Source organism: Noviluteimonas gilva, from assembly GCF_009740395.1.
Taxonomy (GTDB): Bacteria; Pseudomonadota; Gammaproteobacteria; order Xanthomonadales; family Xanthomonadaceae; genus Noviluteimonas; species Noviluteimonas gilva.
In genome coordinates this window covers 110,845-293,859 of sequence record NZ_WOXT01000003.1, presented here as the reverse complement: position 1 = coordinate 293,859, position 183,015 = coordinate 110,845, and the positions used below count along the sequence as shown (strand labels likewise).

The following is a 183,015-nucleotide window of genomic DNA, read 5'->3' as shown; positions in this document are numbered from 1 at the left end:
CTATTCCCTATTCCCTATTCCCTATTCCCTATTCCCTATTCCCTATTCCCTATTCCCTATTCCCTATTCCCTATTCCCTATTCCCTATTCCCTATTCCCTATTCCCTATTCCCTATTCCCTATTCCCTATTCCCGCCCCTTGCGACTCTGAACCGGCCCGGAATTCCGTTCACACTGGGCGCCGAAGGCTCGGCTACGCTGCGCCGAGGGGAATGTCGACCGGGGGGACGGCATGCGGCACTGGATGTGCGGGGGGCTTTTGCTTGTTTGCCTGGTGCTCTCGTCGTGGACGAGTGCCGCCGGCTTGTCGGTGCAGGTCACCGATCGCGCGGGCAAGCCCGTCGCCGACGCCGTGGTCACCGTGCTCGGAGCCGGGCCGCGCGCAGTGCCGGCCACGCGCATCGTCGACCAGAAACAACTGACCTTCCTGCCTTACGTCGAAGTCTTCCATCCCGGCGACAGCCTCGTCTTCCGCAACAGCGACGGCACGCGGCACCACGTGTATTCGTTCTCGCCGGCGAAGCAATTCGAACTCGTCGTCGATGCGAACGGACGCTCGGCGCCGTTGCTGCTCGACAAGACCGGCGTGGTCGCGGTGGGCTGCAACATCCACGACGGCATGATCAGCTACCTCTACGTCACCGATGCGCCGTACGCCGCGCGCACGGACGCCAGCGGGCGCGTGTCGTTCGAAGGCTTGCCTGCGGGCGCCTTCGAAGTGCGCGTGTGGCAACCGCGGCTTCCGCCCGGACGACCGGACCTGCGCCAACAGTCGATCGTGCTCGCCGCGCCGGAGAAGAAGACGGTCGTGTTCCAACTGACGTTGCGGCCCGATTCGCGGCGCCAGTTCGATCGCGAGCACACGCACTACTGACGCCATGAACTTCCGCATCCGCCTCGCTTCGTTCTTCGTCGCCGCGCTGGTGCTGGTGCAGGGACTCACGGCGGTGTTCGTCTATCGCGTGACGCGCGCGGAATTGATCGGCGAAGGCCAGCGCCAACTCGACGTCGCCTCGCGCGCGTTCGCCGGTCAACTCGACGAACGCTCAGACCGCGTCGCGGCGAGCGTGCAGGTGCTGGCACTCGACTTCGCGTTGCGCTCGGCGATCGCGCAGCGGGATCACGCCACCATCGTGTCGGCGTTGCGCAACCACGGCAAACGCGTGGGCGCGACGCGGATGCTGCTGGTCGACGTGGACGGCCGTGTCGATGCCGATACCGCGGACAAATTCGCGCAGGGCGCGGCGTTTCCGTTCTCCGACCTCACCGAGCGCGCCCTCGAAGCGCCCGCATCGGCCATCGCCGCGTGGGATGGGCGCGCGTACTGGGTGGTCGTCGTGCCCGTGTCCGCGCCGGACCTGGTCGGCTTCATCGCGGCGGCGATTCCCGTCGATAACCGTTTGCTCGATCGCCTGCAACGCCAGTCGGCGCTGCCCAAGCGCATCGAACTGGCCACGCGCGGCCCCGATGCGCGCTGGCACATCCTCGCGCAGGGCGGCGGCGAAGCGAACGTCGACGTGACGCCCGCACTCGCGGCGCAAGTGCCCGCGCTCGCCACGCGCCCGGTGCTGATCGACGTCGAAGGACGCGATTACGTCGCGCAGGCTGTGTCGTTGTCGCACTCCAAGCAAAGCGCGCCGATCGTCGCGGTGCTCGGCTATTCGGTCGATGCCGCGCTGGAGCCGTATCAGTCGGTGGGGTCGGCGTGGGCCTTGTTGCTCGGGCTCGGCCTGCTCGTCGGCTTGATGGCGTCCTTCCTGATCGCGCGCAGCGTGTCGCGCCCGGTCGAAGCGCTGGCCGACGCCGCGCGACGCATCGCCGATGGCGACGACACCGTCGTCCCGCCGTCGCACGCGCGACGCGATGAACTGGGGCAACTCGGCGGCGCGTTCTCGCACATGGTGCAAACGCTGCGCGAACGCGAGGCGCGCATCCGTCATCAAGCCGGCCACGATCTCGTGACGGGCCTGCCCAATCGCATGGCCGCCGAAACCGCGATCGGCGGTGCGCTCGAAGCCAGTCCTTCGGCGCGCGCGGCATTGCTCATGATCGGCCTTGCGCGGCTGCCGGACATCATCAACACGATGGGCCATGTCGTCAGCGATCGTTTGATGGCCGATGCGGCGCATCGCATCGCGCCGATCGCAGGCGATGGCCTGGTCGCGCGCGCGACGGACGATGAGTTCTCGGTGTTCCTGCCCTCGGCGACGCGAAGCCAGGCGGTCAACGTCGCACTGCGTTTCGTCGAAGCGCTGTCGGAACCGTATCGCGAAGCGGAGTTCACGCTCGATCTCGCGCCCGCCGTCGGCATCGCGCTTTCGCCGATGCATGGCGGCGAAGCGAGCACCTTGCTGCGCCGCGCGGAAGTCGCGTTGCTCGGCGCGATGGGCACCGAGGAACCGGTGGCCGTCTACGACCCCGCGACCGACCCGCATCGCCCCGAACGCCTGTCGCTGATGAGCGATTTGCGCAAGGTGCTTGAAGGCGCGCCGGGCGTGCACGGCGAGCTCGAGCTCGTGTATCAGCCGAAGCTGCACTTGCCGACGGGCCGCATCGACGGCGCCGAAGGCCTGTTGCGCTGGCGCCATCCGGTGGCCGGGCCGCTCGCGCCCGATGCGTTCATCGCGCTCGCCGAAGAGACCGGCAACATTCGCCGCCTCACGCGCTGGGTGCTCGGTGCGGGCATCGAACAGGCGGGGCGCTGGCAAGCAGCCGGCGACGAACTGCGTCTGTCGCTCAACGTTTCCGCACGGGATCTCGACGATGTCGATTTGCCGCGTCGCGTGGCGGGGTTGCTCGCGGCGCATGGTGTGTCGCCTTCGCGCGTCGTGCTCGAAATCACCGAGAGCGCGATCATGGGCAAGCCGGAAACCGCGATCGCCGTGTTGCGCCGATTGGCGGAGCAGGGGATCGAACTGGCGATCGACGATTTCGGTGTCGGCCAATCCTCGTTCGCCTACCTGCGACGCCTGCCCGTGCGCGAACTCAAGATCGATCGCACGTTCATCGCCCACCTGGCCGACTCGCGCGAGGATCGCGCGATCGTGCGTTCCATCGTGGAACTCGGCCACGACCTGGGCTATCGCGTGACGGCCGAAGGTGTGGAGGATGCGCGCGCGATCGACTTGCTGCGCGAGATGCGCTGCGACCACGCGCAGGGCTATCAGGTCGGACGCCCGTTGTCGGCGAGCGCGTTCCTGTCCTTGGTGTCTTCGCGCGCGGGAGTCGAGGCCTGAAGCGCGCGGCGCTACTCGCGCTGGCGACCTGGAGCTTCGCCGCGCAGGCGCAGTCGGTCGACGTGCAGGGCTTCGTGGAAGCACGCGCGACCACCACGCCCGACGAACGCGCGTGGCGCGACGGTGGGTTGGGCAAGACGCGTTTCGGCGACGGCGATGATGCACTCGGTGGAAACGCAGCGCTCAACGTGAGCTGGCAAGCGACCGATTCGTTGCTTTTGTCGGCGTCGGGACAATACGTGCCGGATCTGCGCCCCGATTTCGATCTACTGGATGCGTGGGTGCGGTGGCGTCCGGTTTCGACGACGCAATGGCGCTTCTCCGCCACCGTCGGCATGTTCTTCCCCCCGGTTTCTTTGGAGAACGACGGCGTGGGTTGGACGAGCCCGTGGACGATCACGCCGTCGGCGATCGACAGTTGGGTCGGCGAAGAGTTGCGCGTGTTCGGCAGCGAGTTTCGCCTCGAACATCGCGGTGAAGTCGCGACGTGGAGTGCGCGCGCGGCGCTGTTCGGTCGCAACGATCCCGCGGGCGAGTTGCTCGCATCGCGCGGGTGGGGCACGGGTGATCTCACTTCGGGCCTCGACACCAGCGTGCGCCAGCCCGACGTCTACGCCGACATGGTCTACGCGCCCGTGCCGATGCGCTTCAAACCCTTCGCCGAGATCGACGATCGCCTCGGCATTTACGTCGCGGTGGATCGCGAGGCCGGGGACGATCGCGCGCGCGTTCTGTACTACGACAACCGCACCGATCCGAGCCGCGACATCGAATACGGCGGGCGGGAGGTCTACGGCTGGCACACGACGTTCTGGTCGGCTGGTCTGCAGCATCGCTTCGGTGAATGGTTGTTCGTCGGCCAGGCGATGACGGGCACCACGCGGATCGCACCCGATCCTGCGTCGGTGTTCGACACGGACTTCAACGCGGGCTACGTGCTGGCGACGCGTGCGTTCGGCGCATGGGAACCCGCGCTGCGCATCGATCTGTTCCAAACCTCGCAAACCGCGAACGGTGCGCCAGCGTGGCTCGGCGAGCACGGCAACGGCGTCACCGCCGCGCTCAACTGGCGCCCGAACGACCGCATTCGCCTCATCGGTGAAGTGTTGCGCATCGACAGCGCGCGTGATCAACGCCGGCTCGAAGGCCTGGACGCACGCCAGGTCGACGTGCAGGCGCAACTGGCGGTGCGGTTCTACTTCTGAGTGCCGGCGTTCGCGCCGAGCGGCAGGCGGATATCCGCGAGGCGCCAGCGCAAGCCGTCGCGCTTGAGCACGAACACGACGGGTTTGCCTTGCTCATCGCGGATCGTCGCGGTGAAGCGCGATGCCGACTCGTAACGCATCGTCGCGTTCTCGAGCGGCTTGGTCGGCGGCGTCGCCGGCAACGGTTCGCCTTGTGCATCGACCGGCGGACGTTCGAAGCTTTCCTTCGAGTTCTTCCACAGGCGCTGGCCCTGCATCACGGCGCTGAGCCCGCCGGGGTTGACCATGCCATCGACGAGCCCGTTGACGACGCCCGTGGCCATCGTCAGCGCGATCGCGCCGAAGGGATTGGTCTGCACGTCGGGGCCGGCCTGGCGGATGATCTCGTCGACCATCTGCGCCTTGAGGCTCGCGCGCAAGGTCGGGAAGTCGACCTGTTCGGCCAACTCGCCCGCGTCCTGCGCCTGCACGGCGTGCTGGATCGCGCGGATCGTCATGTACGGCCCGGCGGCCACCCACGCGAACACCAGCACGATGGCGGCGAGGGCGAGCGCGATCCACTTCTTCATGCCTCAGTACTCCAGGTCGAGGGCAGCGCAAAGATAATCGACGAACGGCCCGAGCGCCGCGAGATCCGCGGCGAGCGTCTGCCGCAAACGCGGACCAAGCATCGTCGCGTCGTCGATCCCGCGCTCGGCGACGAAGTTGCGCCGACGAAGATCGTCGAGATACGGAAAGTCCTCGGGATAGCCTTTCGGCGTGCGCACCAGCATCTCGCTGTCATCGAGGTCGAAACGCTTGCGGAACGCCGTTCCGTGCGCCGCGGCTTTCCAACCGGAGGGGTTGTCGACGATGAACTGGCGGATCTGGCGCTGGATCGGCGTCGGCGAATGCCAAACGCCCGCACCGACGAAGCAGCGCCCGGGTTGCAGGTGCATGTAGAACAACGGCGCCTCGACCTGCCGCCCGCGCGCGTGCGTCAACCGCGCGCCTTGCCACGTCTTGTAGGGCGTCTTGTCGTTCGCGAAGCGCGTGTCGCGCTGGATGCGATACAGCGAGCCGCCAACTGGTCTCGGGTCGACACGGTAGTTCGAACTGATTTCCGCGATGACCGGTTCCAGATCGTGCAACAGGCGCTGGAACGGCGCGCGCACGTGCGTGTCGTACTCGGCCTTGTGCGCCAGGAACCACGCGCGCTCGTTGTGACGCGCCAGCCCGCGCAGGAACTTGAAACTGGCTTCGGTGAAATACGTGCTCATGACAATTCGGCGGCGCGCTGCCGCCCCCAGTCCTCCAGGGCGTCGAGGAGCGCGAGTTTCGCGCCATGGCCCGCATGCGCGGCGCGAAACGCGGCGATCTCGGCGAAGAAGCTGTCGAAGGTGTATTCGGACAGGCCCGCGTCGCGCGTCAGGCGCTGGCGGCGGTAGTCGTCCCAACGCACGCGATCGGCCGCGTCCAGCGTCTCGGGCCAATTGCGCGCGCGATAGCGGAACAGCAGCTCGTCCATGCGCGCGTCCTTGAAGTCGAACGCGTGCGCCGCCAGCGACATCGGCGGCAGCGAGCGCACGGCCGCGAACTTGCGCTTGTCGCCATCGCCGATGAAGCCGTTGTAGATCGAGCCATCGACGTCGCCGCCGGCTTCGCGCGCGCGCGCGACCGCATAGACACGACGCACCTTTTCCGCGAGTTCCGGACCCGCATCGCGCAGGACCTGCGCGCGGGCTTCACTCTTCGCGCGATCGATGGACAGGCGCGCGAAGTCGGCTTCACGCAGGTGTTCCCATTGCACGACGATCGGGCAGCGATTGACGTGGATTTCCTTCAGCGCGACGCGAACCGCGCCTTCGGGCAGGTCCGCGCTCGGCGTGTACAGGTGATCGGCGATGTCTTCCGGCGAAAGCGTCAGCAATGCTTCCGGATCCTGGTCGAGATCGAACACGATCACGCGGCTGTCGATCTGCGGATGCCGCGCGATCGGCACGACCGGCGCGCTGCTCATGCGAATCGCGGGGAAGCGTTGCGAGACGTGCAGCACCGGTTGCATGCGGACCGGATCGACGAGTTGCGCGACGTAACGCTTGTCGCGCAAACGCAAGGCGTAATCCCACAGCTTCGGCTGCGCCTGCTTGAGTTTGCGCGCCAGGGCCAGCAACGCCAGCACGTCGGAGAGCGCTTCATGCGCCTCGCCTTCGCGCACGTTGTTCGCGTTGGCCAGATGTTCGAGGCGAAACGACACGCCCCCATCGTCGCGTAGGGGCCACGCGATGCCTTCGGGGCGCAGCGCATACGCCATGCGCAGGACGTCGAGCAGGTCCCAGCGCGAATTCCCGCCGCGCCACTCGCGTTCGTACGGGTCGTAGAAGTTGCGGAAAAACCCGCAGCGCACGAACTCATCGTCGAAGCGCAGGGAGTTGTAACCGAGCGTGCAGGTTTCCGGCCGCGCCATCTCTTCGAAGATGCGCGCGAAGGCGGCGGCTTCGTTCACGCCTTCGGCCAGAGCGCGCTGCGGCGTGATACCGGTGATGAGCGTGGCGGCGGGCGAGGGCAGCAGATCGTCGGCCGGTTGCACGAACAGGCTGATCGGCGGTTCGATCGCGTTGAGGTCGGCGTCGGTCCGCAGCGCGGCGAACTGCGCGATGCGCGTGCGACGCGGATCGCCGCCGAAGGTTTCCAGATCGTAGAAGAGGAAGCTGGCCGCCACGCGCGCCGTCAGCCTTCGACGGGCAACGGCGGAAGGCGACGCTCGACTTCGGCGTCGAGCCACGCGCGATCGATGCCGTCGAGCGAAGCGCGCCCCTTCGTGGCTTCGATCAACAACTCGCGCTGCAGGCGGCCCCGTTCGAAGGCGACCGCGTAGGGCAGGCGACGGAAGGTCACCATGCCGTAGCGCGGGACGAAGCGCGTCGGGTGGCGCTGCGCCAGTTCGCGTTCGAGATCGCGTTGCAGCAGGAAATCCTGCTCATCGACGCGTGCGCGCATCTCCAGGTAGTTTTCCAACGCCATCGCCTGGATCGCGCGCGCATTCGGCAGGCGCTCGGCTTCGAACGCGGCGAAGGCCTGCGCGAGGTCGGGCGTGCGTTCGAGATGATCGGCGAGCGCGACGCAATCTTCGAACGCGCAATTCATGCCCTGGCCGTGGAACGGCACCATCGCGTGCGCGGCGTCGCCGAGCAGCACGGCGCGGCCGTCGATGTGCCAGCGATCGAGGTATAGCGTCGACAACTGGCCGACGGGGTTGTGTTCGAAATCGGCTTCCAGATCCGGGATCAGCGGAACGGCATCGCTGAAATCGCGCTCGAAGAAGGCGCGTGCGTCGGCACCGGTGCGAACGGTTTCGAAACTTGGATCGCCCGACAAGGGCAGGAACAAGGTGACGGTGAACGTGCGCTCGTCGTTCGGCAACGCGATGCACATGTAGTGGCCGCGCGGCCAGATGTGCAGCGCGTTGGCTTCGATGCGGAAACCGCCGTCGGGTGCGGGCGGGATCTCGAGTTCCTTGTAACCGTGGCCGAGCGATTCGATGCGTTCGCCCAGGTTCTCGCGTTGCTGCATCGCCGTGCGCAGTGCGGAGCCCGCGCCGTCGGCGCCGAGCAACGCGGTGAAGCTGTGTTCGGTGCGTTGCGTCGTGGTGTCGTCGACGAAGGTGGCGCGCAGTGCGTCGAAGTCGACGGTGTCGAGGCGGCGATCGAAATGCAAGCGCGCACCTGCACGCTCCGCGGCATCGAGCAAGGTCATGTTGAGCTCGGCGCGACTGACCGACCAGATGACTTCCGAGTCGTCCTTGCCGTAACGCAGCAACTGTTGACCGCCGTCGGTCGAATGCACCATGCGGCCGCGCATCATCACGGCCTTGTCGAGCACCGCGCTGTCGGCACCTGCGGCGCGCAGTGCATGCAATCCGCGCTCGGCGAGTGCGAGGTTGATGGAACGCCCGCCGATGAAGCCCTTCACGCGCGGATCGCCGCGGCGTTCGAACACGTCGACGGACCAACCGCGTTGCGCCAGCAGCGTGGCGAGCAGGCCGCCGGCAAGGCCGGCGCCGATCAGGGTGAGGTGGCGAGTCATGGTGCCCAATGGTGCCAGTGAGTCCGCGCGGCCGCCATCGGCGTCCGGCGGCAGACTTTCCGAATGCACCTCATGCGGGGGTGCGTTGCAGACTCGGGGCGTCGTAAACACCGGAACGTGTCATGCACATCGCCACCGAAGACCAGATGCTCGACCTCACCAACACCTTGCTCGGACTGGCCGCGACCAAGCTGTCGGAAGGGCGATTCGAGATCTTCGGCCTGGCCGTGCAACTGGATGGAGAGCTGGCGCACATTTCCTCCCGCGACGAAGTCGAACCCACGATCGACGGCATCGCGGCCACGTGCAAACGCGTGCAGGCCGCCTGCCTTGCGTTCGGGATCTTCGCGATGGTCGAAGTGGAGGGAATGCCGGACGCATGCCTTTTCACGATGGCCATCGAACAGCGCAGCGCGGGTGCCGTCTGCTCCTATGGCCTCATCGCGAAGGGACCGGACGGCCTGTACGACGTCGAGGCCGGACACCACGTGCCCGCGACGCCCAGCTTGTTCGTCAAGGTCCATCACTGAGGGCGCGTCAGCCTTCGCGCCAACGCGATACTTCCATCGCGAACCGCAGGATGTCCTCGCGCGTGTTGTACAGCGGCGCCGGCGAAATGCGGATGACATCCGGCTCGCGCCAGTCGCCCAGCACGCCGCGCGTGGCGAGGAATTCGAACAGATCGCGCCCGGCCGCGCGTCCCGACAAGCCGCGGCCCTGCAGCACGCGAATCGACAACTGCGCGCCGCGACGCGCGCTTTCGCGCGGGGTGACGATCTGCAGCGTGTCCGACAGACGTGCGCGGATCAGCGATTCGAGATAGGTCGTCAGGTCGATCGAACGCGCGCGCAACCGATCCATGCCCGCGCGCGCGAACACGTCGAGCGACGCGCGCAACGGTGCGAGACCGAGAATCGGCGGATTGCTCAACTGCCAACCATCGGCGCCCGGTGTCGGAACGAAGCGACCGTCCATGCGGAAGCGCGAGGCCTGGTCGTGGCCCCACCAACCGGCGAAACGCGGGCGCGTCGTGTTCGCGTGGCGCGCATGCACGAAGCAGCCGGCCACCGCGCCCGGCCCGGAATTCATGTACTTGTAGTGGCACCACACGGCGAAGTCGGCGTCGCTGTCGTGCAGTTGCACCGGCAGGTTGCCCACCGCATGCGCAAGATCGAATCCGACGATCGCGCCGGCCGCGTGTCCGAGGCGTGCGATCTCCTTCAGGTCGAAGGCTTGCCCCGTGCGGTATTGCACGCCGGGCCACACGATGGCGGCCAGGCGCGGGCCGTGTTCGGCGATGGCGCGTTCAATCGCGGCCATCGAGAACGTGCCGTCGGCTTCGTCGGGCTGCAGCTCGATCAGGTCGGTCGCCGGGTCGAAGCCATGGAAGCGGACTTGCGATTCCAGCGCGTGGCGATCTGAAGGGAATGCACCTGCTTCCATCAGGATGGCCGGCCGCTCTTGCGTGGGCCGATAAAAGCTCACCAGCATCAAATGCAGGTTCGTCGTCAGCGTGTTCATCGCGACGACTTCCGAAGGCTCCGCACCGACGACACCCGCGAGCGCGTCGCGCACGAGCCCGTGATAAGGCATCCACGGCGCGGGTTCGAGGAAGTGGCCTTCGACGGCTTCGCGTTCCCACTTGTCGAGCACTTCCTCGACCATCGCGCGCGCACCCTTCGGTTGCAGGCCGAGCGAGTTGCCGCAGAAGTACGCCTGCGGCGCGCCCTCGTGGGCGGGGATATGGAAGTCGTTGCGGAAATCGCGGAGCGGGTCGGCGGCGTCGAGCGCGCGAATGCGGTCGACGTCAAAGGCCGCCGATAAAGACAGATCGTCAGTCATGGGGGCAAGTGTTCAGGCGTTCTGGAAGCGCGAGGCGTGCAGCCCCAGCCATTCCAGCGCGGTGCCGTGGTAGAGGCGGGCCTGCTCTTTTTCCGACAGGTCGAGCGCGGCGATGCCGGCGCCCGGTTCCTGTTCGCCGAGCGGGAAGGGGTAGTCGGTGCCGAGCATGATGCGATCGGCGCCGCAGGTGTCGATCAGGTATTGCAGCGCGCGCGGATCGGCGACCCAGGAATCGAAGTACAGCCGCGAGAGGTATTCGCGCGGATTGCGGAAGTTGTCGGTGGCGACGAGGTCGGGCCGCATGTTGAAGCCGTGTTCGATGCGCCCGATCGTGTACGGGAAGCTGCCGCCGCCGTGCGCCATGCAGATGCGCAGGTTCGGCAGGCGTTCGAGCACGCCGCCGAACACCAGGCAACACGCGGCGCGCGATTGTTCGGCGGGCATGCCGACCAGCCACGGCAGCCAATACTTGGGCATCGAATCGGTGCCCATCATGTCCCATGGATGCACGAGGATCGCAGCGCCGAGTTCGCTCGCTGCTTCGAAGAACTCGAACAATTCCGGCGCGTCGAGATTCCAATCGTTGACGTGCGAACCGATCTGCACGCCCTGCAGGTCGAGCTGGTCCATGCAGCGTTCGAGCTCGCGCACGGCCAGCGACGGCGATTGCAGCGGAACGGTGCCGATGCCGGCGTAATGCTTCGGATACGCGCGGCAGGCTTCGGCGGTGTGGTCGTTGAGCGCCTGGTGCAGTTCGAGCGCGTGGTGCGGCTTGGCCCAATAACTGAACATCACCGGCACCGTGCTGATCACCTGCACCTGCACGCCGAAGCGCGCGTAATCGTCCAGGCGGATCTTCGGGTCCCAGGTCTTCGGCCAGATTTCGCGGAAGAACTTGCCGTCCTTGTAGATGCGGTGCCGGCCGTCGTCGCCGTGGTGGATGACGGGAAAGCGCAGGTCGCCGTACTTGGCGGCGAGGTCGGGCCAGTCGCGCGGCAGGAAGTGGGCGTGGGTATCGATCTTGAGCATCCCGCAAGCTTACCGGACGCACCTGCGCCGGGCGCGTTCGGACGGCATACTTGCGACCGTATGGCTGACTCCGCGCGGGCAAACTGGATCGGATGTGCCGTGCTGCTGGCGGCGATGTCGGCGGTGCCGGCGCACGCCGCCGTGATCGCGACCGCCGCCCGCAAGGACGGTGCGTCGATCCGCCTGACCGACGAAATGCCGGCCGCCTGCAACCAGGCCAGCTTCCATGGCGGCGCCCGCATCCAGCGTGCGGGCAAGGTGCAGCAGGGCTGTTGGGCGTTCGACTGGAAGACGCGCGTGTTCCTCGTCGTTCCGCTGAAGCCGCGGACGGTGACCGAAGGCGTCGTGCAGGGCGTGACCCGCATGCTGGATGGCGAAAGCGCGGCGGCGATGCGCGAGTTCCAATCGCGCGACACGCTCGACCAGAAGAATGCGATGCGCATGCGGGCAGATGAATTCAAGTGGGCCGACAAGAAGAAGGTCGGTTAGATAATCGCCGCCAATTCAATGGTTTGGCGCATGTACTTCTCGCAGCGTGTCACGCGCCCCTGAGCGGAATCCGACGGAAGAGCACCGTCTCGTTCCGCTCGCCCGGCGACAGCGTGACCGCGTCGCGCCAGCTGGCGGTCTGCGGGAAGGCCGACACCATCGCGGCCTCGAGCGCATCGAACCCCGAGCGCGTATCGCCGATCACCATGCAGCGCTCGCCGACGGTGAAGGCCAGGTGCGCCTCGTCGGTCGACACGTGATCGCACATCCACGCGCGGATCTCGCACACGGTTTGCCAGGGGACGAAGACCTCGCCGCAGGAAAAGCCGTGCGAGGTCACCGTGACCGGCGAGTCGACCGACGTCCTGCGCGTCTTGAGCGTGTGGATGGTGCCCATCGTGCATCCCGTTGTGTCCCCCTCTACACGGATGAGGGGAACGCAATCGGACATGCGGCGATGGCCCGCGCTCAGGGATTGAGGCAGAACGGCGCGAAGGTGTCGCATGTCCTGCTCAGCGGATACCACGCCTCGCAGGTGTACGGCGCGCCCGGTGCGCACATCGAGAGCATCGGCACGCAGGTCGCCTGCAAGCGGGGCTCCGCGGAGTTCGTGACGTTCGATGGCTTGGTGCGGCAGTTCACCGGGAAACGCATCGGCAGTTTTCAGGGCGACGGGATGTCGATCTGGCCCGCGGGCGCTTCGTCGCCGGGGGATGCCGCAATGGGTGCCGGCGCTGGCGTCGGCGTCGGCGCCGCTGTCGATACCGGTGACTTGCGATCGACATCGTCCGCCCACTTGCGCATCGCAGCCGCCATCTCGGGGCTCACGTCGTTCTCGCGGATCGTGCGTTCGATCAGTTCGCGGCGCGTGTGGTTGATGTCGACCGTCGGCGTCGCGACCTCGGGCCGCGGGTCGGATGGGACGGCGTTGACGCCGATCTCCCCCATGGGCGCAGCGATTTGCGCAGGCGGCATGCGTTCAGTTTCGACGACGACGCGCGGCGCCGGTGCCGCCTGCACGGGCTGCACTTCGCGTGGCGCCACGCGCGGCTCACCGAGCATCGCGCCGCGACGCTCCTCCAGCCATTCGAACAACTGCGCATCCGCCTTGGCGAAGCAGGCCACGTCCGTGAGCTTCGCGCGGATCTGGTCGTTGCCATCGAACACGCCGGGCGTGTAACCCGCGGCGCAGTCGAGTGCGCGCCGTTCCATGCGATCGCGCAACTGCGCGTCGAGCGCCACAGCATCCATCTTCTGCGCGCGCGCCGCATCGAACATCGCTTTCTGGGCAGCCGTGACATGCGGGGCCGGCGGCAATGCGGCGTTGATGCGATCGGCAGGCGCGACGTTGCAGCCGGCCAGCGAAAGTAACCCGGCGCACGAAAGCGTGCGCACGATCGATCGAAGCGTCATTCCCTGATCCCCTGGTTCCCCGAGGCGAAGTCTAGACAAATCATCCGCACGGCGTGATGTGCTAGCATTGCTGTCATTGCGATCAGTGCCAGCGAGGTCCCCCGATGAGCACGCTCACCATCCGAAACCTTCCCGACGACGTGAAGTCGCGCCTGCGGTTGTCCGCGGCGGCCAATGGTCATTCGATGGAAGAAGAAGCCCGCGCCATCCTGCGGCGTGCGCTGACGACCAAGCAGGCAAGTCGCGGCGGTTTGGGTCAACGGATCCACGCGCGATTCGCGAAGTTGGGTGGCGTCGAACTGGAAACGCCCAAGCGCACCGAGCGCGCGCGTGCGCCACGCTTGCGCACATGATCGCGCTGGATACCAACGTCGTTTCCGAACTGATGCGTGCCTCGCCCGACGAGCGCGTGTTGCGTTGGGTCGATGCGCAGCCGCCCGAGTCGCTGGCCGTCACCGCAGTGACCGTTGCCGAACTGCTGTACGGCATCGCGCGTCTTCCCGCGGGTCGCAAACGCAAACAGCTCGAAGCCGCGGTGGCCGAAACACTCGAAGAAGATTTCACGATCCTGCCGTTCGACGAAGTCGCTGCCGTCGACTACGCGACCATCGCCGCATCGCAGGATCTGCGTGGCCGCAAGGTCGCGATGGCGGACGCGATGATCGCGGCGACCTGCCTGTCCGCAGGCGCGATGCTTGCGACGCGCAACACCAGGGATTTCGTCGACCTCGGCATCGAGCTGGTCGATCCCTGGCGCTGAAGGCCGAGCGACACCGAAGCTCTTCGCTAGTGGCTCCGACCGACGGCTGCGGTCGCACACAATCCCCGAGGCGCGCAATCCCGCATTCAGGTGAAAAGGCGGAAAACACTTCCGCCTTTTCATGCGGATTTGCTGTCCGGCTTGCCGGATGCGCGTCGTTCGAACTTTGTGGACACACGCGCATCACCGTGCGTTAGCACATGACGCTCACGTGCTTGCGCACACGATGCGACAACGTCGCCAGGAAACGTTGCGGCCGCACGCACATTTGGCTTCATCCACATTTGGTGAAAGCAGGGGGCGTGCCCGCGACGCCAAAAGGCGCAAGGGCAGGGACATGGAAAAGCATCGCAGCGTAGTTGCGTTTTTCCTGATGTGCGGCGCCGGCGCGCTGCTGGCGGCGGCCGGCGATACGCTGACCACGCCCGACAACGGCATCGTCGCGGACTTCGCATTCCGGCCGACGATCCCGATGCAGTCGCTCAAGCAAGTGCCGGTGTGGAGCGAGATCGAACAGCTGCTCGATTCGCCCAATGCCATTGCCGCTTGTCCGCCCGATGGCATCGGCCAACCGATGCTCGGCAATGCACAGGGTTACGCCGCGCGATGCGCGACCGTGCAGCGCCGACGTTCCTATCTCCCTGCAGGCTGCACCTACGACCCGTCGACCGGCTTGCCGCCGTGCAACGACGCGCTGCTGCCGCGCCTGGTCGTCCATCCGCTCAACTACAACCCGGTGACGGGTGAGCAGACGCGCATTCTCGACCCGGCCTTCCCGGGCGTGGGGAGTTTCGCCAATCGCGGTCCGGTGTCGTCGGGCGCCTCGCGCATTCCCAATGGCACGCGGACGGTGGTCGATTACAACAGTCCGCTGCGCAACGATGGCGGCGATCCCGGCGAACCGGCCGGCTATTCCGTTCCCGGCGTCTGCGGCAACGATCCGGTCGTCGGCTTCACCGAAAATCGCACGGCCTGCGCGAACAACACCGGCCGCCTGTTCGATCCGACACGCCTGGCCACGGGCCAGCCGCGTGGCGTTGTCACGCGACTGCGCAAGCCATCGGTCTTCGGCAACTACCTGCTCAACACCACCGCCGCGATCTCCGGACGCGGGGGCACGACGTTCCCGACGAATCCGAGCGACTACGTGCGCGATTCGAACATGGCCACGGCACTGGGCAAGGCCCTGTTCTGGGACATGCAGTTGGGCAGCGACGGCGTGCAGGCCTGCGGGTCGTGCCACTTCAATGCGGGCACCGACGACCGCGTGCGCAATTCGATCAACCCCAACCACCTGGGCGGCGACACGCGCCTGGAGATCTTCCGCAACCGCCACCTCGACACCGACGAAACCGCGGCCGACCAGGACGTCAATCGCGATCTGGAACGCGTCGACTGGCCGACGCATCGCCTCGCCAACCAGGGCATCCCGGGCGAGCCGCTGATCAATCCGAACAACAATATCCGCGACTCCAACGATGTCATCGGGTCGATGGGCGTGCGCCTGCGCAACTTCACCGACATCCCGGCGCCCGGCGCCGCTGCATTCGCCGCCGCGAACAACGGCGTCAGTGCGTTGCTGCCCGAGATCGGCGTCGTCATCACCGACGAGATTCCGCTGTATCGCAACAAGCGCCGCGTCGAGCCACGCAACACGCCGTCGATGATCAATGCGGCGTTCTATTACGACAATTTCTGGGATGGGCGCGCGAGCCACGACTTCAACGGCGGCAGCGTGTTCGGTGCGACCGATCCGCAGGCGCACGTGTTCGTCGATTCGGGCGGCGCGCTGCAACCCACGCGCCAGATGATCCGGTTCTCGTCGATCGCCTCGCAGATCGTCGGCCCCGCGTTGTCGGACTTCGAAATGTCCTATCGCGGCCGCAGTTGGCCGAAGATCGCCAAGAAGCTGCTGCAGGGCAATGGCACGGCGGCATTACCGAACGTCACGCCGCTCGCCAACCAACTCGTGTCGACCAGCGACAGCGTGCTCGGGCCGTTCTCGAACCAGGGCGGCTCGCGCTGCAGGGCGCTCGGACGCGCGACGGCGAACGGACGTCCCGGCCTGTGCATGACGTATCGCGAAATGGTGCAGACCGCCTTCTTCCCGGCGCTGTGGCAGAACACCGGGCAGCATCTCAACGGCGCGGTGCGCAATTGCACGAGCGCGGTCAACGGCGTGGTCACACCGGCCGGTTGCGATCCGTTCGACGGCTTCGTGCTTAGTGTCGCGGCCGGTGCGTCGGCGGCGACCAATCGCATGCAGTTCACGCAGATGGAAGCGAACTTCCCGTTGTTCGCGGGCCTGGCGATGCAGGCCTACATCGAGATCCTGATTTCCGACGACACGCCGTTCGATCGCTTCCTGGATCGCAATCCGCAAGCGTTCGTCGCGTTCACGCAGAACATGTCGAACTGCGTGAACACCGGCAATCGCCAGCCGTGCATCACGGTCACCGAAGGCTTCACGCGCGCCGTGCCGGCCGACCCGCGCGACGATCGCCTGCGCGGCGTGGACATCTTCTTCGGCACCAACCTCAGCGGACGCAATCCGAATTTCCAGAATGCGCGCTGCGGCAACTGCCACGCCGGCGGTTTGATGAGTTCCAACAGCTGGCTCCACACCAGCCGCCTGACGATGCAGGACTTCGTGCCCGAATTCTCGACGCCCGGCACCAAGCTCGCGCGCCGGCCGATGGGCATGCCGCGCCTGGTCACGGGCTTCCAGCTCGAAGCGTTGGTGACCGGCAATGCGGGCGCGGCGCTGCGTCGCGACTTCATCAGCCCGCGCTTCGGGCTCGACGCCGACGGGCAATCGCGCCCGGCGGGTGCGGCGTTCTTCGATACCGGCATGTACAACATCGGCGTGCGGCCGACCGACGAAGACGCGTTGCGCGGCGGCAACGATCCCTGGGGTTGGCCGCTGTCGCTGGTCGCGTTGCAGTTGAAGAACCTCGGTGGACCGGCCGTCATCCCGGGTACGCGCCTGCCGACCTTCAACCCGAACGCGACCGCCGATTGCAACCCGCGTTGCACGACGGGCGGTTTGTTCGCGCGCACGGCGCAGGACCAGAACATCAATCCGGGCTTCAGTTCCACCGTCCTCAACCCGCGGTTGCCCGTCTCGATTGCGCAATTCATTCCGGGCTTCATGCTCGGCAAGGCGCATCCGGTGTTCGACGAGGTCGACAACGGCCTGAACACGGTGACCACCGTGCCGTTGCAGGACGGCTTCCTCGACGTGCGCGGTCCGTTCAATCCGCGCGCACGCCTCAACCAGCAAACCAATGCGGCGCAAGGCGCGTTGGCGGGCACGTTCCCGAACGTCAATCGCATCGGTGGTCTCGGCGGTGCGAAGGTGCCGGGATTGCGCAACCTCGAACTCACCGGCCCGTACTTCCACAACGGCGGCAAGGTCACGTTCCGCCAGGTGATCAATTTCTACGCGCATGGCGGCGATTTCCCCGTCACCAACGCGGCGATGAAGGACGCGCACATCGTCGACCTCGATCATGAAGTGCCGATCGTGTTGAGCCCGAATGAACGCAATGCGCTGGCGGCGTTCCTGCTCGCGCTGACCGACGAGCGCGTCGCGCACGAACAGGCCCCGTTCGACCGGCCCGAGTTGTTCATCCCGGTCGACGGCCGCGCGCCGGACAACACGGGCGGACGCGCACGCATGATCACGCAGACGACCACGACCAGTACGTGCGGCGCGGCGATCTGCTTCCGTCGACTGGCCGCGACGGGCGCGGCCGGCCATGCGGCGCGCGTGCCTGCGTTCCTCAACGTCCAGCGCGTGCCGACGCCCGGCGTGAACAACGACATCTTCGACCAATAACGCAAGGGCAGGGATGCGCACCACCGGTCGGATCGCCGTCGCAGTGGCGTTGTTGGTGGTGGTGTTCGCCATCGCCAACGGCGTGCGCAAGCAACGGCTCGCGCAGGCGCCGCCCGCGCCCGCGAACGTGGGCGCGCCCGCAACGCAACCGCAGGCGCCGCCGCAGCCCGCGCAACCGAAACAACGCATGGTCGTCGCGTTCAAGATCGACCCCGACCTGATGCGCGGGAGTTTCCTCGGCGAACGCTGGGTCTCGCCGCCGACCTTCGCATTCGCGCAGCCCGGCAAGCAATACACGACGCACGCGAAGCTGCAGACCGTCAACGACGACGGCACGCGCACCGACCTCAGCGGCGATTGGTCCACGAGCGATCCGAACATGATCGCGATCAGCCACGACCAGGCGGGGCAGGTGACCATCGTCGTGCGCGAACCCGGCGAAGGGCAGCTGGTCGCCGCGGCGGGCGGCCAGCGCAAGGTCCTGCAGGTGCGCGCGACCCGGACCGACGACGCGATGGAGGTCGCGTTCGTGCAATAGCTTGCGCGGACGCGCCGGGCCGTGGCCCAATCGGCGGAACAGGGGACTTGGGGGCTTCGACCATGGCAACGCGCATGACCTCGCCGCTCGCCGGCATCCGGTGGCTGCGCGATGCCATCAATCTCGGTGCACGCAATCCGCGCACGCTGGTCCTCGCTGCCGCATTGGTGCTGGTGTGCGGGATCGTGCCGAGCCTGATCACGACGGGCCTGCAGTTCCTGTTCCCCAACAACCAGGCGATGTTCGTCCTCGCGATCGGGCTTTCGGCCTTGATCGGACTGGCCTTGGCGCCGGTGTTCGCAGGCTTCCTGCAGGTGATCCACGCCATCGAAACCGGGCAGCCCACGCATGCGCGCGCGATCTTCGCGCCGTATCACACGGGCGTCTGGAAGCCGGTCATCGGGTTTTCGTTGCTGATGTGGATCGTGTACGCGATCGCCTTCGCGCTCGTGGTGTGGGCCGCGGGCCCCGAGATTCGCCAGATCTACGCCGACCTGCTGGCCGCCTCCGCATCCGGCACGGAGCCGATGCCGATGGAGCCGATGCCGCCCGGGTTCATGCGCGCCTTCGCCGTCGGTGGCGTGTGCGGCCTGTTGATCGGCGGGATCTGGACGATCGGCTACGGGCAGATCGCGATCGCGCGCCGCCCGGTGATTGCATCGTTGATCGACGGGATCGTCGGCACGCTCAAGAATATCCCCGCACTGATCGTGCTGCTGCTCGCCGCGGCGCTGCTGTCCATCGCCCTGGTGATCGTGTTCGTGATCATCGTGACGGTGCTCGGGCTGATCGCGAAGTTCGTCGGCGGCTGGCTTGCGATGGTGCTGCTGGTGCCGCTGTACATCGCGCTCGCGCTCGGCATCTACATCGTGATGTTCGGCCTGGCCTACGCGATGTGGCGCGATATCTGCGCGCGGTGACGCCCGATCAGGTATCGGGCATCACGTATTTGGTCGGCGCGGGATTCAGGTGTCCGCACTGCTTGCAGGTGCGGAATTCGCGCGAGGAATAGAAGCGGTCGAACACGGGCGGGAAGTCCTGCTCGATGTTCTGGAGCTTGAAGAACTCCTCGTACAACTTCGCGTTGCACTGCTCGCAGAACCAGAGAAGGCCGTCGAGTTCGTGCGGCAGGCGCTTGCGTTCGATGACCAGGCCGACGGAGTCGGGCATGCGTTGCGGCGAGTGCGGCACGCGCGGCGGCAGCAGGAAGGTCTGGCCGGCGCGGATCGGAATGTCGCGCACGGCGCCGTTCTCCTGGATGCGCAGCACCATCTCGCCTTCGAGCTGGTAGAACCACTCGGCGCCTTCGTCCCAGTGGTAATCCGTGCGCGCGTTCGGGCCGCCGACGACCATGACGATGAAGTCGCCGTCGTACACGCACTTGTTGCCCACCGGCGGCTTGAGCAGGTGGCGGTGCTCTTCGATCCAGGCCTGCAGGTCGAGCGGTCCGGGCAGCATGTTCAATCCTCCGCGCGCCGCAGCACGGCGACGCACTTGAGTTCGATCGCGATCGGCGTCGGCAGCGCGGTGATGCCGAGCGTCGTGCGGCACGGTGCGGTCGACGGGTCGGCGAAGTGCTCGGCCCAGACCGCGTTGTAAGACTTGAAGTCGCGCGCCATGTCGGTGAGGTACACCGTCACGTCGACCAGGTCTTCCCAGCGTGCGCCGCTTTCGGTAAGCACCGCGCGCACATTGGCGAACACCGCGCGCGCCTGCGCTTCGATGTCGTACTTGCGCAGGCGACCGTCGGCGAAATACTCGTTGCCGGCGATGTCGTTGGTCGCCGGATCGCGCGGGCCGATGCCGGAGAGAAACAGCAAATCGCCGACGCGTCGCGCGTGCGGATACACACCGACGGGCTTGGGTGCGCTCGAGGCCTGGATCGCTTCGCTCATGCCTTTGCCTTCGAAGTCCGGATGCGCGCGATCGCGGCGTCGTACGCGGGTTGCAGTTCGTCGGCGGTCGCCACGCCCAGCCCGAGATCGTTGACGCGGCCATCGAGCAGCGAGTAACACCAGCCGTGGACGCTGAGCGGCTGTCCGCGCGCCCATGCGTCCTGCACGATCGTGGTCTGGCACACGTTGACGACCTGCTCGATGACGTTGAGTTCGCACAGGCGCGCGTGTCGCAGCGCTTCCAGGTCCACTTCCTCCAGCAGCGCAGCGTGTTTGTTGGCGACATCGCCGACATGCCGCAGCCAGTTGTCGGCCAGGCCGATGCGCGCGCCGGTCAGGGCCGCCTGCACGCCGCCGCAACCGTAATGGCCGGTGACCAGGATGTGCTCGACCTTCAGCATGTCCACGGCGAACTGGATGACCGACAGGCAGTTGAGGTCCGCATGCACCACGACGTTGGCGATGTTGCGGTGGACGAAGACTTCGCCCGGATCCAGCCGCATGATCTGGTTCGCCGGCACGCGCGAATCCGAGCAGCCGATCCACAGGTACTTGGGCGACTGTTGGTTCGACAGGCGCTTGAAGAAGCCCGGATCGTCGCGGCGGACCTGTTCGGCCCATTCGCGATTGTTTTTCAGCAGGTCGTCGAGGCGGCGGGTCACAGCGCAATGCCCACGTTGCGGGGTTCGGTGAAGAAACGCATCGCTTCCAATCCTCCCTCGCGGCCCAGGCCGGACTGGCCCATGCCGCCGAACGGCGTGCGCAGGTCGCGCATCAGCCAGGTGTTGATCCACACCATGCCCACGCGCAGGCGCGCGGCGACACGGTGCGCTCGATTGAGATCGCGCGTCCACACGGACGCAGACAGGCCATAGTCGCCCAGGTTGGCGCGGTGCAGGGCTTCTTCGTCGTCTTCGAAGGATTGCAGCGTGGCGACGGGGCCGAAGATTTCGTCGCGATTGGTCGCGCATTCCGGGCCGAGTCCGTCGATCACCGTCGGCGCGACGAACCAACCCGGACGCTGCAACACATCGCCGCCGCAACGCACCTGGCCGCCTTCGCTGCGCGCACGCGCGATGGCGGCGACGACCTTGTCGAAATGGGCCTGCGAGACGAGCGGGCCGAGCTCGGTGTCGGCCTCCATCGGATCGCCGACGCGCAAGGCGAGCACGCGTTCGACGAAGGCATCGCGGAACTCGGCGTAGATGCGGCGCTCCACCAGCAGGCGCGAACCGCACAGGCAGATCTGCCCGCTGTTCTGGAAGGCCGATCGCACGATGGTGTCGAGATGGCGCTCCCAATCGCTGTCGGCGAAAACGAGCGTCGGATTCTTGCCGCCCAATTCCAACGACACTTTCTTGAGCAAGGGCGCGGCGAGCGTCGCGATGCGCTTGCCGACCGCCGTGCTGCCCGTGAACGAGATCGCCTTGGTGCGCGCGTCGAGCACGAGCGGTTCGCCGACATCCGGGCCGAGGCCGTGCACGATGTTGAGCACGCCGTTCGGGAACCCGATTTCCGCCGCGAGTTCGCCGAGCATCGTTGCGGTCTGCGGCGTGATCTCCGACGGTTTGGCGACCACGGTATTGCCCGCCGCGAGCGCGGGCGCGATCTTCCAGGTGAACAGGTAGAGCGGCAGGTTCCAGGGCGAAATCGTGCCGACGATGCCGAGCGGCTGCCGCAGGGTGTAATTCAAACCTGCTTGCCCGTGATGCGACTCGCTCGAGAACTGCGTGGCCGCATGCGCGAAGAAACGCAGGTTGCTGATCGCGCGTGGGATCTCGACTTCGCGTGCAAGGCGCAGCGGTTTGCCGCCGTCGCGCGATTCGGCGCGTGCGAAATCTTCAAGACGCGCTTCGACCGCATCGGCGAGGCGTTCCATCCACCGCGCGCGTTCGCTGTTCGGCAGTTGGGACCACGCGGGCAATGCGCGCTCGGCGGCGGACAACGCCGCTTCCACGTCGCGCGCATCGCCGGCGGCGACCTGCGCGAAGGGCTGCGCGGTGGCGGGATCGAACACGTCGATCCAGCGGCCACTGGCCGCTTCGCGTGCTTGACCGTCGATCCAGTGCATCAGGCGCATGGCGATGAGCTTACAGGGACTTGGTGCGCCCGCCGTCGACCGGCAGGTTCACGCCGTTGATGTATCCCGCGGCCGGCGAGCAGAGGAACGCGATGGCGGCGGCGGTTTCGGACGCCTCGGCGAATCGGCCCGCAGGCACGGTCGCGAGCATGCCCTTGGCGATCGCGTCTTCGGCCTGGCCCGTCGCCTTCGCGCGGTCGCCGAGGATCTGGTCGAGGCGCTGCGTGCGCGTGTAACCGGGCAGTACGTTGTTGACGGTGATGCCGTCGCCGCCGACTTCGGTCGCGAGCGTCTTGGACCAACTGGCCACCGCGCCGCGGATCGTGTTCGACACGCCCAGGCCCGCGATGGGTTCCTTCACCGACGTCGAAATGACATTGACGATGCGCCCGAAGCGCGCGGCGCGCATGCCCGGCAATACAGCTTGCACGAGCGCCTGGTTGGCGAGCAGGTGTTGGCGGAACGCGCGTTCGAAGGCGTCGCTCTCCGCCGAATTCAACTGACCGCCGGGCGGGCCGCCGGTGTTGTTGATGAGAATGTGCACGGCCTTGCCCGCGGCGAGCGCCTGGACCTGCGCGCGCAGGCGATCGGTTTCGAGCACGTCGGCGGAAATCCAGCCGTGCTGCTGGCCGTCCTTGCGCGGCAACTCGTTCGCGATCGTTTCGAGCACGTCGGCGCGGCGCGCGAGCAGGGTGACGTCGGCGCCGAGCAGCGCGAGTTCGCGCGCGGTCGCGCGGCCGATGCCTTCGGAGGCGCCGCACACGAGGGCGTGCTTGCCGGTGAGATCAAGATCCATGTCGGTCTCCCGCGCGCGAGGCGACCAGCGCCTCGTGCATCCATTGGGCGACGCCGCGTGCGTCGTCGGTATCCTGTGCGCCCAGTTGCGCGATCACCGCTTCGCGGTTGGCGTCCGGGTGGTTCTGGTTGAGCTTGAGCTTCATCTCGACGCGTTCGACATGGAGTCGAAAGCCGACGATGCCTCGCAGTTGCGAACGGTGCGTGTCGTCGTCGACGTACCGCCAGTCTTCACCGACCTGCGCTTCGAAATGCGCGCTGAGGTCGGCGACGATCGCGGCGAGATCGTCGGTGTCGGTCAATCGTTCGAGCGTGCCGTGCAGGTGGGCGACGACGTAATTCCAGGTCGGCACGCGCGTTTCGGCGACCTTGTCCGGATACCACGAAGGCGACACGTAAGCATGCGGGCCGTGCACGATCGCCAGCGCGGGGCCGGTGTGCGACGACTGCGGATTCGGTTTCGCCCAGTGGCCGCGCAATGCCAGGCGATCCCCGTCGCGTTCGAGCAGGACGGGCAGGTGGCTGACGCAGGGCGCGCCGTCGACGAAGGTGATCAGCGTGACGAAGGGATCGGCCGCGACCAGCGCGTCGAGCGCGGCAGGGTCGTTCGAAGCGAAGGCGCGGGGGAGGTACATGCTGGTCAGTGCAGTGCGCTCAGTGACGCGGCGGAAGTTGCAGGATCATGCCGGCGCGCAGGGCTTCGTCGGAATCAGCGTGCGGCGGCTTGACTTCGGCGAGGTCGAATCCGCGATCGGCCGCGTCGTCGTAATCCAGGCCTTCGTACTCGACGAACTCGGCGTCCATCAACGCGGCGCGTGCGGTGTCTTCGCTGTCGTAGGCCAGCGTGTTGCCGTCGCTGTCGAAGACTTCGGCCGTGCCCGCTTCGCGCACGCGCAGCCGCGCCCACACGATCGTGCGGCCGAGGGTGGCGAGCCACCAGGAGGTCGGTTCACCGCCGTCGTCGATTGCTTGGTCAGCCATATGCTTCCGCCCAGAGCCACAAGATGCCCGCCATCGCGAGGCCCGCGATGATCAGGATCAGCGAAATGCGTGCCGGCGTGGCCAGCCCGCTCAGCCCGCGATCGCGCGCATCGTAATAACCGCCGCGCAACAACCACGCCAGCGCCGACGGTTTGAGGAACGCGCCCGCACCCAGCAGCGCCGACACCTCGGGATTGCGATCGCGGATATGCACGAGCGCGAGCGGCCAAAAAATCACGAAGGCCGTGGCGCCGGCGATCGCCAGCGCGACGAAGAGCAGGGCAAAGAAAAGAATCATCGATGCGAATCAGAACTCCGCATGGCCGGGCGTGCGCGGATACGGGATCGCGTCGCGGATGTTCGACAGGCCGCAGACGTACACGACCAGGCGCTCGAAGCCCAGGCCGAAGCCCGCGTGCGGCACGGTGCCGTAGCGACGGAAATCGCGATACCACTGGTAATGCGCCGGATCCAGGCCGAACTGCGCGATGCGCGCGTCGAGCACGTCCAGGCGTTCTTCGCGCTGCGAGCCGCCGATGATTTCGCCGATGCCCGGTGCGAGCACGTCCATCGCCGCGACCGTCTTGCCGTCGTCGTTGAGGCGCATGTAGAACGACTTGATGTGCTCGGGGTAGTTCATCACCACGACCGGGCGGCCGACGTGCTGCTCGGTGAGCCAGCGCTCGTGCTCGGTCTGCAGGTCCAGGCCCCATTCGACGGGGAAGTCGAACTTCTGCTTGGACGCCTGCAGCAGCTTGATCGCGTCGGAATACTCGATGCGTTCGAACGGCGCGTTGACGAAGGTTTCCAGCCGCGCGACCGCGCCCTTCTGCACGCGTTCGTCGATGAAGGCCATGTCGTCGGCGCGCTCTGCGAGCACCGCGCGGAACAGATACTTGAGGAAGTCTTCGGCCAGCTGCGCGTCGGCGTTGAGATCGGCGAACGCGATCTCCGGCTCGATCATCCAGAACTCGGCCAGGTGGCGCGTGGTGTTGCTGTTTTCGGCGCGGAAGGTCGGGCCGAAGGTGTAGACCTTGCTCAATGCCAGGCAGAACGCTTCGACGTTGAGCTGGCCGGACACCGTGAGGAAGGTTTCCTTGCCGAAGAAGTCGCGCGAGAAATCCACCGCGCCGCCCGCGTCGCGCGGGAGGTTGGCCATGTCGAGCGTGGAGACGCGGAACATCTGGCCGGCGCCTTCGGCGTCGGAGGTCGTCACGATCGGCGTGTTGACCCAGTAGAAGCCCTGCTCGTGGAAGAAGCGATGCACCGCCTGCGCCAGGCAATGGCGGATGCGCGTGACCGCGCCGAACAGGTTGGTGCGCGGGCGCAGGTGCGCCACGTCGCGCAGGAATTCCAGCGAATGGGGCTTGGGCTGGATCGGATAGGTTTCCGGATCCTCGACCCAGCCGACCACCTCGACATGCGTGGCCTGGATTTCGTAGGACTGGCCCTTGCCCTGCGAGGGCACGAGCGTGCCGCGCGCGAGGACCGCGCAGCCGGCGGAAAGGTGGCGCACTTCGGTTTCGTAATTGGCCAGGGCGTCGGTGGCGACCACCTGGATCGGCGCGAAGCACGAGCCATCGCTGACGTGGACGAAACTGAGGGCGGCCGTCGCGTCGCGCCGGGTGCGTACCCAGCCGCGGACCGTGACTTCGCCGCCGGCGGGCATCTTGCCCGAGAGCGCGTGTTCGACGCTGACCACCGTCATGCCTTGAATCCTCGTAATAGCGAGACCACTTCCTGAACCGACAAGTGTAGCGGCACCGGCGCCGCCGGTCCGCCCCCACTACAATGTCGCCATCCCACTGGAGTTCTGCATGGCCGTCCTTCTCGCCCCCGCCGCCCTCGACCGCATCCGTGGTTACCTGCAAGACGCGCCCGGCGCGCTCGGGCTGCGTTTCGGCGTGAAGAAGACCGGCTGTTCGGGCTGGGGCTACCTCGCCGACATGGCGAAGGAGCAGCGCCCCGGGGACACCGTGTTCGAGCAGGACGGCGTGCGGATCTACGTCGATGCCGAGAGCCTGGACCTGGTCGACGGCACGCAGATCGACTTCGTGAAGCAGGGCCTCAACGAGCAGTTCGTGTTCCGCAACCCCAACGTGACGGCCGAATGCGGCTGCGGGGAAAGCTTCACGACCCGCGCTGACGCGGCCTAGCCGCGCACAGCGCCCCAAAGTTTGCTGCGCAAACTTCGGGCCCCGGGGCAGGCTTCCAATTCCCCGCGCTGCCGCGCGCCCCCTTTACTAAAGGGGGCTCTTCCACCAGATGGTTGTGCCAAGCCATTGATTGGCCCATAATTTCGCGCCCCGCAGCCAGCTCTGCGGGTTTCTTGCTCCACCGGGTGGCTGTATCGCTGCAATCCCCGGGGGGCTGTCCGGTCCGCATCGACGGGCCACATCCACAAGGAACCACCATGCGTCATTACGAAGTCGTGTTCCTGGTCCATCCGGACCAGAGCGAGCAGGTGCCCGCCATGATCGAGCGCTACAAGTCGCTCATCGAAAACGGCAAGGGCACCATCCACCGCCTGGAAGACTGGGGCCGCCGCCAGCTGGCGTACCCGATCGCGAACCTGGTCAAGGCGCACTACGTGCTGCTGAACATCGAAGCCGACCAGCTCGTGCTCAACGAACTCGTCGACACCTTCCGCTTCAACGACGCCGTGCTCCGCCACCTCGTCATGAAGCGCGACGATGCGGTCACCGAGCAGTCGCTGATCATGAAGAACAAGGACGAGAAGGGCGACAAGCCCGAGCGTGGCGAACGTCGCCGCCGCGATGACGACGGTGCCGTGGGTGCCGCCGACAACGACGACGCCGCCGAAGCCGCCTAAGGAGCACACCCATGTCCAAGTTCTTCCGCCGCCGCAAGTTCTGCAAGTTCACCGCCGAGGGTGTCAAGGAGATCGATTACAAGGATCTCAACACGCTCCGCCAGTACCTCACCGAGACGGGCAAGATCGTGCCGAGCCGCATCACGGGCACGAAGTCGAAGTACCAGCGCCAGCTGCAGTCGGCAGTGAAGCGCGCGCGTTTCCTCGCGCTCATCCCGTACACGGATAACCACAACGCGTAATTCGTTACGCGGGTCCCTCCGCAAAAGCCTGCACATCCATGTGCAGACTTCTCACTAAAACGTCCATTCGGACAGCAAACAGTTGCGGCGCGCCACGTGCGCGCCGCTAACGAATCGGAGCAAATGAAATGGATCTGATCCTCCTGCAGAAAGTGACCAACCTCGGTGGCCTCGGCGACAAGGTCAAGGTCAAGCCGGGTTACGGCCGCAACTTCCTCGTGCCGCAGGGCAAGGCCGTGCCGGCCACCGCCGCCAACGTCGCCGAGTTCGAAGCCAAGCGCGCCGAGTACGAAGCCAAGGCCAAGGCCTCGCTCGATGGCGCCGAAGGCCGCAAGGCGCGCCTGGAAGGCACCTCGGTCACCATCGCCGCGAATGCGTCGACGGAAGGCAAGCTCTACGGTTCGGTCGGCCCGCGCGACATCGCCGACGCCCTGACCGCCGCCGGTACGCCGGTGGAGAAGTCGGAAGTGGTGATGGGCGAAGGCCCGCTGCGCAACATCGGCGAATACGACGTCCTCGTGCACCTGCACGCCGACATCGAGACGACCGTCAAGGTCATCGTGGTTCCCGAAGCCGCGTAATCCAGCTTCAAGTTGTGTCGAACGGGCGCCCTCGCGGCGCCCGTTTTTTTTGCGTCGCTTCCTGTGAGATTCCGATGCGGTGCGATGTGCACCGGTTATCCACAGAGTTGTCTGCAACGGTCGCAGGTCATTGGCGACTAGGATCGCCCGTCAGGGCAGGGGAGATGGAAGACCGATGAGCGTGCGCCAAGGGAACGCCGCGTTTGCAACGCGCAACGACCACCGAGTCGAGCAATTGCGCGTGCCACCGCAATCGGTGGAAGCCGAACAGGCCGTCCTCGGCGGATTGATGCTGGCGCCCGACGCGTACGACCGCGTCGCCGACATGCTCGTCGAGCCGGACTTCTATCGCCGCGACCACCAGTTGATCTGGCGCGCGATCCGCGAACTGGCCGAACGCAACAAGCCCTACGACGCGGTGACGCTCGGCGAATGGTTCGAGTCGATGGGCCTGTCCGAACAGGTCGCCGGCGGCTCGTACCTGATCGAACTCGCCAGCACCACGCCGTCGGCCGCCAACATCAAGGCCTACGCCGAGATCGTGCGCGACAAGGCGGTGCTGCGTCAGCTGATCGACGTCGGCACCGAGATCGTCAACGACGGCTTCATGCCCGAAGGCCGCGACAGCGCCGAGCTGCTGGCCAAGGCCGAGCAGGACGTGTTCGCGATCGCCGAAGCCGGCGCGCGTGGCCGCACCGACTTCACCCCGGTCAACAAGGCGTTGTCCGAAGCCTTCGACGTCCTGCAGAAGCGCTACGAATCCGGCGGCAGCATCACCGGCCTGCCCACCGGCTACACCGAATTCGACGAGATGACCGCCGGCCTGCAGCCGACGGACCTGCTGATCCTGGCCGCGCGCCCGGCGATGGGCAAGACCACGCTCGCGCTCAACATGGCCGAATACGCGGCGATGAAGACGAAGAAGGCCGTCGCGGTCTTCTCGATGGAAATGTCGGCCTCGCAACTCGCGCTGCGCCTGATTTCCTCGACCGGCCGCGTCAACGCCACGCGCCTGCGCACCGGCCAGCTGGAAGACGAGGACTGGAGCCGCGTGACCAGCGCGATCCGCCTGTTGCGCGAAGCGAAGATCTTCATCGACGACACGCCCGCGCTCTCGCCCGACATCCTGCGCGCCAAGGCCCGCCGCCTGAAGCGCGAGCACGACCTGGGCCTGATCGTCATCGACTACCTGCAGCTGATGGCCGTGCCCGGCAACAGCGAGAACCGCGCGACGGAAATCTCGGAGATCTCGCGCTCGCTCAAGGGCCTGGCGAAGGAACTCAACGTCCCGGTGATCGCGCTCTCGCAGCTCAACCGCTCGCTGGAAACGCGTACCGACAAGCGCCCGGTAATGGCCGACCTTCGCGAATCGGGCGCCATCGAGCAGGACGCCGACGTGATCGTCTTCATCTACCGCGACGATTACTACAACAAGGAAAACTCGCCGGACAAGGGCCTGGCCGAAGTGATCATCGGCAAGCAGCGTAACGGCCCGACCGGTTCGATCAAGCTGAAGTTCTTCGGCGAATACACGCGTTTCGACAACCTGTCCCACGACTCGGTGGGCAGCTTCGAGTGATGTGAGTTCCAGCGATTCCCTTCACCCCCAAGGGAGGATCGGCAGCGATGGCGTACGTGTACACGGTGGAGTTCCGGCAGTGCCGGAACGATGACCCGGAGGCCTCCACGCAGGGCATCCGGAAACACATCCTCGCCGAGGATCGCTACGAGGCCGTGGCGCTCGCCCGCCAGCTGATGCGCGTGCAGGATCCCTGCATCGATGCCGAACGCATCGATCTGTTCAAGGTGGTCCGCCGGCCGTCGTGACCCTTAGACTTGTCGCATGGCACGACCGACCTCCGCGACGATCCACACCGACGCCCTCCGCCACAACCTCTCGCAGGTTCGCGCCCGCGCGCCCCGCAGCCGCGTCATGGCGGTGGTCAAGGCCGACGGTTACGGCCACGGCCTGGAACGCGTTGCGCGCGCCCTGCAGGGCGCGGATGCCTTCGGCGTCGCGGCACTGAGCGATGCCGAGCGGCTGCGCGCGGCGGGCCTCTCGCAACCGATCGTGTTGTTGTCGGGCTTCGATGCGGCCGACGATCTTCCGCAACTGCGTCGCCTCAACGTCGAAACCGTCGTGCACCACGCCACGCAACTGGCGATGCTCGAACAGGCGCCCGACGGCGATCCGATCCGGTGCTGGCTCAAGGTCGACAGCGGCATGCATCGCCTGGGCTTCGCGCCCGAAGCCGTGCGCGATGCGTATGCACGCATGCAGGCGATGCCCGCGGTCGCCGACGGCATCGTGCTGATGAACCACTTCGCGAGTTCCGACGAGTTTCCCGATGCCACCGGCGACGGCGCGCAGACGAAGGCGCAGATGCGCGTGTTCGACGACGCGACCGCGGGCCTGGCCGGCGAACGTTCGCTCGCCAACTCCGCAGCCGTGCTCGGTTGGCCCGATGCGCACGCCGACTGGGTGCGGCCGGGCGGTGCGTTGTACGGCATCTCCGTCGTCGACGGCACGACCGGCGCGGATTTCGATCTGCGCCCGGCGATGACGCTCGGCACGCGGCTGATCGCGGTCAATCGCGTGCGCAAGGGCGAACGCATCGGCTACTCGGCCACCTGGACCTGCCCCGAAGACATGCCCATCGGCGTGGCCGCCATCGGTTACGGCGACGGCTATCCGCGCCACACGCCGTCGGGCACGCACGTGCTGCTCGACGGCCGCCCGGCGCCCATCGTCGGCCGCGTGTCGATGGACCTGATGACGCTCGACCTGCGCGGCCACCCCGACGCGAAGCCGGGCGATCCGGTCGTGCTGTGGGGCGATGGCCTGCCCGTGGAAACCATCGCCGCGGCCGCGGACACCATCGGCTACGAACTGGTCTGCTCGATCACGCGCCGCGTGCGCTTCGTCGAGGCCTGAGGCAAACTCCGGGGCAATCCCGGAGAGGAATGCCGCATGGCCACGAAGGCCCGCCGCAAGCGCGCAACGCGCGAACCGATGTCGCGCGTGGACACCGCGTGGCTGCGCATGGAACGCGGCACCAACCCGATGATGATCACCGGCGTGCTGATGTTCGCCGAGCCGATGTCGCTCAAGGCGCTGAAGCAGGTGGTCAAGACGCGCTTCCTGGATTACGCGCGCTTCCGCCAGAAACCCGTCGACACGCCCGCGGGCGCCTACTGGCAGGACGACGAACACTTCGACCTGGACTGGCACGTGCAACTGTCCGCGCTGCCCGGCAAGGGCGGCAAGCGCGCACTGGAGCGTTACGTCAGCCAACTTGCGTCGAGCCCGCTCGATGCGAGCCGTCCGCTGTGGCAATTCCATCTCGTCGAATCCTACGATGGCGGTTCCGCGCTCGTTGCACGCATCCACCACAGTTACGCCGACGGCATGGCGCTCGTGCAGGTCCTGCTCTCGCTCACCGACACCTCACCCACGCCAATGAAGGGCAGCGATCTGGACAAGGCCTGGCTGAAAGAGCAGGGCGTGCCGGTCGCGCGTCGCGTCGGCGCGGCGCAACGCGCGATGAAACTCGGCGGCAAGATGCTCGGGCAGGGCATGGCGATCTATCGCGATCCTTCGCTCGGTGCGTTGCTCGCGAAGGAAGGCAGCGAGATCGCGCGTGAACTGTTGCAAGCGCTCGCCTTGCCCGACGATCCGCCGTCGTTGTTGCGTGGCGACCTGGGCACCACCAAGCGCGTCGCCTGGGCCGAGCCGCTGGACCTCGACGACGTCAAGGCCGTGGGCCGCGCCACCGGCTTCACCGTCAACGACGTGCTGATGGCCGCGGCCGCTGGCGCATTGCGCAGTTACCTGCTCGAACGCGGCGCCGACATCGACGGCATCACCCTGCGCGCGACCGTGCCGGTCAACCTGCGTCCGCTGGAACACGCGAAGAAACTCGGCAACCACTTCGGCCTGGTGTTCCTCGATTTGCCCGTGGGCGAAGCGAATCCGATGCGTCGCCTGGAATACGTCGGCGAATGCATGCACCAGTTGAAGGCTTCGCGGCAGGCGATCGTCGCGTTCGGGTTGCTCGCCGCGCTCGGCATCGCGCCGCCGGCGGTGCAGTCGCTCGCACTGGAGTTGTTGAGCCGGAAGGCGACGACGGTCGCGACCAACGTGCCCGGTCCGCAACAACCGCTGTATTTCGCCGGTTGCACGGTGCGCGAGATGATGTTCTGGGTGCCGCAAAGCGGTTCGATCGGCGTCGGCATCTCGATCCTGAGTTACAACGGTCGCGTGCATTTCGGCTTGATCGCGGACGCGAAGTTGATCCCCGATCCGGATGCGGTGATTCGCCGATTCGGCCCGGAGTTCGACAAGTTGTTGTACCTGGCGCTCATGGGCGATTGGGATCGCGAGCTGGATTCGGTCGCCGCCGAAGCGTTGATGGCCTGACTGTTTCTTGAACGCGCAACGGGCCCGATCACCCGTTGCGCACACGGCTCTGCTTAGCTTGGCGCCCGTATTCAGCGGACCCCCGCAAGCTAAGGAGCAGCTTCCCCATGAAGATTTCCATGATCGCCGGTTTCGTTGCCGCAGGCCTCGCGCTGACCGCTTCCGGTTGCGCCACGTATACCGGCCAGACGAATGCACCCGACGATCCGAACCGCACGCAGCGTGGCGCATTGATCGGTGCCGCGATCGGCGTGGCCGCGGGTCTTTTGACCGGCGACGATGCGGTCGAACGTCGCCAGCACGCGATGGTCGGCGCGGGCGTCGGTGCGCTCGCCGGTGGTGCGGTGGGCGCCTACCAGGACAAGCAGGAAGCCGCGCTGCGCCGCGACATGGCCGGCACCGGCGTGGACGTCGTGCGCCAGGGCGACAACATCACGCTCAACATGCCCAGCGGCATCACCTTCGACTTCAACAGCTCGACGTTGAAGCCCGAATTCGGTGGCGTGCTGGACAAGGTGTCGCAGACGCTGACGCAGTACAACAAGACCGTCGTCGAAGTCGCCGGCCATACCGACAGCGTCGGCACCGACCAGTACAACCAGGCGCTCTCCGAGCGTCGCGCGAATTCGGTCGCCGGTTACCTCGGTTCGCATGGCGTGATGCAGCAGCGCATGATCGTCGTCGGTGCGGGCGAGTCGCGCCCGGTCGCCAGCAACGACACCGAGTCGGGCCGCGCGCAGAACCGCCGCGTGGAAATCACGCTGGTCCCGGTCGAGGGTTGATTGGCAACGCTGCAACGAAAAGGGCCGCCCGAAGGCGGCCCTTTTTTTGTCCGTGAAACGCGATCAGTAAACCTGGACGCGCTTGTCCGGCGTCAGGTACAGCTTGCCGTCCTTGACGTCGAAGGCCTGGTACCACGGATCCAGGTTGCGCACCGTCAGCGCGCGATAACGCGCCGGCGAATGGCCATCGCCGATGATCTGGTTGCGCAGGGCCGCATCGCGCTGCTTGGCTCGCCACGCTTGCGCAAAGGCGATGAAGAAGCGCTGGTCGCCCGTCAAACCATCGATCACCGGCGCTTCCTTGCCGTTGAGCGACTTGCGATACGCCGCGTGCGCAGCGCTCAGGCCCGCGACGTCGGCGATGTTCTCGCCGAGCACCTGGTTGCCGTTGAGATGCACGCCCGGCAGCGGTTCGTACGCGTCGTACTGCGCGGCGAGGGCGGTGGCGGCCTTCTTGAAGTGGTCCATGTCTTCCTTGGTCCACCAATTGCGCAGCGTGCCGTCGGCGTCGAACTCCGCGCCCATGTTGTCGAAGCTGTGGCTGATCTCGTGGCCGATCACCGCGCCGATCGCACCGTAGTTGGCCGCCGGGTCGGCCTTCGGGTCGAAGAACGGCGCTTCGAGGATGGCGGCCGGGAAGTTCAGCGCGTTCTGCAGCGGCAGGTTCACCGCGTTGACCGTCTGCGGCGTCATCCACCATTCGCGGCGATCCAGCGGCTTGCCGAGCTTGGCGAGCTGGTGCTGGTATTCGAACTTCTCCGCGCGCAGGTAATTGCCCAGCGCGTCATCCGGCTTGATCTCCAGCGAGCTGAAGTCGCGCCAGGTTTCCGGATAGCCGACGGCCACCTGCATTTCCTTGACCTTGGTGCGCGCCTTTTCCTTCGTCGCGGGCGCCATCCATTCCAGCTTGGTCAGGCGATCGTCGAAGGCGGCGACGATGTTCTTCACCATGTCCTCGACCTGCGCCTTGGACGAAGCGGGGAAGTACTGCTTGACGTAGATCTCGCCGACGGCGTCGCCGAGCGCGTTGCTCGTCGAACCGATGCCGCGCTTCCAGCGATCGGTCTGCTGCGTCGTGCCCGACAGTTCGCGACCGTAGAAGTCGAACGCGGCGTCCGCGTAGGCCTTCGGCAGCAGGCCGGCGCCGTGGTTGATGCTGTGGAAGCGCAGGTAATCCTTCCAGGTCTGCAGCGGTTCGCTGGCGACCAACGCCGAAAGTTTGGTGATCGCACCGGGCTGCCAGGCGAGCACGATCGGCTGGCCCGTCAGACCGGCGCCGTCGAAGAACGCCGTCCAGTCGATGCCCGGCGCGCGCTTGGCGTAGTCGGCCATCGGCCAGGGATTGTTGGACTTGTGCACGTCGCCGCTTTCCACGACGTCGGCGTGCGCGTTGGCGATCTTGGTTTCCAGATCGAAGATGGCCTTCGCCTTGGCCTTCGCATCCGGCGTGCCCGACGCGGTGAGGATCTTTTCGATGTACGCCAGATAGGCGTCGCGCTTGGGCTGGAGGTCCTTCGACAGATAGAACTCGCGGTTCGGCATGCCCAGGCCACCCTGCATCAGGTAGGGCACCTGCGTGCCGGCCTTGTCGAGCGGCTGGGAAACGAACACGCCGAACAGATGTTCGGTGTCGAAGTTGGTCGAGTTGAGTGGATCGGTGTCGGCGCGTACCTGGCTGCCGAGCGCGCGCGAGAGCGCCGTCTTGTCGGCGATGGCGTCGATGGCCTTCAGGTCGCCTTCGATGGCCTGCAAGCCGCGCTTCTCGATCGCGGCTTCGTCCATGTACGCGGCGTAGTAGTCGGCGATCTTGCGTTCGTCCGTGCCCGCGGCGGGGTTGCCCTTGCCGGCGGTCTGGATCAAATCGCGCGTGCGCTTTTCGGAGAGCTCGTACACGTAGAAGCCGGTGCCGATGCTCGCGCGGTCGGCGGGGATCTGCGTCTTCTTGCGCCATGCCCCGTTGGCGTATTCCTCGAAGTCGTCGCCCGGCTTCACCGACTTGTCGATGCCGGCGAGGTCGATGCCGATCGTGGGCGCCGCGTTGGCTGCGGTGGTGCTCGCGGATGCAGGGGGCGTGGCCGCCTTGTCGGCCGGCGACTGCGCGTTGCAGCCGACGATCAGGGCGGTGGTCAGGATCCAGCCGATGCGGTGCTGCATGGGGCGGGGCTCTCCGGGTCGAAGGGGCGTCATCATGGCCCCGGAAGGCCGCACGCGCGCATGGACCGAAGGTCATGGGGCAAGCAAAAGCCTGAATACGGATCAGGTGAACCGAAGGCCGGCCTCACGGGAATGAACGTCACCTGACCTTTGCAGTAAGCCACTTACGCTGCGATACCGCCCACAGCCCCTTCCCCCGAACGTGGACGAACCGCAGCACCCGCCGCAGGATGCGGCCGACGCGCGCTTGGAGCGCGAACTGAAGACGTGCCGCCAGCAACGCCGGTTCGCGGTCGCGGCGTTGCGCGCGATTTCCGACGCGGTGGTGATCATCGACCTGGAAGGGAAGATCACATTGCTGAATCCCGTCGCCGCGCATCTCACCGGCTGGACCGAACCCGAATCGCTCGATCGGCCGCTGGGCGATGTGGTGCGATTCGTGGATGAGCACGGCAACGGCATGGATCCACTGTCGCCGGAATCGGATTGGCACTTCACGATGCTGCGCCGGCGCGACGGACACGTGGTGCTCGTCGACGGCAACGTCTCGCCCATCGTCGACGAACAACGCCGCGTGCTCGGATCGGTGGTGACTTTCCGCAACGTCACCGCGGCCAAGCGCCTCACCGACGAACTCCAGCACCAGGCCCACCACGATCCGCTGACCGGCCTGCCGAACCGCCGCGCATTCGAATCGCGCCTGCGTCGCGCCGTGCAGAGCGCGAAGGATCACAACTCGCGCCACGCGCTGTTGTACTTCGACCTGGATCACTTCAAGCCCGTGAACGACACCGCCGGCCACGCCGCGGGCGATGAATTGCTGCGCCAGCTCGCCAAGCTGCTGCGCAGCCAGTTGCGCGAAGGCGATGCGCTCGCGCGCCTGGGCGGCGACGAGTTCGCGATCCTGCTGGAAGATGCAGCGGTCGAACAGGCCAGCTATGTCGCCGAAAAAGTGCGGCGCGCGATCGCCGCGTATCCGTTCGAATGGCAGGGCGAAGTGTTCCGCATCGGCGCGAGCATCGGGCAACTCGAATTCGCCGACGGGAAGTTGAGCGCGTACGAATTGCTCTATCGCGCCGACGAGATGTGCTATCTGGCCAAGTCGCGCGGACGCGATCGCGTCGTGGCCTTCTCGCGCGAACGCAATCGCGGGCAGCAAGAGCCCGTGCCCAAGAGCGTGGCCGCGCTGCGCAGCAATCGCCAGCGCATCCGCCGCCCGCGATCTCCCGCGCATCCCTGAGGGCCGGTAGAATGCGCGCCCGAATGCGTGCACCTCCCTTCCAACGCCTGATGCACCGCCTCGCGCTGGCGGCGACGTTCGCGTTGTTGCTCGTGCCGTCCATCGGACGCATGGCGCAGGCGGGGCAGGGCGAGGCACTGCGCGACGCCTTGGGAGCGATGTGCACGGCCGCGGGGCTCGTCTACGAAACGACGCCGACCGCGCAGGGGCACCACCAAGGCCACCATGATCACGGTGCTCCGGCGATCCCGGGTGCGCCGCACCACGGCAATGGCGATTGCGACTACTGCCCGCTGCTGCAATCGATGGTGGTGGCGAAGGCGCCTGCGCTGGTGGGCATCGCCACGCTCGCGCCGGTGGCGCCCGCGACCGTCGATGCGACGGCGCCGCCGCGGTTCCGCCATCCCAACGGCCTGGGTTCCCGCGGGCCGCCCGCGACTTCCTGACGTAACGACACCCCCGATCGCGCGTCCGCCATTGGCGGGATGCGCCGTTCATGCTCGTCAGGAGAGCACCCCGATGTCACCTTCGTACCCCGCGCGACGCGCGGCGCCTTGCTGCGCCGCGCTCGCGTCCACCTTCCTGCTCGCGTGCGCACCGGCGCACGCGGGCGAACCGCTCGTGCCGCAAACCAAGCCCGAACAACTCGACACCGTCACCGTGCTCGGCACGCGCCCGATCCGCACCGTCGACGATCTGTCCAACGCACGCCGCAAGGCCAACGAACGCACCGGCGGCACCGCGGTGGTCGATGGCGAGTCGTATCGCGACCGTCGTGCCGGCACGCTGGTCGACGCGCTCGGCTTCGCGCCCGGCGTGTTCGTGCAACCGCGCTTCGGTGCGGACGAAGCACGTGTCTCGATCCGTGGCTCCGGCCTGCAGCGCACCTTCCACGGCCGCGGCCTGGTCGTGCTGCAGGACGGTACGCCGATCAATCTCGCCGACGGCAGCTTCGACATGCAGGCGATCGAACCGCTCGCCGCGCGCTACATCACCGTGTATCGCGGGGCGAACGCGCTCGAGTACGGCGCGGCGACGCTGGGCGGCGCGATCGATTTCGTTTCGCCGACCGGCTACGACGCGCCGATGTTCACCGCACGTGCGGAAGGCGGCGCGTTCGACTTCCGTCGCGCGCAGTTGGCCGCGGCAGGCGTTTCCGGACGGGCCGATGGTTATGCAACGCTGACCGGCACCTCGCAGGACGGTTATCGCGAACACGCGGTGCAGGAGACGTACCGCTTCTTCGGCAACGCAGGCTTCCGTTTCAACGACACGCTCGACGGACGGCTGTATTTCACGAAGGTCGATACGCGCTCGGCGTTGCCGGGGAATCTGACGTTCGCCGAATTCGAACGCGATCCCACCCGTGCCGCGCCCGCCAACATCGCAATGGACCAGCGGCGCGACTTCGTGCTCGAACGCCTCGCCGGTCGCCTGGCGTGGGCGCCGAATGCGGACGATCAGGTCGCCTTGTCGCTCTCCATCGCCGACAAGCGCCTGCATCATCCGATCTTCCAGGTGCTCGAACAGGAGTCGCGCGACGTGGGCGTCGACCTGCGCTGGCGGCATGCGTCGGAGTGGGGCGGGCACGCGGCGACGCTGATCGCCGGCGTTCGCACGACCAACGGTTCGCTGCACGACGAACGTTTCGTCAACGTCTTCGGAAATCCCGGCGCGCCGACCAACGTGTTCGACCAGCATGCGCGCGAGAGCGTGGCCTACCTGGAGCAACAGGTCGCGTTGGATGCGCGGTGGACCGTATCGCTTGGTGCACAAGGCCTGCATGCGGTGCGTCGCTCGGACGACAAGTTGATCACCAACGGGCGCGATGAGAGTTTCGAAAAGACCTACTCCGGCGTCAGCCCGAAGCTCGGCGTGCGCGCGGCCCTGGGCGAGCATGCGCAGGTGTTCGCGAACGTCAGCCGCAGCCTGGAGCCGCCGAGTTTCGGCGAACTCACCGGCGGGCCGGGTGTCACGCAGGTCGACATGCAGGAAGCGACGACCGTCGAAGTCGGCACGCGCCTGCAGCATGCGCAGGGTTGGTTGGACGTCGCGCTGTACCACGCACGCGTCGACGACGAACTGCTCGCACTCAACGATGCCAACGGCAATCCGCTGGGCACGACCAATGCCGATCGCACCGTGCACCAGGGCATCGAACTGGGCGGTGCGTGGGACTGGACGTCGCAATGGCGCACGAGCCTGCAATACCTGTTCAACGACTTCCGTTTCGACGGCGATGCCGTCTACGGCGACAACGCACTCGCCGGCGTGCCGCACCAGCAATTGCGTGCGGAAGTGCGGTGGTCGCCGGTCGCGCGCTTCCACGTCGTGCCAGGGTTGGAATGGAACGATGCGACCTGGATCGACCACGCCAACACGCTGCGCGCGAAAGGCGCGACAGTCTGGAACCTGCGCGTCGGCGGCGAACTCGGTGCGCGATGGACCTGGTTCGCGGACCTGCGCAACGTGTTCGACAAGCGCTGGATCGCGAGCACGAACGTGGTCGCGAATGCGGGTGGCATCGATGGTCGCCACGTGTTGCCGGGCGATGGGCGGGGGTTGTACGCGGGCGTCGAACTGCGGCTCTGACGTCCGCCCGCGGGATCGGTCATGCGCGGAAGTGGGAGATGATCCTCTTCCGTTGCATGGCGATCCGTGCGTAACGTCGGCGCATGGTTGAAAACATCGACGGCGCGTTCGCCGAGTTGTCCCGCTGGTTGCAGTACGACGCGGCGCGCACGCGTCGCATCGTCGCCGCCTTCCACCGGGTCACGGTGCGCGATCTGCTCGCGATGGAGCACGCCGCCGCGCGCGGCGAGTGGGGCGAAGTGCGGTGGCGCGCGGACCGGATCTCGATGGGCTGCTTGCATGTCGGTGAAGGGCACGCGGCCGCGTGCCTGGAGCCGCTGTTGGAAGCGCAATTCGGCTTCAGCCTCAAGACGCTGTACTTCGCGTCGTATGCGCCGCGACGCGGCAGCCTGTTGCGCCTGGTGGAGCGCGCCGCCTCGGTGGCGATGGGGGAAGCGTTCGCCTAGGCTGTCGCGATGGACGCGCTTCCTTCCTTCGACACCGCCAGTCCGCACGCGCCGCTCTGGATCGCCCATCGCGGCGCCGCGGCGCTCGCACCGGAAAACACGCTGGAGGCCTACCGCGCCGCATGGGCGAGTGGCCTGCGCGTGCTCGAACAGGATGTGCGCGTGCTGGCCGATGGCACGCTGGTGGTGATGCACGATGCGACGGTGGATCGCACGACCTTGGGCAACGGCTCGGTCGCGCAGTTCGATGTCGCGACGTTCCGGCGATTGCGCGTGCGTCCGTTCGCGGGGTTTCCGTCGACGGTGTCGCCGCCCGTGTTCGACGACGTCCTGGCCGAATTTCGTGGACGGGCGGTCTTCGTGCCGGAAGCGAAGTCGCCGGGGAGTGGCGCGGGCTTGGTCGACGCGTTGCTCGGCGCATCGATTCCAAGCACGCAAGCCTTGGTACAGTCCTTCGCACTCGACGATCTGTTGCCCGCGGTCGCCGCGGGCTATCCCGCAATGTTCCTCACCGCGCGCAGCGAAGGCATTGAAGCCGCGCGCGCGGCCGGCGTGCAGTGGGCGGGCTTGGATCGACGCGCGGCGCCATCGGTGTTCGACGAATGGCGCGAAGCGGGCTTCCGCATCATCGCGTACACCGTCAACGATCGCGCCGAACGCGATCGCCTGCTTGCGCTCGACGTGTGCGGGTTTTTCTCCGACGATCCGCGGGCGACGATGGCCTGAGCGTCATTCCTTTTCAGGACTGATCCGCACGCCAGTCGTGTTGCGCTCGATCACGACCTGGAAGTCCGGCGTGCCGCGGCGCGCCTTCACCAGCACGTCTTCGCCGTCGTCGACTTCCGACTTGTACATCGCATCGCCGAATTGCTTGCGGATCCCTTCGGAGACCAGCTTCGCGACGCGGTTTTCGCCCGTGCCTTTCGCGATCGCGACGACCACGTGCGCCGCTTCGCCACCCTCGGGCGTAAGCACGAGTTCGATGTCGCCATCGGTCTTGGCGTTGCCGCTGAACTGCAGGCGCCACTTGTTCGATTCGGCCGCCGCGGCGGGAAGGGCGAGGGCGAGCGCGCAGACCATCGTCAGTGCGCGGAGTCGGAGCGAGCGGTCCATGGCAGTGGTCTCGGTGGGCAGGGGCTCATCTGGAAGCAGCCGGGGTCAAGCCCGCGTGACCCCGGCCGCCGGCCCCGCATCCGGCCTCCACTGGAACGGCCGCCCCTCCGCCCCCATCTCTCTGGCACCTGAAGGAGGAACACACATGACGACCGATACCGCGATCCTGGCCGGCGGCTGTTTCTGGGGCATGCAGGACCTGATCCGGCGCCAGCCGGGCATCGTGACCACGCGCGTGGGCTACAGCGGCGGCGACGTGCCGAACGCGACCTATCGCAACCACGGCACGCATGCCGAGGCGATCGAGATCACCTTCGATCCCGAAAAGACCAGCTACCGCGACATCCTGGAATTCTTCTTCCAGATCCACGATCCGAGCACGATGAACCGGCAGGGCAACGATGTCGGCAGCAGCTACCGTTCCGCGATCTTCTATCGCGACGAACAGCAGAAGCAGGTCGCCGAAGACACCATCGCCGACGTGGATGCCTCGGGCCTGTGGCCCGGCAAGGTGGTGACCGAAGTGTCGCCGGCCGGTCCGTTCTGGGAAGCCGAACCGGAGCACCAGGATTACCTGGAGCACTATCCGACCGGTTACACCTGCCACGTGATCCGCCCGGGCTGGAAGCTGCCCAAGCGCGCGCAGGCGTAAGCGGCATTCCGCAACGCCCGCTCGATACCTTCGTATGCATACCAACGTGCAATCGTCGCTGCACGTGATCTGCTGTGTGATGAGTGGTCTTTCCCCACGATAGGAAACGCCACGATGGCCCAGCATGCAGAAACCACGAGTGCCGGTTCGCCCACCGGCATTCGCCCCTTCCATTACAAGGCCTCCGATACCGACCTGGCCGAACTGAAGCGCCGCATCAAGTCGACGCGCTGGCCGGAGAAGGAAGGCGTCGACGACGACTCGCAGGGCGTGCAACTGGCCACGATGCAGCAGCTGGCCAAGTATTGGGCGGAGAGTTACGACTGGCGCAAGATCGAAGCGCGCCTGGAATCGCTGCCGCAATTCATCACCAACATCGACGATCTCGACATCCACTTCATCCACGTGAAGTCGAAACACGAGAACGCGCTGCCGATCATCGTCACGCACGGTTGGCCGGGCTCGATCATCGAGCAGCTCAAGATCATCGAACCGCTGACCGATCCGACCGCGCACGGCGGCACCGCCGACGACGCGTTCCACGTCGTGATTCCCTCGATGCCCGGCTACGGCTTTTCCGAGCGGCCGGGCAAGATCGGTTGGGATCCGGCGCACATCGCCATCGCTTGGGACGTGCTGATGAAACGCCTGGGCTACGACAAGTACGTGGCGCAGGGCGGCGACTGGGGCGCGATCGTCACCGATTACCTCGGTGCGCAAGCGCCGGCGGGATTGCTCGGCATCCACTCCAACATGCCCGGCATTTTGACGCCCGAGCTTTCCGGCGCACTCGCCAGCGGCGGTACGCCGGCCGAAAAGCTGACGGCGGAAGAGCAGGAGGCGTGGGACCGGCTGAAGTTCGTGTGGACCAAGGGCATCGGCTATGGATTCCAGTTGGGCCTGCGCCCGCAGACGATGTACGGGCAGGCGGATTCGCCCATCGGTTTGGCCGCGTATTTCCTCGACCACGATCAACGCAGCTATCGGCTGATCGCGCGCGTGTTCGATGGAAAGACCGAAGGCCTGACGCGCGACGACATCCTCGACAACATCACCATCACCTGGCTGACGAACACCTTCGTCTCCGGCGCGAAGTTGTACTGGGAGAACAAGGCCGGCTTCTTCGACATCAAGGGCGTCAAGGTACCGACCGCGATCAGCTCGTTCCCCGATGAGCTGTATCCGGTGCCGCGCAGCTGGGCGGAGAAGGCGTATCCGAAACTGATCCATTACAACCGCATGCCCAAGGGCGGGCATTTCGCCGCCTGGGAACAGCCCAAGGCGTTCGTGGAAGAACTGCGCGCGGGCTTGCGCTCGCTGCGGACGTAAGGCTCAGCCGAAGGTAAAGGCGAACAATTCGACGCCACGATCGAAGAACAGGATCTCCACGGTCCTGTCTTCGATCGGAGGAGATTGGCGGATGAGTTGATACATGCGGAATTCGGACACGATGCCCGCGCCGTCGGCATCGATGTCCGTGCCGTGCGCGGCGCCGGGCGGCTTGCCGTCGATCGTGACGCGGATGCGCACGGGACCTTCGCCTTCCATCGCCGATCCCATCACCGCATGCACGTCGCGTGCGTGGAAGCGGAATTGCACGCGGGCGTTGCCGGCGTTCGAACGCGCCGCCTCGCGTTCCATGGTCCAGTCGCCGATGAGCGCCCATTGGTTTTCGTGCAACCGCTCCGGTGCGGTGTAGACGTTGCGCTTCAAGCCCACGACGCCGCCCGGGGATGCGAAGCGTTCCGTGCGCGCGGCACCGGCATAGGTTTCCGGCGTCTTGAGGTTCGTCCAATCCGCGGCCGCTTCCTGGCCTTGCCCGATCGACGGCGTGATCGGCGGCAGATCCTGTGCGCCGTTGTCCTTCAACAATTGCCGGAAGACCGCCTCGGCCTTGTCGTAATCGGTCTCGCCGAATTGGGTGTGGCGGATGCGGCCCTGCGCGTCGACGATGTAGAGCGCTGGCCAGTATTGGTTGTCGAAGGCCTGCCAGATCGCATGGCGGCTGTCGATCGCGACCGGATAACGCAGGTCCATCGCGGCGGTGAAGTGCTTCACGCGCGCGGGATCCTGTTCGAATGCGAACTCGGGCGAATGCACGCCGATGACGACCAGGCCCGCGTCCTTGTACTTGTCCGCCCACGTGCGCAGCCAGGGCGCGGTGCGCATCCAGTTGATGCAGGTGTAGGTCCAGAAATCGACGAGCACGACTTTCCCGCGCAGCGCACCCACGGTGAGGGGCGGCGAGTTGATCCAGCCGGTGGCACCGTCGAGCGGAGGCATCTTGCGTTCGAAGACCGAGGGCAGGGCAGGTGACGCTGCGTCCTGTGTACGGCCGCTGCCGTCGCAATACGCGCCGGTCAGCGCGACGGCCACGCCGGCCAGCAGGGAGGCGAGCAGCGCGCGGAATGACTTCATGGCACGTCGGTCAACTCAACATAACGCGCGCACCTTGTCGATTGCACGAAGGTATCGGTGGGTTGGCACGAAAATAGATGTGCACGCATCGCCCGTTGAGGGCATCCTCAAGCGCTACCGTGCGTCACGGAGTGTCCATGTCGCGACAGACGTTCGATGGAACCGGCCGATTGCCGGCATCGCTTCCGACGGCACTCCATGCGACCGCCCTGATCGAACGCGACCTGCGCGCCAGGGCGCCGGATCGTCGGCGCGAGCGCGCATTCACGATGGCGCAGCCCGTCGTGCACGTCGTCGATGCAGATGCGTCGGTCCGAGATGCCTTGTCGGCATTGATTCGCGCCGTCGGCTGTCGCGCGGAAGTGTTCGCAACGGCGCGCGACTTCCTTGCGCATCCACGTGCGACGGTGCCGGGTTGCCTCCTGCTCGAGTTGACCCTGCCCGACATCGACGGCCTGACGCTGCAGGAATACATCGCGGCCGATCAGCCTTCGCTGCCGATCATCTTCATCACCAGCCACGGCGACGTGCCCACGAGCGTGCGCGCGATGAAAGCCGGCGCGTTCGAATTCCTGGTCAAGCCCCTCGCGAAAGAAGCGCTGTTGCCGGCGATTCGCGACGCGATCGCTTTCAGCAAGGCCGCGCTCGAACGCGCCGCGATCGCGCGCGCCCTCGATGCACGCTATGCATCGCTGACGCCGCGCGAACGCGAGGTGTTGCGCGGCGTCGCGACCGGGCTGTTGAACAAACAGGTCGCCGCCGAACTGGGCATCAGCGAGATCACGGTGAAAGCGCATCGCGGCCGCGTGATGCGCAAGATGCAGGCGCACTCGCTGGCGGAGTTGGTGAACCTGGTGGCGGTGTTGGGCGTGCTGGCGTCCGGCGGCCAGGCGACGGACTAACGCAGCGACTTGAAGGCGGCGCGCAACTCTTGCGTGAATGTTTCCGGCTGCTCCCATGCGGCGAAATGCCCGCCCTTCGGCAAACGGTTGTAGTGGACGAGGTTCGGGAACGCGCGTTCGGCCCAGCTTCGCGGCACCTGGTACAACTCGTCGGGGAATGCACTCACGGCCACCGGCACGGTCACGCCCTGCGGCGCGAAGAACACGGTCCGGTTCTCCCAGTACAGGCGTGCCGATGACACCGCGGTGCTCGTCAGCCAATACAGCGTGATGTTGTCCAGGATGTCGTCGCGCGTCAGCCCTTCGGGTTTGCCGTCGAACACGCGCGCGATGAGCTCGTAGCTGCGCGCATCATGGTCGAGGATCCATGCGGCCAGCCCGACCGGTGAGTCTTCGAGCGCGTAGAGCGTTTGCGGCCGCAAGCGCATTTCGTTCGCGTAACCCAGGCCTTTCTGGAAGAAGAAGTCGAGTTGGTCCCACGCCCGGCGTTCGTCGGCCGACAGATTCGCCGGCGGCTTCGCACCCGAATGCAGCGCCTGCGCGATGTCCGGCGGCACGGCGGCGGGCATGTTCAAGTGGATCGCCATCACGGTGCCAGGCGCGAGTACGGCCATCTGTTCGGTGACCGGGTCGCCCCAATCGCCGCCCGATGCGACGAACTTCGCGTAACCAAGCCGCTGCATCAACACCGTCCAGGCGCGCGCGATGCGAATCGGATCCCAACCCAATTCCGTGGGCTTTCCCGAAAAGCCGTAACCGGGCAGCGACGGAATCACGACGTCGAATGCATCGGCCGCCGTTCCACCGTGCGCGGTGGGGTCGGTGAGCGGTTCGATGATCTTCAATTCTTCGATGATCGACCCCGGCCAACCGTGCGTGAGGATCAGGGGCAACGCGCCCTTGTGCTTCGAACGGACGTGAATGAAATGGATGTCGAGCCCATCGATGGTCGTGACGAACTGCGGCAATGCGTTGAGGCGCGCTTCGGCCTTGCGCCAATCGTAATCGGTCTGCCAGTACTGCGCGAGGGCGCGCATCGTCTGGAGTTGCACGCCCTGCGTGCCGTCGGGCACCAGTTCCTTCGAGGGCCATCGCGTGGCCGCGATGCGCCGGCGCAAATCCGCGAGCGCTTCATCGGAGGCGTGGAAAGTGAAGGGGCGAATCGTCATGGCGTCGGACGTCGCGGGCGTTGGCGTCGCCGATTGCGCGGCCGCGACCGGAATGCACAGGCACAGCGTGCAAGCCAGTGCGAAACCTGCGAGCGATCTGGTGGCATGCATGGTCCGATCTCCGGGAGGCGTTGCGTTGCAAAGAACGCGACTGTGGACACGCGCATCGAACGACCGCAATCAGACCTTGGTCTTCGCCTGTCATGGTGATGACGATGGATGCAGCGACGGGGTAGCGTGCGGAGATGGCGCGCGCAGCACACGACGCCGCGATCCGCCCGTTCCGGTTCAGTGCATCCGACGCCGACCTGGCGGACCTGCGCAGGCGCATCGAGGCCACGCGATGGCCCGATCGCGAGACCGTCGCCGATTCCTCGCAAGGCACGCAACTGGCGACCATCCAGAAGCTCGCGCAGCGATGGGCCACGCAGTACGACTGGCGAAAGACCGAAGCCCGGTTGAACGCCGTGCCGAATTTCACCGCCACGATCGACGGGCTCGACTTCCATTTCCTCCACGTGCGTTCAAAGCACGCCGACGCATTGCCGCTCTTGCTCGCGCACGGTTGGCCCGGTTCGATCATCGAACGGATGAAAGTGGTCGGCCCGTTGACGGATCCGACCGCGCACGGGGGCGAGGCGTCGGACGCGTTCCATCTGGTGATTCCATCAATGCCCGGATTCGGTTTCTCCGGCAAGCCCGCGGCCACCGGTTGGAATCCGGAACGTGTCGCCGATGCTTACATCGCGTTGATGGAGCGCCTCGGGTACGCGCGCTACGGCGTGTCGGGCACCGATTGGGGCGCGATCACGGTCGACCTCATGGCGGTGAGGACGCCCGCCGGCCTCATCGGCCTGCACACGAACATGGGCGGCGTGGTGCCGCCGGAGATCGATCGCGCGCTCGCACGCGGCGATCCGATTACGACCGCGCTCAGCGATGAAGAACAACGCGCCTGCGATCAGATCGCGTTCGCGTACAAGCACATCGCGTACGCGGTGATGATGGGCGACCGGCCGCAATCACTGACGGCGCTCGCGGATTCGCCCGTGGGCCTGGCGGCCTTCATGATCGATCTGTATCCGCGCAGCTACGAGATGATCGCGCGTTCGATCGACGGGGTGCCGGAAGGACTCACGCCCGACGATGTGCTGGATGCGATCACATTGTTCTGGCTGACGAACAGCGCGCTGTCCGCGGCACGCATCTACTGGGAGAACAAGACGCCGTTCTTCGCGGTGAAGGGCGTCGATTTGCCGGTCGGCGTCAGCGTGTTTCCCGACGAGCTCTTCGAGGCGCCGCGCAGTTGGGCGCAGGCGGCGTATCCGAGACTCGTGCATTACAACCGCCTGCCGAAGGGTGGTCACTTTCCTTCGTGGGAGCAGCCGGTGTTGTTCACGAACGAAGTGCGGGCCACATTCCGAACGCTGCGATGATGCGCGCCGTCGTCAGGCGGCCGTGCTCGCACGGCGCACCAGGTTCGAGCGTGTCGCCTCCAGGACGGCCGACAAGCGCGTGATATCCGCGGGTTTGCGGAAATGGTCCGCGAAGCCCGCCGCGTACGCCTGCTGCTGGTCCTGCGCGCCGCCCCAACCGGTGATCGCGATCAGCACCGCGTTCGCATGCCGCGGATCGGCGTGCAGTCGGCGCGCGAGCTCGTAGCCGTTCATGCCGGGCAGGCCGATGTCGAGCAGGCACACGTGTGGTTCGAAGTCCGCGGCAATGGCCAATGCCCGCGGCGCGTCGGCGGCGATCCTGAAATCCATGCCGAGCAGTTCGAGCAACAATGCGAGCGTGCGCGCGGCATCTTCGTTGTCGTCCACGACGAGCACGCGCATCGCATCGCGCCCCAGTGGGCGAGGGGAGGCCGATAGGACGTCCTGTTGCGCTTCAAGCGCATCCGTCGCCTCGGCGATGCAAGGCAGCCGCACGACCACGCGCGTGCCCTTGTCGGGGCCCTCGCTGCCGACTTCGACCTGACCGTCCTGCAATTCGACGAGTTGCTTCACCAACGCCAGTCCGATGCCCAGGCCATCCTGCAACCGATTGCGATCGCGGCGGCCCTGCGTGAACAGTTCGAACACATGCGGCAACACGCTCGGATCGATGCCGATGCCGTCGTCCTCGACTTCGACCAGCGCGCAATCGCCGACGGTGGAGGCGCGGACCCAGATGCGTCCACCCGCGCGGCCGTACTTCGCGGCGTTGTTGAGCAGGTTGCCGAAGACCTGCGTCAGGCGCACCGGGTCGGCGTCGACGGTCAAGGGGTGGTCGGGCATGTCGACGTGCAGCGTCACGCCACCGGCTTCGACGAGGGGCGCGCTGAGCTCCAGGGCGCTGCGCAAGGCGTGGCGAAGGTCGATGGCGCGGCGGCGCAGTTCGATGCGGCCACGCGAGACGCGCGAGGCCTCCATCAGATCGTCCATCAAGCGCACCATGTGGTCGACTTGCCGGCTCATCGTCGCGTGCAGCGCCTGGCGGCGTTGCGCGTCGCCGTCGTCCATCGCGAGCACGTGCAGGGCGTTGCGGATCGGTGCGAGCGGATTGCGCAGTTCGTGCGCAAGCATCGCGAGGAATTCGTTCTTGCGGCGCACGGCGTCGGCTTCGGCGTCGCGCGCGCGTTCGAGTGCGTCCAGATGGTCGCGGATCTCGTACTGGCGCGTCCGCGCACGCAGCGAGGTCCGCAATGCGCTGAGCAGCGCCGACACGCGCAGCGGGCGTTCGAGCAGCGTCACGTTGCCCAGCACCGCAACGGCATCGCCGACGGCGAGCGAGTCCGCGCCGCGTCCGGTCAGGATCAGGACCGGCAGGTCGGACCAGGCGCCCTGGACTTCCAGCGTCTGGGCGATCGCGGCATGCACGCCGTCGACCTTCAGCAATTCTTCGCCGACCAGGATCGCGCCGGCGCCGAGCGCCAACTGCTCGCGCAGGTCGGTGGCGTCGCGACACACGTGGCACGTCAAACCGTTGTCTTCGAGGATCGCGCAGGTGATGTCTGCATCGCGCGTGGTCAGCAGCAACAGCAGCACGCGCATGCTTGCGCCGGGTGCGAGTGCGTTCACCCCGCCACGCCCGGTGCGAGCGGTGCCCGCGGGGTCATCGGGTCTGCTTCGTGCGAATCGACTTCCTGCGGCACGCCCGTGAGCACGCCACGGAAATTGCGCAGCGGCTCGCCGATGTCCAGGCCGTTGGAGGTGATCCGCATCTCGCGGATCGTGCGCTCGTGCGGGCCGGTGCGTTTCTTGAGGACCGAAATCGCCTGCTTCACTTCGCCACGGCTTTCGAAATAGCGCAGCAGCACCACCGTGTCCGCCAGGTAGCTGACGTCCAGCGAGGTCTGCATGTGGCCGATCAGGCCGGCCTGCGACGCGATCAGGATCGTGGTGATGTCCAACTGCGCGAGATAGGAGAGCAGTTCGTGCAACTGGATCAGCACGTGATGCTCTTCGGCCATCGCGTTGAGGAAGCCGTTGAGGCTGTCGAGGACGACCAGCTTCGCGCCCTCGACTTCGACGGCGTTGCGGATGCGATGGATGAACTCGCCCGGCGAGAGTTCGGCCGGGTCGATCGATTGCACGTCGACGGTGCCCTCGGCCACGCACGCTTCGATGTCGAAGCCGATGCCCCTGGAGCGGGTGACCAGTGCGCGCTGGCTTTCGTCGAACAGGAACATCGCCGAACGTTCCCCGCGCGCGGCCGCCGATCGCACGAAGTGCGAGGCGAGCGACGACTTGCCCGCGCCGGCCGCGCCGATCAGCAGCGTGCTGGTGCCGCGATCCAGACCGCCGCCCAGCAGTAGGTCCAGCTCGGCCAGTTCGCTGGCCACCGGATCGTTCCTGCCGGAGCGCCGGTAATGCGCGGCGATCAGGCGCGGATACACGCGCACGCCGCCGGTTTCGATCTTGTAGTCGTGGTAGCCCGAGCGGAAGGCGCGTCCGCGCATCTTGCTGATGCGCAGGCGGCGCCGGTCGCCGCCGAAATCGGGCATGAGGTGGTCGAGCTGGATCGCGCCATGCACGATCGTGTGCACGTGCAAGCCCTGGTCGGACGCCGAGCTTTCATCGAGCATGAGCACCGTCGTGCCCTTGCCGGAGAAGTACTGCTTCAACGCAAGCACCTGCCGGCGGAAGCGCAGCATCGAACCGGCCAGCAAGCGCAGTTCGGCCAGCGAGTCGAACACGACGCGGTCGGGCTGCAGGCGCTCGACTTCATCCAGCACGCGGCGCGTGGTCTCGGCCAGCTCCACTTCGGAGGGGTGGAACATCGTGTACTGCGATTCCGGGTCCAACTGGTCGCCGACCGGGAACAGTTCGTGGATCGCGATGCCGTCCAGCGACCAGCCGTGGGCATGCGCCACTTCGCGCAGCTCACGCTCGGTTTCCGACAGCGTCACGTACAGCACGCGTTCGCCCGCGGCCGCGCCCGAGCGCAGGAATTGCAGCGCCATGGTGGTCTTGCCGGACCCGGGCACGCCCTCGATCAGGTACAGGCGATGCGGCGTCAGGCCGCCATCGAGAATCACATCGAGCCCCTCCACACCGGTCGGAACCGGCGCGGGGAGCGTAAGGGATTGGGAAGACATGGCCGCCGTCGGCTGAGTGCGTACGCGATTCTCGTGGACCGGCGCGTCAACATCGTGTGCACGGATGAGCCGAACGCCCGAAAACACGAAGGCCCGCAGGGCGGGCCTTCATGCGCATCGCACGTCAGTGCGACATCGAGTAGGGCTGCGCTGCATCCTTCCCGGGCCAGGCCCGGTTGGGTTGCGCCTGCATCGTGAAGTGCAATTCGCCGCCGGCCACGATGTCCTCGTGGCGGAGGAAGGCGCGATCCAGCGGTTTTCCGTTGAGCGTTGCGCTGCCGATATAGGAGTGCGCGTCGTCCAGCCCGTCGGCCACGACGGTGAATCGCTTGCCGTTGGGCAGGTTGAGCGTCGCGCGCGGCAGGAAGGGACGGCCGATGATGTATTCGTTGCTGCCCGGCGCGATGGGATAGAACCCCAGCGCCGTGAACACGAACCACGCCGACATCTGGCCGAGGTCGTCGTTCCCGGACAGGCCATCGGGGCGCGGGGAGTACTGGCTCGCCATGATCGGGCCAAGCCGCTGCTGCGTGCGCCAGGGCTCGCCGGCCGCGGCGTAGAGGTAGGCGACGTGGTGGCTGGGTTCGTTGCCGTGCGCATACCAGCCGATCAGGCCGGTGATGTCTTCCATGTGCTCGAAGGTCTTCGGATCGACCTTCGCGTCGAACACCGCGTCGAGTTTCGCGAGCAGCTTGTCCGCGCCGCCGTGCGCCTGCGCGAGCCCCGCCACGTCATGCGGCACGTACCAGGAGTATTGCCACGCGTTGCCTTCGGTGTAGTCGGAGCCATACCCGCTGGCGGTCGGATCGAAGGGTTCGCGGAAGCTGCCGTCGCGCTTGCGCGCGCGCATGAAGCCGGTGGCGGGATCGAAGGCGTGGCGCCAGTTCGCCGCGCGTTTCTGGAACTGCGCTGCGATGTCCTTGCGACCCATCGCTTCGGCCACGCGCGCGATGGCCCAGTCGTCGAAGGCGTATTCGAGGGTCTTCGAGGCGGCCTCGTCTTCCTCGTCGATCGGGACGTAGCCGAGTTCCATGTACTGCGCGAGCCCGTCGTACGGGCCGTAGCTGGCGCTGGCCACCATCGCCTTCAGCGCTGCATCGGTGTCGTAACCGCGGATGCCCTTCATGTAGGCGTCGGCGATCACGGGCACGGCGTGGTAGCCGATCATGCACCACGTTTCCTGGCCGTGGAACGCCCAGATCGGGAGCACGCCGTAGGGGCTCGCGCCCTGCGCGGCGAGCAATGATTGGATGAAGTCGTTGTTGCGTTGTTCCGGTTGCACCAGCGTGAGCAGCGGATGCAACGCGCGATACGTGTCCCAGAGCGAGAACGTCGAGTAGTTCGTGAATCCCTTCGCCTGGTGCACGGCGTTGTCGGGACCGCGATAACGGCCGTCGCTGTCCATGAACAGGCTCGGGCCCATGAAGGCGTGGTACAGCGCGGTGTAGAAGCTGGTCCGCATCGGCGCGGGTGCGTCGACGTCGATCGCGCCGAGCGCCTGCGCCCATTGCGCCTTCGCATCGGCGCGCACGCGATCGAAATCGAAGTCGGCCATCTCCGCGTCGAGGTTGGCGATGGCGCTGTCTTCGCCGACGGGCGAGATCGCGACCTTCACGACCAGCGGCTGTCCGGGCGCGTCGGCGAAGTCGAGCGCACCGACCAACTGGCGACCTTCGATTTGCGCGCGTTGGTGCGGATCGTCCTTGCCAGGCGGCGGGAAGCCTTTGTAGGGCACGTCGCGCTCGGTGTCGTGGAATTGATGGCCGGTGATCGGCTTGGAGAAACGCATCGCGAAGTACACCTGGCGGCCCGGTGCCCAGCCGCGCGTTTCGCGAAAGCCGGTGAGCGTGCCATCGGCGTGCAGGCGCAAGCGCGACCACAACACCTTGCCCGGATAGTCGTACATGCTCGTGCGCAGATCGACCAACACGTGCGCGGGCTTGCCCTTCGCGAACGTGTAGCGATGCACGCCCACGCGTGCGCTGGCGGTGAGTTCGGCGCGGATGTCGTAGTCCGACAGGGTGACCGCGTAGTAGCCCGGCTGCGCGACTTCCCCCTCGTGCGAGAAGCGCGAGGTGTATCCGCTTCCGGGCTTGTCGATGTCGCCGCGTTCGAGCTTGACCTCGCCGGAGATCGGCATCACCAGCACGTCGCCCAGGTCCGAATGCCCCGTGCCGGAGAAATGCGTGTGCGAGAAGCCGACGATGGTGCTGTCGTCATGACGGTAGCCGGCGGCCCAGCCGTAGGCCTCCTTGCGCGGCTTGATCTGCGTATCCGGGCTGAGCTGGATCATGCCGAAGGGCACGACGGCGCCGGGGAAGGTGTGGCCTTCGCCGCCCGTGCCGATGAAGGGATCGACGGCCGCCCAGGCTTCAGTGCCGCGAGCGGCGGTTGCGGCCAGGGCTTTGCTTGGAATGGCGCTGCAGGCCGCGACCACCAGCAACAGGCCCGCGGCTTTCACCTTGTTCGTCATGTCTGGGTTCGCTTTGGATCGTTCCAAAGCGCGGAAATTAGCATTGTTCCCGGGAAGGGCATGCTGCACCGCGACATGCGCTTTTGCGCCGACTGTGGTGTGTTTAGATCGGTCTAATCGATTTTCGGGGAAGGGATGCGCCTGCGAGTTGCCGCCGCGGTGGTGTTGCTTGCGCTCTCGGCGGCTACGCCGGCGTCGGAGCGTCGCGCGTCGGAAGACCCGAGCGTCGAAGCGACCGTCAACACCTTCATCGGGACGAAGGACGAGGGCAACACCTTTGAGCCATTGCAATGACCCGCCAGAAGCCCGTCACCGTCAACGACATCGCCCGCGCCTGCGATGTCTCGCGCGCCACCGTGTCGCTGGTGCTGCGCCGCAGTCCGCTGGTCAATGTCGATACGCGTGCGCGCGTGGAGGCCGAACTCAAGCGGCAGCATTACGTCTACAACCGCGCCGCGGCGAATTTGCGGCGGCGCACGTCCTCCAGCGTGGCGTTGGTCATCAACGACCTGTCGAACCCGTTCTTCGCCGAGTTCGCCGCGGGCGTGGACGAAGCGCTGGGCGCCGAAGGCTACGTGACGCTGCTCGGCAGCACGAATGAGTCGCCGGAGCGACAGCAGGCCGTGCTCGATTCGCTGCTCGAACACGGGCCGGCCGGGATCATCCTCTCGCCGGCCGAACACAGCGACGGCGAAGCGGTGCGACGCGTGGTCGGCATCACGCCGCTCCTGGTCTTCAATCGCGCGCTCGCGGGCGGCGACTGGGATTTCCTCGCGCTGGAGAACGAACGCGGCGCGCGCCTGGCCACCGAACACCTGTTGTCGCTCGGCCATCGACGCATCGCCTTCTTCGGCGGACATGGAGATTCCAGCTCGTGCCGGCAACGCCGCCAGGGTTACATCGACGCCATGTCGGCGGCCGGCATCAGACCCGATGCGAACTGGCTCGTCGAATGCGCACCGACGCGCGTGGCCGCCGCGCATGAAACCGGCGCGCTGTTCGAACGCGACCCGTTGCTCACCGCCGCCGTTTGCTACAACGACAACGTCGCCCTCGGGTTGATGCTCGGCCTGCAGGCGCGCGGCACGCGCCCGGGCACGGACTTCGCGATCACCGGGTTCGACGACATTCCCGAAGCCGCGCTCTCCACGCCACCCCTGACCACGTTGTCCGTCGACCCGCGCGAGCGCGGTCGACAAGCCGCGCAATTGCTGCTGCAGCGCGTGCAATCGCCGGACGAAGCGCCCTGCAACCTCGTGGCGCCCGTGACGCTTGTCGTGCGGGGCAGCAGCGGTGGCGCGCATGTGCCGAAGGCGGATCACGCATGAAAGTCGTCTGCTTCGGCGAAGCGCTGATCGACTTCCTGGCGCAGCCCGCCGCCACGCCCGATGCGCCGCGCGCCTTCCTGCAGTTCGCCGGCGGTGCGCCGGCCAACGTCGCGGTCGCGGTCGCGCGTCTCGGCGGACAAGCGCAATTCGTCGGGATGCTCGGCGTCGACATGTTCGGCGACTTCCTGCTGGACAGTCTTCGCAATGCCGGCGTGGACACGACCGGCATCGTGCGCACCGATGCAGCGCGCACCGCGCTGGCCTTCGTGCAACTGGATGCGGACGGCGAGCGCCACTTCAACTTCTATCGACCGCCCGCGGCGGATCTGTTGTTTCGCGACGCGCATTTCCATGAAGCGTCGTTCGCGCAGACGTCCGTCTTCCATGTGTGTTCCAACAGCCTGACCGAAGCCGACATCGCACAAGCCACGTTGCAAGGCATGGCACGCGCACGTGCGGCAGGCGCGGTGGTGAGCCTGGATCTCAACCTGCGCCCGGCATTGTGGCCGGAGAAAACGGATCCGCGGCCGCGCCTGTGGAACGCCTTGAGAGAAGCGGACCTGGTGAAGCTCGCGCGCAATGAACTGGAGTACCTCGCGCAAGCGTTACCCGGCGGCGAAGCCGCGGTCGTACAACGCATCCTCGAAGGCCACGCGCGCCTGGTGGTCATCACCGATGGCGCGGACCCCTTGCAGTGGCACACGCGCGCCTCCAGCGGCGAAGTGGGGGCCTTGCGCGTGCAGGCGGTGGACACGACCGCGGCAGGCGATGCGTTCGTCGGCGGCGTGTTGTTCCGTCTCGCGGAACTCGGTGTCGATGGCGCGCGGTTCCCGCAATTCGCCTCCGATGCCACGGCCATCGCCGATGCGCTGCGATTCGGAGCGGCGGTCGGCGCATTGGCGGTGACGCGCCAGGGCGCGTTCGCGGCGATGCCGAACCATTCGCAAGTCTCCGCATTGCTTGGAAGCCAGAATGACGACGCCTGACCAACCCGATTTCCGTTCGCCCGAATTCCTGCGCGCGCACATCGCGCGCACGATGGCGTTCTACCACCCACGCTGCATCGATCCGGCGGGCGGGTTTTTCCATTACTTCAAGGACGATGGCACGGTGTACGACCGCAGCCATCGGCACCTGGTCAGCAGCACGCGATTTGTTTTCAACTACGCGATGGCTGCAATGGAGTTCGGCGAAGTCACGGCGTTGCGAGCGCAGTATCTCGATGCCGTCCGGCACGGCCTGGCGTACTTGCGCGATGTGCATCGCAATCCGTCCACGGGTGGTTATGCGTGGACGCTGCGCGACGGCCGAGTCGAAGATGCAACCAACCACTGCTACGGCGTCGCGTTCGTGCTGTTGGCTTATTCGACCGCGCGCAAGGCGGGCATCGCGCAAGCCGCCGGCTGGATGGACGAAACCTGGGCGCTGCTCGAATCGCGCTTCTGGGAAGCCGATGCCGGCTTGTATCGCGACGAAGCCGATGCCGAGTGGCATTTCAGCGACTACCGCGGCCAGAACGCCAACATGCACATGTGCGAAGCGATGCTGGCCGCGTACGAGGCGAGCGGCGAGGCGCGCTATCTCGATCGCGCGGCCACGCTCGCCGATCACATGACGCGACGCCAGGCCGCAAAAGCCGACGGCCTGGTGTGGGAGCACTACGACCGCGACTGGAACGTGGATTGGGAATACCACCGCGACGATCCCAAACACCTGTTCCGTCCGTGGGGCTTCCAACCCGGTCATCAGACCGAGTGGGCGAAGCTGCTGGTCATCCTCGATGGACACTTGCGCGCGCGCGGCACGCCCGCCGCGTGGCCGCTTCCCACGGCGCGGCATCTGTTCGACACCGCGATGCTGCGTGCGTGGGATCCGGAATTCGGCGGCCTGTGCTACGGATTCGCACCGGATGGCAGCGTCTGCGACGACGACAAGTATTTCTGGGTGCAGGCCGAATCCATCGCGGCAGCCGCACGACTGGGCGCCTGGGATTGGTACGACCGTTTGTGGGCGTACGCATGGCAGCACTTCGTCGACCACGAACGCGGTGCGTGGTATCGCATCCTGGATCGCCGCAACCGCAAGTACAGCGACGAGAAGAGCCCCGCCGGCAAGACCGATTACCACACCATGGGTGCATGCCACGACGTGCTGCACCTGTTGCGCCATCGTCCGACCTGAGGCGACCCACATGTTCAAATCGCGTACGTTGTTGTTGTCGTTTCTGTTGGTCCCGATGCTCGGCATCGCCGCGGAGAAGCCTGCCGCGCCCGCCGTCGCGCAGACCGTCGACGATGCCGAAGCCGCGCGCCTGGCCGCGCAGGTCAAGACCGAATTCCTGCACGCATGGGGCGGTTACAAAACGCATGCGTGGGGACACGACGCCCTCAAGCCGCTGAGCAAGGCGTCGCAGGACTGGTATGCGCAGTCGCTGTTGATGACGCCGGTCGATGCGCTCGACACGATGGTGCTCATGGGCCTGGACGAGGAAGCGAAGGGCGCGCGCGAGTTGATCGCCACGCAGCTCTCGTTCGACAAGGACCTGGACGTCAAGCATTTCGAAGTCGTAATCCGCCTGCTCGGCGGCTTGCTCTCCGCTTATCAGCTCACCGGCGACGAGCGCCTGCTCAAGCAGGCCGAAGATCTCGGCACGCGCTTGCTGCCGGCCTTCGACACACCGACGGGCCTGCCGTACGTGAACGTCAACCTGCGCACCGGCAAAGGGCAGGGCGTCGAAAGCAATCCGGCCGAAGCCGGCACGCTGCTGCTCGAGTACGGCACGCTGAGCAAACTCACCGGCAACCCGGTGTTCTACGAGAAGGCCAAGCGCGCCCTGGTCGAAACCTACAAGCGCCGCTCGAAACTCGACCTGGTCGGCGAGCGCTTCGATGTCGTCACCGGCAAATGGACGAACACCAGCAGCCACATCGGTGCGCGCATCGATTCGTACTACGAGTATCTGTGGAAGTGCTGGAAGCTGTTCGACGACAAGGAATGCCTGGCGATGTGGACGCCGAGCGTCGCCGCCGCCAATCGCTATAACGCCGAGGAGGTCGACGGCGCGCTCTGGTTCGGTCAGGTGGACATGCACACCGGCAAGCGCACGGGCCACGAATACGGCGCGCTCGACGCGTTCTATCCCGGCCTGCTCGCGTATTCGGGCGATATCGATCGCGCACGACGCCTGCAAGATTCGTCGTTCGCTATGTGGAACCTGCACGGCATCGAACCCGAGGCCTACGACTACCGCAAGCGCGAGATCACGTCGGCCGGCTATCCCTTGCGGCCGGAAATCGTCGAATCCACCTGGTATCTGTACCGCCTCACCGGCGATCCGCAGTACCGCGTGATGGGCAAGAAACTGTTCGAAGACTTCGTCCGCCACTGCCGCACCGAAGCGGGATACGCGGCCATCGAAGACGTGACGACGATGAAGCAGGCCGACGACATGGAGAGCTTCGTGCTGGCCGAAACCTTCAAGTACTTCTACCTGTTGTTCGCGCCGCCCGAGACGATCGACCTGGAAAAGGTGGTGCTCAACACCGAGGCGCATCCGTTGCGGCGCGTTGTGCCGACACCGTAGTCGACTGCGCTAAAGCGATCGGATCACCCGGCACGGATTTCCGGCCGCGAACACGTCGGCCGGCAGATCGCGCGTCACCACGCTGCCGGCGCCGATGACCGAGCGCGGTCCGATCGTCACGCCCGGACAAAGGATCGCGCCGCCGCCGATCCAGACGTCGTCGCCGATCGCGATGGGTTTGGCGAACTCGCGGCCGCTGCGTCGCTCCACCGCATCCAGCGGGTGCGTGGCCGTGTAGACCTGCACCGCGGGACCGAACATGACGTTGTCGCCGATGGTGACGGGCGCGACATCGAGCACCACGCAGTTGAAGTTGAAGTAGACGTTCGCGCCGAGCGTGATGTTGGTGCCGTAGTCGCAGAAGAACGGCGCCGTGACGTACGTGTTACCCGGCGCGCCGAAGATCGCATCGGTCGCCGCGCGCCGCGCGTCGTCGGACGCCGACGCGGGCAGGGTGTTGAGGGCCTGGCAACGCGCGCGCGCGAGCAACCGCTCGGCAACGAGTTGCGGATCGTTGGCGAGATACATCTCGCCGGCGAGCATCTTGTCCTTCTCGGTGCGGTTCGAACCGTTCATCGCGAATGTGCGCACCGGGAAGTCGAAGTCCGGATCGACGCGATCAGACCGCGCGGAACACCAGGGTCGCGTTCGTCCCGCCGAAGCCGAAGCTGTTCGACATGACGCATCGCAGCTTCGCCTCGCGCATTTCGCGCAGCACGGGGAAGCTTTCCGCGCGCGGATCGAGCGTCTCGATGTTCGACGAGGCGGCCATGAATCCGCCCTCCAGCATCAACAGGCTGTAGATCGCCTCGTGGACGCTGGCCGCGCCGAGCGAGTGGCCCGTCAGGGCCTTGGTCGAGGACAGCGGCGGGATCGGCGCGTTGCCGAATGCGGCACGCACCGCTTCGAGTTCGACGATGTCGCCCGCGGGCGTCGAGGTGCCATGCGTGTTGAGGTAGTCGACCGGACCGACGCCTTGCCCGTCCAGGCCCGCCAGCGATTGCTTCATGCAGCGCGCCGCGCCTTCGCCGCTCGGCGCGACCATGTCGGCGCCGTCGGAGGTGACGCCGTAACCCACGAGTTCGGCGTGGATGCGGGCGCCGCGCTTCACCGCGTGTTCGTAATCTTCCAGCACCAGCATGCCGCCACCCGAACCGATGACGAAGCCGTCGCGATCGATGTCGTACGGCCGCGAGGCGCGCTCGGGCGTGTCGTTGTACTTGGTCGACAGCGCGCCCATCGCATCGAACTGCGAGGTCATCGCCCAGTGCAGTTCCTCGCCGCCGCCGGCGAACACGATGTCCTGCGCGCCGTGACGGATCAGGTCGGCCGCGGCGCCAATGCAGTGCGCCGACGTTGCGCACGCGGCGGACAGCGAATAGCTCACGCCGCGGATGCCGAAGGCCGTGGCGAGATTCGCCGACACCGTCGAGCACATCGTGCGCGGCACCATGTACGGGCCGATGCGACGCACGCCCTTTTCGCGCAGCAGGTCGCTGGTTTCGGTCTGCCAATGCGGCGAACCGCCGCCGGAACCGGCGATCAGGCCGGTGCGCAGGTCGTGCACCATGTCCTCGTCCAAGCCGGCATCGGCGATCGCCTGCTTCATCGACACGTAGGCATACGCCGCCGCGTCGCCCATGAAGCGTTTGAGCTTGCGGTCGATCAACGCATCGAAATCGATCTCGCAAACGCCGGCCACCTGGCTGCGCAGCCCATGGCTCGCCTGTTCGGGTGCCGCGCGCAGGCCGCTGCGGCCTGCACGCAGGGAGGCCGACACCGTGGCGGCATCGTTGCCGAGCGGCGACACGATGCCCATGCCCGTTACGACGACGCGACGCATCAGAAGCCCTCCGTCGATTGGAACAAGCCAACGCGCAGGCCTTGCGCTTCGTAGATCAGGCGATCGTCGACGTAGGTGCGGCCGTCGGCGATGACCATGCGCAGTTTGCCGCGCATCACGCGCTTGACGTCGATTTCGTAACGGACGAGCTTCGCTTCCGGCAGCACCTGCCCGGTGAACTTCACTTCGCCCACGCCCAGCGCACGGCCACGGCCGGGCTCGCCCAGCCAGGGCAGGAAGAAGCCCGCGAGCTGCCACATCGCATCCAGGCCCAGGCACCCGGGCATCACCGGGTCGCCTTCGAAATGGCAGGCGAAGAACCAGAGGTCGGGGCGAATGTCGAGTTCGGCGACCAGTTGGCCCTTGCCGAAGCCACCACCGTCCTCGGTGATGCGCGTGATGCGGTCGAACATCAGCATCGGAGGCGCGGGAAGGCGTGCGTTGCCCGGGCCGAACATCTCGCCGCGGGCACATTCGAGCAACTGCTGGTAATCGAGTGAAGCGGGGCGCGACATGCGTGGGTCCGGGGGAAGGAAAGGCCGATTGTCCACCGGAATGACTACCATGCGACATCGCATGGTTGCGTCAGCGACCGCAGCAAAAGAAAAGGCCCGCACTTGGCGGGCCTTTGCTTCAACTGGTGGAGGTGGGGGGAATTGAACCCCCGTCCGAAGGCACTCCATCCCCGGCACTACATGCTTAGCTCGCCGTTCGTTCTCGGCCTGCGGCAACACGACGTGCGAGGCACACCGCAGGACACACCCGCTTTAGGTTAAGTCGAAGCTGACGGGTCGCCACTCCAACCGATCCTGTGATGATGACCCTACATCCACGAGCACAGGCACAAGTGGGTTCGGGGCTAGGCCTTAAGCGGCCAGAGCGTAGACGTCGTCGTTCGCGTCTAGGTTTTTGCAGCTGGATTAACGAGGAAAGCTACCCCCTCGGCATGCGCCAAGCGATTTCGCGACCCCCGTCGAAGCCAGTGCACCCCCGGGAGACATCAAACACGCTGACCCGGGCAGTATAGGGGCGATACCGTGTAGGGCAAGGCGTGAAGGCCGTCGGCGCGCCACGGGTTCATTGCCGCTTATGCTTCGGCCATGCCGTCCGCGACGCGTCCCCCCGCCGCGCCCGACACTCTGCGTGCGACGCCGGGCTTCGCCGGTTTCGTGCTCGCGGTGCTCGTGCTGATCGCCACCGTGGCCCTGGTCGTCACGGCCTGGCATGCGGCGCGTGAGAACGAGCTGCGCAGCGCGCAGGCCGAATTCCACGCGTCGACGGAAGAAATCGTCGAGCTGTTGCAGCAACGCCTCGTCAATTACGAGCTCACGATCCGCGGGGGCGCGGCCTTGTTCGCCAGCGTCGCGCGGCCCAGTCCGAGCGAATGGCAGGCGTATGTCGATGGCCTGAGCCTGGCGCAACGCTTCCCGGCGATGACGGGCCTGGGCTATGCGGCGTACGTCAGCCGCTACGGCATGCAGCAGTTGCAGATCGACACGCGCGATGCCGGCCGCGGCCTGCTCACGATCTGGCCGCGCGGCGAACGCGAACGCTACGGCCCCATCCTGTATCTGGAACCGCGCACGGCGGAAAACCTCAGCGCGGTCGGCTTCGACATGTATTCCGAACCCGCGCGCCGCGCCGCGATGGTGGCCGCGATGCACGAAGCGATGCCGCGCATGAGTTCGCGCGTGAAGCTGGTGCAGGACCTGGATCCGAAGGCCGGCGGGTTCCTGTTGTACGTGCCGGTGTTTCCCGGTGGCATCGCGCCTTCGACCGTCGTGCAGCGCGAAAGCGCGATCACCGGTTGGGTGTACGCGCCCATTCGCGCCAAGCGCTTCGTCGAAGTGGCGCTCGCGCCGATCAAGCGCTCGGTGACCTTCCGCCTGTTCGACGTCACCGAAGGCGGCCGCGAGTTGGTCTATGGCGATCCCAACTATCGCGAAGGCGATGCGGCGGCCTTCCACGAAACGACCACGGTGCGCGCGTACGGGCGGCAATGGCGTTTCGACTTCGCCTCCGGGCCGCTCGATGACGCCGTGCCCGGTTTGGCGCCGCTGCGCACGGCCCTGATCGTCGGGCTGCTGTCGTCGCTGTTGTTGTTCGGCATCGTGTGGTCGCTTGCGCATACCGAACTGCGCGCGCAACGCCTGGCCGCGCGCATGAGCCTGGCCGCGCGACGCAGCGAGGCGCGCGTGGTCGCGTTGAACCGCAGCCTGGAAGCGCGCGTGGAAACACGCACGCGCGAATTGAGCGAGGCCAATCGCGAACTGGAAACCTTCGCGTACTCGGTGTCGCACGACCTGCGCGCGCCCTTGCGTGCGATCGAAGGCTTCAGCCGCGTGCTCGACGATCGCTATGCACCCGTGCTCGACGACACGGGTCGCGGGTATCTGGAACGCGTGCGCAACGCGGCCGCTCGCATGAGCGAGTTGATCGAAGGGCTGCTGAAACTCTCGCGCGTGGCGCGCGGCGATCTCGTTCCCGAGCGCCTGGATCTTTCGCGCATGGCCGGCGAAATCATCGCCGACCTGCGCACCGCCGAACCGCATCGCCCCGTCACCGTCGACATCGCGCCGACACTGGTCGCCACCGCGGACCCCGCGATGGTGCGCAGCCTGCTGCTGAACCTGCTCGGCAATGCGTGGAAGTTCACGCGCGATCGCGAGCAGGCGTTCATCGCCTTCGGCCAACACGACGATGGCGAAACCTTCTACGTGCAGGACAACGGCATCGGCTTCGACCAGGCCTATGTCGACAAACTCTTCCGCCCGTTCCAGCGCCTGCACGACGACGCGCAATTCGCCGGCGAAGGCATCGGGCTTGCGACGGTCAAGCGCATCGTCGAGCGCCACGGCGGCACGATCACCGCGACGGGCGAGGCAGGGAAGGGCGCGGTGTTCGCCTTTACGCTGAGACTGCCGACGTAACCCCTGCCGACGTCGGGATCACGCGTTCTTGTTGTGCCGGCGCAACAGCCGCTGCTTCTCGCGGTTCCAGTCGCGTTCCTTGCTGGCTTCGCGCTTGTCGTGCGTCTGCTTGCCGCGCGCCAGGGCGAGTTCGGCCTTGACCTTGTTGCCCTTCCAGTAGATCGCCGTTGGAATCAGCGTGTAACCGTCGCGTTGCACGCGTCCGATGAGCTCGTCGATCTCGCGGCGATGCAGGAGCAACTTGCGCGTGCGGTGGGCGTCGGCGATGACATGCGAGGACGCCGAGATCAACGGCGTGATCTGCGCGCCGAACAGGTACAGCTCGCCGTCCTTCACGATCGCGTAGGCCTCGCCGATGTTGGAGCGCCCGGCGCGGATGGCCTTGAGCTCCCAACCCTGCAGGGCGATGCCGGCTTCGACCTTCTGCTCGAAGTGATACTCGTGTTTCGCCCGCTTGTTCAGGGCGATGGTCTTCTGCGCGGGCGCCTTCGCCGCGCCGGACGCCGGCTTTCCCTTATCCTTGGCCACTTTCTTGTTCATCCCGCCATTCTCGCCGAAGCGGACCGCGCAGGCGAACCCGAACCCGAACATCAGGCCCGATGCCCACGATCCAGCGCAGCGCCCTCGTCGAACACTCCGCCGCCCGCATGTTCGGGCTGGTGAACGACATCGCGGCCTATCCGCGGCGTTTCGACTGGTGCGAGGCCGCGCAGGTGATCGAACAGGACGACAAGCGCGTGGTCGCGCGGCTGGACCTGGGGCTGGGCTCGCTGCGCACGTGGTTCACCACGGAGAACAAGCTCTCGCCGCCGCACCACATCGACATGCACCTGAAGGACGGGCCGTTCAAGAAGCTGCATGGCCGCTGGCAGTTCCATGCGCTGGACGAGTCGGCGTGCAAGGTGACGCTGACGCTCGACTTCGAACCGAAGAACAAGTTGCTGGGGCCGGCCTTCGCGCTGGGCTTCCAGGGGCTTGCCGACCGCATGGTCGACGATTTCGTGCGCGCGGCCGACCGCGGCGCGGAGTAGGCGCATGCGCGTGGAGATCGTGCTGGCGGTGCCGCGGGCCTTCGAGTCGTGGCCACTGACCTTGCCGATCGGCGCGACGGTGGCGCAGGCGCTGGAATCGGCGGGATTCACGCCCGAAGCGCTGGTGGCGCGGGGCATCGACGGTCTGGCACTGCATGGCGTGCGCACGACACCGGAGGCGGTGTTGCGCGACGGGGACCGGATCGAGTTGCTGCGTCCGCTCGTGGCGGACCCGAAGGACGCGCGCCGGCGACGCGCCGCGCGCCCGAAGTAACGATCAGCGGCTGCGCTGCTGCTGCTTCTTCTTCTTGTCGATCGGCAGGTTGCCGTAGTGGTCGCGCATTTCCCGGGCGAGCGCTTCGTCCTGCTCACCGAAGTATTCGCCGTCCCACTTGGCGAGCTGGTCGTTTTCGAACCACAACGTCAGCGTCTTCTTTTCGGTCGGGCCGACGCGGCCGGTGCGCTGCGTGGCGACGTAATCCCAGCGATCGTGATGGAAGGGATCGGCGACGGAGGGCGAGCCGAGCAGGTTCATCACCTGGCGCTTGTCCATGCCTTGCTGGAGTTGCTCGACGTTGGACTTCTCGAGCAGGTTGCCCTGGTAGATCGGCGTGCGATAGAGCATGCCGCAGCCCGAGGTGAGGGCGGTCAGGGCGAGGGCGATGAGCAGCTTGCGCATTCGGTGGTCTGGTCGGCGCGGGGAGGGGGCGATGATACACTCCGCCGCCATGGAACAGCAGGATCTCCGCAAGGCCGGGCTCAAGGTCACGCATCCGCGGATGCGGATCCTCGAGCTGCTGGAGCAAACCCGCCCGCGGCACATGACGGCGGAAGACATTTATCGGCAGTTGCTGGACCACGGGGACGAGATCGGGCTGGCCACGGTCTACCGCGTGCTGACCCAGTTCGAGTCCGCCGGCCTGGTCCTGAAGCACAACTTCGAGGGCGGCCACGCGGTCTACGAGCTCGATCGCGGGGAACACCACGACCACATGGTCGACATCGAGACCGGCAAGGTCATCGAGTTCCAGAGCGCCGAGATCGAAGAACTGCAGAAGCAGATCGCAGCCAAACATGGCTACGAGATCGAGGAACACGCGTTGGTGTTGTACGTGCGCAAGAAGCGCTCGTAAGGCGTCAGTTCGCGTCGGCCAACAAGCGCCTGGCCGCCGCCCGCGCTTCCTTGCTCACTTCCACGCCGCCCAGCATCCGGGCGAGTTCTTCTTCGCGTTCCTTCGCTTCCAGCTTGCGCACCGCGCTCTGGGTCATGCCTTCGCTGGCGGCCTTGCTGACGCGATAGTGCGCATGCCCCTGCGCCGCGACCTGCGGGAGGTGGGTCACGCACAAGGCCTGGCGTTTGCCGCCCAGGGCGCGCAGTTTCTGGCCGACGATGTCGGCCACCGCGCCGCCGATGCCTGAATCCACTTCGTCGAAGATCATCGTCGGCACGGCGTCCAGGCCGAGCGCGGCGACTTCGATCGCCAGCGAGATGCGCGAGAGTTCACCGCCCGAGGCGACCTTGCGCAGCGCGCGCGCCGGTTGGCCGAGGTTGGCGGCGACGAGGAATTCGATGCGTTCGGCGCCCTGCGGGTCGGGGTCGGCGACGGCATTGGGTTCGATGGCGACGGAGAAGCGGCCCCCGCCCATGCCCAATTCGCCGATCAGCGTGGTCGTCGCACTCGACAACGTATCGGCGGCTTTCGTGCGCGCCTTCGTCAACGCCTTCGCCGCGGTCTGCCACGTCGCGCGCGCGGTTTCGATTTCGCCATCGAGGGCGCGAACGCGTTCCTCCGACCCTTGCAGCGCCGTGACTTCGGCGTCGATCGCATCGCGTTGCGCGGCCAGTGCGTCCGGCGTCACGCGATGCTTGCGGGCGAGGTCGTGCAGCAGCACGAGCTTGCGATCGAGCGTGTCGAACGCCGTCGGGTCGATGTCGAGATCGGCGCGCACGCGTTCGAGCAGTGAGGCCGCTTCGTCGATCTGGATCGCGGCGATTTCGAGCATCGCGTCGATTTCGGACAGGCGTGGTTCGTGATCGGCCTGGCGCGCGAGTTCGTTGCGGACCTGCTGCAACTGGCGACCGAGCGAGGGGCCGTCGTCGCTGCCCAGGCTCGCGCCCGCGCCATCGCACGCGGCGATCAGGCCGGCGGCGTGCGCATGGCGCTTGTGCGTGGCGACCAGATCGGCGAACGCGTCGGGCTCCAGCGCCTCGCGACGCAGTTCGGCAAGCTGGTGTTCGAGGAAAGCCATGCGATCGCCGGGATCGCCGCGTTGCGAGAGCGCGTCGCGTTCCTTCACCAGCGCCGACCAGCGACGCGCGGCCGCCTGCACATCGGCCAATTGCGCTTCGTTGCGACCGAAAGCGTCGAGCAGCGCGAGCTGGCTGCCGCGCGACATCAGGGCCTGGTGCTCATGTTGTCCGTGGATTTCGACGAGCAGACCGGCCAGTTCGGTCAGTTGCGCGATCGTCGCCGGCCGCCCGTTGATCCACGCCTTCGAACCGCCATCGGCGCGCAGCGTGCGGCGCAGCTGGCAGGCATCGCCGTCGTCGTCGAGTTCCTGTTCGCGCAGCCATGCGGCCGCTTCGGGCGCATCGTGGAGCGCGAAGACGGCGATCAATTCCGCGCGTTCGGCGCCGTGGCGCACCACGCCGCTGTCCGCGCGCGCGCCCGACAGGAAGCCGAGCGCATCGACGAGCAGCGACTTGCCCGCGCCGGTTTCGCCGGAAATCACGGTGAGGCCTGGGCCGAAATCGAGTTCGGCGGCGCGGACGACCGCGAAGTCCTGGATGGCGAGGTGCGTGAGCATGGCGTTAGCGTAAACGGTCCTGCGTCTCGCCCGAAGAGATTCGTGCCGGAAAACCGGTTCGGGTTGCGCGCTTTGCGCGGCGGGCTTATACCGCCCCCATGGCCTCACGACCGCCCGACGCCGATCTCGACCCGCGCGCACGCCAATTGTTGCGCACGCTGATCGCGCGCTACATCCGCGACGGCGAGCCCGTCGGCTCGCAAACCCTGGCGCGCCACGCGGGCCTGGACATCAGCCCGGCGACGATCCGCAACATCCTGTCGGACCTGGAAGAGGGCGGCCTGCTCACCTCGCCGCACACCTCCGCCGGGCGCATTCCCACGACGCAGGGTTATCGCGTGTTCGTCGATACGCTGCTGCAGGTCAAGCCGCTGCCCGAAGGGGAACTCGCGCGCCTGCGGAACGAGTTGCCGGTCGGTTCGGGAACGCAGGCGCTGCTCGGCAACGCATCGGAATTGTTGTCGGCGATGACGCACTTCGTCGGCGTCGTCGGCGTGCCCAAGCGCGAGCAGTTCGCGTTCCGCCACATCGACTTCGTTTCGCTCGACGCCAACCGCGTGCTCGCCATCGTCGTGTTCGCCGACAACGACGTGCAGAACCGCATCCTGCACACGCGCCGCGCGTGGGACGCCGGCGAACTCGAACGCGTGGCCAATTACCTCAACCAGCATTTCGCCGGCCGCCCGCTGCAGGACATTCGCACCACGCTCGTGCACGAACTGCGCGTGGCGCGGCTGGAGATGGAAACGCTGCTCGCGCACACCGTCGAGCTGGCCGAACAGGCGCTCGCGCCCGGCGGCGGCGACGATGTCGTGCTCGCCGGCCAGACGCGCCTGATGGGCGTGCAGGACCTCTCGGACCTGGATCGCCTGCGCGATCTGTTCGAAGCCTTCTCCCGCAAGCGCGAGATCCTGCAATTGCTCGAACGCACCGCCCGCGCGCCGGGCGTGCGCATCTTCATCGGCGAGGAAAGCGGGGTCGCGCCGCTGGAATCGGTCTCGCTGGTCACCGCGCCCTACGCCGCGGGCGGCCGTGTCCTCGGCGTGCTGGGCGTGATCGGCCCCACGCGCATGGCCTACGACCGCGTGATCCCGGTCGTCCAGGCGGCCGCCGGCGTGCTCGGCAAGGCGTTGGAGTCCGGCGCGGGGGGTTGAAAGCCGCTCGGTCCGGCCGCATCGCTGTGACCACGGGTGGCGAGGACGCCACCGAACGGACCGATTCGCATGATTCAGGAACCCACGCAGGAACCCCGGGACGCCGACGCGGCCCTCGACCCCGAGGACGCCTCGCACGACCAGATCGAAGCCCTCCGCGGCGAGATCGAACAACTCCGCGCCGAGCAACTGCGTGAGCGCGCCGACCTAGACAACCAGCGCAAGCGCCTGGCCCGCGATGTCGAGATGGCCCGCAAGTTCGCCAACGAACGCCTGCTTTCCGAGCTGCTGCCGCTGTTCGACAGCATGGAAGCCGGCCTGTCGGCCGCTGAAAAGGCCGACCCGCTGCGCGAAGGCATGGAGCTCACGCTCCGCCAGCTGCATCGCATCGCCGAGGCCAACGGCCTGCTCGAAGTGGCGCCCAAGCCGGGCGAGACCTTCGACCCCGACCGCCACCAGGCCATGAGCATGGTCGAGGCGGCCACGTTGCCGCCGGGCAGCGTCGTGCAGGTCTTCCAGAAAGGCTACGTGCTGAACGAGCGCCTGTTGCGCCCGGCACTGGTGGTCGTGGCGCGCCACGACTGAACGGGTTGCAGCCGCGGCTCTTGAAGCCGCCGCGCTGAACCCTACTTCACAGGCATTCGGGGCGGCACCGCCGCCAACAAAATTCAAAAGTTTCGGAGGGAGACAACATGGGCAAGATCATCGGCATCGACCTGGGCACGACGAACTCGTGCGTGGCGATCATGGAAGGCGGCAAGGCGCGCGTCATCGAGAACAGCGAGGGCGATCGCACCACCCCGTCCATCGTGGCCTACACCAAGGACGGCGAAGTCCTGGTCGGCGCCTCGGCCAAGCGCCAGGCGGTCACCAACCCGAAGAACACGTTCTTCGCGGTCAAGCGCCTCATCGGCCGCAAGTTCAAGGATGCCGAAGTCCAGAAGGACATCGGCCTGGTGTCGTACGCGATCGCCGAGCACGACAACGGTGACGCGTGGGTCGCCACCGCCGACGGCAAGAAGCTTTCGCCGCAGGAAGTCTCCGCGCGCGTGCTGGAGAAGATGAAGAAGACCGCCGAGGCCTACCTGGGCGAGCCGGTGACCGAAGCGGTCATCACGGTGCCGGCGTACTTCAACGACAGCCAGCGCCAGGCGACCAAGGACGCCGGCCGCATCGCGGGCCTGGAGGTCAAGCGCATCATCAACGAGCCGACCGCGGCCGCGCTGGCCTACGGCATGGACAAGAAGGGCGGCGACCGCAAGGTGGCCGTGTACGACCTCGGCGGCGGCACGTTCGACGTCTCGATCATCGAGATCGCGTCGGTCGACGGCGAGATGCAGGTCGAAGTGCTTTCCACCAACGGCGATACGTTCCTGGGCGGCGAAGACTTCGACAAGCGCGTCATCGATTACCTCGTCGAGGAATTCCTCAAGGACCAGGGCATCGACCTGCGCAAGGATCCGCTCGCGCTGCAGCGCCTGAAGGACGCGGCCGAGCGCGCGAAGATCGAGCTGTCCTCCGCGCAGCAGACCGAAGTGAACCTGCCGTACGTCACCGCCGATGCGTCGGGTCCCAAGCACCTGAACATCAAGCTCACGCGCGCCAAGCTCGAGGCGCTGGTCGACGACCTGGTCAAGAAGACCATCGAACCGTGCCGCATCGCGCTGAACGACGCCGGCCTGCGCGCCAGCGAAATCAGCGAAGTCATCCTCGTCGGCGGCCAGACCCGCATGCCGAAGGTGCAGACGATGGTGGGCGAGTTCTTCGGCAAGGAACCGCGCAAGGACGTCAATCCCGATGAAGCCGTCGCGCTCGGCGCGGCGATCCAGGGCGGCGTGCTCGCCGGCGACGTCAAGGACGTGCTGCTGCTCGACGTGACCCCGCTGAGCCTGGGCATCGAAACCCTCGGCGGCGTGTTCACCAAGATCATCGAGAAGAACACCACGATCCCGACCAAGGCTTCGCAGACCTTCTCCACCGCCGAGGACAACCAGTCCGCGGTGACGGTGCACGTGCTGCAGGGCGAACGCGAGCAGGCGCGCTACAACAAGTCGCTCGCGCGCTTCGACCTGTCGGGCATCGACGCCGCGCCGCGCGGCATGCCGCAGATCGAAGTGTCCTTCGACATCGACGCCAACGGCATCCTCCACGTGCACGCCAAGGACAAGAAGACGGGCAAGGAGCAGAAGGTCGAGATCAAGGCCGGCTCGGGCCTGTCGGACGAAGAAATCCAGCGGATGGTGCAGGACGCCGAAGCGCATCGCGAAGACGACAAGAAGTTCCATGAGCTCGTGCAGGCCCGCAACCAGGCCGACGCGCTGATCCACTCGGTGCGCAGCGCGATCACCGAGCACGGCAGCAAGGTCGGTGGCGAAGTGATCGGTCGCGTCGAAGGCGCGCTGTCGGATCTGGAAACCGCGATGAAGGGCGACGACAAGGGCCAGATCGAAGCGAAGACGCGTGCGCTGGAAGAAGTGGCGCAGACGCTTGCGGCGGCGGCCGGCGGGCAGGGCGGCGGCGACGCCGGCGGCCCGCAGGGTGGCGGCGCGGCGGGCGGCGACGACGTCGTCGATGCCGAGTTCACCGAGGTCAAGGACGACAAGAAGTAATCGACGGATGAAACGCGACTACTACGAAGTCCTCGGCGTGGCCCGGGACGCAAGCGACGATGACCTGAAGAAGGCCTACCGTCGCTCTGCGATGAAGCATCACCCGGACCGCAACCCCGGCGACCACGCCGCGGAAGCCGCGTTCAAGGAATGCAAGGAAGCCTACGAAGTGTTGTCGGAGCCGGCCAAGCGCCGCGTCTACGACCAGCACGGCCATGCCGCGTTCGAACACGGCATGGGCGGAGGCGGCGGGCCCGGCGGTGCCGGGTACGCCGACATGGGCGACATCTTCGGCGACATCTTCGGCAACATCTTCGGCGGTGGCGGCGCGCGCGGCGGTCCACGTCGCGGCGCCGACATCGGCTACGTGATGGAGCTGGATCTCGAAGAAGCGGTCGCGGGCATCGACAAGCGCATCGAAGTGCCCACATTGGTTTCGTGCCACCACTGCGCGGGCACCGGTTCCAACGACGGCATCCTCGAAGACTGCAAGACCTGCCACGGCCGCGGCCAGGTGCGCATGCAGCGCGGCATCTTCCAGATGCAGCAGACCTGCCCGCATTGCGCCGGGCGCGGCAAGACCATCCCCAATCCGTGCAAGCCGTGCATGGGGCAGGGCCGCCTGGAGGAAGAAAAAGTCCTCTCGGTGAAGATCCCCGCGGGCGTCGACAACGGCGACCGCATCCGCCTGCAGGGCGAAGGCGAAGCCGGTCCGTCCGGTACACCGCCGGGCGATCTGTTCGTCGAAGTGCGCGTGCGTCCGCACGACATCTTCGAACGCGACGGCGACGACCTGCATTGCGACATCCCGCTGCGCATTTCGCAGGCCGCGCTCGGCGACATCATCCGCGTGCCCACGCTGCACGGCGATCTCGAACTGCGCGTCCCCGCCGAAACGCAGACCGGCAAGGTCTTCCGCCTGCGCGATCGCGGCGTTCGCTCCGTGCGCAGCCGCGCGCCGGGCGATCTGTACTGCAAGGCCGTCGTCGAAACGCCGGTGAACCTCACCGCCGAACAACGCGACCTGCTCGAGAAGTTCGAAGCCACCTTCGTCGGCGACGGCGCGCGCAAGCACTCGCCCAAGTCGAGCACCTTCATCGACGGGGTGAAAGGTTTCTGGGATCGGATGACCAGCTGATCCGGGTCATGCGCTAGCATCCGGGGCAGCGCGCGGGAGGGGCCCGCGCCTGCAACGGAGAAGCATCAATGACGCAGGGATGGAAGCGTTGGCCGGTCGTGCTCGCGATGTTCGCGTGCGCGGCCACGATGGCCGCCGATGGCAAGGCGCAGAAGGCGGACACCGCACCGATGCGGCGCGAGACCTTCGCGCTCGACTATGTCGTGCAGGCCGACGGCACGTATGTCGAAACCCGCGAATCGACGATCAAGCTGCTCAAGGAGCCGGGCGTGGACTACATGCGCCAGGTCACGGTCGGCTACAGCACCAGCACCGAAGCGGTTGAAGTGCTGGAAGCCTACACGCGCAAGGCCGACGGCCGCCGCGTCGACGTGCCGAAGGACAATTACCAGAAGAGCGTCGAGGGCGGGGAGGGCGACGGCAACCCGGCGTTCTCCGACCGGACCACGCTTACCGTCGTCTATCCCGACCTGGAAGTCGGCGACACCGTCGGCCTGAAATACCGCACGACGGTCAAGACGCCGATCTTCGACGATCGCTTCTCCACCGTCGAAGCGTTCGACGAGGCCCGCTACGAAGGCGACGTGCGCGTGCGCATCGACGCGCCCGAGTCCATGCAGCCGCGCTGGAAAGCCTGGGGCCTGAAGGAATCGCGCAACGCGCTGCAGGACGACCGCCGCGTCGTCGAATGGACGTGGCAGAACCGCGCGCCGGTGGAATCCGAACGCAAGGACTGGAGCGTCTACAGCTTCGGCGACTCGCCTTCGCTGCTGTATTCCACTTTCCAGGACAACGCGCAGATCGCGCAGGCCTACGGCGTCCGCGCACTGCCCAAGGCGGTGCCGGACGATCGCATCCGCAAGCTCGCCGACGAGATCGCGAAGGGCAAGCAGGGCGAGCGCGACGTCGCGCATGCGCTCTACGACTGGGTCGCGACGAACATTCGTTACGCCGGCAATTGCATCGGCCTGGGCGCCGTCGTGCCGCGCGACACCACCTTCGTGCTCGACAACCGCATGGGCGACTGCAAGGACCATGCGACGCTGCTGCAGGCATTGCTGACCGCCAAGGGCATCGAGAGCCGCCAGGCGCTGGTGAACGCCAGCTCCAGCTACACGCTGCCCGAGGTGCCCGTCGTTTCGATGGTCAACCACGTCATCAACTATCTGCCGGGCCTGGACCTGTATGTCGATTCGACATCCGATTCCACGCCGTTCGGTTCGCTGCCGCCGAACGTGGCGGGCAAGCCCGTGCTGCTCGTCGGCGGCCCGGTGGCCGTGTCGAAGACGCCCGCGCACGCGGACGAGCGCAACGTGCACAAGGTCGACGTGACCATGAAGATCGCCGCCGACGGCTCGGTGGACGGCACGATGTCCGCGCAGTTCGGCGGGATGTTCGCGGAGATGACGCGCGCCTCGCTGCGCAACATCGACGAAGAAACGCGCAAGGATCTGGTCTCGAAGATGTTCCAGGGACATACGGCCAAGGGCAACATCGCCTGGCCGGATGCCAAGCCGCTGCTCGACACGCATTCGCTGACGGCCGACTTCCAGGTCGAACAGTTGCTGCCGGTGCCGGGCGCGTTCCCGGTGCGGCCGCCGATGTACGTGCCGCGTCCGATCGAATCGCTCGCCGCGCAGGAATCCGACACGGCCCATCCCTCGGCGTGCGTGGGCGCGACGTTCGAAGAAACGTATCGACTGGAATTCGCCGAGGGCATGCAGGTCATCGCGGTGCCGCCGGCGGTGACCCTCGATGGCCCGGCGCTTCGCTACGTCGCCACGACGACGCGGGCCGGCAACGTCGTGACGATCCATCGCCTGCTGGAGGATCGCGCGAAGGGCCCGATCTGCTCGGCCGCCTTCAACGCCGATTACGCCGCGCAGCTGAAGAAGGTGCGCGCCAACGTGCAGGCGCAACTGGTGTACGCGACGAAGGAGTGATCCTTCAGCGCCTGCGCGCCTGGTCCGGCGTTACTGCCGGACCAGGTCGACCTGGGCGACCATCGCATCGGCGCCCGTTTCTGGTTTGCCGCCCGGCACGATTTTCACGAACAGCATCTCGCGCGTCGTACTGGCGCGCGGTCGCTTGGCCATGCCGGACAGCAATGCGGTGACGTCGAAGCTGTAGAAATTCTCGCCGAGCGCGGTGTCGAGCTTGCTGCCGCCGCCGTGTTCGTGGAATTCAGCGTCGAAGAAGTTGATGTTGCCGACGTAGTTCGCGGCATCGGTGCCCGCGGTCGGCGATGCGCACAGGTACACGTGGTAGAGCACGCCCGGCTGTTTCCACGCGTGCAGCTTGCGCAGCACGAGGAAGGTGCGGCGCGCATCGCTCGTGTCCAGGCCGAGCATGTCGGTGGCGCGTGCGTTCGCAAGGCGCGCGAGTTTCACCGTCGTCGGCGCGGCGCCCAGGTTCACCATGTTCACGGCCGAGGCGACCTTCTGCGCACCGGACACAGCCTTCGCGGCGAGCGTGGCCGGCGGCGGCGTGGTCGGCGCGACCGGCGGACGCGGGAAGAACGCGTCGTAGTCGTACCCCAGCTGCAGCGCGCTGAAGAGATTCTTGATGCTGCGCGTCGAACGCAGGCCGCGCTCGTCGGCCATCACGAAGGCGTTGTTGATCCACGGGTTGGCGACGGCATCGGTCGGGTTCTTGTTGCCGTTCTTGTTCCAGCTCGCCCACATGCGGTCGATGTTGCAGTGGTGCACGAAGAACAGCGGGTCGTTGCCCGCGTACGGCACCGCGCCCATGCCGCGCGTGTTGCCCACCAGGGTGTGGATGCGGCCGTGGATGGTCGAATCCAGCGTGCGGCCGAAGCCGGTGACGCTGCCGACGGTGCTGTAATTGGTCTTCGACATCGCTTCGTCGATGTTCATCGCATCGCCCGGTTGCAGGGCGTGGATGGGCAGGCCGTTGTTCGCGCGCGCCACGCGATTCGGGCGATACAGCACGCCGAACACCGGATCGTCGGGCATGCGGAACTGCAGCGGCACCACGCCGCGCTGCGCCGGGTCGGCGGAGGTGTAGTTCCAATAGGGCATCGCGAAATCCACGCGCCCGGTGACGGTGCGGATGATGCGTTCGAGCATCCAGACGTAATAGCGATGCCACGGCAGGAAGTTGTTCGAACTCTGGCCGGCATGCGATTGGCACGTGTTCCAGACTTCTTCGGCGAGCGTGCGCTGCGGCGTGAGCGTTTCGCCCCACACGCGCGCCACTTCGTTGGTCTTGTCGGTCGCGCCGTCGACGAAGTGGGTGTACCACTGCCACATCCAGCTCGAAGGATTGTCGGGCGTCATCGCCTGCATCGCGCGCAGGCCGTTGGCATACGTCGCCAGCATGTCCAGGCCGCCGGGCGTGGACAGGTCGCAGCGCAGGCTGGTGGCCGCACGCGCGTTGCGCGCGAAGCCGAACACCAGCGGCGCGGCCGCGATGCCCTTGAGCAAATTGCGTCGGGTGACGCTGCTCAACGTCAGGTTGCTTGAAGTCAGGTCGCTCACGATGGTTCTCCTGCGATTTCGTGCAGCAGAAGAACTCACGCCCCCCGCCGCGATATCCCGAGCTTGCCCGTCGCCCGGGTGACGGCAGGGTGTAAGCGGCTCTCGTGGAACGCGAAGTGCAGCCCCCCTGCCTTCACCGCGCGCCCGCTGCCGGGCGCGCGGTGGATGCGTCGTTACTGACGCACCAATTCGATGCTGGCGACCATGCTGCCGGCGCCCGCGCGGGGCTTGCCGCCCGGCACGAAGGTCACCTGCAGTGCATCGCGCGCCACCGCGCCACTACGCTCGTAACGACGCAGCAGATCGGTCACGTCGAAGCTGAAGAAGTTCTCGCCCAGGGCGGTGTCGAGATTCGCTCCCTTGCCACCGTGGTCGTGGAATTCGGCGTCGAAGAAGTTGATCGCGCCCACGTAGGTGTTCTTGTTGAGCGCATTGCCCTTCGCCGGTCCCAGGTACACGTGGTAGAGCACTTCCGGTTGTTTCCACGTATGCAGGTTCTTCAACACCAGGTAGGTGCGTTGCGGTGCGGTCGCGGGCACCAGGCCGAGGACCGGGGACACCTGCTTCGCAGCCGCCAGGCGTTCCACGCTCACGCGCGTATTGGTCGCGCCCAGTTCGGCCATCTTCACCGACGAGGCGACGCGTTCGGGCGTGCTCGCCATCAATGCGGCGACACGCTGCACCGTGGTGAGGGTCTTCTTCTTCTTCGGTGCCTGTTGCGCCGGTTGTTCCGGCGGCGGCGGCGGCGGAGGCGGCGGTGCGATCAGCGAGTCGTACTGATAGCCCAGCACGCTCGTGCTGAAGAAGTCCTTGAGCCTGCCCGTCACGCGCTGGCCCAGGCGATCGGCGAATACGAACTGCGTGTTGCCCCACGTCGAAACGGGGTTCACGCCGGCGTAGTTCTGGTTCCAGCTCGCCCACATGCGGTCGATGGTGGAGTGGTGCACCCAGAACAGCGGGTCGCGCGCGGCGTAGGGCACCGCGCCCATGTTCGAGGCGGTACCCACGAGCACGTGGATGCGCCCGTGGATGTTGGAGTCGACCGAACGGCAGAAGCCCAGCACCGTGCCGACCGTGCTGTACGCCGCGCACGCCATCGTCGCGCTGATGTCCATCTGGTCGGTCGGCTGCGTCTTGTCGATGCGCTGGCCGGTGTTGGCGAGCGTCGTGCGATTGGAGCGATACAGCACGTTGAACACCGGATCGTTCGGCAGTCGGAACTGCAGCGGCAGGATGCCGCGCTTGAGCGGATCGGCCGAGGTGTAATCCCAATAGGGGAGGGTGAAGTCCGGCCGGCCGCTCACCTCACGGATGATCTGTTCGAAGAAGAACACGAACATGCGGTGCCAGGGCAGGAAGTGGTTGGTGTTCTGCCCGGCGTGCGACTGGCAGGTATTCCACATTTCGTTGGCGAGCATGCTCTGCGGCGTGACGGCAGTGCCGAAGATGCGCGCCTGCTCGGCGGCCTTGGTGGTCGCTCCGCTGACGAAGTGCGTGTACCACTGCCAGAGCCAACTGGTCGGATCGGTTTCGGGACGCGTGAGCATGATGCGCATCGCGTTGGCATAGGTCGTCAACATGTCCAGGCCTTGCGGCGTGGCGATGTCGTAACGCGTCAATGTCGTGCTCTGCGCGAACGCGTTGCTGGAAAGCCAGGCAGCCAGCGGCATGGCGCTGGCCCCTTGCAGGAAGCGGCGGCGGGACAGCGAAATCATGGTGGAACTCTCCGCAAGCGAATCAATGGTGTTGAAGTCGCCCGCGGATGGTCCTTCCCAGTCCCATCCATTCATTCCCGGCGCCCTTCGACACACAACACCGTGTTTCGCGTGAGATTCCGGTCACGGTCGGATCGATCCGCACGAGGAGTTCAGCAACGTCATCGCGGCTTCACGCATGGCGTGCGGAAAAGAGTTCCGCTAGCCTCACCCGCATGGACGAACCCATCACGCCGACATCACCCATCCGATTGCTCCTCCACGGCGCCAATGGCCGGATGGGGCAGGCGTTGCTGCGCCTGGCGGCGGAGCAACCGGACACCTTCACCCTCGTGGGTGCGGTGTCGCGCAAGGTGGGCCAGCGCGTGATCGACGGCGTGCCGCAATTCGCCTCGAGCGAACTCACCGCCGCGCCGGAGTGCGACGTCGTGGTCGACTTCAGTCTTCCCGAAGCCTTCGACGGCGTGCTCGCGTATTGCGTCGAGCATGGCCGCGCACTGGTCAGCGGGACGACGGGGATTTCCGACACGCAGCGCGCCGCGCTCGATGCGGCCGGCCAGCGCATTCCGGTGTTGTGGGCGTCGAACTTCAGCCTCGGCGTGGCGGTGCTCGCCGATCTGGTCGAGCGCGCCGCGCGCGCATTGCCCGGTTGGGACGTCGACATCGTCGAGCAGCACCACGTCCGCAAGCTCGACGCCCCGTCGGGCACGGCGCTCACCCTCGGCGATGCCGCGGGGCAGGGCGGTGCGATCCCGCGCTACGCATCGCTGCGCGCCGGCGATATCGTCGGTGAGCACACGGTGCAATTCGCCACCCTGGGTGAGCGGATCGAGCTGACGCACCGCGCGACCAGCCGCGACATCTTCGCCCGCGGCGCGCTCCACGCCGCCGCCTGGCTCGCGCGCCGGCCGCCCGCGCGCTACCGGATCGGCGACCTGCTGGGCTGATCGCAACGGGAAAGCGGCAGCATCGTTTGTCGGAAGCGTCCGGCATCGGTACAATCCCGGCTCGCCTGCCACCTGCCAGCACGGACCGGAAGAAACGCCGCGTTCGCGCTTTGCTGCAACCTCCGTCCGGGGGTTCGCCGCCAGGGGCATCCCCCCGACATAGGCGAAGCCCGTGACCCCAACTGCTCTGCTCGCGCTCGAAGACGGCACCATCTTCGAGGGCGTTTCCGTCGGCGCGCCCGGCCTTTCGGTCGGCGAAGTGGTGTTCAACACCGCGATGACCGGCTACCAGGAGATCCTCACGGACCCCTCCTACGCGCGCCAGCTCGTCACGCTGACCTATCCGCACATCGGCAACACCGGTTGCACCGACCAGGACGACGAAGCCACCCAGGTCTGGGCCGCCGGCCTGATCGTGCGCGACGTCCCGCGCCGCCCGAGCAACTGGCGCAACCAGCAGGCGCTGCCCGAGTGGATGAAGCAGCGCGGCGTGGTCGCCATCGCCGACATCGACACCCGCAAGCTCACGCGCCTGCTCCGCGACCGCGGCGCCATGAACGGCGCGCTGCTCGCGGCTTCCGCCCCCGGTGAAGTGCTCGACGCCGCCAAGGCGATCGAAGCGGCCCGCAAGTTCCCCGGCCTGAAGGGCATGGACCTGGCGAAGGAAGTCACGACGCAGGCTGCCTACCCGTGGCGCGAGGGCCAGCTGGACCTCGACAGCAACGTCTTCGTCCAGACCCCTTCGAAGTTCAAGGTCGTCGCCTACGACTTCGGCGTGAAGCAGAACATCCTGCGCATGCTGGCCGAGCGCGGGTGCGACGTGACCGTCGTGCCGGCGCAGACGCCGGCCGAGCAGGTGCTCGCGATGAACCCGGACGGCGTGTTCCTCTCCAACGGTCCCGGCGACCCGGCCCCGTGCGACTACGCGATCGACGCGATCCGCACCTTCGTCGACCGCAAGCTCCCGACCTACGGCATCTGCCTGGGCCACCAGCTCCTGGGCCTGGCCATCGGCGCGACGACCAGCAAGATGAAGTTCGGCCACCACGGCGCGAACCATCCGGTCATCGACCTCGACTCCGGCCGCGTGATGATCACCTCGCAGAACCACGGGTTCGCGGTGGACGAGGCCTCGCTGCCGAAGAACGCACGCGTCACGCATCGCTCCCTGTTCGACGGTTCGAACCAGGGCATCGCGTTGACCGACGCACCGGCCTTCTCCTTCCAGGGCCACCCGGAAGCCAGCCCGGGTCCGCACGATGTCGCGCCGCTGTTCGATCGCTTCATCGATGCGATGGAGGCACGCGCGAAGTGAAGCGCCCGAGTCGTCGCCTGCGCCTGATCGCCGCCACCTTCCTGGTGCTGGCGGCCTATCCGGCGTTCGTGTTCGGCACCGTGTATGCGCATTGGTTCGGTGCCGGCTTGCCCGGCGGTCGCAACGGCCCGTCCGATGCCTACCGCCACACGCTCGCGAGCGCGACCGTCGCCTACACCACGTCGCCGCGCCTGGTCGCGCTGGTGACGCGCGTAATGGAACGCGACGGGCAGGGCGGCGACATGCGCTGGATGGATGCGCACAACAACCGCATCGGCGCGCGAATCGGCGCCGAGGCCAATAGTTGGAAAGAGATGCAGGCGCGCGTGCGCGCCGCGATCGACGCCGGCGCCATCGGCGCCACCGACGAAACCCAGATCACCTGGCTGCCGCGCGAGCGGTGGCAGGACCGAATGTACTGAAGGGCGAGAAATGCCGAAGAGAACCGACCTCAAGACCATCCTCATCATCGGCGCGGGCCCGATCGTCATCGGGCAAGCGTGCGAGTTCGACTACTCCGGCGCGCAGGCCTGCAAGGCGCTGCGGGACGAGGGGTATCGCGTCGTGCTGGTCAACAGCAATCCGGCGACGATCATGACCGACCCGGAGATGGCCGACGCCGTCTACATCGAGCCGATCAACTGGCAGACGGTCGAAAAGATCATCGCCAAGGAAAAGCCCGATGCGTTGCTGCCGACGATGGGCGGCCAGACCGCGCTGAACTGCGCGCTGGACCTGGCCGACAACGGCGTGCTCGAGAAGTACAACGTCGAGCTGATCGGCGCCTCGCGCGATGCGATCCGCATGGCCGAAGACCGCGAGTTGTTCCGCGTGGCGATGTCGGAGATCGGCCTGGAATGCCCGAAGGCCGCGGTCGCGCGCACGTTCGAACAGGCCGTCGAAATCCAGACGACCGTCGGTTATCCGACCATCATCCGTCCCTCGTTCACGCTCGGCGGCACCGGCGGCGGCATCGCCTACAACAAGGAAGAGTTCGAAGAGATCGCGCGCCGCGGCCTGGAACTCTCGCCCGTGCACGAAATCCTCGTCGAGGAATCGGTGCTCGGCTGGAAGGAATTCGAGATGGAAGTGGTCCGCGACAAGGCGGACAACTGCATCATCGTCTGCTCGATCGAAAACCTCGACGCGATGGGCGTGCACACCGGCGACTCGATCACCGTCGCGCCGGCGCAGACACTCACCGACAAGGAATACCAGCGCCTGCGCGATGCCTCGGTCGCGGTGCTGCGCAAGATCGGCGTCGACACGGGCGGATCGAACGTGCAGTTCGGCATCAACGCGCAGACCGGCCGCGTGGTCGTGATCGAAATGAATCCGCGCGTGTCGCGTTCCTCGGCGCTCGCGTCGAAGGCCACGGGTTTCCCGATCGCCAAGGTCGCGGCCAAGCTCGCCGTCGGTTACACGCTCGATGAGCTGCGCAACGAGATTACCGGTGGAAAAACACCCGCATCGTTCGAACCGACGATCGACTACGTCGTCACCAAGATCCCGCGTTTCGCGTTCGAGAAGTTCCCGGCCGCCGATGCGCGCCTGACGACGCAGATGAAGTCGGTGGGCGAGGTGATGGCGATCGGCCGCAGCTTCCAGGAATCCTTGCAGAAGGCGCTGCGTGGGCTGGAAACCGGCAAGGTCGGTCTCGACCCCACGGGCCTGGATCTGAGCAACGAAGACGACCTGGCGAAGATGCGCCGCGAACTCAAGGAGCCGGGCCCGGAACGCATGTTCCACCTGGGCGATGCGTTCCGCGCGGGCATGTCGGTCGAAGACGTGCATGCCTTGTCGTTCGTCGATCCGTGGTTCCTCGACCAGATCGAAGAACTGATCGCGATGGAACGCGACCTCGCCGTCGCGGGCCTGGATGCGCTCGATGCGCGCCGCCTGCGCCAGCTCAAGCGTCGCGGCTTCTCCGATGCGCGCATCGCGCAAATCGTGAAGACCAACGAATCGGCCATCCGCGCACTGCGCAAGGCCTTCAACGTGCGTCCGGTGTACAAGCGCGTGGACTCGTGCGCGGCGGAATTCGCCACCAGCACCGCGTACCTGTATTCGACCTATGAAGACGAGTGCGAAGCCGCACCGACCTCGCGCGACAAGATCATCGTGCTCGGCGGCGGCCCGAACCGCATCGGGCAGGGCATCGAGTTCGACTACTGCTGCGTGCACGCGGCGATCGCGCTGCGCGACGATGGGTTCGAGACCATCATGGTCAACTGCAACCCCGAAACCGTGTCGACCGATTACGACACCTCCGATCGCCTGTATTTCGAGCCGCTGACGCTGGAAGACGTGCTGGAGATCGTCGAGCTCGAACAGCCCAAGGGCGTGATCGTGCAATACGGTGGCCAGACGCCGCTCAAGCTTGCGAAGGCGCTGGAAGCCAACGGCGTGCCGGTGATCGGCACTTCGCCGGATTCGATCGACCTGGCCGAAGACCGCGAACGCTTCCAGCACCTGGTCACCGACCTGGGCCTGCTGCAGCCGCCCAACGGCACCGCGCGCAACCACGACGAAGCGCTCGCCATCGCGCGCAACATCGGTTATCCGCTCGTCGTGCGCCCGAGCTATGTGCTCGGCGGCCGCGCGATGGAGATCGTGTACTCCGATGCCGACCTCTCGCGCTACATCCGCGAAGCGGTGAAGGTCTCGAACGATTCGCCGGTGCTGCTCGATCGCTTCCTCGACAACGCGGTGGAAGTCGACGTCGACATCATCGCGGACAAGGACGGCAACGTGCTGATCGGCGGCGTGATGGAGCACATCGAGGAAGCGGGCGTGCATTCTGGCGATTCCTCGTGCTCGCTGCCGCCGTACTCGCTGTCCGCGCAGACGCAGGACCGCCTGCGCGAGCAGGTCGTCGCGCTCGCCAAGGCGCTCAAGGTCGTCGGGCTGATGAACACGCAGTTCGCGATCCAGCAGAACGATGACGGCGAAGACACCATCTTCCTGCTCGAAGTGAATCCGCGCGCCTCGCGCACCGTGCCCTTCGTGTCGAAGGCCACGGGCGTGGCGCTGGCGAAGATCGCCGCGCGCTGCATGGCCGGCAAGACGCTGGCCGAGCAGGGTGCGACGAAGGAAGTCGTGCCGGGCTACTACTCGGTGAAGGAAGCGATCTTCCCGTTCGCCAAGTTCCAGAACGTCGATCCGATCCTCGGTCCCGAAATGCGTTCGACGGGCGAGGTGATGGGCGTGGGCCGCAGCTTCGGCGCGGCGTTCGCGCGTGCACAGGAAGCCGGTGGCATCAAGGCGCCGCCGGTCGGCAAGGCGTTCATCTCGGTCCGCGATCCGGACAAGGTGCGCGTGCTGTCGGTTGCGCAGGATCTCGTGCGTCGCGGTTATTCGCTCGTCGCCACCGGCGGCACGGCGGAATTCCTGCGCAACAACGGCCTTGCGTGCGCGAGCATCAACAAGGTGATCGAAGGACGGCCGCACATCGTCGACCTGATCAAGAACGGCGAGATCGTGTATATCGTCAACACGACCGAGGGCAAGCAGGCGATCGCCGACTCGTTCTCGATCCGGCGCGAAGCCTTGCAGCAACGCGTCACATACTCGACCACCATCGCGGGCGCCCGCGCGCTGCTGAATTCGCTCGACCATCGCGGGACGGGTGAAGTCAATGCGCTGCAGGCGCTCCACCAGGAACTCAAGACGGCATGACCACCCGGGCACCGATGACTGCGAAAGGCGCGCTGCGTTTGCGCGCGGAACTGGAAGAACTCAAGTCGGTGAAGCGGCCGGCGGTGATCCATGCGATCGCCGAGGCGCGCGCGCACGGCGACCTCAAGGAAAACGCGGAATATCACGCCGCGCGCGAGCAGCAGGGCTTCATCGAAGGCCGCATCAAGCAGCTCGAAGGTGAGTTGTCGCACGCGCAGGTGATCGACGTGGCTTCGCTCAACGCCGGTTCGCGCATCGTGTTCGGCGCGATCGTCGAGTTGGCCGATGCCGACAACGGCGAAGAGAAGCAGTACCAGATCGTCGGCGACCTCGAAGCCGACATCAAGCTGGGGATGATCGCGATCTCCTCGCCGGTGGCGCGTGCGCTGATCGGCAAGCACGAAGGCGACACGGTCACCATCGATGCGCCTGCAGGCCAGCGCGAGTACGACATCGTCGCGGTTCGATACGAGGCGTGAGGACGTGACGACACCCGCGGCGTCGGCGACCTTCCTGTTGCCGGCGCGCGTGCGGTTCGGCGGGCAGGCGATGCCGCCGGTGCTCGCGAAAGTCTTGGGCCGCGCGGATCGCACCGACGTCGAGCCTGGCGAGCGCGCGCAACTGCTTCGACACTTCGATTTGTTGCCGCGCGGCTGGCCCGTCGCGGCGATCACGCGTGCGTTCGATGCCAACGATGTGAACCTTGGTGCGTGGTTGCGCGCCGATCCCGCGTTCGTGCGTCCCGATCTCAATGGTGCGCGCCTGCTCGCCTCGGGCGATGCGCTGCAACTGACGCAGGCCGATGCCGATGCGTTCCTGTCGGTGTTGCGTCCGTTGTTCGGTGATTCCGGCATGCCGATCGATGCGCCGCGGCCTGCGCGCTGGTACCTGCGCCTGATGCGCGAAGCCAGGCTGCCCACGATGGCCTCGCCCGAGGAAGCGCTCGGCGCGGATCTGTTCGACCATCTGCCCGAAGGCCAGGAAGGCCGGCGTTGGCGCGCGTTGCTGAGCGAAGCGCAGGTCGCCTTGCATCAACACCCGTTGAATGCCGAGCGCCAGGCCGCGGGCAAGCCGCCGGTGAATTCGGTGTGGTTCTGGGGTGGCGGTGTGTCGCCGGATCACGTGACGACCGCGCACGAGCTCGTGCAATCCAACGAAGTGACACTGCGCGCGCTGGCGAAGTCGGCGAAGGTCGATGGCATCGACCTGCCCAGGAAGTTGGGGCTCGCCGGCTTGATCGACTTGCGCGCGATGCGCGATCTGGCCGAATTCGATGCGCAGTGGTTGACGCCTGCACTGCAACGCCTGCGCATGGGCGGGCTGACGTCGCTCGACCTGGACTGCGAAGACGGCGTGCGCTTCACGCTGCGGCGCAACCAGCGCTGGCGTTTCTGGCGCAAGCCGCTCAAGGCCTTCGACGCATGACCATGATGCGCCGCATCGTTCGCCGCCCCGCGGTCGCGACGGGGAGCGATTGGCCCGATCACGTTCCGATGCTCCTGCGCCGCCTGTATGCCACGCGCGGTGCGGCCGATTTCGACGCTGCGCGCCCGAAGCTTGCGCGCCTGCACGCGCCCGACACGCTCGGCGGCATGGACGCGGCGACGGTGTTGCTGCGCGATGCGATCGTGCAGGACAAACACATCGTCGTCGTTGGCGATTTCGATTGCGACGGCGCGACCGCATGCGCGGTCGGCGTGCGCGGCCTGCGCATGCTCGGCGCGCAACGCGTGTCGCACGCAGTGCCCAATCGCGCGGTGCATGGCTACGGACTGTCGCCCGGCCTGGTCGACGATCTCGCGGCGCTCGCGCCCGACTTGCTCGTCACCGTGGACCACGGTATCGCGTGTCACGCCGGTGTCGCCGCGGCGCGGGCGCGTGGTTGGCAAGTACTCGTCACCGATCATCATCTGCCGGGTCAATCGCTGCCCGATGCGCACGCGATCATCGATCCGAACGTCCGCGGCGATGGCTTCCCGAGCAAGGCGCTCGCGGGCGTGGGCGTGATGTTCTACGTCCTGCTCGCACTGCGTGCGCGATTGCGCGCCGAAGGCTTGCCGAGCGACGCCGACCTCACCACGCTGCTCGACCTCGTCGCGGTCGGCACGATCGCCGATCTCGTGCCGCTCGATGCGAACAACCGCGCGCTCGCAGGCGCGGGCTTGCGTCGTTTGCGTGCGGGGCAGGGCTGCGCTGGTCTGAAAGCCCTGATCGAAAGCAGCGGACGCGATGTCCGCACGCTGACCGCCGCCGACATCGGCTACGCACTCGCGCCGCGCATCAATGCCGCCGGTCGCCTCGAAGACATGGCGCTCGGCATCGAATGCCTGATCACCGACGACCCCGCGCAGGCGCGCGAACTCGCCAACGTACTCGGCGAAATCAACGCCGAACGCAAGGGCGTGCAGCAGCAGATGACCGACGAGGCCGAAGCCGCACTCGCGCGCGTCGCGCTCGACGGCGACATGCCACCGGTGTTGTGCCTGTTCGACCCGGCATGGCATCCGGGTGTGGTGGGACTCGTTGCTTCGCGCATGAAGGACCGCGTGAACCGCCCCGTGGTCGCCTTCGCGCCCGCCGAGCCGGGCAGCGATGCCTTGCGCGGATCGGCGCGTTCGATCGCCGGCCTGCACATCCGCGACGCGCTCGCCGCGGTGGACGCCGCGATGCCGGGCCTGATCCCGCGCTTCGGCGGTCACGCGATGGCCGCGGGCCTGAGCCTGTCGCACGGCGCGCTCGACGCGTTTGCGAATGCGCTGCGCATGCACGTGGAAAGCGTGCTCGACCCTGCGTTGCTGCAGGCCGAAGTGGTCAGTGACGGTTCTCTCGAAACGCACGAATTCGACCGCGCAAGCGCCGAGTACCTGCGCGACGGTGGACCGTGGGGCCAGGCGTTTCCCGAACCCTTGTTCGACGGCGTGTTCGACGTGGTGGGGCACAAGGTCGTCGGCCTGCGGCATCTGAAGCTCTCGCTGCGGCTGCCCGGGCGCGCGGCGCCGATCGACGCCATCCACTTCAACGGATGGACCGGCACGCCGCCGCCCGCGCGCGTGCACCTGGCGTATCGCCTGGCCGTGGACGACTACCGGGGTGGCGATGCGATCCAGCTGGTCGTGGAGTACTGCGCCGAGCCGGCCTGAGTTCACGGCTCGCGCGGGCGGGGGATGTCGCTTCGCCCTTGATCGAATACGATCAGCCACCCCCGCTTGAACCGAGGTCGCGCTTGTCGGACGTCAACAGTCGAGACTATTGGGACGCACGCTTCCGCACGGACTGGGACGTCAACGGCGGTGGGCCGCAATCGCGTTTCTTCGCCGGCGTGGCGCTCGCCCTGATGCCCGACTGGTTGAAGGCCTGCGCGCGCGGGGGCGGCACCGACGGCGCGCCGATGACGCTGTGCGACATCGGATGCGCGGAAGGCGCGGGGACCGAGGTCCTCGCGAAGGGGCTCGGCATTCCGACCACGGGCGTCGACTTCGCCGCCGAAGGCATCGCGCTGGCGCGCGAGCGGCATCCCGACGTCGCGTTCGAGGTCGCGGACATGCTGGCCGCACCCGGCAGCGAGAAGGCGTTGAACACGCGCTTCGACATCGTGTTCTCGTCCAACACGCTCGAACATTTCGAACGTCCCTGGGCCACCTTCGACACGATGGCCGCGAGCGCCGACCGCTTCCTCGTGCTGCTGCTGCCCTGGCGCGAAGGCGACAAGCTGGAAGCCGAACACTTCGTGCAGTTCACGCCGGAAGCCATTCCGGCGGCGCGCGACGGCTGGGTGCTGGCGCATGCGAGTGCGGCGGATGTCGCGGACTGGCCCGATTCGCGCTGGGCGGGCGACCAGGTGCTGCTCGTGTACGCGCGCCCGCAGGCGTTGGCGGATGCGCGCGTGGCGCTGGCCGACATGCGCATCGATGATCCCGACCGCGAAAGCCTGCAGGCCAGGCTTTCGGCGCGCGCCGCGTCGGCGCAGGCATCCGCGTCGCGCGCGGCCGCGTGGGATGCGGCGGCGCAGGCGGCGAATGCGAAGGCAGCGAATGCGGAGGCCGCGGCGCAGGCCGCCGCGTCACGCGCGACGGCCGCGGAGACGAAAGCGAACGAAGCGGACGCGCGCGCGCAGGCCGCGGAAACCCGGGCGAACGAAGCGGACGCACGCGCGGCGACAGCGCAGGCCAGTGCGCAGGACGCCGCCGCATCCGCGCAGGCCGCGACCGAACGGGCCACCACCGCGGAAGCCGCGTCGCAAGCCGCACTCGCGCGCAGCGCCGAACTCGAAGCCACGTTGCAATCGAGCCAGGCCCGCGTCGCGGAACTCGACCGCGCACTCGCGGAACTGAAGTCCGCGCACCACGAACTCGTCGTGCAGCAGCCTCCGCTCCAACACCAGGCCGCCGAACTCGCGCGCATCCTGGGCTCCCGCACGTGGCGATGGACGGGCCCGTTCCGCCGGCTCGGGCACGTGCTGTTGCGCCGGGGCTAGCCGGGGCCAACCCCGTTCGCACGGGCCGTGCGTTCGAGGGGAACATCACGGCCAGGACAGGGGAGCTTCCATGCAACGTTCCATCGTCGCGGGGATCGCGTGCGCGATCACCTTCGTCATCGGTTTCGCGTCTCCCCTCTCGAAGGCGCAGAACGTCACCGCGCCCACGGTGCGGATCGGCGGCGACGCGAAGGGCCTGCAGCCCATCCGGGTGCGGCAGGTGGATACGACGACCGATGTCGTCGGGCGACTCTCGCGCAAGACGCTGACGTTCGAACTGTCCAATCCGAACAACCGCGTGCTCGAAGGCACGATGGAATTCCCGCTCGCCGCCGGGCAGCAGATCACCGGCTTCGCGCTCGACATCGCCGGCGACATGCGCGAAGCGGTGCCCGTTCCCAAGGACAAGGGGCGGCAGGTGTTCGAGAGCATCGAGCGTCGCGGCGTCGATCCGGGCCTGCTCGAACAGACCGCGGGAAACAATTTTCGGGTGCGCGTGTATCCGATTCCGGCCAATGGCGTGCGGCGCGTGCGGCTGACGATCGACGACACGCTCGCCCGAGGCGCTGCTAAGAAGGCGTCGTACGCAGCGCGTCGGGACAACGGCGAGGTGTATGTCCTCGGCGAGGTGCCTGTCGAGGCCGCCTCGAAGCCGCGCGTCATTCCCGATCGCGTCGGGATCCTGTGGGATGCATCGGCGTCCACGCGCACGCATCAACGCGCGCACCTGCAGATGCTCGGGGACTATCTCCGCGCGATGGGCAACGGCACGGTGACGCTGCGGTTGCTGCGCGATGTGGGCGAAGACGCCGGCACCTACGAGATTCGCAACGGCGATTGGTCCGCGCTCCACAGCAAGCTGGAAACCGTCGTGTACGACGGTGCCACCGATCTCGCCGATTGGACGCCGCGTGCCGACATCGCCGAATACCTGCTCTTCAGCGACGGCCACCGCAACTACGGCGAACGCGACGTGCCACGGCTGTCCGCAACGCAGCGCCTGTACGCCATCGCGCCGAGGGAAGGCGGTTCCGACACCGCGCGGTTGGCGACGCTCGCCCAGCAACGCAACGGGCGCCTGGTGCTCGATCGTTGGCATGATCGTGGCGATGTGGCGCTTCGCCAGTTGACTGGGCAAAGCCTGCGCATCGTTGGCCTGGCACCGCACGGCGTGACGGATCTCGAAGTGCCCGGGCGTTTCATCGACGACGGCGTGCTGCGCGTCGCCGGGCGTGCGACGCAACGCGGCGCCTATGTCGACGTCACGCTCGACGACGGGGCAGGGCAGCGCATCGTGCGCGTGGACATGCCGATCAATGGCCCGTCGCATCCGCAGGTCGCGTCGCTGTGGGCAGGCTGGAAAGTCCGCGCGTTGTCCGTCGATCCCGAACGCAACGCCGCGCAGATCGCGCGCATCGGGCAGCAGTTCGGCATCGTCACGCCGGGCACGTCGCTGATCGTGCTCGAGAATGCGGACGACTACGTGCGCTACGACATTCCCGCGCCGGCGGCGTTGCGCGAGGAAGTTGCGCAATTGCAGGCCGTGCGCGACAAGGAACGCAAGCAGAACCGCAATGAGCGCATCGACAGCGTCGCGGACAAGTTCGCGCAACGCATCGCCTGGTGGGAGCGCAAGTTCCCGAAGGATTCGCCGCGGACGCAGAAGATCGCGAAGGAGAACGACGTCGCACGCCGTGCCTACGCGAGCGCCGCGGAGGCGGCCGAGGCGGCCGCCATGGCGGCAGATGCAGCGGCAGATGCAGCAGACGCCGCTGCGAGCATGGCGCGCGAAGAGCCGTCCGTCGTTTTCGACGCAGCATCGCCCCAGGAATTGCGCGCACCGGCGCCTGCGATGGCGGCGCCTGCATCCGCCGAACTGATGTCGGCGAATTTCGTCAGCGCAGGCGGGCGGGATGCGCCCGGACCCACCGCCACGATCACCCTGCAGCCCTGGCAATCCGACGCGCCCTACGCCCGTCGCCTGCGCGATGCGAAACCCGCCGACGTCTACGCGCTCTATCTCGGCGAACGCGACGCACACGCCGACAGCACCGCCTTCTACCTCGACGTCGCCGGCATCCTGCTCGCCAAGGGCCGTCGCAGCGAAGCGCTCCGCGTGCTGTCCAACCTGGCCGAGATGCAGCTCGAAAGCCGCCATGTCCTCCGCGTGCTCGGCTATCGCCTGATGCAGGCCAACGACGACGCGCGCGCGGTCGAAGTCTTCCGCAAGGTGCTCGCGATGGCCGACGAAGAGCCGCAGAGCCATCGCGACCTCGGCCTCGCGCTTGCCGCCACGGGCCATCGACAGGAAGCCATCGAACATCTGTACGAAGTCGTCGCGCGCCCGTGGGATGGACGCTTCGATGAAGTCGAACTCGTCGCGCTCAACGAACTCAACGCGATCGTCGCGACCAGCCCGCAGCCGCTCGACACCGCGTTCGTCGACCGCCGCCTGCTGCGCAACCTGCCGGTGGACCTGCGCGCGGTGCTGTCCTGGGACAGCGACAACAGCGACATGGACCTGTGGGTCACCGATCCCAACGGCGAGCGCTGCTACTACGGCAATCGCCTGACGTACCAGGGTGGGCAACTGTCCGACGATTTCACGGGCGGCTACGGCCCCGAGGAATTCCTGCTGCGCGATGCCAAGCCCGGCAAGTACCGCGTGGAGGCGAACTTCTACGGCGACCGTCAGCAGATCGTCACCGGCGCCACGACCCTGACGCTCACGCTCACCACCGGCTGGGGCACCGCGGCCCGCAAGGACCAGGCCGTGACCCTGCGCCTGACCGACGCGCGCGAAACCGTGCTCGTCGGCGAGTTCGAAGTGAAGTAGGAGGGTCTGGAGGGGTAGCCCCCTTTGAGTCAAAGGGGGCGCGCGACAGCGCGGGGTATGTGGAGGCACAGGCATGGGGCCCGAAGTTTGCGAAGCAAACTTTGGGGCGGACCCGCGGCTTTAGCGGGTCCGCTGCTATCATTTGCGGCCGAACGCAACACGTTAGCCGCCACATGATCGAACTCAATCCCATCCGCCAGCGCATCGCCGACCTCACGGGCCGGCTGGATGCGCTGAGGGGGTTTCTTTGACTACGACGCCCGCAAGGAGCGTCTGGAAGAAGTCAACCGCGAACTCGAAGCCCCGGACGTCTGGAACGACTCCGAGCGCGCGCAGGCTTTAGGCCGCGAGCGCAGCTTCCTCGACAAGACCGTCAACGGCATTCGCGACCTGACCCAGGGCCTGGTCGGCGCGAACGAACTGCTCGAACTGGTCGAGATGGAAGACGACGAGGACACGCTGCAGGCGGTGGTCGCCGACGTCGATCGCTATGCGCGCGGCGTGGAGCAGCTGGAATTCCAGCGCATGTTCTCCGGCAAGATGGATTCGCACTCGGCCTTCGTCGACATCCAGGCCGGCGCTGGCGGCACCGAGGCGCAGGACTGGGCGGAAATCCTGTTGCGCATGTACCTGCGCTGGGCCGAGTCGCGTGGTTGGAAGACCGAACTGCTCGAAGTCTCCGGCGGCGAAGTCGCGGGCATCAAGTCCGCCACGTTCCGCGTGGAAGGCGATTACGCCTACGGTTGGCTGAAGACGGAAATCGGCGTGCACCGCCTCGTGCGCAAGTCGCCGTTCGATTCCGACAACCGCCGCCATACCTCGTTCACCTCGGTGTTCGTTTCGCCGGAAGTGGATGACTCGATCGACATCGAAATCAATCCGGCCGACCTGAAGACCGACGTGTATCGCTCGTCGGGCGCCGGCGGCCAGCACGTCAACAAGACCGAATCGGCAGTGCGCATCACGCACATCCCCAGCGGCATCGTGGTCGCGTGCCAGACCGAACGCAGCCAGCACGCCAACCGCGACCGCGCGATGAAGATGCTGGCGGCCAAGTTGTACGAACTCGAGATCCAGAAGCGCAACGCCGAAAAGGATGCGCTGGAAGCCACCAAGTCCGACATCGGCTGGGGCAGCCAGATCCGCAACTACGTGCTCGACCAGAGCCGCATCAAGGACCTGCGTACGGGTATCGAACGCAGCGACACGCAGAACGTGCTGGACGGCGACCTCGACGAGTTCATCGAGGCGAGCCTCAAATCCGGGCTCGAAGCCGGATCCAAGCGCAGCGACGCCGCCTGATGCGAACCACACGATGACGATGACCGAAGACACCCAGCCCCAGCACGACGAAAACCACCTGATCGCCGAGCGCCGCGCGAAGCTCGCGCAGTTGCGCACGCAGGGCAACCCGTTCCCGAACGACTTCCGTCGCGAAGACCACGCCGGCGATCTGCAGGCGGAGTTCGCCGATGCCGAGAAGTGGACGGGCGAAGCGCTCGAAGCCTTGCCGCGCCGCGTGAAACTCGCCGGCCGCATGCTCGCCAAGCGCGTGATGGGCAAGGCGGCGTTCGCGCAGGTGCAGGACGTCAGCGGGCGCATCCAGTTGTTCCTGCAATCCAACACGCTCGGCGACACCTACGACGCGTTCAAGGGCTGGGATGCCGGCGACATCCTCGCCGCCGAAGGCACGCTGATGCGCACCAAGACCGGCGAGTTGTCGGTCAAGGTCGACGTGCTGCGCCTGCTCACCAAGTCGCTGCGCCCGTTGCCGGACAAGTGGCACGGCCTGGCGGATGTCGAGCAACGTTATCGCCAGCGTTACGTCGACCTGATCGTGACGCCCGAGGCGCGCGATGTATTCGTCAAGCGTTCGCAGGTCATCGGCGCGATCCGTCGCTGGCTCGACGCGCGCCGCTTCCTCGAAGTGGAAACGCCGATGATGCATTACATCGTCGGCGGCGCCACCGCGAAGCCGTTCACCACGCACCACAATGCGCTGGGCCTGGATCTGTTCCTGCGCGTGGCGCCGGAGCTGTATCTCAAGCGCCTGGTCGTCGGCGGGTTCGAGCGCGTGTACGAGATCAACCGCAACTTCCGCAACGAAGGCGTCAGCACGCGGCACAACCCGGAGTTCACGATGCTCGAGTTGTACGAGGCCTACGCCACGTACGACGAGGTCATGGACCTGACCGAGGACATGATCCGCCACGCCGCGCAGGAAGCCATCGGCACCACCGCGCTGACGTGGGAAGGCAATGCGATCGACCTGGGCGCGCGTTTCCGCCGTTGGAAGCTCGAAGAAGCCGTGCGCGAGCACAACCCCGAGATCACCGTCGCCGACTGCCGCGACCGCGATGCGCTTGCGCGTCATTGCGAACGTTTGCGCATTCCCGTGAAGAAGGGTTACGGGTGGGGCAAGTTGCTGCTGGAAATCTTCGAGAAGACCGTGGAAACCGGCCTCATCCAGCCGACCTTCATTACGCATTACCCGGTGGAAGTCTCGCCACTGGCCCGCGAATCGGACACCGAACCGGGGATCACGGATCGCTTCGAGCTGTTCGTCGGCGGCAAGGAACTCGCCAACGGCTTCTCCGAGCTCAATGATCCGGAAGACCAGGCGGCGCGTTTCCGCGCGCAGGTCGAGGCGAAGGAGGGCGGCGACGACGAGGCGATGCATTACGACGCCGACTACATCCGCGCCCTCGAAGTCGGCCTGCCGCCGACCGGTGGCCTGGGCGTGGGCATCGATCGCCTGGTGATGCTGCTGACCGATTCGGACTCCATCCGCGACGTGCTGCTGTTCCCCTACATGCGCCCGGAAGCGCACGGTTAAGCCATTCTTGCCGTGCAGATGTCCGCTTGTGGTCCCCTTGTCCGTATGAACAGGGGACCAGGGGAACCACCAGCGGTGCAAAATGGGCATGGCGCCAACGGCGCAGTCCGACATCCGACGCTCGCGCGTGTACGTCGACGGCGAGGCGCTCATTCGTGGGCCGGAAGGCGACTTCCGTGCGCCCCTGCGGGACCTGTCGATCTCCGGTCTTCACATGCTGCGACCACCGGGCTTCGCGCTGCGCGTGGGCCAGGCGGTGGAGGTGGAGGTGCGTTGCGGGCCCCGGGAGGCGGGGATCGAGTTCCTGTTGATGGCGCGCGTGGCGCGCACCGATTCGGATACGGTGGGCCTGCGCTTCGCGCCCTTGCCCGACCGCATGGCGCGAACGCTTGAACGGGTGCTCTCGCAGTACGGCACCCTGCAAACCGGTGCACCCGACGAACGGCGGGGGCGCCGTTGATCTTCCGCGCTGCGGACGCCGTCGCGGATTCCACTGCCGTTCCGTATTCGCCGTCGCTGGGCGGGGTATGCTCCCGCCCAACGCCGGGGGAAGGATTCCGGGGGGCGCCAACGCATGCGGGTTAATGAAGTGAACGTGGTCATCGTCGACGACCAGACATCGGCGCGCACCATGTTGCGCCACATCCTCGAGGACATCGGTCCCGAGCTGGCCGTGCACGATTTCGGCGACCCGACCGCGGCGCTGACCTGGTGCGAGAACAACCGGCCCGACCTGCTGCTGCTCGATTACCGCATGCCCGGCATGGACGGCCTGGAGTTCGCGCGCCGCTTCCGCCGCCCGCCCGTGCACCGCGACGTGCCGATCGTGCTGGTCACCGTGGTCGGCGACGAACCCGTGCGCCAGGCCGCGCTCGAAGCCGGCGTGATCGATTTCCTCGTCAAGCCCGTGCGTCCGCGCGAATTGCGCGCGCGTTGCCGCAACCTGTTGCACCTGCGCCAGCAGGCCGAGACGGTGAAGCAGCGTGCGCTCTCGCTCGAGCAGCGCCTGCTTTCGAGCATGAACGAAGTCGAGGAGCGCGAGCGCGAAACGCTGTCGCGCCTGGCACGCGCCATCGAATACCGCGACATCGGCACCAGCGCCTATCTCGAACGCATGGCGCACGTCGCCGGCCTGATCGCCGAAGGCCTCGGCCTGACGGAAGAAGAAGCGCGCCTGATCGAACTCGCCGCGCCCCTGCACGACATGGGCAAGATCGCGATTCCCGATGCCATCCTGCTCAAGCCCGGCCCGCTCACGGAGCAGGAGACGCAGATCATGCGTCGCCACCCGCGCATCGGGCATGAGTTGTTGAGCGGCAGCCAGAGCCGTTTCATCCAGACCGGCGCCACCGTCGCGCTGCGCCACCACGAGCGTTACGACGGCAGCGGCTATCCCGACGGCCTGGTCGGCGAAGCGATTCCGCTGGAAGCGCGCATCGTCGCGGTGGCCGACGTGTTCGATGCCCTGATCTCGCCGCGCCCCTACAAGGAAGCGTGGACGATCGAAGCGGCGCTCGCGTTCCTCTACGCGCAGCGCGGTCGTTTGTTCGATCCCAAGTGCGTCGAAGTGCTGATTCGCCAACGCGAACGCCTCGACGACATCTGCCAGCGCTTCTCCACCGTGAGCGCGCGGCCGGCCCTGGAGGCCTGATCGTGTTGCTTGCCGCACTCCGGCAGCGGTTGGCCAACCGGCCCGACAGCGAACACGGCCAGGCCCTCGTGCGCCTGGCGGTGCTGTCGGTCGTGCTGGTCTACCTGCTGGTGCGCGGCCCGGGTACGGAACCGTGGGCGGAGTATCGCGACGTCCTGCTGATGGTGGGCACCGGGTTCGCGGTGGGCCTGGGCATCGTGCTGTCGATCGTCGCGCGGCCGGGCGTGTCGCACCTGCGTCGCACGATCGGCATGTTGTCCGACTACGGGCTCATGGGCCTGGCGATGATCCGCATGGGCGAACCGCTCGCGTGGGTCTACGTCATCCTGATGTGGGTGACGGTCGGCAACGGCCTGCGCTTCGGCAACCGTTATCTGTACATGGCCGTCGCCGGCGCGGTGACGAGCTTCGGCTGCACGCTGCTCTTCAGCGATTACTGGCACGGCAACAGCAGCCTGGGCATCGGCTTGCTCGTCGGCCTGGTCGCGGTGCCGCTGTACCTGTCGGGCCTGTTGCGCGCGTTGACCAAGGCGACCGAGGAAGCGCGGCGCGCCAACGAGGCGAAGAGCCGGTTCCTGGCGAACATGAGCCACGAGTTCCGCACGCCGTTGAATGGCCTGGCGGGCATGTCCGAGCTGCTCGCCACCACGCGCCTGGATGCCGAACAGCGCGAATGCCTCAACACCATCCAGGCCTCCACGCGCACGCTGTTGTCGCTGGTGGAGGACGTGCTCGACATCTCCGCGATCGAGGCGGGCAAGCTCAAGCTGCACACCGTCGAATTCTCGCTGGGCGAAATGCTCGAGAACATCGGCGCGATCCTGCAACCGACCGCGCGCAACAAGCGCATCGAATACATCTCGCGCGTTGCCATCGACGTGCCCGACCGCGTGATCGGCGATGCGGGCCACGTGCGCCAGGTGCTGATCAACCTGGCGGGCAACGCGATCAAATTCACCGACGAAGGCTCGGTCCGCCTGGAGGTCGCGCTCGCGCACCCCGAATCCGACGGCCAGCAGGTGCGCCTGCGCTTCACCGTCATCGATACCGGCATCGGCATTCCGGCGGCGGCGCGTGCGCGCCTGTTCGAAGCCTTCGAGCAGGCCGATGCGAGCCTCTCGCGCCGCTACGGCGGCACGGGCCTGGGCACGACGATCGCCAAGGGCCTGACCGAAGCGATGGGCGGCAGCATCGGCTTCGAGAGTTCGGAAAAGCGGGGCAGCCGGTTCTGGGTCGAGTTGCCCTTCGACCAGGTGCAGGTCGCGCCGGTCGGCGTGCCCGCGCCCGTGGCCGAAGGCAAACCTGCGATCCCGGTTTCGTCGGCGTCCTTCGGCGACAACGCGGCGAACGTCATCGCGTTCGGCGATCCGTTCCTGCGCCATCGCGCGCGGGTGCGTTCGCTCGATCTGCTCATCGCCGACGACCACGCGGCGAACCGCATGGTGTTGCAGCGCCTGCTGCAGAAGGCGGGCCATCGCGTGACCAGCGTCGGCGACGGCGAAGAAGTGCTCGATGCGTTGTCGGCCAACAGTTTCGACGCGGCGATCGTCGACCTGCACATGCCCGGCGTCAGCGGCCTGGACCTGTTGCGCGAGTTGCGCGTGATGGAGGCGGGTGGCGGCAAGCGCACGCCGGTCATCGTGCTCACCGCGGACGTTACGCCCGAAGCGATCCAGCAGTGCGCGCAGGCCGGTGCCCGTGCGTTCCTGCCCAAGCCCGTCGTCGCCGCGCGCCTGCTCGACACGCTCGCGGAAGTCGCCACCAGCGGCCAGGCGAACGTGCAGGCGACCAACCCGCGCATCGAGCTGCCGGTGTCGGACGACGATTTCGATCCGGGCGTGCTGGAAGAACTCGGCTCGCTCGGCATGGGCGAGACCTTCGTGCGCGAGTTCATCGCGCAGTGCTTGCGCGACGCGGAGACGTGCCTTGCGGCGCTGGAGAAATCCGGCGAGGCCGGCGACTGGCCCGGTGTCCGCGACCACGCGCATGCCCTGAAGGGCGTGTCGAGCAACCTGGGCCTGGTGAAGCTCGCCGCGGCCAGCAGCGAGTGGATGCGCATTCCCGAGTGGCAACTCACGCGCGAATGGCGCCCGCGGCTTTCCGTGCTGCGCGAACGCATGGCGCAAGGTCGGGCTGCGCTGGACGCGCGCGGGCATCCTGCCGCGCGCGACAACGAAAACAGCTAGATCTGGCGAAGCTAGACGTCAGGTCGAGCGTTGTATCCGGGCAAATCGATCAGGCGGCGGCTTCGGCTCCCGAGCGGCGTTCCTGCGCGCGGACGATGCGGTCCATGGTCTTGAGCGAACGATCGCCCAGCGCCAGCGCCGTATCCACCCACACTTCGGTGATGCCCATCAGCTCGTCGTAGCCCACCGGCTGCGCGATCTGGCGCACCTGGTTGAGCGCGAGATGCGAGTGCGGCGAACGCTGCTGCTGGCGGATCAGGTCCTGCACGGCCAGTTCGCCTTCGCCCTTCGGCACGAGGATGTCGACGACGCCCAGCTTGTACAGCTCGTCGCTCGTATAGATCTGGCCGCTGAGGATCATCTTCTCGGCCTGCTGCGGCGACACGCGCTTGCAGAGGAACGAGTAGGCGCCCATGCCCGGGAACAGACCGAACAACACTTCCGGCAGGCCCATGCCCACGCCTTCTTCGGCAACGATGGTGTGGCACGACAGCGCGAGTTCCATGCCGCCGCCGAGCGCGTCGCCCTGGACCAGCGCGATGGTGCGCACGTCGCCGCCGAGACCGCCGTGGATGCTGTGCACGCCATCGATGCAGCGACGCGCATAGGCCAGCAGTTGCTCGCGGTTGTTTTCACGAATGAGGCGAGCGAACAGTTCGAGGTCGCCGCCGAGGTTGAACGCGGGGGCGTCCGAGGCGATGACGACGTGGCGCAGGTTGCCCGGATGACGCTGGGCCTTGTTGAGCGTGATGCTGCTGAGGTAACGCCACATCTCATCCATCAGTTCCGTGCGGAAACACGGACGGATGCCGGTGCCGGCGTCAGCGTGCATGTAGAGCCAGTGGGACGCGCCCGACGGCTCTGCTTCGACACGCAGGGTGGGATAGCGATGGCTGCGCTGCAGCTTCTCGATGTTGCTCATGTTTTGTTTCCCCTTGGGAGCCCGTCCGCGAACAGGGGTGGGTAGCGGGCGGGCGAATGACCCACGCAGGGGATGCTACACCCGGTGAAACGTCATCGCCGGGTGAAAATGCAAGCGTTTCCATTCACGGGGCGACGGACGGTAGCGGAACGCGACCGATCCCCCGATTGCAGGTCAGGGCTTGGCGCTCTGCTCCCGGAGCTCGCGTCTCAGGATCTTGCCGACATTGGTCTTCGGCAACTCGGTCCTGAACTCGACGTACTTGGGCTGCTTGTACCCGGTCAGGTTCTCCCGGGCATGCGCCTTGACGTCTTCGGCCGTCAGCTTGGGGTCCTTGCGGACGATGACCACCTTGACCGCCTCGCCGGACTTGTCGTCGGGCACGCCGACCGCGCCGACCTCGAGCACGCCCGGGAGCATCGCGATCACGTCCTCGACCTCGTTGGGGTACACGTTGAAGCCCGAGACCAGGATCATGTCCTTCTTGCGATCGACGATGTAGAAGAAACCCTTGTCGTCCATCTTCGCCATGTCGCCGGTGTGCAGCCAGCCATCGGCATCGATGACGTTGGCGGTTTCGTCCGGGCGGTTCCAGTAACCGCGCATGACCTGCGGCCCCTTGATGCACAACTCGCCGACTTCGCCCAGGCCGGTGACGAGATTGCCGTCCTCGTCCTTCAGGCAGGCATCGGTGGACGGGATCGGCAAGCCGATCGCACCGTTGTACTCGGCCAGGTCCATCGGGTTGATGCACGCGGCGGGCGAGGTCTCGGTGAGGCCATAGGCCTCGACCAGCGTCGAGCCGGTGACCTGCTTCCAGCGTTCGGCCACGGCGCGCTGCACGGCCATGCCGCCGCCCAGCGTGAGGTGCAGGCGCGAGAAATCGATGTCGGCGAAACCCGGCGTGTTGAGCAGGCCGTTGAACAGCGTGTTGACGCCGGTGATCGCGGTGAAGGGGACCTTCTTCAACTCCTTCACGAAGCCGGGCATGTCGCGCGGATTGGTGATGAGGTGGTTGTGGCCGCCGAACTTCATGAAGACCAGGCCGTTCGCCGTCAACGCGAAGATGTGGTACAGCGGCAGCGCGGTGATGATCGTTTCTTCGCCGTATTTGACGTTGGTACCGATCCACGCTGCGGCCTGCTGCATGTTGGCCACGAGGTTGCGGTGGGTGAGCATCGCGCCCTTCGCCACGCCCGTCGTGCCGCCGGTGTACTGCAGGAACGCGAGATCCTGCGGATCGATCGCGATGTCCTGCAGCGTGTGCATCTGGCCGAGCGTGAGCGCATCGCGGAAGCGGATCGCGCCGTCGATGTCGTAGTCCGGCACCATCTTTTTCACGTGGCGGAGGACGAAGTTGACGATCGCGCCCTTCGGAAAGCCGAGCATGTCGCCCAGGCCCGTGGTGATCACCTGGCGGATCTGCGTCTGCGCGATCACTTCCTGCACGACCGAGCCGAAGTTGTCGAGCACGAGCAGCACGGTCGCGCCGGAGTCGACGAGCTGGTGCTTGAGCTCGCGCGGGGTGTACATCGGGTTGGTGTTGACGACGGTGAGGCCCGCGCGCAGCACGCCGAAGGTGGCGATGGGGTACTGCAGGCAGTTGGGCATCATGATCGCGACGCGATCGCCCTTCTTCAGTTTGAGTTCGCCGAGCAGGTAGGCCGCGAACTGCTGGCTCAGCCGGTCGATATCGGCGTAGGTGAGCGTCTTGCCCAGGTTGGAGAAGGCAGGGCGGTCCCGATACTTTTCCAGCGAGGACTGCAGGACCGAAACGATCGAGGGGAATTCCTCGACGTCGATCTCCGCAGGCACGCCTTGCGGGTAACTGGCCAACCACGGACGTGCCTGCTGCATGCGATCTCCCCGAAGTAATCGCGAACCAATGAGTGTGTGCGGTGCGCCGATGCGCAACCGTACGGATCGCTCCCGATTGGAGCATAGGCACTACAGGCTGGCAAGGCGCTGGATTAGGCTTGCCGCGGGGTTTTCTGGGAGTAGGCGATGCGGCGGTTCTTGACGTTGGTGGCGATTTTACTGGTGCTGTCGGGTTGTTCGCGGACGCCCCCGGAACAGGCGCTGCGGCGCACCATCGCCCAGATGCAAACGGCCATCGAAGAACGCGACGCGTCGACGCTGGCCGACGGCGTGGCCCAGGACTTCATCGGCCCCGATGGGATGGACCGCAAGGCCGCGCAGCGCCTGGCCGCGGTGGTGTTCCTGCAGAACAAGCAGGTCGGCGTGACCCTCGGGCCGCTCGACATCAAGCTGCAGCCGGGCGGGGCGACGGTGCGTTGCACCGCGGCGATGACCGGCGGCGATTCGGCGCTGTTGCCGACCTCGGGCGAGATCTACGACGTCACGATGCAATGGCGCCAGGACGGCGACGACTGGGAACTGGTCAGCGCGGAGTGGGAACCGAAGTTGTAGTGCGACGGAGGCGTATCCCCCTCGAACGCGCTGGGCGCGTTCGATCCCCCTTGGAAAGGGGGATGAACGCCGTCTCTTCTTTTTGGTTGCGCGTTACGCCGCTTTCTTCGAAGCCAGCTGGCGCAGCACGTAGTGCAGGATGCCGCCGTTGCGGAAGTACTCGACTTCCTTCGGCGTCAGCAACAGTACGCGCACGTCGAAACGCTTCTCGCCTTCCGGGCCGCGCGCGATGACCGTCGCGGTGCGCGACTTGCCATCGTCCACGCCGACGATGTCGATGATTTCCGAACCCGTCAGGCCCAGCGACTTCGCGTTCTCGCCTTCCATGAACTGCAGGGGCAGCACGCCCATGCCGACCAGGTTGGAGCGATGGATGCGCTCGAAGGTTTCCGCCACGACCGCCTTCACGCCGAGCAGGTTGGTGCCCTTGGCCGCCCAGTCGCGCGACGAACCGGTGCCGTATTCCTTGCCCGCGAACACCACCAGCGGCACGTTGTCGGCCTTGTACTTCATCGCCGCGTCGTAGATCGCAAGCTTCTCGCCCGGATTGCCGGCGCGGTCGAAGTACAGCGTGTTGCCGCCTTCTTCGCCGCCGAACATCAGGTTCTTGATGCGGATGTTGGCGAAGGTGCCGCGCACCATGACGTCATCGTTGCCGCGGCGCGAACCGTAGCTGTTGAAGTCCGCCGGCTGCACGCCGCGCGATTGCAGGAAGCGGCCCGCCGGCGAATCCTTCTTGATGTTGCCGGCCGGCGAGATGTGGTCGGTGGTGATCGAATCGCCGAACAGGCCCATGACGCGCGCGCCGTGGATGTCGGAGATCGAACCGACCTGCATCGTCATGCCGTCGAAGTAGGGCGGGTTCTTGATGTACGTCGAGGCCGCATCCCACTGGTACGACGCGCCATCCGGCGAAGCGATCTGGTTCCAGCGCGAATCGCCCTTGAACACGTCGGCGTAGTTCTGCGCGAACAGTTCCGGACCGACCGTGGCGGCGATCGTGTCGCCGATTTCCTTGTTGGTCGGCCAGATGTCGCGCAGGAAGATGTCCTTGCCGTTGGCGTCGTGGCCGATCGGATCGACCGCCAGGTTGATGTCGACCGTGCCGGCGAGCGCGTAGGCGACGACCAGCGGCGGCGAGGCGAGGTAGTTCATCTTCACTTCGGGATGCACGCGGCCTTCGAAGTTGCGGTTGCCCGAGAGCACGGACGCAACGACCAGCTCGCTTTCCGCGATGCCCTTGGACACTTCGTCCGGCAGCGGGCCGGAGTTGCCGATGCACGTGGTGCAACCGTAACCGACGACGAAGAAGCCGAGCTTCTCCAGGTCCGTCAGCACGCCGGCCTTCTTGAGGTAATCGGTGACGACGAGCGAACCCGGGCCGAGCGAAGTCTTCACCCACGGCTTGACCTTCAGGCCGAGCTTGACCGCGTTGCGCGCGAGCAGGCCGGCGCCGAGCATCACGGCGGGGTTGGACGTGTTGGTGCACGAGGTGATCGCGGCGATCACGACCGAGCCGTCGGTGAGTTCGCAATCCTGGTCGGCGATGCGGATCTTCGACTTCGGCTTGGCGGCCAGGTGGTCGGCCTGCGGCTGGTCGCCGCCTTCGGCATCGAAGCGCACGACTTCGGTCTTCTTCGCCGTGCGATTGGCGGTGAGGCCACCGAGGTTGGCGTGGAAGTTGTCCTTGAGCTTTTCGAGCAGCACGCGATCCTGCGGGCGCTTCGGGCCCGCGAGCGAGGGCTTGATGTCGCCCAGGTCGAGTTCGAGCGTCGCCGAGTACGTGGCGTGCGGGGAGTTCGCGTCGTGCCACAGGCCCTGCGCCTTCGCGTAAGCCTCCACCAGCGCGATCTGCTCTTCGCTGCGGCCCGACAGGCGCAGGTAGTTCACCGCTTCGGCGTCGATCGGGAAGATGCCGCACGTCGCGCCGTATTCGGGCGCCATGTTGGCGATCGTCGCGCGGTCGGCGAGCGGCAGGTGCTGCAGGCCGTCGCCGTAGAACTCGACGAACTTGCCGACCACGCCGAGCGCGCGGAGCATCTGCGTCACGGTGAGCACGAGGTCGGTGGCGGTCGTGCCTTCCGGCAGCTTGCCGGTGAGCTTGAAGCCCACGACCTGCGGGATGAGCATCGACGAAGGCTGGCCGAGCATGGCGGCTTCGGCTTCGATGCCGCCCACGCCCCAGCCGAGCACGCCGATGCCGTTGATCATCGTGGTGTGCGAGTCGGTGCCGAACACGGTGTCCGGGAACGCCTGCAGTTCCGTGCGGCCGTCGGGCGTCTGCACTTCACGCTCGACGACGACGCGCGCCAGGTTCTCGAGGTTGACCTGGTGCACGATGCCGGTGTTCGGCGGCACGACCTTGAAATTGTTCAGCGCTTTCTGGCCCCAGCGCAGGAAGCTGTAACGCTCCATGTTGCGCGAGAACTCGATTTCGCCGTTGAGTTCGAGCGCATCGGCGCGACCGAACACGTCGACCTGCACGGAGTGGTCGATCACCAGTTCCGACGGGATCAGCGGGTTGATGCGCGTGGCATCGCCGCCCAGGCGCACGACCGCGTCGCGCATCGCGGCGAGGTCCACCACGCACGGAACGCCGGTGAAGTCCTGCAGCACCACGCGCGCCGGCATGAAGGCGATCTCGGTGTCCGGCTCGTCCTTCGCGTCCCACGTGGCGACCGCTTCGATGTGCTCGGGCGTGACCGTGACGCCGTCTTCGTGTCGCAGCAGGTTCTCGAGGAGGATCTTCATCGAGTACGGCAGCTTGGACAGGTCGAAGCGCTGCCCGAGGCGCGGCAGGCTGTAGAAGGCGAGGGACTTGCCGTTGACGTCGAGTTGGGCGCGGGTGGCGAAGGAGTCGGCCATCGGTTGGGGCTCCGGTAGTGAATTCGCAGGGCTGAGCCCCGTAATTATGCCGGATCGGGGGTGTCCCCGCCCACCTTTGCCGTGTTCACAGACGCAGGTGCGACTGGATCGCGCCGACCATCGCGCGCCTGCGGAGCAGGAAATCCCAGAAGCTGCCGCCGAGTTGGCGCCACAACACCGCCGAGCGCAGCGCCGCGAGCAGCACCGCGCGGATCTCCGAAACGATGGCCGCCTGGCCCAGGTAATGCGGATTGCCTTGCACCATCACGCGCGGGCGCAGGTGGCTGACCGTGTCGGCATACAACGTGCCGAGCGAGCCGAGCACGTCGGGATGCGTGCTGCCCAGCCGCTGCGCGGTGGGCGACAGCGCGAGGATGCCTTCCTGCACCTTCTCCGCGGTGGCGCCTTCGCGCACGAAGCGGCGCTCCAGTTGCAGCACGGCGAAGGCCAGGCGCGGCAGCAGGTCGTCGCGCGCGTCGGCGTTGCTGGTGAAATAGTCGAGCAACAACTGCATGCCCGGCGCGAGCGCGCGTTCGTCGCCGTAAACCTCGACAGGTGTGTCGGCGTCGAGGCGGAACACGCTGTCGGTCGCCGTCTGCAGGACCGAGGTGTCGGCCTGGCCGGTTTCGGCGATCTGGCGCACCTGGCGCAGGGCCTGCGCGAGGCCGGCGAGCGCGAGCACGCGTTCCTCGATCGAGTTGGTCGGGGCGGGGTTGGCGCTCATGTCCGTGCTGCCGTCATGCGTCTTGCGACTCCCTGGAAAGCATTGCTTCGGTCCGTGCATCCGTGCGGGCGATGACCGCGCCGCCGAGGCAGGTATCGCCGTCGTAGAGCACCAGCGACTGCCCGGGCGTGACCGCGCGCTGGCCACGGGCGAAGCGTACCGCCAGCGTGCCGTCGTCGGCGACCGTCACGGTACAGGCCTCGTCGTGTTGCCGGTAGCGCGTCTGCGCCGTGCAGTCGAAGCGCGCCGCCGGCGGGCTGCCGGCGATCCAGTGCGCGCCTTCCGACCACAGCGTCGACGAATAAAGATGCGGGCTGTCGCTGCCCTGGTCGACGACCAGCACGTTGTCGCCGACATCTTTGTCGACCACGTACCACGGCGCGGGATCGCGCCCGCGCACGCCACCGATGTGCAGGCCTTCGCGCTGTCCGAGCGTGAAGAAGAAAACGCCGGGGTGTTCGCCGACCACGTTCCCCTGCGGATCGCGGATTTCGCCGGGGCGGGCAGGGAGGTAGCGCGCGAGGAATTCGCGGAAGTCGCGTTCGCCGATGAAGCAGATGCCGGTCGAATCCTTCTTCGCGTGCGTGGGTAGCGCGGCGTCGCGCGCGATCGCACGCACCTGGTCCTTCGGCAGATGGCCGAGCGGGAAGATTGTCGCCGCGAGCTGCGCCTGGCCGAGCTGGTGCAGGAAGTAACTCTGGTCTTTGTTGCGATCGACGGCGCGCAATAGGCGCACGCTGCCGCCGACGTGTTCAACGCGCGCGTAGTGGCCCGTGGCGATGCGTTCGGCGCCGAGCGCATGCGCGGCGTCGAGGAAATGCTTGAACTTGATCTCGCGGTTGCACAGCACGTCGGGGTTCGGCGTGCGGCCCGCGGCGTACTCGTCGAGGAAATGCTGGAACACACCGTTCCAGTATTCGCTCGAGAAGTCGCGAAAGTGGATCGGGATGCCGAGCCGCCCGCACACGGCGACCGCATCGCGACGATCGTCGTCGGCGCGGCAGTCGCCGCTGCCATCGTCGGCCCAGTTCTGCATGAAGAGGCCGGCGATCGGCGCGCCCTGGTCGCGCAGCAACAAGGCGGCGACCGACGAATCGACGCCGCCGGACATGCCGACGATGGTGCGTACCTGCGTTTTCGTATCCAACTTCTTGGTTGCCTCAGGCCAACTGCTGCACCATCGACAAGGGATGGCGGCGCCCGGCGAGATGGTCGCCCACCACGCGCCAGACAAGTGGGCTGCGATGGCGTTCGTGCGCGGCCTGGAGTTCGGCGGGCGTCATCCACAGTGCGCGTTCGATGCCCGTATCGAGCGGGCGCGCGGGATCATGGCGTTCCGGTTCGGCCGCGAACGCGAAACGCAGGTAGTGCCGGCCTGTTTCGGCCTTCCACTGATAGGCGCCGATGAACGCCGTCAGGCGCACGTCCCAGCCTGTTTCCTCGCGCGTTTCACGCAATGCGGCGTCGACCAGGCTCTCGTCCGGTTCCAGGTGGCCGGCGGGCTGGTTGAGCACCAACTTGCCGTTCACCCGTTCTTCGACCACGAGCAACCGCCCGTCGCGTACGACGACGGTCGCGACGGTGACGTCGGGTTGCCAGAAGCGGCCTTCGCGGTAGGTCACGTGGGGAGTCGTCCTTGCCTGGGTCGGCGCGTTTTCACATTGTCATTGTGACGGCGGCGCCAGTGGGCCGTCCAACACGGGGCGTCGGGAGGGCTTGCGCGCCTCCGTATAATCCCGCCCATGGCACGAAAGCACGAACACGAGCGCGACCACGGCGCAATGGTGGAAACCAGCAAGCCCGAAACGGCGCGTCCGCCGCTGTATTCGGTCCTGTTGCTCAACGACGATTACACGCCGATGGACTTCGTCGTGGACGTCTTGATGAGGTTTTTCGCCATGAATCTCGAAAAGGCGACCCAGGTCATGCTGCACGTGCACACGCGCGGCCGCGGCGTGTGCGGGGTATTCACGCGCGACGTCGCAGAGTCGAAGGTGGCGCAAGTGAATGAATATGCAAGGGTCAACCAGCACCCCTTGCTGTGCACGATGGAAAAGGCGTAAACACCTGCGCGAAGGCCGTCGTCGGTAAGCCCTGACCAAGGCCACTGGAAAAGGTATTCCGCGTTCCCCATATAGGACGTCAGATACCTAACAGGGCCCAGCCGTCGGAGGCCAAGCAACATGTTCAGCAAGGATCTCGAGCAGACCATCGGCCAGTGCTACAAGCGGGCACGCGAGGCCCGCCATGAGTTCATGACCGTGGAGCACCTGCTCCTCGCGCTTCTAGACAATCCCTCCGCCGAAGCCGTGCTCAAGGCGATCGGATCGGATTTCCCCCGCCTGCGCCACGAGCTGGAAAAGGCGATCGAAACGTCGGTCGCGCGCCTGGCCGACGATGACGGACGCGACACGCAACCCACGCTGGGGTTCCAGCGCGTGTTGCAGCGCGCCGTCTACCACGTGCAGTCTTCGGGCAAGAAGGAAGTCACCGGCGCCAACGTGCTGGTCGCCATTTATGGCGAGAAGGATTCGCACGCCGTCTATTTCCTGAATCAGCAGGACGTGACGCGCCTGGATGTCGTCAACTATCTCTCGCACGGCATCACGCGCACCGGCGAAGGCGAGGAATCGCAATCGCAGGACGAGGCGCGCCAGGGCGAGGAGGGCGAACACAAGGGCGACGCGCTCGCCGAATTCGCCAGCAACCTCAACGACCTCGCGCTCGCCGGCAAGATCGACCCGCTCGTCGGCCGCGCCGATGAAGTCGAACGCACCATCCAGGTGTTGTGCCGCCGTCGCAAGAACAACCCGCTTTACGTCGGCGAAGCCGGCGTGGGCAAAACCGCGCTCGCCGAAGGTCTGGCCAAGCGCATCGTCGAAGGCAACGTGCCCGAAGTGCTGGCCGACGCGGTGATCTACGCGCTCGACCTCGGCGCGCTGGTCGCGGGCACCAAGTACCGCGGCGATTTCGAGAAGCGCCTGAAGGCGGTCCTCGCGCAGTTGAAGAAGCACCCCGGTGCGATCCTCTTCATCGACGAGATCCATACGATCATCGGCGCCGGTTCGGCGTCGGGTGGCACGATGGATGCTTCGAACCTGATCAAGCCCGTGCTCGCGTCCGGCGAGTTGCGCTGCATCGGTTCGACCACCTTCCAGGAATACCGCGGCATCTTCGAAAAGGATCGCGCGCTCGCGCGTCGCTTCCAGAAGATCGACATCGTCGAGCCGACGGTGGGCGAGACCGTGGAAATCCTGCACGGCCTCAAGCCGCGTTACGAGTCGCACCACGGCGTGACCTACGCCGACGACGCATTGCAGGCCGCGGTCGACCTGTCGGTGAAGCACATCGGCGATCGTCTGCTGCCCGACAAGGCGATCGACGTCATCGACGAAGCAGGTGCCCGTCAAAGGCTTCTGCCCGCCGCCGTGCGCAAGTCGCTGATCGACGTCGAGGAAATCGAAACGATCGTGGCGAAGATGGCGCGCATCCCGACCAAGCAGGTCAGTGCGTCGGACAAGGACGTGCTGAAGAACCTGGATCGCAACCTGAAGATGGTGATCTTCGGGCAGGACCCGGGCATCGACACGCTCGTCTCGGCGATCAAGCTCGCACGCTCGGGCCTGGGCAATCCGGACAAGCCGATCGGCAACTTCCTGTTCTCCGGCCCGACCGGCGTGGGCAAGACCGAAGTCACGCGCCAGCTCGCGCTGCAGTTGGGCATCGAGCTCGTGCGCTTCGACATGTCCGAGTACATGGAGCCGCATTCGGTCAGTCGTCTGATCGGCGCGCCTCCGGGCTACGTCGGTTTCGACCAGGGCGGTCTGTTGACCGAGAAGATCGTCAAGACGCCGCACTGCGTGCTGTTGCTCGACGAAGTCGAGAAGGCGCATCCGGACATCTTCAACATCCTGTTGCAGGTCATGGACCGCGGCGTGCTCACCGACACCAACGGGCGCGAGGCGAACTTCAAGAACGTGATCCTGGTGATGACGACCAACGCCGGCGCCGCGCAAGCCTCGCGTCGCACGATCGGCTTCACCCGCCAGGACCACAGCACCGATGCGATGGAAGTGATCCGCCGCAGCTTCAGCCCGGAATTCCGCAACCGCCTCGATGCGGTGGTGCAGTTCCAGGCGCTGGGCTTCGAGCACATCCTGCGCGTGGTCGACAAGTTCCTGATCGAGCTGGAAGTCCAGTTGCATGAGAAGAACGTGTCGCTGTCCGCCACCCCGGCGGCCCGCGACTGGCTCGCGCAGCACGGCTTCGACCCGCTGATGGGCGCCCGCCCGATGGCCCGCGTGATCCAGGAAAAGATCAAGCGGCCGCTCGCGGACGAACTGCTGTTCGGCAAACTGGTCGGCGGCGGCAAGGTGTCTATCGACGTGGTCGATGGCGAGCTGAAGGTCGAAGCGCAGGCCGAGCCGGAGAAGCTGCTTCCGGTAACGGTTTAACCGTTAATCTCCGCGCAAACGAAAAAGGCGACCCTCAGGTCGCCTTTTTCATTCAACCACTTGCGTGGTTTACTTCATACGGTACGTAATGCGCCCCTTGGTCAGGTCGTAAGGCGTCATTTCCACCTTGACCTTGTCGCCGGTGAGGATGCGGATGTAGTTCTTCCGCATGCGGCCGGAGATGTGGGCGATGATTTCGTGGCCGTTCTCGAGCTTCACCCGGAACATGGTGTTCGGGAGGGTTTCGGTGACCGTACCCTCGAACTCGATGACGTCGTCTTTGGCCATGTATTTCCTGATCGGATAAGGCGGGTCGGCATTCGGCCGCCCGCAAAGTCGCGCATTCTGGCATGTGCGGCGCTGGAGCGCCAAGCGTCCGGTTCAGGCTGCGAGGGCAGGGGCGCTCAGTTCGCCGAATCGCGCGGTCCAGGGGCCTGGTTCCACGGCGATGGCCACCTGAGCCGCCACGATGCGCTGGAAGGCGTCGCGCGGCAGTGATTCGGCGCCCATGCGCAGCAGGTGGTCGTTCTCCACCTGCGCGTCGATCAGGGGCCAGCCCCATTCGCGCAGGCGATGGGCGAGGGCGGCCAGCGCGACCTTCGAAGCACCGGACTGCCCGCTGTACATGCTCTCGGCGAAGAACATCGCGCCGATCGAAACGCCGTACAGCCCGCCGACCAGGCGCTCGCTATCGAAGACTTCGATGCTGTGCGCGTGCCCTTGTTCGTGCAGCACACCATACGCGCGACGCATCGCCGGCACGATCCACGTGCCGCGTTGCCCCGGGCGCCGGATGGTCGCGCAGGCATCAATCACTTCGTCGAATCGCGTATCGGCGCGCACGGTCCACGCCGATTGCCGCAACCCGCGACGGAACTTCGACGACAGGCGCACGCCACCCTCGGTGCGAAACACCATGCGCGGATCGGGCGACCACCACAGGATCGGCTGGCCCGCGGAAAACCACGGGAAGATCCCGCTGCGATACGCCGCGAGCAATCGGGGCACCGACAAATCGCCGCCGACCGCCAGCAAGCCATCGGGTTCGCGCAGCGCCAGCTCCACCGGCGGGAACACCGGATCGGGACCGAGCATCACCGGCATGCGCGGACTCATTCGGCGCGAAACGGCGAATGCGATTGCAAGGTCGCGAAGTAACGCCGCACCGACACGCTTTCCTCCGCGCACCAATGCCGGATCGCATCGGCGAAATCGGGCTCTCCGATCCAGTGGCGACTGTGCACCAATGTCGGAAGGAAACCACGCGCCAGTTTGTGTTCGCCTTGCGCACCGGGCTCGAAACGTTGCAAGCCTTCGCGCAGGCAGTAATCGATGCCCTGGTAGTAACAGGTTTCGAAATGCAGGCCGGGCACCAGGCGCGTCGCGCCCCAGTAGCGTCCGTACAGGGTGTCGCCGCCGCGCAGGCAGAGCGCACCGGCGATGGTTTCGCCATCGAGCTCGGCCAACATCAGCACCAATGCCCGCGGCATCGTGCGTGCCAGATGGCGCACGAACTCCAGCGTCAGCGCCGGCGTGTTGCCGTACTCGTGGAAGGTTTGCAGATAGAACCCGTGCATCGCCGCGAGATCCGCGTCGCTGGCTTCATCGCCGTGCACGATGCGCATGCGAACCCCGGCGCGCGCGACCTTCGCGCGTTCCTGCCGGATGTTCTTGCGGTGCTTGTGGTCCATTGCGGCAAGGAACGCATCGAAGTCGCTCCACGCGCCGCGATTCTCCCAGTGATACTGCACGTCGATCCGCGGAATCCAATCGGCGTCGAAGGCGTTCGCTTCGTCCGCGCGATGGAAGTTCACGTGCGCCGACGACCACCCGGCCTCGCGCACGATCGCGACGATCGCCGCGGCGAGCAACGTTCGCGTGACGTCATCGCGCGCCAGCAAGCGCGGCCCGGTGACGGGCGAGTAGGGCACGGCGCCCAGCCATTTCGGGAAATACGCCAACCCATGGTGCGCATATGCCTGCGCCCACGCATGGTCGAACACGAACTCCCCGTGCGAATTGCGCTTGCGATATCCGGGCGCCGCGCCGACGAGCGTTTCGCCGTCGAACAAGGCCAGGTGCGCAGGCACCCAACCCAGCGACGCGCGCACGCAGTCGTGTTCCTCCAGGCCCGCCAGGAACGCATGCGCGACGAACGGATGACCGCCGTCGTGCACTGCGTCCCACGTCGCGGCGGGCACTTCGCTCAGCGCGCCGAGGATGCGCGCGTGCATGCGGGATCAGCCTTCCTTGTCGAGGAATTTCTCGGCATCCAGCGCGGCCATGCAGCCGAAGCCCGCGGAAGTCACGGCCTGGCGATACACCTGGTCGGCGACGTCGCCGGCGGCGAACACGCCCGGGACGGACGTCTGCGTCGCGTTGCCCGAAAGGCCCGAGCGGATTTCGAGATAGCCGTTGTGCATCGCGAGCTGGCCTTCGAACAGCGACGTGTTCGGCGTGTGGCCGATCGCGACGAACAAACCGTGGATGTCGATTTCCTTCGTCGCGCCGTCGTCCTGCGTGGACTTCAGGCGCAGCCCGGTGACGCCGGCATCGTTGCCGAGCACTTCGTCGACGGTGTGGTGCCAGATCGTTTCGATCTTGCCCGACTGCACCTTCGCCATCAGCTTGTCCTGCATGATCTTTTCGGCGCGCAGCGTGTCGCGGCGATGCACCAGGTAAACCTTGCGCGCGATGTTCGACAGGTACAGCGCTTCCTCGACCGCGGTGTTGCCGCCGCCGATGACCGCCACGTCCATGTCCTTGAAGAAGAAGCCGTCGCACGTGGCGCACGCGGACACGCCGCGGCCAAGGAACTTCTGCTCCGATTCGATGCCCAGGTACTTCGCCGTCGCGCCCGTCGCGATGATCAGCGCGTCGGCGGTGTATTCGCCCGAATCGCCCTTCAGGCGGAAGGGGCGCTGCGACAGGTCGGCCGTGTGGATCTGGTCGAAGATGACTTCGGTTTCGAAGCGCTCTGCGTGCTGCTGCATGCGCTCCATCAGCGCCGGGCCCATGAGGCCGTGCGCGTCGCCGGGCCAGTTGTCGACTTCGGTGGTCGTCATCAGCTGGCCGCCCTGCGCAAGGCCGGTGATCACGACCGGCTTGAGGTTGGCGCGCGCGGCGTAAACGGCCGCGGTCCAACCCGCGGGACCTGAGCCGAGGATGAGCAGGGAGACGTGCTTCGCAGAAGTCATGCAGGGGCGTCCGAATGGGAGTTCGCGTAAGATGCGCGACTGGTTTAGACCAGCCGCCGCGTGTCGCGAAATAGTGGCGGCGCCCCCACGACAACACAAGGCGCTTGCGCCTCCCACGAAGAGAACACTGCAATGCGGATCGGCGTCCCCAAGGAAACCAAGACCCTCGAAGGCCGCGTCGCGCTGGTGCCGGCGGCGGCAGGCGACCTCGTCAAGCGTGGCCACGAAGTGTGGCTGGAACAGGGCGCCGGCCTGAAGAGCGGCTTCAAGGACGAGCAATACACGCAGCTCGGCGTGAAGATCGCGGCGGACGCGGCGGCCCTGTACGAGAAGGGCGAACTCATCGTGAAGGTCAAGGAGCCGATCGAGGGCGACCTCAAGCTCCTGCGCAAGGACCACCTGCTGTTCTGCTACCTGCACTTGGCGGCGGAGCCGGTGCTGACGCGCCGCCTGCTCGACATCGGCCTGACCGGCGTCGCGTTCGAAACCGTCGAGCTGCCCAACGGCGACCTGCCGCTGCTGGCGCCGATGTCGGTGATCGCCGGCAAGATCGCGGTGCAGGTCGGCACGCACCTGCTGCACCAGCCCGAAGGCGGCAAGGGCAAGCTGCTCGGCGGCCTGCCGTCGACCGAGCGTGGCAAGGTCGTCGTGTTCGGCGGTGGCAAGGCCGGTCGTGCGTCGGCGGAGCTCGCCGCGGCCGGTGGTTCGAACGTGGTCGTGTTCGAAATGCGCCAGGACCGCATGGAAGAAATGATGCAGCTGGGCAACAACGTGACCACGCTGTATCCCTACGCCGACGTCGTCGCGCGTGAAGTGGCCAATGCCGACCTCGTCGTCGGTGCGGTGCTCGTGACCGGCGCCCGCGCGCCGCACGTGCTGACGCGCGAAATGCTCAAGGGCATGCAGGACGGTTCGGTCGTCGTCGACATCTCGATCGACCAGGGCGGCTGCTTCGAAACCTCGCGCCCGACCACCTGGAAGGAACCGACCTACGTCGAAGAGGGCGTGACCCACTTCTGCGTGACCAACATGCCGGGCGCCGTGCCGCAGACCTCCTCGCAGGCCATCTGCGCGGCCATCCTGCCGTGGGTGAACAAGCTCGCCTCGGGCAACTGGCGTGCCAACGAACCGCTGGTCCGCGGCATCAATGTGGAAGCCGGCAAGATCGTGCATCCCGCGCTGCAAGACATGAAAGTTTGACGTAGGATCAAGGCCCTAGGGGAACTACCTCAAGGCAGGTCGTACGTGTCGGCAAGGCCGGTGGCTTTGGAAGGCGGAAAATCCAAGCGCAAGAACGCAGCGGCTCCGGCCGCTGCGGGCGGTGGCGCGCGCCGGCAACGCCTGTGGCGCGACCTCGCGCTGATCGCCATCGCCCCCGTGCTCGCCTACCTGATGGCGAGCCTCTGGACCTTCTCGCCGGCCGATCCGGGCTGGTCGCATTCGGGCAGCGTCACCGCCCCGTTGCACAACTTCGGCGGCATCGTCGGTGCGTGGACCGCCGACGTGCTGTTGTATCTCTGCGGCTACGTCGCCTTCCTGCTGCCGATCATGCTCGGGCTCATCGCCTGGATCGCGCTGTTCGGCATGGACAGCGATGGCGACGGCGATGCGGACCTCGGGCCTGCATTGCGGTTGGTCGGCATCGTCGGCTTCCTGGTTTCGGCGACGGGCTTCCTGCACCTGCGCATCGGCGCCGCACCGGATTTCTCGGCGGGCAGCGGCGGCATCCTCGGCCAGCTCGTCGGTCGTTCGCTGTATCACGGCTTCGGGCCGGTCGGTGCCAATCTCTTCCTCGTCGCATTGCTGCTGATTTCCACCACGCTCGCCACCGGCATCTCGTGGCTGACGGTGATGGACCGCATCGGCGGCTGGGTGCTCAAGATTCCGCCGCTGTTCCGTCGTGGCCAGCAGCAAGCGGCCGAATGGCAGCAGGCACGTGCGTTCCGCGAAGAACGCGAAGAGACGCGCAAGGTCGAAACCGAACTGCGCGCCAAGCGTGCGCCGGTCAAGATCGAACCGCCGCCGGCGCCCGTCGTCGAGAAGAGCGATCGCGCCAAGCGCGAAACGCAGATCCCGCTGTTCCACACCGGCGACGGCACGGGCATCCCGCCGCTCGCCTTGCTCGACGACCCCAAGCCGCAGGCGAAGGGCTACAGCGAAGAGACGCTCGAAACGCTCTCGCGCCAGATCGAATTCAAGCTCAAGGACTTCCGCATCGATGCGCAGGTGGTCGGCGCCTATCCGGGCCCGGTGATCACGCGCTTCGAACTCGAGCCCGCACCGGGCGTCAAGGTCAGCCAGATTTCCTCGCTCGACAAGGACATCGCGCGCGGCCTGTCGGTGAAGTCGGTGCGCGTGGTCGACGTCATCCCGGGCAAGTCGGTCGTCGGCCTGGAAACGCCGAACACCTCGCGCGAGATGATCTTCCTCAGCGAGCTGCTGCGTTCGAAGGAATACGACAAGTCGGGCAGCCCGCTCACGCTGGCGCTCGGCAAGGACATCGCGGGCCGGCCGACGGTGGCCGATCTGGCGCGCATGCCGCACTTGCTCGTCGCCGGCACGACCGGCTCGGGCAAGTCCGTCGCGGTCAACGCGATGGTGTTGTCGCTGCTGTACAAGGCGTCCGCGAAGGACGTGCGCATGTTGATGATCGACCCGAAGATGCTGGAACTGTCCGTGTACCAGGGCATTCCGCACCTGCTGGCGCCGGTGGTCACCGACATGAAGGAAGCCGCCAACGGCCTGCGCTGGTGCGTGGCCGAAATGGAGCGCCGCTACAAGCTGATGTCGACCGTCGGCGTGCGCAACCTGGCGGGCTTCAACAAGAAAGTGAAGGACGCCATCGACGCCGGCCAGCCGTTGATGGATCCGCTGTTCAAGCCGAACCCGGAACTCGGCGAAGTGCCGCGTCCGCTGGAAACGCTGCCGTTCATCGTCGTGTTCATCGACGAATTCGCCGACATGATGATGATCGTCGGCAAGAAGGTCGAAGAGCTCATCGCGCGCCTCGCGCAGAAGGCGCGTGCGGCGGGCATCCATCTGATCCTGGCGACGCAGCGCCCGTCGGTCGACGTCATCACCGGTTTGATCAAGGCGAACATCCCGACGCGCATCGCGTTCCAGGTGTCGAGCAAGATCGACTCGCGCACGATTCTCGATCAATCGGGCGCCGAAACGCTGCTCGGCCACGGCGACATGCTGTATCTCCCGCCGGGCACCGCGATGCCCGAGCGCGTGCACGGTGCGTTCGTGTCGGACGAAGAAGTGCATCGCGTCGTCGAACACCTCAAGCAGATCGGCGGCCGCCCGGATTACATCGAAGGCGTGCTCGACGAAGTGCAGACGCTGGGCGATGGCGTGGTCGTCGGCGCGACCGGTTTGCCGGAATCCGGCGGCGGTGGCGGCGACGAATCCGATCCGCTGTACGACGAAGCGGTGCGCATCGTGACCGAGACGCGACGTGCTTCGATCTCCGGTGTGCAACGCCGCCTGAAGATCGGCTACAACCGCGCCGCGCGCCTGATCGAAGCGATGGAAGCCGCAGGCGTCGTGACACCGCCGGAACACAACGGCGACCGCAGCGTGCTCGCACCGCCGCCCCCCAAATAGCGCGCGCCCCTCATCCCCCTTGCCAAGGGGGATCGAGCGCGCCAAGCGCGCTCGAGGGGGATAAAGCGCAATCGAATGCGTGATCCCCCATTCATCCACCCCCGGGCAGACTCCGCCCCAACGACTTTCGTGGACTTCGCCATGCGCCTGCTGACCCTCGGCCTGACCACCGCGTTGCTCGCCACCACCGCCCACGCCGGCGGCCGCGACGACCTCACTGCGTTCACCAAGAACCTCAAGGGCCTGGACGGCACGTTCACCCAGCAGGTCTTCGACGCCAACGGCAAGAAGAAGGAAGCCTCCAGCGGCCGCGTCGCGATGTCGGCGCCGCGCAACTTCCGTTGGGAATACGCCAAGCCCTTCGAACAGTTGATCGTCGCCGACGGCAAGGCCGTGTGGGTCTACGACCCCGACCTCAAGCAGGTGACCAAGCGCGCGCAAGGCGTCGAGGAACAAAGCTCGCCGCTGACCGCGCTGATCGATCCCACGCGCCTGGACAAGGAATTCCTGGTCAAGGAATTGCCCGCGGCCGATGGCCTGGACTGGATCGAACTGCGCCCGCGCAGCGCCGACAACGCCAGCTTCGAATCCGCGCGCCTGGGCTTCGACGATGCCGGCCTCAAGCGCATGCGCATCGTCGATCCGCTCGGCCAGCGCACGGAACTGCGCTTCTCGGGTTGGAAGAAGAACCCGAGCTTCCCGAAGAGCACGTTCACCTTCGCGCCGCCGAAGGGCGTGGACGTCGTCGCGGGCGGTTGATCGTTATCATCACTGGGTGGCTCGAGCCCGCACCCCCGCGATTCCCGAACCCGATCTGCTGAGCGTCGATCGCGACGCGCTGCGTCCGCTCGCCGAGCGGATGCGGCCGCGCACGATCGACGAGATGGTCGGGCAGCGCCGTCTGCTTGCACCGGGCACCGCGTTGCGACGCGCGATCGAATCCGGCCGCGTGCATTCGATGATCCTGTGGGGCCCACCGGGCTGCGGCAAGACGACGCTCGCGCAATTGCTCGCGACGTATGCCGATGCGGAATTCCGCGCGGTGTCCGCGGTGCTCGTCGGTTTGCCCGAAGTACGCCAGGTCCTCGCCGAAGCGGGGCTGCGTTTCAGCGAAGGCCGCCGCACCGTGCTGTTCGTCGACGAGGTGCATCGCTTCAACAAGGCGCAGCAGGATGCGTTCCTGCCGCACATCGAACGCGGCACGATCCTGTTCGTCGGTGCGACGACGGAAAATCCATCGTTCGAATTGAACTCCGCGTTGCTCTCGCGATGCCGCGTGCACGTGATGGAATCGGTGTCGCCGGAAGACATCGCCGTCGCGCTGCAACGCGCGCTCGACGATCCGGATCGCGGCCTCGGTGATCGCGCGTTGAACGTCGATCCCGAACAACTCCTGCTCATCGCCCGCGCGGCGGATGGCGACGTGCGTCGCGCACTCACCTTCCTCGAAATCGCCGCCGACCTGGCGGGGGAGGGCGGCACCATCACCGAGCAGACGCTCGCGCAGGTGCTCGCCGATCGCACGCGCCGCTTCGACAAGGGCGGCGAACAGTTCTACGACCAGATCTCCGCGCTGCACAAATCGGTGCGCAGTTCCAATCCCGATGCCGCGTTGTATTGGTTCGCGCGCATGCTCGATGGCGGCGTGGATCCGAATTACCTCGCGCGCCGCCTCACACGCATGGCGGTGGAAGACATCGGGCTTGCAGATCCGCGCGCCTTGCAGATGGCCGTGGAGGCCTGGGACACGTACGACCGACTCGGCAGCCCGGAAGGCGATCTCGCACTCGCGCAGGTCGCGATCTATCTCGCGACGACCTCGAAGTCGAATGCCGCCTACGTCGCGTTCAACCAGGCGCGGAGCGATGTCGAAGCCTACGGCACGCTCGACGTCCCGATGCACATTCGCAACGCACCCACCAAGCTGATGAAGCAACTCGGCTACGGCAAGGGCTATCAGTACGACCACGATGCGGAAGGCGGCATCGCGCTCGGTCAGACCGGTTTCCCCGACGCGATGGGCGAACGCGTGTATTACGCGCCCACCGATCGCGGGCTCGAAGGGCGCATGAAGGAGAAACTCGACGCCCTGCGCGCCGCACGTTCGAAAGCGCGCGGCGCCTCCGGAGAACACGACGCCTGATGCGTCGCGCGCTCGCCAGCCTGCCGAAAACAGTCTGGCTGTTGGGCGCGATCAGTTTGGTCAACGATGCGGCGAGCGACATGATCTATCCGCTCGTGCCGCTGTATGTCGCGAGCGTGTTGATGGCCGGGCCGAAGGCGCTCGGCGTGATCGAAGGCGTCGCCGAAGCGGCGAGCAGCTTGCTGAAGTTGTTCTCGGACGCGCTGGCCGACCGCATGCGGCGCATCAAACCCTTCGTCGTCGTCGGCTACGGACTTGCAGGAATTGCGCGCCCCTTGATCGGCATCGCGACGAGCTGGTTCGGCGTGCTCGCGTTTCGCTTCGTGGATCGCGTGGGAAAAGGGCTGCGGTCCGCGCCACGCGACGCGATGTTGGCGGCGAGCGTGGCGCCCGAACAACGCGGGCTCGCATACGGTTTGCACCGCGGGATGGACAACGCGGGCGCGGTGATCGGCCCCTTGATTGCAGCAGCATTGTTGGCCGCAGGCTTGTCCTTGCGGCAGGTGTTCCTGGTCGCGTTCGTGCCTGCCGTGCTCGTCTTGTTCATGGCGCTGCGATTGCGCGAGCCCACGGTGGCGCAAGTGAAGTCGACGGGGCCGATCGATTGGCGCTTTTCGGCCTTGCCGGCGCCGTATCGTCGATACCTGTTCGCGCTCGGGCTGTTCACGCTCGGCAATGCGTCGAACATGTTCCTGTTGTTGCGCGCGCAAGACCTGGGCCTCGGCGCGAGCCAGATTACGCTGCTCTGGGCGTCGTTCTCCGCGGTGGCGGCGTTTGCATCGACGCCCTTGTCTGCATTGTCCGATCGCGTCGGCCGCAAGCGTTTGATCCTCGCTGGATGGGCAGGGTATGCAGTGCTGTACGTGCTGCTGGGCGTCATCCCCATCGACAAGCACTGGCTGTGGATCCTGTTCCCCGCCTACGGCCTGGTCACCGCGACGATCGAAGGCGCCGAACGCGCACTCGTCGCCGATCTCATTCCGGCGGACCGTGCAGGCACGGCGTTCGGCTGGTACTACCTCGTGACCGGCCTGTTGTTGTTGCCGGCGTCCGCCGTGTTCGGCGCGCTGTGGGAAAACGGTGCGCCGATGATCGCGTTCGGCGCGAGTGCGGCGCTCGCCGTGTGCGCCGGGATCGTGTTGTGGCCACTGGCTGGTAAAGTCCCGCCATGACCGCATGGTGGCAGCAGATGGTGCTGGTGATGCTCGGTGGCGCGCTCGGCGCCGCGGGGCGGTTCTGGGTCGGCGGTGCGATGTTGCGGCGCCTGGGCGACGGGTTTCCGTGGGGCACGCTGACGGCGAATCTGGTCGGCGCATTCCTCGCGGGCTTCATCGCGATCTGGCTCGAAGCACGCGGCCCGTCGGCGCTGTATTGGCGCGCTTTCCTGATCGTGGGCGTTCTTGGTGGCCTGACGACCTATTCGGCACTGATGCTCGAAATCCTGCTGTTCTCCCGCTCGCATCGCAGCGACCAGGCGCTGCTCTATCTCGGCGTGACGCTCGTCGCAGGCTTGTTCCTCGTGTGGCTCGGTGCGCGCACGGCCACCTGGATCCGCCCACCGTATTGAGTTGCCGCGGGCCGTCCACCCGGTGCATCCTCGCCCGGCGGCATCCGCCGCGCATCGGAAGGGGACGGGCATGCGGACTTTCGTCGCCGGATTGATCGGCGGAATCGTGTTGTTCCTGTGGGGCGCCATCGCCCACGTCGTGCTGCCCATCGGCGAGATGGGCATGAAGGTCGCGAGCAACCAGGACGCGGCGATGACCGCGTTGCACGCCAGCGCCGACAAGGGCGCGGGCATCTACATGATCCCCGGCATGGACCCGGAGATGTGGCGCGACGCGGAAGCGATGAACGCGTTCACCACCAAGTACAAGGACGCGCCGTCGGCTTTCGTCGTGTGGGATCCCACGCCGAATCCGAACCTGCAGACCATGGGGCCGGCGCTGTTCAAGCAATTCATCATCGACGTGGTCATCGCGTTGATCGCCGCATGGGTCCTTGCGCTCGCGCCGGTGTCGTTCGGCAAGCGCGTGTTGATGGGCGGCGCATTGGGCGTGATGTCGTGGCTGACCACCAGCGTGCCGTACTGGAATTGGTATCGCTTCCCGATGGATTTCACCGTCGGTGCGTTGCTCGATTCCGGCCTGGGCCTGTTGATCGCGAGCGTGCCGATCGCCTGGTGGCTGGGGCGCGGCCGCTGAGGCAGTCGCAAGCGGTGCGCGCGTGGTGAGTGCTGCAACGCGCATCGAACGGTGGCCCGGGCTTCCGGGCCGCCTCGTCCTGCTGGCCGCCGCGACGGCGGTGTTCGCGTGGATCGCGATCGATCTGACGCGCGTGGCGGGCAGCGTGTCGTCGGTGTGGATCGCCAACGGCATCGTGGTCGGCGTGCTGTTGTTCAAAACCACGCGGCAATGGCCGTGGTGGATCGCGGCGGGCTGGATCGGCGAGTTCACGGCGCGCTTGCTGCATGGCGATGCGCTGGGAATGTCGATCGGCAACTCGCTGGCGAATGTGCTGGAGATCGTCTGCGTCGCCGGTGCGATCCGGCGCCGCGTTCCGGACATCACCGATCCGTCCAGGCTGCTGCGGCTCGCGTTCACGGCAACGGCGTCGACGCTGATCGCGTGTGCGTTGTCCGCGCTGATCGCAGTCTTCAACAGCGCGGTGGGCGGCCACGTCTCCCTCGGCGAAGTCTTCCTCACCTGGTACACCGCGCACGTCATCGGCATGGTGATCGTCGCCACGCTGATGGTGGTGGCGCGCAGGGAAGGGCGGTGGATCGTCGGGCGTCGCGGGCGGCATCTCGACTACGCGCTGTGCATGGGCGCGCTGCTCGCGGTGTGCGCGATCGTGTTCACGCAGGAACGGTTGCCGCTGTTGTTCCTCGTCTTCGTGCCGCTGATGCTGGTGGTGTTCCGGCACGGGTTCGCGGGCGTGGTGGGCGCGACGGTGGTCATCGCGGTGTTGAGTGGCGTTGCGACGGCGCTGGAGACGGGGCCGTTCGCGCTGGTCGAATCCCCTTCGTTGTTGCAGCGGACCTTGCTGCTCCAATTGTTCATCACCGCGACGTGCTTGCTCGCGTTGCCGGTCGCGACTGTGTTGTCGGAACGTCGGCGCCTGGCCGTGCGGTATCGCACGCTGGCCGATCACAGCCGCGACCTGGTCGTCCGCATGTCGGCCGACGGCGCGCCGTCGTATGTGTCGCCCGCGATTCGCCATGTATTGGGTTACGAGCCCGAGGAATTCCTGCGGGCGCGCTGGGACCTGGTGAATCCGGAAGACATTCCGCAAGCGTCGGCGGCGTTCCAGCGCATTGCGGAAACGGGCATCTCGGAGCCGGTGACCTTCCGCATCCTGCACAAGGATGGGCAGGAGCGCTGGGTCGAAGTGGCCGCGACGCGCGTGGAAAGCGGCGATCCCGATGCGCCGTGGGAGCTCGTCGCTTCCGCGCGCGACATCAGCAAGCGAATGCAGGCGCTGGCCGCACTCGATGAAAGCCAATCGCGCCTGCGCGCGGTCGCCGACAACATGCCGGCGCTGATCGTGCACATCGACGCGGACGAGCGCTACACCTTCATCAATGCGTACTACGAGCGCTTGTTCGGCCGGAAGCCGGACGAGCTGCTGGGTCGCACGATCCGCGAAGCGAGAGGGGAGGAGGCCTATCGCGAATGGGCGCCCTTCATCCATCGTGCGCTCGACGGCGAGGAGCAGAAGTTCGAACGCGATCCGAGCGCGTCGTCGGCCGGTCGTTATCTGCAGTCGCATTTCGTGCCGGACGTCGCGCCGGATGGATCGAATCGCGGCTTCTATGCGCTCACGTTCGACATCACGCCGCTGAAACAGGCAGAGCAGGCGCTCGCGAAACTCGCGCGCGTGGATGCATTGACGGGCCTGGGTAATCGCCGTCAGTTCGACGAACGGCTGGAGCAGGCGATCGCGCGTTCGCGTCGGCAGAGCTCGCCGCTGGTGTTGATGTCGCTGGACCTGGACAAGTTCAAGGCGATCAACGATACGCATGGACATCTGGCGGGCGACGCGGTGTTGCAGGCGTTTGCCGGGCGGTTGACCGCGTGCGTGCGCGATGTCGATGTGGTCGCGCGCCTGGGTGGCGACGAGTTCGTCGTGCTGATCGAAGATGCGCGCACGGCGCAGGTCGCGGAGTTGATCGCGCAGAAGATCCTGACGGTGGTGCGGCCGCCGGTGGTGTTCGAGGGGGTGCACCTGCAGATGGGCACGAGCATCGGCATCGCGTTCGTCGCGCAGGCGGCGTCGGCGAATGCGTTGATCGCGCTGGCCGACAAGGCCCTGTACGAAGCGAAGTCCGCCGGGCGCAATACCTGGCGCGTGATCGAAGATTGATCGCGTAGAAATCCGACAACGCGTTTCGGATTTCCCTGACAGATTCCCCGGCGTCGAATCGGCAATCTGAACTCCGATGGCGGCGGCGCCCGGTCCTCTGCGATTGCCCCTCGGAGTCACGACAACTCCGGCAGCGGGCGTCCGCCGCCATCGCCATCGAGGAAGCCCGGCCCGTCGCCGGGCGGAAGGGCAAGGATGCCGACATGCAACGGTTCGCGTGGTGCTTCGTGTTGTCGCTGCTGCCGGGAATCGCATGCGCCGCGGAGTTGTTGCGATGCGTGGCTGCCGATGGCGCCGTGTCGTACCAGGACACACCGTGCGACGCGGGAAGTCGGTTGACGAAAACCATCGCCGTGCCGGAGGCGCGGGCTGAGGAACGTGTCTTGAGATCGAAGCCAGCGAAAACTGCCAAAGCGAAGGCACCCAAATCCGTTCGCGGCGGCGCGAAGGGCCCAAAAGCCGACAAGCGCGATCGCCAGCGCCAGACATGCGCCGCGGCGCGTGCGGAAGAGCAGCGCGTCCTCGACAAGTTAGGCCTGGAGCGTACGTTCGAGCAGTTGCGCGCGTTGGGAGACAAGGTCCAGGCCGCGTGCAAAGGCCTGTAGGCGCCCGGAGGGACTTGCGATCACCCGGGTGAATGCGGCTCTCCGCCCGTGCACATCGCTTTGCGTGACCCATTCGGGCAATGCCTTGCGTCCTACCTCATGGCAGGGGCGCAAGGAGGTCGTCATGTGCAAGCGCTTGAGGGTGCAGCAGCTCGTCGTGGCCGCGTTGGCGTGGTGCGCAGCCAGTGCAGCCTTCGCCCAGACTGATCTGTACATTCGCGACACCCCGGCCGACACCGGTGTGCAACCCAATCCCGATTCCGGCCCGATGTGGGTCTCGGAAGACATCTGGGTGCGCACGAGCCCGGATCCGAACTACAGGCCGACGGCCTTCAACCCCGCATCGCCCTCGTGGACGCCCGCGGCGCACCAGAGCCCCGAATATCGCAATCCGCGCTTCGGCATGCCGAACTACGTATACGTGCGCGTGCGCAATCGCGGCGCGGCGTCATCGGCCGGCACCGAGCAATTGCATGTGTACTGGGCGAAATCCTCGGCGGGCCAGGCATGGCCGACGAGTTGGGTCGACGCGTACACGGCCGTGTGCGGCACCGATCGCCTCATGGGCGCCGAGATCACCAAGCCGCGCGTCAACGCCGCCAGCGCGACGGCCACGCAGCGCACGCGCCTGCGCGATGCCTACATCGAGATGGCCTCGACGCCTGCGTTCGCGCTGCTCACCGGTTACGACTACTGGACGAAGCAACAACAGATCCACGTGCGTGCACCGGAACACCACAACGCCGCGTTCCTGCCGTGGCATCGCGAGTTCCTCAATCGCCTCGAACTCCTGCTGCAGGAAGCCGATCCGCGCGTCAAGTTGATGTACTGGCAATGGACGACCGATCCGACCAATAGCACGGGCGGCACGAATCTGTTCACGTCCACGTTCATGGGCAACTCCGGTCGCGGCACCGGCGGCACCGGCATGGGCGCGCCGCTGTCGCCTGCGCTCGAACCGGCGGCCTCGGAAGGCGCGAGCGTCGTGCGCAACCTGCGCACCGGCGTGCCCGGCTCGGAGTCGGACACCATCCACATGGGTTGGGCCAACTATCGCGGCACGAACGCCGCGGAAAACTTCAGCGTGCAGATCGAAGAACCGCCCAACCACGATTCGAACCACGGTTACATCGGTGGCACGGGCGGATCGATGTCGGCCGTCGCCTCGGCCACGCGCGATCCGTTCTTCTTCCTGCTGCACGGCAAGGTCGATCAACTGTGGGCGCGCTGGCAACGCGCGAACACCTCGCGCTTCGAAGCCGGCACCGCATACGGGTCGTCGGCGACCAGCGCGGTGATGGTCAACGGCTTGCGCCCCTGGAATGGCGTGGTGCCGTCGGGCGCGCCGATCGATCCGTGGACGTCCGCCGGTGGTTTCATCGTGTCGAAGAACAGCTTCGATCGCTCGGTCCTGTCGCCGCCGATCTACGACACCGCGCCACTCACGATCCCCGTCCTCGCACCGGGCCAGGCGGTGATCCTCGAAGTCCCGTGGTATCCGCCGCGGCCGAGCGACTATGCGTGCCTCGGCGACATGAACGGCTTCGGCCTGCTGGGCCGCATCACGCCGATCGGGACGGCCGAAGGGTCCAACCTCACCACCAACGTGCGCAACGGCAACAACCTGGCGTGGCGGAACATCCAGGTGCTCGACGACTTCAGCGGCACGATGGCCGCGATGTCGATGATGATGGCGAACGACACCGATGCACCGATGATGGCGTCGCTGCAGTTCCGCGAAGTGCCGCAGCGCTACGCGCAACTCGCGCGCTACGTCGAAGCGATCGACGTGGGCATGCCGGCCGAATTGTTCAGCCGGATCGAAGGGCAGGGGACGCGGGGCAGGGCGGTCGCGAAGCAAGCCCAACGCATGCAGCCATCACCGCGGATGCAGAACCTGCCGAAGGACAACGTGGTCGTGCGGTTGAACGGCCTCGACGATGCACTGGACGGCATCCCGTTGAAGCCGGGTGAGCGATTCCCACTGCAACTCGTGTTCCAGATGCGGCGCGACACCAAACCGATGAAGGAGCCGCTGTTGTTCGATGTCGTGCAGAAGCGCACCGACGGCAAAGCGCGCGATGTCGTGGTCGGTGGCGTGCGCTTCCAGCTCGACGTTTCACAGCGCAACTTGATCCGGCCGCGCAGCGCGTGGCGGCACGCGACGTTCGATACGCCGCCATCCGACTGGACCGCGCTGGAGTACGACGACTCGCAATGGCCCGAAGCGCCTGCACCGTTGGGATTCGCGCCGAACATCGAGGCCATGTCCGGCGTGGCGGCGGGAACCCGCGTCGCGTACTTCCGCAAACACTTCGACATCCAGGATCCGCAACTTCTGCACGATCTCTCGCTGCGCTTGCGTGCCGACGATGGCGCCGTCGTGTATCTCAACGGCCGCGAAGTGCATCGAATGAACTTCGACAAGCAAGTGCTCAAGCCGGTGTCGGGCGCCGCGGAACTCGCGTATTTCCCCGTGCGCTTGCCGCCCGATGCACTACGCGCAGGCGACAACGTGTTGGCCGTCGAAGTGCATCAGTTCGACGACAACCTGCAGGACGACCTGGTGTTCGATGGAGCACTCGTGGCCGACGGCGTCGATGCCGCAGAACCGCCGAGCGTGCGCATTGCACTCGACGATGCGCTGGTGCGCGCGGGTGAACCGATGAAGTTGAACGTCGATGCGGTCGCGCCGAACCGCCAGATCCGCAGGGTCACGCTGTTCGTCGACGACAAACCCTTGCAGGCCCAGGCGGGCGCTTCGACCTTCGAGTGGACCCCGCGCGTCGGCCCGCAACGGTTGCGCGCCATCGCCGAAGACAGCGAAGGCCTGTCGACGACGGAAGACCGTCTGGTCGTCGGCGTCGACAACCTGCCACCGGTGGTGACTCTCAGGGCCCGCGCCGGCGACGCGCCAGGCACCGTGATCCTGACGGCCGATGCCCGCGATGCCGATGGCAAAGTGCGAGCCGCGGAATTCTTCATGGCCGACAGCGATCTGTTCGACGCGAAGTTCGTCCCCGTAGGAACGAGCAAGGAGCCGCCGTTCGAAGTCACCGTGCAAGTGCCGGAGACCGAGCATCGCATCGTGACCGTGCGCGTCACCGACGACGGCGGTGAATGGAGTGACGCGAGTACGCACGTCCACGTCGGTGAACACCGGGACGGAAAGCAGATGCCCGAAAGCGCGAACTAGCCCTCGCTGCGGAATCCGATGCGACGATGGGTGTTGTCGCAGAACGGTTTGTTCGACGATCCACCGCAACGGCACAGGCGCGTTGCGGTGACGCGGTTGACCGTCCGCCCCGTGCCGCAGCAGATCTCGAGATTGCCGGTCACCACCAGCGGGCCGTCGATCTCGGGATCGACGCGCAAGGGTCCGCCGCGTGCGGCGAGCGGTTGCGATTCCACCGTGTCCGGTTCGCCACTGGCGCGGAAGTGAATCTCGTTGTGGCTGCCATCGCAGAACGGCTTGTGCTTCGAGGCACCACACCGACACAACACCGCGCGCATCCCGATGCGCGTGCCGTCGAGCACGATGTCGGCGCGAATGCCCAGCGGGCCGTTCTCGCGCAATTGCACGAGGTTGATCGGCGGTGCCGCTTCTTCGGCGCCGCCATCATGGCGTCGATAACGGATCGCGCCCGAGGGGCACATGTGCGCGACGGTCACGAGGTCTTCCGTCGACGCCGCATCCGGATCGATCCACGGCCCCTCGACGTTCGCCTTGAACACACCGGGCTGGCCGAGCACGCAATGCCGCGCGTGGATGCATCGCTTGCCCTCGTACACCAGGTCGATTTCGCTGCCCGGAATGATTTCGACGCCGTTACCGTCCGCCACGGGTTGCGGCGGGGCACGCGGGGCAGGGGGGCGGTCGTTCGTTGGAGGCGCGCTTGCGGTGGCCGCTTTTGGTTGCCCCTCGCGCGACTCCGCTGCGGCTTGCGCAATGCGATTCGCCACGCGTTGCGTGCCCGCTCGCGTGGCGTCGAGTAGCGGAGCGAGTTCGGGATATTGCGTACCCAACCGTTCGCATCGCGCCGTGAATTGCGCGAGGCGTTCGACCAGGATGTCCAGGCTCGCCGCTTCGGCGGGAAGCGCGGCGGAGGTGCGGATCGTCGCGAAACTCAGGCCTGCGGTCGCATCCGGCGCGCTCGGGTTCGCGGGCAGGCGGCCCAACATCGTCGCGACCGGTGTCAGCAAGTGCATCAGATCGATGGTTGCCGAGACCAGCGTAGTTTGCGTTGGGCGATCGACGCCGGCGTAAGCGAGCGACAGGCATCGCAGGCAGTGGTTGTACAACGCGTTGCCGAGATCGAGCAGCGCCGCCGCGGGTTCCTCGCTGACCCAGAGTTTGCCTTCGGGCGTCGGCGGCGGGCGCATCACCGGGTTGTACGCATTCATGCGCGCGGGTTTGAACGCGGGGCGCGAAACCAACAGCGCGTCGTATTCGCGCTGGATGCGGAGGAACCGCTGGTAGTGCGAATCGCCGCCACAAGCCTTCGCGCCTTCGCCCTGGACGACGATGGCGTCGATGGCGGCGAGCGCGGTCTTGATGCAACGCACCGGCACCAGGCCCGGGAGCCGCGTCGTTTCGGCATCGAGTTGATGCTGCGGATCGCCGACGAACAACGCCGATTCGCCGAACGCATCGCACAGAAACTGCAGGCCGGCTTCCACCGACTGATACAACTCGCCGACCGTGTTGTAGTCCGTGCACACGGTCATCAAGCGATCCATGTCGAGTGCGCGCGCATAACGCCGCGCGGGCTCGTAGCCTGCGCCGTCGAGGATCTCCGCGTCAGCGGGGCGTTCGAGATAGATGAAATGCGCGAGCGTCGCCGGTTCGAAGGGCGAAAGTTTCACCACCACGCCCGAGGGGTGGTAACCGGCGGGAACGGGGAAATTCTGGTGGACGAAGTGCGCTGGCGCACCGAGCGCGGAGAGGATGTTGCAGACGATCGCCAGGTGGCCCATCTCCTCGACGGCGACGGCGAAGATCTCCTTGCGCCAACGCTGTACCGCGGCGAGTTCGACGTCCGTCAGATCTTCGTCCGCATGCTCCTTGAGGCTGAAGGCGGCATAGAGGTAGCAGCACATCAGGTGATGTTCGATTTCGGCCGCTTCGGCGAGCAGGGCCCAGAGTTGTTCGCGCGAAGTCGGTGTCGCGATTCCCGAATCCATGCCTGCGTCCTCATGCACGACGTTGCGCATCGACAAGGCTAACGCCGATCGCCGAGATGAATGCACTTCATGTTGAAATCCAAAAGGCTTGAGGTGGCGGCCCCAAGCCTTTGGTTTTGAAGGAACTCAGCAGTGGGGTGGCGGTCGGGCGCTTAGAGAGAACCTCCCCATGCCCATATCCGAGACTTCGCATAATGCATCTTACGTATTGTCTCGAATATGGCTAGGAAGGGTCTGCACCCTCTGGGCGGTATTTCGACCATTCCGGGTCCCTCTCAGCGCAGCGCCCGCAACAGACGCGTCTTGAGGCTTTCGCTGAGCGAGCCCGTCCTGGTCTGCGGTTCCGGCACGGCACGCTGCGGCGGACTCACCGGCGGCGGCGTCTGATCAGGCGCCTGGTCTACAGGCGCACTCGGGGATTTGTTCGAATCGTTCTGCACAAACATGTGGCGTCCTTTCCAATCCTTTCTTCGAATCCGCCGGGCTCAATAGAACCCGGCGAAATTCAGGAACACGCCTTCGTGGTCGTATTCCAGATCCGTCAGATCGTCGCTGAAATCGGTGAAGTTGTAGCCGACGCCGATCTTGAAATTGTCGCCCAGCTGGCGATCGATGCCGATCAAAACGCCGTTACGCGTGCCGCCATCGCGGACGTCGAGCCAGCGCGTCTCCGCCAGCGCATCCCATTCCATCGGCAAGTGATAGCGGACCTGCAGCGCGGCGAAGGACGCACGGCTGTCGAGCCAATCGCCCGTGCCGCGTTCCACGCGCCAATCGCCGCGACGGGTGGCCAGCTTCGGCGCCAGCTCCCAGCGGTCGTCGAGTTGCACGACGCCTTCCAGCGAAAACACCTGCGAACGCTGGTCGTACGTCGCACCGCCCACCTGCCCCGGCGACGCGATGTCGTACAGGTACGTCGCCTTGCCGAACAACGCATAACGCGTCGTGTCGTGCGGGCGCCAGGCGAAGCCGATGTTGGTTTCGCCGAGCGTCGCGCTTGCGAGCGGATTCACGCGATCGTCGGTGTCGGCGTAGTTCACGCGCGCGGCGATGCGCCAGTCGTCGTTGACGCGATACATCAGGCGATTGGTGGTCACCCATTGGTCGCGTTGTTCGGCGCCGGTGTCGCGGCGGAACTCGAGCTTGCTCGACCACTGCGTGTCGGCATCGGTGCGGCCGGCGGACACGCTGTAGGCGCGACGATCCACGCGGCCGCTGGCCGCATCGAGCTCGCCATCCATCACGGTGAAACCGAGCTGCCACGCATCGGTCGGATAGAAATCCATGCCGAGCGTGTGCGTGATGCCGTCGTCGCCGTTCGGGCTGCGCAGGAACTGGCTTTCGTTGAACACGTTCAACTGGTTCGTCGGGCGCCAGCGCTGGCCGAGCGTCCAGCCGTTGCGCAACTGGCGATCGAATTCGCTGGCCAAGCGCGAGGCCGTCGTGTCGGTGCTGTAGGTGTAACCGCCGTAGACGGTGTGGTCCTCGCCGAGACGATATTCGCCATCGAGCGTCGCCGCCTGCCCGCGATCGCCGCCGCTGACTTCCAGGCCGACGTTCGAACGATCGCCGAACAAATACTTGGCGCCGAGTGTCAGGCGATCGTTCTCCGCGTAACCGCCCTCCTCCCGCACGCTCGCCTGGCCCACGCCGTACAACTCGACGCTCGACCCGATGCGGTGGCGATAGCTGAAGGCGGCAAGCAACGCGCTTTCGTCGAATCCGGTCGCGGCCTCGCGCACGTCGCGCACTTCGAATCCGAGCTGGTCGGAATCGCCGATGCGCCAGTCGCCGGTCAGCTGCGTCTGGTCGAGTTCCGACGTGCCGCGATCGGCTTCCGTCCAACGCCCCGAGAGCGTGAAGCGTTCGCCGATCTGGCCGGTGAACTCGACACCTTGTTCCTGCGTCGCCAGGCCCGTGTCGGCGCGCGCAACGGAGAAGCCATCGTCGACATCACGCCACCACGCACCGAGCGTCCAGTCGCGTTGTGTCCAGCCGAGTTCGCGCAGGTTCGCCCGACCGTCGACCGCACGCGCGTCGCCGCTGCGCGCAGTGCTGACCGGATTGCGTTCGACGAACGACAGACCGCCGTTGTCGGAGAAGAACACCGGCACCGAGGTCGATTCGGAACGCTCGCCTTCGAGCTTCAAGTACGTGCCACGACCCGCCTGCAAGGTCAGATCGCCGCCACGCAGGCCGTAGTCGTCGCCGTCGCGGTTCTCGTCGACATAGGTCGCACCGACCGCCACGTGATCGCCGATCCACTGCTTGGCGCGCACGCCGCTGCTCACGTGGCCCGCGTCGAACCCCGTCGGGATGTACTCGTAATCGGCGAGCAAGCGCTGTTCGAACCCGTCGAGCGCCGCATCGCGCGTCAGCGTGCGCACGTTCTCGCGCGTGATCTGCGAAAGCGGACGCGTGAGGATCAGGCGGCCCTGGAGTTCGTCGATTTCGTAATCAGCGCCGCGTTGCAGGTCGACACGCGATTCCACGCGGCCGGTGCGCACGTCGCGGATTTCGAGCACGACATGATCCGAACCGGGCAACAAGTCCGTGTGGTGCATGTAGTACAGGCTGCCGCCGGTGCCGAGGAACTCGCTGTGCCCGACCGCGCTCTGCGCTTCGGAACCGAAGGCACGCAACTCCGACTTCGCATCGCCGAGCTCGGTCGTGCCACGGCTCTTGAAGTCGAGCGCCGCGCCGTACAGCGAACGCTGGTACTGGCCGTACTCGGTGCCCGAGAACCCGGTGCTGAAGTTGCCCCACAGGCCCTGGCTGCGATCCCAGTCGACGCGAACGTACAGCTTGCCCTGCGTATCGACATCGCGCGTGGTCGTCGAGTCGTCGCCGTAGACCGGGTAATACGCATCCGGATCGAGGCGACGGAACACATCCTGTGCATCGGCTTCGAAGAATCCGTTGAACAGATTGTCGAGCGAACGCTCCTGCGTATCGGCCTGCGCGGTGACGAGGTATTTCCCGCGCACCTTGCCCTTCAGGTAGAAGGCCAGGCGGCCTTCGTCGAGGAAGCCGTCTTCGAAACGTTCATCGCCCGCGAGCGGTTCGATGTTGCCGCTCGCGCTGCTCTGCGAGAGCGTCACGTCGGCCATCGCGACGAGGAACAGGTAACGCCCCGTCACGTCGACGTTCAGCGACTGCGCGACACTCCCCTGCCCCACGGCGATCGCGTAGTCGTGCGCACCGACCGGCTCGAGATACTCGGCGACGAACGTGCGTTCACGCGTCAGCGGCACGGTGGTGCCGTCGATCGTGATGCTCTGGCCCGCCGGAACGTCGCGGCCCTGGATGCGCACGCGCGATCCGTGCACCGCGATGTTCTGCTGGCGCAAGGCGTTGTCGCCGGCCGCGTTGGCTTCCAGCGAAAGGCTCTGCGCCTGCTCCGCGTCGAGCGCCTGGCCACGTGAACGTTCCACATCCGCGCGCAGTGCCTGCACGCCGCGCGCCTGTTCTTCCGGCGACACGAGTTGCAGCAGCTGCGGATACGTTTCGTCGACGCCGCCGTTCTTGCCGTAGGCGCGCGAGATGTATCGCAGCGAGTCGCCGCGCTTCAGAACGAGGTTCGCAGGCAGCGCACCATCCCACGTGCCCTGCGGCATCGCGCCGGCCGGGAGCACGACGGTCGCGAGCGGTTCGACGAGATCGGCATCGCTTTCGCGATACACCGTCACTTCGATGCGATCGATGAACGACGGATAGTTGGTCGCACCCTGGAACCGCACGGGCCCGACGATGCGGCCATCGGCGAACGCGATCGTCGCCGGCGCGCGCACCGACAAACGCGGCGTCGTGAGCGTGGGATCTTCCACCGCCCAGATCGTGCCGCCGTTCGGCAGCGCGATCGCATGGCGGCCGGCGCGCACGAGCGCGGGATCCGCGGTCGCCGCGGCCGTCGTCGACAACGGCTGTTGCGCATGCGCCGGCATCGGGGCGGCCGCGTACAGCAGGCCGATCAGCGTCACGTGGAGGAGCGTCTTCTTCATGGTCATGTCGGCGGTCCTCAGTTCGCTGCCGGGGCCGAGGGCGCAGGTCTCGCGTCCTCGGGCGGTGGCAGTCGGACGCCGAAGTCGAAGCGCACCGGCACGCCCGGCGTGATGCGGCGAACCAGCGGATTGGCAGTGGTGAACGAAGCGCCGGCCGGCAAGGTGCTGGCATCGACCTTCAGGATGAAATTGCGACCGCGCAGCGCGTTCTGCGCATCGACACCGGCCAGGTGCCAGCGGCCCTGCGCGTCGGTTTCGATCAGCAGGCCTTCGACGGACGCGATGCGCACGCCGGCCAGCCCCGGTTCGCCCGGTTGCTGCATGCCATCGCCGTTGGTGTCGACGAACACCGTGCCGAACACCAGGCTGTCGTCGAGCAGCGGATCGCCTTCGACGCGCACTTCGGCCGAGGCCTGGTTGCTGAGCGTCAGGCCCGTGCTGTCGGTGGCGGTCACGCGGTTGATGTGCGTGCCGCGGCCGACGCCCGCGCCGACGCGCAGCGCATAGGTGATCGTCGCGTGGCCGTCGACCGGAACGTCGACACCGGCGACGCGCAGCGGATTCGCACCCGTCTGCACGAACGCATCGTCCGCATCGTCGACGCGCAACGAGCCTTCGACGTAGGTGAAGCCCGCGGGCGGCGTATCGACCACGATCACGTCGTTGGCCGGCGCGATGCCGACGTTGTCGACGCGCACCGTGTAGCGCACGACATCACCGACGCGCACCGCGGACGAGGTCGTCGTCTTCGACAGGCGCAGCGACGTGGCGTCGGCGAGGATGGTGATCGTCGCCGTCGCCGTGTCGCACACCGGCGTCGGCGTGGACAGATCGCAGATGCGGAAGGTGAACGTGTCGGTGCCGATGAACAGGCGGTCCGGCGTGTAGGTGATCGACCCGTCCGGATTGACGACGACCGTGCCGTGCGCGGGCTGCGTCACGACCTGCACCGAGGTCGGATCCAGCGGCGCACCGCCACCGTTGCGCGTCGTGCCGACGACATCGATGCGCACCGGGCCGGTCTGCGGCGTGGTGGCGACCTGGTCGTGGGCTTCGACTTCGTTCGGCGTGACGGTGATGGCGACGTTGGCGGTCGTGCAGACGGTCGGGTTCAGGCGGTCGCACAGGCGATAGGTGAACGTGTCCGGGCCGCTGTAGTTCGTCGATGGCGTGTAGGTGACGGTGCCGTCGTCGTTGACGACGACCGTGCCGTGCGCGGGCTGCGTTTCGATCGTGACGGTGACCGCGATGCGCGCCTGGTCGGCCGCGGAACCGCCGATGGTGTCGTTCCCCAGGACCGCGATGATGGTGGCGGTGTTCTGCACCGTCGTCGACGCGTCATCGGCCGCGGCGATCGCCGGGGCGATGACCTCGACCGTGACCGTCGCGGTGTCGCAGTTCGTCGGATTGAGCGATTCGCACAGCGTGTACGTCAGCGTGTACGTGCCGGCCGGCGTACCGGCGGCAACGGCGACGGTGCCGTTCGCATCGAGCGACAGCGGGCCGTTGGTCACCGGCGCGAGCGTCGTGTTCGACGTCGTGGCGGCGGCGCCATTGAGCGTGTCGTTGCCGAACACGTTCAGCGCATTGCCCGTCCCTGCCCCACCATCGATCGGACCACCGTGGTCGTCGTTCGCCACGATGGCCGCGGCGGTGACGGTGACGGTCGCGATGGCGGTGTCGCAGTTGGTCGGGTTCAGCGCTTCGCACAGGCGATAGGTGATCGTGTAGGTGCCGGCCGCAGTGCCCGGGGCCACCGTCACCGCACCGGTCGTGGTGTCGAGTGCGACGTTCGGCGTCGAGGCCGGCGTCACGATGCTCAGCACGACGTCCGCGTTCACGACCGGCGTGGCACCGAGCGTGTCGTTGCCGCGCACGTCGGCGATCGCCGTGCCGCCCGTGGCGCCGGCGACATTCGGGCCGGTGTCGTCGTTGGCGACGATGGCGGCGGCGTCGACGGTGATCGTCACGATGGCGGTGTCGCAGTTCGACGGGTTCAGTGCTTCGCACACCGTGTAGGTGAGCGTGTAGGTGCCGACGGCGGTGTTCGGGGCGACATCGACGTTGCCGTTGGCATCCATCGACAGCGGACCGTTGGTCACCGGCGTGAGCACGACCTGCGGCGTCGTGGCGGTCGCGCCACCCAGCGTGTCGTTGCCGAGCACATTGACGACGTCGTTGCCACCCACCCTGCCCTGCACCGGGCCGCCGGAGTCGTCGTTGGCGACGATCGCGGCGGCGGTGACGACGACGATGGCGTCGGCGGTCGTGCAGTGCGTCGGGTTCAGCGCTTCACACAGGCGATAGGTCACGGTGTACGTGCCCGCCGGCGTGTTGGCGGCGACGTCGATCGCGCCGGTCGTCGTGTCCAGCGTGACGTTCGGGTTCGTCGTCGAGACCTGGGCGAGCGTGGCGTTCGCGCTGGTGGCGAGCGCGGCGTCGACCGTGTCGTTTGTGCGCACGTCGGCGATGGCGGTGCCGCCGGCGATGCCGCCGATCGAACCGTTGTCGTTCGTCGCGACCAGGGCCGCGGCGCTGGCGGTGACCGTCACGGTCGCGGTCGCGCAGTTCGACGGGTTGAGCGCCTCGCACACGGTGTAATCGAGCGTGTACGTGCCGGCCGGCGTGTTGGGCGCGAGGTCGACCTGGCCGCTGGCATCCATCGACAGCGGGCCGTTGGTGACCGGCGCGAGCGTCACGTTGGACGTGGTCGCCGCCGCGCCGCCGAGCGTGTCGTTGTCGAGCACGGCGACGATGGCGGTGCCGCCGGTGCGGCCGGAGATCGGGCCCGCGGTGTCGTCGTTGGCGGCGATCGGGGATGCAGTGACCGTCACGACGGCGTCGGCCGTGGTGCAGTTGGTCGGGTTCAGCGCTTCGCACAGGCGATACGTGACCGTGTACGTGCCCGACGGCGTGCCGGCGGCGACGGTGATCGCGCCGGTGGTTGTATCGAGCGTGACGTTCGGGTTTGTCGTCGAGACCTGGGCGAGCGTGGCGTTCGCACCGGTGGCGGCGGCTGCATCGACGGTGTCGTTCGCGCGGACATCGGCGATGGCCGTGCCGCCCGTGGCGCCGTTGATGGAACCGGTGTCGTTGGACGCGGACAACGTCGCCGCGGACACGATCACGGTGACCGTGGCGGTGTCGCAGTTCGCCGGGTTCAGCGCTTCGCAGACCGTGTAGTCGAGCGTGTAGGTGCCCGCGGCCGTGTTCGGCGCGAGGTCGATGTTGCCGTTGGCGTCCATCGACAGCGGACCGGTGGTGACCGGCGTCAGCGTCACGTTCGAGGTCGTCGCGTTCGCGCCACCGAGCGTGTCGTTGGCGAGGACGTTGACGATGTCGTTGCCGCCGGTGCGGCCGGAGATCGGACCCGCACTGTCATTGCCGGCCACGATGGCGGCGGCGGTGACGGTGACGACTGCATCAGTTGTCGTGCAGTTCGTCGGGTTGAGTGCTTCGCACAGGCGGTAGGTGACCGTGTACGTGCCCGACGGTGTGCCTGCGGCGACTTGGATCGCGCCGGTCGACGTGTCGAGCGTGACGTTCGGGTTGGTCGTCGAGACCTGGGCGAGCGTGGCGTTCGAGTTGGTAGCGGCGGCCGCGTCGATGGTGTCGTTGCCGCGGACATCGGCGATCGCCGTGCCGCCCGTCGCGCCGCCGATGGAACCGGCGTCGTTCGTTGCGGACACGACCGCGGCCGCGACCGTCACGGTGACCGTAGCGGTGGCGCAGTTGGTCGGATTCAGCGCTTCGCAGACCGTGTAGTCGAGCGTGTACGTGCCCGCAGTCGTGTTCGGCGCGAGATCGATGTTGCCGTTGGCGTCCATCGACAGCGGACCGGTGGTGACCGGCGTGAGCGTCACGTTCGACGTCGTCGCGTTCGAACCGCCGAGCGTGTCGTTGGCCAGGACATTGACGATGTCGTTGCCACCGGTGCGGCCGGAGATCGGGCCGGCGCTGTCATCGCCCGCCACGATTGCGGCGGCGGTGACGGTGACGACTGCATCAGCCGGCGTGCAGTTGGTCGGGTTCAGCGCTTCGCACAGGCGATACGTCACCGTGTACGTGCCGGACGGCGTGCCGGCGGCGACCAGGATTGCGCCGGTCGACGTGTCGAGCGTGACGTTCGGGTTGGTCGTCGAGACCTGGGCGAGCGTGGCGTTCGAGTTGGTAGCGGTGGCCGCGTCGATGGTGTCGTTGCTACGGACATCGGCGATGGCCGTGCCGCCCGTCGCGCCGCCGATGGAGCCGGCGTCGTTCGTTGCGGAGACGACCGCTGCCGCGACCGTCACGGTGACCGTCGCCGTGTCGCAATTCGTCGGATTCAGGGCTTCGCAAACCGTGTAGTCGAGCGTGTACGTGCCCGCAGTCGTGTTCGGTGCGAGATCGACGTTGCCATTGGCATCCATCGACAGCGGGCCATTGGTGACCGGCGTCAGCGTGACGTTGGACGTCATCGCGTTCGCACCGCCGAGCGTGTCGTTGCCCAGAACATTGACGATGTCGTTGCCACCGGTGCGGCCGGAAATCGGGCCGGCGCTGTCATCGCCCGCGACGATCGCGGCGGCGGTGACGGTGACGACTGCATCGGCCGTCGTGCAATTGGCCGGGTTGAGCGCTTCGCACAAGCGGTAGGTCACCGTGTACGAAGCTGACGGCGTCCCGGCGGCGACCTGGATCGCGCCGGTCGACGTGTCGAGCGTGACGTTCGGATTCGTCGTCGAGACCTGCGCGAGCGTCGCGTTAGCATTGGTCGCGCCAGCGCCACCAACGGTGTCGTTCGCGCGCACGTCGACGATCGCGGTACCGCCCGTCGCGCCGCCGATCGTGCCGGCATCGTTGCCGGCCACCAGGCTCGCCGCCGACACGGTGACGGTCACCGTCGCGGTATCGCAGTTCGTCGGGTTGAGCGCTTCGCAGACCTGGTAGTCGAGCGTGTACGTGCCGGACGGCGTGTTCGGCGCGAGGTCGACGTTGCCGTTGGCATCCATCGACAGCGGGCCATTCGTGACCGGCACCAGCGTGACGTTGGACGTCGTCGCCGCAGCGCCACCCAGCGTGTCGTTGCCGAGCACGTTGACGATGTCGTTCCCGCCGGTCGTGCCGGAAACGGGACCCGCGTTGTCGTCGCCTGCGACCAGTGCAGCCGCGGTCACCGTCACGACGGCGTCGGCGGTCTGGCAGTTGGTCGGATTCAGCGCTTCGCACACGCGATAGGTCACGGTGTACGTGTCGGCCGGCGTGTTGGCAGCGACATTGATCGCGCCAGTCGACGCATCGAGCGTGACCTTCGCGTCCGTCGTCGAAACCTGCGCGAGCGTCGCGTTCGTGTTGGTCGCGGCCGCGCCGCCGACGGTGTCGTTCGCGCGGACATCGGCGATCGCCGCGCCGCCCGTCGCACCACCGATGGAACCCGCGTCATTGCCAGCGACCACGACGGCGGCCGACACGGTGACAGTGACCGTCGCCGTGGCGCAGTTCGTCGGATTGAGCGCTTCGCAGACCTGGTAGTCGAGCGTGTACGTGCCGGCCGACGTGTTCGGTGCGAGGTCGACGTTGCCGTTGGCATCCATCGACAGCGGGCCGTTGGCCACCTGCGTCAGAGTGACGTTCGACGTGGTCGCGGGCGCGCCACCCAGCGTGTCGTTGCCGAGCACGTTGACGATGTCGTTCCCGCCGGTCGTGCCGGAGACAGGACCCGCGTTGTCGTCGCCTGCGACCAGCGCTGCCGGGGTCACCGTCACGACGGCATCGGCCGTCTGGCAGTTGGTCGGGTTCAGCGCTTCGCACACACGATAGCTCACGGTGTACGTGCCCGCCGGCGTGTTGGCGGCGACATTGATCGCACCGGTCGACGCATCGAGCGTGACCTTCGCGTCCGTGGTCGAGACCTGCGCAAGCGTTGCGTTCGTGCCGTTCGCGGTTGCGCCGCCGACGGTGTCGTTCGCGCGCACATCGGCGATCGCCGTGCCGCCCGTCGCACCACCGATGGAACCCGCGTCATTGCCAGCGGCGACGACGGCGGCCGACACGGTGACGGTGACCGTTGCGGTATCACAGTTCGTCGGGTTGAGCGCTTCGCAGACCTGGTAGTCGACCGTATACGTACCCGCCGGCGTATTCGGTGCGAGGTCCACGTTGCCGTTGGCATCCATCGACAGCGGGCCATTGGTCACCGGCGCCAGCGTGACGTTGGACGTGGTCGCAGCAGCGCCGCCGAGTGTGTCGTTGCCGAGCACATTGACGATGTCGTTGCCACCAGTCGTGCCGGAGACAGGACCCGCGGTGTCATCGCCTGCGATCAGCGCAGCCGCAGTCACCGTCACGACGGCGTCGGCTTGCTTGCAGTTGGTGGCGTTGATCGGATCGCACACGCGATACGTCACGGTGTACGTGCCCGCCGGCGTGGCGGCGTCGACCAGGATCGCGCCGGTGGCCGCATCGAGATGCACGCGCGCGTCGGTCGTCGAGACCTGCGAGAGCACGCTGTTGCCGGACGTCGGCGTCGCGCCGTCGATCATGTCGTTCGCGCGGACATCGGCGACGGCAGTGCCGCCGGACGCGCCACCGATCGTGCCGGTGTCGTTCGTCGCGACGATCACCGCCAGGGCGACCGACACGGTGACCGTGGCGGTGTCGCAGTTGGTCGGGTTCGCGATTTCGCAGAGGCGATAGACGATGGTGTACGTGCCGCCCGGCGTGTTCGCGGCGACGGTGACGGCACCGGTGGCCGTATCGAGCGCGACGTTCGGATTGGAAGCCGGCGTATCGATGGAGAGCGAAACGCTCGACAGGTCGGCGCCTGCACCATTGAAGGTGTCGTTGGCCAGCACGTTCGCGATCGCCGTGCCCCCTGCCCCGCCCGGGGTCTGCGCGGACGTGTCGTCCTGCGCGTTGATGGCGAGCGCGGTGACGGCGATGGCGGTGGCGGTCGCCGAGTTGTTGGCGGGGGTCGGATCGACCGCGCTGTTGGTCGCGGCGACCGTCGCGGTGTTCGCGGCGATGGTCGCCGGCGCGATGATCGGCGCAGTCGCATCGATCGTGAACGTCGCGCTCTGCGTCGGCGCAAGCGTCAGGATCACCGAGAGATCGCCCGCGCCCGAACCCATCGGACACGTGCCCGCGCAGGTCCACGTCGCGCCCGTGAGTCCCGCAGGCAAGGTGTCTTCCACCAGCGCATCGGCCGTCGAGGGACCATTGTTGGTGACGGTGATCGTGTACTGCACCGGCGCACCGGCAGGCACGCCCGCGCCGTTCGGCGTCGACTTGATGATCGCGAAGTCCGCCGACGCGACCGCGGTACCGCCGTTGCCCGTGCTGTCGCCGTTGTTGCCGGGCGTGGGATCGGTCGACGTCGACGTCGCGGTCGCCGCGTTGTCGAACGCGCCGGCCGCATCGATGCGCGCATCGACCTGGATCGTCGCGCTGGCGCCCGAAGCGATGGCGCCGACCGCGCACGGGAAGCTCGTGCAAGGCCCGCTGACGTTAAGGATCGTCAGGTTGGTCGGCGTGTCGTTGACCACGACACCCGCCGCCGCCGACGGACCGTTGTTCGAAACGACGATCGTGTAATGCACCGTCTGCCCGGGGAGATACGGGCCGGCGGTGACGAGCGTCTTGCTCAGCGCGAGATCGGCGGTCGCACCCGCGGTGCCGCCGTTGCCCGTCGCATCGGCGTTGTTGCCGGGCACCGGATCGGGCGCCGGGCTCGACGCGGTGGCGCTGTTGTCGAACGTCGCGCCAGTGATCTGCGCGGTGACGGTGATGATGCGGTTCGGACCGTCCGGCAGGCTGTTGATCACGCACGGCAGCGCGCTGCAGGCGCCCGACACGGTCAGGATCGTCAGATTGGCGGGCGTGTCGGAGACCGCCACGTTCATCGCGTTGGCGGGGCCGTTGTTGTGCACGACCAACTGGTAGGTGATCACCTGGCCGATCGCGTACGGGCCGGCGGTCATCAGCGTCTTGGTCAGCGTGATGTCGGCGCCCTGCACGGCGGTGCCGCCGTTGCCGCTCGGATCGCTGTTGTTGGCGGTGTTCGGATCGCTGGTCGCGCTCGTGGCGGACGCACCGTTGTCGAACGCACCGGTCGCGTTGATCGTCGCGTTGACGGTGATCGTCGCGCTGGCGCCCGAAGCGAGGCTCGCGATCGTGCACGGCAGCGCGGAACAACCGCCGCCGCTCACGGTGCCGATCGACAGATTGCTCGGCGTATCGGAGATGACGACATTCGCCGCGGCCTGCGGACCGGCGTTCGACACGACGATCTGGTACTGCAGCGACTGGCCGACGTAGAACGGACCCGCGGTCACCAGCGTCTTGGCGAGCGAGACGTCGGCGGCCGGCGAAACATTCGTCGTGACCGGGCCGGCCGTGTTGTTCGCGGTGTTCGGATCGTTGGTGTTCGACGGCGCGGCGACGGTCGCGGTGTTCGACAGCGTCGTCGCCGCATTCGGCGCGGTGCCGGTGATGGTGAACGCGACGCTGCCGCCCGACGGGAAGGTCGCGATCGCGAGCGCCGTGAGATCGGTCAGGCCGGTGGTCGACGGACACACCGCGCCACCGCTGGCGGCGCAGGTGATCGCAACGCCCGTGAGTGCGTTGGGCACGTCGTCGGTGACGGTCGCGCCGTTCGCGTGTTCGGGGCCGCTGTTCGACACCGTCACCAGGTACGAAACCGCGCCGCCGAGGCCGACGGTCGCAGGGCCGGTCTTGGTGATCGACAGATCCGTATCGCGCGCGACGGTGAAACTCGTCGGCGGATTGCTGCCGCTGCCGGCGTCGCCCGTGGTGCCGGCGACATAGCCGATCGTCGCGACGTTCGAAATGTTCGCGCCGTTGGCGAGGTTGGCATCGATCGTGACCTTGAAGCGCAGCACGGTCGACGCGGCCGGAACGAGCTGGCCGCCGACGGTCTGGTCGGCGCCGGTGCCCACGCGGAAAGTCACGGTGCGCGTGCCCGCGTTGTACTCGGCCTGGTCGTTGCCCGATCCGTCGGTCTTGGTGCCGGCGTTCGCGCCGCTCACCACCTGCAGCGAGTTCGGCACGTAGGTCACGCCCACGGGCAGCGGGTCGGTGACGATGGTGTTGTTCGCGAAATCGTTGCCGCTATTGGTGACGTTGATCGTGTACGTCAGCTCGTCGCCCGGGCGGAACGGCGCGCCGTTGCCGTCGGAAACGGTCTTGGTGAAGTTGGTGACGATCTCCGGCTCATACACGTCGGTGGCGAACATCAGCACCGTCGGGAAATAGGTTTCGCTCGTCGTGTTGAACGTCAGGCTCGCGCTCGTCGCGTTGTTGCCCAGCACCGCGCCGGCGGAGATGTAATCGATGTCGAAGCCGAACTGGTTCGTGTGCGACGGCGTGCGGCCACCCTGCTGCGCGGCCAGGCGCGTGTTCGTCGAATTGAAGACGTTGGTCGCGGGGTTCAGCGCATCGGTGAGCTGCGTGGTGCCGTTGATCAGGAACTGGTCGCCGGTGAAGTTGTTGTCGCCTTCGAACGCGACCAGGCCGATGCGCGTGTTGACCGCGCCCGCGGGCGGCGTGCGGAAGCCCGACACCGGCGTGGTGACGAAGCTCGGCGAGGTGGTGTTGATCTCGAGATAGCCGTCGAACAGCGTGAGGTTGCGCAGCGTGTCGGTGGCGAGCTTGTAGATGACGACCAGGCTCCAGCCGCCGTAATGATCCGCACCGGTGCTCGCCTGCAGGTTCGCCACCGCGTACACGCCCGAGCCGCCGGCCTGCACCTGCGTGGTGACGTCGGCGAACGCGGCGTAACGCGTGCCGGAGACGTCGAGGCTGCTGGAGGTGACGTTCGAATAACCGGCCGCCGGCGTCGCGAAGCGCACGAGGTTGCGGCTCGCCGGCGTCGGCGCGCCCGCGCTGTCGCCGCCCCAGTACAGGGCCGCGTAGCTCACCGTCGCGCCTACCGGCAGCGTCAGCGTCGCGCGCGAGGAGTTGAAGGTCGACCCATCGCCATCGATGTCGACCCACGTCATCGCGAAGTCGTTGTTGTTGCCCGACCCGTTCTGCGCGGTCGTGCACCCCGACGCCGCCGTGGGGCACGTCAGCAGCGTGTTGCCGACCAGCAGCGCGTCGCCGCGCTGGGTAAAGGTCTTGCGCACCGCGAAGGTGCGGATGGTCGAAGAGGCGTGTGCGAAATGCGGCGCGAGGAGCGCGACACCCAAACCCAACATCGCGATGGTGCGGAAGGCGGCCCGGCGCAGGTTCAGCAGATTCATTCCGTTTCCCGATCGACTGCATGGAGTGGCAGCAGCGGGAACCCGGCGAACGCGCGCAGCCGTACGCGCACTCGCGCCAGATGGCTACGCGAATGAGCGGACATGGCAAGCCGAAGCCAGCCGGGCCGTCGAGACGATTCGAGTTTTCCCCCTGCTTCGGCACCGCCTGGTGCCTGTCGGAACGCTTCGATGACGCCGCGCCCGGTCCCCCTTCGGCATTTACAACCGATCCCCTTTCAGCCGAAGTGGGATGCGGATCGCACTTTAAACGAAAACATCACGCGCGCAAACGGTTTCGCTATTGAAAACGAAATGAAAATGCGGCAGGTGACGCGGCGCGTCAGGTTTCGAACAAGTGCGTCGCGTGATTCGACATTTGCGTCGCGCGATCAGCCCGGTGTTGGCGCGGCGTTGATCGCGTACTGCGCGGCGAAGGCGCGCTTGTAGGCGGCACGTGCTTCGCCGCGGGCGACATAGGCCGCGAGGTTCGGATATTCGTCGAGCAATCCCGACGCGCGCACGCGGAGCAGCACCGACACCATCATCAGGTCGCCCGCGCTGAACGCTCCATCGAGCCAGTCGGCATCGCCCAGTCGAACGGAAAGTTGGCCGAGCCGATTGCGGATGCGATCGAGCACCAGGGGCAGGCGTTCCTTGCTCCAGGGCTTGTCGCCTTCGATGAACTTGACGATGACCAGTTCGAGGATCGGCGGCTCCATCGTGCTGAGCGCGGCGAACATCCAGGTGATCGCGCGTGCGCGGGCATCGGCGTCGTCGGGCAACAGGCCCGCGTGGTGCTGCGCGATGTGGAAGACGATCGCGCCCGTCTCGAACAGCACGAGGTCGCCTTCTTCGTAAGTCGGAATCTGGCCGAAGGGATGCAGCCGCAGATGCGCGGGTGCCTGCATCGCCGCATGCGGGACCAGGCGAACGGCGTAGGGCTGCCCCACTTCTTCGAGCGCCCAGCGCACGCGCGTATCGCGCGCCAGTCCCTTGCCGCCATCGGGCGAGCGTTCGAACGCGGTGATGGTGATCGTCATCGGCCCGAGTATCGACGCCGGGCGTCAAAACAAAAAGGGCCGCTTTTCAGCGGCCCTTCTTGCTTGATTGGCGTCCCCACGGGGATTCGAACCCCGGTCGCTACCGTGAAAGGGTAATGTCCTAGGCCTCTAGACGATGGGGACAGTAGCGGTTTGCAGCTTGAATTTTTTGGTGGAGCCAGCCGGGATCGAACCGGCGACCTCCTGCATGCCATGCAGGCGCTCTCCCAGCTGAGCTATGGCCCCACTGCTGGTGAGCCCGAAAGTTTAGGGGGCGTCCTGCGGAGCGTCAACACCTTTTCGCAACTTCGTGCGGACAACATCACGCTGCAATCGTGGTCGTCGCGTCGGGAACCGGCACCAACGTCGCCACGCCGTGACCCTGCTCGGCCAGGTACTGGATCCACTTGCCGAGGAAGGTGTTCATGCGCAGGCGATGGCAGACCACTTCGGCCGGCGGCGGATACATGCCGATGACGTCCTGCCAGCGGCGGCCGACATAACAGTGCGTGGCTTCGACCTGCTTCGCATCGCGATACAGCCGCAGGTGCGCGGAGGGATCGGGCTGGCCGGTGAGCGGATCGCGGATGGCGTAGCTCAATCGCAGTTCGACGGTGTAGGCGTGGATCTCGACGACATCGAGCACCACGTCGAGCCCGTCGCCGACACTGGACACATACCGTCCGACCGCCAGGTGCTGCGGTTCGAACAGGCGCACCAGGCGCACGTGGTTCTCTGCGTACAACGCCATGAGCCAGCCGAACCGGCTCAGTCGAGGGATGCGCGTGGTGCGGGAAGCGATGCTGCTCATGGCCCGATCCTACACGCCGGAAACCGCTTGCGGCAGCATTGACGGCACGCCCGGACAGGCCTAACGTTTAGTTTCCCAACGCGAGCCAACGCACGCCGGAATTCAAACGAATTTCAGGTGCGCGCTTCACGCTGTCAGAACATCTCGCGGTGGATGCCGAGCGTGGTCAACACCTTGCTTGCGATCTCTTCGATCGACGTGTGCGTGGTGCTCAGCGTCGTCAACTTCTCGTTGAGGAAGATGTGCTCGGCCTGCGCGACTTCGCGCTTGCACGTATCCAGTTGCGAGTAACGCGAATTGGGCCGGCGTTCCTGGCGGATCTGGTGCAGTCGGATCGGATCGATCGTCAAGCCGAACAACTTGTGGCGATGCGAGCGCAGCTTCGCCGGCAGCCTGTCGGCCTCGAGGTCTTCTTCGGTCAGCGGATAGTTGGCCGCGCGAATCCCGTAATGCAGCGCGAGATACACGCACGTCGGCGTCTTGCCCGCGCGCGACACGCCGACCAGGATGATCTCGGCATCCTCGAAGTCCATGATCATGCCGTCGTCGTGCGTCAGCGCGTAGTTCATCGCGTTGATGCGGCGGTGGTAGGCCTCGAAGTTCACCATGCCGTGCGCCTGCCCCACCCGCAGCGAGCGCTGCTCGCCGAGTTCGCGTTCCAGCGGCTCGATGAAGGGCGCGAAGATGTCCAGCATCAGCCCGCCGCTCTCGGCGAGGATGCGGTACAGCTCGTTGTCGACGCACGAGTTGACCACGATGGGCCGCGCGCCCGCGGCCTCCCCGGCCTCACGAATGCGATTGGCGGCCTCCCGGGCCTTCTCCGCCGTGTCGACGAAGGAGATGCGGTCGGTGGTGAATCGCGTGTCGGCGAACTGGGTCAGCAGGCTGTGGCCGATGGTCTCGGCCGTGATGCCGGTGCCGTCGGAAACGTAGAAGACCGGGCGGGTCTGGGTCATGTGGAGGCGATGAGGACGCGGGGCCTGTAAAATACCGCGCTTCGTGGCGGCGCCGCCGGCGCTTGCCGCATTCCTCCCCCCTTCCGATGCCGGAGCCCCACGCCTTGAGCGCCAATATCCTGTGGCTGCACGACCTGCGACTGACCGACCTTGCGCAGGTGGGCGGCAAGAATTCCTCGCTCGGCGAGATGATCGGCAACCTGGCGAAGCTCGGCGTCTCCGTGCCCGGCGGCTATGCGACCACCGCCGACGCCTTCAAGGCCTTCATCGCCCACAACGATCTCCACCAGCGCATCTTCGACCGGCTGGCCACGCTGGACGTCGAGGACGTGCCCGCCCTCAACCAGGCCGGCGCCGAGATCCGCGGCTGGGTGATCGATGCCCCGCTGCAGGCCGACCTCGACCAGGACATCCGTACCGCCTACGCCAGGCTCTGCGCCGAGAACGGCGGCGGTGAAGTCGCGGTCGCCGTGCGGTCCTCGGCCACCGCCGAAGACCTGCCGGACGCCAGCTTCGCCGGCCAGCAGGAAACCTTCCTCAACGTCACCGGCGCCGACGATGTCGTGCGCAAGGTCAAGGAAGTCTTCGCTTCGCTCTACAACGATCGTGCGATCGCCTATCGCGTGCACCACGGCTTCAAGCACGAAGACGTGTTCCTGTCGGCCGGCGTGCAGTTGATGGTGCGTTCGGACGTGGGGTCGTCGGGCGTGCTGTTCACCCTCGACACCGAGTCGGGCTTCCGCGACGTGGTGTTCATCACCGCCAGCTATGGCCTCGGCGAAAACGTCGTGCAGGGCGCGGTGAACCCCGACGAGTTCTACGTCTTCAAGCCGACGCTCAAGCAGGGCAAGCCCGCGATCCTGCGCCGCTCGCTCGGCGCCAAGCAGATCCGCATGGTGTATTCGAACCAGCCCGGCGAGCGCGTGCGCAACGAAGACACGCCGGCCGAACTGCGCAACACCTTCTCCGTCAGCGACGCCGACGTGCACGAACTCGCACGCCAGGCGCTGACCATCGAAGACCACTACGGCCGCCCGATGGACATCGAGTGGGCGAAGGACGGCGTCAGCGGCAAGTTGTTCATCGTGCAGGCGCGCCCGGAAACGGTGAAGTCGCGCGGCCACGCGACGCAGATCGAACGCTACAACCTCGAAAAGCGCGGCACGGTGGTCGCCGAAGGCCGCGCGATCGGCCAGAAGATCGGTGCGGGCGTCGCGCGCGTCGTGCGTTCGCTCGACGACATGGCGCGCGTGCAGCCGGGCGACGTGCTCGTCGCCGACATGACCGATCCCGATTGGGAGCCGGTGATGAAGCGCGCTTCTGCGATCGTCACCAATCGCGGCGGCCGCACGTGCCACGCGGCGATCATCGCGCGCGAACTCGGCGTGCCCGCGGTCGTCGGCACCGGCGATGCGCTTGACCGGATCAAGGACGGCGCGGAAGTCACCGTGAGCTGCGCCGAAGGCGACACCGGTTTCATCTACGACGGCACCCTGCCCTTCGAACGCACGACGACCGACCTGGCCAACATGCCGCCGGCGCCGCTGAAGATCATGATGAACGTCGCCAACCCGGATCGCGCGTTCGACTTCGGCATGCTGCCGAACGCGGGCATCGGCCTGGCGCGCCTGGAAATGATCATCGCCTCGCACATCGGCGTGCATCCGAAGGCATTGCTCGAATACTCGAAGCAGGACGCGGCGACCAAGCAGAAGATCGACGCCAAGATGGCCGGTTACGCGAGCCCGGTGGACTTCTACGTCGACCGCCTCGCCGAAGGCATCGCGACGATCACCGCGTCGGTGTCGCCGAATCCGGTGATCGTGCGCCTGTCGGATTTCAAGTCGAACGAATACGCCAACCTCATCGGCGGCTCGAAGTACGAGCCGCACGAAGAGAACCCGATGATCGGCTTCCGCGGCGCGAGCCGTTACGTCGATCCGTCGTTCAAGGATTGCTTCGCGCTGGAATGCCAGGCCGTGCGCAAGGTGCGCGACACGATGGGCCTCACCAATTGCTGGGTGATGATCCCGTTCGTGCGCACGCTCGACGAAGGCCGCCGCGTGCTCGAAGTGCTGAAGGAAAACGGCCTCGAACAAGGCCGCGACGGACTGAAGGTCATCATGATGTGCGAGGTGCCGTCCAACGCGCTGATGGCGGACGAGTTCCTCGAAATGTTCGATGGCTTCTCGATCGGTTCGAACGATCTCACGCAGCTCACGCTGGGCCTGGATCGCGACTCTGCGATCGTCGCGAACCTGTTCGACGAACGCGACCCGGCGGTAAAGAAGATGCTGTCGATGGCCATCAAGGCCGCGCGCGCCAAGGGCAAGTACATCGGCATCTGCGGCCAGGGCCCGAGCGACCACCCGGATCTCGCGCTGTGGCTGATGGAACAGGGCATCGAATCGGTGTCGCTGAATCCGGACACGGTCGTCGATACGTGGCTGCAGCTCGCCAAGGCGAAGTCCAACGCCACCTGACACGGGGTTCAAGGGGGGCCAAGCCCCCCTTGCCCCCAGATTGCGTCGCTATCCCACGATGCGATTGCGCCCCGCCCGTTTCGCCTCGTACAGCAACTGATCCGCGCGCCGCACGAGGCGTTCGTGGTGCGCAAATCCCGTGCGGTCGCACACGCCGCCGCTCAGCGTCATGCGCCAACCGGGCGCGAACGCATCGCAATTCAGGGCTTCGATTGCGGCGCGCGCCGTTTCACAACGCGCGCGCGCCTGGTCGAGCGTCGTGGCCGGGAACAGGACCGCGAACTCCTCGCCGCCCCAGCGCGCGAGCAACGCATCGTGGTTCAGCGATTCCAGCAACACGCGCGCAACCTCGCGCAAGGCTTCATCGCCCGCGGCGTGCGAGTACTCGTCGTTGATACGCTTGAAGTTGTCGATGTCGAGCAGTGCGAAACTCAGCGGCTGCTGCGTGCGCACCGCCGCCTCGTACGCCCGCGCCAGCCCTTCGTCCAGGCTGCGTCGGTTCTGCAAGCCGGTCAGCGCATCTTCGCGCGCCTGGCGTTCGAAGGCTTCCGACTTGTCCTGCAACTGGTGCAGCAGGCGCGTCTTTTCTTCATCGGCCACGAGCAGGCGCGAGGTTTGTTCGCGCAGATCGCGCGTGCGTTCTTCGACCACGCGCTCCAGTTCGATCGCACGCACGCGCAGGCTGCGCGTGCGCCAGCGGATGTAGAAGAACACCAGCAGCGCGATCGCCGCCATGCACGCGGCCATGAACCACGCGTTCTGCCACACCTGCGGCTGGATCTCGATCTCGAGCGCGGTTGCGTCGGGATTCCAGCCCTGCCCCAACCCCGGCGCCGATGAAGACACCAGGAAGCGATATTTGCCGGGCCCGAGGTTGGTGTATTGCGCGACGCGCTGGTTGCCGCGTTCGTTCCAACCCGCGTCCACGCCTTCGAGCCGATAGCGATAGCGCAGCAGGCGCGGCATCTGGAAACTCAGGCCCGCGTAGTGGAATTCGAGTTTGCGCGTGCCCGGCGGCAGGACGAGTTTCGCCTGCGCGGGCAACTCGCGATCGTCGGCGATGACCTGTTCGATCACCACCGGCGCCAATTGCCGGCGATAACTGTGCAACACGGTCGGATCGACCATCGCCGCGCCGCGCGCGGTCGCGACCCAAAGGCGCCCTTGCGCATCGCGAATCGCCGCGGGCCCGGAACCGCCGTTCGCCTGGCTGCTCGCCAAACCATCGGGTTCGCCGAACTGATCGGGATTCACCGTGCGCTGCTTGCCCGCCAACACCGCTTCGGCATCGCGGCGCGCGACACGCAACACGCCGCGATTGGACGTGAGCCACAAGCTGCCCGCCTGGTCGTCGACCACCTGGAACAAGGTGTCGATCGGCAACCCTTGCGCCAATCCGATCGACGCCACCTGCCCGTTGCGATAACGCACCAGGCCGCGGTCGGTCGCGATCCACACCGTGCCGTCGCCGTCTTCGTGGAAGTCGAAGACGTCCTGCGCATCGTTCATGCGATGCAGGTCGATCGGTTCGACGCGTTCGTCGACCACGCGCGCCGCGCCGTTGGCCGTGCCGACCCACACCGCGCCATCGCGCGCGACATGCAGGGCGAGGACGAAATCGCGCGGCAGGCCCGCGGCCGAACCGAAGAGACGGAACTTGCCGTCCTTCATCTGCACCAGGCCGCGCGAGGTGCCGATCCACAGCGACCCGTCGAGCCCGTGCGCGAGCGCGCGGATCTGGTTGCTTCCCGGCAATCCGCTCGCGGTGTCGTAATGCTCGACGACCTTGCGGTCGCGCAATCGCAACAAGCCGCCGACGTAGGTGCCGACCCACAGGCTGTCGTCGTTTTCGGCGAGCAGGCTCAGGATCGAATCGCCCGGAAGTCCGTCGGCGCTGGTCAGCACATCGACGACCTTGCCGTCCTTCCAGCGATTCAAGCCGCGGCTGGTGCCGATCCAGATGCTGCGGTCGCGGCCCTGCACGATCGCGCGCACGTAGTCGTCGCTCAGGCCCTGCTCGGTGTTGAACGTGGTGAACGGCGCATCGCGCAAGCGCAACAGGCCCGCGTTGGTGCCGGCCCACAGGCTGCCTTCGCGATCGACGAACAAGGCCGCGACGCGATTGTTCGGCAAGCCTTTCTGGCTGCTCAAATTATCGAGCGTGCCATCCGCGCCCAGGCGCAGCAGGCCGTGGTTGATCGTGCCGACCCACAGGTCGCCGGCGTTGTCGCGCACCAGGCTCGGCACGCCGTCGGCGGGCAACGTGGTCGAAACCAGTTCGAAGCGCTCGCCGACGCGCCGATATGCGCCGCGTTCGGTGCCGGCGTACAGCGTGCCGTCGGCCATCTGTTCCAGATGGAAGATCGGCGCGTCCGGCAGTCCGTCGTCTTCGTTGTAGACCACCGGCGCCTTGTCGCCGACGAAGCGCACGACACCCGCGGCACTCGACAGCCACACCGTGTCGTCGCGATCACGCACCAGGCCGAAGGTGATGTTGGTCGGAAGGCCCGTCGCCTGGTTGTACTGGTGTGCGCGGCCGTCGGCATCGATGCGCGTCATGCCCGCGCTTTCGGTGGCGACCCACAGGCGCCCCTTCGCATCGAGTACCGCATCCATCACCTCGTCCTGCGCCAGGCCGTCGCGCTTGCCGTAGGTGCGCCACGCGCCCTTGCGCAGCACGCTCACGCCACCGCGCGATGTGCCGATGACGAGCGCGCCGTCGGGCGCGACGCGGATCGAACGGATGCCGTTGTCGCGCAGCGCCGGCGTGTTGCGGCGGTCGATGACGTGGAATTCGAGCCCGTTGTAGCGGACCAGGCCTTCCCAGGTGCCGAACCACAGATACCCGTCGGGCGTCTGCGCGATCGCGTTGACCTGGTTGTGCGGCAGGCCTTCGCGGGTGGTCCAGGTTTCGCGGAAGTAAGCGTTGACCGGCTTGCCGGCGGCGTGCGCGCCGGCAGCGAGGATGCACAGCGCAAGCAGTGCGAGGAAGCGGCGCACCCTACCCCGTCGGCAGGCCCGACAGGGGGCCCATGTGGCGTCGATAGTAGGCCAGTTCCGCGATCGAATCGCGCACGTCGCTCAGCGCCGTGTGCGCCGATTGCTTGCGCAAACCACCCAGCACCGTGGGCGCCCAGCGGCGCGCCAGTTCCTTGACGGTGCTGACGTCCAGGTTGCGATAGTGGAAATGGTTTTCGAGCGCGGGCATGAGCCGATGCAGGAATCGGCGGTCCTGGCAGATCGAGTTGCCGCACATGGGCGAGGCGTTGGCCGGCACCCATTCGGACAGGAAGGCCATCGTGCGCGCTTCGGCTTCGTCGAGCGTCACGTGGCTGTCGACCACGCGCTGCCACAGGCCCGACTTGCGGTGCTGCGTGCGGTTCCATTCGTCCATCGCCTCGAGCACCGAGACCGGGTGCGCGATGGCCAGCTCCGGGCCTTCGGCGAGGACCTGGAGGTTGGAGTCGGTGACGATCGTGGCGATCTCGAGGATCGAGTCACGGCCGGTATCGAGCCCGGTCATTTCCAGGTCGATCCAGATCAACCGGCCTTCACTTTCCATGTGGTTCGGCATCGTGCTCGCTAGGGAAACGGGACCTGCCGCATGATAGCCCGCTCCATCGCCCGCCCGCCCACCGCCGATGCCCCAGTTCCAATCCGCCCTCGCCCACTACGCGATCCTGACCGCGATGCTCGCCCCCGCCCTGCTCATGGCGGCCACGGCCTCGCTGCTGACCTCGGCAAATGCACGGCTGGCCCGCGTGGTCGACCGGCTGCGGGCGCTGATGGTGAGCTGGGAGTTCGATGCGCCCGATGCGGCCGAGCGCCAGGACCAGATCCATCGCCATCGTCGCCGCGCCCACCTGGTGCTGCGTGCCTGCCAGATGCTCTACGGCGCGCTCGGTGCGTTCGTGGGCACGAGCCTCTCGCTCGCCCTGGACGCCTTCACCGGCTTCAAGCTCGGCGTGGTGCCGACCGCGCTCGCGCTGGTCGGCGTGGTGTTCCTGCTCGGGGCGAGCATCTGGTTGGGTCGTGAGGTGAGCCTGTCGGTCTCCAGCTTCGACCTGGAGATGGAACAGGAAATGCAGCGCAAGCGGCGTTGAGTCAGACCGGCGGCTTGCCGCGTTTCTTGCGGAAGTAATTCGTCAGGCGCGTGCCCGCTTCTCCGGCGAGCACGCCACCGACCACGTCGACGCGATGGTTGTGGCGCGGATCGGCCAGCAGGTCGAACACGCTGCCGGCGGCACCCGTCTTCGGATCGCTCGCGCCGAACACCACGCGCGCCACGCGCGCATGCACCATCGCCATCGCGCACATCGCGCACGGTTCCAGGGTCACGTACAGCGTGCTGCCGAGCAGTCGATGGTTGCCGACGCGCGCACCCGCCTGGCGCAGCGCGACGATCTCGGCGTGCGCCGTCGGATCGCGATCGGTGATGTTGCGGTTCCAGCCCTCGCCGATGACCTCGCCTTCGGCGGAGACCAACACCGCACCGACCGGAATTTCGTCGTCCTCGTGCTCCGCGCGCTCGGCCAATGCGAGCGCACGTTGCATCCAGGCGATGTCGATGTCGGCTTGGCTCACGCGACCCCGAGCCTGCCGCGTTCGCCCTCGCGCGGTCCTGCCGCGAGTTCTTCGGCGGACACGAAGCCTTCCAGGTCCGCCGCTTCGAAGAACGGGCGGATTTCGGCGGCGCCCATGCCGAAGTTCGGGGCCTTCATCGCCCAGGCCAGGGCGTCGTCCATGTCCTTCACTTCCCAGATCGAGAAGCCGGCGACCACCTCGCGCGCCTCGGTGAATGGACCGTCGAACACCAGGCGTTCCGTCCCCTTGTCTTCGATGCGCTTGGACACGCTTTCGGGCTTGAGGCCGGCGCCGGCGATGAAGACACCGGCTTCGACGAGCGCCTCGTTGTACGCATCCATCGCGGCGAACGCTTCCAACTGCTCGGGCGTGGGCTCCATGGACATGTCCGCGGGCACCTTCGCAAAGACCATGACGCGCATTGTCTGTCTCCTTCGGGCCGACCATTCGGCCCTCATCCCTTACGACGAACGAGAATGGCCGAAATCGACATGGTCCCGAAATTTATTTTCGGACCGGGCTGAGCCGTTCCCCTACTCCCACTCGATCGTCGCCGGCGGTTTGCCGCTGATGTCGTACACCACGCGCGAGACGCCGCGCAGCTCGTTGATGATGCGGTTGGACACCATGCCGAGGAATTCGTGCGGCAGGTGCGCCCAGTGCGCGGTCATGAAGTCGATGGTTTCCACCGCGCGCAGCGCGATCACCCACTCGTAGGCACGCGCATCGCCGACCACGCCGACCGACTTCACCGGCAGGAACACCGCGAAGGCCTGGCTGACCTTGTCGTACAGGCCGTGCTTGCGCAGCTCGTCGATGAAGATGTGGTCGGCCTTGGCGAGCAGATCGGCGTACTCGGGCTTCACTTCGCCGAGAATGCGCACGCCCAGGCCCGGGCCCGGGAACGGATGGCGATAGACCATCGCCGGCGGCAGGCCGAGTTCGACGCCCAGGCGACGCACTTCGTCCTTGAACAATTCGCGCAGCGGTTCGACCAGGCCCAGCTTCATGTGCTCGGGCAAGCCACCGACGTTGTGGTGGCTCTTGATGACGTGCGCCTTGCCGGTCTTGCTGCCGGCCGACTCGATCACGTCGGGATAGATGGTGCCCTGCGCGAGCCACTTGGCGTTCGCCAGCTTCGTCGACTCCTCGTCGAAGATGTCGACGAACAGATTGCCGATGATCTTGCGCTTGGCTTCCGGATCGCCGACGCCTTCGAGCTTGGCGAAGTAACGCGGCGCGGCATCCACGCGAATGACCTTGACGCCCATATGCTCGGCGAACATCGCCATCACCTGGTCGCCTTCTTCGAAACGCAGCAGGCCGGTGTCGACGAACACGCACGTCAGCTGATCGCCGATCGCGCGATGCAACAGCGCTGCAACCACCGACGAATCCACGCCGCCCGACAGGCCGAGGATCACTTCTTCCGAACCGACCTGCGCACGCACGCGGGCGACGAGGTCGTCGATGATGTTCGCCGCCGTCCACAACGTGGCGCAGCCGCAGATGTCGACGACGAAGCGACGCAACAGCGCCTGCCCCTGACGCGTGTGCGTGACTTCGGGATGGAACTGCACGCCGTACCAGCGGCGCGCTTCGTCGGCCATCGCGGCGACGGGAATGCGATCGGTGCGCGCGGTGACGGTGAAGCCCGGCGGCGCGTGCGACACGTGGTCGCCATGGCTCATCCACACATCCAGGCGCGGCGGCGAACCGGGGTGGTCCTTCAAACCATCGAACAACGCATCGTGCGCGACGATCTCGACCTGCGCATGACCGAACTCGCGCTGGTCCGCGGCTTCCGTCGCGCCACCGAGCTGCGCGGCCATCGTCTGCATGCCGTAGCAGATGCCGAGCAGCGGCAGGCCGCAATCCCAGACTTCCTGCGGCGCGCTGGGCGCACCCGGCAACGTCGTCGACTCAGGACCGCCCGACAGGATGATGCCCTTCGCGCCGAACTTCGCGATTTCCGACGGGTCGTGGTCCCACGCCCAGATTTCGCAATAGACGCCGAGTTCGCGGATGCGGCGCGCGATCAACTGCGTGTACTGCGCACCGAAATCGAGGATGAGGATCTTGTCGGTGTGGATGTCGTGCTGCGTGTCTTGCGTCATCTGGAAGCCCTGATGCGAAAGCGCCGGCACGAAGCCGGCGCGAGGTGGGTCAGGAAGCGCGGTAGTTCGGCGGTTCCTTGGTGATCTGCACATCGTGCACGTGCGATTCGCGCGTGCCGGCGGAGGTCACTTTCACGAAGGACGGCTTGGTGCGCATTTCATCGATCGTCGCGCAACCGACGTAGCCCATCGTCGCGCGCAGGCCGCCCGCGAGTTGATGCACCACGCCGCTGAGCGGACCGCGATACGGCACGCGGCCTTCGATGCCTTCGGGCACGAGCTTGTCGGCGTCGCTGGCGTCCTGGAAATAGCGGTCCTTCGACCCCTTCTCCATCGCACCCAGCGAACCCATGCCGCGATAGCTCTTGTAGCTGCGGCCCTGGAACAGTTCGGTTTCGCCCGGCGATTCCTCGGTGCCCGCGAACAGGCCGCCGATCATCACGCTCGATGCGCCGGCGACGATCGCCTTGCCGATGTCGCCCGAGTAACGGATGCCGCCGTCGGCGATCAACGGAATGCGATCCTGCAGCGCTTCGGCGACCATCGACACCGCGGTGACCTGCGGCACGCCGACGCCCGCCACGATCCGCGTGGTGCAGATCGAACCGGGACCGACGCCGACCTTCACCGCGTCCGCGCCGTTGTCCATCAATGCGAGCGCCGCATCGCCGGTGACGATGTTGCCGCCGATGACTTCGAGCTTCGGGAACGTCTTCTTGGCCCACAGCACGCGATCGAGCACGCCCTGCGAATGGCCGTGCGCGGTGTCGACGATGATCACGTCCACGCCCGCGGCGACGAGCGCTTCGATGCGCTGTTCGGTATCTCCACCCACGCCGACCGCGGCGCCGACGAGCAGGCGCTCGCTCGGGTCGTACGCGGCGTTGGGGTTGTCCTGCTTCTTCTGGATGTCCTTGACCGTGATCAGGCCACGCAGCTCGAAGCCGTCGTTGACGACGAGGACTTTCTCGATGCGATGCTTGTGCAGCAACTGCACGACTTCCTCATCGCTGGCGCCTTCGCGCACGGTGATGAGGCGATCCTTCTTGGTCATGATGTGGCGGACCGGATCGTCGAGCTTCTTCTCGAAGCGCATGTCGCGCCCGGTCACGATGCCCATCAGTTGTCCGTTCTCGACCACCGGCACGCCGGAGATGTTGCGTGCGCGCGTGAGCTTGAGCACTTCGCCGATCGTGGTTTCGGGCCCGACGGTGAAGGGCTCCTTGATCACGCCGGCTTCGAACTTCTTGACGCGCGCGACTTCCGCGGCCTGTCGTTCGACCGACATGTTCTTGTGCAGGATGCCGATGCCGCCGAGCTGCGCCATCGTGACGGCAAGGCGTGCTTCGGTGACGGTGTCCATGGCGGCGGACACGATCGGCATGTTCAGCCGGAGGTTGCGCGTGAGGCGCGTGGCGAGGCGGACGTCCTTCGGAAGGACCGTGGAATGCGCCGGAACGAGCGAGATGTCGTCGTAGGTGAGCGCTTCGGCCAGGATGCGGAGCATTGGGCTACCCGAGTGCGGGAAGCGCGACATTGTAGCCGGAATCAGCCCGCGTCCGATGCCTCTGCCGCCTCCAGTGTGTTCTGCATGAGTGTCGCTACGGGCTCGCAGTTTGCTCACGCAAACCGCGACCCAGGTGCGCAGGGCCAAATTCCCCCGGCTGTCGCCGCGCCCCTTTTACTAAAAGGGGCTACTCCCCCTCACAAATTCGCGGCTTCCGCGGCTTCCAGCGTGTTTTGCATCAACGTGGCCACGGTCATCGGCCCGACGCCCCCGGGCACCGGCGTGATCCAGCTGGCGCGCTTGGCGGCCGCTTCGAAGCCGACGTCGCCGACCAGTCGGCCGTCGTCGAGGCGGTTGATGCCCACGTCGATGACCACCGCGCCCTGTTTCACCCATTCGCCGGGGATCAGGCCGGGGCGGCCGACGGCGACGACGAGGATGTCGGCGTTGCGCACCGAGGCCTCGAGGACGTCGGGCGGCGTGAACTTGTGGCAGGAGGTCACCGTGCAGCCGGCGATGAGCAGTTCCAGCGCCATCGGGCGGCCGACGTGGTTGGAGACGCCCACGATCGTCGCGCTGGCCCCGCGCACGGGGCGGTCGGTCCAGGCCAGCAGGGTCGTGATGCCGCGCGGCGTGCAAGGCCGCAAGCCGAACTGGCGCAGGGCCAGATGGCCGACGTTCTCGGGGTGGAAGCCGTCGACGTCCTTGCGCGGGTCGATGCGGTGGATCAGCTCGGTCGCGTCGCGCCGGTCCGGCAGGGGCAGCTGGACCAGGATGCCGTGCACCTCCGGGTCGGCGTTGAGGCGGTCGATCAGGGCCAGGAGTTCGGCGTCGGTGGTCGTCGCCGGCAGATCGTGGTCGATCGCGCGGATCCCGACCTTCTCCGCGGCCCGGCGCTTGTTGCGCACGTAGACCGACGAGGCTGGGTCGTTGCCCACCAGGACCACGGCCAGGCCGGGGGGCGCCTTGCCTTCGGCGACCCGCGCCGAGACCCGGGCCTTGAGCGAATCGAGCAGTTCGTCCGCGATCCGCTTTCCGTCGAGGATTCGGGCTGGGGGCATCGTCATGTCCAATGGACCGGCCGTATGGTGGAGTCAAGGCCGGACATTATTGCCGACCCGTTGTAGCCTCGCGACCACGAGGCGCCAACAAGCAGGAACGCATGACCGGGCAGGACCAGGATTTCGAAAGCCAACAGATCGAGGCTGCGGTCTTCCGCCGCCTCGTCGAGCACCTCATGCGCGAGCGCGCGGACGTGCAGAACATCGACTTGATGACGCTCGCCGGCTTCTGCCGCAATTGCCTGGCCGACTGGTACCGCGAGGCCGCCGAGCACCGCGGGATTACGTTGACGAAGGAAGAAGCCCGCGACGCCGTCTACGGCGAACCCTTCGCCCAATGGAAGGCCAAACACCAGCGCGAGGCGACACCGGAGCAACTGGCCGCATTCGAAGCCGCGCAACGCAAGGAGGCACCGCGATGAAACTCCGCAAGCCCGTCGTGATCACGCTGATCGCCGCCGCGCCCGTACTCGCCTACGCCGGCCTGTGCGGCTGGATGTACGCCAAGCAGCGCGACATCCTCTATCTCCCGCAAACCACGAAAGCCACGCCCGACCAGACCGACTTCGGCATCGCGCGCAACGGCGTGATGCTCAACGGATGGCTGGTCAACATCGGGCAACCCGGCGCGGTGCTGTACTTCGGCGGCAACGCCGAACGCATCGAGGATCGCAAGGCCGACTTCGCCAAGTGGTTCCCGAATGCGAGCACCTACCTGGTGCCCTATCGCGGCTACGGCGCGAGCGAAGGCACGCCGACGGAAGCCGACATCCTCGAAGACGCCCTCGCCGTCTACGACCAGGTGCAGGCGCGCCAACCGGGCGCGCGCATCGTGGTGATCGGCCGCAGCCTGGGCAGCGCGGTGGCGAGCTATGTCGCGTCGAAGCGTCCCGTCGCCAAGCTCGTGCTGGTCACGCCCTTCGACAGCATGGCCAACGTCGCGCAGCAGCATTACCCCTGGTTGCCCGTCCGCTGGTTGTTGCAGGACAAGTACGAACAGGCCTCTTACCTGCAGGCCTACAAGGGGCCGCTGCTGATCGTGCGCGCCGGCCGCGACGACGTCGTGCCCGCCGTGAGCACCAACAAACTCATCGCGTCGCTGAAGTACAAGCCGACCGTCCTCGACCTGCCCCACGCCGACCATTCGACGGTCGCCTCGAGCAGGACGTACGCACAGTCACTGATGGCCTTCGTAGGGACCCCTTGATGATGAACCAGGCGAAATGCCCGAAGTGCGACATGCGCGTCCTGCACGTCAACGTCGAGCAGGCGGTGGCCACCGTCGACGGCGAAACCAAGCAGCGGCGCGTGATGACTTTTTCGTGCATCCACTGCAACACCGTGCTCGGGTTGCAGATGGACGAGCGCACCAAGCCGCGGCCGAAGCGCGCGACGCCGTCGGCCTGATCAGGGCGTCGTCGTCGGCGCGATCGGTTTGGGTGCGACCGGGCAGCGCTGCATGTTCGCCGGCATCGGCAAGGGACACAGCGTGCAGCATTGGATGGGCGATGCCGGGGTCGGCGGTGGCGCGCTCGCTTTCGGTTCCAGTTTCAGCAAAGCCACCCAATCCTGGCGATTGAACGTGCACCCTGCACTCGCGCCCGGCGTGCACGCCACGCCCATCGCGCCGCGATGCGGCAGGTTCCACAGCGCGCCTGTGCGATTGACGTGCAGCGTGCGCATCGTGACGCCCTGCAGCACGTTGCCGCCGACCGCATAGAGTTTCCCGTTGTCGATCGACACCACGATGTCGCAATGCATCGCGATCGAATCGCTGCTGCGCTCGGCATACGCGCGCATGCCCGCGGGCCCCATCGGCGCACCCTGCCCGCGCGTGAAGCACAATAGGTCGCCCACGGCGGGCGCTTCCTTGTCGGGATCGGCGAAACGCAATGGCGAATTGGGCCCGCCCTTCAAGGCTTGCCGGATGAAATCGAAATGGCTCGCCGAGGGCGCGAAACCCGGAATGCCCGCGCGGATGTAGACGAAAGAGACGAAGGTCGCCGACCACGGTGTATCGACGACGAATGCGCGACACGCGGCCGAACCGGGCCAGACGTCGAGCGACAGGCCGCATTCGTTCGCGCCCATGTGGCCCGACATGCCGTACAGCAGGCCGGTGCCTTTCCAGTAATCGACGACGCGACGCCACGCGGTCGTGCTGCCGTCCTGCAGGCGGCTGTTCTCGGCTTCGGCGATGCGGATGCTCGCCAGGCGGCCCTGGTCGTCGAGGAACGGCGAATACCACAGACGGCTTTCCGCGCAGGCCACCGCGGCGACGCGCTGGCCCCACGTGGTCGCCGGCGGGGTGGCGATGGCGCAGGGTTCGCCCGCGCGCGCCTCATGGATTCCCAGGCACGCCAGCGCGAGCAGCAACAACAGCGTCGAGATCTTCCTGCGGACTGCAACTTCCATGTCACCCCCGGGCGCCGTCGCTGGGCTGCTCGTCAGCCCCCTGCGCAGAACCTCGCATAGTCGATGTAACCGGGAAAATCACGCCCGGGCGGACACACGGGGCAATCGGGGTCGGGCGACAGGCGGGTTTCGCGGAAGCGCAGGCCCAGCGTGTCGACATGCAACAGGCGGCCCGTGAGCGGCGTGCCGATGCCGAGAAGGAGCTTGATCGCCTCGGTCGCCTGTAACAAACCGACCAGGCCCGGCACGACGCCGAGCACGCCGGCTTCGGCGCAGTTGGGTGCGGCTTCCGGCGGCGGCGGTTCGGGGAAGAGGCAGCGATAGCACGGCGCCGAGCCACGATGGCGGCCCGCATCGAACACGCTCACCTGCCCTTCGAAGCGATGCACCGCGCCGTAGACCAAGGGCTTGCCGAGTTTCACGCACGCATCGTTGAGCAGGTAGCGCGCGGCGAAATTGTCGGCGCCATCGACGACGACATCGATGCCTTCCAGCAGGCGTTCGACATTCTCCGAAGTGACGCGTTCGGCGATGGCTTCGATGCGCGTGCGCGGATTGAGCGCGCTCAACGTCGTCTGCGCACTTTCGACTTTCAGTGCACCGATGCGCGCATCGGTGTGCAGGATCTGGCGCTGCAGGTTGCTGCGGTCGACGACATCGTCGTCGGCGATGCGCAAGGTTCCGACACCGGCGGCCGCAAGGTAATACGCGACGGGCGAACCCAGCCCGCCTGCGCCGATCACGAGCACGCTGGCCGCTTCCAGTCGCGTCTGGCCTGCGAGCCCGACTTCCGGCAAACGCAGATGGCGCGAGTAGCGATCGCTGAAGTCGTCGTCGAGTTCGGGCGCATCCATCGGCAATCCCGCGGCCGACCACGCGACCGTGCCACCGATGACGGAAGCGAGATTCGTATAGCCGTGCGATGCCAGCGCATCGGCGGCGAATTGCGAACGCCGGCCGCTCTGGCAGATCAGCAGGATTTCCGCAGTCGTGTCCGGCAGATGGGCCGACGGATCGGCTTCGAGCTCTGCACGCGCGATACCACGCGCGCCGTGCGCGGTGCCGAGCGCGCGCTCGTGTGCGTCGCGGACATCGACCAGGAGCGCGCCGGCTTGCTGGCGCGCGAGGGCTTCGGCGGGGGTGCGTTCGTGGACGGACATTCGCGCTGATTCTAATGAGTGTCAGCCGCGCGCCGCGTTAATACGGCAGCACGTCGACGACGCTGCCGATGGAAAGCTGTTGCGGCCCCTCCGGAACGACGATCAGCGCATCCGCCATCGCGGCGGCCCGCAGGCGATGCGAGCCGGTGGCAGCGTCGGGGTGCGCACGGAGCGTGCCGTCTTCGCCCACTTCCAGGCGCCCGCGGAGGAACTCGCGTCGGGCATGTGGTTTGTCGATGGGCGTCGCGAGGCGTGCGCGGAAGACGCGACGCGCTTCCGTGCGCCCCTGCAGCCCATCGAGCAATCGGCGCCCGAGCGTTGCGTAGGTGGCGAAGACCGACACCGGATTGCCGGGTAATCCGAGAAAGCGCGCTTGGTCGAGATCACCGAACAGCAACGGCATCCCCGGTTTCATGCGCACCTTCCAGAAGCGGATGCGACCGTGCGCGTCGAGCAGCGCGGGCACATGGTCCTTCTCGCCTGCGGACACCGCGCCGCACGTGATCACGACATCGAAACTCGACGCGGCATCGCGCAGCATCGAGGCGATGCGTTCGGGATCGTCGGGCATCGTGGGCCACGCGGTGGGTTCCAGGCCATCGGCGCGCAGCAAGCCCATCAGCAGTTCGCGGTTGCTGTCGTGGATCTGGCCCGGTTCGAGCGCGATGCCCGGCTGCACGAGTTCGTCGCCGGTGGTGAACACTGCGACCGTCGGCCGCGCGGACACGCTGAGTTGATCGATGCCCAACGATGCGACGGTGGCCACGCGCGCGGGCGTGAGCACCTGGCCCGGTGCGAGCACGGCGTCGTCGACCTGAACGTCTTCGCCTGCGTAGCGCACGTTGGCGCCGGCGCGGAAGTCGGCGGGGAACGTGATGCGGTCGCCTTCGATGCGCACGACTTCGCGAATGACGACGGTGTCCGCGCCCGCGGGCATCGGTGCGCCGGTCGTGATGCGGACGCATTGGCCTGCATCGACGCGCAGGTCGAGCGCGCGACCGGCGAACTGTTCGCCGACAAGTTGCAGCGTGGTTTCGCCCCGCGCGATGTCGGCGTGGCGCACCGCGTAACCGTCCATCGCGCTGTTGTCGAACGGCGGCAGCGGAATCGGCGCGACCACGTCCTGCGCGAGGATGCGCTGGTGCGTACGCGCGAGCGCGAGGCGTTCGGTGGGAAGGCGGTGTTCGGCCGCGGTGGCGTCGACGATCGCCTGGGCGTCGTCGAAGGTCAGTTGCGTGGGGAAGTCGTCGCGCATGTCAGGGCAGCGTCGCGTGGGCGGCGGCGAGGTCTTCGGGCGTGTTGAGGTTGCCGAAGCGCACGCCGTCCAGGCGGATGCGGGGCATCGCAAGCTCGGTTTGCAGCGATTGCACCGACAGGTCGTCGCGCTGGAACGGCGCGTTGCGAAGCGCTTCGACATTCCACAACGCCACCAACGGCTGCGGTCCGTCCTCGTCTTCGATGCTCGCGCCCTGCCCGCCTGCGCTGCCGAGCGTGGGAATCAGGCAGTCATTGACGAACACGAGGTCCACGGGAATCGTGAGCAGCCACTGCGTCGTGCACGCGTGCGCGAGTGCATCGAGTCCGCCGATCGGGCCGAGGTCGCGCGTGCGATCCGCCACTGCGATAAACCCCAGCGCTTGAAATCGTTCCAGATCGCGATTCGCGCTGACGAGCACCTGCGACACCTCGCCGTCGAACCGCTTCGCCAACCGCTGCACCTGCGCGATCCCGTCGCGCACGATCCAGGCCTTGTCGATGCCGCCCAGTCGCGTGCCGCGACCACCGGCGAGGATCCCGAGCGTGATGGCGCGCGGCGCGATCACGGCGTGCCCGTTACTTGCCGTGCTTCTTGACGTGCCGCATCAGGCGGCGCTTCTTCACGACCTGGCGCTGCGTGAGTTGCTGCTTCGGCTTGTCCTTGTACGGGTTTTCGCCTTCCTTGAAGATGAAACGAACCGGCGTGCCCACGAGCTTGAAGCGCTTGCGGAAGAAGTTTTCGAGATACCGGCGATACGAATCCGACAAGGTGCGCAGGCGCGTGCCGTGCACGATGAACGTCGGCGGATTCTCACCACCCGGATGCGCGAAGCGCAGCTTGGCCACATGGCCGCGCACGACCGGCGGCGGATTGGTTTCGTAGGCGATTTCGATCGCCTTCGTGATATCCGCCGTGGTGAACTTCTTCGTGGCCGACGCGTGCGCGCGATGCACCGCCTTGAACAGTTCGCGCAGGCCCGACCCATGCAGCGCGGAAATGCGCACCGCTTCGGCCCAGTCGACGAACGCGAGCTTGCGCGAGAGCAGCGCTTCGTTCTGCTGGCGCTGGTAGTCGGTCAGCCCGTCCCACTTGTTGATCGCCACCACGAGCGCGCGGCCGGCGTCGAGCACGGCGCCGAGCACGCTGGCGTCCTGTTCGGTGATGCCTTCGACGGCGTCGATCAGGATCACCGCGACCTGGCACTGTTCGATCGCCTGCAGCGTCTTGACGATCGAGAACTTCTCGACCGCTTCTTCGACGCGGCCCTTGCGGCGCAGGCCGGCGGTGTCGATCAAACGATATTTGCGTCCGTCGCGTTCCAGGTCGACGGCGATCGAATCGCGCGTCGTGCCCGGCACGTCGGAGGCGATCATCCGCTCCTCGCCGAGGATGCGGTTGACCAGCGTGGACTTGCCCACGTTCGGGCGGCCGACGAAGGCCACGCGCATGCGCTCGGGATCGTCGTCGAGGATCTCGGCGTCGCCGTCCTTCGGCAGCGCGGCGAGCGCGCGCGCAAGCAACGTGTCGATACCGGTCTTGTGCGCCGAGGACGTGGCGAGCACGTCCTTGAAGCCGTAGCGCGCGAAATCGGCGAGCGCGGTTTGCGGGTCCAGGCCGTCGATCTTGTTGACGACCAGGAACGTCGGCGTATCGACCTTGCGCAACCACGCGAGGATCTCGTCGTCGATGGACGACGCGCCTTCGCGGCCGTCGACGATGAACAGGATCAGGTCGGCTTCTTCGGCCGCCGCGCGCGATTGGCGTGCGGTGGCGCCGGCCAGGCCTTCTTCGCTGCCCGCGATGCCGCCGGTGTCGACGAGCACGAACGGGCGCTCGGGATCCAGGCGGCACACACCGTAATTGCGATCGCGCGTGACGCCGGGCTCGTCGTGCACGAGGGCATCGCGCGAGCGCGTCAACGCATTGAACAGCGTCGACTTCCCGACGTTCGGACGACCCACCAGCGCGACGAGGGGAAGCATTTGGACCCTTACTGCAGCCGGAAGGCCGTGACTTCGCCGTCGGTGTTCTGGATCAGCAGGACGCCGTCGGCGACGACAGGAGCGGCCTTCACTTCATCACCGCCGACACGTTCGCGCGCGGCGAACGCACCGTCGGACAGGCGGAGCCAATGGACGTAACCGTCGTAGTCGGCGACCACGGCGAAATCGCCCTGCACCGCCACGCCCGTGACGTTGCGGCGTGCGAGCGCAGGCTGCGACCACAGCGCGCCACCGGTAGCCTTGTCGATGGCCCACACGGTGCCGGCCGGATCGGCGACGACCACGCGATCGGGCGCATTGCCGATGCGGCCCGAACCACCGTTTTCGCGCTGCCAGATCGGGCGGCCGGTCGGGCCGTCGATCGCCATCGTTTCTTTCTTGAAGCTCGTCGCGTAGATCGTCGTGCCGTCGAGGACGGGCGTGCCGTCGACGTCGGCCATGCGGTCGAGTTCGCTGCGGCCTTCGGTCTGCGCGACGGCCTGTTCCCACAGCAGGCGGCCGTCGGACGTCGACAGCGCGGCGACCGTGCCGTCGTCGTTGCCGACGAACACGAAGCCGGGGCCGAGCAGCACCGAATCGTTGCCGCGAACGGTGAGCGCCGGAAGATCGCGCTGCCAGAACCAGCGACGCGCGCCGGATTCGGCATCGAACGCGGTCACGCGACCGTCGTTGCTGCGCACGATGACCAGGCCATCGCCGATGGCCGGCGCGGCGATGACTTCGGCGCCGACCTTGCCCTTCCACTTCTCGGTGCCGGTCGCGGCATCGAGGGCGATCACTTCGCCGTCGAGTCCACCGACCGCGACCACGCCGCCACCCACGCCGGGACCACCGGAAAGGCGCACGTTGGGCTTGTCTTCGATTTCGGCAGGCGTGAAGTTCCACTGCACCGCGCCGGTCTGCAGGTCGAGCGCGCTGACGCCGCCCGTCACCGCGGCCACGAACACCTTGCCGTCGGCGACCGCCGGACCCTGGCGGATGCCGATCTTGCCTTCGCCCTTGCCCGCGCCGACCGACCACATCTTCGCGACCGTCGCGGTCGGCGTGATGTCGGTGAGTTCAGCGGGTTCTGAAGCTTTCTTGTCGTCCTTGCCGCCGAACCAACCCTTGATGGTGGTGCAGCCGCCGAGGACGAAAACGCACGCGAGCACGAGGGCCGCGCGCGAAACAATGCGGGAATTCGCAGACATCAGATGCTGTTCTCCGGACGGGCCGGGCTGCCGCCGACCTGGATGAGCTTGAGTTCGACGAGACGACGCGCCGGGGTGGCGACGTCGAGCTTCGCGAGCGCCTGCGTGTAGGCGGCGCGTGCATCTTCGGTGCGGCCGAGCGCGAAGAGCGCATCGCCGCGCGCTTCGATGGCCGCGGCGCCTTCGGGCTTGTCGCCGAGCAGCGTCAGCGCGTCCTGCGGCTTGCCGCCGTCCAGGTACAGGCGGGCCAGTCGCGAACGCACGACGGCCATGATCGCCGGGTCCTTCGCGTGCACGCCCTTGAGCGTGGCGATCGCGCCGTCGCGGTCGCCCTTGTCGACCTGCGCGCGCGCCAGTTGCATCGCGGCGAGCGCGGCGTATTCGGTATCGGACTTCGAAAGCGTCGCGTTTTCCGCGGCGGCCTTCTTCAGGTCGTTGGCGGCGATCGCGTCGACGACGTGGGTGTACTGCGCGCCCATCTGCGCGCGCTGGCCGGCCTGGTGGTTCTGCCACCAGTTCCAGCCGCCGATCGCGGCCAGGCCCAGGGCTATGCCCGCGATGAGGCCGGCGCCGTTCTGGCGCAGCCAACTGCGGACGCGTTCGCTTTGTTCGTGCTCATCGAGCAAATGGTCGACCATGCTGACTCTTGGGCTGTTGCTGGGGGATGCGGGCGGGCGCGTACGCGGGACGCGTCACGGCTGCGCCCCGCAGGCAGTGCTTTCGCGCGTGGGTCAGTCGCCGACCGGCGCCAGGGAGCCGTCAGAGGATACCGTAAAGCGCGCAACGTTCGCGCGCTGGTAGGGCGTCAGGTCCTGCGGGCGATCGCCCTGCTGCACCACGACCGCCGATGCGTTGCCCAGCGTGACGCGGCCGACTTCGCCGGCGGCATAGGAACGCGTGGTGCCCGCCGACATCAGGCCTTTCTCGATCGTGCGGCCATCCGGTGCCTGCACCTGCACCCAGCTGTCGCCCGTCAGGCGCAGCACGAGCGTGGACTTCGCCGCCGGACGCGGCGAGAGGTTGGGCGTCATCGAGGCGACGACGGTGGGTTCGTTGGCGACGGGCGCCGGCTCGCTGATCGCACCGACCTGCGGCGAACCGGTGGCGGGCGCATCGAGCGACTGCACCGTCGCCGGATCCGTGCGGCCCATGATGTGCGGCTTGGTCGCCAGCCACGCGGGCACGACCAGCGCGGCGGTCAGGATGATGTAGACGAGGCGGCGCTTGCCCTGTTCGAACCAGCGCGTCATCCGCGGCGTGTAGCTGCGCGCGACGATGGGCGTGGGTTCGATCGGTGCGATGCCGGAAGCGGCGAGCGTGGTCGAGGTCACCAGGCCGAGCAGGCGCGAATAGCTGCGCAACTGCCCGCGCACGTAGACCGGCGCGCCCAGGCGCTTCCAGTCTTCGGCTTCCATCGCTTCCACGACGCGATGGGGCATCTTGAGTTTCGCGGCGACGTCGTCGACCGACAGGCCCGCGGCGACGCGTGCCTTGCGCAAACGTTCGCCGACACCGGGCTCTCCGCCGGATGCGTAGGCGTGTTCGTGTTCGCTGTTCATGGCGACTTCGATCCCCCCACGTTCCCTTGCGCAGCGCCAGGGAACTCCTCCCCCAAGCGGCGAACGTATCGCGACGCCGCAGCACTGTCGCCGAGTTTGTCTTCGATCTGTGACGCAAGTATTAGCGCTTCGGCGTCCGCCGGGGCAGCCGCCAGTCGGCGCTCGGAGAAGGCGCGTGCTTCGAAATAGTTGCCGGAGCGGTATTGCAGTCGCGCGAGCGCGGCCAGGGCGACCGGGTTTTCCGGGGTGATCGCGAGGGCCTGGCGCAGGTCGCGATCGGCGCGGACGTTGTCGCCGACATCGAGCGCGCAGCTGCCCGCATTGGCCAATGCGGCCGCGGGCGTGGCGTAACCCGGCGCCTGCAGCGCGCGGTCGAACCAGTCGAGCGAGGCCTGCGCCTGCCCGTTCTTGCACAACCACGTGCCGTAATTGTTGAGCATGCGGCCATCGGCCGGCGCGAGTTCGGACGCGCGCTTGTAGTGCTGGCCGGCTTGCGCGGGCTGGCCCTGCCCGTCCGCGATCACGGCGAGCAAGGTGTAGGCGCCGACGGAATTGGGATCGGACTTCAGCGCCTGGCGCGCGTACTTTTCGGCGGCGACCAGGTCGCCCGTGCGCAGGCGTTCTTCCGACAGGGCGAGCGAGTTGCGCGCGGTGGATCGATTGCGGGCTTCGGCGCTTTCATGGACGACGACGGGTTCGTTCGTCGACTCGAAGCCCTTGCGGCCCGGCTCGGTCTTCATGAAGGCGACACGCGAACAACCGGCCCCGACGAGGGCCACCAGGAGTGCGAGGACGACGACCTCAGGCCGCCGCATCGCCAATCCCCTGTTCGGCCAGGTGCTTGCGGAACGCGGCCTGTCGCCGGGTCCGGTCGAGCACCTGCCCCTTCAGCTGGCCGCACGCAGCGTCGATGTCGTCGCCGCGGGTGCGTCGCACCGTCGCCAGCACGCGCGCTTCCTGCAAGGTTTTCTGGAACGCGCGGATGTCCTCTTCCGGCGAGCGCTCGAAGCGCGTGCCCGGGAAAGGATTGAACGGAATCAGGTTGACCTTCGCCGCATCCTTCATCTGCACGGCGTTGTCGAATTTGTGCATCAGCCGCGCGAGCTGCTTGGCATGCTGCGGCTGATCGTTCACGCCCTTCATGAGCGTGTATTCGAAGGTGATCGACGTGCCCTTCTTGCGCATCGCATAGCGCGCGGCGGAATCGAGGAGTTCGGCGATCGGGTACTTCTTGTTGAGCGGCACCAGTTCGCTGCGCAGCTCGTCGTTCGGCGCGTGCAGGGAGATGGCGAGCGAGACGTCGCACACCTCGCCCAGCTTGTCGATCATCGGGACCATGCCCGCGGTCGACAGCGTGACGCGCTTGTTCGCCAGGCCGAAGCCCAGGTCGTCGCGCATGACGTTCATCGCGCGCACGACGTTGTCGAAATTGGCCAGCGGCTCGCCCATGCCCATCATCACCACGTTGGTGAGCTTGCGCTGATGGTGCGGGACGTTGCCCAGGTGACGCGCGGCCACCCACACCTGACCGATGATCTCGGCGGTGGAGAGGTTACGGTTGAAGCCTTGCGTGGCCGTGGAGCAGAACTGGCAGTTGAGCGCGCAGCCCACCTGCGAGGACACGCACAGCGTGCCGCGGCCCTTGTCGGGAATGAAGACGGCTTCGATGGCGTTGCCGCCATCCATGCCGAGCAGCCACTTGTGCGTGCCGTCGGCCGAAGGCTTTTCGAATTGCACCTTCGGCACGACGATTTCCGCCGCGTCCTCGAGCTTGGCGCGCAGCACCTTGCCCAAGTCGGTCATCTGGGCGAAATCGGTGACGTAACGATGATGGATCCACTTCATCACCTGGTGCGCGCGGAAACGCTTCTCGCCAAGGGTGTCGGCGAAGAAGTTTTCCAGGCCCTCGCGATCGAGCTCGAGGAGGTTCTGTTTGGCGGACATACCGTTTTGAAGCGTCACGTTCACTGCGTTCGTTTCGATGACCTTGATCGTCAGGCGCTCAGCGCGCGTAGACGTCGGTGGTGGGGAAGAAGTACGCGATTTCGATCGCAGCGTTTTCGAGCGAATCCGAGCCGTGCACGGCGTTGGCGTCGATCGAGTCGGCGAAGTCGGCGCGGATCGTGCCCGCGGCGGCATCCTTCGGATTGGTGGCGCCCATCAGGTCGCGGTTCTTCAGCACCGCGTTGTCGCCTTCGAGCGCCTGGATCATGACCGGGCCGGAGATCATGAAGTTCACCAGCGCGCCGAAGAACGGACGCTCGCGGTGGACGGCATAGAACCCTTCAGCTTCCTGCTTCGACAGGTGCTTCATCTTCGCGGCGACGACCTTCAGGCCGTTCTTCTCGAAGCGGGAATAGATTTCGCCGACGACGTTCTTGGCAACGGCATCGGGCTTGATGATGGACAGGGTGCGCTCCAGCGCCATTTCGAAATACTCCGGGCAGGCGGGCTCGCGACTTGCGCGCGGCCCGAGGATAACAGAAAAACCCGCGACGGAACGCGGGTTTAGCCGATATGGCTGGCGGCGATTCTAGCCGTTGAACGCTTCACTTGCACGCGTGGAACCCAACCCCCGGTGAGCGGCCGCAACGCATCGACCACGAACGGTGCGTTGACGATACGTCGGCGTACGGAATAGGATCGAACAAGCGTTTGAACCGTGCGCTTGAACCGACCGTTTGAGGCCCCTCGCCATGCCCACCACCGTCCACTTCTCCACCAAGGACCGCATCCTCGGCGCCGCCGAAGAACTCTTCGCCCAATACGGGTTCTCGGGCACGTCGCTGCGCCAGGTAACCAGCCGCGCGGACGTCAACATCGCCGCGGTGAACTACCACTTCGGCAGCAAGGAGAACCTCGTCAACGAGGTCTTCCGCCGCCGCATGGACGACATGAGCGCCCACCGCCTCGAGGCGCTGAAGACCGCAATCAAGAACCATCCGGGCGAGCTGGAGCCGATCCTGGCCGCCTTCGTCGAACCCGCGCTGGCCATGGCGCAGGACCGCCACGGCGGCGGCGCCTTCATCCGCGTGATCGCCCGCGCCTATGCGGAAAAGAACGATGGCCTGCGCAAGTTCCTCTCCGACCAATACGGCCATGTGCTGCGCGAATTCGCGAAAGCCATCGCCGGTTGTATGCCCGGGCTCACCAAGGAAGCGCTTTATTGGCGACTGGATTTCCTCTCCGGCGCCCTGACGTATGCGATGGCCGATTTCGGCCTGATCAAGCGGCCCTCGGGTGTTTCCGAGTCCGCGCATCGGCTGCATGCCGCGGAGGAGTTGATTCGCTTCGCGGCCGCCGGTTTCAAAAGTTGAGAGATTGCTTTAAGTCCCCCGATTTCCACTTTCCCGTTCAAGGGCTTACGTAACATGTCGAAGAAACTGCTTGTACGCCGGGCCGCCGTGCTCGGCGCGGGCGTGATGGGCGCGCAGATCGCCGCGCACCTGACCAATGCCGGCGTCGATACGGTGCTGTTCGACCTGCCTTCGAAAGAAGGCCCGGCCGATGGAATCGCGATCAAGGCGATCGCGAATCTCGCGAAGCTCTCCCCCGCTCCGCTCGCCGACAAGGCGCTGGCCGATCGCATCGTGCCGGCGAATTACGACACGGGTCTTGAGTTGCTGCGCGGTTGCGACCTGGTGATCGAAGCGATCGCCGAACGCATGGACTGGAAGCAGGACCTGTACCGGAAGATCGCGGACTACGTGCCCGAGCACGCGGTGCTCGCGAGCAACACCTCGGGCCTGGGCATCAACGCGCTCGCCGGTGTGCTGCCCGAAGCGCTGCGTCATCGCTTCTGCGGCGTGCACTTCTTCAACCCGCCGCGCTACATGCACCTGGCCGAACTGATTCCGGCGCAGACGACCGATCCCGAGATCCTCGAAGGCCTCGAAACCTTCCTCGTCACCACGCTCGGCAAGGGCGTGGTCTATGCGAAGGACACGCCGAACTTCATCGGCAACCGCATCGGCGTGTTCTCGATGCTGGCCGCGATGCACCACACGCAGCGCCTGGGCCTGGGCTTCGACACCGTCGATGCGCTCACCGGCCCGGCGATCGGCCGCCCGAAGTCGGCGACCTACCGCACCGCGGACGTCGTCGGCCTCGACACGATGGCGCACGTGATCAAGACGATGGGCGACACGCTGCCCAACGATCCGTGGCATTCGTACTTCACCGCGCCCGCATGGCTGCAGGCACTCGTCGGCAAGGGCGCGCTTGGCCAGAAGACCGGCGCGGGCTTCTACACCAAGCGCGGCAAGGACATCCTCGTCGTCGATCTTGCGAAGCAGGACTATCGCCCGAGCGCCGGTGAACTCGATCCCTCGGTCGCCGAGTTGCTGAAGGAACGCGATCCCGCGAAGAAGTTCGCCGCATTGCGTGCGAGCGAACATCCCCAGGCGCAATTCCTGTGGGCCTGCTTCCGCGACACGTTCCACTACACCGCGTATCACCTGGCCGACATCGCCGACACCGCGCGCGACGTCGACCTCGCGATCCGCTGGGGCTACGGCTGGTCGCTCGGTCCGTTCGAAACCTGGCAGGCCGCGGGCTGGAAGCAGGTCGCGCAATGGATCGCCGACGACATCGTCGCCAACCAGACGATGGCGAACGCGCCCCTGCCCGATTGGGTCTTCGACGGCCGCGACGGCGTGCACGGTCCCGCGGGCAGCTACAGCCCCGCGCGCAATGCATTGGTGCCGCGCTCGTCCAATCCGGTGTATCAGCGCCAGCGTTTCCCCGATCCGGTGCTCGGCGAGAAGTTCTCGCAGGGCCGCACGGTGTACGAAAACGATGGCGTGCGCATGTGGGTCGACGAAGGCGACGACATCGCGGTGGTCGGCTTCAAGACCAAGCTGCAGACGGTCAACGATCACGTACTCAACGGTCTGCAGGAAGCGATCGCGATCGCCGAACGCGACTTCAAGGGTCTTGTGATTTGGCAATCGAAGGAGCCCTTCTCCGCCGGTGCCGATCTCGCCGGTGCGCTCGGTCTGTTGCAGGCCGGCGACGTCAAGGGCTTCGAAGGCATGGTCGCGAACTTCCAGGCGACCAGCCAGCGCATCAAGTATTCGCTCGTGCCGGTCGTCGCCGCGGTCCGCGGCCTGGCGCTCGGTGGCGGTTGCGAATTCCAGATGCATTCGGCGCGCAGTGTGTTCGCGCTCGAAAGCTATGTCGGCCTCGTCGAAGCGGGCGTCGGCCTGTTGCCGGCGGGCGGCGGTCTGAAGGAGCTCGCGTTGCGTGCGTCCGAAGCCGCGGGTCCGGGCGGTGATGTCTTCGCGCAGTTGAAGACCGGCTTCGAATCGGTCGCGATGGGCAAGGTGTCCACCTCCGCGCTCGAAGCCAAGCAGTTGAAGCTCGCGCGCGAAGGCGATGGCGTCGTGTTCAATGCCTTCGAATTGCTCGACGTCGCGCGTGCGCAAGCGCGTGCACTCGCCGACTCCGGCTATCGCCCGCCGTTGCCGGCGCGTCGCATCCAGGTCGCGGGCGATGTCGGCATCGCGACCTTCAAGATGATGCTCGTCAACATGCTCGAAGGCCGCTTCATCTCGCCGCACGATTACGAGATCGCCACGCGGATCGCGACCGTGCTGTGCGGCGGCGCCGTCGATCGCGGCACGCTGGTCGATGAAGAATGGCTGCTCCGCCTGGAGCGCGAACACTTCGTGGCGCTGGCGCAGATGCCGAAAACGCAGGAACGCATCGCGCACATGCTCAAGACCGGCAAGCCGCTCAGGAACTGACTGACATGACCAAGCAAGTACAAGAGGCCTACATCGTTGCCGCCACGCGCACGCCGGTGGGCAAGGCGCCGCGCGGCGTCTTCCGCAACACCCGCCCCGACGACATGCTCGCGCACGTGCTGCGCAGCGTCGTCGCGCAGGCGCCGGGCATCGACGCCTCGCGCATCGGCGACATCATCATCGGCTGCGCGATGCCCGAGGGCGAGCAAGGCATGAACGTCGCGCGCATCGGCGCGTTGCTTGCCGGCCTGCCGAACACCATCGCGGCGCAGACGATCAATCGTTTCTGTTCGTCGGGCCTGCAGGCCGTCGCACTCGCGGCGGACCAGATCCGCCTCGGCCAGGCGGACCTGATGCTCGCCGGCGGCACCGAGTCGATGTCGATGGTGCCGATGATGGGCAACAAGGTCGCGCTCAGCCCGTCGGTGTTCGCCAACGACGAGAACGTGATGATCGCCTACGGCATGGGCATCACCGCCGAGAAAGTCGCCGAGGAATGGAAGGTCTCGCGCGAAGACCAGGATGCGTTTGCGCTGGCCTCGCACCAGAAGGCGATCGCGGCGATCCAGGCCGGCGAATTCGATTCGGAGATCTCGCCGTTTGAGGTGATCTCGCACCTGCCCGACGGCAACGTCATCCAGGAAGTGCGCCGCATCGTGAAGCTCGATGAAGGCCCGCGTCCCGACAGTTCGCTCGAAGGGCTCGCCAAGCTCAAGCCGGTGTTCCGCAACGGCCAGTTCGGCGGCACCGTCACCGCGGGCAACAGTTCGCAGATGAGCGACGGCGCGGCCGCGGTGCTGCTCGCCTCCGAGCAGGCGATCAAGGATTACGGCCTGACGCCGCTCGCGAAGTTCCGCAGCTTCTCCGTCGCCGGCGTGCGCCCCGAAGTGATGGGCATCGGCCCGATCGCGGCGATTCCGAAGGCGCTGAAGCAGGCCGGGTTGTCGATCGATGCGATCGACTGGATCGAACTCAACGAAGCCTTCGCCGCGCAGGCGCTGGCGGTGATCCGCGATTCGAAACTCGATCCGTCGAAGGTCAATCCGCTCGGCGGCGCGATCGCGCTCGGCCATCCGCTCGGTGCGACGGGCGCGGTGCGCACGGCGACCATCGTGCACGGCATGCGGCGTCGCAACCAGAAGTACGGTCTGGTGACGATGTGCATCGGCACCGGCATGGGCGCGGCGGGCATCTTCGAAGCGGTTTGATGCGCGGCAGCGGCCCGGCTATGCGTCGGGCCGCTTTTCGTCGGGCGACGCCGGCTTGTGCGGCGTGTGGTCGAACGTCCTGGCCAGCAGGATCAGGAAGATCGCGAGCACCAGCACGGATGCGAGCAACAGGATGAAGAGCGCGCCCGCGAAGACGGGCACGATCGCATCGCCCCACACGCCGAAAACACCGATGCCCGTGGCGATCGACGCCACCGTCAACAGGCAGGTCAGCGTGAGCGGAAAGTACGGAACGCGCGGCGGGAAACCGGCGCGCGTCAGTCGCCGTCCGGCGATCGCGCGCACGACGACGAGCACGCCGGTGTAAACCGAAGCGATCCCGCACGAGATCCGAAACACGCTGTCGGTCGGCAAGGAAAACAAGCCGAGCCACAACGGGAGCAAGGCGAGCAACAGCGCACCGATGCTCGTGGCGAGCATCCATGACAACGACCAGGGATCGCGCGGGTGCCAGCCTTCCGGCGCCGTCGTGCGGATCGCCGCGATCAAACCGGAAAAGCCCGCGAGCGCCACGCCGATCTGCGCGATCGCGATCAGCACGTCACCGATTGGGGAAGCAGCGACCGGCGTGGGCATGCCGCCTCCCCGCCTGCGCTACTCGAGTTCGACCACGCCCAGCTCGTCGAGCGCCGTCTGCATCGTGCGCGCCGCGGCTTCGCTGAGTTGCTCGTGATCGAGCGCGTAACGGATCGTCGCTTCGATCAGGCCGATGTGCGTGCCGCAGTCGAAGCGCGTACCGCGGAAGCGATACGCGTGGACGTCCTGTTCCTTCAGCAGTTGCGCGATGGCGTCGGTGAGCTGGATCTCGCCGCCTGCACCGGGCTGCACCTGTTCGAGCAGGTCGAAGATGCGGCCATCGAGCACGTAGCGGCCGACGACGGCGAGCGTGCTCGGCGCATCCTCGGGCTTGGGCTTCTCGACGATCGCGCTGATGCGGCCGTTGCGGCCGGAGAAATCCTCGGTGGCCACGATGCCGTAGCTGCTGGTCTTGTCGCGCGGGACATCCTGCACGGCGAGCACGCTGGCGCCGGTTTCGGCCGCGTGGTCGGTCATCTGCTTCAACGCGCCGGGACCGCGGTTCCAGATCAGATCGTCGGGCAACAGGACGGCGAAGGGCTCATCGCCGATCACTTCCTTCGCGCACAACACGGCGTGGCCCAGGCCCAAGGCTTCCGCCTGCGTGACGAACACCGCGCGCACGCCGGGCGGCAACACGTTGCGCACGAGTTCGAGTTGTTCGAGCTTGCCCGCGCGTTCGAGCTTCTGTTCGAGCTCGTAGGCCTTGTCGAAGTAATCGGCGACGGCGTGCTTGTAGCGATTGGTGATGAAGACCAGCGTGTCGCAACCGGCTTCGATGGCTTCGTCGACGGCGTACTGGATCAGCGGCTTGTCGATGATCGGCAGCATTTCCTTCGGCACGGTCTTCGTGGCGGGAAGGAAGCGCGTGCCGAGGCCGGCCACGGGAAACACGGCCTTGCGCACGCGGCGCGGCGGGTTGGGGGACGTCGGGGTCATCAGATCCTGCGGGCGTTGCGGGCGGGAAAGGCCACCACGGTGGCGGCCTGCGCGTGCACGGCGGGTGCAGGCGCGAATTCGGGCACCGCGGTGCGCAGGACCTCCGCCATGATTTCCAGGTCGTAGCGCCCGCAGGCATCGCGCAGTTGCGCGAGCGCCTCGCGCACGGCCTCGGGCGACACCGTGCGCGGTTCGGCCTGCAGGATCTTCGGGTGCGAGGTCGGGCGATAGCGCTCGTCGGCGTGGAACAGCGTCTCGTGCAGCTTCTCGCCCGGGCGCAGGCCCGAATACACGATGGCGATGTCGCGCCCCGGTTGCTTGCCGGCCAGGCGGATCATCTGCTCGGCCAGTACTCGGATCGCGATCGGCTCGCCCATGTCGAGCGTGTACACCGCTTCGTGCGAGCCGATCGCCGAGGCCTGCAGGATCAACTGGCACGCTTCGGGAATCGTCATGAAGAAACGCGTGACTTCGGGATCGGTGACCGTCACCGGCCCGCCCTTGCGGATCTGCTCGCGGAACAGCGGCACGACGCTGCCGGCCGAATCGAGCACGTTGCCGAAGCGCACGGTGACGAAGCGCGTCGAGCGCCGGTCGACCAACGACTGGCACACGATCTCCGCCAGGCGCTTGGTCACGCCGAGCACGTTGACCGGGTCGACGGCCTTGTCGGTGGAAATCAGCACGAACGTGCCGACGCCGTTGTCGTGGCACGCATGCGCGACGGTGTCGGTGGACAGCACGTTGTTGCGCACCGCTTCGCGCAACTGGTCTTCGAGCAGCGGCACCTGCTTGTAGGCGGCGGCGTGGAAGACCGCGTCGGGTTCGGACAGGCGCAAGGCGTGCGCGATCACCGCGGGGTCGCCGCAATCGCCGAGCAGCGGCACGCAATCCAGGTCGGGGAAATCGCGCTGCAATTCGGCGACGGTGGTGGTGAGCGCGAGTTCGTCGATTTCGACGATGCCGACGCGGCGCGCACCGTGCTTGGCGCACTGGCGGCACAACTCGGCACCGATCGATCCGCCGCCGCCGGTGACGAGCACCGAACGCCCGCCGAGCCAACCGCGGATCGCCTTCCAGTCCGGCATCACCGGGCTTCGGCCGAGCAAGTCTTCGATCGCGACTTCCTTCAATTCGCCCGGCTGCGAACGCCCTTCAAGCATGTCGTCCAGGCGCGGCACCATGCGGAACGGAATGCCCGTGCGTTCGCACACGGCGACCACGCGCTGCAGCAAGGTCGCGTGCACCGAGGGCATGGCGATGACGATCAGGCGCGCGGCGGTTTCGCGCGCGATGGTTTCCAACTCGTCGATCGGCCCGAGCACGGGCACGCCCTGCAGCTTGCTGCCACGGAGTTGCGCCGCGTCGTCGAGGAAGCCGACCGGTTCGTAGGCACCGGTGCGACGCAAGTCGCGCACGAGCGCTTCGCCGGCGAGGCCCGCACCGAGGATCAGCACGCGCACGCCCTGTGCATGGGTGCGCGCGAGCGTGTGTTCCTTCCACACGCGATACAGCAGGCGCGGTGCGCCGAGCAGGCCGACCAGCGCGAAGGGATACAACAGCAGCACCGTGCGCGGCACGGTCGCAAGGCGGTTGTAGAGAAACAGGCCGAGCGTGATGGCGATGACGCCGAACAGCGCGGCCTTCGCCAGGTTGAACAGGTCGGGCACGCTCGCGAACCGCCACAGCCCGCGATACAGGCCCACGCGCCACAGCACGAGGCCCTGGGCGATGAGGACCAGCAGCATTTCGGGCGAGGTCAGCGCGGGTACGTCGACGGGCGTGCCGGCCAGTCCATGGCGGATGAGCCGCAGGCCGTTCCAGCTGAGCCACACCATGATCAGGTCGTGGGCCAGCACGGCGGTGCGCGGCAGGGCCGACGCCCAATTCGGACGCCAAGAATTCATTCGGTGCTTTCCTTCACCGCGGCACTCCGTTCCGTTTGCAACATCCACCAAGCCCCTGCACCGGCGGTATACCACGCCAAGACGACCATCGACACCCATGCCGGGTCATGTCCCTGACCGCCGAGCATCGTCATCAGGACGATGGCGGCCAGTGTCCATGCGCCATAGATCAGCGTGATTTTCGCATGCGAGCCCGTCCGGCGTGCCCACTGTTGGTAGACATGTTGTGCATGTGGCTGCCACCAGCGCTCTCCGCGCAGGATGCGCCTGGCGAGGGTCAAGGCCGCGTCTATCACGAAAGCGGAAATGGGCAGCGCCCAAAGCCATGCATGGGTCGGCGCCGTGCCTTCGAGCGTCTTGATGAGCAAGGCCGCGAGCACGAATCCGAGCGCCCCGCTCCCCACGTCGCCCAGGAAGATGCGGGCTTTCGGGAAGTTGAAAGGCAGGAAGCCCAGCGTGGCCGCAGCCAGCGCGAAGGCCCACCACGACCAGATCCCCGGATGCAGGAACCCGATGGCGAGCGCGCACAGCAGGGCCTGGGTCGCGGCGATGCCGTCGATCCCGTCCATGAAATTCCAGATGTTCGTCAGTGCCATCGCCAGCACGAATGCCCCGATGGCGAGGATCGGTTCACCGCTGGCGTGCCACGTGCCGATGGCGAGCAAGGATGCAGCGACGCCCTGCACAGCCAGGCGCAGCCACGGCGACAAGGGGCGATGGTCGTCGAGCAGGCCTACGCCCGCGACGAGGATCAATCCGACGAGCGCGCAGCTCAGTTCGAACCGATCAGGCATTCCCCGCAACAACCACGCGCCCGTGAGCAACAGCGCGACGACGATGGAGATGCCGCCACCACGTGGCGTCGGCGTCGTGTGCGCGCGACGCTCGCCCGGTGCATCGACCACGCCGCGACGCAACGCATAGACGCGCGCGAGCCAAGTGCCGCCCAGTCCGATCGCCAGGCACGCGAGGAGCCACGCCGCGAACATCAGACGACCGCGTAGTTGAGCAGCGGCTTGATCGAACCCCACTCCTTGCAGCTGGGGCATTGCCAATGATGCGCACGCGCGCCGAAGCCGCAGCGGTTGCATCGATAGCTCGGATTGCGCACGAGCAACTGGTCGGTGATGTGCTTGAGGTCTTCGAGCGTGGCGGCCGGATCGCCGCCGTCGGCGAGCGTCAGGTCGATCAGCGCCGCTTCGCCGCGCACGGACGGACGATCCTTCAATTGCTGCGCGAGATACGCGCGCGCCGAGGTCACGCCCTCTTCGGCTTCGACCATCCGCGTCAACGCAAGCACGGGCGCGACGCCGCGATAGTGCTCGATCATCTCGGTGAGGAAGCTGCGCGCGCCCGACAGATCGCCTGCGCGCTCGTAGGCCGGCAACAACTGCGGCAGGATTTCGGGGAGATAGTCGGCATCGATGCGCGCCACGCGTTCGAATGCGCGAATGGCCGCGGCATCGTTGCCGTCTTCGAGTTCGATGCGGCCTTCCAGGATGCCGGCGCGCACGGAATTCGCATCGGCCTGGTAGGCACGCGCGACGGACGCGCGCGCGGCTTCGATTTCGCCCGCGGCACGATGGCGGTCGGCGAGTTCGCATTCGAACTGCGCGACCAGCTTGCCCATCGGCTCGCCGGTGATTTCTTCGTAACGCGTGGCGTTCTCGATCGCCTTCGCCCAGTCGCGTTCGGCCTGGTAGATGCCGATCAAATGCTTGAGCGCCTGCGGGGCGCGCATGTCCAGGCGCACGAGGTCGCTGAAGACGGTCTCCGCGCGATCGAGCAGGCCCGAGCGCATGTAGTCCTCGCCGAGCGCGAGCAACGCCTGCACCTTCTGCTGGTCCGACAGATCGGGACGCTGCACGAGGGCCTGGTGCAAACGGATCGCGCGATCGACTTCACCGCGACGACGGAACAGATGCCCGAGCGCGACCTGCGTTTCGAACGTGTCCTTGTCCAACTCGGCGATGCGCAGGAAGACTTCGATCGCCTTGTCGGGCTGCTCGTTGAGCAGGTAGTTCAGGCCGCGGAAATACGTCGTCGACAGGCGGCTGACCTGCGTGTCGCTGTGGCGTTCGCCACCGCGCCGGCCGATGAGCCAACCGCTCCACGCCGCGAGCGGCAACAGGAGGAAGAACCAGAACCATTGGCTGACGAATTCGAGCATGCGTCAGGGAACCGACCGGTCGTTGGGAAGGCGCGCGTCGGTCTTCTGCGCGCGACGCAGGCGTTGCTGCATCGGCAGGATGACGCTTGCCGCCAGTGCGAGCCCGCCGATGACGACGCCGATGAGCAAGGACACCAGCACGATCACGCCGAGCGAACTGGTCGCACGCGCGAAACCGAAATCGAGCACCGCCGGCTGCGGGTTGAGCGCGCCCACGACGATGCCTGCCGCGAGGCATGCGAGGGCAATCAGGAGTCGGATCAATCGGACCATGCGGCGCTGCGGCTCCTTCGCGTTCGAGCGGCCAGCTTAGCCGATGAGGTCACGGTCGGATCAGGCGTCCGGTTCGACGGGCACCACGGCGCTGACGCGCTCGCGGAGTTCCTTGCCGGGCTTGAAGTGCGGAACGTGCTTGCCCGGGAGCGCGACGGAATCGCCGGTCTTCGGGTTGCGCCCCAGGCGGGGCGGACGGTAGTGCAGCGAGAAGCTGCCGAAACCGCGGATTTCGATGCGCTCGCCGCCACTGAGCGAGGCGCCCATCATCTCGAGCAAGGACTTCACCGCGAGATCGACGTCGTCCGCTTTCAGGTGGCCCTGGCGCGCGGAGAGGATCTCGATCAGTTCGGACTTGGTCATGCGGGCTCGTCGGGTGCGGGCGGTGATTGCTCGGTTGAAGCCGGCGCGTCTTGCTTAGCGAAAGGCGGCCCGAATCCGGGCCGCCTTCGCGTTATTGCCTTTCTAACAGCCTACGTATTACTCGGACTTGTTGTTCAGCTGCTCGCGCAGCAGCGCACCAAGGCGCGTCGTACCCGTGGAGGCATCCGACGCCTTGTTGTACTCGGCCAGGGCTTCGGCGGTGTCCGCCTCGTCCTTCGCCTTGATCGACAGCTGCAGCGTGCGGCCCTTGCGGTCCATGCCGATGAACTTGGCTTCGACCTGGTCGCCGACCTTCAGGTGCTGGGTGGCGTCGTCGATGCGGTCGTAGGAGATGTCGCGGACCGAAACGTAACCTTCCACGCCCTCGCCCAGGTCGATGGTCGCGCCCTTGGCGTCCACTTCCTTGACGGTGCCCTTGACCTTCGAGCCCTTCGGATTGGCGGCCATGTACTGGCCGAACGGATCCTGCTCGAGCTGCTTGACGCCCAGCGAGATGCGCTCGCGTTCCGGGTCGACCGCGAGCACGACGGCGTCGAGGTTGTCGCCCTTCTTGAAGTTGCGCGCGACGTCTTCGCCGGTGGAGTTCCAGCTGATGTCCGACAGGTGGATGAGACCGTCGATGCCGCCGTCCAGGCCGATGAAGATGCCGAAGTCGGTGATCGACTTGATCTGGCCCGACACCTTGTCGCCCTTCTTGTGGATGGCCGCGAAGGTTTCCCACGGATTGCTGGTGACCTGCTTCATGCCGAGCGAGATGCGGCGACGCTCTTCATCCACGTCGAGCACCATGACCTGCACTTCGTCGCCGACCTGGACCACCTTGGACGGGTTGACGTTCTTGTTGGTCCAGTCCATTTCGGACACGTGGACCAGGCCTTCGACGCCCGGCTCGATTTCGACGAACGCGCCGTAATCGGTGACGTTGGAGACCTTGCCGAACACGCGGGTGTTGGCCGGGTAACGACGGGCGATGTTGTCCCACGGATCCTCGCCCAGCTGCTTGAGGCCGAGGCTGACGCGGTTGCGCTCGCGGTCGTACTTGAGCACGCGGACGTCGAGTTCCTGGCCGACTTCCACGACTTCGGACGGATGGCGCACGCGCTTCCAGGCCATGTCGGTGATGTGCAGCAGGCCGTCGATGCCGCCGAGGTCGACGAACGCGCCGTAGTCGGTGAGGTTCTTGACGACGCCCTTGAGCACCGCGCCCTCGACCAGCTTCTCGAGCAGCTGCTCGCGCTCTTCCGAATGCTCGCTCTCGACCACCGCACGGCGGGAGACGACGACATTGTTGCGCTTGCGATCAAGCTTGATGAGCTTGAACTCGAGTTCCTTGCCTTCCAGGTACACCGGGTCGCGGACCGGGCGCACGTCGACCAGGGAACCGGGCAGGAATGCGCGGACGTCCTTGATGTCGACGGTGAAACCGCCCTTGACCTTGCCGCTGATGCGGCCGGTGATCGTTTCGTTCTTCTCGAGCGCCTGCTCGAGTTCGTCCCACACCATCGCGCGCTTGGCCTTCTCGCGGGACAGCACGGTTTCGCCGAAGCCGTTCTCGAGCGAGTCGAGGGCGACCTTCACTTCATCGCCCACGCCCACGTCGATCTCGCCGGCGTCGTTGCGGAACTGTTCGATCGGCACGATGCCTTCGGACTTCAGGCCGGCGTTGATCACGACGACGTCGGTACGGACCTCGACGACGACACCGGTGACGATGGAGCCGGGCTTGAGCTTGGCCAGGCCGGCCTGGCTCTGTTCGAACAGTTCGGCAAAAGATTCGGTCATTGCAGCGGACATTGGTAAATTCTCAGGCGGTGCCTCGGGATGAAGCGACCAGGGGGTTGGAGTGGTGAACCGCACCGCGCACCCATGCGCGGCGAGGGCTTTTCTGTAACGGGAAAGACGCTCAGCGCGCCGGCATCAAAGCCAGCACGCGTTCGACGACGGCTTCGATGGAGAGGCCGGTGGTATCGATGCTGACGGCGTCATCGGCCGGCCGCAAAGGCGCCACTGCCCGATTCGCATCGCGGGCGTCGCGGGCGAGGATCTCGCGCAACAGACCGGGCAATGTAACGGAAACTCCCTTCTCGCTCAACTGCTTATGGCGCCTTTCGGCCCTTTCTTCGGCACTGGCCGTCAGGAAAACCTTGTGGGCGGCGTCGGGGAAGATCACCGTGCCCATGTCCCGTCCGTCGGCGACCAGGCCCGGCGGGCGGCGGTAGGCCCGCTGGGCGTCCTTCAGCGCGGCCCGGACCTCGGGGATGGCGGCGATGGCCGAAGCGGCCGCGCCGGCGGTTTCGGTGCGCAGCTCATCGGTGGCGTCCATGCCGTTCACGATCACGCGGGGCTCGTCATCGCCTTCCTGGAAGTCGATCGTGGTGTCGAAGGTGCAGCGGACCAGGGCCGAGGCGTCCGACAGGTCGATGTCGTTCCAGCTGGCGGCGATGCCGACGGCGCGGTACAAGGCGCCCGAATCGAGGTAATGCCAGCCCAGGCGGCGGGCCACGTGGCGGCAGATGGTCCCCTTCCCCGAGCCCGAAGGGCCGTCGATGGTGAGGACCGGGATGGCGGATCGTTCAGTCTGGGGTTCGGTCATGGGGAACAAGTGTAGTGCAACCACTTGAGCGGCCGAAGAAAACCCGTCAGAATGCGCGGCTTCGCTTTACCCATCCACATCAACCGTTGCCGAGGTTCCGTCATGAAGGTCCTGTCCTCCCTGAAGTCGGCGAAGGCCCGTCACCGCGACTGCAAGGTGGTCCGCCGTCGTGGCAAGGTCTTCGTGATCTGCAAGTCCAACCCGCGTTTCAAGGCGCGCCAGCGCTGAGCGGTTCCGGATTTGTAGTGAAGACGAAAGCCGCCGCGAGGCGGCTTTCGCATTTTCGGCGTCAGGTTCGTGCTTACAATCCCGCCCACTTGCATTCAGGTTGAATGCCAAAGGGGAGAGTCCGCATGGTCGTCCGCATCATTGCTGCATCCATTTTCGCCCTCGGTTTCGCGGGCGCTGCGTTCGCGCAGGATTCGACGGCCCCGGCCGTGCGCACCGCCGAAGGCGACACGTTGCTGATCGAACGCGTGCGCGAAGAAAACACCGCCGCCATGCCGGCCCGCGGCATGAGCGCGCAGGAAGTGGAATCGAAGTTCGGCGCGCCCAGCAGCAAGCTCGATCCGCGCGGCGGCCAGAAGCACCAGTGGCCGACCATCAACCGCTGGACCTATCCCACGTTCACCGTCTACTTCGAAAAGAACCGCGTCATCGACGCCGTCGCCAACAAGGCCGACGCCAACGAAGTCGGCCCGAAGCCCGCCATCCGCTGATGCCTGAAATCGCAACACGCCCTTCCCCCACGAAGGAACGTTTCCCCGCGGAGTGGGAATCCCAGTCCGCGGTCCTCATCGCCTGGCCCCACGCCGATACCGACTGGGCCGATCGCCTGGGCGAAGTCGAGGAAACCTACATCGCGCTCGTCGCCGCGCTGGTGCGGTACACGCGCGTCATCGTGTGCGTGGCCGACGAAGACCTGCAGACGTATGCCGAAGCGCGCCTGCGCTCTGCACGCGTGGATCTGTCGCGCGTGCGTTTCGTCGAAGTCGCCTACGACGACACCTGGTTGCGCGACTCCGGCCCGATCACGCTGCGCACGCCCGATGGCTTCCGCCTGCTGGATTTCCGCTTCACCGGTTGGGGCGGCAAGTTCGACGCCAGCCTCGATGACCAGTTGATCGAACGCCTCGTCGAACAAGGCGTGTTCGAAGATGCGCAGCGCACGCCGATCGACTTCGCGCTCGAAGGCGGCGCGATCGAGACCGACGGCGCGGGCACGCTGCTCACCACCTGGCGCTGCTTGCACGAACGCCATCCCGATGACGATCGCGCATCGCTCGATGCGCGCCTGAAGGAGTGGTTGCGCCAGGACCGCGTGCTGTGGCTCGACTACGGTTATCTCGAAGGCGACGACACCGACGCGCACATCGACACCCTCGCCCGCCTCGCGCCCAACGACGCGATCGTGTTCCAGGCTTGCGACGATCCGTCGGATTCGCACTACGCCGAGTTGCGCGCGATGGCCGACGAAGTCGCCGCGCTGCGCACGAAGGACGGTGCGCCGTATCGCCTGTTCCCGTTGCCGTGGGCGCAGCCGATCCTCGATGAAGATCGTCGCCTCGCCGCCTCGTATGCGAACTTCCTGATCGTCGACGGCGCGGTGCTCATGCCGTCCTACGGCGATCCCGCCGATGCGCTGGCCGCCGCGGTGCTTGAAAACGCGTTCCCCGGCCGCGACATCGTGCAGGTCCCGTGCCGCCCGCTGATCTGGCAGAACGGCAGCCTCCACTGCATCACGATGCAATTGCCGCAAGGACTCGTGCGATGACCCGCAAGACCGCGCTTCCCGTCGCGCTCATCCAGGAGCGCAACCACGGCTCGGCCGAAGAAAACCTGGCGGTGATCGAGTCGCGCGTGGCGCAAGCCGCGCAGAACGGTGCGCGCCTGGTGTTGTTGCAGGAACTGCACAACGGCCCGTACTTCTGCCAGCACGAAGACGTCAACGAGTTCGACCTCGCCGAAACGATTCCGGGCCCG

General features: G+C 66.7%; 155 protein-coding genes, 2 tRNA genes, 1 other RNA gene and 2 pseudogenes (1 of these 160 only partly in view). 81 read left to right on the top strand and 79 right to left on the bottom strand.

The genetic code is table 11. The annotated features are described in order from the left end of the window. The first annotated feature begins 232 nt into the window (after positions 1–232). From GN331_RS12260 to GN331_RS12250, 3 genes are all read left to right on the top strand, one after another. Positions 233–874, top strand: coding sequence for a carboxypeptidase regulatory-like domain-containing protein (locus GN331_RS12260; protein WP_156642491.1), 642 nt, complete (start codon positions 233–235; stop codon positions 872–874). A 4-nt stretch (positions 875–878) separates the two neighbouring features. Further along, positions 879–3,236: a putative bifunctional diguanylate cyclase/phosphodiesterase gene (locus tag GN331_RS12255; protein WP_156642490.1), complete on the top strand. Its 2,358-nt coding sequence runs from the start codon at positions 879–881 to the stop codon at positions 3,234–3,236. A gap of 62 nt (positions 3,237–3,298) precedes the next feature. Next, a complete protein-coding gene (locus GN331_RS12250; RefSeq protein WP_156642489.1) occupies positions 3,299–4,441 on the top strand; it encodes a porin in 1,143 nt (380 codons plus the stop codon). On the opposite strand, the gene GN331_RS12245 is transcribed toward GN331_RS12250, so the two are convergent. Genes GN331_RS12245 through GN331_RS12230 form a run of 4 tightly spaced genes read right to left on the bottom strand, consistent with a single transcriptional unit; the run spans position 4,432 to position 8,506 of the window. Next, a complete protein-coding gene (locus tag GN331_RS12245; RefSeq protein WP_156642488.1) occupies positions 4,432–5,010 on the bottom strand; it encodes a DUF2939 domain-containing protein in 579 nt (192 codons plus the stop codon). The two genes, GN331_RS12250 and GN331_RS12245, sit on opposite strands and share 10 nt — an antisense overlap. A gap of 3 nt (positions 5,011–5,013) precedes the next feature. Then, positions 5,014–5,700 carry a DUF2461 domain-containing protein gene (locus GN331_RS12240; RefSeq protein WP_156642487.1) on the bottom strand — a complete coding sequence of 229 codons (687 nt, stop codon included), beginning with the start codon at positions 5,698–5,700 and terminating at the stop codon, positions 5,014–5,016. After that, the gene (sbcB, locus tag GN331_RS12235; RefSeq protein WP_331713469.1) at positions 5,697–7,142 is read right to left on the bottom strand and encodes an exodeoxyribonuclease I; all 1,446 of its coding nucleotides are present in this window, start codon (positions 7,140–7,142) and stop codon (positions 5,697–5,699) included. The genes GN331_RS12240 and sbcB overlap by 4 nt, the downstream gene beginning before the upstream one ends. A gap of 8 nt (positions 7,143–7,150) precedes the next feature. Then, complete coding sequence (locus tag GN331_RS12230) at positions 7,151–8,506, bottom strand: FAD-dependent oxidoreductase (protein ID WP_425489288.1); 1,356 nt, start codon at positions 8,504–8,506, stop codon at positions 7,151–7,153. A gap of 122 nt (positions 8,507–8,628) precedes the next feature. Here GN331_RS12230 and GN331_RS12225 point away from each other — a divergent pair, with 122 nt between their 5' ends. Beyond that, positions 8,629–9,036, top strand: coding sequence for a hypothetical protein (locus GN331_RS12225; RefSeq protein WP_156642485.1), 408 nt, complete (start codon positions 8,629–8,631; stop codon positions 9,034–9,036). Between the two features lie 7 nt (positions 9,037–9,043). On the opposite strand, the gene kynU is transcribed toward GN331_RS12225, so the two are convergent. Further along, positions 9,044–10,348, bottom strand: a complete 1,305-nt coding sequence (gene kynU, locus GN331_RS12220; RefSeq protein ID WP_156642483.1) for a kynureninase — start codon at positions 10,346–10,348, stop codon at positions 9,044–9,046. Between the two features lie 12 nt (positions 10,349–10,360). Continuing rightward, a complete protein-coding gene (locus tag GN331_RS12215) occupies positions 10,361–11,377 on the bottom strand; it encodes an amidohydrolase family protein (protein ID WP_156642481.1) in 1,017 nt (338 codons plus the stop codon). Between the two features lie 60 nt (positions 11,378–11,437). Here GN331_RS12215 and GN331_RS12210 point away from each other — a divergent pair, with 60 nt between their 5' ends. After that, on the top strand, positions 11,438–11,866 hold the full coding sequence (locus tag GN331_RS12210; protein WP_156642479.1) for a hypothetical protein: 429 nt from the start codon (positions 11,438–11,440) through the stop codon (positions 11,864–11,866). 49 nt (positions 11,867–11,915) lie between these two features. On the opposite strand, the gene GN331_RS12205 is transcribed toward GN331_RS12210, so the two are convergent. From GN331_RS12205 to GN331_RS12200, 3 genes are all read right to left on the bottom strand, one after another. Beyond that, on the bottom strand, positions 11,916–12,263 hold the full coding sequence (locus tag GN331_RS12205) for a hypothetical protein (RefSeq protein ID WP_156642477.1): 348 nt from the start codon (positions 12,261–12,263) through the stop codon (positions 11,916–11,918). Between the two features lie 71 nt (positions 12,264–12,334). Further along, entirely contained in the window at positions 12,335–12,457 is a 123-nt protein-coding gene (locus tag GN331_RS16910; protein WP_269448210.1) for a hypothetical protein, read from the bottom strand. Positions 12,458–12,529: 72 nt separating this feature from the next. Next, positions 12,530–13,279: a hypothetical protein gene (locus tag GN331_RS12200; RefSeq protein ID WP_156642475.1), complete on the bottom strand. Its 750-nt coding sequence runs from the start codon at positions 13,277–13,279 to the stop codon at positions 12,530–12,532. A gap of 104 nt (positions 13,280–13,383) precedes the next feature. Between GN331_RS12200 and GN331_RS12195 the strand changes: the two genes are divergently transcribed. The 5 genes from GN331_RS12195 to GN331_RS12175 all read left to right on the top strand — a co-directional run bounded on the left by GN331_RS12195 (position 13,384) and on the right by GN331_RS12175 (position 19,338). Further along, positions 13,384–13,632, top strand: a complete 249-nt coding sequence (locus GN331_RS12195) for a FitA-like ribbon-helix-helix domain-containing protein (protein ID WP_156642473.1) — start codon at positions 13,384–13,386, stop codon at positions 13,630–13,632. Beyond that, complete coding sequence (locus GN331_RS12190; RefSeq protein WP_156642471.1) at positions 13,629–14,039, top strand: type II toxin-antitoxin system VapC family toxin; 411 nt, start codon at positions 13,629–13,631, stop codon at positions 14,037–14,039. The genes GN331_RS12195 and GN331_RS12190 overlap by 4 nt, the downstream gene beginning before the upstream one ends. A gap of 337 nt (positions 14,040–14,376) precedes the next feature. Then, on the top strand, positions 14,377–17,880 hold the full coding sequence (locus tag GN331_RS12185; RefSeq protein WP_197427116.1) for a cytochrome c peroxidase: 3,504 nt from the start codon (positions 14,377–14,379) through the stop codon (positions 17,878–17,880). A gap of 13 nt (positions 17,881–17,893) precedes the next feature. Further along, the gene (locus tag GN331_RS12180) at positions 17,894–18,418 is read left to right on the top strand and encodes a hypothetical protein (RefSeq protein ID WP_156642467.1); all 525 of its coding nucleotides are present in this window, start codon (positions 17,894–17,896) and stop codon (positions 18,416–18,418) included. A gap of 62 nt (positions 18,419–18,480) precedes the next feature. Beyond that, positions 18,481–19,338, top strand: coding sequence for a hypothetical protein (locus GN331_RS12175; RefSeq protein WP_156642466.1), 858 nt, complete (start codon positions 18,481–18,483; stop codon positions 19,336–19,338). A 7-nt stretch (positions 19,339–19,345) separates the two neighbouring features. Here the strand turns inward: GN331_RS12175 and GN331_RS12170 are convergent, their stop codons facing one another. From GN331_RS12170 to asnS, 9 genes are read right to left on the bottom strand one after another with little or no spacing between them, the layout of a single operon-like run. Beyond that, a complete protein-coding gene (locus GN331_RS12170; protein ID WP_156642464.1) occupies positions 19,346–19,876 on the bottom strand; it encodes a 3-hydroxyanthranilate 3,4-dioxygenase in 531 nt (176 codons plus the stop codon). A gap of 2 nt (positions 19,877–19,878) precedes the next feature. After that, entirely contained in the window at positions 19,879–20,313 is a 435-nt protein-coding gene (locus tag GN331_RS12165; protein WP_156642462.1) for a RidA family protein, read from the bottom strand. Continuing rightward, positions 20,310–20,975 (bottom strand): carbonate dehydratase, encoded by a 666-nt coding sequence (gene can, locus GN331_RS12160; RefSeq protein ID WP_331713468.1) that lies wholly within the window; start codon positions 20,973–20,975, stop codon positions 20,310–20,312. Before can ends, GN331_RS12165 begins: the two co-directional genes overlap by 4 nt. Next, positions 20,972–22,393: an aldehyde dehydrogenase gene (locus tag GN331_RS12155; RefSeq protein WP_156642461.1), complete on the bottom strand. Its 1,422-nt coding sequence runs from the start codon at positions 22,391–22,393 to the stop codon at positions 20,972–20,974. The genes can and GN331_RS12155 overlap by 4 nt, the downstream gene beginning before the upstream one ends. 10 nt (positions 22,394–22,403) lie before the next feature. Further along, positions 22,404–23,189, bottom strand: coding sequence for an SDR family oxidoreductase (locus tag GN331_RS12150; RefSeq protein WP_156642458.1), 786 nt, complete (start codon positions 23,187–23,189; stop codon positions 22,404–22,406). Continuing rightward, positions 23,179–23,823 (bottom strand): FMN-binding negative transcriptional regulator, encoded by a 645-nt coding sequence (locus GN331_RS12145; RefSeq protein ID WP_156642456.1) that lies wholly within the window; start codon positions 23,821–23,823, stop codon positions 23,179–23,181. Before GN331_RS12145 ends, GN331_RS12150 begins: the two co-directional genes overlap by 11 nt. A gap of 19 nt (positions 23,824–23,842) precedes the next feature. Next, the gene (locus GN331_RS12140; protein ID WP_156642455.1) at positions 23,843–24,169 is read right to left on the bottom strand and encodes a hypothetical protein; all 327 of its coding nucleotides are present in this window, start codon (positions 24,167–24,169) and stop codon (positions 23,843–23,845) included. Then, the gene (locus tag GN331_RS12135; protein WP_156642453.1) at positions 24,162–24,467 is read right to left on the bottom strand and encodes a hypothetical protein; all 306 of its coding nucleotides are present in this window, start codon (positions 24,465–24,467) and stop codon (positions 24,162–24,164) included. Before GN331_RS12135 ends, GN331_RS12140 begins: the two co-directional genes overlap by 8 nt. Positions 24,468–24,476: 9 nt before the next feature. Beyond that, the gene (asnS, locus tag GN331_RS12130) at positions 24,477–25,877 is read right to left on the bottom strand and encodes an asparagine--tRNA ligase (RefSeq protein WP_156642451.1); all 1,401 of its coding nucleotides are present in this window, start codon (positions 25,875–25,877) and stop codon (positions 24,477–24,479) included. Between the two features lie 109 nt (positions 25,878–25,986). Here asnS and GN331_RS12125 point away from each other — a divergent pair, with 109 nt between their 5' ends. The 9 genes from GN331_RS12125 to GN331_RS16905 all read left to right on the top strand — a co-directional run bounded on the left by GN331_RS12125 (position 25,987) and on the right by GN331_RS16905 (position 33,027). Continuing rightward, entirely contained in the window at positions 25,987–26,325 is a 339-nt protein-coding gene (locus GN331_RS12125; protein WP_156642449.1) for a HesB/IscA family protein, read from the top strand. A gap of 257 nt (positions 26,326–26,582) precedes the next feature. Then, complete coding sequence (rpsF, locus tag GN331_RS12120; protein WP_156642447.1) at positions 26,583–27,002, top strand: 30S ribosomal protein S6; 420 nt, start codon at positions 26,583–26,585, stop codon at positions 27,000–27,002. A gap of 11 nt (positions 27,003–27,013) precedes the next feature. Further along, on the top strand, positions 27,014–27,244 hold the full coding sequence (gene rpsR, locus GN331_RS12115) for a 30S ribosomal protein S18 (protein ID WP_036164458.1): 231 nt from the start codon (positions 27,014–27,016) through the stop codon (positions 27,242–27,244). A gap of 128 nt (positions 27,245–27,372) precedes the next feature. Next, a complete protein-coding gene (gene rplI, locus GN331_RS12110) occupies positions 27,373–27,825 on the top strand; it encodes a 50S ribosomal protein L9 (RefSeq protein WP_156642445.1) in 453 nt (150 codons plus the stop codon). A 175-nt stretch (positions 27,826–28,000) separates the two neighbouring features. Next, complete coding sequence (locus GN331_RS12105) at positions 28,001–29,404, top strand: replicative DNA helicase (RefSeq protein WP_156642443.1); 1,404 nt, start codon at positions 28,001–28,003, stop codon at positions 29,402–29,404. A gap of 47 nt (positions 29,405–29,451) precedes the next feature. Then, complete coding sequence (locus tag GN331_RS12100; RefSeq protein ID WP_156642441.1) at positions 29,452–29,652, top strand: hypothetical protein; 201 nt, start codon at positions 29,452–29,454, stop codon at positions 29,650–29,652. Between the two features lie 16 nt (positions 29,653–29,668). Next, positions 29,669–30,760: an alanine racemase gene (alr, locus tag GN331_RS12095; protein ID WP_156642439.1), complete on the top strand. Its 1,092-nt coding sequence runs from the start codon at positions 29,669–29,671 to the stop codon at positions 30,758–30,760. Positions 30,761–30,796: 36 nt separating this feature from the next. Next, positions 30,797–32,245: a WS/DGAT/MGAT family O-acyltransferase gene (locus GN331_RS12090; RefSeq protein WP_156642437.1), complete on the top strand. Its 1,449-nt coding sequence runs from the start codon at positions 30,797–30,799 to the stop codon at positions 32,243–32,245. 107 nt (positions 32,246–32,352) lie between these two features. Next, a complete protein-coding gene (locus GN331_RS16905) occupies positions 32,353–33,027 on the top strand; it encodes a YiaD family glycine zipper/OmpA-like lipoprotein (RefSeq protein ID WP_156642435.1) in 675 nt (224 codons plus the stop codon). Positions 33,028–33,090: 63 nt separating this feature from the next. Here the strand turns inward: GN331_RS16905 and GN331_RS12080 are convergent, their stop codons facing one another. Then, on the bottom strand, positions 33,091–35,181 hold the full coding sequence (locus tag GN331_RS12080) for a M13 family metallopeptidase (RefSeq protein WP_156642432.1): 2,091 nt from the start codon (positions 35,179–35,181) through the stop codon (positions 33,091–33,093). A 202-nt stretch (positions 35,182–35,383) separates the two neighbouring features. Between GN331_RS12080 and GN331_RS12075 the strand changes: the two genes are divergently transcribed. The 5 genes from GN331_RS12075 (at position 35,384) to GN331_RS12055 (ending at position 40,185) form a co-directional block, all read left to right on the top strand. Next, positions 35,384–36,421, top strand: a complete 1,038-nt coding sequence (locus GN331_RS12075; RefSeq protein WP_197427115.1) for a diguanylate cyclase — start codon at positions 35,384–35,386, stop codon at positions 36,419–36,421. A 23-nt stretch (positions 36,422–36,444) separates the two neighbouring features. Then, positions 36,445–36,867 carry a DUF2946 family protein gene (locus GN331_RS12070; protein ID WP_197427114.1) on the top strand — a complete coding sequence of 141 codons (423 nt, stop codon included), beginning with the start codon at positions 36,445–36,447 and terminating at the stop codon, positions 36,865–36,867. Between the two features lie 73 nt (positions 36,868–36,940). After that, positions 36,941–39,013: a TonB-dependent receptor family protein gene (locus GN331_RS12065; protein ID WP_197427113.1), complete on the top strand. Its 2,073-nt coding sequence runs from the start codon at positions 36,941–36,943 to the stop codon at positions 39,011–39,013. An 83-nt stretch (positions 39,014–39,096) separates the two neighbouring features. Next, entirely contained in the window at positions 39,097–39,459 is a 363-nt protein-coding gene (locus GN331_RS12060) for a hypothetical protein (RefSeq protein WP_156642427.1), read from the top strand. A gap of 9 nt (positions 39,460–39,468) precedes the next feature. Then, positions 39,469–40,185 (top strand): glycerophosphodiester phosphodiesterase, encoded by a 717-nt coding sequence (locus tag GN331_RS12055; protein WP_156642426.1) that lies wholly within the window; start codon positions 39,469–39,471, stop codon positions 40,183–40,185. A gap of 3 nt (positions 40,186–40,188) precedes the next feature. Here the strand turns inward: GN331_RS12055 and GN331_RS12050 are convergent, their stop codons facing one another. After that, positions 40,189–40,572: a hypothetical protein gene (locus tag GN331_RS12050; protein WP_156642425.1), complete on the bottom strand. Its 384-nt coding sequence runs from the start codon at positions 40,570–40,572 to the stop codon at positions 40,189–40,191. Positions 40,573–40,717: 145 nt separating this feature from the next. On the opposite strand from GN331_RS12050, the gene msrA reads away from it, so the two are divergent. Both msrA and GN331_RS12040 read left to right on the top strand, forming a co-directional pair. Further along, complete coding sequence (msrA, locus tag GN331_RS12045; protein ID WP_156642424.1) at positions 40,718–41,224, top strand: peptide-methionine (S)-S-oxide reductase MsrA; 507 nt, start codon at positions 40,718–40,720, stop codon at positions 41,222–41,224. Positions 41,225–41,338: 114 nt separating this feature from the next. Beyond that, a complete protein-coding gene (locus GN331_RS12040) occupies positions 41,339–42,553 on the top strand; it encodes an epoxide hydrolase family protein (protein ID WP_156642423.1) in 1,215 nt (404 codons plus the stop codon). Positions 42,554–42,556: 3 nt separating this feature from the next. Here GN331_RS12040 and GN331_RS12035 read toward each other — a convergent pair whose 3' ends face one another. Then, positions 42,557–43,642, bottom strand: coding sequence for a redoxin domain-containing protein (locus GN331_RS12035; RefSeq protein WP_156642421.1), 1,086 nt, complete (start codon positions 43,640–43,642; stop codon positions 42,557–42,559). Between the two features lie 137 nt (positions 43,643–43,779). Between GN331_RS12035 and GN331_RS12030 the strand changes: the two genes are divergently transcribed. Beyond that, entirely contained in the window at positions 43,780–44,544 is a 765-nt protein-coding gene (locus tag GN331_RS12030) for a response regulator transcription factor (RefSeq protein ID WP_231734479.1), read from the top strand. On the opposite strand, the gene GN331_RS12025 is transcribed toward GN331_RS12030, so the two are convergent. Beyond that, positions 44,541–45,824, bottom strand: a complete 1,284-nt coding sequence (locus GN331_RS12025; protein ID WP_156642419.1) for an epoxide hydrolase family protein — start codon at positions 45,822–45,824, stop codon at positions 44,541–44,543. The two genes, GN331_RS12030 and GN331_RS12025, sit on opposite strands and share 4 nt — an antisense overlap. Positions 45,825–45,958: 134 nt before the next feature. Between GN331_RS12025 and GN331_RS12020 the strand changes: the two genes are divergently transcribed. After that, positions 45,959–47,149: an epoxide hydrolase family protein gene (locus tag GN331_RS12020; protein WP_156642417.1), complete on the top strand. Its 1,191-nt coding sequence runs from the start codon at positions 45,959–45,961 to the stop codon at positions 47,147–47,149. A 12-nt stretch (positions 47,150–47,161) separates the two neighbouring features. Here the strand turns inward: GN331_RS12020 and GN331_RS12015 are convergent, their stop codons facing one another. The 3 genes from GN331_RS12015 to GN331_RS12005 all read right to left on the bottom strand — a co-directional run bounded on the left by GN331_RS12015 (position 47,162) and on the right by GN331_RS12005 (position 52,768). Further along, positions 47,162–48,775: a hybrid sensor histidine kinase/response regulator gene (locus GN331_RS12015; protein WP_197427112.1), complete on the bottom strand. Its 1,614-nt coding sequence runs from the start codon at positions 48,773–48,775 to the stop codon at positions 47,162–47,164. Then, positions 48,772–50,295 (bottom strand): ATPase domain-containing protein, encoded by a 1,524-nt coding sequence (locus GN331_RS12010; protein WP_156642415.1) that lies wholly within the window; start codon positions 50,293–50,295, stop codon positions 48,772–48,774. The genes GN331_RS12015 and GN331_RS12010 overlap by 4 nt, the downstream gene beginning before the upstream one ends. A gap of 124 nt (positions 50,296–50,419) precedes the next feature. Beyond that, on the bottom strand, positions 50,420–52,768 hold the full coding sequence (locus tag GN331_RS12005) for a GH92 family glycosyl hydrolase (RefSeq protein ID WP_156642413.1): 2,349 nt from the start codon (positions 52,766–52,768) through the stop codon (positions 50,420–50,422). 135 nt (positions 52,769–52,903) lie between these two features. Here GN331_RS12005 and GN331_RS12000 point away from each other — a divergent pair, with 135 nt between their 5' ends. The 5 genes from GN331_RS12000 to GN331_RS11980 are packed head-to-tail and all read left to right on the top strand — an operon-like array spanning position 52,904 to position 57,679. Then, entirely contained in the window at positions 52,904–53,062 is a 159-nt protein-coding gene (locus tag GN331_RS12000) for a hypothetical protein (RefSeq protein ID WP_156642412.1), read from the top strand. Continuing rightward, positions 53,059–54,096: a LacI family DNA-binding transcriptional regulator gene (locus tag GN331_RS11995; protein ID WP_156642410.1), complete on the top strand. Its 1,038-nt coding sequence runs from the start codon at positions 53,059–53,061 to the stop codon at positions 54,094–54,096. The genes GN331_RS12000 and GN331_RS11995 overlap by 4 nt, the downstream gene beginning before the upstream one ends. Beyond that, complete coding sequence (locus GN331_RS11990; protein ID WP_156642408.1) at positions 54,093–55,082, top strand: carbohydrate kinase family protein; 990 nt, start codon at positions 54,093–54,095, stop codon at positions 55,080–55,082. The genes GN331_RS11995 and GN331_RS11990 overlap by 4 nt, the downstream gene beginning before the upstream one ends. Continuing rightward, positions 55,069–56,277: an AGE family epimerase/isomerase gene (locus GN331_RS11985; protein WP_156642406.1), complete on the top strand. Its 1,209-nt coding sequence runs from the start codon at positions 55,069–55,071 to the stop codon at positions 56,275–56,277. The genes GN331_RS11990 and GN331_RS11985 overlap by 14 nt, the downstream gene beginning before the upstream one ends. Positions 56,278–56,287: 10 nt before the next feature. Beyond that, entirely contained in the window at positions 56,288–57,679 is a 1,392-nt protein-coding gene (locus tag GN331_RS11980) for a glycoside hydrolase family 47 protein (RefSeq protein ID WP_231734478.1), read from the top strand. A gap of 9 nt (positions 57,680–57,688) precedes the next feature. Here GN331_RS11980 and GN331_RS11975 read toward each other — a convergent pair whose 3' ends face one another. The 4 genes from GN331_RS11975 to ssrA all read right to left on the bottom strand — a co-directional run bounded on the left by GN331_RS11975 (position 57,689) and on the right by ssrA (position 60,514). After that, entirely contained in the window at positions 57,689–58,255 is a 567-nt protein-coding gene (locus GN331_RS11975) for a sugar O-acetyltransferase (RefSeq protein ID WP_156642404.1), read from the bottom strand. A 43-nt stretch (positions 58,256–58,298) separates the two neighbouring features. After that, positions 58,299–59,522 carry a beta-ketoacyl-ACP synthase I gene (fabB, locus tag GN331_RS11970; RefSeq protein WP_156642402.1) on the bottom strand — a complete coding sequence of 408 codons (1,224 nt, stop codon included), beginning with the start codon at positions 59,520–59,522 and terminating at the stop codon, positions 58,299–58,301. Then, complete coding sequence (fabA, locus tag GN331_RS11965; protein ID WP_156642401.1) at positions 59,522–60,037, bottom strand: 3-hydroxyacyl-[acyl-carrier-protein] dehydratase FabA; 516 nt, start codon at positions 60,035–60,037, stop codon at positions 59,522–59,524. Before fabA ends, fabB begins: the two co-directional genes overlap by 1 nt. Positions 60,038–60,160: 123 nt before the next feature. Then, positions 60,161–60,514, bottom strand: a transfer-messenger RNA (tmRNA) gene (ssrA, locus tag GN331_RS11960). A gap of 108 nt (positions 60,515–60,622) precedes the next feature. Between ssrA and GN331_RS11955 the strand changes: the two genes are divergently transcribed. Beyond that, entirely contained in the window at positions 60,623–62,452 is a 1,830-nt protein-coding gene (locus GN331_RS11955; RefSeq protein ID WP_156642399.1) for a sensor histidine kinase, read from the top strand. An 18-nt stretch (positions 62,453–62,470) separates the two neighbouring features. Here the strand turns inward: GN331_RS11955 and smpB are convergent, their stop codons facing one another. Beyond that, positions 62,471–62,992 carry an SsrA-binding protein SmpB gene (gene smpB / locus GN331_RS11950; RefSeq protein ID WP_156642397.1) on the bottom strand — a complete coding sequence of 174 codons (522 nt, stop codon included), beginning with the start codon at positions 62,990–62,992 and terminating at the stop codon, positions 62,471–62,473. A gap of 59 nt (positions 62,993–63,051) precedes the next feature. Here smpB and GN331_RS11945 point away from each other — a divergent pair, with 59 nt between their 5' ends. Next, complete coding sequence (locus GN331_RS11945) at positions 63,052–63,483, top strand: type II toxin-antitoxin system RatA family toxin (protein ID WP_156642395.1); 432 nt, start codon at positions 63,052–63,054, stop codon at positions 63,481–63,483. A gap of 4 nt (positions 63,484–63,487) precedes the next feature. Continuing rightward, entirely contained in the window at positions 63,488–63,757 is a 270-nt protein-coding gene (locus tag GN331_RS11940; RefSeq protein WP_156642393.1) for an RnfH family protein, read from the top strand. Between the two features lie 3 nt (positions 63,758–63,760). Here the strand turns inward: GN331_RS11940 and GN331_RS11935 are convergent, their stop codons facing one another. Beyond that, positions 63,761–64,162: an outer membrane protein assembly factor BamE gene (locus GN331_RS11935; RefSeq protein WP_156642391.1), complete on the bottom strand. Its 402-nt coding sequence runs from the start codon at positions 64,160–64,162 to the stop codon at positions 63,761–63,763. Positions 64,163–64,211: 49 nt separating this feature from the next. On the opposite strand from GN331_RS11935, the gene fur reads away from it, so the two are divergent. Further along, positions 64,212–64,616: a ferric iron uptake transcriptional regulator gene (gene fur / locus GN331_RS11930; RefSeq protein WP_156642389.1), complete on the top strand. Its 405-nt coding sequence runs from the start codon at positions 64,212–64,214 to the stop codon at positions 64,614–64,616. A gap of 4 nt (positions 64,617–64,620) precedes the next feature. On the opposite strand, the gene recN is transcribed toward fur, so the two are convergent. Next, complete coding sequence (recN, locus tag GN331_RS11925) at positions 64,621–66,291, bottom strand: DNA repair protein RecN (RefSeq protein ID WP_156642387.1); 1,671 nt, start codon at positions 66,289–66,291, stop codon at positions 64,621–64,623. A gap of 98 nt (positions 66,292–66,389) precedes the next feature. On the opposite strand from recN, the gene hrcA reads away from it, so the two are divergent. From hrcA to GN331_RS11900, 5 genes are all read left to right on the top strand, one after another. Further along, positions 66,390–67,445, top strand: coding sequence for a heat-inducible transcriptional repressor HrcA (gene hrcA, locus GN331_RS11920; protein ID WP_156642385.1), 1,056 nt, complete (start codon positions 66,390–66,392; stop codon positions 67,443–67,445). Positions 67,446–67,514: 69 nt separating this feature from the next. After that, a complete protein-coding gene (gene grpE, locus GN331_RS11915) occupies positions 67,515–68,030 on the top strand; it encodes a nucleotide exchange factor GrpE (RefSeq protein ID WP_156642382.1) in 516 nt (171 codons plus the stop codon). 107 nt (positions 68,031–68,137) lie between these two features. Beyond that, a complete protein-coding gene (gene dnaK, locus GN331_RS11910) occupies positions 68,138–70,054 on the top strand; it encodes a molecular chaperone DnaK (protein ID WP_156642380.1) in 1,917 nt (638 codons plus the stop codon). 7 nt (positions 70,055–70,061) lie between these two features. Continuing rightward, the gene (gene dnaJ / locus GN331_RS11905; RefSeq protein ID WP_156642379.1) at positions 70,062–71,192 is read left to right on the top strand and encodes a molecular chaperone DnaJ; all 1,131 of its coding nucleotides are present in this window, start codon (positions 70,062–70,064) and stop codon (positions 71,190–71,192) included. A gap of 68 nt (positions 71,193–71,260) precedes the next feature. After that, positions 71,261–73,135 (top strand): DUF3857 domain-containing transglutaminase family protein, encoded by a 1,875-nt coding sequence (locus tag GN331_RS11900; RefSeq protein WP_156642377.1) that lies wholly within the window; start codon positions 71,261–71,263, stop codon positions 73,133–73,135. A 30-nt stretch (positions 73,136–73,165) separates the two neighbouring features. Here GN331_RS11900 and GN331_RS11895 read toward each other — a convergent pair whose 3' ends face one another. Next, positions 73,166–74,692 carry a tyrosinase family protein gene (locus GN331_RS11895; protein ID WP_156642375.1) on the bottom strand — a complete coding sequence of 509 codons (1,527 nt, stop codon included), beginning with the start codon at positions 74,690–74,692 and terminating at the stop codon, positions 73,166–73,168. Between the two features lie 173 nt (positions 74,693–74,865). Further along, positions 74,866–76,407 carry a tyrosinase family protein gene (locus GN331_RS11890; RefSeq protein ID WP_197427111.1) on the bottom strand — a complete coding sequence of 514 codons (1,542 nt, stop codon included), beginning with the start codon at positions 76,405–76,407 and terminating at the stop codon, positions 74,866–74,868. 215 nt (positions 76,408–76,622) lie between these two features. Here GN331_RS11890 and dapB point away from each other — a divergent pair, with 215 nt between their 5' ends. The 14 genes and pseudogenes from dapB (at position 76,623) to GN331_RS11820 (ending at position 96,330) form a co-directional block, all read left to right on the top strand. Beyond that, positions 76,623–77,354 (top strand): 4-hydroxy-tetrahydrodipicolinate reductase, encoded by a 732-nt coding sequence (gene dapB, locus GN331_RS11885; protein WP_156642370.1) that lies wholly within the window; start codon positions 76,623–76,625, stop codon positions 77,352–77,354. A gap of 172 nt (positions 77,355–77,526) precedes the next feature. Next, a complete protein-coding gene (gene carA / locus GN331_RS11880; RefSeq protein WP_331713467.1) occupies positions 77,527–78,669 on the top strand; it encodes a glutamine-hydrolyzing carbamoyl-phosphate synthase small subunit in 1,143 nt (380 codons plus the stop codon). After that, the gene (locus GN331_RS11875) at positions 78,666–79,091 is read left to right on the top strand and encodes a DUF6973 domain-containing protein (RefSeq protein ID WP_331713466.1); all 426 of its coding nucleotides are present in this window, start codon (positions 78,666–78,668) and stop codon (positions 79,089–79,091) included. Before carA ends, GN331_RS11875 begins: the two co-directional genes overlap by 4 nt. A 10-nt stretch (positions 79,092–79,101) precedes the next feature. Continuing rightward, positions 79,102–82,347, top strand: a complete 3,246-nt coding sequence (gene carB / locus GN331_RS11870; protein WP_156642368.1) for a carbamoyl-phosphate synthase large subunit — start codon at positions 79,102–79,104, stop codon at positions 82,345–82,347. Continuing rightward, entirely contained in the window at positions 82,344–82,826 is a 483-nt protein-coding gene (gene greA / locus GN331_RS11865) for a transcription elongation factor GreA (protein ID WP_269448208.1), read from the top strand. The genes carB and greA overlap by 4 nt, the downstream gene beginning before the upstream one ends. A 70-nt stretch (positions 82,827–82,896) precedes the next feature. Continuing rightward, on the top strand, positions 82,897–83,772 hold the full coding sequence (locus tag GN331_RS11860; protein WP_156642538.1) for a phosphoglycerate mutase: 876 nt from the start codon (positions 82,897–82,899) through the stop codon (positions 83,770–83,772). Then, positions 83,769–85,487 (top strand): single-stranded-DNA-specific exonuclease RecJ, encoded by a 1,719-nt coding sequence (gene recJ, locus GN331_RS11855; RefSeq protein WP_156642358.1) that lies wholly within the window; start codon positions 83,769–83,771, stop codon positions 85,485–85,487. The genes GN331_RS11860 and recJ overlap by 4 nt, the downstream gene beginning before the upstream one ends. Positions 85,488–85,570: 83 nt before the next feature. Further along, positions 85,571–86,821 (top strand): class I SAM-dependent methyltransferase, encoded by a 1,251-nt coding sequence (locus GN331_RS11850; RefSeq protein ID WP_156642356.1) that lies wholly within the window; start codon positions 85,571–85,573, stop codon positions 86,819–86,821. A 70-nt stretch (positions 86,822–86,891) separates the two neighbouring features. After that, on the top strand, positions 86,892–89,657 hold the full coding sequence (locus GN331_RS11845) for a VIT domain-containing protein (RefSeq protein ID WP_156642354.1): 2,766 nt from the start codon (positions 86,892–86,894) through the stop codon (positions 89,655–89,657). Positions 89,658–89,830: 173 nt separating this feature from the next. Further along, a protein-coding gene (prfB, locus tag GN331_RS11840) for a peptide chain release factor 2 (protein ID WP_156642352.1) occupies positions 89,831–90,959 on the top strand; the annotation gives its coding sequence in 2 pieces (ribosomal slippage) (positions 89,831–89,905 and positions 89,907–90,959; 1,128 coding nt in all). A 19-nt stretch (positions 90,960–90,978) separates the two neighbouring features. After that, positions 90,979–92,493, top strand: a complete 1,515-nt coding sequence (lysS, locus tag GN331_RS11835; RefSeq protein ID WP_156642350.1) for a lysine--tRNA ligase — start codon at positions 90,979–90,981, stop codon at positions 92,491–92,493. A gap of 88 nt (positions 92,494–92,581) precedes the next feature. Further along, positions 92,582–92,953, top strand: a complete 372-nt coding sequence (locus GN331_RS11830) for a PilZ domain-containing protein (protein ID WP_197427110.1) — start codon at positions 92,582–92,584, stop codon at positions 92,951–92,953. A 129-nt stretch (positions 92,954–93,082) separates the two neighbouring features. Then, positions 93,083–94,144: pseudogene (locus tag GN331_RS11825) on the top strand (HD domain-containing phosphohydrolase); the annotation flags it as partial. Continuing rightward, the gene (locus GN331_RS11820; protein WP_156642536.1) at positions 94,141–96,330 is read left to right on the top strand and encodes an ATP-binding protein; all 2,190 of its coding nucleotides are present in this window, start codon (positions 94,141–94,143) and stop codon (positions 96,328–96,330) included. The pseudogene GN331_RS11825 and the gene GN331_RS11820, both read left to right, overlap by 4 nt. A gap of 49 nt (positions 96,331–96,379) precedes the next feature. Here GN331_RS11820 and GN331_RS11815 read toward each other — a convergent pair whose 3' ends face one another. Beyond that, positions 96,380–97,252 carry a crotonase/enoyl-CoA hydratase family protein gene (locus tag GN331_RS11815; RefSeq protein WP_156642344.1) on the bottom strand — a complete coding sequence of 291 codons (873 nt, stop codon included), beginning with the start codon at positions 97,250–97,252 and terminating at the stop codon, positions 96,380–96,382. 174 nt (positions 97,253–97,426) lie between these two features. Further along, positions 97,427–99,109 (bottom strand): long-chain fatty acid--CoA ligase, encoded by a 1,683-nt coding sequence (locus tag GN331_RS11810; protein WP_156642342.1) that lies wholly within the window; start codon positions 99,107–99,109, stop codon positions 97,427–97,429. A gap of 147 nt (positions 99,110–99,256) precedes the next feature. Between GN331_RS11810 and GN331_RS11805 the strand changes: the two genes are divergently transcribed. Next, positions 99,257–99,682 (top strand): nuclear transport factor 2 family protein, encoded by a 426-nt coding sequence (locus GN331_RS11805; protein WP_156642340.1) that lies wholly within the window; start codon positions 99,257–99,259, stop codon positions 99,680–99,682. A 93-nt stretch (positions 99,683–99,775) separates the two neighbouring features. On the opposite strand, the gene acnA is transcribed toward GN331_RS11805, so the two are convergent. From acnA to GN331_RS11785, 4 genes are all read right to left on the bottom strand, one after another. Then, entirely contained in the window at positions 99,776–102,547 is a 2,772-nt protein-coding gene (gene acnA, locus GN331_RS11800) for an aconitate hydratase AcnA (RefSeq protein ID WP_156642338.1), read from the bottom strand. An 85-nt stretch (positions 102,548–102,632) separates the two neighbouring features. Further along, positions 102,633–103,271, bottom strand: coding sequence for a high frequency lysogenization protein HflD (gene hflD, locus GN331_RS11795; protein WP_156642336.1), 639 nt, complete (start codon positions 103,269–103,271; stop codon positions 102,633–102,635). Between the two features lie 13 nt (positions 103,272–103,284). After that, complete coding sequence (gene mnmA / locus GN331_RS11790) at positions 103,285–104,382, bottom strand: tRNA 2-thiouridine(34) synthase MnmA (RefSeq protein WP_156642334.1); 1,098 nt, start codon at positions 104,380–104,382, stop codon at positions 103,285–103,287. Positions 104,383–104,431: 49 nt separating this feature from the next. Then, positions 104,432–104,893 carry an NUDIX hydrolase gene (locus tag GN331_RS11785; protein ID WP_331713465.1) on the bottom strand — a complete coding sequence of 154 codons (462 nt, stop codon included), beginning with the start codon at positions 104,891–104,893 and terminating at the stop codon, positions 104,432–104,434. A 120-nt stretch (positions 104,894–105,013) separates the two neighbouring features. Here GN331_RS11785 and clpS point away from each other — a divergent pair, with 120 nt between their 5' ends. Together clpS and clpA are read left to right on the top strand one after the other, a co-directional pair. Then, positions 105,014–105,334 carry an ATP-dependent Clp protease adapter ClpS gene (clpS, locus tag GN331_RS11780; protein WP_036168938.1) on the top strand — a complete coding sequence of 107 codons (321 nt, stop codon included), beginning with the start codon at positions 105,014–105,016 and terminating at the stop codon, positions 105,332–105,334. Positions 105,335–105,454: 120 nt separating this feature from the next. Continuing rightward, complete coding sequence (gene clpA, locus GN331_RS11775; RefSeq protein ID WP_156642332.1) at positions 105,455–107,725, top strand: ATP-dependent Clp protease ATP-binding subunit ClpA; 2,271 nt, start codon at positions 105,455–105,457, stop codon at positions 107,723–107,725. Between the two features lie 69 nt (positions 107,726–107,794). Here clpA and infA read toward each other — a convergent pair whose 3' ends face one another. From infA to trxB, 4 genes are all read right to left on the bottom strand, one after another. Then, entirely contained in the window at positions 107,795–108,013 is a 219-nt protein-coding gene (gene infA, locus GN331_RS11770; protein WP_036168934.1) for a translation initiation factor IF-1, read from the bottom strand. Positions 108,014–108,106: 93 nt separating this feature from the next. Next, positions 108,107–108,841: a leucyl/phenylalanyl-tRNA--protein transferase gene (gene aat / locus GN331_RS11765; RefSeq protein WP_156642330.1), complete on the bottom strand. Its 735-nt coding sequence runs from the start codon at positions 108,839–108,841 to the stop codon at positions 108,107–108,109. After that, entirely contained in the window at positions 108,838–109,959 is a 1,122-nt protein-coding gene (locus GN331_RS11760; protein WP_156642328.1) for a GNAT family N-acetyltransferase, read from the bottom strand. Before GN331_RS11760 ends, aat begins: the two co-directional genes overlap by 4 nt. A gap of 6 nt (positions 109,960–109,965) precedes the next feature. Beyond that, positions 109,966–110,922, bottom strand: a complete 957-nt coding sequence (gene trxB, locus GN331_RS11755) for a thioredoxin-disulfide reductase (protein ID WP_156642326.1) — start codon at positions 110,920–110,922, stop codon at positions 109,966–109,968. 132 nt (positions 110,923–111,054) lie between these two features. Here trxB and ald point away from each other — a divergent pair, with 132 nt between their 5' ends. The 10 genes from ald (at position 111,055) to GN331_RS11705 (ending at position 124,840) form a co-directional block, all read left to right on the top strand. After that, the gene (ald, locus tag GN331_RS11750) at positions 111,055–112,122 is read left to right on the top strand and encodes an alanine dehydrogenase (RefSeq protein WP_156642325.1); all 1,068 of its coding nucleotides are present in this window, start codon (positions 111,055–111,057) and stop codon (positions 112,120–112,122) included. Positions 112,123–112,188: 66 nt separating this feature from the next. Beyond that, positions 112,189–114,531 carry a DNA translocase FtsK gene (locus tag GN331_RS11745; protein ID WP_156642532.1) on the top strand — a complete coding sequence of 781 codons (2,343 nt, stop codon included), beginning with the start codon at positions 112,189–112,191 and terminating at the stop codon, positions 114,529–114,531. A gap of 141 nt (positions 114,532–114,672) precedes the next feature. Next, positions 114,673–115,290, top strand: coding sequence for an outer membrane lipoprotein periplasmic chaperone LolA (gene lolA, locus GN331_RS11740; protein ID WP_156642322.1), 618 nt, complete (start codon positions 114,673–114,675; stop codon positions 115,288–115,290). Between the two features lie 16 nt (positions 115,291–115,306). After that, the gene (locus GN331_RS11735; RefSeq protein WP_331713463.1) at positions 115,307–116,674 is read left to right on the top strand and encodes a replication-associated recombination protein A; all 1,368 of its coding nucleotides are present in this window, start codon (positions 115,307–115,309) and stop codon (positions 116,672–116,674) included. Beyond that, positions 116,674–117,846: an MFS transporter gene (locus GN331_RS11730; RefSeq protein ID WP_156642320.1), complete on the top strand. Its 1,173-nt coding sequence runs from the start codon at positions 116,674–116,676 to the stop codon at positions 117,844–117,846. The genes GN331_RS11735 and GN331_RS11730 overlap by 1 nt, the downstream gene beginning before the upstream one ends. Then, positions 117,843–118,241, top strand: a complete 399-nt coding sequence (gene crcB, locus GN331_RS11725; RefSeq protein ID WP_156642318.1) for a fluoride efflux transporter CrcB — start codon at positions 117,843–117,845, stop codon at positions 118,239–118,241. The genes GN331_RS11730 and crcB overlap by 4 nt, the downstream gene beginning before the upstream one ends. Before the next feature lie 70 nt (positions 118,242–118,311). Then, positions 118,312–118,878 (top strand): hypothetical protein, encoded by a 567-nt coding sequence (locus GN331_RS11720; protein WP_156642316.1) that lies wholly within the window; start codon positions 118,312–118,314, stop codon positions 118,876–118,878. A gap of 25 nt (positions 118,879–118,903) precedes the next feature. Further along, on the top strand, positions 118,904–121,039 hold the full coding sequence (locus tag GN331_RS11715) for a diguanylate cyclase domain-containing protein (protein ID WP_156642314.1): 2,136 nt from the start codon (positions 118,904–118,906) through the stop codon (positions 121,037–121,039). Positions 121,040–121,242: 203 nt separating this feature from the next. After that, positions 121,243–121,644: a DUF4124 domain-containing protein gene (locus GN331_RS11710; protein ID WP_156642306.1), complete on the top strand. Its 402-nt coding sequence runs from the start codon at positions 121,243–121,245 to the stop codon at positions 121,642–121,644. Between the two features lie 124 nt (positions 121,645–121,768). Next, a complete protein-coding gene (locus GN331_RS11705) occupies positions 121,769–124,840 on the top strand; it encodes a tyrosinase family protein (RefSeq protein ID WP_156642304.1) in 3,072 nt (1,023 codons plus the stop codon). On the opposite strand, the gene GN331_RS11700 is transcribed toward GN331_RS11705, so the two are convergent. The 8 genes from GN331_RS11700 to ppsR all read right to left on the bottom strand — a co-directional run bounded on the left by GN331_RS11700 (position 124,837) and on the right by ppsR (position 143,877). Beyond that, positions 124,837–126,828, bottom strand: coding sequence for a ferritin-like domain-containing protein (locus GN331_RS11700; RefSeq protein WP_197427109.1), 1,992 nt, complete (start codon positions 126,826–126,828; stop codon positions 124,837–124,839). The two genes, GN331_RS11705 and GN331_RS11700, sit on opposite strands and share 4 nt — an antisense overlap. Before the next feature lie 485 nt (positions 126,829–127,313). Further along, positions 127,314–130,835, bottom strand: coding sequence for a hypothetical protein (locus GN331_RS11695; protein WP_156642301.1), 3,522 nt, complete (start codon positions 130,833–130,835; stop codon positions 127,314–127,316). A gap of 11 nt (positions 130,836–130,846) precedes the next feature. Beyond that, positions 130,847–141,070: an Ig-like domain-containing protein gene (locus tag GN331_RS11690; RefSeq protein ID WP_156642299.1), complete on the bottom strand. Its 10,224-nt coding sequence runs from the start codon at positions 141,068–141,070 to the stop codon at positions 130,847–130,849. A 389-nt stretch (positions 141,071–141,459) separates the two neighbouring features. Further along, a complete protein-coding gene (locus GN331_RS11685; protein ID WP_156642298.1) occupies positions 141,460–142,110 on the bottom strand; it encodes a glutathione S-transferase family protein in 651 nt (216 codons plus the stop codon). A 68-nt stretch (positions 142,111–142,178) separates the two neighbouring features. After that, positions 142,179–142,254 (bottom strand) — tRNA-Glu (locus GN331_RS11680). A 26-nt stretch (positions 142,255–142,280) separates the two neighbouring features. Further along, positions 142,281–142,356, bottom strand: a tRNA-Ala gene (locus GN331_RS11675). A gap of 76 nt (positions 142,357–142,432) precedes the next feature. Next, positions 142,433–142,921 carry a DUF1249 domain-containing protein gene (locus GN331_RS11670; RefSeq protein WP_156642295.1) on the bottom strand — a complete coding sequence of 163 codons (489 nt, stop codon included), beginning with the start codon at positions 142,919–142,921 and terminating at the stop codon, positions 142,433–142,435. A gap of 134 nt (positions 142,922–143,055) precedes the next feature. Continuing rightward, positions 143,056–143,877 carry a posphoenolpyruvate synthetase regulatory kinase/phosphorylase PpsR gene (gene ppsR / locus GN331_RS11665; protein WP_156642293.1) on the bottom strand — a complete coding sequence of 274 codons (822 nt, stop codon included), beginning with the start codon at positions 143,875–143,877 and terminating at the stop codon, positions 143,056–143,058. Positions 143,878–143,981: 104 nt separating this feature from the next. On the opposite strand from ppsR, the gene ppsA reads away from it, so the two are divergent. Beyond that, on the top strand, positions 143,982–146,360 hold the full coding sequence (gene ppsA, locus GN331_RS11660; protein ID WP_156642292.1) for a phosphoenolpyruvate synthase: 2,379 nt from the start codon (positions 143,982–143,984) through the stop codon (positions 146,358–146,360). 48 nt (positions 146,361–146,408) lie between these two features. Here ppsA and GN331_RS11655 read toward each other — a convergent pair whose 3' ends face one another. After that, on the bottom strand, positions 146,409–149,360 hold the full coding sequence (locus GN331_RS11655; RefSeq protein ID WP_156642289.1) for a two-component regulator propeller domain-containing protein: 2,952 nt from the start codon (positions 149,358–149,360) through the stop codon (positions 146,409–146,411). Between the two features lies 1 nt (position 149,361). Beyond that, positions 149,362–149,922, bottom strand: a complete 561-nt coding sequence (orn, locus tag GN331_RS11650; protein ID WP_231734477.1) for an oligoribonuclease — start codon at positions 149,920–149,922, stop codon at positions 149,362–149,364. Positions 149,923–150,001: 79 nt separating this feature from the next. Here orn and GN331_RS11645 point away from each other — a divergent pair, with 79 nt between their 5' ends. Then, positions 150,002–150,463, top strand: coding sequence for a DUF2721 domain-containing protein (locus GN331_RS11645; RefSeq protein WP_156642279.1), 462 nt, complete (start codon positions 150,002–150,004; stop codon positions 150,461–150,463). A 1-nt stretch (position 150,464) separates the two neighbouring features. Here GN331_RS11645 and tadA read toward each other — a convergent pair whose 3' ends face one another. The 5 genes from tadA to folD form a co-directional block, all read right to left on the bottom strand. Continuing rightward, positions 150,465–150,914: a tRNA adenosine(34) deaminase TadA gene (gene tadA, locus GN331_RS11640; protein ID WP_156642528.1), complete on the bottom strand. Its 450-nt coding sequence runs from the start codon at positions 150,912–150,914 to the stop codon at positions 150,465–150,467. Between the two features lie 26 nt (positions 150,915–150,940). Further along, positions 150,941–151,366 (bottom strand): YciI family protein, encoded by a 426-nt coding sequence (locus GN331_RS11635; protein WP_156642278.1) that lies wholly within the window; start codon positions 151,364–151,366, stop codon positions 150,941–150,943. Positions 151,367–151,477: 111 nt separating this feature from the next. Beyond that, positions 151,478–153,061: a glutamine-hydrolyzing GMP synthase gene (guaA, locus tag GN331_RS11630; protein WP_156642276.1), complete on the bottom strand. Its 1,584-nt coding sequence runs from the start codon at positions 153,059–153,061 to the stop codon at positions 151,478–151,480. 49 nt (positions 153,062–153,110) lie between these two features. Further along, on the bottom strand, positions 153,111–154,568 hold the full coding sequence (gene guaB / locus GN331_RS11625) for an IMP dehydrogenase (RefSeq protein WP_156642274.1): 1,458 nt from the start codon (positions 154,566–154,568) through the stop codon (positions 153,111–153,113). 197 nt (positions 154,569–154,765) lie between these two features. Then, the gene (gene folD, locus GN331_RS11620) at positions 154,766–155,635 is read right to left on the bottom strand and encodes a bifunctional methylenetetrahydrofolate dehydrogenase/methenyltetrahydrofolate cyclohydrolase FolD (protein ID WP_156642526.1); all 870 of its coding nucleotides are present in this window, start codon (positions 155,633–155,635) and stop codon (positions 154,766–154,768) included. Positions 155,636–155,730: 95 nt separating this feature from the next. Here folD and GN331_RS11615 point away from each other — a divergent pair, with 95 nt between their 5' ends. Genes GN331_RS11615 through GN331_RS11605 form a run of 3 tightly spaced genes read left to right on the top strand, consistent with a single transcriptional unit; the run spans position 155,731 to position 157,036 of the window. Further along, the gene (locus tag GN331_RS11615; RefSeq protein WP_156642272.1) at positions 155,731–156,051 is read left to right on the top strand and encodes a DUF1244 domain-containing protein; all 321 of its coding nucleotides are present in this window, start codon (positions 155,731–155,733) and stop codon (positions 156,049–156,051) included. Next, complete coding sequence (locus tag GN331_RS11610; protein WP_156642270.1) at positions 156,048–156,836, top strand: alpha/beta hydrolase; 789 nt, start codon at positions 156,048–156,050, stop codon at positions 156,834–156,836. The genes GN331_RS11615 and GN331_RS11610 overlap by 4 nt, the downstream gene beginning before the upstream one ends. A gap of 32 nt (positions 156,837–156,868) precedes the next feature. Next, positions 156,869–157,036, top strand: a complete 168-nt coding sequence (locus tag GN331_RS11605; RefSeq protein ID WP_156642268.1) for a hypothetical protein — start codon at positions 156,869–156,871, stop codon at positions 157,034–157,036. On the opposite strand, the gene GN331_RS11600 is transcribed toward GN331_RS11605, so the two are convergent. The 11 genes and pseudogenes from GN331_RS11600 to ndk form a co-directional block, all read right to left on the bottom strand. After that, positions 157,037–158,044 (bottom strand): DUF2272 domain-containing protein, encoded by a 1,008-nt coding sequence (locus tag GN331_RS11600; RefSeq protein ID WP_156642266.1) that lies wholly within the window; start codon positions 158,042–158,044, stop codon positions 157,037–157,039. A 32-nt stretch (positions 158,045–158,076) separates the two neighbouring features. After that, positions 158,077–159,216: pseudogene (gene moeB / locus GN331_RS11595) on the bottom strand (molybdopterin-synthase adenylyltransferase MoeB); the annotation flags it as partial. A 25-nt stretch (positions 159,217–159,241) separates the two neighbouring features. Continuing rightward, positions 159,242–160,459, bottom strand: a complete 1,218-nt coding sequence (locus GN331_RS11590; RefSeq protein ID WP_156642262.1) for a molybdopterin molybdotransferase MoeA — start codon at positions 160,457–160,459, stop codon at positions 159,242–159,244. A 1-nt stretch (position 160,460) separates the two neighbouring features. Continuing rightward, complete coding sequence (gene mobA, locus GN331_RS11585) at positions 160,461–161,027, bottom strand: molybdenum cofactor guanylyltransferase (protein WP_331713462.1); 567 nt, start codon at positions 161,025–161,027, stop codon at positions 160,461–160,463. Positions 161,028–161,037: 10 nt separating this feature from the next. Then, on the bottom strand, positions 161,038–162,444 hold the full coding sequence (der, locus tag GN331_RS11580) for a ribosome biogenesis GTPase Der (protein ID WP_156642260.1): 1,407 nt from the start codon (positions 162,442–162,444) through the stop codon (positions 161,038–161,040). 8 nt (positions 162,445–162,452) lie between these two features. Continuing rightward, positions 162,453–163,655: an outer membrane protein assembly factor BamB gene (gene bamB / locus GN331_RS11575; protein WP_156642258.1), complete on the bottom strand. Its 1,203-nt coding sequence runs from the start codon at positions 163,653–163,655 to the stop codon at positions 162,453–162,455. Then, on the bottom strand, positions 163,655–164,293 hold the full coding sequence (locus GN331_RS11570; RefSeq protein ID WP_156642256.1) for a YfgM family protein: 639 nt from the start codon (positions 164,291–164,293) through the stop codon (positions 163,655–163,657). The genes bamB and GN331_RS11570 overlap by 1 nt, the downstream gene beginning before the upstream one ends. A gap of 93 nt (positions 164,294–164,386) precedes the next feature. Further along, positions 164,387–165,214: a helix-turn-helix domain-containing protein gene (locus GN331_RS11565; protein ID WP_156642254.1), complete on the bottom strand. Its 828-nt coding sequence runs from the start codon at positions 165,212–165,214 to the stop codon at positions 164,387–164,389. Next, positions 165,211–166,029: a type IV pilus biogenesis/stability protein PilW gene (gene pilW / locus GN331_RS11560; protein ID WP_156642252.1), complete on the bottom strand. Its 819-nt coding sequence runs from the start codon at positions 166,027–166,029 to the stop codon at positions 165,211–165,213. The genes GN331_RS11565 and pilW overlap by 4 nt, the downstream gene beginning before the upstream one ends. Continuing rightward, a complete protein-coding gene (gene rlmN, locus GN331_RS11555) occupies positions 166,016–167,158 on the bottom strand; it encodes a dual-specificity RNA methyltransferase RlmN (RefSeq protein ID WP_156642250.1) in 1,143 nt (380 codons plus the stop codon). Before rlmN ends, pilW begins: the two co-directional genes overlap by 14 nt. A 58-nt stretch (positions 167,159–167,216) precedes the next feature. Then, the gene (gene ndk / locus GN331_RS11550; protein WP_156642248.1) at positions 167,217–167,642 is read right to left on the bottom strand and encodes a nucleoside-diphosphate kinase; all 426 of its coding nucleotides are present in this window, start codon (positions 167,640–167,642) and stop codon (positions 167,217–167,219) included. A gap of 268 nt (positions 167,643–167,910) precedes the next feature. Here ndk and GN331_RS11545 point away from each other — a divergent pair, with 268 nt between their 5' ends. From GN331_RS11545 to GN331_RS11535, 3 genes are read left to right on the top strand one after another with little or no spacing between them, the layout of a single operon-like run. Next, the gene (locus GN331_RS11545; protein ID WP_156642246.1) at positions 167,911–168,531 is read left to right on the top strand and encodes a TetR/AcrR family transcriptional regulator; all 621 of its coding nucleotides are present in this window, start codon (positions 167,911–167,913) and stop codon (positions 168,529–168,531) included. A 54-nt stretch (positions 168,532–168,585) separates the two neighbouring features. Continuing rightward, positions 168,586–170,961 carry a 3-hydroxyacyl-CoA dehydrogenase/enoyl-CoA hydratase family protein gene (locus tag GN331_RS11540; protein ID WP_156642244.1) on the top strand — a complete coding sequence of 792 codons (2,376 nt, stop codon included), beginning with the start codon at positions 168,586–168,588 and terminating at the stop codon, positions 170,959–170,961. 5 nt (positions 170,962–170,966) lie between these two features. Then, positions 170,967–172,169: an acetyl-CoA C-acyltransferase gene (locus tag GN331_RS11535; RefSeq protein ID WP_156642242.1), complete on the top strand. Its 1,203-nt coding sequence runs from the start codon at positions 170,967–170,969 to the stop codon at positions 172,167–172,169. A gap of 18 nt (positions 172,170–172,187) precedes the next feature. On the opposite strand, the gene GN331_RS11530 is transcribed toward GN331_RS11535, so the two are convergent. The 9 genes from GN331_RS11530 to cmk form a co-directional block, all read right to left on the bottom strand. After that, a complete protein-coding gene (locus tag GN331_RS11530; protein WP_156642240.1) occupies positions 172,188–172,766 on the bottom strand; it encodes a hypothetical protein in 579 nt (192 codons plus the stop codon). 18 nt (positions 172,767–172,784) lie between these two features. Further along, the gene (gene galU / locus GN331_RS11525) at positions 172,785–173,705 is read right to left on the bottom strand and encodes a UTP--glucose-1-phosphate uridylyltransferase GalU (RefSeq protein ID WP_156642238.1); all 921 of its coding nucleotides are present in this window, start codon (positions 173,703–173,705) and stop codon (positions 172,785–172,787) included. Beyond that, on the bottom strand, positions 173,705–175,612 hold the full coding sequence (locus GN331_RS11520) for a polysaccharide biosynthesis protein (protein WP_156642236.1): 1,908 nt from the start codon (positions 175,610–175,612) through the stop codon (positions 173,705–173,707). The genes galU and GN331_RS11520 overlap by 1 nt, the downstream gene beginning before the upstream one ends. Beyond that, entirely contained in the window at positions 175,609–176,601 is a 993-nt protein-coding gene (locus GN331_RS11515) for an MraY family glycosyltransferase (RefSeq protein WP_197427108.1), read from the bottom strand. Before GN331_RS11515 ends, GN331_RS11520 begins: the two co-directional genes overlap by 4 nt. Continuing rightward, complete coding sequence (gene lapB, locus GN331_RS11510) at positions 176,601–177,782, bottom strand: lipopolysaccharide assembly protein LapB (RefSeq protein ID WP_156642233.1); 1,182 nt, start codon at positions 177,780–177,782, stop codon at positions 176,601–176,603. Before lapB ends, GN331_RS11515 begins: the two co-directional genes overlap by 1 nt. 3 nt (positions 177,783–177,785) lie before the next feature. Then, positions 177,786–178,055, bottom strand: coding sequence for a LapA family protein (locus GN331_RS11505; RefSeq protein ID WP_156642232.1), 270 nt, complete (start codon positions 178,053–178,055; stop codon positions 177,786–177,788). 60 nt (positions 178,056–178,115) lie between these two features. Next, positions 178,116–178,418, bottom strand: coding sequence for an integration host factor subunit beta (locus GN331_RS11500; RefSeq protein WP_156642230.1), 303 nt, complete (start codon positions 178,416–178,418; stop codon positions 178,116–178,118). 117 nt (positions 178,419–178,535) lie between these two features. Beyond that, positions 178,536–180,221 carry a 30S ribosomal protein S1 gene (gene rpsA, locus GN331_RS11495; protein ID WP_156642522.1) on the bottom strand — a complete coding sequence of 562 codons (1,686 nt, stop codon included), beginning with the start codon at positions 180,219–180,221 and terminating at the stop codon, positions 178,536–178,538. Between the two features lie 121 nt (positions 180,222–180,342). Continuing rightward, positions 180,343–181,032, bottom strand: coding sequence for a (d)CMP kinase (gene cmk / locus GN331_RS11490; protein ID WP_156642228.1), 690 nt, complete (start codon positions 181,030–181,032; stop codon positions 180,343–180,345). A 102-nt stretch (positions 181,033–181,134) separates the two neighbouring features. On the opposite strand from cmk, the gene ykgO reads away from it, so the two are divergent. The 4 genes from ykgO to GN331_RS11470 form a co-directional block, all read left to right on the top strand. After that, the gene (gene ykgO, locus GN331_RS11485) at positions 181,135–181,260 is read left to right on the top strand and encodes a type B 50S ribosomal protein L36 (protein ID WP_010342887.1); all 126 of its coding nucleotides are present in this window, start codon (positions 181,135–181,137) and stop codon (positions 181,258–181,260) included. Positions 181,261–181,385: 125 nt separating this feature from the next. After that, positions 181,386–181,751, top strand: coding sequence for a hypothetical protein (locus tag GN331_RS11480; protein ID WP_156642226.1), 366 nt, complete (start codon positions 181,386–181,388; stop codon positions 181,749–181,751). Then, on the top strand, positions 181,751–182,806 hold the full coding sequence (locus GN331_RS11475; protein WP_156642224.1) for an agmatine deiminase family protein: 1,056 nt from the start codon (positions 181,751–181,753) through the stop codon (positions 182,804–182,806). Before GN331_RS11480 ends, GN331_RS11475 begins: the two co-directional genes overlap by 1 nt. Then, positions 182,803–183,015 carry the 5' portion of a carbon-nitrogen hydrolase gene (locus GN331_RS11470; protein WP_156642222.1) on the top strand. It continues 678 nt past the right edge of the window, so only the first 213 of its 891 coding nucleotides appear in the window; the start codon lies at positions 182,803–182,805; its stop codon lies off the right edge, out of view. The genes GN331_RS11475 and GN331_RS11470 overlap by 4 nt, the downstream gene beginning before the upstream one ends.

Coding starts and splice junctions, on each gene's coding strand:
- GN331_RS12260 (WP_156642491.1), top strand. CDS start 233: ATGCGGCACTGGATGTGCGGGGGGCTTTTGCTTGTTTGCCTGGTGCTC.
- GN331_RS12255 (WP_156642490.1), top strand. CDS start 879: ATGAACTTCCGCATCCGCCTCGCTTCGTTCTTCGTCGCCGCGCTGGTG.
- GN331_RS12245 (WP_156642488.1), bottom strand. CDS start 5,010: ATGAAGAAGTGGATCGCGCTCGCCCTCGCCGCCATCGTGCTGGTGTTC.
- GN331_RS12240 (WP_156642487.1), bottom strand. CDS start 5,700: ATGAGCACGTATTTCACCGAAGCCAGTTTCAAGTTCCTGCGCGGGCTG.
- GN331_RS12230 (WP_425489288.1), bottom strand. CDS start 8,506: ATGACTCGCCACCTCACCCTGATCGGCGCCGGCCTTGCCGGCGGCCTG.
- GN331_RS12225 (WP_156642485.1), top strand. CDS start 8,629: ATGCACATCGCCACCGAAGACCAGATGCTCGACCTCACCAACACCTTG.
- kynU (WP_156642483.1), bottom strand. CDS start 10,348: ATGACTGACGATCTGTCTTTATCGGCGGCCTTTGACGTCGACCGCATT.
- GN331_RS12215 (WP_156642481.1), bottom strand. CDS start 11,377: ATGCTCAAGATCGATACCCACGCCCACTTCCTGCCGCGCGACTGGCCC.
- GN331_RS12210 (WP_156642479.1), top strand. CDS start 11,438: ATGGCTGACTCCGCGCGGGCAAACTGGATCGGATGTGCCGTGCTGCTG.
- GN331_RS12205 (WP_156642477.1), bottom strand. CDS start 12,263: ATGGGCACCATCCACACGCTCAAGACGCGCAGGACGTCGGTCGACTCG.
- GN331_RS12200 (WP_156642475.1), bottom strand. CDS start 13,279: ATGACGCTTCGATCGATCGTGCGCACGCTTTCGTGCGCCGGGTTACTT.
- GN331_RS12195 (WP_156642473.1), top strand. CDS start 13,384: ATGAGCACGCTCACCATCCGAAACCTTCCCGACGACGTGAAGTCGCGC.
- GN331_RS12190 (WP_156642471.1), top strand. CDS start 13,629: ATGATCGCGCTGGATACCAACGTCGTTTCCGAACTGATGCGTGCCTCG.
- GN331_RS12185 (WP_197427116.1), top strand. CDS start 14,377: ATGGAAAAGCATCGCAGCGTAGTTGCGTTTTTCCTGATGTGCGGCGCC.
- GN331_RS12180 (WP_156642467.1), top strand. CDS start 17,894: ATGCGCACCACCGGTCGGATCGCCGTCGCAGTGGCGTTGTTGGTGGTG.
- GN331_RS12175 (WP_156642466.1), top strand. CDS start 18,481: ATGGCAACGCGCATGACCTCGCCGCTCGCCGGCATCCGGTGGCTGCGC.
- GN331_RS12170 (WP_156642464.1), bottom strand. CDS start 19,876: ATGCTGCCCGGACCGCTCGACCTGCAGGCCTGGATCGAAGAGCACCGC.
- GN331_RS12165 (WP_156642462.1), bottom strand. CDS start 20,313: ATGAGCGAAGCGATCCAGGCCTCGAGCGCACCCAAGCCCGTCGGTGTG.
- GN331_RS12155 (WP_156642461.1), bottom strand. CDS start 22,393: ATGCGCCTGATGCACTGGATCGACGGTCAAGCACGCGAAGCGGCCAGT.
- GN331_RS12150 (WP_156642458.1), bottom strand. CDS start 23,189: ATGGATCTTGATCTCACCGGCAAGCACGCCCTCGTGTGCGGCGCCTCC.
- GN331_RS12145 (WP_156642456.1), bottom strand. CDS start 23,823: ATGTACCTCCCCCGCGCCTTCGCTTCGAACGACCCTGCCGCGCTCGAC.
- GN331_RS12140 (WP_156642455.1), bottom strand. CDS start 24,169: ATGGCTGACCAAGCAATCGACGACGGCGGTGAACCGACCTCCTGGTGG.
- GN331_RS12135 (WP_156642453.1), bottom strand. CDS start 24,467: ATGATTCTTTTCTTTGCCCTGCTCTTCGTCGCGCTGGCGATCGCCGGC.
- asnS (WP_156642451.1), bottom strand. CDS start 25,877: ATGACGGTGGTCAGCGTCGAACACGCGCTCTCGGGCAAGATGCCCGCC.
- GN331_RS12125 (WP_156642449.1), top strand. CDS start 25,987: ATGGCCGTCCTTCTCGCCCCCGCCGCCCTCGACCGCATCCGTGGTTAC.
- rpsF (WP_156642447.1), top strand. CDS start 26,583: ATGCGTCATTACGAAGTCGTGTTCCTGGTCCATCCGGACCAGAGCGAG.
- rpsR (WP_036164458.1), top strand. CDS start 27,014: ATGTCCAAGTTCTTCCGCCGCCGCAAGTTCTGCAAGTTCACCGCCGAG.
- rplI (WP_156642445.1), top strand. CDS start 27,373: ATGGATCTGATCCTCCTGCAGAAAGTGACCAACCTCGGTGGCCTCGGC.
- GN331_RS12105 (WP_156642443.1), top strand. CDS start 28,001: ATGAGCGTGCGCCAAGGGAACGCCGCGTTTGCAACGCGCAACGACCAC.
- GN331_RS12100 (WP_156642441.1), top strand. CDS start 29,452: ATGGCGTACGTGTACACGGTGGAGTTCCGGCAGTGCCGGAACGATGAC.
- alr (WP_156642439.1), top strand. CDS start 29,669: ATGGCACGACCGACCTCCGCGACGATCCACACCGACGCCCTCCGCCAC.
- GN331_RS12090 (WP_156642437.1), top strand. CDS start 30,797: ATGGCCACGAAGGCCCGCCGCAAGCGCGCAACGCGCGAACCGATGTCG.
- GN331_RS16905 (WP_156642435.1), top strand. CDS start 32,353: ATGAAGATTTCCATGATCGCCGGTTTCGTTGCCGCAGGCCTCGCGCTG.
- GN331_RS12080 (WP_156642432.1), bottom strand. CDS start 35,181: ATGCAGCACCGCATCGGCTGGATCCTGACCACCGCCCTGATCGTCGGC.
- GN331_RS12070 (WP_197427114.1), top strand. CDS start 36,445: ATGCGTGCACCTCCCTTCCAACGCCTGATGCACCGCCTCGCGCTGGCG.
- GN331_RS12065 (WP_197427113.1), top strand. CDS start 36,941: ATGTCACCTTCGTACCCCGCGCGACGCGCGGCGCCTTGCTGCGCCGCG.
- GN331_RS12060 (WP_156642427.1), top strand. CDS start 39,097: ATGGTTGAAAACATCGACGGCGCGTTCGCCGAGTTGTCCCGCTGGTTG.
- GN331_RS12055 (WP_156642426.1), top strand. CDS start 39,469: ATGGACGCGCTTCCTTCCTTCGACACCGCCAGTCCGCACGCGCCGCTC.
- GN331_RS12050 (WP_156642425.1), bottom strand. CDS start 40,572: ATGGACCGCTCGCTCCGACTCCGCGCACTGACGATGGTCTGCGCGCTC.
- msrA (WP_156642424.1), top strand. CDS start 40,718: ATGACGACCGATACCGCGATCCTGGCCGGCGGCTGTTTCTGGGGCATG.
- GN331_RS12040 (WP_156642423.1), top strand. CDS start 41,339: ATGGCCCAGCATGCAGAAACCACGAGTGCCGGTTCGCCCACCGGCATT.
- GN331_RS12035 (WP_156642421.1), bottom strand. CDS start 43,642: ATGAAGTCATTCCGCGCGCTGCTCGCCTCCCTGCTGGCCGGCGTGGCC.
- GN331_RS12030 (WP_231734479.1), top strand. CDS start 43,780: ATGTCGCGACAGACGTTCGATGGAACCGGCCGATTGCCGGCATCGCTT.
- GN331_RS12025 (WP_156642419.1), bottom strand. CDS start 45,824: ATGCATGCCACCAGATCGCTCGCAGGTTTCGCACTGGCTTGCACGCTG.
- GN331_RS12020 (WP_156642417.1), top strand. CDS start 45,959: ATGGCGCGCGCAGCACACGACGCCGCGATCCGCCCGTTCCGGTTCAGT.
- GN331_RS12010 (WP_156642415.1), bottom strand. CDS start 50,295: ATGTCTTCCCAATCCCTTACGCTCCCCGCGCCGGTTCCGACCGGTGTG.
- GN331_RS12005 (WP_156642413.1), bottom strand. CDS start 52,768: ATGACGAACAAGGTGAAAGCCGCGGGCCTGTTGCTGGTGGTCGCGGCC.
- GN331_RS12000 (WP_156642412.1), top strand. CDS start 52,904: ATGCGCCTGCGAGTTGCCGCCGCGGTGGTGTTGCTTGCGCTCTCGGCG.
- GN331_RS11995 (WP_156642410.1), top strand. CDS start 53,059: ATGACCCGCCAGAAGCCCGTCACCGTCAACGACATCGCCCGCGCCTGC.
- GN331_RS11990 (WP_156642408.1), top strand. CDS start 54,093: ATGAAAGTCGTCTGCTTCGGCGAAGCGCTGATCGACTTCCTGGCGCAG.
- GN331_RS11985 (WP_156642406.1), top strand. CDS start 55,069: ATGACGACGCCTGACCAACCCGATTTCCGTTCGCCCGAATTCCTGCGC.
- GN331_RS11980 (WP_231734478.1), top strand. CDS start 56,288: ATGTTCAAATCGCGTACGTTGTTGTTGTCGTTTCTGTTGGTCCCGATG.
- GN331_RS11975 (WP_156642404.1), bottom strand. CDS start 58,255: ATGAACGGTTCGAACCGCACCGAGAAGGACAAGATGCTCGCCGGCGAG.
- fabB (WP_156642402.1), bottom strand. CDS start 59,522: ATGCGTCGCGTCGTCGTAACGGGCATGGGCATCGTGTCGCCGCTCGGC.
- fabA (WP_156642401.1), bottom strand. CDS start 60,037: ATGTCGCGCCCCGCTTCACTCGATTACCAGCAGTTGCTCGAATGTGCC.
- GN331_RS11955 (WP_156642399.1), top strand. CDS start 60,623: ATGCCGTCCGCGACGCGTCCCCCCGCCGCGCCCGACACTCTGCGTGCG.
- smpB (WP_156642397.1), bottom strand. CDS start 62,992: ATGAACAAGAAAGTGGCCAAGGATAAGGGAAAGCCGGCGTCCGGCGCG.
- GN331_RS11945 (WP_156642395.1), top strand. CDS start 63,052: ATGCCCACGATCCAGCGCAGCGCCCTCGTCGAACACTCCGCCGCCCGC.
- GN331_RS11940 (WP_156642393.1), top strand. CDS start 63,488: ATGCGCGTGGAGATCGTGCTGGCGGTGCCGCGGGCCTTCGAGTCGTGG.
- GN331_RS11935 (WP_156642391.1), bottom strand. CDS start 64,162: ATGCGCAAGCTGCTCATCGCCCTCGCCCTGACCGCCCTCACCTCGGGC.
- fur (WP_156642389.1), top strand. CDS start 64,212: ATGGAACAGCAGGATCTCCGCAAGGCCGGGCTCAAGGTCACGCATCCG.
- recN (WP_156642387.1), bottom strand. CDS start 66,291: ATGCTCACGCACCTCGCCATCCAGGACTTCGCGGTCGTCCGCGCCGCC.
- hrcA (WP_156642385.1), top strand. CDS start 66,390: ATGGCCTCACGACCGCCCGACGCCGATCTCGACCCGCGCGCACGCCAA.
- grpE (WP_156642382.1), top strand. CDS start 67,515: ATGATTCAGGAACCCACGCAGGAACCCCGGGACGCCGACGCGGCCCTC.
- dnaK (WP_156642380.1), top strand. CDS start 68,138: ATGGGCAAGATCATCGGCATCGACCTGGGCACGACGAACTCGTGCGTG.
- dnaJ (WP_156642379.1), top strand. CDS start 70,062: ATGAAACGCGACTACTACGAAGTCCTCGGCGTGGCCCGGGACGCAAGC.
- GN331_RS11900 (WP_156642377.1), top strand. CDS start 71,261: ATGACGCAGGGATGGAAGCGTTGGCCGGTCGTGCTCGCGATGTTCGCG.
- GN331_RS11890 (WP_197427111.1), bottom strand. CDS start 76,407: ATGATTTCGCTGTCCCGCCGCCGCTTCCTGCAAGGGGCCAGCGCCATG.
- dapB (WP_156642370.1), top strand. CDS start 76,623: ATGGACGAACCCATCACGCCGACATCACCCATCCGATTGCTCCTCCAC.
- carB (WP_156642368.1), top strand. CDS start 79,102: ATGCCGAAGAGAACCGACCTCAAGACCATCCTCATCATCGGCGCGGGC.
- greA (WP_269448208.1), top strand. CDS start 82,344: ATGACCACCCGGGCACCGATGACTGCGAAAGGCGCGCTGCGTTTGCGC.
- GN331_RS11860 (WP_156642538.1), top strand. CDS start 82,897: ATGCCGCCGGTGCTCGCGAAAGTCTTGGGCCGCGCGGATCGCACCGAC.
- recJ (WP_156642358.1), top strand. CDS start 83,769: ATGACCATGATGCGCCGCATCGTTCGCCGCCCCGCGGTCGCGACGGGG.
- GN331_RS11845 (WP_156642354.1), top strand. CDS start 86,892: ATGCAACGTTCCATCGTCGCGGGGATCGCGTGCGCGATCACCTTCGTC.
- lysS (WP_156642350.1), top strand. CDS start 90,979: ATGACCGAAGACACCCAGCCCCAGCACGACGAAAACCACCTGATCGCC.
- GN331_RS11830 (WP_197427110.1), top strand. CDS start 92,582: ATGGCGCCAACGGCGCAGTCCGACATCCGACGCTCGCGCGTGTACGTC.
- GN331_RS11815 (WP_156642344.1), bottom strand. CDS start 97,252: ATGAGCAACATCGAGAAGCTGCAGCGCAGCCATCGCTATCCCACCCTG.
- GN331_RS11810 (WP_156642342.1), bottom strand. CDS start 99,109: ATGCAGCAGGCACGTCCGTGGTTGGCCAGTTACCCGCAAGGCGTGCCT.
- GN331_RS11805 (WP_156642340.1), top strand. CDS start 99,257: ATGCGGCGGTTCTTGACGTTGGTGGCGATTTTACTGGTGCTGTCGGGT.
- acnA (WP_156642338.1), bottom strand. CDS start 102,547: ATGGCCGACTCCTTCGCCACCCGCGCCCAACTCGACGTCAACGGCAAG.
- hflD (WP_156642336.1), bottom strand. CDS start 103,271: ATGAGCGCCAACCCCGCCCCGACCAACTCGATCGAGGAACGCGTGCTC.
- mnmA (WP_156642334.1), bottom strand. CDS start 104,382: ATGTCCGGCGGCGTCGATTCGTCGGTCGCCGCCTTGTTGCTGCGCGAC.
- clpS (WP_036168938.1), top strand. CDS start 105,014: ATGGCACGAAAGCACGAACACGAGCGCGACCACGGCGCAATGGTGGAA.
- clpA (WP_156642332.1), top strand. CDS start 105,455: ATGTTCAGCAAGGATCTCGAGCAGACCATCGGCCAGTGCTACAAGCGG.
- infA (WP_036168934.1), bottom strand. CDS start 108,013: ATGGCCAAAGACGACGTCATCGAGTTCGAGGGTACGGTCACCGAAACC.
- aat (WP_156642330.1), bottom strand. CDS start 108,841: ATGAGTCCGCGCATGCCGGTGATGCTCGGTCCCGATCCGGTGTTCCCG.
- GN331_RS11760 (WP_156642328.1), bottom strand. CDS start 109,959: ATGCACGCGCGCATCCTCGGCGCGCTGAGCGAAGTGCCCGCCGCGACG.
- trxB (WP_156642326.1), bottom strand. CDS start 110,922: ATGACTTCTGCGAAGCACGTCTCCCTGCTCATCCTCGGCTCAGGTCCC.
- ald (WP_156642325.1), top strand. CDS start 111,055: ATGCGGATCGGCGTCCCCAAGGAAACCAAGACCCTCGAAGGCCGCGTC.
- lolA (WP_156642322.1), top strand. CDS start 114,673: ATGCGCCTGCTGACCCTCGGCCTGACCACCGCGTTGCTCGCCACCACC.
- GN331_RS11730 (WP_156642320.1), top strand. CDS start 116,674: ATGCGTCGCGCGCTCGCCAGCCTGCCGAAAACAGTCTGGCTGTTGGGC.
- crcB (WP_156642318.1), top strand. CDS start 117,843: ATGACCGCATGGTGGCAGCAGATGGTGCTGGTGATGCTCGGTGGCGCG.
- GN331_RS11720 (WP_156642316.1), top strand. CDS start 118,312: ATGCGGACTTTCGTCGCCGGATTGATCGGCGGAATCGTGTTGTTCCTG.
- GN331_RS11710 (WP_156642306.1), top strand. CDS start 121,243: ATGCAACGGTTCGCGTGGTGCTTCGTGTTGTCGCTGCTGCCGGGAATC.
- GN331_RS11705 (WP_156642304.1), top strand. CDS start 121,769: ATGTGCAAGCGCTTGAGGGTGCAGCAGCTCGTCGTGGCCGCGTTGGCG.
- GN331_RS11700 (WP_197427109.1), bottom strand. CDS start 126,828: ATGGATTCGGGAATCGCGACACCGACTTCGCGCGAACAACTCTGGGCC.
- GN331_RS11695 (WP_156642301.1), bottom strand. CDS start 130,835: ATGACCATGAAGAAGACGCTCCTCCACGTGACGCTGATCGGCCTGCTG.
- GN331_RS11690 (WP_156642299.1), bottom strand. CDS start 141,070: ATGAATCTGCTGAACCTGCGCCGGGCCGCCTTCCGCACCATCGCGATG.
- GN331_RS11685 (WP_156642298.1), bottom strand. CDS start 142,110: ATGACGATCACCATCACCGCGTTCGAACGCTCGCCCGATGGCGGCAAG.
- GN331_RS11670 (WP_156642295.1), bottom strand. CDS start 142,921: ATGAGCAGCATCGCTTCCCGCACCACGCGCATCCCTCGACTGAGCCGG.
- ppsR (WP_156642293.1), bottom strand. CDS start 143,877: ATGACCCAGACCCGCCCGGTCTTCTACGTTTCCGACGGCACCGGCATC.
- orn (WP_231734477.1), bottom strand. CDS start 149,922: ATGGAAAGTGAAGGCCGGTTGATCTGGATCGACCTGGAAATGACCGGG.
- GN331_RS11645 (WP_156642279.1), top strand. CDS start 150,002: ATGCCCCAGTTCCAATCCGCCCTCGCCCACTACGCGATCCTGACCGCG.
- tadA (WP_156642528.1), bottom strand. CDS start 150,914: ATGCAACGTGCGCTCGCATTGGCCGAGCGCGCGGAGCACGAGGACGAC.
- GN331_RS11635 (WP_156642278.1), bottom strand. CDS start 151,366: ATGCGCGTCATGGTCTTTGCGAAGGTGCCCGCGGACATGTCCATGGAG.
- guaA (WP_156642276.1), bottom strand. CDS start 153,061: ATGACGCAAGACACGCAGCACGACATCCACACCGACAAGATCCTCATC.
- guaB (WP_156642274.1), bottom strand. CDS start 154,568: ATGCTCCGCATCCTGGCCGAAGCGCTCACCTACGACGACATCTCGCTC.
- folD (WP_156642526.1), bottom strand. CDS start 155,635: ATGACGATGCCCCCAGCCCGAATCCTCGACGGAAAGCGGATCGCGGAC.
- GN331_RS11615 (WP_156642272.1), top strand. CDS start 155,731: ATGACCGGGCAGGACCAGGATTTCGAAAGCCAACAGATCGAGGCTGCG.
- GN331_RS11610 (WP_156642270.1), top strand. CDS start 156,048: ATGAAACTCCGCAAGCCCGTCGTGATCACGCTGATCGCCGCCGCGCCC.
- GN331_RS11605 (WP_156642268.1), top strand. CDS start 156,869: ATGCGCGTCCTGCACGTCAACGTCGAGCAGGCGGTGGCCACCGTCGAC.
- GN331_RS11600 (WP_156642266.1), bottom strand. CDS start 158,044: ATGGAAGTTGCAGTCCGCAGGAAGATCTCGACGCTGTTGTTGCTGCTC.
- GN331_RS11590 (WP_156642262.1), bottom strand. CDS start 160,459: ATGCGCGACGACTTCCCCACGCAACTGACCTTCGACGACGCCCAGGCG.
- der (WP_156642260.1), bottom strand. CDS start 162,444: ATGCTTCCCCTCGTCGCGCTGGTGGGTCGTCCGAACGTCGGGAAGTCG.
- bamB (WP_156642258.1), bottom strand. CDS start 163,655: ATGTCTGCGAATTCCCGCATTGTTTCGCGCGCGGCCCTCGTGCTCGCG.
- GN331_RS11570 (WP_156642256.1), bottom strand. CDS start 164,293: ATGGTCGACCATTTGCTCGATGAGCACGAACAAAGCGAACGCGTCCGC.
- GN331_RS11565 (WP_156642254.1), bottom strand. CDS start 165,214: ATGAACAGCGAACACGAACACGCCTACGCATCCGGCGGAGAGCCCGGT.
- pilW (WP_156642252.1), bottom strand. CDS start 166,029: ATGCGGCGGCCTGAGGTCGTCGTCCTCGCACTCCTGGTGGCCCTCGTC.
- rlmN (WP_156642250.1), bottom strand. CDS start 167,158: ATGTCCGCCAAACAGAACCTCCTCGAGCTCGATCGCGAGGGCCTGGAA.
- ndk (WP_156642248.1), bottom strand. CDS start 167,642: ATGGCGCTGGAGCGCACCCTGTCCATCATCAAGCCCGATGCCGTTGCC.
- GN331_RS11545 (WP_156642246.1), top strand. CDS start 167,911: ATGCCCACCACCGTCCACTTCTCCACCAAGGACCGCATCCTCGGCGCC.
- GN331_RS11540 (WP_156642244.1), top strand. CDS start 168,586: ATGTCGAAGAAACTGCTTGTACGCCGGGCCGCCGTGCTCGGCGCGGGC.
- GN331_RS11535 (WP_156642242.1), top strand. CDS start 170,967: ATGACCAAGCAAGTACAAGAGGCCTACATCGTTGCCGCCACGCGCACG.
- GN331_RS11530 (WP_156642240.1), bottom strand. CDS start 172,766: ATGCCCACGCCGGTCGCTGCTTCCCCAATCGGTGACGTGCTGATCGCG.
- galU (WP_156642238.1), bottom strand. CDS start 173,705: ATGACCCCGACGTCCCCCAACCCGCCGCGCCGCGTGCGCAAGGCCGTG.
- GN331_RS11520 (WP_156642236.1), bottom strand. CDS start 175,612: ATGAATTCTTGGCGTCCGAATTGGGCGTCGGCCCTGCCGCGCACCGCC.
- GN331_RS11515 (WP_197427108.1), bottom strand. CDS start 176,601: ATGTTCGCGGCGTGGCTCCTCGCGTGCCTGGCGATCGGACTGGGCGGC.
- lapB (WP_156642233.1), bottom strand. CDS start 177,782: ATGCTCGAATTCGTCAGCCAATGGTTCTGGTTCTTCCTCCTGTTGCCG.
- GN331_RS11505 (WP_156642232.1), bottom strand. CDS start 178,055: ATGGTCCGATTGATCCGACTCCTGATTGCCCTCGCATGCCTCGCGGCA.
- GN331_RS11500 (WP_156642230.1), bottom strand. CDS start 178,418: ATGACCAAGTCCGAACTGATCGAGATCCTCTCCGCGCGCCAGGGCCAC.
- rpsA (WP_156642522.1), bottom strand. CDS start 180,221: ATGACCGAATCTTTTGCCGAACTGTTCGAACAGAGCCAGGCCGGCCTG.
- cmk (WP_156642228.1), bottom strand. CDS start 181,032: ATGACCGAACCCCAGACTGAACGATCCGCCATCCCGGTCCTCACCATC.
- ykgO (WP_010342887.1), top strand. CDS start 181,135: ATGAAGGTCCTGTCCTCCCTGAAGTCGGCGAAGGCCCGTCACCGCGAC.
- GN331_RS11480 (WP_156642226.1), top strand. CDS start 181,386: ATGGTCGTCCGCATCATTGCTGCATCCATTTTCGCCCTCGGTTTCGCG.
- GN331_RS11475 (WP_156642224.1), top strand. CDS start 181,751: ATGCCTGAAATCGCAACACGCCCTTCCCCCACGAAGGAACGTTTCCCC.